The following is a 224,749-nucleotide window of genomic DNA, read 5'->3' as shown; positions in this document are numbered from 1 at the left end:
GATAGGGTTGCCGAAGGAGCAGCGCCAGAGGAGCGCTCATCCGGCGGCTACGCCAAGGAGCTTGCCCGGCTGCAGGAAGAGATCGCGCACCTGCAGGCCTGGGTGAAAAAGACCGGCGCGCGCATCGTCATTGTCTTCGAGGGGCGCGATGCCGCCGGCAAGGGTGGCGTGATCAGGCGGCTGACCGAACGCGTCAGCCCCCGCGTCTTCAGGGTCACGGCCCTGCCCGCGCCCACCGAGCGGGAAAAGTCCCAGATCTACATGCAGCGTTACATCCAGCATTTGCCGGCCGCCGGCGAGGTCGTGATCTTCGATCGCTCCTGGTACAACCGCCCGGGCGTCGAGCGCGTCATGGGTTTCTGCTCGGAAGACAGCGCCCGACGTTTCCTCGAACTCGCACCGCGCTTTGAAGCGGCAATGGTCGAAAGCGGCATCGTCCTGCTCAAGTACTTCCTCGATGTCAGCGAGAAGGAACAGGAGCGCCGGTTCCGCCAGCGCATCGCCGACCCGTTGCGCCAATGGAAGCTCAGCCCGATGGACGTCGAGTCCTATCAGCGCTGGTGGGACTATACCCGGGCCTATAACGAGATGATCCGCATGACGGACACGGAGTATGCCCCCTGGTGGATCGTCCCGTCAGACGACAAGAAGCGGGCGCGCATCAATTGCATCTCGCACATTCTCGCCTCGATCCCGTACGAACACGTGAAGTTCACCGAACCGGACCTCGGCAAGCGCCAGAAGCGGCCGAACGACTTCGCGGACGACGATCACGTTCGCAGGACGGTACCCGACGTCTTCTAGGACTGGTAAGCCCGCGCCTTGCGGCGCGGGGCTTCCGAGCGTTGAAGGTTCTCTGGCAGCAGTACTGAAGCGCGGGCGCCGGCGAGACCGCCGGCACGGAGAACAGTCGCGTTCAGGCCTTGTCTGGAGCCCAGTTCAGGAAGAACCCGACATCGCCGGGCACGCCGCCCGGAAAGTTGATGATCATCGCCTTCAGCTTGTAGCCCTGCGGCTTGCCATGGGTCTGGTAGCGATCGAAAAATTCCTTCGCCTTGCCCTGCAGGGTTTGCGGCCAGTCGCGGTCGCCACTGTTGATTGCACGACCGCTGTCGCTGCAAAGCTCGGAGGGGAAGCTGTAAACCATCGCCTCGAACTTGCCGGCCTTGACGGCGTTTGCCACAAGCCGGCGAACGATGGCGATCTCCTCCTCCGTCACCTGTTTTTCCAGAAAATCTGCGGCAAAATCGGCGTGTTTCTGTTCCTCGATCGCCTTTAATCGCCGCTCCTTGTCCATTTCCTCCATTTCCCGCTGAAGGATCTGCATTCGGAGATCCTGCGCACTCGGAGGTGCGCCCGCATTCTTATTCTCAGCCATCACGTCGATCCACTTCAAGCAATGGGACTACTGTGGCACGGACTACACACCTGCCGTGCACCGAACACCAAAGACGTCCCGCAAGTACATCCAAGGGAACCCGATCGGCATACCAATTCGGGGACGAAGCATTTTCGTATTCGAGCCGTTTCTCGTCCGAGGGCTCTCTATTTGCTGGTCTTCTCACTTCCAAGCGGAACAGCCTTGCGGGCTAAATCCCCCGCAAGGCTATCCTAAAATACTACAACCGCAAGAGGACGGTGACAATTCAGCAAGGGGGATGAAATCGGCTCAGAACTCCGAGGCAAACACCCTTCATCCGACGCATGCCCGCCCTACCGAATACGACCCCTGTCACAGGGCGGACCGGTCCAAGTCACTCGCCGCCGCCTGCTTCAAGCCGGGCGCTGCCCGACTGCCAAGTATTCGCAGGAGCCTCGGGTCATTATCGCGAAGACGCTCCACGATCCATCGCTTCGTCCACTCGTAGGCTTCGACATAGAGTTCGGAATGCTGGCTCCAGTCCATGAATCCGATCGCGCTCGAAATCGCCGGGGAGACGAGAATATCCTGCTCATCGAGCATGACTTCCTCGGGCCTGTGCGCCAGCACGCTCGCCGTTATCACCTGAATCATGCTCGGGACCTTCGGCAGGGTGGCACGACCGAAGGGTGTGAGCATACGCACCGCCAGTTCGGATGCTCCCGGTATGCTGTCATAGTCGATATGATGTTTTCTTGGTCCGTTAGAGCCCAAGCTCGCGACGACATTAGGACCGGTCTTGAGTTCTTTCATCTGCTCCAGCGGCAGATTGTTCATGATGGCGCCATCGACCAGCATGTCGCCTTCGGCCGTGAAGAATGGTGGCAGGACACCAGGGATCGAGCCTGACGCCCTGACGGCCTGCCAGAGCTTTCCCCGGCGGTGGACATGCGCCCGCCGACTGCTGAGATTGGCCGACAGAGCGAAGAACGGAAGCCAGAGGTCTTCGATGAGAACGTCGCCATATTCCGCCTGTAGCGTGCGGTCGAGCACCTTGTGATCGAGCAGCGCATATTGTGGCAAGGTGAGACGACGAAACGCGCGGCTCTTGACGAAGATGAGATGCGTTCCCCGGTCGATTGCGTCAGCGTCCAGTCCTCTGGCGAAGCCTGCCATCATCGCAGCGCCAGAGCTGGTGCCGCCGAGATAGTCGAAGGAGGCCCCCGCCTCGACGAAGGCTTTGTAAACGCCGATATGCGCGCAGCCGAGCGAGCCTCCGCCGGCTGCGACAAAGCCCCTCGCCTCACCTGAGATGAAGCGGACCAGGCGCTCGACGTCCAACCCGTCTTCCAGCGAAACGTGGTGATGCTGGCGGACCCCGGGTCGCGCGTCGAGCCAGGCGGCGGTTCCGGAAACCGTTGCAGTGCGCTTCGGGTGAACGAGTACAAGCCGAAGGTTCGACGGCGCATGGATGGCAAGCGCCAGCGCCTCACAGGCGCTGAGGTCGGCCGGGTCGGATGCATCGGCGAACAGCAGCACATTATCGGCCTGACGGATACAGACGCGCGTCCACTCGCTTGGCTCGTCATCGGCGACATAGACGATGATATCGGCCTTGCCTTCGAGATGGTTCAGCCAGTCGAGCACGGGCTGATCGTCGATCGGCAGGCCGGCGAACCGGTCTTCGAGTTCTCGCCGGGTCAGGAACACGGCCCGCTTGCCAGCAGAAAACGCGGCCCGGAGCTGCGCGGTGAAATCGGGTAAAATGCGACTGCGGCCCGCAGGCACGATCGCCAGCGTCCGGAGTTTGCAGGGTTGCTTGGTCTGCGTGGGCGCCGGCGGCTGCATCGCGAACCGGCGCGCGAGAAACGTCGTCACCGACTGGCGCAGGCTGGGCAACGCCTTGGCGGCCCTCTCGAACTGGTCGTCACGTATTTCGAGTACGATTGAATCACGCGCCGCAACGACGGTGGCAATGCGCGGTAACGCGGCGAAAAAGCCGATTTCGCCGACAAGCTCGCCCTGGCCGATCTCCGCAACAGTCTCGCCAACGCCCTCCCGGTGCACCGTGAAGCGTCCCGATAGAACGACGAAGAAGCGGTCCGACCGGTCTCCCTCACGAACGAGAACCTCGCCGCGTCGCAAAATCCGGCGATCGGAGTTGGCGGCCAGAGCCTCCAGCGCGGCCAAGGACGTCTGGTCGAACAAGAGCGTCGCCGATAGCAATTTGGCGGCAAGGGAACCGGTGGAGTCCATCTAACCTTCCTCGGTGCAGCGTCGGTCAACCTTAGCGGTTCCCACGGGAATTGCCGAACAGATTTGGTGTGGGCCACCCTCTGTAGCGGGCGACGTTGTCGGACGCCTGGCGAGCAGCGCTCACTCTTCCAGAAGGGCGTGACAGTCGCACCACTTCGCCAAGTCGCCTCGTCCCGCTCACGTTCTGCGACTGAGGCGAAGAGGGCCAAGCCCACGGGCTGCCCTCGCCAAGGCTCCAGCGGGCCGGAACCGGACGAAGTTTGGCCGGAGGAGCCAGCTTACCCAAGCAACAACAATCCCAATGAAAATCAATTCACTAGAACCGCTGCATCATGCGAATTGATAACCTCGCCCAAGCCAGTTCCGTTCGATCCGGCTAGCGGGCACTCAAGCCTAGCGCTTGGCGTGGATGTCTTTCGCCTCGTCCCGAGGCTCCACGTCTGGCTGTTCGTGCCGCATGGCCTGCGCCTCGATAGAGCCGATGACAAAAAGGACGGAAAAGGCGGATGCCGCCGCAAGGCCGGCCACGACCCATTGGCCGAAGCCCACCGCAAGGCCGATGGCCCCTGCAAGCCAGAGACTGGCGCCGGTCGTTATTCCCTGAACCTCGCCCCTGGAAAGTACGATGGTGCCGGCGGCGAGAAAGGCAACGCCCGCGGTCACCGCTTCCACCACGCGCAGCGGTTCGAGGCGGACACGATCGTCGAAGAAGCCACCGAGCCGGACGCTCTCAAGCGAAATGATGCCGAAAGTGCAGGCAGCAAGGCAGACGAGCATATGGGTCTTGAGGCCCGCCGGTCGCGCCTTTGCCTCACGCTCGAAGCCGATGACGGCACCCAGGAACAGTGCGCCGAGGACGCGCACAAATATGATGGGATAAGGAATCTGTGACGGCGGGAACAATTCGGCGGCGATTTGATCCATGCGGAACCAACGCGAAGTCTTCGCATTGGTTCCGCATGATGGCGCCGTGCCTCACCCAGTGCGCGGTCGCCGGGAGCGGCCTGTCCCCACCCCGCTCCGAAGCGAAGTCGAAACGCTTAGTTTCCGAGTGCCGCCAGGGCGGCATCCAGGCGCTCCTGCGCTTTCTTCGGGTTCTTGGCGGCCTTCACGGCATCAAGATTGACTGGGGCGTCTCCGACCTGGACGACGCCGACCATGCCCATGCCGTAGTGCGGCGTGCACTTGACGCCGTAGACGCCGGGAGCGGTGAAGGTCACCTTGTAGTTTTCATTGACCTTGCTCTTGAAGGCCCCGGCGCCGTCCGGGATCATGCCCTTGATGGTTTCGACATTGTGCCCCTTGTCGGTGGGGATGAAGGTAACCGTGTCGCCGGGCGCAACCTTCAGCGACGCCGGCTCGAACACCATCGCGCCGTCCTTGCCCTTGTTCAGCATGTGCACTTCAAAGTCTGCGGCGGCTGCAGGTGCTGCGACAAGCATTGCCGCGATGGCGAAACCCAATCCGCTCTTGATTGCATTCAACATCGTCTTCTCCATTTGAGCGAGCAGCCCGTGCTCGGGTTGTTCGAACAGAGAAATAGGCCCCCGATGCCGCCTCTACTTTGATGCGCGTCAAATTCGGAGCGCTTTTCTAATGTTGACAGTACATAGGACTCCTATACCTATAATCGCCATGAGCAACGAACCTGGCAGCACACCCTCTTTGGTCGACCGAATTGGTGACGGGCTATCGCGCGTGGCGACGGCCATGCGCAGCGAGGCCTGGACGGCGGCCGAGGCCATCGGCCTCAATCCGACGCAATTGCAGATCCTCACCTTTCTCGTCGCCCGCGGCCGGAGCGGCATGCGCGTAAAGCAGATTGCTGCCTATCTCGGCGTCAGCCAACCCACGACGACGGACTCGGTCAATGCGCTCCTGCGCAAGGGCCTTGTCGAGAAGCAAGCCGATCCCAGCGATGCGCGCGCGCTTTCGGTCGCGGCAACGCCGCAGGGCGAAACCGCGGTTTGTCAGGCCGGTCAACTGGCATCAGCGACCGAGGATGCCATTGCGGCGCTCTCCAAGCTCGAGCAGCAGGACCTGCTGATGCACCTCGTCAAGATCATCCGCCGCCTGCAAACGGCTGGAGCCATCCCTGAGCAGCGCATGTGCGTCAACTGTCGTTACTTCCGGCCAAATGTTTACGACGATGCGAAGGCCCCGCACCATTGCGCCTTCGTCGATGCCGCCTTCGGGCCGGCGGAATTGCGCGTTGACTGCGGTGAATTTGGAGGCGCCGACGCCGCTGAGCGGGACGCTGCTTGGCGCGTCTTCAACCACGGTGCAGCCTGAAATGAAAATGAAAGGACACACCAGCGCCGGCAACTAGCCCGGGGCAAGACCGAAAGCGCTCCATGCTTTCACGAAGAGCTTCAACATCGGATCCCGCAAGCACCGTTCTCCGTACCGCGGACGGACACCGATGATGTTGGCGCCGGTCCGACGACTGCCATCGGCGGACCGGCAATTTTCTCCCTCCACGCAAATAGAAAGAGAAAACCATGAACAGAATTAATCTCGTTGACCCCAATTCGGCAACCGGCGCCAGCGGTGAACTGCTTGGCGAGATCCGCTCGGCCTTCGGGATCGCCCCCAACATGTTCCGGGCGGTCGCCAATTCCCCGGCCGCACTTGCCAGCATGTGGGGCTCTTTCGGCGCGCTCGGGAACGGCCGCCTCGGTGCCAAGCTCGGCGAACAGATCGCCGTTGCCGTCGCCGACCGCAATGAGTGCCATTATTGCCTGGCCGCCCATACGGCACTTGGCCGCAAGGCCGGAGCGACCGCCGAGGAAATGGCAAGCGCGCAACGGGGCAAGTCGTCCGACCCGAAGACCGCCGCCGCGTTGATCTTCGCCCGGAAGCTTGTCGAGGCACGTGGCCAGGTCACTGACGCGGATGTGCGGTCGCTGCGCGATGCCGGTTACGACGATCAGGACATCGTCGAGATCATTGCCCATGTCGCGCTCAACCTCTTCACCAACTACATCAACGTCGCGCTCGCCGTACCGGTGGATTTCCCTGTCGTGAAGCTCGTTCGCGAAGCGGCCTGACAAGGCGGCCGGACGGCAGAACCCGTCCGGCCTTCTCCGGAGAAGACAATGAACAGCAGCTATCGGATCGCGGCGCCGGAACTCGCCGTCTCAACCTGGTTCAATTCCACGACGCCCCTTAGCCTCGAACGGCTTCGCGGACGGGTCGTTTTCCTCCATGCCTTTCAGATGCTCTGCCCGGCCTGCGTCTCGCACGGCCTGCCCCAGACCCAGCGCGTGCAGACCGTCTTCCGCGAGACCGACCTCCAGGTCATTGGCCTGCATTCGGTGTTCGAGCATCACGCGGTCATGACGCCCGACGCGCTCAAGGCCTTCATTCACGAATACCGTCTGACCTTCCCGATCGCCGTCGATCAACCATCCGATGACGGGCCGATACCGAAGACGATGGCACTCTACGGGATGCGCGGCACGCCAACCGCAATCATCATCGGCCGCGACGGTCACGTTGAATATCACCGCTTCGGCATCGAAGACGACATGGTCATCGGCGCCCGCCTTGCCGCGCTGCTCGCGGCGCCGATCCCCGACGTCGCCGCCGAAAGTCCGGAAACGAACGGGTGCACGAACGACGGCTGCATGATCCCCAATACTTATGATAAACGCCGCTAGAGGAGACGGCTGATGACGTCAAAGAAGGCCGTCGCTATACGGCACGTGCATTTCGAGGACCTTGGCACCTTTGCGGACCCGCTGCGCGCGGCGGGGTTTGCCATCGAGTATCGAGACGTTGGCAATGCCGACTATCTTTCGTTCGATCCGACCGAGCCGGATCTTCTCGTCGTGCTCGGCGGCCCGATCGGCGTCTACGAGGATACGGCTTATCCCTTCGTCGCAGACGAGATCGCAATGCTGCAAGCACGTCTTGCCGCCGATCGACCGACGCTTGGCATTTGCCTGGGCGCGCAACTGATCGCCCGGGCGCTTGGCGCTCGCGTCTATTCATCCGGTATCAAGGAGATCGGCTTTTCGCCGCTCAGCCTTTCTGCCGCCGGCCTTGCTTCACCTCTCCGCCATCTCGCCGACGTTTCCGTGTTGCACTGGCATGGAGATACGTTTGACCTGCCGCGCGGTGCCGAGCTGCTCGCCTCGACTCCGGCTATCGCACGGCAGGCTTTCATGCAGGGACGGACGGTGCTCGGCTTGCAGTTTCATCCAGAGGTGGAAACGGGTGCTCGCTTCGAACGCTGGCTGGTCGGCCATGCCTGCGAACTGGCGGCTGCTGGGTTGAGCGTGGCGGATCTTCGTGCCGATGCCCTGCGCTTCGGCCCCAGCCTGAAGCGCGCCGCAGCAGCGATGATTAGCGACTGGGTGGAGCATATCGATGATTGATCGGCAGCCGACCGCACTCGACGCCTTGCTCTTAGGCAGCCTCTCGCCGATCGACGATCGGGGGACCCTCAGCGGCATAGTCAAATATCCAATCGGTGGCGCCGTGCTGCTCGGCGCTACCGGTTTTTCCGGCGATCACCAGGGGGATCTCAAAAGGCATGGCGGCGTCGACAAGGCCGTGCATCACTACCCTCGGGACCATTATCGAGCCTGGATGGACGAGATCGGCTCCATGCCGTTGCTGCAACAGCCGGGCGCCTTTGGCGAAAATCTTTCGACCCTGGGCCTGATGGAGCGCGACGTCGCGGTTGGCGACCGATTCCGCCTGGGCGGCGCTCTTCTGGAGGTAAGCCAGGGAAGACAGCCCTGCTGGAAGCTAAATCGCCGTTTCGATTTGCCCGATATGGCCCGGCGTCTTCAGCAATCCGGCCGCACCGGCTGGTATTATCGCGTCATCGAGGGCGGACCGGTTTCGGCCCGAATGGAGCATCGCCCGGCTCTGGCATTTTCTCTACGTCGATACCCTCAATAGGGAGGCTCTTGAAGAGATCACAAACCTAGCCATTCTCCCATCGAGCTGGCGGGATTACGCGGCCAGGCGCCTCCAGACGCACACGGTCGAGGACTGGTCGCGACGTCTCGATGGCGAAACCGCGCCGACGAGCGGCTAAAGTGCCTCGCGATCTCTCGCAATCGCGCCTTGCGCCCTATCGCAGAACCGCACACGGATACGTTCCATCCGCACCACGGGCGGGCGGTGACGGCTGTTGCTAGATTGTTGTGACGGACGCGACGCGCTGGCCGTTTCGCGCTGGTTCCAACATATCGGCAATCTCTTCGGCGACGAAGATTGCATGGTCGTTGACCTGCGGCAGGCCCATCAGTTCGCCGAAGGTGCCACGCGCCAGCGGCCCGGCAACGATCAGCGATCGCTCCGCGGTGCCGTTCGCACCAACTGCGCGGCTTGCCTCGTCGCAGGCAAGACCCAGACCCACGTCATCCAAACGCAACCATCCCTGTGAAGCGAGGTCTGCCAGCCAACTCTGGCTCGAGAGGATGCCGGTATGGGCCGGACCGGTGGTCACCACACAGGCATCGAACAGTAGGCGCTCCCGGCGGCCGGCATGTCGGTGACGGATATCGACCGCGATGACATGGCCGCGTCTCTCGACCTGCTCGATGGCAGCTCCAAGAATTCGCACCCGCCCTTGCTCCAGCCCATCAAGGATCGCTCCATCGATCTGCGGTGCCACGCGGAAGCGGTGGACGTCCCAGAACGGACGCAGATGGCGCACGAGGCGGCGGCGCTCCACCACTGGCAGGGCCCTCCAGACCTGACCGCCCTGGCTGCGGAGCGCATCGAAAACCCCATGCCAGCTGGTACCGATTTCTGCTGCCTGGCGCAGGGCGCGCCGAACGCGCTGCAGCAATTCGAGTGCGGTTCGCGCCGGGTTGTTGGAGAAATCGCCGAACGGTTCCTGGGGCTCACCCGGATGACCGCGTGACCGCAAGCCTCGGCGCGACAATGCGACGACCGGGCCGCGATGATCGGCGAGCCCCAGCGAAGCAATCACGTCGGCTGCCGTCAGCCCGTTTCCGATGACGAGGACGTGGTCATCGGCACGGATGCAGTCCAGGGCACCAGCAACGGTGGAATCGGGCACGTAGCGCGGGTGGCCGTAAAGCGCCTGATCCACGCGGCGTGGGGCGCAGGGCGCCGGATGCGTCGTGGCGATAACGACGATATCGGCCAGCAGGTCCGTGCCGGCGGAGCTGCCCAGTCGCCAACGATTCCCGCTGCGCTCGATATGCTCGACACGTTCGCGCCGATGCTCGACCTTTCCACTTTTCAGGAACGGCGCGACGAACTCGCAGACATAGCGGCCGAACACCGCTCGGCGCGGATAGAGATTGCCGTCAACCGCCAGAGCATCGGGATCGCCGAGCGGTTCGCCTTTTACCGCCATCCAGTTGAGGAAATCGTCGGGATCGTCTGGAACCAGGCTCATGCGCGCCGCCGGTACGTTGATGCGGTGCGCGGGATTGTCCGTATCGTAGGCGAGGCCTGCGCCAAGGCGCCCCCTCGGCTCGAAGACGACAATGGCCGCGCCGTCACTTGCCGCGTTCCGCGCGAGGTTTGCGGCAACCGCCGCCCCGGTGAAGCCGCCGCCGACGATTGCGATGACGGTTCGGCGCGTCGGTCCCGTCACGATTGGGAAACCTTCAGTTTCGGACGATGATCGCCGGCAATCGTTTCGCCGAACGGCCCGGTGTTGATCGACGCCTCGCGGGTCGGAACGGCATGGGCAAGCGGCAGGTTCGGCAGCACCAGTTCCCCGAAACGATAGGCCTCTTCCAGGTGCGGATAGCCGGACAGGATGAAACTATCGATGCCGGCCTGCCGGTATTCCTCGATACGAGCCCTCACGTCGTCGGGGTCGCCGACCAGTGCCGTGCCCGCACCGCCGCGCACCAAGCCAACCCCGGCCCAGAGGTTTGGAGCGACTTCAAGCTTGTCACGTCGGCCGCCATGCAGGCGGCTCATGCGGCTCTGACCAACCGAATCCATACGCTCGAACACCTTCTGTGCCGCGGCAATCGTGTCGTCATCGACATATTGTATCAGTTCGTCAGCGGCCTGCCATGCCTCCTTGGCCGTTTCTCGCACGATCACGTGCAGGCGGATGCCGAAGGTTACCTCCCTGCCCTCGGCATTGGCGAGCGCACGAACGTCTGCAATCTTTCGGGCAACGTCTTCGACGGGCTCTCCCCAGGTCAGGTACTTGTCGATCGTGCGCGCCGCCACTTCCTGGCCCTTGCCCGAGGAACCGCCGAAATAAAGCGGCGGATGCGGCTTCTGCACAGATTGAAACAGCAGCTTGCCACCTTCGATATCGAAGTGTTTTCCCTTGAAATCGACCTCTTCACCACGTAACACGGCTTTGTAGATCTTGAGGAATTCCTCGGTCACCTCGTAACGCTCGCCGTGCGAGAGGTGAATGCCATCGCCCTTGTTTTCAATCGGGTCGCCGCCGGTGACCACGTTGATCAGCAACCGCCCATTCGAAAGTCGGTCGAGCGTGGCCGTCATGCGCGCCGCCAGCGTCGGCGACAAGAGGCCAGGCCTCACGGCGATCAGGAAGCGCAGTTTTTCCGTAAGCGGCGCCAGCGCCGAGGCGACCACCCAGCTGTCTTCGCAACTGCGGCCCGTCGGAATGAGAACGCCGTAATAGCCGAGCGCGTCGGCCGCCTGGGCCACCTGCTTCAGGTAATTGATATCGACATTGCGGCCGCCACGCGTGGTGCCGAGATAACGGCTGTCGCCGTGGGTCGGCAGAAACCAGAGAACATTGATCTTTTCGGGAATTTTCACAGGCGCAGTGTCCATCGGCGAATGCCTCCTCGCAAGCTGGTCTTCGGCAGCCATGAACGTCTTGCCGACCGCAAAAACATAAACTCTATAAATTTTATTGACAATCAAAAATCAGACGACCATCTTTAGTAAGAGGAAAAATTTTTCCCGTATCGGCGGTTCGCGCCCGGGAATTAGGCAAAAATTTCGAGGGACAGGCCATGACGATCGCGCTCGCCGCATCTCCTGCATTCGACGCAAGTGTTCCAACCAGCAATGGCTACGAGCCGATCACGGCGCCGGCTCTCAAGGCGGCCATGCGCAATCTGTCAGGCGGCGTCTCGGTGATTACCGCAGGCATCGGCGACGAACGGACCGGGGCCACTGTCACTTCGGCGACGGCCCTGTCGGTGGATCCGCCGACCATGATCGTCAATATCAATCGGACCTCTTCGACTTGGCCCGTCATCCAGCGCTATCGGCATTTCTGCGTCAACATCCTCTCGCGAGAGCAGCAGAGAGTGGCCGAACGTTTCTCCGGCCTGGATGGCGCCAAGGGCCCGGCCCGCTACGAGGGAGCCGACTGGGTTCGGCTAGCAAGCGGCGCGTCAGCATTGAGCGGGGCATTGGCCGCGATCGACTGCGAAGTTGAGGAAATCATCGAGCGCCATAGCCACGCCATTATCCTCGGGCGGGTCGTGGCCATCGCCACAGGTTCCGGCGAGCCGATCCTCTATCACAACGGCCGCTACGGCGGTCTGGACCTCTAGCCTCGCGCAAAGCCCGGCAGGCGCACGAAGCTGCGCCGAAACGCCTCAATTTTGGAATGGGCCCGCTGCGGGTCAGTGAAATGCGGAATAAATTATCTATATAAAATCTATCTTTTTAATAATCATTGTAGTGAGGCTCCACAGCGGGGCCAGGACCCAACCGTTGAGGAGCACACAATGACGATCCGCAGACGTACCCTTCTTGCCGCAGGCGCGGCCTTGCTTCTGGCCAGCCAGGCCCCCTTCCCCGCTCTCGCCGCCGAAACGACGCTGACCATCGGTTACCAACCGATCGTCGAGCCGTCGCGTGTTCCGCAGGCAGACGGAACCTATGAGAAAGTAACGGGCGCCAAGATCACCTGGCAAAAGTTCGACGGCGGCGCCGACGTGATCGCCGCGCTCGCCTCCGGGTCGATCGATATCGGCTATGTCGGCTCATCGCCGCTCGCCGCTGCCGCCAGCCGGCAACTGCCCCTCGAAACGATTTTCGTCGTCGGACTGATCAGCGAAGCCGAGGCTCTCGCCGTCAAGGGCATCGACAAGCCGGAGCAGCTTGCCGGCAAGAAGATCGCGACCCCCTTCGTTTCGACAGCACACTACAGCCTGCTCACGGCCCTGAAGCACTGGAATATCGATCCGAAGGCGGTCGAAATCCTCAACCTCCGGCCTCCGGAAATTGCGGCTGCCTGGCAGCGCGGCGATATCGACGGCGCTTATGTCTGGGACCCGGTGCTCTCCGAAATCAAGAAGACCGCGACGGTGCTCGCGACCTCTAGTGATGTGGCGAAATGGGGCGGTCCTACCTTCGATGCCTGGATCGTCAGCAAGAAGTTTGCCGAAGCGCATCCGGATGTCGTGACAGGCTTCGTCAAGGTGACAGGGGACGCCTATGCGGATTATCGCGCAAAACCCGAGAGCTGGAACGCCGCTTCGCCTGAGGTGGAAAAGATCGCCCGCCTGACCGGCGCAAAGCCCGAGGACGTTCCGAACCTGCTCAAGGGCTATTACTTCCCTTCGCTTGAAGAACAGGCCGGCGCCGATCTTCTCGGCGGTGCTACGGCCAAGGCAATCGCCGAGACCTCGGCTTTCCTACTTGATCAGGGCAAGATCCCTGCGGTCCTTCCGGATTACACGCCCTACGTCTCCGCCCGCTGGGCGCAGGAGGCGGCGAAGCTCTCGTTCTGAGGCCAGAGCCGTTCCCCTGCTCGCCCGGCACAGACAACCGGGCGAGCATCCCGACGTGCCAGCCGAAATGGGAACACAGGATGTCCGTTCTTTCCCTCGAAAATGTCACGCTGCGATATGCAGCCTCCGACAGCAGAACCGCCCCGGTTCTCGCTTCCATTAACCTGAAGATCGCCCGCGACGAATTCGTCGTCGTCATCGGCCGCTCCGGTTCGGGCAAGACCAGTCTTCTCAATCTGGCGGCTGGCTTCGTGGCGGCAAGCAGCGGTCATGTCTGCATCGACGGCCGACCGGTTACGGGTCCGGGTGCAGATCGGGCCGTGGTTTTCCAGGACGATGCGCTCTATCCGTGGCTGACCGCTCTCGACAATGTCGCCTTTCCACTTCACCTGCGCGGCATTTCCAGGTCCGAGCGCCAGGAAAAGGCGAGGAACCTCCTTGATCGGGTCGGTCTGCCTGACGCGGCGGGCCGACACGTCTGGGAGCTTTCCGGCGGCATGCGCCAGCGTGTCGGCATCGCCAGAGCACTCGCCTCCGATCCGAAGTTTCTGCTGATGGACGAACCGCTTGGCGCGCTCGACGCACTCACGCGCAGCCGGATGCAGGGGTTTCTTCTCGATGTTTGGCAGAAGAGCCGCGTCGGCGCGCTCCTGATCACCCACAGCATCGAGGAAGCGCTTCTGCTCGCGACCCGGGTCATCGTGCTCGCCCCCAATCCGGGACGCATCGCCAGCGAGATCGCAACCACATTCGGCCATGACTTTCTTGCCGGCGTACCGCTCTCCGAGATCCGTAGTTCTCCGGCGTTCCGGCGCCTGCATGACGAATTGACTGGCCTCATCCATGCCGAAGACGAAGGGATCGCCGCATGAGCCTCTCGATCGAAAGTGCACCGTCGACGACGCGTCAGGCGCAGGGCATTGTCGAGCAACCGGAACGACGCACGACACGATCACAGGTACCACTCGCCTGGATATCCTTGACGACGATCGCTGCGTTGCTCGCTCTTTGGAGCCTTGCCTCAAGCTATGGTCTCGTTTCGCCGCTGTTCCTGCCCTCGCCGCTCGCCGTCTATCAGGCTCTGCAAGGCCTTGCCGTTACAGGCTTCGTCGACGCGACGCTCGCCCAGCATGCGGGCGCCAGTCTTCTGCGGATTTTCAGCGCGCTTGCAGTGGCAATCCTCCTCGGCGTGCCGGCCGGCATTGCCATCGGCACCAGTCGGCTCGGCAAAGGCATCCTCGATCCGATCGTGGAGTTCCTGCGCCCCTTGCCGCCGCTTGCCTATCTGCCCTTGGTGATCATCTGGCTGGGGATCGGCGAGGCCTCCAAGATCGCGGTCATCGCGCTCGCAATGTTGCCGCCGATCATTCTGTCGACGGCGACCGGCGTCAAATCCACCTCGCCGGATCACATCAACGCCGCCCGCGCCTTTGGCGCGTCGCGTCTGCAGGTTCTACGCCACGTCATCCTGCCAAGCGCCCTTCCTTCGGTCCTGACCGGGACCAGGATTGCGCTCGGTGCGGGCTGGTCGACGCTGGTGGCCGCCGAACTGGTCGCGGCAACACGCGGCCTCGGCTTCATGATCCAGTCCGCAGCTCAATTTCTGGTGACCGATGTGGTGATCGCGGGCATCGTCGTCATCGCCGCCGTCGCCTTCGTCTTCGAGATGACGGCGCGGCAGCTTGAGCGGTGGCTGGTACCGTGGGCGACGCGACGATGACATCTTGGAAGATCGGGCGTCACCGTCACCCGGTCTTCAGGGTCACGCGATGCCGCGTGGCGATCAACCGCGCCGCGGCATAGGTCTGAGTCACGATCTCGGGCACCAGGTCGATGTCCGGCAGACTGCCGACGCCGAGCGGTCCGATCGCGTAGAGATTGCGCGTCGGCTGTCCGCCGGCGAGAACTTCGCCGGCCGGACTGACGGCGATCCCAAGACTGAGCTCGTCCGGCTCTGCCAGCCCGCCGGCAAAGAGGCTCTGCATCAGCGGCGCCCGAAGGTCCGGTGCCGAACAGCGACAGTCGATCACCTGATCGGCCGCAAGCAGCGTTTCCTCGCTTTCGCCCGCCCAGCGCACCATCAATCCATCTGGGCGGCGCTTGCCCGCCCAGCCCTTCCGAATGGTGGTTTGCCCGCCGGCGAGTTCCTGCCGGAGTCGCAGGTGCAAAGGCGCCGGCAGGCGGTTGCGATGGCTGTCATAGATCGAGCGCAGGTGCCGGTTGAACCGGCGCTTTTCCTCTTCAGGCAATGATTGCCAGAGCGAACGTGCGCGCCGGCGCAGCCCGTTCATGGCCGCCTGCCAGCCAAGGCCGGTGGCCTCCGCCTCCGCGCAGGCCTGCCGCACGAAGCGGACGATCTCGCCGAGCCGGGTCGGCATCGGTCCAACCGGAAAAGTCGGCGCCGCCGCGAGGCGCGTATGCGGCTGCGGCAGAAAGCCGTGTCGGGAGAGAATGGTGATCTCGCCGGCAAAACCGTTGTCGCGCAATTGCAACAGCCGGTCGACCACCCGGACACCACTGCCGAGGAGGACTGTATGGCGCGGAACGACCAGACGGCGGGCGCGCACCAGCGGTCTCTCCTCTTCGGCAATCTCCATCTCGCCTTCGCGCAGGCCAAAGCCGGTGGCCAGCACAACGGCATCGCACTCCACTGTCGCTTCCTCCTGCATGACCAGGAAGCGGCCATTGGCTTGCTTGCGCAGGCCCAACACCGCCTGGCAAGAGAGCTGTATCGATATATCGGGCCGGCGCGTTAGGGCTTCGGAAAAGCGTTGGTAGACGTAGTCGCTGAAGATGCTCTTCGGCACAAAGATCTGCTGAAACCCGGGAATGGCGGCGGAAACTGCCGCGCGGAACTCCGCATTCGCCAGGAGCCAATCGTTGAAGTCCTCCGGCTGGCCAGCGGCGACCGAGAGGTCGCGCACCCGGCTGTTGAGGATCTCGCCACTTTGGGCGGCGGCCAGCACTTGCCCGCCACTGATCGTCGGTTGCGGGTCGAAAAGGTGGACGTGAAACGCGGTCCGCACCGACTTCATCAGCGCAATGGCCATCATCACGCCGGAAAATCCGCGACCAATGATGGCGATATGCGGCTTGGCTCTGGCAGCGGCTCCCTCGGGAGCGACCTTCGCAAACAATCCATGGACAGTCATGTGCACTCTCCCATGGCCGGTTCTGTCCGGCAAAGTCTGAAATGCATGGCTGTTTCGGTCCGGAACCCGCACACCGACCGAATTGTCACAAAATGCCGACCCAGGTGTCGATATATGCGATAGTCGCAGGGTCGGGAAAACATAGCGCCCACCGCGGCAGCGGTCGAGCCCGTATCCGTTGTTCTGGCTGGCCTGGCACTCCGGCGCATGGTCATCCCTAGACGGCATACTCTATAAAGTTAGTGCGCTATTAGAGCGCGAAACGATCCCAACATCAAGTGCTGCGTAGAAGAGTATGTCGGTCCAGTTCCATAGGGCTTCAGGCCGGGCTGCTCGGCATGGGTGACCGTTCCATGACTTCAAGCTCCATGGGTTGCGCCCGCGATGGCTCCCGCCGTGCGATGCCGTTCAGAACGCGCAACAGATCATAGCCATGCGACCAGCGGCCGAAGCCACTGGCGATATTGATATGGCCGGCATAGCCGAGATCGACGAGACGGCTGCCCCATCGCGTCGAAACGTGCCGCAGGCGATCGAAAGGCATATAGGGATCGTTGAGGCTGCCGACGACGAGGCTGGAAAAAGGCAATGGCAGATCGGGCATTGGGCCGAAATCGATGGCACCGGGATGCATGCGATCGGTTGGGCCGAGGTCGCAGGGCGCGACGAGCAGCGCGCTGCGCACATGCCCTGACAGGGGGCGCCGCGCCAGATCGGCAACAAGAATCGAGCCGAGACTGTGGGCCACCAGGTCGACGATCCCGTGCCGGAGGATTTCGCGTTCGAGAGCATCGCGCCAATCATCAAGCCTTGGCCGGTTCCAATCGTTCTGTTCGACCAGAACCGCATCCGGATGATCCCTCAGCCAATGGCGTTGCCAGTGCCCCTCGTCGGACCCGAACAATCCCGGAATGATGAGCGTTTTTGCCATGACATCAATCTCTTGCGAAGGCGATCCAGGACCTGCAACGTTCCGTTGCAAACAGATCCGGTTCTGGATCGACTATGCGCAAGCAACAGACGGCGGAGAAGCAAGGAACGCCTAATATCTATAATTTCTATAGTATTTATTTTCTGATCTGAAGACCACGCCCCCCGCGATCAACAATCGGACATGGAACAATATCCGCAGTAGAGTGTTTCCTTCGACGCGGCTCAAAAGCGAAATCAGTTTCCTTGTGACCCGTCCCAGCGTCAAAAATTTGCGTTGTTGGAGCCCGTGAAATTGTTAGTTTGGCGCCGAAAGACACCGGCGCTCTGACAAGCCGGCCAACCGGCGATTTGATGATCGGTTTGGATAGGGGATGGTGCAACCCTTTGCGGTTGCAGGGCTGAAAAGGTGACCGAAAGTTGACGGAGCGACGCAATGGGAGCCGCTGGCGGTTTCGCCAGCCGAGTGTCTTGCCCGGGTTTGGGCTGTCGCTCGGGATCACGCTGAGCTGGCTGGTGCTGATCGTGTTGATCCCGCTGTCGGGGCTGGTGGTGCGGGCAAGCGGGCTCGGCTGGTCCGAGTTCGTGGCGCTGACGCTCGATCCGCGCACGCTCAATGCCTTGAAGATCTCCTTCGGCACGGCGTTTCTCGCCGCGGTGATCAACCTCGTCTTCGGCGTCATCCTCGCCTGGGTGCTGGTGCGCTATCGTTTCCCCGGCAAGCGGGTGATCGACGCCATGGTCGACCTGCCGTTCGCGCTGCCGACCGCGGTCGCCGGCATTGCCCTGACGGCGCTCTATGCGCCCAATGGCTGGATCGGCCAGTTCCTCGAGCCGCTCGGCCTCAAGGTCGCCTTCACCCCCGCCGGCATCGTCGTCGCCCTGATCTTCGTCGGCCTGCCCTTTGTTGTCCGCACCGTGCAGCCGATCATGGAGGAGATCGACAAGGAGGTCGAGGAGGCCGCCGCCACCCTGGGCGCCAGCCGCTTCCAGACGATCAGCCGGGTGCTGCTGCCGGGGCTGATGCCGGCCGGCCTCACCGGCTTTGCGCTTGCCTTTGCCCGCGGTGTCGGCGAATACGGCTCGGTGATCTTCATCGCCGGCAACCTGCCCTATGTCTCCGAGATCGCACCGCTGCTGATCGTCATCCGGCTCGAGGAGTTCAACTACGCCGCCGCCACCGCGATCGCCGCGGTGATGCTGGCGATCTCGTTTGCGATGCTGCTCTTCATCAACTCGATCCAGGCCTGGAGCCGGCGGAGATATGTCTATGTCGCATGATCTGACCGCCAGCTCGGCTCCCAGTCCCCTGCCCGCTTCCGGCCCGAAGCCGGCCTTGCCCAAGCTTGCCGCCGCCACCTCGGAAAGCCGCTTTGCCCGGCTGACGCTGACGATCACCGCCCTTGCCTTCGTCGCGCTGTTTTTGCTGTTGCCGCTTGCCGCCGTCTTCACCGAGGCGCTGCGCAAGGGGCCGACCGAGTTCGTCGCGGCGCTTGGCGACACCGAGACGTTCTCGGCGATCCGCCTGACGCTGACCGTCGCCGCCATCGCCGTGCCGCTCAACCTCGTCTTCGGCGTCGCCGCCGCCTGGGCGATCGCCAAGTTCGAGTTCAAGGGCAAGGCCTTCCTGACGACGCTGATCGACCTGCCGTTCTCGGTCTCGCCGGTGATCTCCGGCCTCGTCTTCGTGCTGTTGTTCGGCTCGCACAGCCTGATCGGCCCGTGGCTGCAGAACCACGGCATCCAGATCCTCTTTGCCGTGCCCGGCCTGGTGCTCGCCACCGTCTTCGTCACCTTCCCCTTCGTCGCCCGCGAGCTGATCCCGCTGATGCAGGAACAGGGCAGCAGCGACGAGGAAGCGGCCCTGTCTCTCGGCGCCTCCGGCTGGCAGACCTTCTGGCACGTGACGCTGCCGAACATCAAATGGGGGCTGCTCTACGGCGTGCTCTTATGCAACGCCCGCGCCATGGGCGAGTTCGGCGCCGTCTCGGTCGTCTCCGGCCACATCCGCGGCGAGACCAACACCATGCCGTTGCAGGTGGAAATCCTCTATAATGAATATAACTTCGTCGCCGCCTTCGCGGTGGCGGCGTTGCTGGCGCTGCTGGCGCTGATCACCCTGATTTTGAAGACGGCGCTGGAGATCCGCTACAGCGCCGAGATCGCCGCCAGCCGCAGGCACTGACCGGGAAAGCCCGCATTCGAAAGGTATCGCCATGGACGTGCGCGTTCACAACATCCGCAAGGAATTCGGCCGCTTCCCGGCGCTCGACGACGTCTCGCTCGACATCCGCTCCGGCGAGCTGATCGCGCTCTTAGGTCCCTCCGGCTCCGGCAAGACGACGCTGTTGCGCCTCGTCGCCGGGCTCGAAAGCCCGACCGGCGGCACGGTCTTCTTCGGCGACGAGGATGCCTCGCAAAAGACGGTGCAGGAGCGCAACATCGGCTTCGTCTTCCAGCACTATGCCCTGTTCCGCCACATGACGGTGCTCGACAACGTCGCCTTCGGCCTCAAGGTGCGGCCCGCCAACCGCCGGCCGCCGGCGGCCGAGATCCGCCAGCGGGCGCTCGATCTCCTCGACCTGGTGCAGCTTTCCGGCCTCGACAAGCGCTATCCGGCGCAACTCTCCGGCGGCCAGCGCCAGCGCGTGGCACTCGCCCGCGCCATGGCGGTCGAACCGAACGTGCTGCTGCTCGACGAGCCCTTCGGCGCGCTCGACGCGCAGGTCCGGAAGGAACTGCGCAAGTGGCTCAGGGAGATCCACGACCGCACCGGCCACACGACGATCTTCGTCACCCACGACCAGGAGGAGGCGCTGGAGCTGGCCGACCGCGTCGTCGTCATGAGCAAGGGCGCGATCGAGCAGGTCGGCACCCCGGACGAGATCTACGACCATCCGGTCTCGCCCTTCGTCTATGGCTTCATCGGCCAGTCGAACTGCCTCGCGGTGACGCTCGCCAACGGCGAGATCTGGTTCGAGGACCGGCCGATCGGCCTTAGGGCTCCGGCCGAGCCGGACGGCCCGGCCAATCTCTTCTTCCGCCCGCACGACATCGAGCTGATCGACGGCTGCGGCGGCTGTCTCGCCGGCCTCGTCACCGCCAGCCGCCGGGTCGCCGGCACCCGCCACCTCGAACTCGACCTTGGCCGCAACCACCCACCTGTCGAGATCGAGCTCTCCCCCGAACGCGCCGCCGCCGGCGACCACAGCCGCGTCGCCTTCCGCCCGACAAAGTGGAAACTCTTCAGGGACGGCAGGCAACAGCCTGTAGCCGCGGAGGCGAAAAGCGAGAGTAGCCCTGTCGATATGCAGGAGCCAACATTGGTTGCCCAGGCTTCCTGAGCTCAAGGGGTCTCCAACGGCCAGATCTCGACCACGCCATGTGCAACGGCACAGGGCGTGAGCGATACCATTTCGACCGCTTCGGCCAGGTCAGCGGCCTCAATCACTGCAAAGCCGGCCACAGGAAGCGACGACGACATGAACGGACCGTCTCGCTTCTCGATGTGCGCAGCATTGGCGTTGCGCACCTGGACAGGCGCTCCGGCGATCCCCATCAATGCCCCTTTTGCGCGAAGGTCCGCATCATGCGCGTGCGCCGCGTCGCGAACCGCTGCCGCCGTGCGGTCGTAGCCCGCACGGTCTCCATATCCAATTGTCACGAATTTCGGCATCAACCTCATCCTCCTGATGACGGCACTCTACTTCCGACGGGCTAATTGACAGTCTGGCCGATGGGGCCTTCCGTAAGGCAACGCGGATGCACAGGGAAAGTTGCGCCGAAACCAACGCCCGTGCCACGACAGGGAGGATGCAATGCCGACCATCATCGCCCACCACAAGATCACGAAAAGTGCGGAACATTGGCTGAAATCGCCGAAGCGTAAAGAGTTCTTCGGCCCGCTGGGGGTGACGAGCATTCGAACCTTCGTCGATCCCCAGGACCAGACCCAAGTGGCAATTCTCATGGACGTCCCTGATCTGGACGCCCTGTCGAAAGCCATGCAAAGCCAAGCCGCTGCCGATGCCATGGCCTTTGATGGCGTAGTGCCGGAGTCAATCGTGATCCTGGTCGAGGCATAGGGCACAGTCGGCAACCGCGACAACTCGAAGGCCGAATTCGTGTGGGCTTTGCGGGCTCGAACAAGGCCCGCGCCACAGCAAAGTCGCTGATTGGTACGGACGCCAGGCCCTACCGAACGCGGCAACCCATCGTCACTGGCTTAATTCCATGAAGAGGTATAGATTGTCCGGCCGGTCGTCGACCCCAGATCTGACGGCCGCGAATGACTGCATGGGAGATCGGGCGGCGAGTACCGGTCTCAACCAAGAAGGCCGCGGGTCGGAGCCAGTTCACCGACACTCCGCGCGAAACTGAGAGCGTCAACTGGAGAATGGGCCGGAATCGCGGCCGCCAGGGAGGTTTCAATGCAGTGGGCAGTCAATGATCTCAATGGCCAATGGAATGCAACCGAGCTTGAAATGCTCCAGCGGACATTCGACCGGGTCTGCCTGTGGCAGAACATCCCGCCGAACAGTCTGCGTGCCGGGCGCCTGGTTCGGTACCTGACAGATCAGCTTCGCGGCGGCATTAGTGACGAGGGTACCTTATTTGAAAACGCCATGTTGCTGGAACGCTCGCGTTCGGAGGCAACGTCCTTTCCGCGGCGCGGTTCTCCCATGCGGGTGCTCAACTAGTTCTACGTTGATAAATAGCTCCGTGTAGCCGGCAAGGTTCATCCCAGGCGAGTGCGAAGCGGTCCGTGCCTGGCCACCAAGCCGGTGCGTGGCATGCTGTCCCCTCAATCAAAGCCGCCTCGGCTCTCCGCAGGTGTTTTCGTCCGGCCATCTCAACATCCCGGTGCAAGTCGGGAACAAATCAAGCGCGCGGGCGATTTCGCGGTCATGAAGATCGTGACCCTGTCCACTGCGCTATTGTTGCTCTTGCCCGCCGGTTTGGCCAAAGCCCAGACACTTCAGCCGGATTCGATCAACAGCGCGTCGATCACGCCCAGTTTGTTGGAGCGAATGGCCGCCATCTCGGACAGCCCAGACCCGGCTATCGTTCGGCTTCAAGTTCTTCTCGACCGCGCGGGGGCATCGCCCGGGGTAATCGATGGCTACGGCGGCGAGAACGTTGCCAAAGCGGTCGCCGCCTTCCAGACCATGCAGGATCTGCCCGCAGAGGGCAGATTGGACCCTGATCTCCTTGAACGGCTTTCAAAGCAGGCGCCGGTTGTACAGCCCTATGTCGTCTCCGGGGACGACACCAAAGGGCTGGTCGCCAAGATACCCAACGACTATTCCGAACAGGCGAGAATGGATCATCTCGGATACACAAGCGTCGGGGAGAGGCTGGCCGAGCGCTTCCACATGGATATCGATCTTCTCAAGGCGCTCAATGCGACTTCGACGTTTTCCGTCGGCGAGACCGTTTCCGTTGTGATCCCTGGGGCGCCAAGGCAGGGGATGGTCAAGCGCATCGAAGCGCACCGACGCACCGGCCAACTCATGGCCTTCGGCGCCGACGGAACGCTGATCGCCGCCTACCCAGCAACGATCGGCAGCCCGGAGACGCCGTCTCCTTCCGGGATCCATAAAGTGAAAGGAGTGGCGCGAATGCCGCCCTATATCTACAACCCCAACATCAACTTCCAGCAGAGCGATAATAGAGAGGTGTTGACCTTGCCTGGCGGTCCGAACAGCCCGGTCGGTAGCGTCTGGATAGACCTCTCGAAGCCCACCTACGGAATCCACGGTACGCCGGAACCATCGCTGATCGACAAGGCCGGATCACACGGGTGCGTTCGTTTGACCAATTGGGATGCGGAAGAGCTGGCAGCGATGGTTAAACCTGGCGTGATCGTCGAGTTCGTCGACTAATCCTCTTTGACACCAAGAAACGCGAGAATTTGACACCAAGAAACGCGAGAAGAGCGACTGAAGTCAATAACGCGACGCCGACCGCGCGAACGATCTCTTCGGTCGCGGCAGACCGTCACACCTCGGTGTCGAGTGTTCAGCGGATGCGCGTTTGAGCGCGCACGATATTCATCTGAAGCTCGTGGCTGGTCGCGTATCTACCGAGAACCTTGATCAGGCGGCGCTCCTCGGTCTTGTGGATACCGGTGCGCCTGCAATAGTCCGCTACGTCCCAGATATGTTTGGCCTGGGAGTTGTCGACTGTTCGAACATCCGTGTGTTTCATTCTGCGCCTCCCCTTGCCTGCGCATAACGCTGGGAGGCTGGTTTGGTTCCGTCAGGGCCGCTGAAACCCAAAAGCACCGGCGACATTGTCCCTGCGTGGGAACGTAGTTTTCGCCTGCGGGTTTGGGGCGCGAAATGCCACTGAAACCAGGAGACAGATGCGATGCTCAATAGACTTCTGATTGCGGCCATCATGGCCATCTCTTTCACCGGCGGCGCCATGGCCCAGACCGATCTGACGTGCGACAAGGCCGGCATGACAAAACTGGAAACGGACGTGAACTCCATCACTGACGCAACCAAGAAGAAGGCGGCGACCAAGGAACTGGCCGAGGCTAAGGAAGCGATGGCGGCGAAAGATACGGCGAAATGCAAGACGCACATGGAGAATGCCATGAAGGGCAAGGATGCCATGTGATTGCGCGATATTGCCGGCCAGGGGGCCTTGCTGCTTTCCGGGTAGCGTGCACCCAGGCCGGCGGCCCTTTTCTTCTTGTGGCATCCACCATGCCCATTCCCTGGCCCGCCGAGAGGCCAGCGTCGCCGAAATTTGGGGCGTTAATCGAGGGGGCGCCTCAGAGATTTCGACTAATCGATCTTCTGTAAGATGCGGCGGGCACGCTCGATAATCGGTGCATCCACCATCCCTTCGCCGACCAGAAAGGCGCCTCTGCCTTCAGCCGCGGCACCTGCCGCAGCGTCGAGCACGGAGCGTGCCCAGGCGATTTTTTCTTCGCTGGGCGAGAACGCGGCATTCATGATCGGCACTACCGAGGGATGAATGCAGGTCGCGCCATCGAAGCCATGGCGGCTTGCTTCTCGGGCAGCGGCCTCAAGGGCGTCGCGTTGCTGATAGTCTGCAACGGACGTCAGAGTGCCGAACGACAGCTTGCCCTCCGCCTTGGCCGCGAGATGCACGAGCAACTTGGGCAGACGCAACACCTCGGGAACCGGTTCGGCCCCAATACTGGTGGCGATATCTTCCCCGCCGGCTACAAGACCCAGCACACGCTGGCAGGCCGCAATCGGCCTTGCGTCCAGCACGGCGCCGGCGTCTTCCAACAGCGCGACGAAACAGAGCGGTTCACGCCCGAGTTCTCTCTCCGTCGTAGCCAGGCGTTCGGCAAGGCTGCGCAACTGCTCCGGCGACTTTGCCTTTGCGATGAAGAGGCCGAAGGCCCCGGCACGGCAAGCAGCCTCGGCATCCGCCTGCTGCATTTCCGGCTCGGCATTGACGCGCACGAAGACCTTTGCGCCGCTTCGTCCTGCCGTGGGGACTGACCGCACAAGTCCGGCGCGTGCCGCCAGCTTTTCAGCGAAGGCAACGGAATCCTCGAGATCCAGGATGATCGCATCAGCGCCTCGCTCATGCGCCTTGGCGATAAAGCGCTCGGACGAGGCGGGGACATAGAGAAGCGACCGCAACCTCATGGCGCCGAGCCCTCCAAAATGAGATTGATGGCGTCTATATCCATCCCGGCCTCGGTCAGGACTTCGGCCGTGTGCTCTCCAAGCATCGGCGCGGGTCTGCGCCAGACACCCGGCGTTTTGGAAAGCCGCGGCACGATGTTGTGCATCGGCAGGCTGCCGAACTCCGCGTCCTCCACGTCGACGATGATTTCGCGTTCGGCGAAATGCGGGTCGGCGATGGCATCGGCGATGTTATAGATCGGTCCGACCGTCGCGCCGGCGTCGCGCATGATCTTCAGCGCTTCGTCGTGGTCGTGCCGGGCGAACCAGCCGCCAACTGCTTCGTCGACCAGGTCACGATTCTTGACGCGCTCTGAATTGGTGGCAAAGCGCGGATCCTCGTTCATGTCGGCGCGACCGATAATCTCGAAAATTCGCCTTGCGACCTGCGGCGTGGAACCGGACAGCGCTACGTATTTGCCGTCGCGACATCTGTAGACGTTGCGCGGCGCCGCCGTGTTCGAAGCGCTGCCCACACGTTCCTTGATCTTGCCGGTCGTCTGGTAGATCGCGGCTTCCGGTCCAAGCACGGAAAACATCGGCTCGAGCAGCGACAGGTCGATCACCTGTCCTTTCGCGTAACCGCGATCGCGCGCAAGCAGCGCCGTCACGGTGGCCGAACTGCCGTAGACACCGGCGATCATATCGGCGAGCGCCAGCGGCGGCAGCACCGGTTCGCGGTCCGGAAAGCCGGTTCGGTAGGCAAAGCCGCTCATGCCTTCGACGATCGTGCCGAAACCGGGAAATTGCGCGTAGGGGCCGGTCTGGCCGAAACCGGAGATGCGCACGATGATCAGGTTGGGGTTACGCGCGTGCAGCGCTTCCGGCGAAAGCCCCATACGCTCCAGCGTGCCCGGCCGAAAATTCTCGATGAAGACGTCGGCCGTATCGATCAACGCCCAGAGCGCCTGCATCGCCGCCTGCTGGCGCAGATTGAGCACCACGGAGCGTTTGTTGCGGCTATAGGTCTTCCAGTAGAGCGAATGGCCGTCATCCTTCCAGTCTCGAAGCGGATCGCCGGCCGGCGGCTCGATCTTGATGACGTCTGCACCAGCATCGGCAAGCTGCAGCGATAGCATGTTGCCAGCGACGAGACGTGAAAGATCCAGGATCCGGGTGCCGGCAAGCGGCCCCTTGGCAGCGGGATCAAACTGGTGCTTGGCAAATCCGCTCATCGCATGCGCTCCCCGGTTTCCTTGTCAAAGAGCAGCACCTTGTCGGCATCGATCGTGAGCGTGACATCCTGGCCCGCCGAAAGCGGCTTGCCGCCGTGGACGACCACCGAGATATCCTGGCCGCCCATATCGACGACGATTTCCTGATCCTCTCCGGTCGGCTCCACCAGGCTGATGCGGCCCGGCACGCCCGTCGTTCCGAGCGTGATGTGTTGCGGGCGGATACCGCAGACGATACGCGTTCCGGGTTGCACCTTCTCTCCGAGAGGCAGCGAAACGCCACCGCGGGTCAAAGCCATCTCGCCGTCTGCGATCGCCTCAATGAGGTTGATCTCCGGTGAACCGATGAAGCCGGCAACGAAGAGATTGGCGGGATCGTTGTAGAGTTCGAGCGGCGCGCCCGCCTGCTCGATCTTCCCGCCGTTCATCACCACGATCTTGTCGGCCATGGTCATGGCCTCTGTCTGGTCATGGGTGACGTAGACCATCGTCCGGCGCAGCCGCTGGTGCAGCTTCTTGATCTCGCTGCGCATCTTCACGCGCAGCTTGGCGTCGAGGTTCGAGAGCGGCTCGTCGAAGAGGAAGGCGCGCGGGTCGCGCACGATGGCGCGACCCATGGCGACACGCTGGCGCTGGCCGCCGGAGAGCTCGCGCGGCAGGCGGTCCAGCAGCTTTTCGAGGCCGAGGATTTCGGCCGCCTCGGTGACGCGCTTCTGGATCTCCGCCTTCGGCGCGCCGGCAAGCTTCAGCGCGAAGCTCATGTTCTCCGCGACCTTCATGTGCGGATAGAGCGCGTAGGACTGGAAGACCATGGCAATGTCGCGCTCCTTCGCCGGCATGTCGTTGACGACCTTGCCGCCGATGGTGATTTCGCCCGCTGAAATATCCTCCAGCCCGGCGATCATGCGCAACAATGTGGACTTGCCGCAGCCGGAAGGGCCGACGAGCACGACGAATTCGCCGTCACCCATTTCCAGTGAGACGTTGTTGAGCACGGCGACGCTGCCATAGCTCTTGCCGACGCTTCTGAGCTCTATCTCGGACATGTTTCCTCCCGTCCTTTCTGCCTCGCGGCGTTAGCGATCGGCAACCTCTAGCCGGCCGACCGACATGCGTCCGGCAGACGCCATGCGCAGGCCAGCCATGCCGTAGCCAAGCGTCGTATCGTGCGCCTGGAGCACCCGCTCGCCGTCGACAGAAAGCGTCAGCTTGCCGCCTTCGACCGTGAGATCGACCGCGTAGTTTCGGCCGTGTTCGATCCGGAAGGGCTTGCGGGCAAGGATCGTGGTGCCGTGGTTTTCCAGAAGGATTACGGCTTCGCCATTCTCAAAGCCCGCCGCATAAAAGCGGCTGGTCCCCTGAGCGCGCGCCACCACCAGATGCGAAGCACCGGAGAGCGGCTGAAGGTTTGCGGTGACGCTGACGTCGCGCAGATACGCGTTACCAGTCCAGGCATCCGCGTCCGTGGCCGTATGGGCATGGATGCGGCCCTGCTGCAGGCTCCAGTGGCCGCGGTTCCAGGTAAACCGGGTAATCCCGCCCCATTCATGGGCTTCCTTTGCCGGGTCGATCACGGCGCGGCCCTTACCCGAAACGGAGAAGTCCGCAAGGAACAGTCGGCCGAGGAACTTCAGGCGACCGAAATATTCGACCAGAATGCCGATCTCGTCGACCGCCTCGCCATGGCCATCGGGGATGGCGAACTCGTAGTCCTGCCAGCCGCTCGCCGAGGGTACGTGCCAGGCGCTCGTTTCTTGAATCGTACCTGTCATGGCGCGACGAACGTACGATGCCACGCGCAGATTGCCGTCGCCGTTCCACGGGTCGAGCCAGAGTTTGAACTTCACCGTCTGGCCGTCATCGGCAAGCGGCGTGAACATCGGGCGGTAGCGCTCATCGTCGAAGTCGGAGCGGCGGTAGAAGGGCTTCCAGAAGATGCGGCCGCCCTGCCCGCGCTCCAGCCGATCGAGGAGAATTTCCAACGATCCCTTGGCACTCTCGGTGTGACGCTCCACCGATGCCTTGACGGCGATCTGGTTGAACGGTTCGGTGCGGAAGCCGTGGGTCGCGCCGGGAGCGTCGAAATCGAAGCGTACGCCCCGGCGCTCGAAGTCCTCGACCCAGAGCGCCGGTGCTTCCCGTCCCTGCAGCCGGAGCGCCAGCACGGTCAGCTCGCGGGCGAAGGAGGGAATGTCGACGACGTTGATCGTTCCGGTAACGCCTGAAGCGACGACGAAATCATTGATCGGCTTGCGGTATTTATCCCAGCCCGGCTGCACCTGCTGCAAAGTGCCGACGATCGCACCGGCATTGCCAGCATTGCAGTCCGTGTCCCAGCCAGCCATCGTTGCGATTTCGACCGTACGTGGCAGGTCGCCCTGGCCATAGATCAGCGCCATGACGAGCACGCCGGCATTTGGAATGATGTGGCAGACGCCCGGATAGCGATCGTAACCCCATTCCGCGGTCAGCATGTCGCGGCAGGCGCGCCAGTCGTTCCGGTTGCTATCGTGGAAGCGAAGGACCGCACGCGAAACCTTGGCGTAGAGGGAGTCGGCCGGGATGGTTGCCAGGCCCGTCTCGATGACCTCCTCGATGTTCTTGGCGACAAAGGCATGCGCGATCGCTGCTGCGCAGAAACGCGCACCGTTCAATCCCTCTCCGTCATGCGCCACGCTCGCAGCGCGCGCCGACGCTTCAGCCGCTGTCTTCGGATCGGCCGGGTGCACCCAGCCCCAGCTGTCGATGAAGATCTGGCCGCCGATCTGTTCGGCAACGGTGGTGCCGTTCTGTGTGATCGAGCCGGACTGCGGCGCCGGGATGCCGGCGCGAAGGTTTTGATAGGCGGTATGCTCGGTCGAATTGCCGAAACCGCCCCACCAATACATGCCGTGTTCCTCGGCCGCGTAGTTCAGCCAGGTCTTGCCCACCTCCTCGGCGGTCGCACCGAGGCCATAATCGCGCAGCGCCCGGATGAAATAGATCGGACCGTTGGTGTCGTCATCCGCCGCGAAATTCTTGAAATCGCGCAGATATTCCGTCACCTCGCCATAGGTGTCCCGGATGCGTTCGTAGCTCCAGATCGTCGGTTCGACGGGTGCGCCAAGACGGACGCCGATCGCCTTGCCGGCGAAACCGGAATAGATACGCTCGAAGATTTCTGTGGTGCTGAGCATCGGATACTTTCAAAGTCTAGAGACTAGAAACCTGGGTGAGTTCGGGGGCGGCAAAGAGCCCCGCGCGCGCCTGCGCCCGCGCCGTTTCTCGCTTGCGATCGGCGGCCTGGATGACGGTCACCGTTTCGGTGAAAGCATCGGCAGATCGGAAGAGATCGAGCTTGTTGACGCGGTCGAGCTGGGAAGCCATCGCCCGGTCAATGATGCTTTCGCCATACATGGCACCGAGGATCGCGCCGGCCATGACGCCGATCGAATCCGTGTCGCGGCCGGAATTGATGCCGTCAACGACCGTCTTGTAGAAGTCCCCGTCATTGACGACGGCGAAGCCGAGCGCCAGCGGCAACTCCTCGATCGCGTGGAGGCGCGACGGCTGGTAGGCATCCGTGGCAAGGCCCGCCTTCTGCGGCGTGTGCTGGACGTTGTCGCCCATCGGCGAATAGCGGGCGATGATACGGTGAAATTCGGTGACGACCGTTTGGTGGTCTTTGCCCCTCAACGAGCGCGCGGCGCCCACGATATCGGCGATCGCATCGCGCGTACCGTCCTTGGCAACGGCAAGCGCTTCGTCGATGACGGTGTCGAGCGTAGTTCCCGGCACGAAGGCGGCGGCCACGGCTGCGGCAAGCACGCCGGCAGCCTCGAGGCCGAAGCTCTGCTGGTGGCCGGAGGCAAAGGCGATCGCCTCGTCATAGGCTGCCTTCGGATCGCAGGCATTGGCGACGCCGATCGGCGCAATGTACATGGCTGCGCCGCAATTCACCATGTTGCCGACGCCGCCCTGGCGCGGGTCGCAGCCGGAAAGCTGGTGGCGCTGGAAGATCCACTTTTCCGGATAAAACAGGCGCTCGAGCAGCATCGTTTCGCGCTGCAATTCCGGCACCCAACGCGGCGTCCAGGCGATCTCACGCACCATGCCGGAGGCCATGTCCCAGGCATCGAGGTGACGCTTCACGTCGTTGTAGATCGACATGACGCAGAGTGTCATCAGCGTATCGTCGGTGACGATGCCGCCACCGCGCACGCGGCCGTTGCGGGCTGCTTCGCTCTGCTTCATGCGGTGCCACTCGGTATCGAGTGACGTCACCCGGCCATAGCGCTCGCGAATTTCCGCGGCGGAGAGTTTTTCAACCGGCGCCCCGATGGCGTCGCCGTAGGCGACGCCAAAGAGAAGCGCCCGAACCCGTCCCTTGAAGGAGAGCCCAGCAGCATCATTTGTCATTGAGAACCGTCCTTGCATATTCGGTCATTTTCTCGCCGCCGGCAGCGTTCCATTCGGAAACGAATTGGTCCCACTGGTCCATCTTGGCTTCGCCGGAGACGAACTTGTACACCCAGGCCCGGTAGACGTTTTCCGTAGCATCGATGTCGGTGGCGTATTCGGCAGGCCAGACGAAGGCGTTGTCCGGCTTGAAGTCGGCTGAGATCGTCTTCAGCGATTGCTGCGCGGCCTCGCTCAGCCATTGCACCGGCGGCTGCCAGTTTGCGGCAACGAGGAAGCGGGCATACCAGGTCGCAAGCTTGTCGGTCGGCTTGATGGTCTCGCCGTCCTTGGTGTACTGCTCGCCCTCGAAGCCGAGCCGTTCGATGGCCTGGCCCTCGGGGCTGGCGATGAAATCGAGCAACTTGACCACCTCTTCCTTGTGTTCCGAAGTCGTCGAGATCGCGAGGCCGCGTGCCTCCTTGGAGACGTCGAGGGCCATCAGGCCCTGGCCGGCCGGCCCCTTCGGCGGTGAAAGCAAGCTCAGTGTCACGTCGGGATGGGCCTGGCGCATCTTGCCGCCGTAGATGTCGATGACCTCTGCGGACGAGCCGAAGATCACGCCGGCTCGGCCGGAATAGAACTTGTCTTCCTTCACGTCCCACTTGGTGGTGATGAACTCCGGATCATAGAGCCCTTGCTCCCGAAGCGAGGCATAGAAGGCAATCTTCGCCTTTTCCGCTGCCGAAACGCGCGCATGGATCCATTCGCCGGCCTCGTTCTTCATCCAGGTGCCAGTCACGCCGAAGGCCTGATTGAAGATTGCGTCGAGCTCTTGGGTATTGTCGGCGGTGGTGACGCCGTAGCTGTCGGCCTTGCCGTTGCCGTCGAGGTCGCCATCCTTGATCGCCTTGAAGAGAGAGACGTAGTCGTCGGTCGTCTTGGGCGCTGCAACGCCCGATTTCTCGAGCCAGTCCGTGCGGATGACCGGCTGCGGCATACGTGGCGGGTAGACATAAAGCAGATAGGGATAGTTCTTCAGCCGCTCAACATTGTGCGGGAAGAGCGCTTCCTTGAGATAGGTCGTCTTCGGCAGCCAGTTGTTCCAATCCTCCAACACGCCCTGTTCGGCCATCTTGGCGTCGCCGCCCTGGAAATAGATGAGATCCGGGATGTCGCCGGACAGAAGCATGGCGCTGAGCTTGTCGGCATAGCCCGAAGACGGCAGGTCGATGATCTGAATGTGGATGTCGGTTCCCTTGGCCTTGAGCGCCTCCTCGTAGGCCTTCATCAACTTCACATCGTCAGGATTGCTGGTCACCAGGTCTTTCGAGACGACACGGATCGTCACCGGGTCGGCGAAAGCGGGCATCACCACGCTCGCCATCAGCGCCACGGCGGTCGTTGCGCCAAGGATCAGTTTTCCAAGCATGTTTGTTCCTCCCAATATGCTTTGGCTTTCATGTTTCGGTTCTGCATCGTCAGCCCTTCAGCGCACCGCTCATGGTGCCCTTGGTGAAGAACTTCAGGATCAGTGGATAGATCGCGAGGATCGGCGCGATGGTGAGCAGGATCATGCCGGCCTTCAGCGCGCGAATATTGATCTGGCTCGCGCCCGTGTAGTTGTTGCTTTCGACCACCCCGACCATGGCGAGCTTGTCACCCTCGACCACGAACTGGCGCAGCACCACCTGCAGCGGCCATTTCGACTGGTCGTTGAGGTAGATCATCGCCCGGAAAAACTCGTTCCAGTGGAAGACGAAATAGAAAAGCGCGATGGTGGCGAGCGCCGACTTGGCGAGCGGCAGCGCCACGTACCAGAAAATCTGGAAAGGATTGGCCCCATCGAGTTCGGAGGCTTCGATCAGTTCCTTCGGCACTTCCTCGAAGAAGCGCACCAGGATGATCAGGTACCAGGCGTTGACGACCTTGAAGAGGATCAGCGACCAGTAGCTGTCGAGCAGGCCGAGACGCTTGTTGATGAAGTAGTCCGGGATGATGCCGGGTTCGAAGACGATCGTGACCAGTACGAAGACGAAGATGATGCGTCGCCCGGGCAGACCGGGACGGGAAAGTGCCCAGGCCATCAGCGCCGTGAGAACCACGCCAAGAGCGGTGCTGACGAGCGTGATGAAGATCGAGTTGAAGAGACCACGCTGAACCGCGGAATTGTTGACCAGCAGGTTCCAGACCTCGGTCGAAAACCCGTTGGGGACGACCGTCAGGCCGCTCATGCCCGCGACCTTGCCCGGATCGGAGAACGATATGGCGAGCAGGTTGAGGAGCGGCTGGACCGTCAGCACGACGAGGAACAGCAGCGTCGAGACGATGAGCGCGTATTCGAGCCGCTCGAGCGGCGTTCTGCGGACGTTGTGGGCGGCCATCACCATACCCCCTTGCCAGTGAGACGTTTGGAGAGAACGTGCGCGGCGACGATCATCAGCATGCCGAGCACAGCCTTGAAGAGACCGGCGGCCGTTGCCAGCGAATATTCGCCGGTCTGCAGGCCGATGCGGTAGACATAGGTGTCGATGATGTCGATCTTGCTGCGCACGACGTCGTTGGAGAAGTTGATCACCTGATTGAGGTCGGCATTCAGGAACATGCCAGCGTTCAGGATGAAGAGCGTCGCGATCGTCGGCACGATGCCGGGGATGGTGACGTAGCGGATCTTCTGCCAGCGGTTCGCGCCATCGATCTCGGCCGCGTCATAGAGTTCCTGGTCGATGGCGATGATAGCGGCGAGATAAAGCAGGCTGTCCCAGCCGGCGGAGCGCCAGATCTCCGAGAAAACCAGCACCCAGCGGATCGAGCCGTTGTCGGTCATGAAGGACACCGGCTGCATGCCGAAGAAGCCGAGCACGTCGTTGACCGCGCCGTCGCTCGGCGAGAGTACCGCGATGAAGACGCCGGCGATCACCACCCAGGAAAGGAAGTGGGGCAGATAGATCGCCGACTGAATGAATTTGCGGAAAGCCCCTCCCCGGATTTCGTTGAGCAGAAGCGCGACGATGATCGGGACCGGAAAGAAGAAGACGATCTTCATCGTCGAGATGATCAGCGTGTTGGCCAGCACCTGCCAGAAGATCGGCGACGAGAACAGCGTCTGGAAATGCTTGAGACCGACCCAGATGTTCGGCGGAATGATGCGCAGCTGCTCGAAGGCGATCTTGGCTTCCCAGATCGGAAAATAGTGAAAGATCACGAAGAAGATCAGGCCCGGCGCCATCATCAGGTAGTAGGGCCACCATTGCCGCACGCTTTTCGAGAAGCTCTGGCGCCGAATGTTGGGAACGTTCCCATTTTCTGACATAGTTGCGTTCACCGCAAGCTCGTTGCTGACCGCCATTCCTTACCTCCCTGCCGCCATGCGCACGGTTGTCGCCGCCGAAACATCGGCAAGCGAGCCGCGTTCCACCAGCCGGCACGGCAGATATATCCGTTCGCGCTGGCGGCGGCCGGCGATCTGGTCGAGCAGACATTCGACCGCGCGAATGCCGATCTGCCGGCCAGGCTTTTCGATGGTCGTGAGCCCCGGCCATGAGAAGGCCCCTGCCGGGATGCCGTCGAAGCCCAGGATCGAGATGTCCTCGGGGCACCGCAACCCCGCTTCACGAACGGCCATCATGGCCCCAAGCGCCATGAGGTCGTTCGCCACGAACACGGCGCGACTGCCTCTCCATTGCCTCGTAAGCAACCGAGCCATCGCACTGCGACCGCCCTCGACCGTGTAATCGGACTCTTCGACGAGCAGTACCTCGGGGTCAACATCCCGGGCGATGCAATGCTCGTGGACCGCACGCAGGAACCGCGCGCGAGCGAGGCGCGACCGCGGCCCGAGCATCAGCGCCGGCGCCGGGTGTCCGCGTTCGACCAGAATGTCCATGCCGAGCCGAACCGCCTGCGCAATGTCGGAACCGACGCTCAACGTATCGGGGAAGCGCTCGGCGCTGGAACCGATGAAAACGAAGGGCATGCCAAAACGATCAAGGTCGTCGAAATTGTCGGCAACGGGATTTATGATCGCGCCGTCGACGCGGGCCCGGCGAAGCGCACGCAGGTGGGTCGCCTCCTTGTGCGCATCCCAATCGGACGAGAAGATCAGAAGCGAGATGTCATCCTTCGCAGCACGATCCTGTGCGCCGCGCGCAACCTCGGCCCAGAATGGGTTGGTGATGTCAGGAATGACGATGCCGAGCAGGCCGCTTCGGCCGGAGCGCATGCCGACGGCAAGCTGATTGGGCTCGTAGCCCGTGGCGGCGACCGCCTTCAACACGCGATCGCGTGCTTCCTCGGATATATTTGCGGAGCCGCCGAGAACACGCGCGACGGTGCTCTTCGAAACGCCTGCGCGTTTGGCAACGTCGATAATGGTCGCCCTTCGACCCGTCGTGTTGTTCATAAGGCTTCCTCCCAAAGTTCCGGCGATGCCTCGCCTGAACTTCATGGGAACGTTACCACGAGAAAAAACACTTTGGCAATATGCAGGAGAAAATATCCTGATCTTTGCTGCCAGCCCCCGGTGACGCAGCGGGTTTTCCATCCAGAAATCTACGGGTGGTAAGCGCACATTACCGCCGAACGCCTCGCTCGGCGGCAAATTGTTGTTGGCTGCAACCTACGCGGCCAGGTGTTCGAACAGTCGGGCGACAGCCTCGGCGCCGGGGTCGACGTGACCCTCAAGCTGCTTCGCATTGATGTAGGCCGCGCGTCCGGCTTTGGCGCGTGTCAGGGTGGAGGTGAAGTTCGCACCCGTTCGTGCGGCAGCCGCCGCCGCAACGACGCTGTCCTCGAGTGCATCGAGCGCCGGAGACAGCGCATCGATCATCGTTCGGTCGCCGATCTTCGCGCCGCCGATCTCCTGCATGCGTGCAAGCCCGGCTCGAAGCGCCTCGCGCATCGGTAGGCCGCTCGATGCCCCGTCGCCGGCGGCTGCAAAGAAAATGGCAAGCAGCACGCCGGAGGAACCGCCCATGGTCTGGCTCAATTCCTGGCCGATCGCCCGCAAAAGCTGGGTGTGATCTGAAAGTGGCAGCCGATCGATGGCATTGATCAGCGCCCGGGCAGCACCTGCCAGTGTCGAGCCCGTGTCGCCATCGCCCGACTTTGCATCGAGAGCATTGAGATCCTGCTCGGCAGCGATCAAAACCTTGCAGCAATCGATCAAGAAGGCCCGAGTCGCAGTGTGATCAGATGCCATCGGCGTGATCGGCGTCAGGCCATCCGGCAAGGCGCTGACGGCGATCGGCCGAACCTCCGAGACGCCCGGCCAGGCAGCGATCGCCACCGGTGCCTTTAGCAGTTCCAGTTCCGCCCGGTCGGCAGCAAAGACCGACACCGAGAAGCCTTGCATGTCGAGCGACGTCATCAGCGGTGCCGGGCCGATCGCGTGAGTGATCTTTTTGCCAAGCGGCAGATTGATGAGGTCGTGGGCAAGCACCGACATTTCGAGCACCGAGGTACCGCCCAGATTGTTGATCAGCGCGACGTGGGGACCTTCACCCATGACAGACGCCAGCCGTTCCGCCATGGTCGCCACCGATGAGCGGGCGCCTGCAAAGTCGATCTGCTCGACACCGGCTTCGCCATGAATGCCGAGACCGAGCTCCGCCTTGCCCTCCGGTATCCGCTCTTCCTTTGGCGAACCCGGGACCCTGCAGGTGTCCAGCGACATGCCGATGGTGCGCGTGCCGGCAATAGCCTTCTTGGCGGCGGTGGTTACCGTGTCGAGATCCGCGCCGCGTTCGGCGAGCGCGCCGGCGATCTTGTGCACGAACAGGGTACCGGCAACGCCGCGCGCCTGCGGCAGATCGGGCAGCGCTATGTCGTCGCCGACGATCACCATGCTCACCTTCAGCCCGAAGGCGCGGGCACGCTCGGCGGCAAGGCCGAAATTGAGGCGGTCACCGGTATAGTTCTTGACCACGAGCAGGCATCCGGCCGGACCGGTCACGGCAAGAATGCCGGCGAGCACGGCGTCTACGCTTGGTGAGGCGAAGACATCGCCGCAGACCGCGGCCGTCAGCATGCCGCGGCCGACGAAACCGACATGGGCCGGTTCATGACCGGAACCGCCGCCTGAGACGATCGCGACCTTCGATTTATCCCAGTCGCTGCGCAACACGACCCGGATATGCGGATAGCCGTCGAGACGGGTAAGCGCGCCGCCGGACAGGGCCAGAACGCCGTCGATCGCTTCGGTCACGACATCTTCCCGCTTGTTGATGAATTGCGCCATTTCGAGCTCCTTAAGCCAAACGCATGCCCGCCGCATCGAAGTAGAGCGGCTTCGAAGGTTGAATCTTGATTGTTTCACCGCCCCGGAGCGGCGTATGGGCGTCCGTGACGGTAATGAGGTCGTGTTTCCTGAAGGTCAGATGCAGACGCGTCTGGTCGCCGAGGTGCTCGACGCGCTTGACCAGCGCGTCCTCCCCCTCACCCTGTTGGATGTGCTCCGGCCTGAGGCCAATGCTTGCAGCGCCCAAGGGAGCGCCGGCAAAAATATCGGCCGGAAGCACATTGATCCGCGGCTGTCCCAGGCGCGTCGCCGCGTAGACGCTGACCGGCTGCTCATACACCTCGCGCGGCGAGCCGAACTGAACGAGCTTGCCTTCGTTCAGCACGCCGACATGGGTGGCCATCGTCATCGCCTCGATCTGGTCGTGGGTAACGTAGAGCAGGGTTGCGCCGGACCTTGCCTGAATGCGCTTGAGTTCGATACGAAGATCGGCCCTCAGCTTCGCGTCGAGCGAGCTCAACGGCTCGTCCATGAGGAAAATCTGCGGGTCTCTGACAAGGGCGCGGCCGATGGAAACGCGCTGCATTTCTCCACCTGACAGCGCCGTCGCCTTGTTGTCGAGCTTGTGCGCGATCTGGAGAACCTCGGCAACCTCCCTCACTTTCCGGTCGATCTCCTCTCTCGGTGTCTTCAACAAAGGAGATTTCAGCGGAAACTCAAGATTCTGACGAACGGTGAGATGCGGATAGAGCGAGTATTGCTGGAAGACCATGGCAACGTTGCGTTCGGCAGGCGCCAACCCTCTCGTCGGTCGTCCATCGATAAAGACCTCGCCGCGATCGGGCGTGTCGAGGCCGGAAACCATTCTGAGCGTCGTCGTCTTTCCCGCGCCAGTCGGCCCGAGCAGCACAACGAAAGAACCATCCGGAACCGTCAATGAGACATTGTCGAGAGCGACCGTGCCGGCAAATGTCTTCGACACGTTTTCCAAGACGACCTCAGCCATGTCCCAGCACTCCTTCATTGCCCTCGGATAACAGCACCTTGCCGGTTTCCGCGTCGAAAATCGAAAGCGTCCTAGCGTCGAATTCGAGGCCGACCTGCTCGCCCTCGTGAACCCGGTGGCCCGACGGGATGCGCGCCTTCAGTTCGCCGTGGCCGGTTACGAGCGTCACGATCTGGGTGGTCCCGAGATATTCCACGGCGCTTACGCGGCCCCGGTAGGCGCCGTCACTCACGAACGTCACGTGTTCCGGCCGGACGCCGAGCGTCAGCCTACCGGCGCGACCTTCCCGCGACATCGGCACCTTGACCATTACGCCGCCGAGATCGATCAAGCCGCCGCCGACGCCGATCATGCCCTCGAGCTCCAGAAAGTTCATTGGCGGTGAACCGATAAACTGAGCCACGAACTTCGTCGCGGGCCAGTCGTAGATCTGCTGCGGCTTGCCGAACTGTTCGACGACCCCATGATTCATCACGACGATCTTGTCGCCCATCTGCATCGCTTCGAGCTGGTCATGGGTCACATAGACGGTGGTTGCGCCCATCCGGTCGTGCAGCGCCCGCAATTCCTCGGCCATGTGCTCACGAAACTCGGCATCGAGTGCCCCGAGCGGTTCGTCCATGAAGAACGCCTTGGGGCGGCGCACGATCGCACGGCCGAGCGCGACACGCTGGCGGTCTCCGCCCGAAAGGCCGCCGACGGGCTTGTCGAGAATGTTCTCGATCTTGAGAATACGGGCGACTTCCGCGACACGCGACTTCACCTCCTCGCCGCGCAGGCCCTGGCTGAGCAGCGGATAGGAGATGTTCTTGCGCACGTTCATATGCGGATAGAGCGCAAACATCTGGAAGACGAAGGCGATGTCGCGCTTGCTCGCCGGTTTCATACCGACTTCTTCGCCGTCGATGAAGATCTCGCCACTCGTCGGCAGTTCGAGGCCGGCCATCATGCGCAATGTCGTCGTCTTGCCGCAGCCGGACGGGCCGAGCAGCATGAAGAACTCGCCATCCTCGATAGTGAAGCTCGAAGAGCGCACCGCAGTAAAGGCGCCGAACTCCTTGCGCACGTTCTGGATTCTGATCTGCGCCATCGGCCTACTCCGGAAAATGGCTGACGATGATGAACATCACCGTGCCCAGCAAGGTTATGACGAAGGACCAGGAATAGAGCACGAGAACGAAGGGCTGCATCAGCATGAAGACGCCCGCCGCGATCAGCGCCGATGCCAGCATTTCCCAGGCACCGCGGCGCAAATGCAGCAATCCGTTGAAAAATCTTGTCATTTGCGTACGGCTCCGAAGGTGATGCCGCGCAGCAGGTGTTTGCGCAGGAGAATGGTGAAGACCATGACCGGCACGAGGAACAAGGTCGCGCCGGCAGCAACCGCCGGCCAGTCCTGGCCGCTGACGCCGATGATGGTTGGAATGAAAGGTGGCGCCGTCTGGGCGTTGCCCGAGGTCAGAAGCACGGCGAAGGCGTATTCGTTCCAGGCAAAGATCAGGCAGAAGATCGCGGTGGAGGCGATGCCCGTCGCCGCCTGCGGCAGCACCACCTTATAGAATGCCTGGAACCGGGTGTAGCCATCGATGAGAGCCGCTTCTTCATACTCGACCGGAATTTCGTCGATGAAGCCCTTGAGCAGCCAGACCGACAGCGACAGGTTGACGGCGGTGTAAAGCAGGATCATGCCCGCATGGGTGTCGTTCAAGCCCAACGAGCGGAACATCAGAAAGATCGGGATGGCGACGGCGATCGGCGGCATCATGCGCGTCGAAAGAATGAAGAACAGCAGATCGTCCTTCAGCGGAACCTTGAAGCGCGAAAAGGCGTAGGCAGCAGCCGTGCCGAGCACGATGCAGAGCACCGTCGAGCCGAAGCCGATGATCACAGAATTGGTGAAGCGCTCGGCAAAACGCGACGGGCCGGAGATGACGAGGCCATCCTTGCGAACCAACTTGTCATACCAAGTCCGCGGCCCGCCGACCGCCTGCAACTGCTCCTCGGTAAGCCGGGTACGCGTCGTGAAGACGTTGACATAGCCTTCCACCGTCGGCTCGAAGAAGGTCTTGGGCGGATAGGCGATCGCATCGGACGGCGACTTGAAGCTCGTCGCGATGATCCAGACAAGCGGAAGGATCGTGATCAGCGCGTAGCCAACGACCAGAATCCCGGCGAACCATTTTTGCCGTTGCGACGGCTCGGTTACGGAATAGCTGCTCATCGTTGTTTAACCTTGTTCAGGGCTTTGACGTAGATCGACGCAAGGCCGAAGACGGTGACGAAGAGAATGACGGCATAGGCAGAGGCGTAGCCCGTGCGCCACTTCTCAAAAGCCTCGCGCTTCAGGTTGATCGAGGTGAGTTCGGTGATCGATCCCGGTCCGCCGCCGGTCAACTGCACAACCAGATCGAACATCTTGAAATTCTCGATGCCGCGAAAGAGCACGGCGAGCATCAGGAAGGGCAGCACCAGCGGGATGGTGATCGTCCAGAACTGCCGCCATTTGCTGGCGCGATCGCATTCGGCCGCCTCGTAGATGCTGCTTGGAATGGAGCGCAGCCCGGCAAGGCAGATCAGCATCACGAAGGGCGTCCACATCCAGGTGTCGACAATGATAATTGCCCAGGGTGCCAGCGACACATCGCCGATCATCGAGAAACTCGACGGATCAGCCCCCGTCAAGAAACCGACTGCGTAGTTGAAGAGACCGATCTGCGGCTGGTAGAGGAAAGTCCAAAAATTGCCGACTACCGCCGGGCTCAGCATCATCGGCAGCACGATGATCGTCGTCCACAAATCGTTGCCGCGGAACTTCTTGTTGATCAGGTAGGCGAGGGAAAAGCCGATCAGCACTTGAAGGACGATCGTCCAGATCAGGAAATGCGCCGTCGCTTGCATCGTCAACCAAATGTCCTTGTCGGACAGAATGCTCAGGTAGTTCTTGAGCCCGATAAACTGGACCTCGGCATTGGGCCGGTTGACGCGAAAGTTCGTAAAGCTCAGCCGGACCGTCCAGATCAGCGGAAAGATATTGACCGCAAGCAGCAGGACGATCGACGGGGCGACGAACAACCAGGCAAGCGCGCGATCCGACAATCCTCGAACCCGTTTGGCAATGGCATGCGGCGTCGCTCCCGCGACCCGGTCCACTGTTGATTTCAGCATGGTAGTCCCTCATTTGATTAGGCGGCGACGGAGCCGGGGAAAACCCCGGCTCCGTGTCGCGCCCTGGCGCGCCGGGAGGCGCCCCGCCACGGCCTTGATGGCGATCAGTATTTGCCTTCGTCGTCGAAGATCTGCGTCCAGTCCTTGACGAGACCATCGAGCGCATCCTGGCCAGAGCCCTGGCCGGCGACCACATAGTCGTGGAAGCGCTTCTGTGCGGCCTGGAGCAGCGAAGCATAGGAGGGCTCGGCCCAGAAGTCCTTCACGATTGCCATGGAATCAAGGAAGGTCTGGGCATAGGGCTGGCTGGTCGCAAAGCCAGGATCTTCGACCACTTTGCGCAGCGCCGAATAACCGCCCATCTGCCACCATTTCTGCTGGATATCGGGCTGGGCGAACCACTTGATATAGGCGAGCGCATCGTCCTGCTTCTCAGACGTCGCGACGACCGAGATCCCCTGGCCGCCAAGCTGTGCGAACGCGACGCCGTCAGGTCCGGCCGGATTGGGGAAATAGCCCGACTTTTCGCCGCCCACATTGGCGTCAGCATTGATACCGGGCCAGGTGAAGGCGAAGTTCATGTGCAGCGCGACCTGACCCGATTTGTAAGCGTCGATGTCCTCGGACATGTAGGCGTCGGAATGGCCGGGCGGTGTGCAGCAGTCGTAAAGCGCCTTGTAGAATTCCAGCCCCTTCACCGCCTTGGCGGAGTTCACGTATCCTTCGAGCTCGTACGGCTTGTCCGGGTTTTGATATTCGAAGCCGAAGCTGTAGAGCACATCCATCGCACCCATGGTGATGCCTTCGGATCCGCGCTCGGTGTAGATCGCGGCACCGTAGACGGTCTTTCCATCGATCTCCCGCTTCTGGAAGAATTCGGCGATATCCTTCAATTCGGCAAAGGTCTTCGGCACGGCGAGGTCACGACCGTACTTGCTCTTGAATTCGGCCTGCAGTTCCGGGCGGGCGAACCAGTCCTTGCGGTAGCTCCAGCCGACGACGTCGCCGAATGCCGGCAGAGCCCAGTAGTTCGGCGAGTTCTTCGGCCACTCGGCATAACCGACGACGGTCGCCGGGATGAAATCGCTCATCTTGATTCCTTCCTTGTCGAAGAAATCATTGAGCTTGACGTACTGGCCGTTTTCAGCGGCGCCGCCGATCCATTGGCTGTCGCCGATCATGAGGTCGCACAGTTTCCCGCCGGAGTTCAGCTCGTTCAGCATGCGGTCGGCGAAGTTCGGCCATGGCACGAACTCATACTTCATCTTGATGCCGCTCTTGGCTTCGAAATCCTTGCTGAGTTCGACAAGAGCGTTTGCCGGATCCCAGGCCGCCCAGCAAAGCGTCAGCTCGGCTGCGCTTGCGTGACCGGTATTTGCGACGCTGGCCGTGAGCAGGGCACCAAATGCGGCCAATGATTTGAAATGACGAAGTTCCATAGCGGGGCCTCCTCCCCTCTCCTTCCGACCTCCATCGGAAGCTGAAAACGCCTGCGGCGAATTGTGGACGCAAGGCGACGCTCCCACGTGGAGCCGGCTCCTTCGCATCACTTCGTGACCTCACGCACTCCTCTGGGTGGCCACAGATATAATCATATTGAGGTGCGCACCTCAACGCAAGCAAATTTTGAGGTGCGCACATCAATTCTTGCTTTTTGATTGCTTTTGTTGGAGGAATCGCCCTGAAGGATCGAAAGCAAAGAGAAGCGACAAAATGCGGCCTACCGCGAAAGACCTGGCAGAAGCCGCCGGTGTAAGCCTGGCCACCGTCGACCGCGTCCTGAACGACCGGCCGAACGTCAGCAAGAAGGCTTTCCGCAAGGTCTACGACGCGATCGAGCGTATCGGTTTCGTCCGGAACCCGGCGGCGGTCGCGCTTGCGCGCAACAAGACTTACCGGTTTCGCTTCGTCCTTCCGGTCTCGGGCGACCAGTATCTGAGCGAATTGATCGGGCGCGTCACCGAGGCACGCGACGCGCTGCGCGCTGATTCCACCGAGGTGGAAGCCGTGCAGATCCCGATGACAGATCCGCACCACGTCGCCAAATATCTGAGCCTCATCGATCATGAGGCTGTCGATGGTGTCGCGGTGATGGCGCCGGAATCGCCACAGGTACGCGATGCGCTGGTGCGACTGGTGGAGCGCGACGTAAAGGTCGTGCAGTTCCTGTCGGGCCAGGAACGCCTGGAAAGCGCAGACTATGTCGGTATCGACAACTTTGCGGCGGGCGCCACCGCCGGCAAAATCGCAGGCCGCTTCATCGGCAACCGGGCCGGCAAAATCATGGTCGTGGCGGAAACCATGATGGCACTCGACAGCATCGAGCGCCGTCTCGGCTTCGACAGCATCATCAACGCGCAGTTTCCACAACTCCAATGTCTGCCGTCGCTCGAGACCTATGCTGACGAGAACCGCGCCGAACTGATCATTCACCGGACGCTGCAACACAACCCGGACACCCTCGCCGTCTACGTGCTGAGTTCCGAGGCGCGGGCGCCGTTGACGGCGGTCTGGAATGCGCAGGGCTCGCGTCAGCTCACGGTTATCGCCCACGAGCGGACGCCCTTCAGCGAGCGGGCGCTGATGGAGGAACGCATCGATGCCCTGATCGCCCAGGACCCAGGCCATGCAGTTCGAAGCGCACTGCGCATCATGCGCGCCCGCGCCGACCATCGCGAACCCCTGGCCTCGCAGGAGAGGATCCGCATCGAGATCCTACTCAAGGAGAACCTTCAGTTGCATGCCTCTTAGAGAGACGTTGGCAGCCACAAAACCGGACCGCGCCAAAATGGCGATTTCGGCTCCTGCCCGCGAACTCTGATGGCAGTGTTTTTGGGCGACCGGTGCCACTCGGCCCCGCTCGGCCGGAACGCTCTGCAAGCCAGCCATTTCATTTGGTGTTGAGGTCGTTGCACTCTGTACGAGCCAGACGCTCCTTCCAAAGTGCTATTGTCGGATCGGCGCTAACAATTGTGCCAGGCCGGCGCGAAGATCCGTGCGGCATCGAAAATCGAGCGCCGCTTGAAGGGCTCGCGTGCATCCCTGGGAATGTCTGACTTCGCCGAGCAGGCCATCAACGTGGTGGATGCCGCAATTGGATTTGGTCTCTTCGATCATTAGTCGTGCGAGATCATTGATCGACGTCTCGACACCGCTACAAACATTCAAGACACGTGCCCCGTCGCGACGAGTTTCCACCGACCGGATAAGCGCTTCAACCACATCGTCGACGTAGACAAAATCCCGAGTCTGCATGCCATCGCCATAGATCATGATATTCTCATTGTTACTCAATCTTTGCGCGAAGTTGGCAATCACCCCCGAATAGGGGGAATGTGAATCCTGGCCCGGTCCGAAGACGTTGAAAAAACGAAGACCTGTCGTCGAGATGCCGTAGACTTCGTAGGCGGCTCGAGCGTGCAATTCGCAGGATAGCTTGTCCGCACCATAGGGTGACACAGGAGCGCACCTACCCTCTTCCGAAAGCGGCAGGTTCTGGCTGGCTCCATAAACGGCAGCCGAAGAGGCATAGACAACTGTCCGCTTGGCACCGGAATCGGCAATTGCCTCAACGAGGTTCAGGAACCCGGTTATGTTGACTGCATGAGAAGACGTCAGTTGCCGATTGCACTTCTCCACCGAAGAGACGGCAGCCAAGTGGATGCAAGCATCGACCCCGGAAAGCGCCTCTTCAACCACCTCTCGGTCCAAAATCGAACCTTTAATGAAGGTGGCTGCCCCTGGAACATTGTCGCGCCTTCCTGAGCTCAGATCATCCAGCACCACAACGTCTCGGCCAGTGTCCAACAATCGTCGCGCGAGATGATGGCCGATAAATCCGGCCCCCCCAGTCACCAGGATTTTTTTCAAACCGCTTCTACTCATGAAATTTTGCCCTGGCACGTTATCGATCTGAAGAACGGGTTCGACCACGTCTACAACAAGCTTTCCACCAAAGCGACAAGGGTCAATATCCTCAAGGCCGAAAGAGAGAAGGCCTTGTCGTCAGGAGGTTAGCCGAACAGCAAAACGCCCCTTTGGCTGGCGCGGTTTCGCTCCCAGGCGGCATGCCATAGAAACTATCGGATTCAGGAAGCGCCCGCTGCATCCTGGAAGGTCCGGGCGGCGTGGGTGAATGAACAGCCAGTTGCCGCGTCCCTGGTCTTGATGGGCAAGTATGTGAACGACGCCCGGGGGGTGCAACCGACCGGGCCCATTTGTTGGACATCTAGCAACCGATTGAACGCGCCCATCCGGCAGCGCGCCGCGCCGCCTCCGTCAGCACGGGCTTTGGCGCCTTGTACCACTCGTCCTCGGGAAGGCCGCGCTTATCACGAACAAAACTAATCGCGGCCTCCAGGGTTGGGAACTCTTCCGGCAGTGTGAGATGGAGAAACAACGACACGACGGCAACGGAGCGTGAGCGTCCACCGCGGCAATTGACGAGGACCGCGCCGCGCTCGCGTCGCGGATAGGAAGGTTTCTCGGGCAGGACCTGTTCAAGAGCAGCCCGCAAGATGTAGTGGGCCGCGAGCATCTGCGTCTCCGGATTTCCATCCCCATCGATCAGACCCACCTTGTAGTAGCGGATCTCGCCTGGACCATGAACGCTGCTTCGATGATCCGAGACGAACTGCGACGCCCTAACGAAATTGAAATCGAGGTTGACGGCACAATTGACAACGGTGGTGATGCCATTGCTGCGCAGGAGATCGAGATCGCTGGCCCCTTCCTTGCCCGCGATGAAGATATCGACATCATAGGCCGGGTGCTTGGCATAGATGAGGCTGAGCTTCGGCAGCTCGCTGCTGGCCTTGGCGGTGGCGATCGTATCGCCTGAGTTGCTCCGCATGCTTACCTCGTCGCGATCAGGACACCAAAGCTTTTGCCGTGCGGCCGTCAGAAATCGCGGCAGCGATGCGGTTCAAGGTCGGATAGTCGGCGCCGGCGCCGTAGGCCACATAGCCAGGGCATAGAAAATCGGCAGAACCGAGCGGCACTTTACCGAGGGTCAGCGGCTCGTAACGGCCGCCGGCATTCTTCAGGATTAACGTTGCGGCAGCCACATCCCAGGCATTGACGCCGAACCCGGCTGCCGCATCGACGAACCCGGCCGCCACATGCGCAATGCTCAGAGCGGCACTGCCCGGCCTGCGCAACGTCGAGAAGGTTTCGACCAGATCGCCAAAGCGGCGAAGGGCGACATCCCGCCCATCGAGGCGAAAGTCCCGCGACACGGGATATCCTGTGATCAAGGTTGCACGGTTTTCGTCGCCGACTGCCTTGGAGGTGATGCATTCTCCGTTCAAATAGGAGCGCTCGAGATCGGCAGCGAAAAGCAGGTCCGCGACCGGGTCGTAGACGGCCCCTGCCACGACGGCGCCCTCTGCGACCGCGGCGATGGACAGGCACCAGAAGGCGAGCCCCCGAGCGAAGTTCGCCGTTCCGTCGATCGGGTCGACATACCATTGGATTTCGCCCTCGCCGAACTGACCGCCTTCTTCGCCGAGCATGGCTGAGTTCGGTTCGTTCGCGAAGACGTACTCGCGGATCAGCGCCTCGGCATTTCGGTCGTGGATCGTTACGACATCGTGCAGGTCGCGCTTGTAGTCGATCGCCATTTCCGAACGAAAGGCCTCAAGCAACGATGGTCCCACGGCGCGCGCGGCACCCTCGGCGATCTTCATCAGGCGACGTGAGCGGGCAAGCCTGCCCGCATCAACAGGCGGGCTGTGGCTTACCGCCGGATGGGGGTTGTTCATACTCTCTTTCCGTTCATGCAAGCGGGTCGGCGCGACCTGTCCTCGCGAGGTCGTGCCGGCCGACGTTTCTATTTGCTGTAGTTCACGCGCCAGAAGTCCTGCCACTCCTCGCGCCGGTCGAAATCTTCAAGACCCGTTGCTGCATCGTAGGGGAACAGGCGGTCCGCCACTTCCATGATCCCCGACGGCTCGTCCGCTGGCATCTTGATGTCGATGTTGGTCGGCAGCTTGCCATCCTTCATCTGAGGCGCGATCCCCTCTTCCGTCAGCACGTAGTGGATGAAGAGCTTCGCAGCGTTCGGGCTTGCCGTCTTGGACGCGACGAGACCGAGCTTGGTGTAGGTCCAGCCCACCCATGGCTGGAGTTCCGTGCATAGGCCGAGCTTGTAGCCCTTGCCCGCGTTGTCGCGGAATTTCGCCGAGCTCAGAAGTCCGAAGAAGGGCTCCTTCTGGCCGGCGGCGCCAACCGCTTCGGCCACCGGATCGTCGCCATCGGTGACGAGCGGTCCGTTCTGGGCCAGAGCCTTGATCCAGGCCGCCGCGGCGCTCTTTTCGCCAGTCTCCAGATCTTTGCCGAAGTGGGCTTTATAAGCCTCCGCGACCTCGGCATCGGCGTGTTTCTCCAACTGGTTGAACCAGTCGGTATAGGTACTCTTGGTCAGAGGATCGACGAGCGCGATCTTGCCCTTCCATTTCGCTTCGGTCAGCTCCCAGATGTTGCTGACCGGGCACTTGTCATGGGCCTCGGTGTTATATGCCCAGACATTGGCATTCGTCGAAATCGCAAGGGGATTCTGGAAGGCTGCCGGTATCTTTGCCTTCATATCGCCGGGCAGATAGCTCTCGACAAAGTCCTGCGGCAAAAGCTGCGCTAGAGCGGCTGGCGCGTCCGTGATGAGAGCGACATCGCCTTGGACATTGCTGGCCTGCGCCTCGCGAATGATCATCTCCAGTTGGCTGTTGGCCGAGACTTTGACTCCCGTTGCCTTCACTCCATACTTGGCGGTGAAGGCCTCCGCCATCTCGACGATCTTGCCGGTGCTATCGTAGACGTTGATTGGCTTTTCTTTTCTTGCGGCCTCGATCAGTTCGTCGAGGTTAAACGCCTCATCTGCCTTCGCCTCGGCCGCGATTACCGTTGTCAGTGCGGCAAACACCGACCCTAGGGCCAGAAACTTGCTGTTACCTTCTTTCATGGCTTCCCTCCCAAGAAGACCGGTCAAATACAAGACTACTTCTGGTAGTTGATGCGCCAGAGATCCTGCCAGGTTTCACGTGCATCCCAGTCGTCGAGACTGGTCGACATGTCATAGGGCATGACCTGATCGAGAACGGTGCCGATGCCTGAAGGCTCGTCCGCACGCAGCGAGACGTCCTTGTTCGTCGATATTTTCCCATCCTCCGCCTGTGGTGCTATGCCTTCGGCCGTCATCACGTAGTGGATGAAGAGTTTGGAGGCGTTCGGACTATTGGTGCCCTTGGTGATCAGTCCGACACCCGGATACATCCAGCCGAGCCACGGCTTCAGGTCCTTGCAAAGGCCGAGTTTCATGCCCTTGTCGGCATTATCTCGGAACTTAGCCGAGCTCATCAGCCCCATGAACGGCTGCGATTGCCCCGGCGCGCCGACCGCATCGGCGGCGGCGGCATCGGCATCGGTCAACAACGGAGCATTGGCGGCAAGCGCCTTCACCCAGGCCGCGGTTGCGCTGCCGTCGTCGGTCTGGAGCTCCTTGCCATAGAGCTCCTTGTAGGCGGCGGCCACCCTGTCGTCACCGTGCTTGGCCATCTGGTTGAACCAGTCGACATAGGACGCCTTGCCGAGCGGGTCCTGCATTGCGACCTTGCCTTTCCATTTCGGCTCGGTCAGTTGCCAGATGTTGCTGACCGGGCACGTGTCGAAGAGTTCTGTGTTGTAGGCCCATACATTGGCGCTTGTGACCACCGTCAGCGGGTCCTGGTATTCCTCCGGAATTTTGGATGCGAGGTCCGGCGGCAGCCAGCTCTCGGCAAAGCCTTGAGGAATGAGCTGGGCCATCGCGGCCGGTGCGTCGCTGATGATCGAGACGTCGCCCTGAATATTGTTGGCACGGGCTTCGCGAATGATCATCTCGAGCTGGGCGGTCGCCTTGACCTTGGAACCCTCGGCGGCGACGCCATACTTCTCGGCAAAGGCCTTGGCCATTTCCACGATCTTGCCGGTGCTGTCGTAGACCGTAATCGGCGCTTCTTTTCGCGCGGCCTCGATGAGAGCGTTCAGGTCGAATGGTTCCTCGGCCAGCGCCGGCCCGCTGATCGCCACGATCGTCGTTGCCAGCAAGGCGCGCCTGGTTGCGCGTCGCGTCCTGTCAGTCTTCCGAACTTGCATCGTCTGTTCCTCCCTCAGATTATGTTTCGGTGTGCCGTTTGGTGCCCGGCGCCTTAGTTCAGCGTGTTCTTGCGCAGCAACGCGTCGGCCTCGGCGATGCGCTGGCCATTCTTGTCGAAGACATGCAGGGCCTCGGGCGGCGCGAAATATGAAACCTTCGACCCGGTCTCGACACGTGGCAGGGCATTCGTCGTCAGGAAGAGCGTGTCGCTGTCGTTCCTGAGCTCCAGGATCCAGCTGCCGCCGGTCGGAAGAACGCCCGTCACTGCCATTTCGCCGGTGAAACTGCCCGTCGGAACGTCTTCACGCTTGGTCGTGTAGCTGATCGATTCTGGCCGGATACCGACCGAGCCTAAGCCGCGCAGTGACGGATAGCGCTCGCCGAGATAGGCTTCTGCCGCACGGGACGTCGCCGATATGGATGGCCCTAAGGTCAGGATATTGATCGGAGGGCTGCCGACGAATTCAGCAACGAAGCGGTTTGCGGGACGGTCGTAGATATCGTTGGGCGTGCCCATTTGCTGCAGCGTGCCCTCATTCATGACCGCAATCGTCGTCGCTAGCGTCATGGCTTCCCACTGGTCGTGGGTCACGAATACGATCGTCGTCTTGAATTCCTTGTGGATGCGCTTGAGCTCAGCCCGCATTTCGAGGCGCAGCCGTGCGTCGAGGTTCGAGAGCGGCTCGTCGAGCAGGAGTACGCCCGGATTGACCGCCAGCATGCGCGCGAGCGCCACGCGCTGCTGCTGACCGCCGGAAAGCTGTGAAGGGTAGCGGTCGCGATACTTGGCGATGTCGAGCGCCTGCATGACCTCCTCGACCCGCTGCTCGCGTTCTTCCTTCGGCAGCTTACGCAACCGAAGGCCGAAGTCGGTGTTGCGCTCGATCGTCAGATGTGGCCAAAGCGCGTAACTTTGGAAAACGAGCCCCATCTCCCGCTTTTCGGGTGGAATGAACACGCCCGCCCGCACCGAGTCGACCAACCGCTCGCCGATACGGATCTCGCCGTCAGAGAGGTTTTCCAGGCCGGCGATCATGCGCAGCGTCGTGGTCTTGCCGCAGCCGGACGGCCCTAGAAGGCACATGAATTCACCATCGCGGATCTCGAGGTCGAGGTTCGAAACGGCATTGGCGGAATTGACGCCATAGTTCTTCTGGGCGCCGCTGAGATTGATGGTTGGCATCAGCTTCCGAGTCCTTCTGCGAGATTGGTCCTGGTCAGCTTCTGAGCTGCCAGCGTTCCGAGATAGGCGATGGCGGCGATGATCAGCACAACCGCATTTGCCGCCTGAGTGTAGTGGTAGTCGACGAGCCGCAGCGAATAGGTCGTCAGCACATCGGTGCTCGGCACGGCGAGGATGACAAACAGGCTGAGGCCCTTGATGCCCGAAATGAACGGCAGCAGGACGCCAGTGACGAGCGAGCCTTTCTGGATCGGGATCACGATCAACATCATGCGGCGGAACCAGCCGGCGCCGGCAACCTGAGCCGCCTCTTCCGGATCTTTTCCGAGCTGGGTCATGGCGGAGATGCCGGCGCGCGAGGCATAGGGCATCTGGTCGGCAATCAGCGCCAGGATAAGGATGGTGACCGTGCCATAGAGGGCGGGCACTGGACCGCGCGCGACCGCGAAGAGCGACAGATACGCCGCGGCAAAAGCGATGCCTGGCACGAGATAGGGCAGGAAAGTCACCTGGCGCAGGTAGACAGAGAGCGCCTTAACGGGGGTACGTATGACGACATAGCCGACAAGCAGCCCGAGGATACCCGACGTCAGGGATGCAAGGCCGACGATCATCAGTGTGTTCTTCGCGGCGGCCCAGAGATCGGGGCTCAACAACACGCCGGTCTGCAGCGCCACGGTGTGGAGATCACGCCCGACCCAATAGTCCAGAGTGAAGTTGTCGAGCGTGAACTGTGCCGGCAGCTTCATGATGGTGGACAGGAACAGGGTGAGCAGCGGCAACCCGACGCTCAGCAGAAAGATCAGTGCCGCGAAGCACGTGGCCAGCAGACGATACTTGCCAAGCCGGCTTTGGCGATTCATTGAGCCCTTCGAGCCAACGGTGACGAAGCGGCGCGCTTCGCGGACAAGACGCGCATCGATCATCAGGGTGATGATGCCGATCAGCATGATTGAGGCTGCAACAACGCCGGCAACGCCCGTCTGGCGCGACGCGATGCTGCGGAAGAGTGAGGTAGAGAGCACCTCGAACTTGACGGGTAGACCGAGCACATAGGGCACGCCAAATTCGCCGAGACATTTGGCGAAGATCAGCACCATCGAGGACAGCAGCGCTGGGCGCATCAGCGGTAGGATGATCTGCAGCGCCACCTGATAACGCTTTGCCCCGAGGATGCGTGCGGAGTCTTCGAGTTGGGAATCGAAGCGACGAAGGGCCGAGCCGAACAACAGGATGACAAAAGGCGTATAGTGCAATGCCAGGATGACGACGATCGGGAAACGGCCATAGGCGACCCAGTCGGGCGGCGTCAGCCCCATAGCCTCGAACCAGCCCGGCTGCCCGCCGACGGTCCTGTTCTTGAAGAGCGTCGTCCAGGCGAGCGCGAAAGTCCAGGCCGGCAACATGTAGGGAACGATGAGCGCAGTCGCGAACCACCGGCGGCCGAACATATCGGTTCGACTGATCAACCACGCAAGCACCGTACCGATCAGGAGCGACAAGCTGATCGCCCCGATTGCAACCGAAAGCGTGTTAAAAAGCGGACGCCAGAAGAGATCAACAGACACAGGCGAAAGGAACGCCCGATCGAGATAGTAGAGCGTCAGATCACCGAAATCCTTGCCGAGCCGCCGCTCGTGACCGAACTGAACCCGGACAGAATCCAGCACGATCGAGATGATCGGCACGACGATCAGATAGGTGAACAGGAGAGCCGTCAGGACACCGATCAATGTCGTCGGCTCTCGAGAAGCGACCTTCGCACGATACCGCCAGCGCTGCCAGGCCGTCGGTGCCGTCGCGTGATCTGGCACTGTCGACGCCTGGACTGTCTCACTCAATAAGGCCATGCTCTTCCCCTTGGAACTCGACATGCGCAGCCTGTTGCGGCGATCGACGCCGGCGGCGCTCCAGTAGTATTGATGGGAAAGCAGGGTTCGCGCCTAATTCCGCGCAGCCGCACGCAAAGTCTCGCATGGTCACGAGACACCACAGTGCTTGGCTCCAATCCTCCCCACTCGCGGACAGGCACGAACACCCTGCAAAAAACGACGACACCGACTCCTCAGGGGCGCTGTCATTACCGCGAACACAGACGGAACAAACATTCCAATAACTTTCCGACTGTGGAATGCATGATCCAATGCTACATCCGTCTTGTCAATAAAAAAATGCACACGTGCGCAATGATGTATCCGATTGTTTTCTTTGACTTTTTATTGATGTAAACCCATTACTTTTCGAACACGCGCTCAATCGACGTTCTAACAAGCTTTCCGGCCCCCCGATCGGCGACGAGCTCGAGGGCAAGAGTACCGTGGACAAGGCTTGTCGAGCGGAAACCGCGGACCATCGGTCCTTGAGCGCTTGGTCGCACTTTTTCGTTGGAATGGGGGAGCTTTTATGCCCCTGATGGAAACTGTCTGATTCTGTAGGGGAGCGGCATGGCAAGAGGGTTCGTGACGGCCGAAGAGGTCGCAAAACGTGCGGGCGTTTCGCGCTCGGCCGTCTCGCGAACATTTACGCCTGGAGCCAGCGTCTCCCAGGCAGTGCGGCGCAAGGTGCTGAAGGCCGCGCGCGAGCTCGGCTATCGGGTCAACCGACTGGCGCAGGGTCTGAACAACGATCGCTCCAACCTGATCGGTGTCGTAGGCGCCAACCTCAGCTCGCCTTTCCACGCCAAACAGCTCGACCTCCTGAGCATCGGCCTGCTGCGTCGGGGGTTGCAGTGCCTGCTGCTCAATGCGGCCGATGCCCGCAAGGATATCGCGCCGCTGATCGAGCTGCTGTTCGAGTTCCGCGCGCAGGCCATCGTCGTTCTCTCCGGCGAACCACCGGAATCAATCGTCGATCAGTGCGTTGCCAACGGGGTCCGCCTGATCCTCATCAACCAGAAAATCGACCGCACCGATACGAATATGGTTCTGAGCGACGATTCCCGCGGCGCCGATCTCGCCGCGCTGCGGCTGATCGAGGCTCGTTGCAAGAAGGTTGCTGTGATTTCCAGCGGCAGCCATACTCCTGCGCAGCTTCGCCGCACCACGGCGTTCAAACAGAAGATGGCAACGGCGGGCGTCGAAGTTGTCGCCTGGTCGGGCGGCACCACGAGCTACGAAAGCGGCTATCAGGCGGGTTGCGAGGTGCTCGTCGATGAAGCGATCGACGGTGCTTTCTGCGTCACCGACCTTTTGGCGCTCGGCTTTCTCGATGCCGCGCGCACCGAGATGCACCGCCGCATACCAGCCGATCTCTCCGTCGTCGGCTTCGACGACATTCCCCAGGCAGGCTGGAAGAGCTACGAGCTTACCACGGTGGCCCAATCCTTCACCGCCCTGACCGATCACGTCCTGGAGGCACTCGAAGCCGACGAGATGGAAACCCGGCTTCAGGTGGTTCCCGTCACGATGGTCGAGCGCAAGACGGCAAGGCGCTAAGCCTGCGACTTCAAGAAGCCGCTGGCCTGATGCGGCTCTCGATCAATAGTCCGCTTTGATCCAGGATAGGATGCGCGACCGAGGCGATATGCGCATTGATGCGCTTCAAATCACGCAACATATCGAGATGAAGCGAGCTGGTTTCGATGCTTTCGGCACGCCCGTCGCGTAGCCGCTGCAGATGCCGTTCAGCCGATTGCCGCTCCAATCTGCGGACATCCTCTTTCGCCTCGACGAGGCGCCGCGCCATGGCATCATCGCGCGTGGCAAACACCGCCTGCGCCATACGCAAGTTGTCGATTGTGATCGCGAACAGTCGCGACAGTTCTTTGTGGCCGTCACCGGAAAAGGTCAGGCCTCGGGTGATCTTTTTCGCGAGCTCAGCAAGCAGACCCTTTTCGATAATGTCACCGATGTGTTCGAGGTTGATGGCATAGTCGACGATATCCGTGGCGCGACGGCGGTATTGTTCATCGATGTCGGTCTGCCCGACACGCGAGACGTAGACCTTGATTTCGTGCTGCACGCGATCGACCCGCCCCTCGAGCGCGCTGATCGTTGAAAGCCTGGAAAGATCGGTCTGCTGCAAGACGTCGTTTGCCTGCACGAGCATGCGCTCGATCATATCGCCGACGCTGAGAACTTCCCGGCTTGCACCGGCGAGTGCCGCGACCGGCGTCTGCAGATCGCCCTGCTCCAGAAACGATGGGCCATCCTCGGCTTTCGTCGGATCCGGCAGAAGCCGTGCGGTCAGGCGGGAAAGTGGACCGGCGAAGGGAGCAGCCAGAACCGCCAATGCGAGATTGAAACCAAGATGCGCGTCGACCGGCAGCTTGTCGTGTGACACGGGTAACAGTTCGGGCAATTGCGCGGAATAACCGGCGAGCGGCAGCGTCAAGGCACAGCCGGCCGCGCGCACGATCAGGTTGCCAAGCGCGACACGCCTGGCGCTTGGCGCCGCCTTGAGCGTCGCAAGAACCGGCGGCACGGCGCCACCGAGATTTGCGCCAAGTACCAGGACTATGAGCAGCCCCGTCGAAAGATGGCCCGATGCAGCAAGCGAGAGGATTAACACCACGATCGCAAGGCTGGACGAAGCAAGCACGGCGAGGACCGCGGAAATGACCAACGCAACGGGCCAGGCAGTGTCGAGCAGCGCAAGAAAGGCCGAAAGTGCAGCCGACGCGCGAAGCGGCTCCGTCGCAGCGCCGATCAGATGTAGCGACAGCAGCATCAACCCGACACCGACAAGGGCGGCGCCTGCTCCCTTACGGGCGCTCGAGCCTCCGCGCCCGATGGCAACGCCGGAAAGCAACAGAAGCGGAGAGAGCCATGCGAGTCCCAATGCGACGATCCAGGCAGTCATTGCCGTTCCGACATTGGCACCGAGCAATACCACTTGCGCCATGCGTGGCAGGATGAGGTCGCGCTCGACGAAGGACGCGGCCATAAGGGCGGTAGCAGTCGAGCTCTGCAACGCAACGGTCGCGACCAGGCCCGCGAAGAAGGAGCGAAAACGGTCGCGCGTTCCGGCTGCGAGGCCGGCCTTCAGGCGAGCGCCGAAGGCGCGCTCCATGCCGTCACGTACCAGGCCGAGACCGAACAGTAGCAGAGCTACGGCGCCGAAGAGATTGATGCTGACGATCGCCGACCCCATTCCGCCCCTCCCCCTACTGCCTGCCGCGCATCAATTCCGCTCGGAAGAGTCGCTGAAATGCTGCGTAACTCTCGAATCCAAGATCGCCGACGAGGCGCATCACTGTCGTCGTGGAGACGCCGCTGCGTTCTGCCACTTCCCGCGCACTTGCAAAGGCAACGTCATAGGGGTGGGCAAGCACGAACTTCGCCACCTCCAGGCGTCCCCCCTTCAGCCGCCGCACGCCGAGACGGCAGGACTCCCGCAATTCGTTGAAAGTTGCAGGCGGGACGGGCGAGGCTGCCGTGACGGACAGATAGTGTGTCATGTTTAGGCGGCCTCCTCTTTGGAGGATGCACTCTCGATATGGACGCAAAGTCCGCCGGCCTCCGCGCGATCGAGGAAAGCGTCAAACGCGCCAAAGAAAATCGAAAGGAACCCGTCCGCCGAGCCGTCCCAGCCACTTTCCGGAGGGCGCCCAAATCGCGCGGCGAGCGCTCGATAAAGCCTGACGCGTAGCGCAGGGATTTTGTCGAGTGCAAGCACGGCGGCCTGGCGCAGGCAGTACCAATCGGCGATCAACTCCAGCATATCCAGGCGCACCAACCGAGCCGCATCCTCGGGCGGGCATGCGGCAATTACGCCCTCTATCGTGCCGGGGCCGCCGAGGCGAGCGCACACATCTTCGACGGAGAGCCCAGAGATCTCGTCGACGACCTTCGGTGGCCATTCCTTGGGAAAGTAGCGATGCTGGACGAGCGCGCGCTTGTGGGCCTTCAGGAACCAGCCATATTCAAAAGCATCGAACGCACGATCCGGCGGTTCGTCCAGATGCGCCATTTCGCGCCCATAGGCACGCAAGATGCGCGGATCGACGGCACTTGAAGACAATTCAACGGTCTCGACCAGGAAATGCGAGGCGGATGGTTCAACGATTTTGAAGGCTGGCGGAAAGGCCACCAGCGATGGCACGGCGATATTGGTGAGCGCACTGCCGCGCCGCTCCCAGCGCGTAACGCCCTCGACATGCAGATGGCCGCTGAAATGCACCGTCAACCCGGCGTCGACGAGCGCTTGCGCAACCGCCTCACGCGGCGTTCTGCGGGCAACATTGGTCTCACCAAAAAGCACGCCTTCAGCTCCCGTCGCACCGTCGAAGGGGTCGAGCACCGGATAGTGCGAGAAGGCGAGAAGCGTTTTCCCGAGCCGACGGGCGCGCGCCGACACATCGGCGATCCAATCGATGATGAACGGCTTCAGCCTCAGAAGCGCGTTCCAGCCGGCCCCGGTGCTGTCGATGAACGCTTCCTCTTCACCATCCTCAAACACCCCGTCGCGTGGCTCGAACACGTTTGCGTCGATCATCATCAGCCACAGGCCCGGCTCTGGCTCGACCAGATAAGAGGCGTCCATCAGCGCATAACTGTTTCGGCCGTCGGGGGACGAGACTTCGTAGAGCCGGTCTTCGACCTTGTCCGAAGCGCCGAACGGCGTCTCCCAATGGATGTCGTCAGGCTTCCGGAAGTATCCGAACACAGCCATGGGTGCCAAGCCTGCTGGATATCCCTCGCAATACATCAATGGCGTGGCGTAAGTGCCAGGGCCAAACTTTTCTTCGTCGCTCGTGACAAGGACCCTGGCGTCCTTTGCGTCGAGGAACTGTTTCGTGTGATGGCGCCCCTTCGGGCCGAAGATGTCGTGGTTGCCGGGAAGCGCGTAGAAGCGTGTATCATGCTCGCGTTCGTGCCGCGCCAGAACGGCGCGCAGGTGCTCGGTGGTTTGCCTCTGGCCGTCATCCGTGTAGTCGCCGAGAAGGACGACGTGGCGGATTCCTCGCCGGGCCACCTCCGCCAGAGCACAGTCCAGCGCCTTGGCACTCTCGTTGAACACGCGGGTCGACTCGCGCGTATCCGCCCAGCTTCTGACGGCAAGCCTCTTTCCATCGATCTCGATAGCGGGAAATCCGAAGTTGGCTTCGAGATCATGAAAATGGGCATCGGCGATCACGGCAATCCGCGGCAAATCAGCCATTGATATTCGCCTCCGCACGGGACGCTTCCACGAGATCAATCCAGTGGGAGGCACGTCTTGCCGCTTCGTACAACATGGGCTTCGGCGTTTCGAACCATTCGTCCGGCCTCAATTCGCGGCGCTCCCGGATATGAGCGATCGCGGCGTCGAGTGTCGGAAACAGATGCGGCTGTTGCTTGTGCAGGAAAAGCGCCACCAGTGACACGGAGCGGCTGCGCCCTCCGCGGCAATTCACCAGAATGTTGCCGCCATCGACAAAGGGATAGGTTGGGCGCTTGGGCATCGTTTGACGCAGGGCGCCATCGAGAATGTAGTAGGCACCGAGCATCATCGTGTCCGGGCTGCCATCGCCATCGATCATGCCGAGCTTGTAGTAGCGTATGTCGGCGTAGCCACTCGCGCAGAGGTCGTCGTTGACTGCGACTTCCTCTTCGCGCACGAGATTGATATCGAGGTTGACCGCGCAGTTGACGACGATGGTGATCCCGCGGCGCTTCAGCAGATCCATGTCGCGCGCGCCATCGCTGCCGCCAATATAGAGATCGACCTTGTGCGGACCGATCCCACTGGCGATCAGGCTGATCGCGGGTCGCGCGTAAACCGGTGCATCCATTGGTATTTCCTTCTGAGGATGGCGAACGTGCCGTTAGCGTGGCGATGCCGCCATTTGTTGGTTCAGGCGGGCTGAAGTGCAGCGGTCAATTCGCGGGCGCGGATCGGGATGCCCGAAGCCTCGCTCACACCATCGGCGATGGCCGGTGTCGAGGCAAGCACTGGTCCTCCGTCCCGAAGACTGCCTATCTCCATGAAGGGACACACGACACCACCTGCCTCGGCTACGAGTAAGAGTCCGGCTAGGCAATCCCAGGAGTTCATATGCAATTCCACGTAGGCGTCCGAGCGCCCATCAGCAACATAGGCAAGAGCCAGTGCTCCCGACGCGCCGCGTCGGACATTGGCACCCTTCGCCAGCATCAGCCGCATGGTCTCGAGAAAGGTCTCGTCCGGCACCCGGCGTGACCATCCCATTTCGACCGAGGCGGCATCAAAGGTGGTTGTCGACGAGATGCTGATGGGCTTCCCATTCAACGTCGCCCCCGCCCCCCGTCGACAAAAATAGAGTTCGTCCTGCGCCGGATTGTAAATGGCGCCGATCTCCGCCCTTCCCCCCTCCACATAGGTGATCGAGATGCAGAAATGCGGGATTCCGCGCGCAAAATTCGCGGTGCCATCCACCGGGTCGACGACCCACACGCGGTCGGCGATCGAGCCGCCACCTTCCTCCCCCAGAAATGCATCTTCAGGAAAGTGCGCAGCGATTGTCTGACGGATGTGCGCCTCGGACGCAGCATCCGTCTCCGTCAGAAAATCCTGAGGCCCCTTCATCGAGAATCCACGCCCGGAACTCTCCTTGAAGCCGCTGAGCACCAGGGCGCCGGCGGAACGAATGACGTCCCGACATAACGACGCTCGTCCTGCGAGGTCATTTGAATAGCGTGAATTGTGATCGTCCATCCGCAAAACTCCAGTGCACACGCGTGCACAATTGCACGCGTGTGCACGTTGCGCAAGCGAAATCTGCGCCTGCACTCGTCCGCTTTACTGCCGCATAGAACGCTTGGTCCCGGTCCTTGTTGCGAGCACGTTACGGATCGCAAAGCTCGAATGTATCCGTGAGACTCCAGGAAGAGCCGAAAGGATTTCCTTGTGAATACGTTCGAATTCACCGGCATTGGCGACTTCGACGCGCAAAAGATAGTCCGATCCGCCGGTCATCAGGAAGCACTCCTTTATTTCGGGGTGCCTACGGATCGCGGCTTCGAAGCGGTCGAGATAGTCCTCGGTCTGACGATCGAGCGTGATGTTGATGATCACGGCAATGGTGGCTTCGACGTTGGATGTATCTACCAGCGCGGTGTAGCCCCGGATGACGCCGGCCTGCTCCATCAGCTTTATGCGCCTGAGACAGGCCGATGGCGACAGGCCAACTTCGGCCGCTAGGCTCGCATTGCTCCGCCGGGCATCGAGTCGAAGCAGCCGAAGGATATTGCGGTCTATCGCGTCAAGTGCGGCCATAGCAGATCATTCCAATTTGCCTTTGTTTCTTTCACTGATCATGATTTCACGCAACGATCAATCACTGTTTCCTCGGAAATTTCACGATCGTTTCACTAGTCTCCCGCCAACGTGGGGAGGCCGGGATGGACGGGGCGATACAGGCAAAAATTCAGGGTAGGACAACCGCCACGGGCGGCGCGTCGGGCTACCTGACAGTCAATCTTGCGGCCCTTGCTCGCAACTATGAACGGCTGGCGGCCGAGGTAGCGCCTGCGCGGGCGGCAGCGGTCGTCAAGGCGGACGCCTACGGTCTCGGCGCCGACCGGGTCGCCGCCAGGCTCTACGAGCATGGTTGCCGCCACTTCTTCGTCGCGCAGTTCGTCGAAGCCTTGCGTCTGCGGCCAACGCTTGCCGCCGATGCCAAGGTCTATGTGTTGAATGGACTCCAGCCCGGCAATGAGACTGCCTGTGCTGAGCACGGCATCGTGCCGGTCATTAATTCGATGGAGCAACTGCAGCGCTGGAGCGAGACTGCGAAAGCGCTCGGCCGCAAGCTGCCGGCGGTACTGCAATTCGATACCGGCATGTCGCGTCTCGGTGTTCCACCGGCAGAGCGGGCAGCCGTTGCCAGCGTGCTGAAGGCGGGCGCTAATATCGATGTCCAGTTCATCATGAGTCACCTCGCCTCCGCCGACGAGCCGGAGAGCGATCAGAATGGAAGCCAGCTTGCCGAGATGAACCGCATCACGGCTGAATTCCCCGAATATGACCTCTGCTTCGCCAATTCGGGTGGCATCTTCCTCGGCAAGCCCTACCACGGGGTACTCGCCCGCCCCGGCATCGCTCTTTACGGCGGCGCACCGACCGCCGACAGACCAAACCCGATGGAAGCAGTCGTGCGCCTCGATGTTGCGGTGGTTCAGACGCGCACCGTGCCTGCCGGCGCACGCGTTGGTTACAGCGGCACCCATACTGCCGTGGCAGAAACCCGCCTGGCCACCATTGCTGCCGGCTATGCCGATGGCTTGCCACGAAGCCTGAGCGACCGGGGCGCGGTCTATTGCGACGGCATTCGCCTGCCGATCGTTGGCCGCGTGTCAATGGATAGCACCACCATCGACATCTCCGCCTTGCCCGAAGATCGCCTGCACCTCGGCAGCCTCGTGGAAGTACTCGGCCCCAGTCAGACGCTTGAAGACATCGCCCGCAACGCCGGTACCATCGCCTATGAAATCCTGACCGGCCTCGGTCAACGCTACGAGCGGCAATACCGCTGACCCCTTCTCTTCTCCCATGAGGACATCATGAAAGTTATCGTTCTCGGCTCCGGCATCATCGGCGTGACGTCGGCCTACCAGCTTGCCAAGGCAGGCCATGAGGTGATGGTCATCGATCGTCAGCCGGGCCCCGCTTTGGAGACGAGCTTCGCCAACGCCGGCGAAGTCTCTTTCGGTTATTGCTCGCCCTGGGCCGCGCCCGGCATTCCGGTGAAGGCCATGAAGTGGCTGTTCATGGAGCATGCGCCTCTGATCCTGCGCCCGAAGGTCGATGCCGCGATGTTGTGCTGGATGGTGAAGATGCTCTCCAACTGCACCTCCAAGCGCTATGCGATTAACAAGAGCCGCATGTTGCGCCTGGCGGATTACAGCCGCATCTCGCTCGCTACACTGCGCGCTGAAACCGGTATCGCCTATGACGAGCGCATGCAGGGAACGCTACAATTGTTCCGCACGCAGCAGCAGCTCGATGCTTCCGGCAAGGACGTCAAGGCGCTCGCCGCCGATGGCATTCCCTACGAAGTTCTCGACCGCGACGGCTGCATCCGCGTCGAGCCGGCGTTGAAGCATGTGCGTGACAAAATCGTCGGCGGCCTGCTCACGCCGAAGGACGAGACCGGTGACTGCTTCAAGTTCACAAATGCGCTCGCGAAAAAGGCGGAAGAGCTCGGCGTGCGCTTCAACTATGGCAGCATCATCCGCGGCCTCGACGTCGAGGGCGGCCGCGTACGCGGCGTCGTCACAGCGCACGGCACGCTGCACGCCGATGCCGTCGTGGTGGCGCTTGGCAGCTTCTCGCCGCTCCTCGTCAGACCGCACGGTATCCGTCTGCCGGTCTATCCGGTCAAGGGCTATTCGCTGACGATCCCGATCACCGACGTCTCGCGCGCACCGGAATCGACGGTAATGGACGAGACCTTCAAGATCGCCATTACCCGGCTCGGAGATCGCATCCGCGTCGGCGGCATGGCTGAAATCTCCGGCTACACCAATGATCTCGGTGAGCCCCGCCGCCTCACGCTCCAACATTCCGTCACCGACCTCTTCCCGGGCGGCGACGTGTCAAAGGCCAGCTTCTGGTCTGGCCTTCGCCCAATGACGCCGGACGGTACGCCCGTCATCGGAGCGACGAAGGTCGCGGGTCTCTATCTCAACACCGGTCACGGTACGCTCGGCTGGACGATGAGCTCCGGTTCGGCCCGGGTAATCGCCGATCTCGTCAGTGGCCGCAAGCCCGAGATCGACGCAACCGATCTCGCAATCGCCCGCTACGCTTAAGTCACTCCGTTCAACCACTTTCGAGGAACCAGATCATGATCCAGGAAATCCACACGAACGACGCGCCGGGCGCCGTCGGCCCCTTCTCGCAGGCGATCAAGGTCGGCGACCTGCTGTTCGTTTCCGGCCAGCTCCCGATCGATCCGGCGACCGGAGAATTCAACTCCGACGACGCGATCGCGCAGGCCGAACAATGTCTCAAGAACCTTGCAGCAATTGCGGCCGCCGCCGGCACGAGCCTCGCCAATACCGTCAAGACGACGGTCCTCCTGACCGACCTCAGCCGTTTCGCCGAAATCAACAAGGTCTACGCCGGCTTCTTCTCCAAGCCCTTCCCCGCACGGGCCTGCTACGAAGTCAGCGCGCTTCCTAAGGGTGCAAAGGTCGAGATCGAGGCCGTCATCGCGCTTTAGGCAATTTCGGCAAGAGAGGCAGTCAAACAAAGGGGCGGTCAACACCGCCCGACCTCTCCAAACGTCGCGCGACGCGATACCGCGCCCTCAGCGATCATCATCATCCGTCGCGCAGTAGATCGAGCCATTCGCGCATGACGGTGCCGAGCCGCTGCGGCGCCTCCATGGGGACCATGTGCCCTGTGTTCTCGATAATTTCGAAACTTGAACCGATGATACCCTGGTGAAGCTCGAGCGCCTCGGTTCGTGACCTCAATCGGTCCACCTCTCCCGCAATGACGAGACTTGGACACCGGATCGTCTTCAGATCATCCCGTTCGTCTCGTCGATAGATCAGCGATTGTCTGCGAAAGACGTCGCCGCCCAATCGCTGCCCTGCGGCTAGGATGCGCGCGACGATGTCTGCCCGTTCTGCATTGGCTGGATGCAGTGAAGACGCCACGGCCGCCCTGCTCAGCCCCCTGGAGACGGCACCGCCTGCCTGTCCAGCGATTGCGGCCTTCCGTTGAAGCTCAACGTTGCTATCGCCGCGTGCGGAGGTGGCGATGAGGACGAGGGCGGTTACCCGGCCGCCAGCCTGCCGGACGATTTCACGAGCGACGTATCCTCCCATAGAAAAGCCCACCAGCACGAACTCCGGCGGTGCTTCCGAGAGGGCCCGGCGGGCCATCGCCGCTATCGAGCTGTCCTGCGAAAGATCGGCATATGTCGCCGGGCCATATTCGGCCAACGCGGGGACCACGTCGCGCCAGAGATCGGCATCGAGCATGAAGCCCGGAACCAGAAGCATTGCCATGTTTCACCGCCTCAACGTGGACGTCGAGTGAGGGTATCGGAAGAAGGAGGGCTAGTCGTCAAGGGGAAGGCTCGCTTCGGGTCAAAGGCCGAGATGGGCGACACCTCGAATGGGACCAGACCGTCGATCCCAACTGCTCGGTCCGATCGTGCGGTATACCGCATATCGCGTTGTGGCCGGATCCTCCCTCATCCAATTTCCTGCTGCATGCCATAACAGTCGACTGGGCTCATTGCCTGGCACAAAACGCCCGACCACGTTTCCGGTATTGTCTTGATGGAAAACCAACTATCTCTTCTCGTGAGAGGCCAGTCTGCCGCTGCCTTGACCGCAACAAGCTCATCCTCCCCGGAAGGATCGCCGCGCAGTCTGCGTTCGCCCAAAGCGCCTCTGAACCAGGACTAGCTGGCAGTCCCCGGCGCGCCGCCCTTAGGCTCATCCATACCTATGCTTATCCCTCTCGCGAAGACAACCGGTGAAGAGTCTGGGGGTTCCATTGCCTGGGATAGCGGTTCGGGCGCACCCAAAACGACGTGCGGTATCAGCGTACGGGATTGGAACCGCGATGCAATCCCGAACCAGATCATTAGTGTTGCCGCATAGGAGACATAAGCATCAACGGCATAGTGCCAGCCCAGGTGTATCGAGCCCAAAAATATCAGAACAAAATGGATCTTGAGTAGCCATTGTAAGGTGGGGTGAAAGCTTCTTGAGGCCAGGACCATCAAGAGCGCCGTGGCGTTGTGAAGGCTAGGCATGGCAGAAATGCCCATCTCGGTGCCTGAACCTGCGTGCCCCTTCCAAAGCAGGTCTTGGACGCCAAGAGCAAAGATCGGCGCGCTCTGGTCAGCAGCCTTGAGATAGGACATCAGACCGGCATACGGGTTGTCCCCAAGCCCGAGGTTGCCGAAAAAACACGGACCGGCTGATGCGAACGCGGTCGCCAAGACGCTACCGAGAAGGATCCACAGCAAAGCAAAAGCGATGAGAAACTGAGCACGTTGGGGCCGCTCGCTGAATGCAAAGGTCATCCAAAAGGTCCACATCACCATGAACCAAATACTGTAATTCATGCTGAGCAGGAATGTCACCGGCCAATAGCCCAAGACCGGCTGAAGCCACTGCCATGGGAGCCAACCAAAGTGAAGTGTTCGATCAAGATCGCTCAGCGTCCGGTCCCAGGAGAACGCAGGCAGGCGAGTTTTCCACGGCCAGAATACGCTTACAAGGATCACTTGTGCGAGGGCAACAGGAAGATAGGACGTAGCCGTTGCGAATGATACGCCGCGGATGTCGCGGATGATCGCGGTAATCGGCCGATCCACGCGATTGACCAGAACATGGTAGCCGCCCCTAACGCCTGCAGCGAATAGGGCAGTTATCGCGGCTAGGCCCATCAAGGAAGCGAAGAAATACCCGATCCAGGTGCTAACCGTCATTTCAAGGACAACAATTGCTAGAAGTAAGTAAGCAATCGACAACAATACAACCGCAGCATCTCGGCGCGCACCTGCAATCAACGCGCTGACAAATGCCTGAGGACTAAACATAGTCAGATCTCCCTGACTGCTTCAGCCGGCTCAAGCCGTCGGGACAGGGACCAGTCAGTCAGATACGCAGACGCTTTCCAAAACAGGAGCGCTATGGCGCCCCCAATGATTCCGTCGGTCGCATAGTGCCAGCCGAGCTGGATGGAACCGATGTAGATCGTGACAGCATAGGCCAAACCAATCTTGCGACACACGCCACCTCGCTGCCAGGTCACGCACGCGATGATCACGGCAACCGCGACATGGAGGCTGGGCATTGCTGAAATACCGGAGATCGCCCCACCACCGCCCGTGTAGGACTCCCAAAGAATATCTTGCGCGATCAGCGCCCACACCATCCCGGTGTCGGCGTCGACGTTCCTGAGCAGTGCCATCAAGGGCGCGTATGTATCGTCACCGTAAAGAAGTTCCACAAAGCAAGGCCCGGACGACGATAACAGGAGTGCCAAGATGTTGCCGCCTACGAACCAGGTCAGCAGGGTCGTCAAGATGTACCGCAACCGCAGCTCATGATTACCGATCCACGGAACCACGATCATCGATAAGGTAAAAATTACCATCCAAAGATTGTAGACGAAATTCAAGGCAATAAGTGCATATGCATTCCCGAACACCGTGCTGGTCAGGACATATGGATCCACGCCACCGAACAACGCCCGATCCAGCCAGATCAGGCCCTCGTCCCACGAGAATGGAACGATCGCCGGAATCGTCGACTTGACGGTGCTGAACACAACGATCATCGCGAAAAAGATTGCGGTCGAATGCGTTGCGTGCGCCAGTCTATCGTTCCCGAGCAGAACTTTTTCCATGTGCGCTTTCAGCGCCGCCGTTGGGTGCTCTTCCCTTCTTGCGATCATTTTGAGCACCGTCCACAGCATGTAGAGCGATGCGATGCTTGTAATCGCCGAAAAGGACCAGTCCGCATAGAGCGATGCTGTTTGATAGTGCGGCTCAACACCAAGATACCAAACTAGGCTCGCCATAGCCGCAACGTGCGCCAACAAGATCGTATAGGCCAGCCGATAGTCAGCGGCAGTCCTGCGGAACGAGGAAAGAAGCATCGCCATCGAGCCTAACCGTTACGGATTTCCCCTCCCCGCCATTCAATCGCAGTTTCTAATATTTAGTCAACCGCCGATTGCTGTGGTCAAGGCTCAGAACCTTCCACCGACGCCCTCACGTAGACCGGTTGCCGCGCGTATATTCCGAGTGCTGATAAGACGATACGACTGGGATATGCAACCTTCGCCCCCAAGGCGCCGCAGGGCGCTCTCCCTGTCGAGACGATCTTGCGAACCTCAATCGCGCTCGAGACTCGACTGATCCATCCGCATTTGCCGCAGCATGTTCCGACCGGCAATCAGCATCTCAAACAGGAATGCCACAAGCGAGCCAATGAGCGAGAGGATCGCACCCCCAAAGAACCAGAACAGATTTTCTTCGCGGAATCCAAATTCGAGCGCACCTGCAAGCAGGTTCAGGATCGCACAGCCGGTGCAGATCGCGGCCAAGGTTCCCAAGACGACTGCGATCTCAAGAGCAAGCGTTCGCCGGCGCAGATAGTCTAGTTGTATGCGCCGTGCTTCACCCTCCCCGTCTTTCTCCCCCACCTCGTTTACCCGATCCGAGACCCGGCCGAGGCGGGTCGCATAGACGCTGACAAATCCAGCCGTGCCGGCAAGAAGAAAAACAGGCGCCAGAGACGTCTGGATGATCGAGGCAAAATCGTTGATGACTGATGGTGAATCCATGCGTGCTCTTAATAACTTTCGCGCAAGTATCCCGACTTGACGTCGGGCAACAGCTAATCAACCCACAGCAGCTGTAAAAATAGACAATTTTCCGGCCGGCAGATCAGATGACACTCCGCGATCCCTTGCGAAGTACCGCCTGCTTGCTTGCGCCGCACCGGATCAATGCGCCAGCGAGATTCTCAATGCTGAATGGGAAATCCGCGAACTCTCTTTAAAGGGGGACCATCCTCAACAGGCTCGCCATTTCATTTGGCGCAATGACGAGCGGAGCGGATGCTCTTGATGATCGCCACGTGAGCGCTGAGGCATGCCAGCAGTGTCAGGACGAATAGGGCGAGCGCAGCCGATGAACCGTCGACGAGTGACCAACCCACCGGCGGAAGTTGCGAAAACGAAATACTGGCGAGGCCCGCGCTGTTTTGTGAAATCTGGAGCACAGCGAGCCCGGAAGCTAAGAGCGCCACGTGCGCATGAATGAAGCGCAAGCGCAAGTATCGTTTCGGCCGAACCGCCAGATAACCGCCAGCCGCAGCGGCGACAATCAGCAGCACGGTCGCGCCCCAGAAGACCATATCGGAAGCGGTCACGAGCGTGAGTATGAGCATGCGCGTCATCGGCAGCATAGTTGTGTACACGGCCCACGCGAATGGGCTGGACGGACTACTGCGCAGCAGCATGACGCTGAAAAGGGAGATGGCCGCCGCCATGAAGGCTCCGCAGGGCCCAAGGCGAATGACGGTCAAAACTAAAACGCGCATGGTCTATTCCTTCAGCCCCCGGCCCCATCTAAGTCGTATCAGACGACAATATAAGATGATGCTTAATCGAGGCTTACGCCATTCGCCGATTGAGTCGGAACATCTTGCTGCTGACGGTGCCCTTCCTCGCCGGTGTCTCTCAGTTCCACCGCTCGAATATCCAGGCGGCAAGCGGATTTTCAGGGGGCGATGCCGCCAGTCGGCCAGCATGTGTCTCTTTATTGCGACTCCCAATTTCAATTCTATCTTTATTAGGTATTTTTTTGGAAGATTTCCGGTGAGCTCATTTCTAGGCGAAGCTAGGATGCCCGCAATTGGGGGAATGTAATGGAAATGTCTCGGAGTCAAATAGGCCGCGCTACGCTGCTCGCAGGAGTGCTGTTGCTGGCCGGGTGCCAATCGGATGCACTCGACGATGTCGCCGCCTACGGCGATAGCGCGAAAACTCTCAACGATGATTCGGCGGTTGCCTTCTACAAGGACGACGAGCTGGTGACCACGGGCAAGCTCCAGTTCCAGGAGAAGAACTACGGAAAGTCCTACGCGATCTACAAGCGGGCAGTTGAGGTCTTTCCGCGAGACCCTGCGGCATGGCTGGGCTTTGCGGCCTCGTCCGACATGATTGGTCGATTTGATACGTCGGATCGTGCCTATATGCAGTTGTCGAAGATGATCGGTGGCACAGCCGTCTACTACAACAATATTGGCTATTCCCACCTGCTGCGCGGTGATCTGCCCGGAGCCCGCGCCTACTTCCTGAAAGCATACGAGATCGATCCCTCGAATGAGACGACGGCGAGGAATATCGAGTTGATGAAGAACAGCGTCAAATACGCGCAGCGGTAGCTGGCTTTCGCCGTTCGCTCAGGTCCGTCGGCGCCAGGGCGTGAGCGCACTTACGTCAGTTTCTACTGAGAACGAACGCGCCGGCAATACTTCTGCGAGTGAAGGACGCTGAGCTATTGAGACAAATGCTGCTTCTTCGACGGCTCACCGAAGAAGCTACAGGTGAGACCCACGTCGAGGCTGCTCAATCTAGCGCACCTTTCTTAGAACGAGCTTGCCATCCGCCGAGACAGTTCGCTCGTAGCGCGGCAAGTTCGCGATGGAGCCGCCCTGGGGATCGGCGGCGGCCAGGACATCGTCAACAGCGGATTGCGGAGCGGAAACCGAATAGGATGACGGTGACAGGCGCTGAGTCACTTCTTTCCCGGGTGCGCTGATGATCATGCTGCCGCTGGATGCGAACATGCTCGGGGTTACGCGGCCATCGAGGTCGGCGACGTCCTTCTGCAACTCCTCAACGGATTTGCGAACGGCTGCCATATCATCGGCCTTGGCCCCGCTGGCGATGTTCACGGCCTGTTTGCTGATCTGCTGCTTCAGGCCTTCGATCGAGCGTTTGAGAGCAGAAAGGGTTTCTCGGCTTTCGCGCACGTCCGCGGCATTCTTTGCCGTGTAAAGCAAGATGCCGGTGTTGAGCGGCAGCAACATGAGCCCCAGCGCGATGATCGGCATGCTTCTCGAACGGCTTGGCTCCTTCGCGCCATGCTCCCTGCGCCGCAACTCGACGTCAGGCTCGATTTCGACACCGACATTCGAAATATGCGTCATCGATTTCCTCCGTCAGCAAACTGGGCCGCGGCCCTGACTTTACCTATCCCCTAGACCCCGCGCGATCCCGCTGGACCGCAGTCACTTTAGATGCTTTGCGCATTTTCGCCGATGGCCGGCCTGCACGAGTATTTCAGATATTCCGTAACAAGGCGGTGCCCCCTGCCGGTAACGGCTCAGTCTCCCGCCTCAATCCAATGTGAACACCCCTCCCCAAGCCCGCTCAAGCATCTCCAGCGACGCGACCTTCGGCAGTTCGTTAAACTCGCAATAAGAGGAGATAAAATCCAGCAGGTATTTAGGATGGTAACAGGACGCCAGCGTATCCCCTCGGTACTTCCGTTCATAGAAAACGTGCAAATCATCACGCGCCAAGTCTATCGCGACCGAGCGGGCATAGGACTCGAAGATGCGAACATATTCATCCCGCGATGGGTTATTCACATATATCTTATATTTGAGGCGTCGCAGGCCGGCTTCGTCGGAAAGCTCCCGGGGTGGAATGTTGGTCGAAAAGACGACGAGCTCGTCGAAGGGCACCTTGAACTTCTTGCCGGTATGCAATGTTAGAAAGTCGTAGCCACGCTCGAGCGGCACGATCCAGCGATTGATGAGCGCTTGCGGCCGGTCCTGCTGGCGCCCGAAATCATCGATGATGAAGACCCCACCCGAGGCCTTCAGGTGCACCGGCGCCTCGTAGACGTTGGATCCCGGGTTGTGGGTCAGGTCAAGCAACTCGAGCGTGAGCTCGCCACCGGTCTTGATGACCGGCCGCCGGCATTCCACCCACCGCTGATCGGCCTTCGGATGCGGTCTAGCCGTGGGCTCCCGCACGGCCTGATGCGTCGCCTCGTCATAGAAACTGATGACGTAGCCACCGACCTCGATAGCGTAGGGCACCCAGATCGTCTGGATGAAAAGTTCGGAGGTCCGCTCGGCAATGCTCGTCTTACCGTTGCCGGGCGGACCGTAGAAAAGGATGGAACGGCCCGAATTGACCGCCGGTCCCAGCTTCTCGACCAATGCCGGCGACAACACCAGCCCGTCCAGGCTCCGGACAAGCCGCTCGGAAGTGACGCGTTCGTGATGGATCGACTGTACGCCGATCTGGCGACAGAAAGCGTCGAGTGACACGGGAGCCGGACCGATATACTCGGACTGTCGCTGGGCCGCCTGCGCATATTCCAAGCCCTTTGCCGAAAGAGCATAGCGGATGTCGGACTTAACGTCGTCCCCCGCCAATCCCCGCGCTTCAAGACAGGACAGCTTCACCAATTCCTTGATGAGAAGATTGGTCAGCACCTTCGAAAGCTTCATCCGGTCGGAAAGATGCGAAGCCGTAATTGTGTCCTGCTCGGTTGCGCATTTCGCGGCAAGCCGCAGCAGGAAGGACAATTCCAGTCCGGACTCTTCGACGCTCAACGGCACCACCGGCATTCGTGGGTCGAGCGCGAGTGCAAAGTCTTCACGGTCCTGGCTGGGCGAATATTGCATGGAGCCTCACTCCTACCTACCCACCGGCGCGGAGCCCGGAGAGAAGATTGATGACGCGAATGACGATGGGGACGAGCACGATGATGAGACTGACGGGAAAGAGGAAGGCGCCGAGCGGCAACAGCATCTTGATCGGTAGCGCATTGGCCTTCTCCTCGGCCCGCACGATCCGTAGATCACGCATTTCCTTGCTGTAGACACGCAACGTCTGGGTAACGCTCGTTCCAAGCTCTTCCGATTGGCGGAAGAGCACGGCGAGCGCGCGGGCTTCGTCAATCCGCAAACGCGTCGCGAGATTCGCCAGAGCTTCGCGCAAGCGTCGGCCGCCGCGGACCTCCAGCATCATGATTGAAAGGTGCAGACCAAAATCCTGCCGCTTCTGGACGAACTCCCGGGCGACGCGGTTCGCTGCCGCCTCCAGGCTCATGCCTGCGTCCAGGCACACGATCAGCATGTCCATGAAGTCGGGGAACAGCCGCCGGTATTCCCGCTCCTTGGCGTCACCGCGCCGGTCGATGTAGATGTTCACCAGCACGAAGGTGGCGCCGGTCGCGATCATCGCGACCAGCAGAATTGCCGGCCTGGACATCTGTGGGAAGAAGCGGTCCATGGACCAGGCCGCAGCGACCATGACCCCGCCGCAAACAACCGCGCGCACGACCTGAAACACGGTGACGGCGTTTGCGCCGAAATATCCGGCCCGGATCAGCCGGTTCTGGGTGGAGTTGGCATTCTGATCCCGCCGCGTGATTTCGAAATAGCGGCGGATCAGTCGGTTCTCCGCCTCGCCGAGATCGACAAGCGTACCGTCGCCGAGTTGAAGATCGTCGGCGCTTGGTTTTGCGGTCGTCTCCGACAACCGGACGCCAACCTCGCGTCTGCGAAACATCAGTTCCGACGTAACGGCTGAAAAAATCAGAACCGCGAAAAAGACGACGATGTAGATTCCGTACTCGCCCATGGCGACCTCAGTATTCGAAGTTGATCATCTTGTAGAGAATGATATTGCCGACTGCCATGATGGAGATGAGCACGATGACAATGGTCGTGCCATGACCGCTCGACCAGACCGTGTCAAAGTAAGTTGGCGCAAGCGCCTTGATCATTGCATAGAGAAGAAACGGATAGACCGACATGAAAATCGCGGTGATACGCCCTTCCGACGAAATCGCTTTGACCTTGGCTTTCAGCATCGTGCGATCACGCAGGGTCTTCGAGAGATTGTGAAGGATTTCGACGAGATTCCCACCCGTGCCCGCCTGCACGCTCAAGGCAATTGCCAGCAGGTTCAGGTCTTCCGCCCCGACTCGGTGACTGAGGTTGACGAGGGCATCGTCCAAGGTGGTGCCATAAGTCAACTCATCCGAGAGCAGACCAAATTCCGTTCCGACCGGATCAGGCATTTCGCGCGCTACAAGGGAAATAGCGGCCGGCAGCGGATGACCTGCAGATAGACTGCGATTGGCAACGTCGAGTGCCTCCGGAAGCTTGAGGGTAAACTTGCGAATCCGATTGGCCCGAATGCGCCAGACGGCGATGATGGGGACGAGCAGGCAGGTTAGCACGAAGACGGGAATCCGGACCAGGATACTCGGAATGAGGAATTGAGCGGCCAACCAGACCAGTACCACGCCGACGATTCCGTAGAGCGCAAAACGCTGCGCGTCGAACTTGATACCGGACTGAGCATAGAATTGCCGGGCGCGCTGAACCAGCGGCATGGATCGCCAATCTTCGTCGGCGCTGCGCTCCTTCAGCATCGCCCGATAAGTCTTGAGGTGATCCTCGCTCGCATCGAGCAGGCTTAGCCGATGATTGACGGCGCGTTGCCGCTCGGACTTCCGGAAGTAGCTGCGCATCAGCGCCTCGACGGAAACCAGCGCGGCGATGAAAACCGCAGCGTAGAGGAGCAGCAAGGTCATGGTTCAATCGCCCCCGTTTGCAATGGTTTTCCCGGATCGAAGATCGCCGCGGGGATCACGATCCCGAGCTCCGCGAATTCCTCGACGAAGCGGGGTCGAAGGCCGGTCGCCCGAAATTCGCCGTGGATGCGGCCGTTATCGTCGGTAGCCGTTCGCCTGAACCGCATGATTTCCTGCATCTGCACGACTTCGCCCTCCATGCCGGTGATCTCGGAAATCGACACCACCTTGCGGCTGCCATCGCTCAGGCGCTGGACCTGAACAATGATGGTGATCGCCGAGGCGATCTGCGAGCGGATGCTGAGCTGCGACATGGGCATGCCCGCCATACCGACCATCTGCTCGAGGCGGCCGACGGCGTCGCGCGGCGTGTTGGCGTGAATGGTCGTCATCGAGCCTTCGTGGCCGGTGTTCATCGCCTGCAGCATGTCGAAGGCCTCTTCGCCGCGCACTTCGCCGACGATGATGCGATCGGGCCGCATGCGCAGGGCATTCTTGAGGAGTTCGCGCTGGCGCACTTCGTTGCGGCCATCGAGCGTCGGCGGCCTCGTTTCCAGCCGTCCGACATGCGGCTGCTGCAGCTGCAATTCGGCCGCGTCTTCGATGGTGATCAGGCGCTCCTTGGCCGAGATCTGCGACGACAGGGCGTTGAGCAGAGTCGTCTTACCCGAGCCGGTGCCGCCGGAGACGACCATCGACACCCGGCCCTTGACAGCGGCGCTCAGCAGAATCCGCATGGCGTTCGCCATGGCGCCATTCTCGACCAGGCGCTCCAGCGTCAGCGGCTTGCGCGTGAACTTGCGGATCGAGACGAGCGGCCCGTCGACCGAGATTGGTCTGATGGCGACGTTGACACGTGATCCATCCTTCAACCGCGCATCGACCAGCGGCGTCGATTCATCGACACGTCGTCCGACCGCGGAGACGATCTTGTTGATCACCCGCAGCAGGTGATCTTCGTCCTTGAAACGCACTGCCGTGCTTTCGAGCTTGCCACGCCTTTCGACATAAACGCTGTTGTAACCGTTGATCAGGATATCGGCGATCGAGTCATCGGCAAGCAAGGGCTCAATCGGCCCGAGCCCGAGCATCTCATCGGTGATATCGCGGATCAGGTCGTTGATTTCCTTGGCATTAAGCGGGAAATTGTTGCGCCGGATGTAGTCCTTGACGAGCGGCCTGATCTCGGTGGCGATTTCCTCGTCGTCCATCGTGTCGAGAATGCCGAGGTTGATGCGATCGAGAAGATGGCGGTGCAGATTGACGCGCTCCGCAACCATGTCGAGCCCCAGAGACTCCTCCAGCCTGGCGCTTGCAGCGGCGCCGGCAGCCTCGGGATCGGGCACGACGGCAGCTTCGGCAACCGGCATCTGAGAGGGTTCAGCGGCTTCCTTCAGCTCCTCATCCCGCTGCTTGTAGAAACGTCCAATGAACCCAGTTGCCATTGCTTCCTACCTTCTTCGACTATTTGACGATCACCGTTGCTCCGACCGTCACCCGCTCGTAGAGATCGATGATGTCGGCATTGCTCATGCGGAAACAGCCTGAGGACGCGAACTGCCCGACCGTGGACTGCTCGTTCGTTCCGTGAATGCGATAAAGCGTGTCGGAGCTCCCCCGGTAGAGATAGATGCCGCGGGCGCCCAATGGGTTGAACGGACCAGGAGGCACAAGCGCAGGCAGTTCCGGTGCGCGCGCCTTCATCTCGGCCGGCGGCCGCCAATCGGGCCATTCGGCTTTTCGCCCCACTTTCACCACGCCGCTCCAACGGAAACCATCGCGGCCGACGCCGATCCGATAGCGGATCGCGCGGTTGCCTGAAATGACCAGATCGAGCGTCCGCTCCTGACTGCCGACCACGATCGTGCCAGTCGGATATTTGTTGTCGATCGTTACTATCGTGCTCGTTTTCGGCCCGAGACTGCGCGGCACCGTCCCGCCCGCCAATGCTCCGGTCACAGCCCCCGTGAGCGCCAGCGCACTCAAGAGCAACACGGCCCGCGTCGACCGGTCGCGACCGAAGCCGGCGCTGTTTGGGTCCACCGATCGACTGCTGCCGTGGAGGAGTTCCCTCATCTGACGAGAGCTCCGAGCTTGCCGACGGCACCGCAAAAGGGCGAGCGCGAATTGACCTCGTTGGGAAGAACGCCGCGGTTCACCGCCTCGCTCAGCGTGTCCCAGTCATAGGGGATGATCTGCGCATGCGTATCCTTGAACACCTTGTCCACTTGCTCGCGACGCACCCCGAGGCTGAAGAGCTTGGTATGATACTTGTTGATGACCACCTGGATCGAGTCGGCACTGCCGCGCTGCCGCACGAGATCGACGAACAGATCCTTGGCCTGATGGAGTGCCGGGATCGTCATTTCGGTGATGATGGAAACACTGTTGACCGAGGCCAGCACATCCCCCTTCCAGGGCGTTTCGTAGTAGGGCACATCGATCACCAGGTGATCGCTCTCGAAGGCGGCAACATCCAGCATGCGCAGCACCAACTCGGTTCCTTTCGCCTCCAACAACACCGATGGTTGCTTGAACGACAGCAGTGTGAAACCACCGGCATGTCGCTTGCGCACGAGATCGATAAATTCGAGATCGACACGCGCCGGATTGGCGATGACGGTCTTCAGATCGTAGTCGTTGAGAAGGTTGAGGTAGTATCCGAGCGATCCGGACGAGAAATCCAGATCGAACAGACCGACACGCGGCGTGACGCCTTTCGTCGGCTGCGCCAACAGATGGGCAAGCGACGAGGAGATGACACTCGCCCCGGCACCGCCGACGGCAGCAACGACGGCATGAACCCGGCTCTCGTTGCCGCCGACGCCTGGCGCATGAGTCGAGATCATCTCGATCAGTGCACGGCGCTCGAGCGGCTTCTTCAGCCAGTCGTCACCGTTCAGCCGAAACAGCGGCCGCATCAATTCATCCGACAGAAGCTCGGAAACGATCACCATCGGAATATTGCGATGACTGGCACGAAACGCGAAAATCTCCGGGCGGCAGAGCATGTCGCCAGAATCGACGTCGAGCACGATCAGATTGAACTGTGTCGGATCGACTCGTCCCGCCTCGCCAAGCGCGCTCAGCGCCATGTGGCGCGCTTCGTAACGCGACAACGACCCGAACGTATCGAGCATGAGGCTCGCCGCCGCCGCATCGTCGGAAAGGACGAGAATCTTGGTAGTCGTTGCAAAATTCATATGTGCGGTCATCTCGCACCCCCACGCAATATTGAAGGGCTCAGCAGCTTGAACATGTCTCGAGATCTTCCGTCGTCAGCGTGACCGGATGGGCGGGAACTTCGATCTGATCCAATCCAAGCAGATGGCCAAGAAGTGGCAGGTCGAATGTGACGCCGCGCACCTCCAGCCGCATGGTCAGCACCGGTCCGTTCGGCCGTCCCCAGTAACCGAGCCCCGAACGCTGATAGGTCACCACCAGGTTTTGCGGCTGGATGCGCCAGTTGATGTCACAGATTCCCGGATTCGGATCCCCCGCCACCCCACAGACGCCGTCGTTTCCCATGACAATCCGGGTCAATGTGTCGCTGCAATTGGCAAGGTTTGGGCCGCAAGTGGATGATATCGTCGCATCGTTCGGGGTCGCGTCACCGTTGTTCAGCGGATTGGCGGCGTCGGTTGGGAAAACATCGGCAAAGTCACTGGTCAGAGGATCGGAGACTGCGGCAAGGCGGGCTCCAAATTGCAGGGCCTTCACCGTCTGGTTCCATTGCGACATGGCGTAACCGAACTCGACAAAGGCCGAAATCGCCAGAAGTACGAGCGGCAGCGTTATCAGACCTTCGGTGAGTGTCACACCGTGCTCATCCTGCCAGAATGAAACGGGCAATCGTCGCTTTACCATCCCATATACCTCTCTTCGTGAGAGGACCTGATGGTGATTTGATCGATACCGAGCCAGGAAAAGACGGGCGAACTCTGATAGACATGCGAGGTCTGCACCGTGATCGTGCCATCAGCATTAACGGGAACGATCGTGATGTCGGCAGGATCAGGGCCCCATCCGCGGACGCGCAAGGCAGCGTTCGCGGCGGGGCTCTGCGTCCCGTAGAACGCGATCATCTTTGCGGTTACCGCATTGCATGTCGGGTCATAGGTCCCAGAATCGGGCCGGCACCTCGATAGATAGCGGCCCGCATCTCTCAGGCCGGCGTCAATCTGCATTCGTTCCCAGAAAATGTTGCCGAATTCGAGAACACCGGCGGCGAATAGCGTGATGAAAGGCACGGCAACCAGCGCTTCGGTCAGCACGGCGCCGTCATCTCTCGACCAGAAGCCGCGAGCGGAAATGAATTTTCGGAGCGCGATCATCATCGAACCAGCTCCGCTTCTTCGCGCAGGAATTCGTCGAGAGTCCCGCGCCCGCCCTTGCCGGTGATGTCGATCATCTCCAGAGAAAGATACCGTTCGGTGCCGTCCTTGATCGCCGGCTTGGTCAGGAACATACGTGCGAAGGCAACCGCCTGGGTGGCCTTGTGGCCATTTAGATGGCCGACCGACGCCTCATAGCCGCAATTGACGATTGCGGAAAAGATCTCGCGGCGATCGCCATATTCGTCCGAATTATAGTCCGACAGTGCCGGCCCCGAATAACACTGGCCACCCGATTGCGGCGTACCTTTTTCTCCGTTCGCCGAGGCATGGCTGATCAGCGACGGGTTGCTGAGTTCGTAGCGATAGACGTCGTAGGCAGAGGGCTGGCTCGGCGCCGAGGCGCCATTACCAGGATAGCTCGAGTGGTTGCTGAGGATCGCGGTGACGGAAGGCGCCGTGCCACCCTGCGCGACATTCCAATAGGTGGCGTAGTTCCAATTGTTGCCACTGCTGATCTTGCCCCCGCCCATCGAGGTCATCGTCGCGCCGTAACCAAGCGGCACGGCCTTGGTGACATCTCCAACCGCGCTTCCGACCATAACCGGGTTATAGTCGCCGCAGATCTTGCTCGCACCACCCGTCTGATTCTGTGCTGAACGCACATTGTCGGACGGGCGGTAGCGACCGTCGTTGCTTACACTCTTGAAAGATCCGGAATACAAACCGAAGCGGGTATTCACGCCGGCTTCCACCGGTCCCGCCTTTGCGCCGGTTTCGGTATCGAGGCTGTCCCTCGTGTAGCAAGTGCCCGGATTGCCGGTCGCAAGAGCGTCCGCCAGCACGGATGCGCCATTTCCAAGCGGGGTGCGAAGGAAGCCGAAATTGCCAGGCCCCGGACTGGCCGAAGACGTGCTGTGGAGCTCGATCTGGGCACCATAGAGGTCACCGGCCGCAAATTTGTCGTGCAACGCCTCCGCCGCCTGCTCGCTTGCGGCCGCACTGGTGTTGCCGGCAGGCTCGTAAGGGTTGCAGATGAAGATCGGTGTCACGTCACAGGCGCTGACCCGGTAGGCTGCGACCGCGTCAGCAGATACATTAATGGTATCGCGATTGAGACCAACAGGCACCGGGAAGATGGTCTGCATCGCCTGGTCCTTGGCCCTTACCCAGGCATAGCCGGCCTCGTTCGGATCCGTTGTGACCATCGCCTCGGTAATCGGATCGTCGTCGTCTCCCGCGAAAGTGCCGTCACCAGGAATGCCTTTCAGAAATTTGACCGTCACCGTACTGGCTGCATCGTTCCCCGCATCGTAGGAGACGGTGATGTACGAGCCCATCGACATCCCGGTGCCGCCGTCACCGAAGGCTGCGGTGTTGGCAAGCTTTTCGATCGCTGCCTCGGCACGAGTGATCGCGTCGTCCCGGCCGTCGAGTTCACGCGCTCCTGTCAGCGCCATGGCATCGACGGCGTTCTGGAGGTCGGTATGCAGATTGGCGCTGCGGCCGACATCAATGACGAAAAGAGAGACGCCGAGCAGCAGTGGCATGGCAATGAGCGTCAACGCGATGACGTAGCCTCGACGATCGCTCCAGAAGCGTTTGATAGCCCTGTTCAACATTGGCATGCCCCTTTGATCGCGGCGGCTTACCGTCGTGACGCGTTGTTTCTATTGCATTCCTTTCAGGGGCCCTCGCCGCCTACCTGCTGCCAAGATCACTTTCACTTTCCAGCGCTGCTATTGCCGTTCATCCCCATGGGCGGCGTCGCGGTCGGCAGGATCACTGCGGCCGGCATCGCTGCACTTGCACTCGGGCCGGCTCCGTTATAGCCCCGCATGACCTTGTTGATCGTCTTGCCGTCCGTGGCGATATGCGTGTTCTGCGCCACCCGCGGGAAGGGATCCTGCGTATGGATCCCTTTATTGGCCTCAACGGCATTGCCGAGCCCGAATGTGATACTGTCACGGTGGTTCAAATAGTCGGCACAGCCGGAAATGAGGCTCGTTGCGGCAAGAGCCAAGAGGACGTGCTTACTTCTTCGCAACTGCAAGTGCGCCTCCCGTGTCGAGGTCGAGCCTGTGGCCATAGGGCCCGGTGATGCCTTCGCCATTGCGGAAACGACGGAGCATGTCCTTGTCCACTTCCATGACGCCGAGTGCAAAAAGCTCGACATCATTGGATGAACGCGTCTGGTCCAGCGGACTATAGAGCGCCTCGCCGGGTGCCGCTGGCCGCACGATGTGCGGGGTCACGACAATGACAAGATCGGATTCGCGCTTCAGAAAGCTGGTTGAACGGAAGAGTGCACCGATCACCGGAAGCTGGCCCAGACCCGGGAGCTGCTGGATATCCTTGGAGTTGATCGATTGCAGCAACCCGGCCATGGCGAAGCTCTGGCCATCGCGCAATGCCACGGTCGTCTTGGCCGCACGCGAAATGAACCCCGGATTGCCGTTCACGTTGATAGATGTATCGATTTCAGAGACTTCCGGCTCAACCCTCAAGCTGATCAGCCCGCCATCGAGGACGACAGGGGTAAAAGTCAATCGCACACCGAAGGGGCGGTAGTCGGTTTGCGTCGCAAGCGTCGCGCCATTGGCCACGGTCGTCTGGATCGGCACTTCGCCGCCTGCGTGAAAACTCGCGGTCTCGCCGCTCATGGCAATCAGGTTCGGCTGAGCGAGGCGACGCACCAGACCCTTTTGTTCGAGAGCATTGATGACCACGTCAATCTGGCCGCCGGAGATCTCGAGGACCTTGGCAATCAGCTGGCCGAAGGGTTGCATGCCAGTTGCCGCGCCCGCCGCATCTTCGAGGGTTCGAACCAGCGCGCCATCCTTCACCGCGATGCCCTGGCTGGTCGTCGCCTTGCCGATGCCATTCTTGCCCTGCCCTGACCAACCAATACCGAGGTCACGCCCGGTTTGACGGGAGGCCTCTATCACCCGAACTTCCAGCATAACCTGCTGAGAGTCGTTGACGCGCAACTGGTTGAGGACGGGCTGATCCGAATAGGACTGGGCGATTTCAAGCACTCGCTGCAACTCGGTGGCGTCGCGAACCATGCCCGTCAGGCGGATACGATCATTCGAGTTGATCACCCGAACCTGTGACCCCGGCGAGGCGGAGCGGATCGCCGATGCAACCTCGCTGAAATCACTGGCGACGCGGATGTCGATGACGCCAAGAAGCTTCTTGTCGTCACCATAGACAGAGATGTTGGTTGCCCCGGTCTTCTTGCCGCGGATAAAAAGCGACTTGTCGGAAAGTGGCACCACATCGATGAGGTCCGCGCTACCAATCACGAGGTCTCCGAAAGGCTTGCCCGTCGCAATCGTGATCGTGTCGTTCGGTGGCAGCACGACCTGCTGAACCGACCCGCCGAGATTGATGAACTTCTCCTGCGCGTCCGCCGGCCCGACTAGGCCAGGTTCCCAAAGAGCGCAGGCCGAAAAAATCGCGGCCGTCGCCAGGAGGGCTCTGCATCTCGCAGCATGTCTTATGCTTCCCCTCATACCTGCCAAAGCTCCCTCTCCTCGAAGCTGGCCCTGCCCCGAAAGGAGCAGGCTAAATCCCATGTTACTGGATCTGCCCCACCCGGTATTCATCCCGTTTGGTCGCACTCCAGACACCGACGGTCGCCCACTTCGGCTCCGCCGGCAAGACCGGCGCGACGTCCCGCTCGACGATTTGCACCTGTTTTTCGCGTACAGGTGCATTCATCTTGCTTTCGACGGAATTGATCCGGCCACCGAGGTCCTCGCCAACCTTGCGAACCATGCGTTCGATCGACTCGAGTCGCCCATCGTCAGTACCTTGTACGAGTTCGGTAGCAACGGGGCCACCCCCAAGATCCGCCACCGTAACCGGCCGGGTCTCTTCAACAGAGGCAGAAGCGATATTGCGAAGTGCGAGCGAGAGCGTCCCGATATTGGCGCCAAGTGTCAAGCGCTGCGCCTCGTCGGTCGTTACTTCGAAAGTGACGGTCTTCACGACCGAGGGTTCGTCCTTGCGTTCGTCGGCTGTCTGGTCGACGGCGAGCACCTTCACCCCCTGCAAAAGGACGTCCACAGAGGTCTGCTCGTTGCCGCTTTTCGGGTTGCGGATAACGCGGGTCAGAAGTACGTCGACCCGGTCCGAGGGACGCACGAAGCCTGCGACGCCGAGCACATCGTTGACGCGGATGGAAACTGCCTTCATCCCTTGATCGAGAGCGGCCGAGAGAGTGGCGCGTTCACCTGCACCAGTGATCTTCGAAGCCAACACAGGCTCGCCGGGATCGATCGCCTCCATGGCATAACGCGCTTCTTCCTTGTCTCCAAGAACCGCCTGGATCGCATCAAAGGAGCCTTCTGGTCTCTCATCTGACGGCCAGGGAATGGTCTTCAAGTTCTCTGCCCGGACCCGGTCGCCGAAACGCATGGACTTCGCCGCGACAACGAGCGTTTTTTCAGTTTGTTTGACGCCACCGCTCGCCGCAAGACGGGCGCGCTCACCGGCAAGATAAGTGCGGGTGGCAAAGACCGCAGCGAAAGCAAGGAAGAGGGCAACTACAAGGCTGATGATCGTCGAGGAGCGCATCGCCAATGCTCGCAAAGTTGAAAAATACAACTATCCTGAAATTTTAATTTAGGGGGAGAGGAGTTAACAAACCCCCCTCCTCCTGGAGAAATTATGTCAAGTAGCCGGAGGAGGCTCCAACTTAGTGGTCCACCAAGATCCCCAGGCTTCCCAAGCATTACTAAGGTTTGAGCCGGCTGTAGTTACTGCGGCAATCACTCCGCCGACCAGCAGCGCGAGCAGAATAAGGTATTCAGTCAGCGCGACGCCGTCTTCTTCCCGCGAGAAAGCGCGGACTTTTGTCAAAAATGCTTTCATCGAGAATTACCTCCAACGCAATATTACTCCTGCGTGACCGCTTACTTCCCCGGCCCTCGCATGTCATCGAGACCGCCTCTCCGACTAAGATAATTAATAATCCCTTAATTATTATATCGTCAACTTCTAATACGATGCAGTATGGAGCATTCCTGCCTTATGGTTAAAATCAGAACCCTTTGTTTTTTAGGGGTGAATACAGGCGTAACCCATCGAAGTGTAAAATCGCGTAATATTTCTTGAGACCTTCCATCGTTAGGATTGTTGCGAAGTCTTTGGAAGAACTGGACAATCAAGCATCTATCGTGCGAGCCGGGCAAAACATGATGAAAACGATCAATATAATAACTTTGGTAGCAGCCCTACTCCTTCTCTATGCCGCTTGGAGCGACTTCCAGCGCTGGCGCATTCCGAACGGGGCTGTCCTCGCGCTCGTCGCCGTCTATGCGCTCGGCGCCACGGCCAGGCTCGCGACAGCGCAGGACATCGGCGCCGCGCTCTTCTCGCTCGACGGCATAGGTGGTGATGTCGGCGCGGGTCTGCTGCTCTTCGCACTCGGTGTCGTTCTTTGGGCTTTCCGGCTGTTTGGCGCCGGCGACGCCAAGCTTTTCCTGCCGATCGGCCTCTTCGTCGGCTGGCACGGCATGCTCCCCTTCGCTCTTTTCCTGCTGCTTGGCGGCATCGTGACCATGCTGGCCCTCAGGTTGCCCATGCCATTGGCATTCACGCACTATGCCGTCATCATGCGCCTCGAAGAGATCCGCGCGAGCCGCAAGATCCCCTACGGCGTCGTCATGGTCTTCGCCACGCTCATCACGATGGCCCTCAGCCATCGCCAGGCTTAGACACGCATACCCGTCATCGTCATTCGGGGATAATTCGATCTGGTATCATCGCAACGCAAGATCACATCTGCGTCGGCAAACCGCGCAGGAACAAAAGGCACCGCACCAGTTGGGATGCAGCGTCCTGGGCGAAGACAAGGACATTTTCGTCCTTTTCGCGCGTCACGAGATCGAGATAACAGTCGAGCACGATGCCGCAAAGGACGGCAGGACGTTCGAACGCTGCCGGAGAAAAGCCATCGAAATTGGGTTTGCAGACCACACCAAGGCCGTAGCCTCTCGCGAGACGCTCTCTCGCGTCGTTAGCGAAGCGGGTTAGTTCCGTCAAATCCGCAATATCTCCCAGGCCCAGCAACTGTTCATGAAGACGCCATTCGAGATCTTCAAGCGTCAACTCGGCGCCAGGCGAAGCAGCCCGGCGCGCGCGATGAAAGGCCAGCCGCCGTTCGCGCCGCAAGGTTGCGATGTGCCCCAATTCCTCCCGGGCCATCCTTTCGGCTGCCTGCCGGATCTCCGGCGAGGGAGCTCTCCCGGCAACGTAGCTCCAGAATTCGAAAGCGCGCTCTTCGTTTCTGACTGCGATCGAAAAGGCGCGATAGGCGCTTAAGGCCTCGGCCGGGATCAAATCGGCGCCTTCAGGGTCGAAGAGATCAGGCAGCGACGAAACCTCGGCCGCTGTGCCGCCAGCTTCAATTCCGCTTGCCCTGTACCAATTTGCGACCTCGGACAAATGCGATCTTTCCTCGGCAATCAGCCGTTCGAAGACCGTGACCAGCTCGGGCCGCCCCTCGGCGCTCATCCTGTCTCGCAGCGCCTCATACCCCTTGATCGCCTCCTGCTCCATGCACGCGGCGGTTTGCATCAGGCCCTGCATGGTGTCCAGAACGGGCGGCTCTTCGGTCAGTTTGGGCATGAAGTCTCTCCGAAAATAACGCCCGCATTCTACGGAAACAAAAAAACCGTTGGTTGATCTGGCTCAACGATCCCGCCGCCTGCGTCGCTAATTTCTGCTCGAATTTCCTGTGCCGAAGATCGCGGCGCAGGATTGGTTTGAGAACGGCCGCTGCGCCAGATGGAATGCGAATGCTGAAGAACGTCCCCATCCGAAAACACGGTCTGGCCGTCTTTCTTTCGTTTTTCATTGCGGTCCTTGCCGTTGCGGGCCAGGCGTTCGCCGCCGGCGGCCTTTCCGAATACCTCGCCAAGGTTCAGCCGGCGGAGCTTTTTGCCGGCGCGGACCGTTTCGGTGACCCCATTGGCGAACCCGCAATCGCGCCTGTCTACAAGGGGGCCGACATTGCCGGCTACGCCTATCTCAACTCCGATTTCACCAACTCGACCGGCTATTCCGGCAAGCCAATCCATATCGTCGTCGGGATCGACGAGAGCGGCGTGGTCCGCGGGCTGAAGCTGGTGGATCACAAGGAGCCGATCGTTCTGATCGGCATCCCGGAAGCCCGCGTCGTCGAAGCCCTGAATTCGATCATTGGCCGTGATCTCTCGCGCGTCGCCTCGGGTGCCGAGCGGCCGCCTCAAGTCGACATCGTCAGCGGCGCGACCGTTACCGTTCTGGTGATGGGCGACAGCGTGGTGCGCTCCGCCGTCAAGCTGGTGCGGAGCGGTAGGCTCGGCGACAACGCCGCGGCAACAGTCGCCAGCGCTACGCCGGTTCGAAAGGTCGATCCCTCGCAGCAGGAGGTCCGCGACTGGCAAACCCTTCTCGGCGACGGTTCAATCCGCAGCCTTCGGCTCGACGTCGGTGAGGTATCGGAGGCTTTCCTTCGGGCCAATCACAAGGATGCGGCCGAGAAACCCGAAACAGCCAGCCCCAAGGACCGCTTCATCGACCTCTATCTTGCGCCTGTCAGCGTGCCCTCCATCGGCAAGAGCCTGCTTGGCGAAGAGGGTTATGCACGCCTTGCCAAGCGGCTGAAGCCTAGCCAGTCCGCCATTCTGGTGGCCGGTGACGGCGCCTATTCGTTCAAGGGGTCAGGCTATGTGCGCGGTGGCATCTTCGACCGCATCGAACTGTTGCAGGATGGGCAAGGTGTGCGCTTTCGCGACCGCGACCACACGCGGCTGACACAGATTGCCGCCGAAGGCGCGCCTCGCCTGCGCGAAATCGCCCTCTACATCATTCCCGACAGCTTCACCTTCGACGTCACGGAGCCGTGGGAACTGCAGCTTCTGGTCCAGCGCAGCACTGGCGTGCGCGACAAGGCCACCCTGCCCTACGATCTCGGATACACGCTTCCCGAGCGCTACTTGATCGTCGAGGCGGCGCCTGCCCAGGCGGCCCAGCCCGCCGCCACGGCCCCCGCGCAAGCCGCGACGGAAGTTGGCCAGGTTGATGACGAACAGGTGCCGTTGTGGGTCGGCATCTGGGAAATGAGCCGCGTCGCCGTCGTCATCACCTTTGCCGGACTGTTGGTACTGACCGCCATCTTCTTCTTCCAGAACTGGCTGGTAAGCAGGCCGAAACTCTTCGGCTGGATACGACGCGGCTATCTGCTCTTCGCCCTGGTTTGGCTCGGCTGGTATGCCAATGCGCAGCTTTCCGTGGTCAATGTCCTGACCTTCGTCAATTCGCTGATCACCGGCTTTCACTGGGAGTTTTTCCTCTCCGCGCCGTTGATTTTCATTCTCTGGGCGGCGGTGGCGGCAGCGCTGCTGTTCTGGGGACGCGGCCCGTTTTGCGGCTGGCTCTGCCCGTTTGGCGCCCTGCAGGAGCTTACCAACGGTATCGCCAAATGGCTGAAGGTGCCGCAGATCAAGCTGCCCTGGGGACTGCACGAGCGGCTCTGGCCGGTGAAATACATCATCTTCCTCGGTTTGTTCGGCCTGTCGCTCTATTCGGTGGCGCTGGCAGAGACCTTTGCCGAGATCGAGCCCTTCAAGACGGCGATCATCCTGAAGTTCGCGCGCGAATGGCCGTTCGTCCTCTTTGCCTTGACGCTGTTGGCTGCGGGTCTCTTCATCGAGCGTTTCTACTGCCGCTATCTCTGCCCGCTCGGCGCAGCACTCGCCATTCCTGGACGCATCCGCATGTTCGAATGGCTGAAGCGCTGGCCTGAATGCGGCTCGCCCTGCCAGCGCTGCGCCAAGGAATGTCCTGTGCAGTCGATCCACCCGGAAGGGCAGATCAACGTCAACGAGTGCATCTACTGCATGCACTGCCAGGAACTCTACCAGGACGACCAACGCTGCCCGCACATGATCCAAGTGCGGCTGAAGCGGGAGAAATTCATGGCGCTTTCCACCCCTGCATCGAGGGGACAGGCGCCGGCGAAAACCGTGGTTACCCACAAGGGCAAGCCGATCGGCGGCAAGGAAGAGGCCACAGGCGAGCCCGCCTGAAGCCATCATCAAAGGAGCAAAGACATGTCAGATCCCAACAACCCAACCGCCCTCAGCAGGCGCCAGCTTCTCGGCTCCACTGCCGCGGCGGCTGTCGCGGGTGCTGCGGCCGTCGGTGGCGCGGTTACGATTTCCACCGTTACGGCAGCACCGGCACTGGCAGCTGGTGGCCAGTCCATCGAAGTGAAGCCTGGTGAACTCGACGAATACTACGTGTTCTTCTCCGGCGGCCACAGCGGCGAGGTCCGCATCCTCGGCCTGCCGTCGATGCGCGAGTTGATGCGAATTCCGGTCTTCAACCGCGACAGCGCAACTGGCTGGGGCCAGACGAACGAGAGCCGCAAGATCCTGACGGAAGGGCTGCTGCCGGAGACCAAGGAGTATCTGAAGGACAAGGGCGGCATCTACCTCAACGGCGACCTGCACCACCCCCACCCGTCCTTCACGGAAGGCACCTATGACGGGCGCTATCTCTTCGCAAACGACAAGGCCAACACGCGTGTCTGCCGCATCCGCCTCGACGTCATGAAGTGCGACAAGATCATCCAGTTGCCGAACCAGCATACGGTTCACGGTCTGCGCGTACAGAAGTACCCGCGGACCGGCTACGTCTTCGCAAATGGCGAAGATCGCGTACCGATCCCGAACGACGGTTCGGTTCTCGACGACCACAAGCAGTATCACGCGATCTTTTCGGCGATCGACGGCGACACGATGAAGGTCGCATGGCAGGTCATGGTCGACGGTAATCTCGACAACGTCGACGCCGACTACCAGGGCAAATATGCCTTTGCCACCTGCTACAACTCCGAAGAAGGCGTGAACCTCGCCGAGATGATGGCGAAGGACCAGGACTGGATCGTCGTTTTCAACCTCAAGCGCATTGAGGAAGCGGTCGCGAAAGGCGATTTCAAGGAAATGGGCGGCGTTCCGGTTCTGGACGGCCGCAAGGGTTCCCCCTACACCCGCTATATTCCGGTTTCCAACGGCCCGCACGGCATGAATACGGCGCCGGACGGCATTCATATCGTCGCCAACGGCAAGCTGTCGCCGACCGTCACCGTCATGGACGTGCGCCTGTTCGACGACCTGTTCGACGACAAGATCAAGCCGCGCGATACGGTCGTTGCGGAACCGGAACTCGGGCTCGGACCGCTGCACACTGCCTACGACGGCCGGGGCAATTGCTACACGACGCTCTTCATCGACAGCCAGATCTGCAAGTGGAACCTTGAGGATGCAAGGCGCGCCTACAAGGGGGAAAAGGTCAATCCGATCCGCCAGAAGCTCGATGTGCAGTATCAGCCCGGACACAACCACACGTCGATGGGGCAAACGAAGGAAGCCGACGGCAAGTGGCTGATTTCTCTAAACAAGTTCTCGAAGGACCGTTACCTGAACGTCGGCCCGCTGAAGCCGGAGAACGATCAGCTCATCGATATCTCGGGCGATGAAATGGTGCTGGTTCACGACAACCCGACCTTCGCCGAGCCACATGACGCGACGATCGTTCACAACTCGAAGATCAACCCGGTCAGCATCTGGAGCCGCGACGACAGCTTCTTTGCCGATGCGGTCGCCCAGGCAAAGGCCGACAATATCGACCTGCTCGTCGATTCCGAGGTGATCCGCGACGGCAACAAGGTTCGCGTCTACATGACGTCGGCCGCGCCCGCCTTCGGGCTCGAGAGCTTCACGGTGAAGCAGGGCGACGAGGTAACCGTCTACGTCACCAACATCGACGAGGTGGAAGACCTCACGCACGGCTTCTCGATCATCAACTACGGCATCAACATGGAAGTTGCGCCGCAGGCGACGGCTTCCGTGACCTTCACCGCCGATAAGCCCGGCGTGTGGTGGTACTATTGCTCCTGGTTCTGCCACGCCATGCACATGGAGATGAAAGGCCGGATGTTCGTGGAGCCGAAGAAGGCATGATGCGTCTCCACGAGGCGGTAATGCTCGGGATGGTGGCGGCGGTCGCCGCCATCCCGGCAACGGCAGGGGCGGAAACGATCCGCCTCTCGCCTGCTACCGCGCCAGCCCTCCAGCAAGCGATCGATGCTGCCGAGCCCGGCGATGAACTGGTGCTGGAGAACGGAGAGTTTTACGGCCCGATCACGATCGGCACTCCTGTGATGCTGCGCGGCGAACCCGGCGCTGCAATCAAAGGCGACGGCAAGGGCAGCGTCGTCACCATCACCGCCGAAGACGTGGTCTTCAGCGGCATTACCGTCTCGGGATCGGGCAGTTCTCTCGAAGACATGAATTCGGGCGTCTTCGTTGCACAAACTGCCAAGCGGGCCATCGTCGAGAAGAGCCGGATCGAGGGCAATCTCTACGGTATCTATCTGCACGGCGCCGAGAACTCGATTGCCCGCGACAACGTCATCATCGGCACCGGGGAAGGCCGGTTGAGCGAAACCGGCAACGGCATCACGCTGTGGAATGCGCCGGGTGCGAGGGTGACCGGGAACGATATCAGCTTCGGGCGCGATGGCATCGCGACCAACGCCAGCAAGCGCAACGTCTTCAGTGGCAACCGCTTCAGCAACCTGCGTTTTGCCATCCATTACATGTACACCAACGATAGCGAGATCAGCGATAACATCTCCACCGGCAACTCGGTCGGCTATGCCATCATGTTCTCCAGCCGGCTGAAAATCACCGGCAACGTCTCCGATGGCGACCGCGACCACGGACTGCTTCTGAACTATGCCAATGGGTCAACCATCACCGGCAATATCGTCAAAGGACGCCTGCAGCCGGTCTCGCGCTGGGACGAGCGTGGCGTCCGGTCTCAGGAGCACGGAATTCCGGCGGCCGATGGCGATGCCGTCGAAGACAGGACGGGTATGCGCCCAGGCCCGGACAAGTGCGTCTTCATCTACAACGCCAACAAGAATCGCCTGCGTGACAACCTGTTCGAGGGCTGCGCGATCGGCATCCATTTCACCGCCGGTTCTGAAAGCAACAAACTGAGCGGCAACGCCTTCGTCGGCAACCGCAACCAGGTGAAGTATGTCGGCGCCCGCTATCTCGACTGGTCCGAGGATGGGCGCGGCAATTACTGGAGCGACAACCCGGCCTTCGACCTCGACGGCGACGGCATCTCCGACAATGCCTACCGCCCCAACGATCTGATCGACCGGGTGCTCTGGACGGCACCACAGGCGCGCGTGCTGACGAGTAGCCCGGCCGTTCAGGTCGTGCGCTGGGCCCAGGCTCGTTTTCCCGCACTTCTGCCCGGCGGCGTCACCGACAGCCATCCGTTGATGGCGATGCCGGCACGAAAGGAACAATGACCATGACCTCGACCGTTAGCGTCAAAGGGGTTTCGAAAAGATACGGCGGCAAGGTGGATGCCCTGCGTGCGCTTTCCTTCACTCTCGACGAAGGCGAGACGGTCGCGCTCGTCGGCCACAATGGCGCCGGCAAGACGACCTTGATCAAGTTGCTGCTCGGGCTGATCCGCCCGACATCCGGCGAGGTGCGCGTCCTCGGCGAAGATCCGGCAAAGGGCGATTTCGCTGTCCGCCGGGCGCTTGGCTATCTGCCTGAGAGCGTGTCCTTCCATATGGCGCTGACGGGGCGCGAAACGCTCTCCTTCTACGCACGCCTGAAGCGGGTGGACGTGAGATCCGCGGACGAACTCTTCGAGCGCGTCGGGCTTGCCGTCAGTGCCGCCGACCGCCCCATCCGCACTTATTCCAAAGGCATGCGGCAAAGACTTGGGCTGGCGCAGGCGCTGTTGGGCGCACCAAAAGTGCTGTTTCTCGATGAGCCGACGAGCGGTCTCGATCCGGCGCTAAGGCGCAATTTCTATACCCTCATCGATGAACTGCGCTCTGGCGGAACGACGATCCTCCTGTCCTCGCATGCGCTTGGGGAACTTGAGGACCGCGCCGGGCGGGTGATCATCGTCAACCGCGGCTCGCAGATCGCTGATGGAACCATCGACGACCTCAGGCGGATCGCCAGCCTGCCGTCCCGAATCCGGATACGACCGGTCTCCGGCGAAAAGCCCGGCCTTCTCAAAGAGGCCAGTGTCCGATGGACGGAAACGGGCGACGGGAGCCTGGAGGCCGAAGTGGCCCACTCTGAAAGACTTCCTTTGTTGCACCGCCTCAGCGATGCGGCCTCCGGGATAGACACCCTGACGATGATAGAGCCGACACTCGACGACCTCTACGCGCATTTCCTGACCAGCCAGGAGGCAGCCTAATGCGCAACATCCTGATTATCGCGGCCAAGGAAGTTCGCGAGGGCATGCGCAATCGCTGGGTGCTTGCGACGACATTGGTCCTCGCCACCCTTGCGCTGACCCTGACCTTCCTTGGAAGTGCGCCCACCGGCAATGTCGGCGCGAGTCGCCTCGACGTGGTGATCGTCAGCCTTTCGAGCCTGACGATCTTTCTGGTGCCGCTGATCGCCCTTCTGATTTCGCACGATGCCATCGTCGGCGAAGTCGAACGCGGCACCATGCTGCTTTTGCTCGGCTATCCCATTGGACGCGGCCAGATCGTGCTCGGCAAATTCCTCGGCCATATCGCCATACTGTGCTTCGCAACCATTTGCGGCTATGGCGCGGCCGCCATTGCGCTCGCCTTGATGGGCGGGGCGACGGACACACAAAGCTGGCTTGCTTTCATTTCCATGACCGGGTCGTCCGTCCTGCTTGGCGCGGTCTTCGTCGCAATCGGATATTTCGTGAGTGCGAGTGCGGGCGAGCGAAGCACTGCTGGCGGCATTGCCATCGGCCTCTGGCTTTTCTTCGTGCTGATCTACGACATGGCACTGCTGGGTGGCCTTGTGGCAGCGCAGGGCCGTTCACTGCCGGACGGGCTACTCGATCTCCTGCTGCTCGCCAATCCGACCGATGCCTATCGGCTTCTCAATCTCGGCAGCGGCGGCGCTGCCGCGCTCTCCGGCATGGGCGGTGTCGCCAAGAACTCGATCCTCACCGGCGAGGTCCTGCTCGCAGCACTTTGCGTCTGGACAGCCGCGCCGCTCGCTCTTGCCACTCTGCTTTTCTCCAGGAGGGACATTTGAAACCCGTCCGCTTCGCCCTCATCGTCGCAGCATCGCTGGTGCTTGCCGCCTGCGAAAATAAGGAGCAGGCCGAGATGCCTGCGCCCTACACCCTCACCCAGGACGCCATGGGCCGCTATTGTGGCATGAACGTCCTGGAACACGCCGGCCCCAAAGGCCAGATCATCCTTGAGAAGATCCCGGAAGCGATATGGTTCTCGTCGGCGCGCGACACCGTCGCCTTCACAATGTTGCCAGACGAGCCCAAGGAAATCGCCGCCATCTATGTATCCGACATGGGCAAGGCGCCGAGCTGGGAAGAACCCGGCGCCGATAATTGGATCGACGCGCGCAAGGCGGTTTTTGTCATCGACAGCCGGCTTCGGGGCGGCATGGGCGCCGAAGAAGCGGTTCCCTTCTCCTCGCAGGAAGCTGCAAAGGCCTTCATTGTCGAGAATGGCGGGCGCATCGTGAGTTTCGCCGATCTTCCCGAAAGCTACATCCTGGGCGCAAGTGAAGAGAGCGACGACAATGCCGCAGCATCGGGAGGACACGACCATGGATAAGCCCATCGGCCGCCGGCGTTTCATCACGATCATGGCTGCTTTCGCCGGCTTGCCACTGCTGCGAGGAAAGGGGTGGGCGGCGCTGCCGGCAGAACCTGTCGTCTGGCACGGCCAGGCTCTGGGCGCGCCGGCCACGCTGGTTCTCAATCATGAAGATCGAGCGCAAGCCCAGGCGCTGATCACCCGAGTGGTGGCAGAGGTTCGGCGCCTGGAGGATATCTTCAGCCTTTACCGCGAGGACTCGGCTCTTTGCCAACTGAATCGCCTCGGCGCATTTGCAACCCCGCCGACGGAGCTTGTGGAACTCCTTGAAATATCCGGGCGTTTTCACGGTCTCACCGGTGGTCGATTCGAGCCCGCGATACAGCCACTTTGGGCGCTTTACGCCCGGCACTTCGCGAGGCCGGATGCCGATCCTGCCGGACCATCATATGGCGAGGTGCGCGAGGCGCTGGCCCTGGCCGATTTTGCGCAAGTGCGCATCGACCGCAATCGCATCGCTTTCTCCCGGCGGGGCATGGCGCTGACACTCAACGGCATCGCTCAGGGCTACGTCACCGATCGCGTCGTCGGTCTGTTGCGTGAGGCCGGCGTTACCAGCAGCCTCGTCGACATGGGCGAGAACCGCGCCATCGGTTCAAGGGCCGATGGGCAACCCTGGCGCATCGGCCTTGCCGACTTTGAGGATGCGAATGATGTCGACGCGACCCTGGACGTCATCGACCGCGCAGTCGCGACATCCTCCGGGCAAGGGTTCCAGTTCGACGCCAAAGGCCGTTTCAGCCACATTCTGGACCCACGAAGCGGCGCCACCGCTAAGCGCTATGCCCGGGTCTCGGTCGTTGCGGCGGAGGCTTCGACCGCGGATGCCCTTTCGACGGCGTTTTCGCTGATGGCGCCTGATGAGATCGATGCACTGGCAAAGCAGCAGACCGCGGTCGATGTGCATCTCAAAAGCCGTTGACGCCGCCTCGCCGACGGACGGGGGAGCTGACCGGACGAAAGTCTCACGCCCGGGCCTAACGGATATAGGGAGCCTGGCGCTTTGATCGCGAACGACGGCCACGTAAACGGCCGATTGTCGATCTACGGCCTTTGGGCTCTCTGCCTTCGCTCCTTGCGATTGATCGCCCATACATGCCATTTAGGTCCCATGCAAATCGGCCGGGAAGGGCCGAGTTGCAGCGTAAGCAGCACCGCGGGACTACGGCCGGGCAGGCTGGTACATGTAAGGAGGACTCATGTTTGACCACGTCAAATTCGGCGTCAGGGACTTTGCAGTGAGCAAGGCCTTCTACCTTAGGGCACTTGAGCCGCTCGGTGTAGCTGTCATAGCCGAGGGCGAACCTTCTTACGGTGTCGAGCTCAGTGCAAAGGGCAAGGCTTCGTTGTGCCTGCACCAAACCGAGGAGAAGCCGGCCCATCTTCACATCGCTTTCGCGGCCGACAGCCGCCAGCAAGTCGACGCGTTTTATCGCGCGGCTCTGGAAGCGGGTGGCAAAGATAACGGCGCACCTGGACTGCGCCCGCGCTACCACGCGAACTACTACGCGGCTTTCGTGCTTTGTCCGGACGGGCACAACATCGAAGCGGTTTGCCACGCACCTGAGGCCTGACGGAACCGGTCAAACGTCTCCGCAGGCGCCTAGCCCTCCGTCGACGCGGAGGGCGATCTCATCGCACTACTGAACCGCGGCGGTTCCATACACGAGGTTCGGAAGCCACAGCGAGAGCTGTGGAAACATGCTGAGCATGACCAGAAGGACCATCATCATCGCGAGATAGGGCATCACCTCGCGCGCATAAGCCATCATCGGCACCTTCAGCACCATGGATGAGATGTACATCAGGCCGCCGACCGGGGGCGTGATGCCGGCGATCGTGAGATTGGTGATGAAAACCACCCCGAAATGTACACGATCGATGCCGACGCCGTCGATGATCGGGATCAGCATCGGGGTCAGGATAATGAGCGCAGCCGACCCTTCGATCGCCGTTCCGATGATGATCAGGAGAACGTTGATGAGGAGCAGCATTAAGAGTGGATTGTCGGTTGCACCGCCCAGCCAACCGGACATCGCTTGCGGCACCTGTTCCCAGGCGAGATAGAAACCGAAAGCCGCCGCAGCACAGATCATGATCATGACGACGGAGGAATCGCGCACCGACTCTGCGAGCACCTCCGGGATCTGGCGGAGCGTGAATTCGCGGTAGCCGAAGACGGCGACGAATAGCACATAGACCACCACCACGGCGCCGGCCTCGGTGGTGGTGAAGATGCCGTAGCGCGTGCCGGCGAAGATCACGACCGGGATAGACAACGCCCAAAGCCCGTCGATCAGCGCCCGGGTACCCTCCGCCCGGGTGGCGCGCTCCTTGCGGAGCGGCTTGTAGCCGCGCTTACGGGCGATGAAATAGGTGGTGACCATCAGCCCGGCCGCAAGCACAAGACCCGGTACGACACCGGCGGCAAAGAGCCGGCCGATCGAGGTTTCCGCGAGAAAGCCATAAACGATGAGACCGATCGAGGGCGGAATAAGACTGGTGATGATGGACGCCGACGAGGTGATGACCGCCGCGAAGGCGCGGCTGTAACCCCTTTCGGCCATCTCGACGCCGAGGGTCTTGGCGAGCATCGCGGCATCGGCGTTGGCAGACGCGGTGAGACCGCCGAGCAAGGTGCCAAGCACGGTGCACATCTGCGCCAGCGCGCCGGTCATATGGCCGACCATCACGTCTGCAAGGGCCAGCAGACGGCGGGTTATCCCCGATGCATTCATGATGCAGCCGGCAAGCACGAAGAGGGGCAACGCCAACAGGGAAACGGACTGACTACCCTCCGCCATTTCCTGGGCGAAGTTGGCGAGTGGGATCATGTCCATATTGATGACGAAGAAGGCGAGTGCTCCAATCGCCATGGCCCAGGTGATGGGCGTCGACAACAGGAAGAGGACGACGACCAGCAGCGAGGGGCCGGCCAGATGGAAGAAGGTCATATCAGCGATTCCACATTGCGATGCAGGCGGGCGGTCCACGGTCTTTCGACGATAAGGTGCTGGACCAGCATGCCGGCCGTAGCGAGCGCCAGCGGCCCGTAGGAAAGACTGCGTGATAGATCGAGCGCGATCGTGTGCACGTGGCGCGACGTCCAGGCCTGCCAGGAGAAGAGGATCGTCATGGCGATGAAGAACAGGGCCAGCAGAAGGTAGTTGAACCAGGCGACCGCCTTCTGCCAGCCCGAGGGGAACGCTGCGACGAGAACGTCGATGGCCGCATGAGTGCCGAGGCGGACACCGGCGACTGCGCCGAAGAAGACGAGATAGGCAAAGGCCATGATCGCCAGTTCGTAGGTCCAGGCCGCCGGCTGCGGAAAGATGTAGCGGCTGATCACTCCCCAAAGAATCGAAAGGACGATGACGAGCAGTGCCGCAACGCCAATCGCCTCATCGGCACGGCGCAGGCTGAGCAGAGGAATTGCTTCCTCCTGTGGTCGTGAGGTTTCCATGGTTGTCTCGATATCCTAGAGGGCGGAATGGGAATGGCGGCGACGCCGAGCCGACGGCATGAATGCGGCCGCGCGCCACGCCCGCTCGAGCGCTTACTCGGCCATTGCCTTCTGCACCTGATCGTACATCCCAGGTGTGATATTCGGCACCTTCTCGTAAGCCGCACGCGAGGCTTCGATGAAGGCCGGGATATCGATGTCGGTGACGATCTCGACGCCGGAAGCTGCGAGCTGCTTGGCGTAGGCATCGTCCGTTTCGAGCGTCATCTCAGTCAGTTCCTTGGCGATCGTCCGGCCTTCCTCGATCAGGATCTTCTGCAGGTCTTCCGGCAGGCCGTTGAAGAACTGGCTGGAAGCGACCCAGGCCGTGAACATGATCTGGTGCCCGGTCTTCGAAATCACCTTTCGGGTTTCGTTCAGCTTCGCGCCGGCGATCGAGCCGAACGGACCTTCGGCGGCGTCGACGACACCCGTCTGCAGGGCGTTGTAAACGTCGCCCCACGGCAACTCCGTCGGCCGGGCGCCATAGTTGGCGAAGGTGGCCATCATGATCGGCGACGACGGCACGCGAATGGTGACACCGGCAAGGTCGGCCGGTGAGCGAACCGGCTTGTTGGCGATGATATGGCGATAGCCGAAAAGGCCATTCGGCATGATGATCTTGATGCCCTGCGCCTCGAGCTTGCCGGAAAGCTCCTTGTAGAGATCCGACGCAAAGAGACGATCGGTCGCTGCCAGATCCGGATAGACATAGGGGCCGGCCAGAATGGACAGATCCGGCACGAACTGGCCGAGTTGGCCATAGTCCGTAGCGCTGAGCAGGCTCGCGCCGCTCATGACCATTTCGTTGACCTTCTTCTGTGCCCCGAGCTGATCGCCGGTCATCACCGTGATGGCGATGCGGCCGCCTGAACGTTGGCCGACGCGCTCGGCATAGGTCTTCATCGCTTTGACGATCGGTTCGTTGGGGTTCACCTGCGAGGTCGAGAACCGCAGGCTGTATTCCTGAGCGTTGGCGATACCGCAATAGGAAAGAGCGGCCATGGCGGCCGCGACGATCAAGGTCTTCATCAGTTCCTCCTCTTTCCGGACTCCCCTCCGGAATGCACAACGGATGAATGATCTATTCATGAATGAACTTAAGCGTCAAGAGCACAATGCCGCCCGTTGGAAGAGGCAGGTATGAAAACAAAAAGCCGAAGCGATCTGTTACCGCTCCGGCTTTAACAATCTGAATGATGTATTCTTATATAAACTTCTTCATCACCCGCGGTTCATCACCCGCGGAATGTGTAGTCCGCGATCGACTGAGGCTTCATCTCGATCGAGAAGCCGGGCATTTGCGGCGGCATATAGGCCGCGTTTTCAATCACGCACGGGTCGACGAAGTGTTCGTGGAGATGGTCGACATACTCGATGACGCGCCCCTCTTTCGTGCCGGAGACGGCAACGTAGTCGATCATCGACAGATGCTGGACGTATTCGCAGAGCCCTACTCCGCCGGCATGCGGCCAGACGGGCAGACCGTATTTGGCCGCGACCAGCAGCACCGCCAAAACCTCGTTCAACCCACCCATGCGGCAACTATCGATCTGGACGATATCGATCGCACCCTCGGCGATGAATTGCTTGAACATGATGCGGTTCTGGCACATCTCGCCGGTCGCGACCTTCACCGGCCCGATCGCCTCGCGGATCTTGCGGTGACCGGCGACATCGTCGGGGCTTGTCGGCTCCTCGATGAAGAACGGCTTTGCGAAGGCAAGCTCTTTCACCCAATCGATCGCCTCACCGACCTCCCATACCTGATTGGCATCGATCATCAGATAACGGTCCGGACCGATCACTTCGCGTGCGATGGTGAGCCGCCGGATGTCGTCGGCAAGATCGCGGCCGACCTTCATCTTGATATGGTTGAAACCCTGATCGATCGCTTCCTGGGCAAGCCGCCTGAGCTTGTCGTCGTCATAACCGAGCCAGCCGGCCGAGGTCGTGTAGCAGGCATAGCCTTCGCTCTCGAGCGTCGCAATGCGGGCCGCCTTTCCTGGCTCGGCCTTCTTGAGGATGTTGATCGCCTCGTCGCGGGTCAGCACATCGGTCATGTAGCGATAGTCGATGATATCGGCGATCTCTTCCGGCGACATGTCGGATACCAGGCGCCAGACGGGTTTGCCGATCTCCTTGGCAAGCAGGTCCCATACGGCATTGACCACGGCGCCGGTCGCGAGATGGATCGCCCCCTTTTCGGGACCGATCCAGCGCAGCTGGCTGTCGCTCGTGAGGTGCCGCCAGAAGCGGCCCGGATTAGCGAGGATGTCCGCCGTGTCCTGACCGACGATCAGGTGCTGCATGGCCCTGATTGCCATGCAGCAGATGTCGTTGCCCCGGCCGATCGTAAAGGTGAGACCATGGCCCGCTACGCCCTCCTTGTCGGTGTCGAGGATGACATAGGCCGCGGAATAGTCCGGGTCCGGGTTCATGGCATCGGATCCGTCGAGGCCCTGCGAGGTTGGAAAGCGCAGGTCGAAGACGCGCAGATTGGTGATGCGGGTCATGGTCACTCCAGTCGGTAGAACTTAATCGTCCGCGCGTACGGACTGCTTCTGGCTGCCGAGGCCCTCGATGCCGAGTTCGACGACATCGCCGGCCTTGAGATAACGCGGCGGCTTCATGCCCATGCCGACGCCGGGCGGCGTGCCGGTCGAGATGATGTCACCAGGCTGCAGCGACATGAACTGCGACAGGTAGGAGACCAGATGGGCAACGCCATAGACCATGGTCTTGGAGGAACCGTTCTGCATGGTCTCGCCATTGACCTTCAGCCACATCGGCAGGTTCTGCGGATCCGGCACCTCGTCCTTGGTTACCAGCCAGGGGCCGGTCGGGCCGAAGGTGTCGCAGGACTTGCCCTTGGTCCACTGGCCCTGCCGCTCGATCTGGAAGGCGCGCTCGGAGACATCGTGCACAACGCAGTAGCCGGCGACATAGTCGAGTGCTTCGGCTTCGCTCACGTACTTCGCCTTGCGGCCGATGACGACGCCGAGTTCGACTTCCCAGTCGGTTTTGGTCGAACCGCGCGGGATCAAGAGATCGTCATCGGGGCCGACGATCGCCGAGGTCGCCTTCATGAAGATGATCGGCTCCGGCGGAACCGTGGCGCCGGTTTCAGCCGCGTGATCGGAGTAGTTGAGGCCGATGCAGATGAACTTGCCGGTTCCGGCAACACACGGGCCGAGCCGCTGGTTGCCGACAACGGCAGGCAGACCGGCAAGATCGAGCGACTTCAGTTCCGCCAGTTTGTCGGGATCGAGTGCCGCACCGGAGAGGTCGGCCACATGACCGGAAAGGTCACGCAGCGTGCCGTTCGCATCGAGAATACCCGGCTTTTCGTGACCCGGAACGCCGTAACGCAGAAGCTTCATATCTTAAATCCTTGAACTCGGTGGTCAGATGGTCCAGCCGCCATCGATGGCATAGGCTTGGCCGGTCGTATAGGTAGCGCTCGCAAGATGAACGGCGAGCGCGGCGATCTCTTCCGGAGTGCCGAGGCGGCCCATCGGCTGGCGGGCGATGAAGGCGGCTCGCGCCGTCTCATAATCGCCCTGCGCCCGCATGCGATCCTGCAGCGACGGGCTTTCAACGGTGCCTGGGCAAATGGCGTTGCAGCGAATGCCCTGGGAGACGTAATCGGCGGCGACGGCTTTGGTGAGGCCAATGACGGCTGCCTTGGTGACGCCATAGGCAAACCGGTTCGGCACGCCCTTGATGCTGGAGGCGACCGAAGCCATGTTGATGATGGCGCCATCCTTGCGCTCGAGCATGCCCGGAAGCACCGCGCGAATGGTGCGGATCATCGCCTTGACGTTGAGGTCGAGGGCGAATTCGAGATCGGAATCCTTCATCTCCAGGATCGAACCCGCATGCACGAAGCCGGCGCAGTTGAAGAGGACATCGACGGCGCCAATCTTTGCGATAAGCGCTTCGACCGCTTGCGTGTCGAGGACGTCGAGCCGGTGCGTCGCGACATCGGCTTCCTTGGCAAGTGCCGCAAGCGCTTCCGCGTTGATATCCGTCGCGTGAACCTTCGCGCCGGCCTTTGCAAAGGCCAAGGCCGAAGCACGTCCGATGCCTTGAGCGGCAGCCGTAATCAGGACTACCTTGCCTTTAAGATCCGCTGTCATTTTCGATCCCTCATGCTTTGCGTTCGACGACCAGGATGTGGTCGGCGGCGAGAACGACCTCGCCACGCTGGTTGATAACTTCTAACCGTTCCACGACGCGTCCCGATTTCGGCCGTTTCGGATCCTCCTCCTTGGCGGATATCGTCACACGGGTGCGGATCGTATCGCCGATATGGACCGGACGCACGAAACGCAGACGATCATAGCCGTAGGAAAAGGCAACTGGATTGATCAGCGATGCGGTGAGCCCCACGCCGATCGAAAAGATCATGGTGCCATGGGCAATACGCTGGCCGCCCGGCAGTGTCTTGGCGAACTCCGCATCCATGTGGTGCGGAAAGAAATCGCCGGTGTGGCCGGCATGAACGACGAAGTCGGTCTCGGTGATGGTGCGGCCGGTCGTCAGGCGCTCATGTCCCAACTTGTAGTCTTCGAAATGGATGATCTGTTCAGACATTTCAGCGTCCCGGAAGAGGCGCGATCGCCATTGCCGGCGCCGCACTCGATTGATAGGCGGCCTCGACCAAGGCCATCGTCTGCCAGGCGTCCTCCACCGAGCCGATCAGTTCGTCGTCCTCGCCTGCAGCAAAGCGCTGCAGATTGGCCATGCGGTTGACGAAGGCATCGGGGAACCATGCACCTTCGAGCCCTACGGCGACCCAGTCGGCGGAACCTGCCGGCCGGATCCAGAGCTCATCCGGCTCGCCGCGGGGATAGTCGAGATTGACGCCGAGCTTGACGTAGGCGGCACCGGACGTGCCGGAAATACGGAATTCGCAGGCCTGGAACTTGCGGCCGAAATCATGGTCGTGGTTGACCGAAAGCGCGCAGCGGACGCGAGTGCCATAGTCGAGGATCGCAGCCGTGCGCGTCTGAGCGACTCCATGGTTCGGATGGCCGATCGTCTTGGCATGCACGCCCAAGGGATTGCCGAGCAGGCCACGCACCAGATCCAGATAGTGGATCGAGTGCATGGCGATCTCTATGCGTGGCAGGCCTTTCAGGAACGGCCACAGGCCCCAGGGAGTGGCAAGCGCCAGCCAGGCGTCGAAATCGACGACCTCTCCGAGGTGCCCCTTGGCGATGGCATCCTGTAAAGCCAGCATCATCGGCGCGAAGCGAAGCTGGAAGTTGACGGCAGCCTTGAGCTTGCGCGCGCGGCAGATCTCGAGAATGGTGGTCGCCGCTTCGAGGTCAGAGCCCAAGGGTTTCTGGATCAGCGCCGCGGCGCCGATCGGCAGCTTGGCAAGGATGGCGGCATGCGCGGAAGGCGGCGTCGCCAGATCGAAGATTGTATCGGTGGTCGCGAACGCTTCGTTCTCACTTGAGTAGGCGCGAATGCCCCACGTTTCCGCAAGCTGCAATGCCTTGGCATGGTCCGGATCATAGATCCCGGCAACGGGGAACCCGGCCTTGCGATAGGCCGGCAGATGCGCATCACCGACGATGCTGCCAGCGCCGAAGATCGCGATCGGTCGTGGCTTGCTCGGCTTCGGCCACCACTGCCTGAGCGTGCCAGGATCGAAACGCTCAGCCATGATGGAAAACCTCTTCCATCATCGCCCACCACTCGTCCTCTTTTCTGGTTTCAAGCGGCTTCTGGCACGGCATGCAGACCGACCACCATTCCTGGTTCTTCGGATTCGCCGCCATCTTGGCCATGTCCGTTTCGAAATCGGTGCCGACATATTCCCAATAGCCGAACAGCAGGTTTTCCGGCTCCTTGAGGAAGATCGAGTAGTTGGTGACGTTGCATTCGGAAATCAGGCTAAGGATCTCCGGCCAGACAGCGGCATGCAAGGCCTTGTACTCGGCAACCTTCGACGCTTCGAGACCGATCACCATTCCCATTCGCTGCATGATGACCTCCACATTATTGGTATTGCGCAATTCCGAACGCAAAACCGCTCCACACTTTTGCTGGAATTGCTCTAGCCACGAAACTCGCGGGTGAATTCGCTGATCGAGCGAGAGCGCACCGCGTCCCAATCCCAGGCGATGCCGATACCGGGCTCTGCCGGCGCGACGGCGCGACCGTCGCGAATCTCCATGCCCTTGGTCGTCAGATCATCGAGTTGCGGAATGTATTCGACATATTTGCCGTTGGGCACGGCGCAGACGAGGCTGACATGCAGTTCCATCAGGAAGTGCGGGCAGACCGGAATGTCGAAGGCTTCCGCCGCATGTGCGACCTTGAGCCAAGGCGTAATGCCGCCAATGCGGGCGACATCGACCTGCACGATCGAGCAGGCGCCCTTCTGCATGTATTCGCGGAAATGACGGATCGAATACATGGATTCACCGACGGCGATCGGGGTCGGTGTCGAGCGTGTCAGCCGGATGTGGCCGTCGAGATCGTCGGCCGGCAGCGGTTCCTCGATCCAGGCGAGATCGAGCTCCTTCAGCCGTGACGCGCGGCGGACCGCTTCGTCGACGGTAAAGCCCTGATTGCAGTCGGTCATGATCTCGAAGCCGTCGCCGAGCGCCTTGCGCATCGCCGACAGACGATCATAATCCTCCGACCCGTGCGGCTTGCCGATCTTCACCTTCGAACCGGAAAAGCCTTTGGCCTTGGCGACAAGCGCATCCTCGACCAGCGCTTCCTTCTCGATATGCAGCCAGCCGCCCTCGGTCGTGTAAAGCGGGCAGCTCTCCTTGGCGCCACCGGCAAGCTTCCAGAGCGGCAGCTTCTGCTTTTTGGCACGCAGGTCCCAAAGGGCCGTGTCAACTGCGGCCAGCGCCAGCGCTGTTATCGCGCCGATGGTCGTCGCATGGGTGGCAAATTCCATCTTGTGCCAGATCGCCTCGATGCAATCGGCATCCTCGCCAATCAGGATCGGCACGAGATGATCGGAGAGCAGCCGCATCACCGAGGAGCCGCCCGTGCCGATCGTATAGCTGTAGCCGGTGCCGGTTGCGCCATCGGAATCGGTGATAATGACGATCGGCGTTTCCTGGCTGACGAAGCTCTGGATCGCATCAGTCCGCTTCACCTTCGGCGGCAAATCGACCATGCGAAGTTCAATTTTCTCGATTCTTGCCATGTCAGCCTTCCAGAGCCTTGCCGGTCTCGATGTCGAAGAGATGCGCGCGCGACAGATCGAAGCTCATGCGCACCTTCTCGCCCGAAGCGAGCGGACGCGGATTGAGCATGCGCGAGACCCAGTCGCGGCCATTGAATTGAATGAAGACGAGCGTCTCGTTGCCGAGCGGTTCGGTGATCGACACCGGCAGTTCGACCTCGTGTACGGCCGCCGGATCGCCGGCATGCAGGCCGTGACCGCTCGGATAGATATCGTCGGGCCTGAGGCCAAACGTCACCTTCCGGCCCGGACGCAGCGCGTTTGCAAATCGCGGCGGGATCGGCAGGCGGACGCCGCTCACAAAGACCAGCGCACCGTTGTCGACGATCGCCTCGTCCATGTTCATCGGCGGCGAACCGATGAAGCCGGCGACGAACTTGGTGGCCGGGCGCTGGAACACCTCTTCCGGTGTGCCGACCTGCTCGATATGGCCGTCGCGCATGATGACGATGCGGTCGGACAGCGTCATCGCCTCGACCTGGTCATGGGTGACGTAGATCATTGTCGCCTGCATGCGTGCGTGCAGCTTCTTGATCTCGGTACGCACCTGGGTGCGCAGCTTTGCGTCAAGGTTCGACAACGGTTCGTCGAACAGGAAGACGTCCGGCTGGCGCACGATCGCGCGGCCCATGGCGACGCGCTGACGCTGCCCGCCGGAAAGTTGCGAAGGGCGACGTTCCAGCAGATGGCCGAGATCGAGAATGGCGGCCGCCTCGTCGACACGTGCCTTGATTTCGTCCGGCGCACGCCCGGCGATCTTCAGCGAGAAACCCATGTTCTCGGCAACCGTCATATGCGGATAAAGTGCGTAGGACTGGAAAACCATGGAGATATTGCGCGCCCGCGGCGGCAGTTCGTTGACCTTGCGGCCGCCGATCTCAATCGCACCGTCGCTGACGTCCTCGAGACCTGCGATCATGCGCAGCGTCGTCGACTTGCCGCAGCCGGACGGGCCGACGAGCGCGATGAACTCGCGATCCTTCACTTCAAGGTCGATGCCGTGGACGACCTCGAGCGCGCCGTAGCGCTTGACGAGTTTCCTGAGGGTGACAGGAGCCATGAACGATTATCCTTTCACCGCGCCGAAGGTCAGGCCCGAGACGAGGTGCTTCTGAATGATGAAGGTAAGGGTCAACGCCGGAATGATCATGACGACGGCAAGCGCACACATGCCGCGCCAGTCGATGGTGAATTCGGCGGTATAGTCGAGAAGCCCGACCGGCAGGGTCTTGGAATTGACCGAACGGGTGATCTGCGAGGCAAGTGCATACTCGTTCCAGGACGTCAGGAAGGCGAAGATGCCGGCGGAAGCGATGCCAGGCCCGGCGAGCGGGAACTCCACCTGCCAGAACGCCTGCCAGGGTGTGCAGCCGTCGATCTGGGCAGCTTCGGCGAGATCCTTCGGCACCTGGCGGAAGAAGCCGTCGATCAGCCAGATGGTGAAGGGCACGTTGAGCGCGACATAGGTCAGGATCAGCGAGAAGTGGGTGTCTATGATGCCGGTGCGGGCATAGAGCATGAAAAGCGGCAGAGACAGGGCGATGCCGGGCACGGCCCGCGTCAGCATGAAGCCGAGAAAGATCGCCGACTTGGCCTTGAAGCGGTAGCGGGCAAACGCGTAGCCGCCGGCCATGCCGATCGCGAGCGCGATCGCCGTCGACGTTACCGAGATGATCAGCGAGTTGCGGAAATAATCCCATACGGGAACGCCGCCCTGCCCGGCGCCCGAGAACATGGCGCGATAGGCTTCGAGCGAAATGTTTTCCGGGATCCAGACCGGCGGTTTTGCCATGATCTCGACGGTCGGGCGCAGCGACGAAAGTACGATCCAGAGGCCGGGCAAGCAGATGACGAGCATCGCCAGGAACAGGCCGATCAGGTGGCCGGCCTTCAAGAGGCGGCGGCGCAGACGATGCGAGGCGTTGATATCCATTACCACTCGGCTCCGATCTGTTGGCGCGCTGCGGCAAGCTTGCGGAAGAAATAGACCGTGAAGACGATCGACAGCAGGATCGCGACATAGGCCATGGCGTTGGCAAGCCCCATGCGGGCATCGGCATAGGCCGTGCGGCCGACGAGCGTCCAAAGCAGCTCGGTACGCTTGGCCGGGCCGCCATCGGTCATGATCTTGACGATGTCATAGGCCCGCGCCACGTCCAGCGACCGGATCGTCATGGCGATGAAGGCGAAGGGCATGAGATAGGGCCAGGTGACATAGCGGAAGGTCTGCCAGGGCGTGCAGCCGTCGACATGGGCCGCCTCGACCGGATCCTTCGGCATGGCAAGCAGGCCGGCGAGGATCAGGATCGCGAAGACGGCGGTCGACGACCAGACCTCGGCGATGATGATCGAAATGAGCGCGAGATTGCCGTCGATCAGCCAGGGGATCGCCTGGTCAGTCAGACCCAGTGACTGCAACGCATTGTTGACGAAACCGATATTGTCGTTGAACAGGAACTTGAACTGGAAGCCCACCAGCACCGGCGAAAACATCATCGGAAACATCATCGCAGTGCGCAGCAGGCGCTGACCATGGGTCGCCCTGTTGACGAGCAGCGCCAGCCCGAGACCGAGCAGCATTTCGGCGTTGAGCGCCACAGTCAGCAATAGCACGGTGCGGCCGAAAGCAACCCAGAACTCGGCGTTACCCAGCACGGTTGCGTAGTTACGCAGGCCGACAAAGACCCACAGCGTCTCCGGCTTGGTCAAGCGGAAGGGCGTGAAGCTCGAATAGAAGGAAAAGATGAGCGGCAAAACGATCACCGCCGCGAGCACGACGAAGGCCGGAAGCAGAAGCAGGGCCGGTGCTGACAATTTCTTGAGCTTCATCGGGCAGTCCTGAGGATTGCATGAAATGGCTGAGGCGGCGCCGCAGAGCCCGAAGGCACCGGCGCCGCCTCCTTGGTCACGGTCAGAGCTTGCCCGCGTCTTCCAGAATGCCGGTCGCCTTTTCGGCGGCGGCGTCGAGCGCTTCCTTCGACGTCTTGTCGCCGAGGATGGCGGCCTGCAGTTCCGGATAGACGGCGTTCGAAATTTCGATCCACTCGGCCGTTTTCGGAACCGGGAATGCATGCTTGGCGGCTTCCTGGAAAGCCTGCAGCACTTCAGTCTTATAGGCGTCGCCTGCGGCAGCCTTGATATTGTATTCCCAGACCGCGGTGCGGGTCGGCAACGGCCCGGCCACCGATTCCAGCTTCTGGCTGTCCTCGTTGGTCAGCCACCAGACGAGCGAGGCGGCCGCCTCCTTGTTGGCGCAAGCCTCGGTGACCGAGAAGCCGTGATGGCCCGACCAGCCAGTGCGCTTGCCGGAGGAGCCGGCCGGCTGCACCTTCACGCCGACATTGCCGGCGACCTTGGAGGACTTCGGGTCGTTGAAGAAGCTTGCCCAGCCAGGCCAGTCGAGATTGAGGGCGATCGAGCCCGACGCGAAGCCCTGGCCAAGGTCATCCCAGAGATAGTTGGTGGTGCCCGGCGGAACCGCCTTGTCCTTGTAGAGCTTGACGAACCAGTCGAGCGCCCGCACGCCGGCTTCGGAATTGAAGGCCGGGCGGCCCTCCTTGTCGAGATATTCGCCACCTTCGGCGACCAGCATTTCGTAGAAGCGGCCGTTGATCGCCTCTTCCTTGCCGGCAAACTGCGTGCCGTAGAAATTCGGCGGGGCTGAGAAGAACTCGGCCTGGTCGCTGACCTGGGCCCACGTGTCCGGCGGCGCGAGGTCGTAGCCGTATTTCGCCTTGAAGGCAGCCTTCTTCGCTTCGTCCTGGTAGAGGCTCTTCTGGTAGTAGAGCGCCGATACGTCGAACTGAGCGCGCGGCAACATCACCAATTTGCCGTCCAGCGTCGAAGCATCGATCAGGGCCGGCACGAACTTGGCAATCTCTTCGGGCGGCAGCAGCGCGAGCAGGTCGGTATAGATGTCAGGATATTGCGGAGCGAAAGAAGAGTGGTTGGAGCCCACGCACCAGCTGACGCCGCCGGTCGCGATGTCCGACTTGATTTCCTTGTCGAGCTCGAAGTGGTTCTTCTTCGACAGGATGTTGACCTTGGCGCCGGTCGCCTTCTCCCACTCGCCGATACGCTCGTAGAGCTTCTCGTATTGTTGTCCGCCGATCAGCTTGGCGTCGATCGTGACGCCCTCAAACTTGCCGGGCAGGTCCGCGGCCATGGCCGTCCCCAGTCCTGCGGCAAGCATGATGACACCGGCGGACACGCCGGATAGCAGCCTTCTCATCTCCACTCCTCCCAGGTTCACGCCCTCATCCCGGCGCGATGTTCTCATTTGTGAGAAACTAATTCATATACAAACAACAAATTTATCCAGCGTCAAGGGCGAACTTTCCTTTGTCGACGCCATTCTCTGCGTATATGGATATGAATATTCACCAAGGAGGGATCTCATGGACACCGAAGAGTCTGACCGCTATCGCGCGCCCGCCCTCGACAAGGGGCTCGACATTCTCGAGCTGCTTGCCAGCGTTGACGGCGGCCTGACGCAGGCCGAGATTTCCAAGCGCCTGAACCGCAGCCCCAACGAGTTTTACCGGATGCTCGACCGGTTGGTGCGACGCGGCTACGTCACCCGCATCGACGGCGACCGCTATTCCTTGACCTTGAAACTGTTCGGGCTTTCGCAACTGCATGCACCGGTGCGCAGGCTCGCGTCCTATGCAACGCCGCTGATGCGCGACCTGGCGCAGCGCTCCAAGCAGGCAAACCACCTCGCCGTCTTCGACCGCGGCTCGGCCGTGGTCATCGCGCAGCAGGAAGCGCCTGATTATTGGGGCATCTCGATCCGGGTCGGCTCGCACATCAGTCTTTTCGACACCGGCTCCGGCCATATCCTGCTCGCCTTCCGCTCGGCCGAAGAGCGCGAGATGATGATCGCCGAACACGCCAAGAGCAAAGACGAGACCGTGCGCGGACCGGAGTTCTACGCACGCCTCGACCAGATTCGCGAGCGCGGCTATGAAATGATGGCAAGTGCGCAGACGGCGGGCGTCTATAACCTGTCGGCGCCGATCCTCGGCCCCGATGGCCGCGGCATCGCCGCACTGACAGTACCCTATATCGCTCTGGTCAATGCGCCTTCGGCTCCCGACATTACCGAAACGATAGCCTTGCTGCTGAAGACCGCCGAACAATTGTCGACTCTCGCAGGTTCAGACGTGGTTCCGGCAGCCGATTGACGGCCACGGCCGACGGCACTAATTCTTATTTGAATAGCCAATTCTTATGTAAGAGTTCTATCCGGAGGGAGAAGCGCCTTGATCATCGACACCCATCTTCACCTCATCGACAGGTCGAAGCTCACCTATCCCTGGCTCTGCGGTGTGCCGGCGCTCGACCACGACTTTCTTTACGCGACCTATGAGCGTGAGGCGCGGCGGCTCGGCATTAAGGCCTGCTTGCACATGGAGGTCGATGTCGCCCCTTCGGAGATCGAGAAGGAAACCACAGAAATCGAACGGCTCGCGCGAGAGCCGGAAAGTCTGCTCAAGGGCGCCATTGCCGCCTGCCGGCCCGAAGACGATGCGTTCGAGGCTTATCTCGAGCGGCAGGAGGCAAACGATTTCGTCAAGGGCTTTCGCCGCGTGCTGCATGTCATGCCGGATGACCTGTCCGAAGCGTCGCGCTTTCGCGATAACATCCGCAGGCTCGGCGGGCGCCGCTTCACCTTCGACCTCTGCGTCTTGCCGCACCAGATCCCGAAGGCGATTGCACTTGTCGATCTGGCGCCCGACGTTCAATTCATCCTCGACCATTGCGGCGTTCCCGACATTCGCGCCGGCGCCGAGCATCCCTGGCGCGATCATATGAGCGAGATTGCGCGACGACCGAATGTCACGGCGAAGATCTCGGGCGTCGTTGCCTATGCCGATGAGGCTTGGCAGGTCGAGACGCTGCGCCCCTATGTCGAACATACGATCCGCGTCTTCGACTGGGATCGGGTGGTCTGGGGAAGTGACTGGCCGGTCTGCACGCTCGGCGGCAACCTTTCAACCTGGGTCGGCGCGACCCACGCCCTGCTCGAAGGCTGCAGCGCGGACGAGAAACGCAAGCTGCTCGCCGGCAATGCCTGCCGGATCTGGAGGCTCGTTGAGAGCAATTCCAAGAAAGTGTGAACGGTTTCCGTCCGGAATTGCGCGGACGAAATTGACCGCGGCAGATCATGGCAAGCTGCATCCAGGGCTACATCATGGCGACCGACCTCGGTCGCATCACGCACAATGTGCACGCCTATGATTGTTCACAAGCTGCGGTTAGAAGCTGAGCGCGCTCTTGAGATCATGTAACCCTACCATTAGCACCATTGGGTCCGATGGCGAAGGCAGGAAGCCGACCGCTTCATAGAAGGCCCTCGCGTCCTCGGAAATTGCATGCACCAGCACGCCGCGGATACCCAGGATCTCTGCGGCATTGAGCAGGCGCAAACCCGAGTCGCGCACTAACGCTCTGCTGATACCGCGTCCCTGATAGGCCGCATCGATGGCGAGGCGGCCAAACACGACAACCGGAATGGATCGGGCATGTTGCGTCGAAAACGACCAGGTGCCTCCGGCTGCTTCACCGCGCCGGAGGCGAGTGCATAATAGGCGGTGACGCGGTTTCCTTCACACACGGCGAATGTTCGCGATGCGCCGCCAATCTGATTGATACGGGCGCGGCGACGCAGCCAGTCGTCTAGTTCAGGCACTCCGGAATTAAAGGCTGTCAGTTCGTGCTGATCGGCCAGTGGTGTCGGTGCGTTAAGAGTCACGTCTCATCCCACGGCGCTTTGGTCGACATGGTGCGTTTCAGACGCTCATTTGTTTGCGCGGGCGCATCGAGCCGGGCAAGATACTCGGCATAGAGTTCGGGGCTGACTGTGAATACGGAACGATCTAGCAGTACTTCCTCGGCGCGGCGCTCGGAAGCCTCAAGCATGAAATCCATGCGCGTCTTACCAAGCAGCTCGGCGGCTCGGTCGATCATGTTGCGTGTCGCAGGCTTGATCCGCATATTTAGCGGCACGCTTGCGTCCGCACTTTTACGCGTGCGCGAGGTGGCCATGGAAAACTCCTTTCTGCACTCATTAGATAGCGTAGCGACGCCATCTTTACAAAGCCCGTAAAGATGATGTCGTCACATATTGGTCTTGGGCTATTTCAGCCGCATGAGGTTCAATGCACGCCTTGATTGGGAATAGAATCCTAGATTCGCGATTTGCCGGAACCCCAGAAGCCGTGATGTCTATCGGCGCCGTCGATGCGGTCGAAGCCGTGGGCGCCGAAGCAAGTACCCAGGGCGAAGCTTCGCCGTTGTCGACGAAAGCGGCTCGGGAAAGACGACGCTCACCTGCTCGACCCTGCATCTGGAAACCCCGATCTCCGGCAGCATCGGCGCCCAGGGCCAGGACCTCGGAAAACCATCCGACGCCGAACTGCGGCGCCAGTATCGATAGTGACGGTTTTCACCCCAAAATCACCTCGTTTGGTGCCAACCACAACCAACAGAAGCCAACGCTGAGAAGACGGGACGGTTTGCGACCCTGCCGCCTGAGAACGCTTCTCAATCATACGCAAGTCCAGGCCCGACCAAGGTCGGCTGGCTCTGCGACTTCGTCGCGTGACGGCGTAAACGTGGTCGAAACACCGACCCGTCCATCGAACCCCGACCGAGACAAGGGCTCAGGTGGCGCCCAATACCCGAGCCAGCTCGGTGAGCCGTTCCTTGCAGATCGCCTCGATGAGGCGGTGAAGATGTTCGGTCCGTTCGATAAGCCAAGCCAGCGCTTCTTCGGTGACCTCGAAGTGCTTCGAATAGCGTGCCTTCACATAAGCTTCGTTGAGAATGTTATACCAGGCGGTAAAGCGGTGCTGATCGCGCGGCCAGGCTTCAACCAGCCGCTGATCACGATCTTCGCCGAGGCCACGAAGAAACTTAATATTGTGCGACGGCGGGCTGTAGTTGGTAAGGGTCAGGAGAAGCGCGGAATAGGCAGACTCTACTGACTGGTGGAGTTCAAACGCCGCCAAGTTTAGTTCCCCTTCTGAAAGATAGAATCGGGCACCTTTGGCAAACGACGTTGAATATCTGAAAACCCTCTCGAAATGCTCCTTGGCCACCTTGAGCGCATCGGCCGGCGAGAGCCGTTTCGGCTCCGCCAGCGGCCGGTCGTCGAGTTCGTAGAGCAAGATGCCCTCGCGCAGAATATCGACGAAGAAATATTGTCCGTCCGCAAGGAAGTTGTTCACCTCCCGGGCGCCATGGACGATCAGCCCAACCGGCGTTGAGACGCCCTTGTTCCACATCAGACGGTCGGTCGCCTTGTCCCAGTATTGCGGTTCTGCGAGCTTCTTCGAATTGACGATGACGAGGATGTCGTAATCTGAGCGATAGCCCTTCATCGTATGCGGTTCGTCAACAAAGGTGCCGCGGGCGTAGGAGCCGAAGAGGATGATCTTCAGGATCCGCCCGCGCTTCTTGAAGTCGGCCGAGCCACCCTCGAGCGCATCGGCAAACTCCTCGTGGATGATCTCCACGACGCGGGCAAGCTCGCGCTGCTTCTTCTCGGGAAGATGGTCGAGGCTCGTTTTCATATGCAACCGATAGGATAAAGACGACTCGTCGTCTACTACAGGAATTATGAGTAAGGCGCGCCTGCGATCGGTGGCGCAGATTTCGGTTGCCACATCCAGCCGGTATGTCTCGCCCTTCATTCCCCTGGATCGAAGCCGCTACCGCCAAGCGCGGGCAGCGTTCTCCGGCTGGTCAAACGGGAGCAAAGCTCGCTTCAAAAAGTCGGTTGAGGTCCTCCACGATCTTTCGTGCAGGATCCTTGCGCAGGAGACCGTCATTGATGCGATCCGAGGCCACCTGCTGAAAGGCCATGTAGCCATCGTGACGCGGGCGCACCCAGGCCGCCTCCAACGTCTTGCGCGTGGCGCGATAAAAATCCGAGGTGGCGGCATTGACGACGTCGTCGTCCCAGGCCGCCGCGTGGCCGGGCTGCCCTCCGCCTGCGGCATAGGCGCCGCGCTGAACCTCGCCGCCGGCGACGAAATAGGCGAAGTCGATCGCGGCCTCTTGCGATTGCGAGAAGGCCGAGACCGCGATCCCCGTTCCGCCCAGGGCAGAACCGGAAGGGCCGTTGTTTCCAGCCACGGGTATGTCCCCGAACTTCACGAGGGACGGCCGGAAACCCGGCATCGCATAACTGACATAGCCGTAGATCAGCGGCGTGGAGACGACCTTCGAAGCAGGATCGCTCATGGCCTCCAGCACGGCAATCGGATCCATCGAGAAGCAGGCGGGATCGATCAGATCCGTCAATTCGCGCAGACGCTCGAAGGCGTCGATGCCTGCATCAGCATCGATCAGCTTGCCCATACCGTCGCTGCGGCAGGCGTGTCCGAGATTGGCTGAAAGCGTATAAAAACTCATCAAGGAGTGTGGCGGGCGCATCGGCAGCGCAACCTTGCCCAGTCGTGCCATGACCAACATCTCGGACCAGCTGTCGGCGCGTTCCGTCCGGTCCGGCCGCCAGGCCTGCACCTGGGTCGCCGCGTCGATCGGAAAAGCCCATTGCCTGCCCTGCCATGTGTAGCTCGGGTAGGAGCGTCCGACGCTCGCGCCCGCAAGCACCCTTCGCTCCGCTTCGCGGCCCTCCACATCGAGCGGCGCCAGGCACTTCTCCTTGGTGATCTGGCCGACATGGGGATGGTCGATGACGATGAGGTCATAGGCCCGGGCCAACTCATCGACCGGACAGGTCTCGAAATCCTGCAGTGAGCGCTTCTCCCAGTGGACCGCAACGCCGGTTCGCTCCTGCCATAGCCGCGAGCAGGCGATCATCGGATCGTAGCCGCGCGGGTGGCTCCAGGTCATACCCTTCAACGTGATACTCACAGGCCGAACTCCTCTCGGATCGACGCGCTGTGCTCGCCGATGCGTGGTGCAGCGCGATCTACCTGGGCACGTTTGCCGTTGACCCTGAGCGGCGAGCGCGTCGTCAGGATCGAGACGTCGTCCTCACGCACAACCGTCTGCAGCATGTCGAGGACACGGAAGCCCTCGCTTTCGAGCAATTCGTTCCAGTTGAGGACGCGCGCGCACCAGATGTCGGCGGGTTCGAGGACTGCGAGCCAGCGGTCGATGGTGTTTTCGGCGATCCGTTTGGCGATCAGCGCCTTGATCCTGTCTCTTTCGGAGAACCAGGACGCCGGATCGTCGCGATAGACTTCAAGTTCGGGCATTTCCAGGAGATCGGCCAGCTTCGGGATCGGCGTCATGGCGATGGCGAGATAGCCGTCTTTGGCTGGATAGACGCCGTAGGGTGCCGATAGATAGGCATGGGCGCTGCGGAATCCGGACCGAGTCGGCAACCGGCGGCCGTCATTCAAGTGCGTCGTCAGCACTTCGAACTGGAAGTCGACGAGTGCCTCGAGCAGGCTGGTTTCGATCAGGCTGCCTTTGCCGCTGATGCCGCGGCGAACGAGTGCAGCAAGGATGCCTTGAGCCGCCGCGGCGCCGGCAAGCATGTCGCCGATCGCCAGGCCGAAGGGAACCGGCCCTTGCCCCTCATCACCGTTCAGCCACATGACGCCCGAACGGGATTGCGCCAGCAGGTCCTGGCCCGGCCGCTTTACCCAGGGCCCCTCCTCGCCGTAACCGCTGATCGAGGCATAGACGATCTTCGGATTGATGGCCTTGACCGCCTCGTAGTCGAGCCCAAGGCGTTGAATGACGCCGGGGCGGAAATTCTGGATCAGGACATCGGCCTTGGCGAGCAGCGTCTTCAAGGCGGCAAGGTCGGCGTCGTCCTTGAGGTCGATCGCCAGACTTTCCTTGGCGCGATTAATGGCATGGAAGATCGTGGAGTCGCCGCCGATCTCGGTATCGCTCAGATAGAGTCGGCGCGACAGGTCCCCACCGTCAGGACGTTCGATCTTGATCACGCGCGCGCCGAGATCCATGAGGCGCAAGGAGCAATAGGGGCCTGAGAGAAACTGGCTCATGTCGACCACGACAAGGCCGGCGAGCGGCAGTTCGTTTGTTCCCGTCATCGGCATCCTATTTCTCGGTCTTGCCGACGAAGTCGGCGGGGTTCTTGTACTTCACCGTCTGCAGGTGCTCGCAATAGAGCACCAGTTCGCCCTCGCCCTTGAACACCTGGTAGCTGGCCCGAATGAGTCCGAGTTCCTTGTAGCGGGGCGTTTTGTCCATGTTGGTCCGGATGGTGTAGATCGTGTCGCCGATGAAGACCGGCTTGATGAAGCGCAGCTTGTCGTAGCCGTAGGAAAAGGCGTTGACGCAGTTCGTGGCAACGAGCCCGAGACCGGCGGAAAACACGAAGGCACCGGCGACCAGACGACGGCCGAACACGCCGTCGCGCTCGGCAAACATCTGGTCCTGGACATAAGGGTGAATGTCGACCACCAGCGTGTTGAACAGATGGCTGTCCCCCTCGCCGATTGTCCGGCGCAGGGACCGGATGCGCTGACCGACCGGCCAATCCTCATAAAACCAGTTCTCGGCATTCCACACCGGCAGGGCGGCATGGTCCTGCGGCATGTCCGTGGGATGTGTCGAGGCGACCCCGACGGTAGGCGTGAATTCATGCATGAGAAGACCCTTGCGCAGCAAAAGCTAAGTCAGTCCTTGATTTTCCGCTGCCGGCGCCAGGAGCGCTCTGCAGTCGAATTCAATCTCTTCTTATATAAATACTCTACTCACATATGGATTGATATTGCAAGCGACTCGGATCTTCGGCGGATGGAAGATGCCATTCAGATCGGCTTGGACAGCAACGTCATGGGTGGGTGGAAAGTATTGGCAGGCGGCTTTTGAGAAGCGGCCCATCGTTTGGTTCAAGCGCCCGCGAAAGGACTGTGCTAATCAAGTGGCCACCGATTCTGAGTTTTTAGTGTGATGAGTCCCAAGACCCGCGGCTATGTGTTTGCCTTCCTCGCCATCTGCATCTTCGCGGGCCAGGACGCGATAACCAAGTATCTGGGTGATCGTTATCCTGCGCTCTTCATAACGATGATCCGATTCTGGGCGTTCGCGCTTTTCGTGTTTGCTTTCGCCGCGTCGTCTCCGGGGGGCATTCAGAAATCCATCCAAACGCGGCATCCATGGCTGCAGGTTATTCGCGGCCTTCTGCTGGTCGCGGAGATCGTCGTCATCGTTTTTTCCTATGTTCACGCCGGGCTCGCCATGAGCCAGTCGATCTTTCAGGCGACGCCACTGATCATTACCATCCTGTCGATACCTCTTCTGGGGGAGGTGGTCGGGTGGCGGCGCGGGACTGCGGTGCTGGTTGGTCTCGTCGGCGTTCTGGTGATCATCAATCCGGTGGACGTTCACTTCGACGTCTCGCTTCTCCTGCCGCTTGTCGCCTCCGTGCTGTTCGCGCTTTACAGCATCGCCACGCGCGCAGTCAGTCGGGAAGATTCCGCGGTGACGAGCCTTTTTTATGCGGGCGTCGTCGGAGCACTGGCGATTTCGCTGATCGGTCCGTTCTACTGGACCGAAGTCGTCCCCTCCGATTGGTTCGCGTTGGCAGCACTTTGCATCTGCGGCACTCTCAGCCACTACTTCCTCATCCGAGCCTACGGGCTGCTGCCTGCTGCGGAAGTTCAGCCGGTCACCTATTTTCAGTTGGTCCTCAACGTGATGTTTGCCGTCCTGCTGTTTGGCGAAACGATCACGCACAACATGATCGTCGGCGCTCTCATCGTCGTGGGCGCGGGCCTTTTCACGATCTGGCGCGAACACCAGTTGGCGAAGCGGTCTTAGGCTGATCCTGCTCCCGAAAACTCGCGCTCTTTAGTGTCCAAGTTGGGCGCAGGGTCCAGAATTCACAGTTACACCAACGCTCTAAACGCCACACAACGGAACAATTTGCACCGTCCCGTGTTGTCGGAGCAGCCCGAGCCGATGGCAAAGGCTTCTCTGCGGATGGAGTTTGCGATGAAATGGCTTCTCCCAGTCCTGTGTATCGCGGCAGGTCCTGCCTATGCGCAGAGCCCCGACCTCGAGTCGACGTGTATGACGGTCGCCAAGAACTTCTTCATGATCGACGCCCTCAATGTCGGGGTGGTCCAGTCCTTTCCCGAGATTGAGCCGCCCGGCGCTCGCTTTAAGTATTCCGAAAGGGCCGACACGAAGAGGGCAGATATGACGGACACCTTCGACTGCGAATTCGACAAGGCGAACGCGCCGAAGAAGATACTGCGCTTCTGCGTTTCACGCATTTGCTATGCTGCTAATGAGGACGATCCCGAGCGCAAAAGACGATTTCAGGAGATGCAGATACTTCTGCAAAGAGCAAAAACGGCAAACTGATTTCCGTGCCTTAGGTTGGCAGGCCTACCCGGCTTCGCGTTCAAACCCGACAGGCAGCCCATTTTCTGCAGCGACCAAGAGCAGCTCGCGAAGCTTTGGATGAAAGACTTCCTGGACCGCAGTTTCAAAGGGCGCCCACAGCAGTCTCCGGCTTTGCCTCTCCGGGAAGTCCAACAAAGTTTCCTCAACTTCGAGTAGATGCACGTTGAGGTGATAGTTGAGGTCGGTGCTGTCCTTGGTGTAAACGAACGAGCCGACAGTACCAATCGACACTCGGCCTCGAACGCCCGCCTCTTCCATCGCTTCGCGCGCCGCAGCGGCGCGCGACGTCTCTCCCGCCTCTATCCGGCCTTTTGGAATTCCCCAGCGGCCATTGCGGCGGCTTGCGACAAGCAACACCTCAGGAAAGCTGTCTGCAGAATTTCGAAAACAGATCGCGCCTGCCTGCTGGACGCAGGTCATTGAACGAGCAGCACTTTGTGACAGCGCTTCGTATACCGGCGGGAATTGCTCGGACATGTTTCTCGGTTCCGACGGATTGTAACCAGAAGTTTGCCTGCGTTTATGACAGATATGTGACGGTCCGTCTCGCAATGAGCGATTGAAAATGCCCCTGCGGCGAGTTCATGTGGGCGAATTTCCTGCGATCGCGTGTCGACGCGAAGCTGATCGCCTGCGGCGGACTGCCCGGAATTTTCGTTGTAGTATTCCGCTAGTACCTGCTGGCTCACCTGCCCTGCTAAGCTCTTCCCGTTGGTTTTGGGAGGAACACATGACTGCTTCGAAAATCCTGATGATCACCGGTGACTTCACCGAGGACTATGAAACGATGGTCCCGTTTCAGACGCTGCTGGCCTGCGGGTACACCGTCCATGCCGCCTGCCCCGGCAAGAGGGCCGGAGATACGGTCGCGACCGCGATCCATGATTTCGAAGGCGACCAGACCTATTCGGAAAAGCGCGGTCACAACTTCACGCTCAACGCCACCTTCTCCAGCATTCGCTCGGAGGACTACGATGCGCTTGTCATCCCCGGCGGCCGCGCGCCGGAGTATCTGCGCCTCAACCCCGATGTCATCAAGGCTGTCCAGCATTTCTTCGAGGCCGGAAAGCCGGTGGCAGCCATCTGTCACGGCGCCCAGCTTCTCGCCGCAGCCGGGGTGCTGAAGGGGCGCACATGCTCGGCCTATCCCGCCTGCCGTCCGGAAGTCGAACTCGCCGGCGGCGTCTACGCCGATATCGCAATCGATGATGCGGTCTCCGACGGTAACCTCGTCACCGCACCTGCATGGCCGGCGCACCCGTCGTGGCTGCGGCAGTTCATGGCTGTGCTCAACGCTTCGGCCCTGCTACAAACAGACGCCGCCTGAGGAAGCGGCGGGGGAGGGTCGCGATGTGCGAATTGTTCATCAAGGCGGACGCAAGGCTCTGGGAGAGCACCACGCGCTCGCTACGCATCGATGGCATGGTGACAAGCGTACGGCTGGAGAATTTCTTCTGGTCCAAGCTCGAGGAGATCGCACACCGCGATCGCATGAACGTCACACAGTTGATAACGAAGCTGCACCATGAGTCCATTGACGCCGGTCACGATCTAGGGAACTTCACCTCGTTCCTGAGGGTCTGCTGCGCGCGCTACCTCGACCTTCAACTGACCGGAGACATTCCGGCGGATGTCAGCCAACCGATCGCCGGGCTGAACGCTCCGGCGATCCTCGTTCGCGAGCGGGAAAAATACCACTGAGCCCGCGGCCCGCGACCAATGAAGGCTGGCAAACACCACCGCACATTCGGCTGGCTCGCGATTAGAAGCAACTGACGGCATTGCGGTTGGTCAGCGTTCCCGTTGCGAACGCCAGGCTTGCTGCCGCTACGAGTGTATCGCTGTATGCGGTGGCCTTTGCGACCTTTGCCTGCAGCAGCGCGGTCTGGGCGATACTGACATCGGTGATCGTGCCAAGGCCTTGCTTGTAGTAATCGACGGCGGCGTCGTAGGCGGTCTGCGCAGCTATGGTCAGTTCGCTTGCCGCCGTGTGGCCCGCTAAGCTCGTGCGCAACAGATCGTAGGAGACAACAACCTCCCGCGCAGCGGTGTTCTGCAACTGCGCCAGTTCCTGCTCCGCAGCGCCGACCGCAACCGCGCGTCGCGCAGCCCCCGTCGTATATCGGAATGCTCAACCCGATCATCAGGTTGGCGTTCGGCTGGTTCACCCGGATTGTCGAACGCTGATCGAAACGCGAATCGTCGACGCTGAGCGAGCCGATATTGCGGTTCACATTACCGACAAGCGCCACCTTCGGCTCCGCCGACCTACACGCCACTGGGCCCGACAATGCACCGAGGCCTAATCGGCTGCATCAGCCGCCTTCCCCGATCCCGGCCACATTTCCGTTTCGGCAACTTCTGGAAGTTTCAGTACCCAAACCGAGCAATCTTCGACAATAATTTTCATTATTGGATGAAATAATCTTGACGTAATTCCGTTTCGGAAACTTAATTGCCTCAACAAGGCCGAAATGGAACCGGTAATGACCCAACGCTACCTCGTCGATGATCTGGACCGCGAGATTATCCGCTACCTCTCCGAGGACGGGCGCCTTTCGGCCGCCGAGATCGCCGGCCGGGTCGGCAGCGTCTCGGAGCGCACGATCCGCAACCGCATCGCCGGACTGCTCCAGGCCAAGATGATCGTCATCGGCGCCATTCCGGATCCGGTAGCGCTTGGGCGCGATGTGCAGGTCGAGCTTCTGATCGAGGTCGAGCCCGGCAAACAGGAGGACGTCGCCATCCTGCTCGCCGAGTATGACGAGATCGGCTACCTCGCCGCCACGAGCGGCACGGCGAATCTGAGCGCGTCGCTCTTCGTCGTCGACCATGCAGCACTGCTCGAATTCATCGATCAGGAGTTGGGCAAACTGCCCGGCGTCAAGCGCGTTACGAGCTCGGTCGTCCTGCGCCTTTACAAGGTATTCGGCACGAGGACGACCGCGATCAGCCGCGGCACGGATCTCGGCGCCAAGAAGAAAGGATAGGCCATGCTTCGCATTGGAGTGGATGTCGGCGGAACCAATACGGACGCGGCGCTGCTGCGCGGCGCCGAGGTTCTGGCCACGGTGAAATCCTCGACCACCGCGGACGTGACATCGGGCGTCAGTGCGGCGATCCGCACGGTGTTGGCCGAGGCCGGTATTGCTGCCGGCGCGGTCGATGCGGTGATGATCGGCACCACACACTTCCTCAACGCCATCGTGGAAGGCCGGCATCTTGAAAAAGTCGGTGTTCTCCGACTTTGCGGCGCCGCCACGCGCTCGCTGCCTCCGATGATCGACTGGCCGGACACGCTTCGCCCGATCGTCGACGGCGGTGCAGCCTTGGTCGGCGGCGGCGTCAATTACGATGGTTCGGAGATTGCGCCGCTCGACGATGAGGCGATCCGCGCGGCATGCCGCGACTGGCGCGCACGCGGCATTTCGGCCATCGCGATCTGCTCGGTTTTCGCCTTGGTCGACCCGAAAATGGAAAACGACGCGGCAGAAATCGTTGCCGAGGAAATGCCGGGGGCGGCAATCAGCCTGTCGCATCGCGTCGGTCGCACGGGCCTCCTGCCCCGTGAAAGTGCCACAATCCTCAATGCGAGCCTGCATACGCTCGGACGCGAGACGGTCGGCGCTTTCCGCAAGGCCTTCACCGCACTCGGCCTCACCTGCCCGCTCTTCCTCACGCAGAACGACGGCACCCTGATGGCGGCTGAGTTCGCCGAACGCTATCCGGTCTTCACGATCGCCTCGGGGCCGACCAATTCCATGCGCGGCGCGGCCTTTCTGACCGGGCTTTCCGACGCGGCGGTGATCGATATCGGCGGCACCACCACGGATATCGGCATGCTGGTGGCCGGTTTCCCGCGCACCCGCAGCGAAGGCGCGATGATCGGTGGCGTGCCGACCAATTTTCGCGTGCCGGACGTCTATTCCTTCGGCCTTGGCGGCGGCAGCATCGTGCGCCCGGGCCTGTCCCCGACGATTGGCCCGGATTCGGTCGGTTTCCGCCTGCCGCAGAAGGCGCTCTGCTTCGGCGGCGACACGCTGACGGCGACCGACATCGCCGTTGCTGCCGGCCTCGTCGACCTCGGCGACCGCAGCCGTCTCGGCCACATCACGCCGGAAATCGCGCAGCAGATGCTGGCACAGATGAAGGCCAGCATCGAGACGGTGCTGGACCGCATGAAGCCCAGCGCCGATCCGATCCCTGCCATTCTGGTCGGCGGCGGTTCCGTTCTCGTCGACGGGCTGCTGGAGGGCACATCCGTTTCGCTGAAGCCCGATCATTTCGGTTCGGCCAACGCCATCGGCGCGGCCATCGCGCAGGTCTCCGGCGAGGTCGACAGTGTGGTTTCGCTGGAGGGCACCACGCGGGAAATTGCGCTCGAATCCATTGTCGCGGAGGCACGCGCGCGCGCCGTCGAGGCCGGTGCAGATGCCGAGACGACCACCATTGCCGAAATCGAAGAAACGCCGCTGGCTTACCTGCCCGGCAATGCCGTTCGCGTTGCCGCGAAAGTGATTGGGGAGTTGCGGGCATGAAATACTGGACGCTCAGCGAAGCCGATATCGACCGCATCGCCATCGGCTGCGGCATTCTGGGAACCGGCGGCGGCGGCAGCACCTATCACGGTTTGCTGCGGGCCAAGGCGCTCTTACGCGAAGGCAAGCGCATTCGCATGGTGCGCCCGGCCGACGTGGCGCCGGATGCCCAGATCCTGGGCATCGGCGGTATCGGCGCCCCGACCGTGGGTATCGAGAAGATCCCGGAAGGCGGTGAGGGCGTCCGGCTTCTGAACGCGCTCGAACGGCATCTGGGCCGCAAGGTCGATGCGCTGCTCGGCGACGAAGTCGGCGGCGGCAACGGCATTGCGCCGATGCTGACGGCGGCGATGGTGGATCTGCCTGTCGTCGATGCTGACGGCATGGGCCGGGCCTTCCCGGAGGTGCAGATGACGACCTTCTTCATCCACGGCCAGGCCGTGCAGCCGGCGGCGCTTGCCGATGCGGACGGCAACGTGCTCGTTGTCACCGACGCGACGACGCCGAAGATGTTGGAGAAACTGCTGCGTGCCAGCACTATCGCGATGGGATGCACGGCGCTGATGACGACAGCGCCGATGTCCGGCGAATTCGTCCGCCGTTTCGGCGTGCCCCACACGACCAGCCAGGCCTGGAGCCTCGGCGATGCGGTGATGAACGCGCGGACGGCGAAGGAGGATCCCGTTGAGGCCATCCTCAAGCAGTCCGGTGGCGTACGACTGATGCGCGGCAAGGTGACCGATATCAGCCGCCGCGTCACGGCGGGTTTCACCCGCGGCAAGCTCACCGTCGCAGGACTGGATGCGGATGCTGCCCGCACGCTTACCGTCGACATCCAGAATGAATATCTGATCGCGCGCGAAGGCGAAAAGATCATAACCATGGTGCCGGACCTGATCTGCATCGTGGATTCGGAAACCGGTCGGGCGATCGGCACGGAAGAACTGCGCTACGGCCTGCGCATCGATGTCCTCTCCATACCTGCCCCGGTTCTCTTGCGCAGCGAGATCGCGCTCGCCTCGGTCGGCCCGCGCGCCTTTGGTTACGATTTCGACTTCGTACCGATGGGCATATCCGCGGATGCGCCTGCCGTACCCCATTACAAAGAAGACGCCTAACCGTCCGCCCCTCCAGAACTCGATTGGGAGCTCGACATGAACCGCCGCAATTTCTTGAAAACCGCCGCCCTCACCGCTCTGGCTACAGCCGCCGCGTCGCGCTGGAATTTTGCCATGGCAGAAGGCACGGGCAGCATCTTCACGCTCGCCTATCCGACGAGCTTTCCGGACCTCGACCCGGCCACCTCGTTTTCCAACGACGGTGCGGTCCTCGCCAATGTCTACGAGGGGCTGACCCGCTATATCCCGGCAACCGACACCGCCGAAGCCAGGATCGAGCCATTGCTCGCCACCTCCTGGGACGTGAGTGCAGATGGCAAAACCTGGACCTTCACGCTACGCGACGGCGTCAAGTTCCATGACGGCAGCCCGCTGACCTCACAGGCGGTGAAGGGTTCGATCGAGCGGACCAAGAAGATCGGCGGCGGCGCGTCCTTCATCTGGGGCCCGGTTACCTCCATCGAAACGCCTGAACCGCTGAAGGTAGTCTTCGTGCTCTCCGAACCGCAGCCACTCGACCTCATCGCGTCGGCCGGCTTCGCCGCGTGGATCTATGCCCCTTCCTCACACGACAAGGAAGCTTCCTGGTTCAACGCCGGCAACGATGCAGGGACCGGAGCGTTCAAGATGTCGCGCTATGAGCCCGGCCAGCGCGCCGTTCTCGATCGGGTCGAAGGCTACTGGGGCAAAGTGCCGGATGGCGCCTTCCAGACCATATCATTCGAGATCGTCGAGGACGCAACGCTCGCCCAGAACATGATCGAGAGCGGCCAGGCAGACTGGACCTACAGTCTTCCCTACGAAAACCTCGAGGCGTTGAAGTCCAATCCCGATCTGAACGTGGTCGTCAATCCTTCCTTCGAAACGCTGTTCGGCCTCTACAACGTCAAGCGCGCGCCGCTCGACAAGGTGAAGGTGCGCCAGGCCCTGTCGCTCGCCTTTCCCTATGACGACGTGATCGCCGCGGGAACGAGCGGCTTCGGCACCCGCGCCAAGGGCGTCGTCCCGGCCGGCATCTGGGGTCACGATACCAATGCGCCGATCCCGAAGACCGATCTGGAAGCCGCAAAGGCGCTTCTTGCCGAAGAGGGCATCGGGCCGGGCCTGGAACTCGTCATGACCTATTCCACGTCCCAGGCGATCGAGGCGGTTGCAGGCGAACTGTGGAAGGCCAATCTGGAGACGCTCGGTATCACGCTGAAGCTCCAGCCGATGGCATGGGAGGCGCAATGGCAGCTCGGCAAATCGAATCCCGAAACCGCGCAGGACATCTTCGTCATGTTCTGGTGGCCGACCTTCGTCACCCCTTACGACTATCTCTTCAACCTGTTCCACAGCGAAGAGAAGCCGAATTTCAATCTCGGCTACTATTCCAACTCCGAGGTGGACGCCAAGATCGATGAAGCGGCCAAGCTCTCGGGCACTGACCGCGCGCGCGCCGAAGCGCTGTTCATCGAAGCGCAGCGGAAGATCATCGAGGACGCAGCAGCCATCTTCATGCTCGATCAGCCGAACGTCCATATCATCCGTTCGGACATCAAGGGCTACGCCGACAATCCGGCCTACGGGCACATCACCTTTGTCAACGATCTGAGCCGCTAGGGCACGCAGGGGGTTCTGATGGAACTTCTACGCTACATCCTGCGCCGCACGTTCCTCTCCGCCTTCGTGTTGGTGGGCGTGACCTTCCTGGTCTTCGTGGTGGCACAGGTCGTTCCGTCGGACCCCGCGGCGCTCTACGCGGGCCCGCGCCCCACGGCTGAGCAGATCGAGAAGGCGCGTCAGGAGCTCAATCTCGACGCGCCCCTCTCGGCCCGTTTCGCGACTTTCGCCGGCGCCATGGCCTCCGCCGATTTCGGCGTTTCCTATAAATCCAGGCGCCTCATCGCGGAGGATCTCAGGGCCTACCTTCCGGCCACCCTGGAACTCGCCGTCTTTTCGACCGGTCTTGCACTCCTGATCGGCATTCCGCTCGGTGTCATCGCTGCGGCGCGGCAAGGCGGTTGGGCGGACAGGCTCTGCAGTTTCGGTTCCATAGCGGCCGTCGCCATGCCGACCTTTTTCCTGGCCATGATCCTGCAGCTCATCTTTGCGCAATGGCTCGGCATCCTGCCGCTCTCCGGGCGACTTTCGCGAGAGATCGCCATCTCGGCGCCGCTGCCGATGGTGACCGGCCTCAACCTGATCGATGCGCTCATCGCTGGCCGCCTCGACGCTTTCGGCGACGCGTTGGCGCACTTGATCCTGCCGGCACTGACGCTCGCTTCCTATCCGGCCGGCGTCGCCATGCGGCTGACGCGTTCGGCGATGATCGAGATTCTCGAGCGCCGGCATATCGTTGCCGCCCGCGCGCTTGGCCTTTCCGAACCGCGCATCCTGTTCCGTCACGCGCTACCGAATGCCATGGGACCGGCACTGGCGGTGATCGGCCTCTCCTTCGCCTATGCGCTGACCGGCGCGGTGCTCGTCGAGATCATATTCGCCTGGCCGGGTCTCGGTCGTTACGTCTCCGAAGCAATCCTTGCCAAGGACTTTCCGGTGATCGCCGCCGTCACCATGGTCGTGACCATCTGCTATGTCGTCATGAACCTGCTGATCGATATCACCCAGGCCCTGGTCGACCCGCGGGTGGCGCTGTCATGAAAAAGCTCATCCAACGCCTCGGTTGTCCAGGCACCCTCGCGCTTGCTGTCGTCCTGCTCTTCGTGCTCGTCGCGCTGTTCGCGCCGTGGATCGCGCCTTATCCCGTGCAGGGGGCCGGCGGCCCGAATGTCATGGCCAAACTCTCGCCCCCCTCGGCCGACTACTGGCTGGGAACCGACCATCTGGGCCGCGACATCCTGAGCCGCATCGTCTACGGGACCCGGGTCTCATTGACGAACGGCATGCTGATCGTCGCCTTCTCGTTGCTGATCGGCCTGCCGATCGGTCTTGCTGCCGGCTACTTCGGCGGCTGGATCGACGAGGCCCTGATGCGCGGTACCGACGTCTTCCTCGCCTTTCCTGCGCTGTTGCTGGCGGTGCTCATGGCCGCTGCCCTCGGACCGGGCTTTCTAAACAGCGTCATCGCCGTCGCTGTGACCTGGTGGCCCTGGTATGCGCGGCTGGCCCGCGCGGAGGTGCTGGTGCTGCGCAGCCAGCCTTACGTGGAGGCGGCACAGCTCGCCGGCGTCTCGCATTGGCGAATCATCCTCCGCCACATCCTGCCAGCGACCGGCAGGCCGCTCACCGTGCAGGCTGCGCTCGATGTCGGGCCGGCCCTTCTTACTGCCGCAGCCCTCTCCTTCCTTGGTCTGGGCGTGTTGCCGCCGACCGCCGACTGGGGCCAGATGGTCGATGCCGGTCGCAAGTTCTTCCCCGCGCGCTGGTGGTACTCGGCCATGCCAGGTCTCACCATCTTCGTTATCGCGCTCGCCTTCAGCGTGCTTGGCGATGCGCTGCGCGACCGCAAGGGAGGGACTGCCCGTGCCTCTGCTTGATATCCGCAACCTTTCGGTCAGCATCCCGACGCCGGAGGGCGACGTTCACGCCGTGCGTGCAGTCAGCCTTGAAATCGAGCGCGGCGAGATTCATGGGGTCATCGGCGAATCCGGCTGCGGCAAGACAATGACCGGGATGGCGGCGCTCGGCCTTGCTCCGAAGGGGGCGCGCATCGTTGCCGACCGGTTCCATTTCGACGGCGAGGACCTGCGGGCGCAGGCGGCCCGCCTGCGCGGCCGACGGATCGGCATGATCGCCCAGGATCCGGCCGCCGCCCTCAATCCGGTGCTCAGCATCGCCAGCCAGATGGACGATGTGATCCGCACCCATCGCGATCTGCCGCATCGGGCCCGGCGCGCAGAGGCGATTGATCTGCTCGCCGCAACAGGGTTGCCTGATCCAGACAAAGTGCTCCGCAGCTATCCGCATCAGCTTTCGGGCGGCATGCAGCAGCGCGTCGTCATCGCCCAGGCGCTGGCGACCGGCGCCGACTTCCTCATTGCCGACGAGCCGACCACGGCGCTCGACGTCTCGGTCGGCGCCCAGGTTCTGGCGCTTCTGCGCAAGCTGGTGACCGAGCGCGGCCTGACCGTGCTGATGATCACGCACGACATGGACGTCATCGCCGAGGCCTGCGACCGCGCCACCGTGCTCTATGCTGGCCGCTCCGTCGAAACCGGTCCGGTCGACATCGTGTTGCAAAGCCCCGGACACCCCTACACCCGCGCCCTGCTCGCCGCACTTCCCGACGCCGCACCGCATGGGGCGCGGCTTGCCGCCATTGAGGGTTCCATCCCGCCGCCGCGCTCAGCGATCACCGGTTGCGCCTTTGCCACACGCTGTCCCCAGGCGCTCCGGATGTGCGCGGTCACGCCGCCACCGGAGCGCAGCCTTGCCGCGCATCGCTGGCTGTGCCATCTGCCGGAGGACGCTGCATGACCACGCCCCCGATACTCGACGTCGACAACCTCGTTATCCGCTACCGCGCCGGCCTCTTCTCCGCGCGTCCGAAACCCGCGGTCAACGGCGCAAGCTTCCGCCTGGCCAAAGGCGAGACCCTCGGCATCGTCGGTGAAAGTGGCTCCGGCAAGACCAGCCTCCTGCGCGCCATCCTTCGGCTGCTTCCTGTGGAAAGCGGGCGAATTCGCCTCGAAGGGCGGGACTGGTTAGCGCTGAAAGGCGGCGCGCTGCGCCGTGAGCGGCAGAAGATCGGGGTCGTGCTGCAGAACCCATTCCTCTCGCTGAGCCCGCGATTGACGATCGCCGATATCCTTGCCGAGCCGATCCTGGCGCAAGGCGGTCGACAAGGCCCGGCCATGCGGAAGAAGATCGCGGGGCTGCTGTCGGACTGCGGTCTGCCGGCCGATTTCCTTGACCGGCGGGCAAGCGAACTCTCCGGTGGTCAGGCCCAGCGCGTGGCAATCGCCCGCGCGCTGGCGCTCGAGCCGAGTCTCCTCATTCTCGACGAACCGACATCGGCGCTCGACGTCTCGGTCCAGGCACAGATCCTCAATCTCCTCTCGGATCTGAAGGAACGCCACGGACTGTCGATGCTCTTCGTAACCCATAACCTGAAGGTCGTCGCGCATGTTTCCGACACGCTTCTGGTCATGCGGCGCGGCGATGTCATCGAATTCGGAAAAACCAGAGACGTGATCGATGCGCCGGCCGATCCCTATACCCGCGAACTGCTTTCTTTCGGGCGACGCGAGGGGCCTGCCGGGGGCGGATCGATTTATGGCTGATGCCAAGCGTCCGAAAGCGATCGCATTATTTGAGGCCTGCATAGGCAGCGACTGAACGCCGCTGCCCGATCTCGCTGCGCGACCGGCGCCCCCTGCGGTGGACGCGGATGCAATCGGCTGTCACGCCAACAAATGCGCTATTTCGTAACTGTGAGCATCGCATGCATGCCGGCTTCGAAGTGTCCCTTGATGTTGCAGAGAAGCACATAGGAACCTGGCGTGAGCTTGGCCTTCATCTGGCCATCGGCACCCGGTTTCAGATCGGACACTTCGCCAAGGCTTTTCAACTGCTTTTCGTTGACACGGTGCTTGGCCGCGACGACATCGATCTTCTGGTCGGCCGACTTCAGCTTGATCAGCACCATCTCGTGTTCTTCTGTCATTGCGTCGTTGTGAACCATAAAGGTCGTCTCGCCGGCCTTGATGGTCGATTGATCCAGCGTGAGGGTCATCGAACTGCCCGCCTCGCCGCTCTCGACGACCTTGACGGTCGTCGCGGCAAATGCAGGCGACGTCATGCAGATGAAAGCAAGCACTGCGAGATTGTTTCGGGTGAACCGCATTTTTTAGTTTCCCTTTTGCTAACGTTGTCGGCGAAGTGCGCCATGTCGAGGGGCCGATTGGCCTTGCTGCCGGCGGGCTCTTGCTTGTCTCGAGAAAACAATCGCGCGCTCGCCCCCGCCTGTTTACGGGAACCAACACGGGCAAAGCGGTGCGGTCCCGACCGCCGTTCTAGGCGACGCACCCTGTCCATTGGCTGTCCTGTGGCCTGCTTAATGAGGGCGCAAAAGTTCTGAGGAACCGGCGCGACGCGCCGTCGCTTGGTCGGGAGCTACCGTCGGCGGCTTCTTCCCGGACACATCGGACGGGTCGAGCGCGCTTGTGGCCAATCAACATGCCTATCGCCGGCCGCCGCCGCCACGCCCGCCGCCACCACGGCCGCCACCGCCACGGAAGGCTGCTCCACCGCCCCGACCGCCGCCACCATGGTAGCCCCCGCGGCTACCGCCCTGGAAGCCGCCGCCGCGATAGCCGCCGCCACCGTCGAAGCTCTGGAAATTACGCCCGGACTCCTGATAAAGTCGTCCATAGTTCCGGCTCAGTTCATTCTGATTGCCGAACTGTCGTCCGGCCCGGTCGAAGGAAAGATGATCCGGCGCCCGCTGACGAACCTGCTGATTGCGGCGTGGTGCCTGCCGCGTCTCGACCCGGTTCTGAATACGTTGCGTGGCTTCGGGCCTATTGGACGCCGCACGCTGACCGGCATTCCTGAGGTTCTCTCCTTCCGGGCGCTGAACCGGCTGCCAGCCATCCGGTGTGTGCTTCTGCCACTGCCCGTCCTGGCGGCGATAGACGTTGCCGTCGCGGCCAGCATAGACGTCGCCGCCCTTGCTGCCGACGATAAAGCCTTTGTTGCCTTCCGTATTGCGCCAGCGCAGCCCGCCGGCATTCCCTGTCGTCCCGCCGCTGATGCGTGCGAATTCTCCACCGTGCTTGACGGCAACGCTGCCCCAGGAACCGTAGACATTCTGCCCGCCCCGCGCGACCATCGCGTTGCCGGTGCGTGGATTGTAGGCGGAGATAAAGCCTCTTTCGCCGCCAGGTCCTGCCACCGCACCGCCGCGGAATCGGGTTCCCGTGACGGGATTATAAGCTGCGCCAAATACCAGGCCCCTCTCCGGACCATAGGCGTAGCCATAGCGGCCGAAGGTGCCGTAGGCTGGATTATATGAGGCGCCAAAGCCGTAGCTGATCGGCGGCGGATAATAGGGCCAATCGTCGTCGTAGTAGTCCCAATACGGCGGATAGTACCATCCCGAACCCCAGACGACGGTGTCCCAGGCGAGATAGGTATAGAGATAGCCGAGGGTGTAGCCGTACCAGACAGCGTCGGGCTCCGTATCGTAAACGCGGACATAGGTCGCGTTATAAACCGGAGACGACGATGGGATCGTGTAGATCTCATCGGCTACGGCACGCGCAACGGCGAAGGGGCCGGTCGGCGTATCGCCCACGAACCAGATTCCATCCTTGAGGACGAAGTACCTGTCCGCGACCTTGATGACCTCCTCGTTCGCGTTGACGGCATAAAACAGGGATGTGCCCTCGATCGGCTCGAACTTTGGCTCGCCATTGTAGTGCACCTCCACCTTCAACGACCCATCGGTCGAAACCCGCGCAAGCTTCGGAATGCTCGCCCTCAGGCGCGCCATCGCGCTTTCGGACGTACCGGGTATCGAAGCACGCACGGCTGAGTAGGACGCGTTGTCGGGGATATTCAGGAAATCTTCCGGTAGATCGGGAGTGGCAAAGCTCCAGGGTCCGTCGAGCGAGGCAGATGAAAACCACCGTCCGGAGAGAAGCGTGTACCAGTTCTTGCTGGCCCGATGGAAAAAGACCGAACTGGTCGTATTGGAAACCCAATCAAGCCCCGTGCCCGTCACCGGTTCGAGAACCGGCTTTCCCTTAAATATCAAAAGCTCCGCCGGCTTCTCCGAATAGAAAACCTTCGGCATCTCGTTCTCGTTGAAACGAGCTGGTGGAAGTGAGGCCTTTACCCCTTTCCAGTTCTCGATGTCAGGCAGTTTGGAAAACAGATCCGGAACCGATTCTGCCTCATTCCAACCGCTCTCCAATGTCTTCGAGGTGAGCCAGTTCTTGTCGCTTCGGAGATAGTAGTCGCCCGACTGCTCCACTTTAAACAGGTCCCAGTTCGTATTGACCACGAACGACAGACCCTCGACGCCCTTGACCGGAGCCGACACGACCTTGCCGTCCGTCTGCAACAGGATCGCTGGCGTTTCACTGACGAAGATCGGTGGCGGATCGGCCTTGATATCTTGAACGTCTGCAAGCCGCTCGAAATCCGCAAGGCTTGCTGCCAGACGTTGCTGCGACACGACGATCGGATCGGTAGGAATGAGCTTTCCGATGTCGAGGGCCAGATCGGCAAGCTGCTGGCGATCCAGTGCAGAGAAATCGAGCCGCGTGGCCCGAATATCTGTCAGCGTGACGTTTTCAGAGGCATCGTCAGCCACCGTCTTGGCTGAAAGCCCAATGATCCCGTAGACCGGTTTCGCATCGGCGGACGATTTGAGTTCGGTGGCGACGAGAGCCTCGAGCTCCTTGAAATCCTTCCAGGACGTTATCTGCGGTTGGAAGAGAGTGATCGTCGCGCCCTTGTCGGTGTTGAACACCCTTGGCCAGGCCGGCGCGGTGGAGTCGGACTGGTTGAGATATTTACCCGCAACGAACCCATTTGCGCCGGAATAGCTCACGGCGCACCAGGAAGCTTCCGCATCACACTCTTTGATATCGACTTCTTCGCCCTGAGGGATAACGCGCATTGCGTCAAATCCGGTGCCCGGGCCCACCCTGAAATTCACATTTGCCGTCAGGACGGCTGGATCCGCAAAGGCAGAGGTCGAGACGAACGACGCGATCGTCAGATACGCAAGAATTCTACGCATGATCACATTCCCTCAGTGTCTAAGGTGTTCGAAGTCCCTGTGCGCTGGAAGAGCCCCCGGAAACGGATCGCTGCGACGAGCGCATCTCGCAGCCAGGTAAAGTCGTTTAATTTCAGGATCATTGCACATTCGATGACGAGTGCAACTGGCAACGCTGCCAACGTCTAATTAAACCGAACGTTGAACGATATCTACGCGTTTGCCTGAATGGCAGCCCTGTCGAAGTTGCTGCTGCGTGCCTTTCGCGAAAAGCGCCTATCGGCGTGCCGCGATTACCGCCGTTTTCCTCGTTCGGGCTGCGGGATAACGGCTTCCTCATTCCGTTGTGCCGCACGTCAGGCGGCTGGGCCTGAGGGCGGAGCGGAGAGCAGCTCCTGTTGTCTCGCGACCCCGACCAACCACTTGTGAAACTTTTGCCCGAACGGCTTTTCGAGAGCGGCCCGGTCCCAGGCGAGGTAGTAGCTTTCGGGGAGTTTCATGCGAAGGTCAAAGGGGACCACCAAGGTTCCGGATGCGATCTCATCCTTGACCATGGAAACCTGCGCGAGAACAAACCCCCTGCCGTTCACGGCAGCGTCGATGGCACTGCTCGACAGGGTGAAGGAAAGGCCCGAGAACGTCTTGCTGCCGTCGGCGTGCACCAGGGCGGCCCAGTCCCTCCACTGCGGAGACGCTTTATAGTCCGCCTCCCACTCCACATTGAGGAGCGGAAACTTGAGGACGTCGTGCGGCGTCTCGAGGATGTGTCCGGCAATCAGTGCGGGCGAGCACGCCGGCACCACCCAGTCGGTGAACAGAGTTGCGACATGTTCGTGCACGTGGGAGCGCCGCCCATAGGTGATGCGGAAATCCACCTGCTCGATACCGATGCGGGGCTCCTGCTCCTGGCCGAGGATACGCACGCTCGATTCCGGACAGAGCGATTGCCAGTCGAAGATCTTGCGATTGACCCACTTGTTTGCGACCGACGTCAGGGCGCTTAGAACGATGCTGGTCTCGTTCCTGGCACGGGTGAGCACGTTGGCGGCGTGGGAAAGCTGTTCGAAGCCTTTTGCGACTTCCCGATAGTAGAGCCGCCCCCAGGAAGACAGTTCAACCCGTCGCCCGCGTCGCTCCAGCAGCGTCAGGCCAAGACTCTGCTCCAGGTTTCGGACCAGCTGGCTGACGGCGCCCGGCGAAACGCCGAGATCTTCAGCGGCGGCGCTAACCGAGCCGCATCGTCCGATCGCCTCGAAGGCCTGCAAGCCGCGCAAGGACGGGTTCGGCATCGCAAAGCACTCCTTCAGCAAGTCGTTCCAATTTAGATTTTCTAAAAAAGAACGCAGGCGCTGGCAACTTGTTGGCACAGAAAAAACGTCGAACATTCACTTAACAAAACGCAAGGAGAGCGAAATGTTTCTCAAAAATGCCTGGTATGTCGCCGCCTGGGATCACGAGGTCGACCGCGCGCTGAAACCCGTCACGATGCTCGGCGAAAACATCGTGCTTTACCGCAAGCGGGACGGCCAGGCCGCCGCCCTCGAGGATGCCTGCCCCCACCGGAAACTGCCGCTTTCCATGGGGCGCATCAAGGGTGACGACGTGGAATGCGGTTATCACGGGCTCACCTTCGACTGTTCGGGAACCTGCACGCGCGTGCCGGGCGCCGAGCGCATTCCGCATGTCGCCAAGGTACGTTCCTACCCAGTCCATGAGCGCTACGGCCTGCTCTGGATCTGGATGGGCGATGCCGAGAAGGCGGATCCGAAGGACATCTTCGAAGTCGAGCATTTCGGCGACCCCGCCTGGGGCATCAATCGCGGCGAGTCGATGACGCTGAACTGCAACTACCTCTACATGACGGACAACTTGCTCGACCCGTCCCATGTCGCCTGGGTCCACCAGTCGTCCTTCGCAAGCTCAGCCTGCGAGGAAACGCCGCTTGAGACGACCGTGAAGGACGACGGCGTTACCGTCTGGCGCTGGATGATCGACTCGGAACCGGCCCCGTTCTATGCGCCCTTCCTGCAGTTCGAGGGTAACACCGACCGCAAGCAGCACTATGAGGTGCGTTATCCGAGCAACGCGATCATCAAGGCGATCTTTGCGCCGGCCCATACTGGTGGTGAAGGCCGCACGCTTCCTGAGAACACCTTCCTCATGGACAGCTACAACTTCATGACCCCGGTCGATGAAAACCGGACCAAATACTACTGGTTCCAGATGCGCAACTTCGCGCCTGATGACGCAAAAGTCTCCGAGAGCTTTGCTAAATCCGTGCGCGGCGCCTTCGAGGAAGACCGCGTGGTGCTGGAGGCCGTCCATCAGGGAATGGCCAACATGCAGACGCCGAATCTCGACCTGAAGATCGACGTCGGTCCGATGCGCTTCCGACGCAAGCTCGCCCAGCTGATTGCCGCCGAAACGCAAGCCGGCCCGGCGAGCGCAGCGGCTGAATAGGAAATCTTCCGGATGCTCGATGTCGCGGCTGCACGCTTCCGCCCCTTCGAAGTCGTTTCGAAGGTGCGCGAAAGCACCACCATCACGTCTTTCCGTCTCGCCCCACTCGAACGCCAGCACTGGCAGTCGTTCGAGCCGGGACAGTTCCTGACGCTGCGTGTTCCCGACCGCAAAGGCGGACATGTCCTGCGCAACTATACGGTCTCCTCCTCCCCGCGCGAGGAGGGAACCTATCGGATCACCGTGAAGCGTGAGGCAGCACCCGCGCAGGATCTGCCCGAGGGATTGAGCTCCTGCTGGCTCCATGACGAGATCGAGCCCGGCGCCGTCATCGAGATCGAGCCGCCGCGCGGCGCATTCAAACTCGACAGGGCGAGCTCCCGCCCCGTCGTCCTTCTTTCCGGCGGCGTCGGCTTGACCCCGACAGTCTCGATGCTGGATGTGCTGGCACGCGAAAGCGACCGTCCCGTCTGGTTCATTCACGCCTGCGACAGCGCGGCGGTCCATGCCCTGCGGGCGGAGATCGAGGAATTGGCCGCCCTGCGGCCCGGCATTACCCTGCATGTCTGCTACCGCTTCGCCGAAAGCGGTGACCTCGAGACGGCCCGGTGTCACTCCGCGGGTTTCCTGACGCGCACCACGCTTCAGGACCTTCTCCCGCTCGACGACTACGACATCTACATGTGCGGGCCACCGCCCTTCATGCGGGCCCTTTACGGCATTCTGACCAGCCTTGGGGTGCGGAAGGAACGCATCGCCTATGAATTCTTCGGGCCGGCGAGCCTCCTCTCGGAGACGGAGCAAACCACGGCGCGGCCCCCGATGACGCGCACGACAGAGGCAACCACCGGGGAGGATGGCCTGCACATCGTCCTTCAGAAATCGGGGCACGAGCTGGCCTGGGATGGCAGCAGCGAATCCCTCCTCGCTTTCCTCGAGGCAAAGGGCATCGAACCGGAATTCTCCTGTCGGGCGGGGGTCTGCGGGAGTTGCGAACAGGGCCTCGTCTCCGGCGAAGTGGACTATTTCGAGGACCCGCTCGACGAGGTGACGCCGGGCCGGGTGCTCCTGTGCTGCGCCAGACCGAAGTCCTCGATCGTGCTCGATCTCTGACCGCTAAAGGAAGATCCGTGACGAAAACGCTCCAACCCGAAATCCCGCTCAATCCACACGTGGCCGGCCTGCCGCCGTACAATGCCGGCATGAACATCGCCGCGGCGCGACGGCAAAGCGGTCGGCAAGACATTGCAGCGCTCGCCAGCAACGAGAATCCGCACGGCTGTTCGCCGCGTGTCGCAGCGGCACTCGCGAACCTCGATCCCTCACGCTATTGCGATCCTGCCTGCACGACGCTCCGCGCGGCGCTCAGCCAGAAGCTCGGCGTTGCCGGTGATCGCATCGTCGTCGGTAACGGCTCTGAGGAGATGATCGCCGCAGTCTGTCGCGCGGTCCTTAGCCCGGGCGCCCTGGTGGCGACCGTCTGTCCCGGCTTCGGGCTGCACGAGATCGAAGCGCTGGCCAATGGCGCCAAAGTCGAGAAGGTCGGCATGCGGGCGGACCTGGACTTCGACATACCGGCAATCGTCGCCATGCTCGAGCGGGCGCCGGCGATCTTCTTCCTTTCCTCCCCCTCCAATCCGGTCGGCCCGGCACTTGACCGAGAGAGCCTGGCGTACGTTCTCGCAGCCGTCACGCCCCAAACGCTCCTCGTGCTGGACGAGGCCTATTTCGAGTTCATCGACAACGACATGCCCGACGGCCTTGCGACGCTTTCCTGCACGGATCTTTCCTGGGTGGTTCTGCGAACCTTTTCTAAAGCCTACGGCCTTGCGGGCCTGCGCGTCGGATACGCGGTGACGTCCGATGTGCGGCTTGCACGCGCAGTGACAGCGGCCAAGACGCCGTTCAACGTCAACGCTGCCGCGCAGGTCGCCGCCGTCGCCGCACTCGAGGACGAGGCATGGATGTTGTCTTCGGTTGCAGCGTTGATACTGGAGCGAACGCGGGTCGTCGAAGCGGCCGCCGCCATGGGACTTCCGTCAGCGAGATCACAGACCAACTTCCTGTTCATCGACGTCGGCGGGGACAGCCTGGCAGCCATGCAGCACTTTCTGTCGAGCGGCATCATCGTCAAGCCGTGGAAAGAGAAGGGTTACGACACCTTCATCCGCGTAACGATCGGCACCCCTGCGCAGAACGACCGCTTCCTCGATGCGCTGCGCGCTTTCGCCAGGGGCTGAAGCCTGCCGCCCTCTCAACCTTATACATAACAAAGGGGCGCCAAGCCCCGCGGGAACAAACAATGAGCGGAAACGCAAGTCTCTACCAGATAAACCGGGAGCCCAGCCGCATGTCCCCATCAACGCCTGCCGGCCTTTTCGCCGGCGATTTCTCGGCCCTGCGCACCCGGTTTCTCTCCGCCGCGCGGACCGCCGGGGCGAGCCTGGTCGAATACCTGCATCCGCTGCACGGCCCGAGCGGCGAGCGTCTCGCGACCGATGTCGCCTATCTTGGACGCGATGATGCCAAGAAGCTGCTGGTGCTGATCTCCGGCACGCATGGCATCGAGGGCCCCTTCGGCTCGGCCTGCCAGACCGCCTGGCTTTCACAGAACTCGCCCTGGCAGCTCCCCGACGACACCGCCATCCTGGCGATCCACCTCATCAACCCCTGGGGCACGGCCTGGACGCGCCGCGTGAACGAAGACAACGTCGATCTCAACCGCAACTTCATCGACTGGCCGAAGGGTCCACCGAAAAACGAGCGCTATGCCGCCCTGCACGATGCCCTCGTTTGCCCGGCCCGGGAGGGGCCGGCGCGTGATGCTGCAACGGAAGCCTATGAAGCCTGGAAGCAGAGGCTCGGCGGCTATGCAGGCATCGCCCCGATCGTGGAAGCCGGCCAGTACGACTTCCCGGATGGCCTGTTCTACGGCGGTGACGGTCCCGTCTGGTCCAACCGCACGCTTATCGAGATCCTGTCGACATTCGCGCAGCGTGCGACCGAGGTCGTCGTTTTCGACCTGCACACGGGTGCCGGCCCCTATGGTTATCCCGCACTTCTTTCCGTTGCCGAGCATGACCATGCGGGTCTCGAATGGGGACGGCGCATCTTCGGTCCTGCCCTCTCGATCGTCCTTACCGGCGAGAATGCAACGACGGATACCGGTATTGCCGCGACGGCGACGGGTTACGTCTCAGCCGCGGTGCGAACTGCACTGCCTGAGGCGCGAGTCCTGCCACTGGTCGTCGAATGCGGGACCCTGGACGGCGCCACCGTCTCCGATGCGGTTCAGGCGGACAACTGGCTTCATTTGTTCGGCAAGATCGACACACCGCTTGGCAACAGGATCAAGGAGACACTGCGCGCAGCCTTCATTCCCGAAGATCCGCACTGGCAGCGCACCTGTCTCGCGGCTTCGCTCAGCCACTTCGACCGCGCCTTTGTGGACCTCAAGGCAGTCGGGGGCGCAGGAGCCGAAAAACCCGTTCCTGCCGCGTCGGCTGTGACCGTCGTCCCCCACCTCGAAGCTGGAGCCCCGAAGCTCCACCAAAAGCCGGCCATCGAGGTGCACGACATTCACAAGCGCTTTGGGCCCCTCTCCGTGCTCAACGGCGTTAACATCTTAGCGCAACCGGGCGAGGTCGTGTCGATGATCGGTTCCTCCGGTTCGGGAAAGAGCACGTTCCTGCGCTGCATCAATCTGCTCGAACAGCCGAACGACGGGCGCATTATCATCGACGGCGAAGAAATCCGCATGAAGAAGACGGCGGATGGCGGCGCTGCGCCGGCCGACATGAAGCAAGTCGAGCGCATCCGCTCGCGGGTCGGCATGGTGTTCCAGAACTTCAACCTCTGGCCGCACATGACGGTCCTCGAAAACATCATCGAAGCGCCGCTGCATGTCTTGAAGGAAAATCGCCAGGCAGCAATCGACCACGCGCACGCCCTCCTGAAGAAGGTCGGTCTCAGCGACAAGCACGCCCAGTACCCCGGCCAGTTGTCCGGCGGCCAGCAACAGCGCGCCGCTATCGCCCGCACGCTCGCCATGCGCCCGAAGCTCATCCTGCTGGACGAACCGACCTCGGCGCTCGATCCGGAACTGGTCGGCGAGGTGCTGCGCGTGATCCGGCAACTGGCCGAAGAAGGAAATACGATGATCCTCGTGACGCATGAAATGCAGTTCGCACGCGAGGTCTCGCACAAGATCCTCTTCCTCCACCAGGGAAAGGTTGAGGAAGAGGGTGCCCCGGCGGAGGTCTTTACCAACCCGCGCTCCGAACGCATGCGCCAGTTCCTGGCCCGTACGCTCTGACGCTCCGCCGGCATCACCCGTCCGGGGACCTCTCCGGACGAGAGCCAACAAGAATGCTCAGCAAGGGGAACCAAAACATGAAGCTGAAAAATCTACTGCTCGCCACGTATTTGGCCGCCGGCCTCACCGCGGCGCACGCCGCCGAGGGCGAATTGTCGATCGGCACGGAGGGCGAATATCCGCCATGGAGCATGGCCGACTCCGCCGGCAACGTCACGGGCTTCGATGCCGATGTCGGAAACCTGCTCTGTGCCAAGCTGGAAATGAAGTGCCATTTCGTCGTGCAGGCCTTCGACGGTCTCATTCCGGCGCTGAAGGCCAAGCGTTTTGACATCATCATTTCCGGCATGTCGATTACCGCCGAACGCAAGAAGCAGATCAATTTCTCGGTCGGCTACGCGGAACTCGCCAACATGTTCGTGGTGAAGAAGGATTCCGATCTTGCTGGCGTCAAGGACATCGAGACGCTGCTGACATCGCTCGACGGTCGCACGGTCGGCGTCCAGGCTGGCACGACCCATGCGCATTTCATGGAAAAGCGGGCCTCATCCGCGGTCTTGAAGACCTATGACACGCTCGATCAGATGCAGATCGACCTCGCCAGCGGCCGCGTCGAGGCTGCATTTGCGGATGCATCCGCCCTGCAGGACTTCCTGGCACGTCCCGACGGCAAGGACTTCCAGTTCGTTGACGTCAAGGTATTGAGCACCTTCGACCCGACGCTCGGCGAGGGCATCGGCGTCGGCATCGCGCAGGAGAACACCGAACTCAAGGCCCGTATCGACAAGGCGCTCTGTGAGCTGGTCGCCGATGGCTCGATCGGCAAAGCAAGCCAGACCTGGTTCAAGACGGACATTTCCCGTCCCTGCCAGTAGCGGCAACGGCATCCCCGGAGAAAGAGAGACTACAGGTCGCGCCTTTCTCCGGGTGTTATCCGACAGGAATGCGAAGATAGGCGGATCTCGATGGAACTTGGATTTTGGCAGGTATGGGAAGGCGGCTGGGTGTCGGCGATCCTGCGCGGAGCAGCGATTACCGTCGCGCTCGGCCTGGCGAGCATGACCCTTGGCGTCGTCATCGGCGTTGCCTGTGGCCTGATAAAATGGGCACGGCTTTTTCCGCTGACGCTCGCCGTGGACTTCTACACGTCTATCGTGCGCGGCGTGCCGGAACTTCTGATCATCTATCTCCTCTTTTTCTCCTCCGTCGAGTTCGTGGCCAAGGTCGCCGCCGCCTTTGGTTATGAGGGGCTGGCTGGCAACGGTTACGCCTTCACCATCGCTGTCGTCGCGATCGCCGCGATATCGGGGGCCTATTCAACGGAGGTCGTGCGCGGTGCTCTGGCTGCCATTCCCGGCGGCCATATCGAGGCCGCACGCGCGCTCGGGATTCCGGGCAGGCGCATCTTTCGCCGCATTATCGCCCCTCAGATGCTGCGAATTGCCGTCCCGGGCATGAACAATGTCTGGCAGACCACGATCAAGGACACAGCACTTGTCTCGGTGGTCGGCTTGCAGGAATTGATGCGTGCCGCCTTCGTCGGGGCAGGCTCCACCCGGCATCCCTTCATCTTCTATTTCATCGCAGCTCTCGTCTACCTCGCGATCACGCTCGCCAGCCAGGGTGGGTTCGACTGGATCGAACGCCTGTTGCGCCCCCGTACGAGGAAATAGGTCATGGATTTCGAACTCGTTTTCCTCGCGGTTCCGACCCTTGCCAAGGGACTGTGGCTAACCGCCGTCCTGACGATCGCCTCGATCGCCATCGGCTTTAGCCTCGGCCTGGCGCTTGCAGTCATGCGCCTGTCGAAGAACGCGGCTCTCAGCGGCTTTGCCAAGGGCTACAGCACCGTCTTCCGCGGCACACCGCTGCTGGTACAGCTCTTCCTCTTCTACTACGGTCTCGGCCAGCTTTCCTTCGTGCGGGACAACCCCGTGCTCTGGTGGATTATCGGTGACGGCGCCCACTGCGCGGTCCTGGCGCTCGCTCTCAACACCGCGGCCTATACGTCGGAGATCTTGCGTGGCGGCCTCATGTCCATTCCGGGAGGGCTCGTCGAAGCAGCACAGGCCTGCGGCATGTCGCGGCTTTTGCGCTTTCGCCGGATCACGTTTCCCCTCGCTATCCGGCAAGCGCTGCCAGCCTACGGCAACGAACTTGTGCTCGTCGTCAAGGGAACGAGCCTGGCTTCGACAATCACCGTCCTGGAGATTACCGGCCATGCAAAGCGGCTGATGAGCCAGACCTATGCAATCCTCGAAATATTCGCAATCGCCGGCATGCTCTACCTGCTCATCAATCTGGTGCTGATCACGCTCGTACGGCTCCTGGAAGCCCGTCTTACACGCTACCTGCCCAGATGAGCTTGCCGCCTGAAACCGTTGGAAAACTCTAGAAGAAAGAGAAATCAAATGGATGTACGCGCCGCCGTTGCCGTTCAGGCCGGCAAGCCGCTTGAGGTCATGACGGTTCAGCTCGACGGCCCGCGGGCCGGCGAGGTGCTGATCGAGGTCAAGGCCACCGGCCTCTGCCACACCGACGACTTCACCCTGTCGGGCGCCGATCCAGAGGGCCTGTTCCCGGCGATCCTCGGCCATGAAGGCGCCGGCATCGTCGTCGACGTCGGCCCGGGCGTCACCTCGGTGAAGACGGGCGATCACGTCATCCCGCTCTACACGCCCGAATGCCGTAAATGCTATTCCTGCCTGAGCCGGAAGACCAACCTCTGCACGGCGATCCGCGCGACGCAAGGGCAGGGCCTGATGCCGGACGGCACCTCGCGCTTCTCGATCGGCAAGGACAAGATCCACCACTATATGGGCTGCTCGACCTTCGCCAACTACACGGTGCTGCCGGAGATCGCCGTTGCCAAGGTCAACCCGGACGCCCCCTTCGACAAGATCTGCTACATCGGCTGCGGCGTCACCACCGGCATTGGTGCGGTCATCAACACGGCCAAGGTGGAGATCGGCGCGACCGCGATCGTCTTCGGTCTCGGCGGCATCGGCCTCAACGTCATCCAGGGCCTCAGGCTTGCCGGCGCCGACATGATCATCGGCGTCGATCTCAACAACGACAAGAAGGCCTGGGGCGAACGCTTCGGCATGACCCACTTCGTCAACCCCAAGGAGGTCGGCGACGGCATCGTGCCCTATCTCGTCAACATGACGAAACGCAATGGCGACCTGATCGGTGGCGCCGACTACACCTTCGACTGCACCGGCAACACCAAGGTGATGCGCCAGGCGCTGGAATCGGCCCACCGCGGCTGGGGCAAGTCGGTGGTGATCGGCGTCGCCGGCGCCGGCCAGGAGATTGCCACCCGGCCGTTCCAGCTCGTTACCGGCCGCAGCTGGATGGGCACCGCCTTCGGCGGCGCCCGCGGCCGCACCGACGTGCCGAAGATTGTCGACTGGTACATGGAAGGCAAGATCGAGATCGACCCGATGATCACCCACGTGATGCCGCTCGAAGACATCAACAGGGGCTTCGAGCTGATGCATTCCGGCGAAAGCATCCGCTCGGTCGTGCTCTACTGAGCCGAGGGTTCAACCCCGCCTGCAGACGGAAGATGCCTGTCTCGCACCGCCGCGCCAGCGGCTGGCGGTGCCGGTGAACAGCCGGCCTTCAGCGCCGGCCCAAAGGAGGAGAAGCCCATGCCCAGCCTAGCCATTCATCCATGCCTCGACAGCGGGTTCAAGACGACGGACGCTGCCTTTGCCGGCGGCACGCTCGTCTGCAATTGCGCGCGCAATGCTGTGAAGGTCAGGGTCCAAAGCGACATCGCCCACAACCACGCGTGCGGCTGCACGAAATGTTGGAAACCCGACGAGGCAGTGTTTTCCGTCGTCGCCGTGGCGCCGACGGACAAGATTGCGGTAGTCGAAAACGGCGACAAGCTCGCGGTCGTCGACCCGACGGCGCTGATCCAGCGCCATGCCTGCCAGGACTGCGGCGTGCATATGTATGGCCCGGTCGAACGCGATCACCCGTTCAAGGGGCTGTCCTTCGTACATCCCGAACGCTTCCAGGAACCGGGCTGGGCAAAGCCGGGCTTTGCCGCCTTCGTCTCCTCGATCATCGAGAGCGGCTATGACCCGGCCGCAATGGAGGCCGTGCGTACCCGGCTGCGCGAACTGGGCATGGAGCCCTATGACTGCCTCAACCCCGGCCTGATGGACGTTATCGCCACGTGGACGGCGAAGAAAAGCGGCGCGCTCAAGACGGCCTGAGCGGTCTGCCGCAAGCATCTCAACATTTTCCGACATCCACCAGCAGGTCGCATCGCATGGATTGCCTAAAGCCCGAGTTCAAAGCCGAAATTCGCAAAATTGTCGGTGACGGAAACTTCAAGGACGGAGAGGCCATCTCCACGATCGACCACGGAGTCTCGCCCGACAATCTGGGGGCTCGCGCAGTCGTGTTCCCCGGAGCGACCGACGAGGTCGCCGCAGTCGTCAAATGTTGCCGCGCCAACGGGGTTCCGCTCGTCACCCACGGAGGGCGAACCGGTCTCGTCGGCGGCGCGGTATCCAGGCCGGGCGAACTGGTGCTTTCAACCGCGCGGCTCAACCGAATTCTACAGATTTCACCGATCGAGCGCGTTGCCGTCGTGGAGGCGGGCGCGACGCTGCAGGCGCTGCAAGCGGCGGCTGCCGAACATCGACTGGAAACGGGGATCGATTTGCCGTCGCGCGGGTCGGCAACGATCGGAGGCATGGCATCAACGAATGCCGGCGGCATCGCAGCTTTTCGCTTCGGGGTCATGCGGCATCGCATTCTCGGTCTGGAGGCGGTGCTTGCCGACGGTTCCATCTATTCGGACATGACACGGGTCGTGAAAAACGCCACGGGCTACGATCTGAAGCATCTCTTTGTCGGGGCGGAAGGTACGCTCGGCATCGTCACGCGCATCGCGGTCAAACTCGAACCGCAACCCGCGGCCACGGCCACGGTTCTGTTCGGATTACCGTCGGTGAATGCGGCGCTTGCGGTTGTCCGTCGAGGTCTCGACGCCGAGTACGGTCAACTGCGTGCGGCGGAGGCGATCTGGAATAGCTATTTCCGCCTGACCTCCGGCCATCACGCCTGGTCGGCCATGGACTACAGCCCCGACCATGCGCTCAACCTGCTGGTCTCGCTGGGCGGACCAGAAGAGGGAGCGTTGCAATCGGAACTGGAGCGTATCTACGAAGACGTCATCGCCGATCATCCCGACGTCTCGGCGGTGATCGCCTCCTCGGGCGCGCAGGAGGCGGATCTTTGGCGGCTGCGTGAAGACACGGACCTGATCTATCGAAAACATGCGAATGCGCCATCCTATGACGTTTCGGTCCCGCTTTCGGAAATCGGAGCCTATCTCGACCGCTGCCTTGCGGATCTTAGGGAACTGGATGCCACGCTTGACCCTTACGTGTTCGGCCACCTCGCCGACGGAAATCTCCACATCGTTCTCAACGCAGCCGGCAGCGATGTTTCGACCGAAAAGGCGAAAGCCGTCGAGACGATCCTGTACAGAGATATCGTTACGATCGGTGGGGCGTTCTCGGCTGAGCACGGGATCGGCATCAAGCGCGTGGGGCAACTGTTGGATACCTCGAGCCCGGTGAAATTGGCCCTCATGCATCGCGTGAAGGACACGCTCGACGCTGACGCGGTCCTCAATCCCGGCAAGGTTCTGCGCCTGGGTTCTCTCTAGGAGGCACCCGGTTCTTGGATTTGCTTGCCGAGATGCTCCGGCCACCGCCCCAAGCGCCAACCCTAACATGCCGATGCCCGGCAATGAACACATCATAGCTGTCGCAGTCACATGCCTGTCACCGAAGCCAGCAATATCTCGGCTCCAATTTGACAAGGATCGAGGACTTGATGCTGGGCGGGTATCACCGGGCGCGTGTCATTGGCGGCGCTGGTCGCGTTCTAGCGGGACCGCCATGCTGCCTCGTTCTTCTGTTCGTAGTCGCTGAACGCCTTTTTGAGACCACCCAGAACCTCGGCCGCCGTTTCGAACATAGCCCTCAACTGCGGCTCGTCGACCTTCAGGATATCTTCGCGCAGATGATCCATGGTGTCCTGCAGGCGCATTTGCATTCTTTGCGTATGTTGACGAAGCTCACGATCGCTTTCACTGGCCATCGGAGGCTCTCCTTTGGTTTCGCTTCAATCAACCGCCATCATTTGGCGGAATGAATCCCCAACCCATTGCCTCTACCGTCGGTTCCGGTATCGAGCCCGAGAAGTGATGCCACGAAGACACGGCCAATTGGTTCGCGACACCGGAATTGGTCAACGAGATGACCCAGGAGTTGTTGGTGAAGTCATCGGCGAAGACAATGCAGGAAGAGGTAGCCGGGGGCCATCGAGGCACGCCAGCCGAAGTCTTCGCGGCATTCTTGAAACTCGGTCTGACATCGTTCGGCGGGCCGATCGCTCATCTTGGTTACTTCCGAGACGAACTGGTCGTGCGCCGGAAGTGGATCGATGAGGCCGGCTATGCCGATCTCGTCGCGCTTTGTCAGTTTCTGCCCGGTCCCGCCTCAAGTCAGGTCGGTTTTGCTCTGGGACTCCTGCGCGGTGGGCCGCTCGGCGCACTCGCCGCCTGGGCCGCGTTCACGCTGCCGTCTGCCCTCCTGCTGGTCGTATTCGCAATAGCGGCGACGGCCTTCGACGGTCCAATCGGAACGGGCCTGTTGCACGGGCTGAAGATCGTTGCCGTAGCGGTCGTCGCACAGGCTGTATGGGGTATGGCGAAGAACCTCACTCCGGATCGCGAGCGTGCCAGCATCGCTCTTGCTGCCGTATCGATCATCGTGTTTGCGGCGGGGGCCATCGGGCAAATCGCAGCGATCACATTCGGCGCCCTCGCCGGGGTCCTGCTGTGCCGCAACGGACCGGTCGCGGGATCGACGCATCTGACGTTCCGCGTCACGCGCCCCGCCGGCATCCTCTGTCTCGTGGCTTTCCTCGTTCTGCTTGGCGTCCTGCCGATCATCGCAACCGCTTCCCAGAGTTGGTCGCTGTTCGACGCCTTCTATCGATCAGGTTCTCTCGTCTTTGGCGGCGGACATGTGGTCTTGCCGTTGCTTCAGGCCGAAGTGGTCGCTCCCGGTTGGGTTTCGAATGATGCCTTCCTCGCAGGCTATGGCGCGGCGCAGGCAGTACCGGGTCCCCTCTTCACCTTTGCCGCCTATCTCGGCGCGGTCAGGGGACCGGCACCGAATGGCGTTCTCGGTGCGGGCATCTGCCTCGTAGCGATTTTCCTGCCCGGCTTCCTGCTGCTCGTCGGCGCTCTGCCCTTCTGGGATAGTTTTCGCAAACGGCCCCTTGCCCAGGCTGCGATGCGCGGCGCGAACGCGGCCGTGGTCGGCATTTTGGGAGCGGCACTTTACAGCCCGGTCTGGACCAGCGCCGTCTTGAAACCCTACGACTTCGCGCTCGCCCTGACGGCATTCATCCTGCTCGTCGTATGGAAAGCGCCGCCATGGATTGTGGTCGTAGTCACCGCAATGGGCGGAGCGTCGCTCCAGCTTCTCTGAGTTCGTCGGAAGCGCTTGTGAGCCTGCTGTTCTGGCGTGGGAGAACCGTGTCAGTCTCATCTCCTAGAAGAAGGAGAAAATTGTCTGCGACTGTGCCCTTGACCTTGCCACCGTTGGAAGCCCCACATTCACACAGGTCAGATCAAATGGAGTTTCCAAATGCACCATCTCAACATCCCCGACATGACCTGTGGGCACTGCGCCGGAGCGGTCGAAAAGGCGGTGAAGTCGGTCGATCCCAGCGCCAAGGTCGCTGTGGATATCGATGCGAAGACCGCATCGATCAACTCTCAGATCCCCTCCAATGCCTTCGTTGCCGCGATCGCAGAAGCCGGCTACCAGGCCTCCTTCAAGAAATCCTGCTGCAGCCACGTCGGGTGATCCTGGTTTTGCGACGCCCACCTGCTGCCGTCGACTAGTTGTCTTTCGTGCGGAACTTGGCGTGGCAGGACGTGCAAACCTGCAGCATCAAATGGAAAGCGTGCTCGGCGGGTATGGACATCGGGTCGGGCATCGCCGCGTTTCTCTTGGCGAGTGGCCCGCCCATCGTCGCATCGATGCCATGCATCCGCATGTCGGGCGCAAGAACATCCGGATTGCGGTCTGCTGCAACGGAAAGTGCCTCGGCGTATGCGCCAAGGTCGGTCGCCAGCTTGTCGAATGTCGGTCGCTCTGCTTCGATACGGGCGCTGGCCTTGGAGCCCACGGCGACGACCGGACCCCCGAACAGTTCCGACAGGCGTTTCCCCGAATACGCCCTGATGGTTTCGGCGGCCGATTTGAACGCCTTTGCGTCGTAAGGGGATGTACCTTTGAACACGGCGTCGATGCTCTTGGCGGCAGCCGCCACCGCCTTCATATTCCGCTGCCTCTCACGAACGACGTCATCGCCAGGCTGTGCGGTCGCAGCCGAGACCGACATAACTGCAACCACCGCAAGAATGAGGCCGGACGATTTAACCGCATTCGAACACATTCGGGTGCCATCCTTTCATCGAGCGCCGTGCCATTGTTGCCTTTTGATCAAGGTCAAGGCGAATCCGGCGAGCATCGCGCATTGTGGGTGAATAGAGCACCAGGTGTCGGACGAAAACATGATCGCCGCCAGCCAGACCGTCCAGAAACATGCAAGGGGATTGGTGGCCGCCTTGGTCGCCATCCTGTTTCTGGTCGCGCCGATTGCCGAGGCAGCCCCCATCGCAGGCGAGCCACACGTTGCCGGCAGCGAAGATGTCATTTCCTCACAGGGGAAAGCCGATCTCCATGGCAAGACCGAAACAGGCGATCAGAAAGCCTGCTGCAAACGCGTCTGCGGCCTGTGCTACACGCTTTTCCCGGCCCCAATCTTCGGCGAAGTCACCCTGAAGTCGGGCGATCGCCGGGACCTCTCCCCCCAACCGCCCATCGACGGCATCATCTCCCGGCCGGCCATCGGCCCTCCTCGATCCATCGGATGAGCCAGGCCAGCGCCGTTGGCGCTGGTCCTCCGCGGTCGCGCCCGCTTGGCGCGGTCCTCGCCGGCATTGCCCGGCATGGAACAAGAGGTCAATGAAAATGAAACGCCGTGAATTCCTGGGCGGACTGATGTCGGTCGCCGCTTCTGCTGCCGCCCTACATCCAAGCAGAAGCTGGGCTGAGGCCCGCAAAGCAACATCGTCGAGCGCGGGTACGCGCTCGCTTGCGATCACAAAACGCGTCATCGAGGTGAATGGCAGAGCTGCCGACGTCTTCGGGCTTCTCCAAGCGGATGGCGCCGCCGGGCTGACGCTCGACGCCGACAGCCCCTTCGACGTCGCACTTTCAAACCAAGGCGGTGAAGCAACACTCATCCATTGGCATGGGCTGGCGCCCCCATGGGACATGGACGGTGTACCGGACAATCCCGCAGCACTGCTGAAGGCAAAGGAGACCCGGCATTACGCGTTTCCGGTGGGCGCGGGCGGCACGCACTGGATGCATGCGCACACGCTCCAGGAGCAGAACCTGCTTGCCGCTCCGCTGATCGTGCGAACCACCGACGACAGGCAGCGCGACGAGCAGGAAGTCGTTATCCTGTTGCACGACTTCTCCTTCACGCCTGCCGAGGAACTGCTCGCCAAGCTCAAGGGATCTTCTACCGGTCATGGGATGGACCACAGCGCGATGATGCAGGGCATGGCATCCAACATGCAGGGAGGCCACATGTCCGGGATGGCCATGTCGAGCATGGCCCCCATGGATCTGAACGACATCGAGTATGACGCCTATCTCGCGAACGACCGTACGCTCGATGATCCGGAAGTCATCGCCGTCGAAAACGGTGGGCGTGTCCGTCTGCGCATCATCAATGGCGCAACAGCCACCGCCTTCACGGTCGACACCGGCATCCTGACCGGACAGTTGATCGCGGTTGACGGACAGTCGGTGCAGCCGGTTTCCGGGACCCTTTTCCCGATTTCCATGGGCCAGCGGCTCGATATCCGGCTTGGGCTTCCGAAGTCAGCAGATGCCCACCCCATCCTCGCGCTGCGGGAAGGCAATACCCATCGCACAGGCATCATCCTGGCGCCATCAGGGGCAAAGATCGCCAAGATTGCATCGCGTGGGAAGGAGCCCGGACCGGTGATCGGGCTCGATCTCGAAGAGCGATTGGCGGCCGTCACGCCCCTTTCCGCTCGTCCTGCAGACCGTCGGTTCGCGTTGACTCTGACGGGCAGCATGGGCGGCTACGACTGGCGGATCGAGGGCGGCGATGACCTTGGCATCCGCGAAGGCGAAAGGCTTGAGATCGTCATGCGCAACATGTCGATGATGTCCCACCCGATGCATCTTCACGGTCATCACTTCCAGGTCGTCGGCATAGGTGGAAAGTCGCTCGGCGGTGCCGTACGGGACACCATTCTTGTGCCGCCGATGGGCAGCGTGAACGTCATCTTCGACGCCAACAATCCGGGTCGCTGGCCGCTCCACTGCCATCACCTCTATCACATGGCATCGGGAATGATGTCCTTCGTCGCCTACACGTAACGAGGATGAGACGGCCCGGCCGGCGCGAAGGTGCCGGGCCGTATCCTTGTTATCGGCGAGTACCCGTTGCGGAGACGATCCAATGGACGACCATAAGCATCACCACCGACATGAAGGTCACGACCATCACCATGCTGAAAAGAGTGCGGCGCCGGCCAAAGCCGCAGAGAAGCAAAGCTCGGGCCAAGAGGGGGTGATCTACACATGCCCCATGCATCCGCAGATACGGCAAAACGGCCCTGGCAACTGCCCGATCTGCGGCATGGCTCTCGAACCCGAAGTCGTCACCGCCGACGCGGGGCCCAGTCCGGAGCTTGTCGACATGCGCCGGCGGTTCTGGATTGGCTTGGTCCTGGCGCTGCCTGTGCTGGCGCTCGAAATGGGCGGTCACCTCACCAACCTGCACATGCTGCTTGGCGCCCAGACGTCGAACTGGCTCCAGTTCATCCTGGCGACCCCGGTCGTCCTTTGGGCGGGTGCTCCCTTCTTCGAACGGGCCTGGCAATCGATCGTCACCCGGCACCTCAACATGTTCACGCTGATCGCGATGGGCACGGGCGTCGCCTGGCTCTACAGCGTGGTCGCAACCGTTGCTCCCGGTCTGTTTCCGGCAACGTTCCAATCCGCCGAGGGGGCAGTTGCGATCTATTTCGAGGCGGCCGCCGTCATCACCGTGCTGGTGCTGCTCGGCCAAGTGCTCGAACTGCAGGCGCGCGAGCAGACCGGCGGCGCAATCCGGGCGCTTCTCGACCTGGCGCCGAAAACCGCCCGCATCATCCGCAGCAATGGAACCGACGAGGATGTGGAGCTCGAGGCGGTCGCCGTCGGCGATAAACTACGCGTCCGTCCGGGCGAAAAGGTCCCGGTTGACGGCACGCTCATCGAGGGGCGCAGCTCGATCGATGAATCGATGATCACAGGGGAGTCGATGCCTGTTACCAAGGAGGTCGGGGCCAAACTGATCGGTGGTACGATGAACCGCACGGGCGGCTTCGTCATGGAGGCCGGCAAGGTCGGCCGGGACACCATGCTGTCTCGGATCGTCCACATGGTCGCCGAGGCGCAACGCTCTCGCGCCCCGATCCAGCGGCTCGCCGACGAGGTCTCCGGCTGGTTCGTGCCGGTCGTCATCCTGATTGCCGTTATCGCCTTCGCGACGTGGATGCTGGTCGGTCCGGAGCCGCGCTTCGCCCACGGACTGGTCGCCGCAGTCGCGGTGCTGATCATCGCCTGCCCTTGCGCTCTCGGCCTTGCCACCCCGATGTCGATCATGGTCGGCGTCGGCAAGGGTGCCGGCGCCGGTGTGTTGATCAAGAACGCCGAAGCGCTCGAGCGCTTCGAGAAGGTGGATACGCTGGTGGTCGACAAGACCGGAACCCTGACCGAGGGCAAGCCGAAGGTCACGGAAATTGTCGCCGTGAGCGGGGTATCGGAGGACGAATTGCTGCGGCTGGCCGCTACGCTGGAGCGCGCGAGCGAGCATCCTCTGGCAAGCGCCATCGTCGACATCGCCAGCGAGCACAATGTGAAACTCGGATCTGCCGAAGACTTCGACAGTCCGGTCGGCAAGGGCGTGACGGGCGTCATCGATGGCCGCAGGCTGATCATCGGCAGTCACCGGATCATGTCCGAGGAAAAGGTCGATATCTCCGCCCTGTCGCAGAAAGCAGAAGACCTGCGCAGCGAAGGAGTGACCGTCATCTTCGCCGCCATTGACGGTCGCCTGGGCGGGTTGTTCGCAATTTCCGATCCGATCAAGTCGACGACACCGGCAGCGGTCGAAGCGCTGATCAAGGATGGCGTGCGTGTGGTGATGCTCACGGGGGACAACAAGACCACCGCCAGTGCGGTCGCCCGCAAGCTCGGCATCAAGGAGGTCGAGGCGGAAGTGCTCCCGGAACACAAGAGCGAGATCGTCGCCCGCCTACGCAAGGAAGGCAGGATCGTCGCCATGGCCGGTGATGGCGTCAACGACGCCCCTGCCCTTGCCGCCGCCGACGTCGGCATCGCCATGGGAACCGGGACCGATGTGGCGATCGAAAGTGCCGGCGTGACGCTGCTCAAAGGCGATCTGCAAGGCATCGTCCGGGCGCGGCGGCTCAGTCACGCGACGATGGCGAACATCCGGCAGAACCTCTTCTTCGCCTTCATCTATAACGCGGCCGGCGTACCCGTTGCGGCGGGCGTGCTCTATCCCGCCTTCGGGCTTCTCTTGTCGCCGATCATCGCAGCCGCCGCCATGGCGCTTTCGTCCGTCAGCGTGATCGGCAACGCCCTGAGATTGAGGAGCGCCCGGATCTGAGACCGTAGCTCGTCGCTGGCCGCCCCGGTTGGCGGACCGGCTGCAGAACAGCATGTGGACGGGAGAGCGTCCACATGCCCACTCCCGCAGGCAAAGAACCCGGCGCACGCGTTGCACGGGCCGACCCGCCTCCTTGTGCAGGCTGCTCGGCCAAGATTTCGGCAGGCAACGAGCTCCCTTATTTCGAACATCGAGATTGCCAAGAAGGCCGGCGCACGTATAGTTTCCATCTCCCCGGCGGCTTCATCGTCGCCTCCCTCGCCGATGGAAACATCAATCTCAACGCCTGCCACCCACCGCCCCATCCCTCTTCGTGCCGACCGGTCGCGCCCGATGTCTGCGATGCTTGACGTACTCTTCTTCTGCTCGCACGGAAATGCGAGGCAGACGCTTCATGAAACCGATGCTAGGATAGTGGACATGGAAACGACCCTTTCTCCAATGCTGACCGTTTGCGGTATCGAGGAACTGCCGGGTCAGAGCAGCCGAAACGTGACCCATGTTCTGTCGATCGTCGACCCGGAACTCCCGGACCTGGAAGCTTTCGACGCTTACGGTGAGCATCGCCGCACGATCTTGCGCTTCCACGATATCATTGAGGCGGCGCCGAACCGGGTGATGCCTCGCCCGGACCATGTGGAAGCCATCCTTCGCTTTGGTACAGATTTCCTGATGCGTGAAGATCGGGAAGCCGCCAGCCATGTGCTGGTTCATTGCCACATGGGCGTATCGCGCTCGACGGCAGCCATGCTGACGCTGATGGCGCAGGCAAATCCGGAGGAGTCCGGTGAAAAGCTCTTTGCCCGCCTCGCCGCAATCCGCCCGCAGGCCTGGCCGAACTCCCAGATGATCGTCTTTGCCGATGAACTGCTCGGACGCGCGGGCGAGCTCACCACTGCACTCGGCCGCCATTACGGCCGCCAGATCAAGAGCCGGCCGGAGTTCAGCGAGTGGATGACATCCCTCGGCCGCCAGGCCGAACTGCAGATGGCCATCCACGACTGACGGCTGGAGGCGCACCCCTCCTCCGACTTCACCGGGAAGGGGCTGCAGACCTAAGCTCAGCTAACGCGGACTCGCTTCCGTCGACGGGTCCACTGACGGACGGCACCTGCAAGGACCAGTAGTCGCGCTCCCGTCCTCATGTCTCGACCGCAAGGACGCTGACGCAATCGCCGGCCTTGACGAGCCCGGGGAAGTGACGGGCCGCGAGGATGCCATCCATCTTCGCCTCGACGTCCAGTGGTCGAACGCCCGTGCGGCCGATGGGATAGATGCGGGCGACAACCTCCCCTTTCTTCACCCGATCGCCAAGATCGAAGAGTGGTTCGATGAGACCAGCGTCCTCGGCGAAGGAAAAGCAGTTTCCATCCGGCATGTCGAGCCAGGTCGTCCTTGCCTTTTCGACAGCACCCTTGAGGATACCGGCCACCTTCAACACATTCGAAACGCCTGTCTTGGCGATGCGAGCGCTTTTGGCCGTGACCGTCCCCCCGCCGCCGAGCTCCGTGGTGACGAAGATCTTGCCCATCTCCTCCGCTGCCGTGTCGTACATGCCGACAGCGTCGATCTCCAGCATCTTCATCGACCATGGGGCGCCGAAGGCGCTGACGAGATCGAAGGCTTTTGCCTCTTGCGCCTTGTCGGGCAGGATATGGGCGGCACAGAAGGGCAGGAAATCGAGCGTCTTGCCGCCCGAATGGAAGTCGAGCACGATATCGGCGAGCGGCAGCAGGGTGCGCTGGAAATAGTCGGCGATCTTTTGGGTGACAGTGCCGTCCGGCGCACCCGGAAAGCTGCGGTTCATATTGCCCTTGTCGATCGGCGAGGTGCGCGTGCCGGCGAGAAGGGCCGGATAGTTCATCGCCGGCACGATGATGACCCGGCCTGTCACGTCCTCGGCCTTCAACGTGCGGGCGAGATCGAAGAGCGCGATCGGCCCCTCATATTCGTCGCCATGGTTGCCGCCGGTGAGAAGGGCCGTCGGGCCCTCCCCATTCTTGACGACCGTAACCGGGATCATCACTGAGCCCCAGGCGGAATCGTCGCGGCTGTACGGCAGGCGCAGAAAACCGTGCTGCACGCCTTCGGCCGAAAAATCGACCGTGGAGCTGATCGGCGAAGGACGAAGTGTGAGGTCCCGCATGGCTCAATCCTTCACGAGAAGCTTGCGCGGCACATTGGCGAGGCACTCGACGCCGGTCTCGGTGATCAAGATACTTTCCGTCGTCTCGAAGCCCATGTCCTCGAGCCAGAGCCCCGTCATGAAGTGGAAGGTCATGCCCGGCTTCAGTTCGCTTCGATCGCCTGGACGCAGGCTCATCGTGCGCTCGCCCCAGTCCGGCGGATAGGAAACGCCGATACCGTAGCCCGTTCGGTTGTCCTTCACGATGCCGTATTTCTTGAGCACGGCGAAGAAGGCGTTGGCGATATCCTCGCAGGTATTGCCGGGCCGCGCCTTTTCGAGGCCCGCTTCCATGCCTTCGAGCGTTGCCTTCTCGGCATCGAGGAAAGCCTGTGTCGGCTTGCCGAGGAAGACGGTGCGCGAGAGCGGCACGTGGTAGCGGTGGTAGCAGCCGGCGATCTCGAAGAACGTGCCCTCGCCGGATTTCATCGGTCGATCGTCCCAGGTCAGGTGCGGCGCGGAAGCCTCTACGCCCGAGGGCAAGAGCGGCACGATCGCCGGATAGTCACCGCCGATGCCGTCCACGCCACGTGTCCCGGCATCGTAGATTTCCGCCACGAGGTCGCACTTGCGCATGCCGACCTCGATCTTGTCGAAGATGCGCTCATGCATTTTCTCAACAATCTTCGCGGCATTGCGCATGTAGCGGATTTCCGCCTCGCTCTTGACCGCGCGCTGCCAGTTGACGAGTGCGGTCGCATCGGCAAAGCGGGCATTCGGCAGGTGTCTCGTGAGCGCGGCGAAGGCGGCGGCGGAAAACCAGTAATTGTCCATCTCCACGCCGATCGTCAGCTTGTCGAGGCCACGCTCGGCGAGTTTGGCCGAGAGATAGTCCATCGGATGGCGCTCGGTGGACTGCACGTAATGGTCCGGATAGCCGATGATGTTCTCGTGCTTCAGATAGGCGGTGAATTTGGCGCCGTTGGCATCTTGCCCGCGGCCGTACCAGATCGGTTCGCCCGTCGGCGGCACGACGACGCATTGGTGCACGTAAAAGGACCAGCCGTCATAGCCGGTCAGCCAGTTCATGTTCGACGGATCGCTGACGATCAGCACGTCGATACCCTTGGCTTCCATGGCATTGCGTGTTTTTTGAAGACGCGCTTCATACTCCGGAAGTGAGAACTTCAGGTTCGTTTGTTTCATCGGTTTTTCCTCTATACCCGGCGAAAAGCCGGTCTCAACTCTCGAAGATCGTGCCGGCGCCCGCCGTTGCCGCGCGGGCGGCAGCAAGCGTGGCGATGGCCGTATCCTGAATGCCCGTGCCGGTAAGATCCGCCACGGTGATCTCATCGGGGCCGCTGCGGCCCGGCTTGCGCCCGGCGATGATCTCGCCGAGTTCGGGGAAGATCGCGCTCTCCTTCACGAGGCCCGCCTCTATGGCATGATGCAGTTCGCCGAGCCTGCGCGTCTGCTTGAGGCTGTCGGCGACATAAAGACCGGCGCCGGTAATCACGGCGGGCTCGATCTCGTTCTTGTGCTCGGCATCCGAACCCATGGCCGTGACATGCTGACCAGGCTGGAGCCATTCGGCCTTGAGCACCGGTGTTTCCGAAGGGGTCGTGGTGACGATGATGTCGGCGCCATCGACCGCTGCCCTGCCATCGACTACGGTTCGAACGGGAAAACAGAGGCTCCTCGTCAGCTCCGTTGCCGCGGCTTCGGCCTTTGCTGCGTCCCTCGCCCAGATGCGCGCCTCTCGGATCGGCCGCACCAAGCGTAAAGCTTCGAGCTGCAGCATGGCCTGCATTCCGGCGCCGAAGATGGCGGCAACCGCGGCATCCGGACGCGCGAGATGCCGCGCCGCGACCGCGCCGGCCGCCGCAGTGCGCACGTCCGTCAGATAGCCATTGTCGAGCAGCACGGCCTGTACCAGGCCGGTCTTCGCTGAAAGCAGCACCATCAGGCCGTTGGTGCTCGGCAGGCCGATCTTCGGATTGTCGAAAAAGCCGGGGCTGATCTTGATGGCAAAACCGTCGAGGCCCGGCACATAGGCGGTCTTCACATCCACCTCGCCGCGCGCTTCGGGCATGTCGAGCCTGAGGATCGGCGGCATGGCGACCGCCTTGGTGGCGAGCGCGTGGAACGCGTCCTCCACACAGGCAATGGCTTCAAGATCGAGCGGGACGATGCGCCGGAGCTCCGCCTCGGTGAGAATTTTCATCGTCGTCATGCCGCTGTCTCCTGCAACGCATCGGCATTCCCATTGATGACCCGCCGGTGCAGGTCCATGTCCACGTTGCGACCGGAGAGGATCACTGCCACCGGCCCGTCCAGTCGGCCGAGCCGGTCGGAAAGCAGCGCCGCGATGCCGACGGCTCCGGCCCCCTCGATCACCTCACGCTCCTCGGCATAGGCATGCCGCATGCCGGCCGCGATCTCGTCTTCCGAAAGCAGGATCACCCCGTCCAGCAGAGCGCGGCACATCTTAAAGGTCACGGTGTTGTCGAGACCGATGCCGCCACCCAGCGAATCGGCAAGGCTTGCCACTTCCTCGACCTGCACCGGCCGCCCGGCATCGAGGCTGGCCTTCATCGCCGCGCCGCGCTCCATGGTGAGACCGATGACGCGGGTTTTCGGCGAACGCCCTTTCACCGCCGCAGCGACACCGGCCGCAAGCCCACCGCCGGAGAGCGGCACAAGAACGGTTGCCACGTCCGGCATTGCCTCAGCGATCTCCAGGCCGAGCGTGCCCTGCCCCGCCACGACGGCTCGATCGTCGAAGGGTGGCACCATGACGAAGCCGTCTTCGGCCACCAGCCGGTCGACCTCGACCTGCGCCTCGTCCTGCGAATTGCCGACGATGCGGACATGCGCGCCAAGCCGGCGGATTTCCAAAACCTTGTTGTCAGGCACGAGCCGCGACATGCAGATCGTCGCGACCGCGCCTTCCGCCTTGGCGGCATGGGCAAGCGCCCGGCCGTGATTGCCCGTCGAGGCGGCTACGACGCCCCTCGCCCGCTCTTCCGGTATCAGCGAAAGCACGGCGTTCGTCGCGCCGCGCAGCTTGAAGCTACCGGTCGTCTGGTGGTGTTCGAGCTTGAGGCCGACAGGCACGCCACAGCGTTCGGAAAGCGACGGGGAAGGCACGAAGGGCGTATGCAGAACCCGGCCCTTGATGCGCCGGGCCGCCGGTTCGATATCCGCCAATGTTACGGGAAGGTTCGACATGGGTCACCGGTCCGAATAGGCAAGCGTCATCAGGCGGCCGCGTTCCGGTCGTGCCGTCTCGTCGCCGCAAAGGCGCAGGCAGGCCCAGGCAGTGGCAAGGTTGCTGGTGACGACCGGCTTGCCGATCGCAGCCTCGATTTCGGCCGCTACGCCCGCCGCCCGAACCGCCGTGCAGGAGATGAAGAGTGCGTCGCCATCAGGCGCAGTCGCGTCCTTCGCAAAGGCAACGATCTCCTCCGCGGAAATGCGTGCCATCTCCCGATCATCGGTGAGGCCAAGGCAGGTAAAGCGGGCGATGTCGAAGCCGAGCGCCAGGAAATAATCGGCCATCGGCTTGCTGGTTTCGATCGTGTAGGGCGTCAGCACCGAAATCCGCTTCGCGCCGAAGGCCCTAAGGCCCGAGGCAGCCGCCGCCGTGGGCGTGACGACGGCGGCGGTGGGCTTGGCGGCTCGCACGGCCGCCGTTACTTCCGCGTCGCCTATGACGACGGAGGCGGAGGTGCAGGAATACATGACGACGTCGAGAGGTTCGTCCGGCAGGATCAACGCGGCCGCCGATGTCAGCGAGGGCCGCATGGCGCGGAGGTTTGCCGGCGTCACCGGGTTGGCGTAGGGGATGCGGGTCGCGTAGACGCCGATCCGCTCGTTCGCCACCATCCGCTGGAAGTCCACTTCCGTCGTGTGGTCAGTCGCAAGGACGATCAGGCCGACGCGTTTGTCGAGCGGCCGATCGTCCAAATTCGGCGCACGCGCGGCGAGCTTAAGATCGAGCGTCTGCATCAGTGTTCCTCCACCCGGGCGTAACGTTCCTCCAGCCAGCGCAGGAAGACGACGGAGATCAGGCTCATGATCAGGAAAAACACACCAACCAGCGTCATCGGTTCGATATAGCGATAGCTGCTGTTGGCGACGCTTTTCGCCTGGTTCATCAGTTCGAGCACAGTGATGGCCGAGAGCAGCGGCGTCTCCTTGAACATGGCGATGAGATAGTTGGCAAGTGCCGGGATCATTGGCGGGATCGCCTGCGGCAGGATGACGTGGATCCAGGTCTGGCGTCCCGTGAGGTTCGTCGCCTTCGCTGCTTCCCATTGACCGCGCGGCACATTCTCGATGCCGGCGCGGTAGACCTCCGCCGCATAAGTGCCGTAGTGCAGCCCGAGCCCGATGATGCCGGCGAGCAATGCCGGCAGCCGAATGCCGATGTCCGGCAGCACATAGAAGATGAAATAGAGCTGCACGAGTAGCGGCGTGCCACGAATGAACTCCACGACGAAAGCCGTGGCGCGCGCGATCGGCTTTGGTGCAGTCATGCGCAGGATGGCAACGACGAGGCCGATGACGGCGGCAAGCGCCGCACCGAACACGGTGGCCAGAATGGTGATCTTCAGGCCCTCGATGAGGGTCGGCATGATTTCCCAGACAAAGTTCCAGTCCCATTCCATTGTCAGATCCTCACGCCATCGAGGCCGCGTGTAACCCGGCGTTCCAGCCAGCGCATGCCGTGGGAGATCGCGAGCGCCATCAGGAAGTAGAGCACGAGGATCGTTGCGAAAGGAACGAGCGTGCTGCCGGTCTGGGCACGCACCACCTGCGCCTGGAAGGTCATGTCGGTCAGCGAAATTAGCGAGACGACGGCCGTGCCCTTCAAAAGTTCGATCGCATTGTTGCAGAAGGTCGGAAGCATAAGCGGCAGGGCCTGCGGAAGAATGACGTAACGCATCGACTGATAACGCGAGAGATTGAGGGCAATGCAGGCTTCGCGCTGCTCACGGCCGATCGCCTTGACGGCGCCGCGCACGACTTCGGCCCCATAGGCCCCGACGTTCAGCCCCAGCGCCAGAACACCCGCTTGTAGCGGCGACAGCGTCACCCCGGCGAAAGGCAGGACGAAATAGACCCAGAAGAGTTGGACGAAGATCGAAGTACCGCGGAAAAATTCGATATAGGTGGTGGCGAGCGCGCGAACCGCCAGGAAGCGGCTGACGCGCCCGAGGCCGGCGACGAACGCCATGACGAGAGCGAGCACGGAGCCGAGCACGGTGAGCTCAAGCGTCACGAGCGCGCCTTGCAGGATCAGTCCTATGTAACCGGACCAGTCGGTCATCGTTCTTCCATATAGCAAGGAGATGGCTGCCTCTCCCCGAATGGGGGAGAGGACGGATTGCTGCGGCGCTTACTTGGCGGCGCAGAGCTTCTCGCGTGTCGTTGACATCGCGGCCGCAGCCGAGAAGCCATAGGGTTCGATGATCTTGGCGAACTCGCCCGACTTCTTGAGCTTGGCGAGTTCCACGTCAAAGGCGTCGCGCAGCGCTTCGTCACCCTTCTTGAAGGCCGCGCCGTCGCAATAGACCGGCGCGCCTTCGACCGGCGCCACGACTTCGACACCGGGATCGTTCGCCTTGGCGACGAGATCGTTGATCGAAAGCACGGGCAGCGAATAGACGTCGATACGGCCGTCCTGCAGCATCTTCAGCCCGCTCTGGCCATCCGGCACGACAATGACGCGTTCGCGCGGCACGCCAGCTTCAAGCGCGAGCTTCTCTTCCGTACCGCCACCGGGCGCCCCGATCTTGGCATCCGGATTGTCGGCGATATCCTTGTAGCTCTTGAGCTTGAGCGGGTTGCCCTTTTTCAGCGCGAAGGCCTCGGCGTCACAGAGGATCGGCTCGGAATAGGCGACGGCCGCGCAACGTTCGGGCTTCATGAAGAGGCCAGCGGTGATGACATCGTGCCGGCCGGCCTGAAGACCCGGGATCATCGCGCCATATTCCGAGATCGAGGCCACGATGTCGTTGACGCCGAGGTGCTTGAAGACCTCACGCGCCACGTCAGGTGCAGCACCTGAAACCTTGCCGTCGGCCGCAACCGCGGTGAAGGGCGGTTCGTTCGCGATCGCGACACGGGCGAACCCCTGTTCCCGCAGTTCCTCAAGCTTGCTGTCGTCGGCCCAAGCGGGCGCCGCGGCGACGATCGCCGTCAGGACGCCCGTGCCGGCGGCCATGGTCAAAAAGGTCCTCATGCTCATTGTTCCGAACTCCTCTAGCTGTCCCTGTTGTTGTTTGGAGCATTGTTTCCGGGTGGCGAAGCCACTCAGACGCGGTGCCCTGCCGCGATGATCTTGCGCAGGAAGGTCTGCGTGCGCTCCTGCTTGGGATTGCGGAAAATCTCGTCGGGCTTGCCTTCCTCGACGATTTTGCCGCGATCGAAGAAGAGGATGCGGTCGGCGAAATCATGGGCGAAGCCCATCTCATGCGTGACGAGCAGCATGGTCATGTCGGTCTCGATGGCGAGCTTGCGCATGACGTTCAGCACTTCCTCGACCAGTTCCGGGTCGAGTGCGGAGGTCACCTCGTCGAACAGCATGATCTTTGGCGAGAGAGCGAGCGCACGCGCAATGGCAACGCGCTGCTTCTGTCCGCCGGAGAGTTGCGCGGGCATGCTCTTCGCCTTGTCGGCCATGCCCACCATGTCGAGAAGTTCCATCGCCCGTTTCTCGGCCGCCGCCTTTGCCACGCCCTTCGTCAACATCGGAGCCAATGTGACATTGTCGAGCACGCTTTTGTGCGGGAAGAGATTGAAGTGCTGGAAGACCATGCCAATCTTCTCGCGCATCTTGTGAAGATGGCGATCGTCGGCGGGCGCGAGACTGCCATTCTTCGGCATGTGATAGAGTTGGTCGCCATCGACCTCGATATGCCCGCCGCTGATCGCCTCCAGCGTCATGAGAATGCGCAGGATCGTCGTCTTGCCGGAGCCGGAAGGGCCGATAAGCGCCAGCTTTTCGCCCGGCAGCACCTCCATCGACAGACCGTCGAGTACGGTCAAGGGACCGTAGCGCTTGGTGATGTTGTCGATGCGGATGATCGGCGCAGCCATGCATGTCTCTCCCTGTTGAGACAAGTGATGCAGCAACGATGCGCGGCAATCAAAATCATGTCAATCCGAATAATAATATCAGTACAATTATTGTTGTACTGCCCAATTGACAGGCATCTTCCTCAGATCGCGAGCAGCAGTGCCTCCGGGTTTCCGCTGGCCAAAGAGGCGAGAATGCCGAGACCAGTGCGCAGTTCCTGCTCGGTCGTCGAGCCGAGCGAAATGCGCACCGCCGGATGCCAGCCCTGGTCCGCCGTGCGGAAAGAAGAACCAGGCGCAATCGCAACGCCGCGAAGACGTGCCTGAGAAACGAAACCTTCTTCCGTGTGCCCTTCCGGCAGCGGCAACCAGACATGCAGGCTCTGCGGGTGGGAACAGTGAGGCAGGCCCGCAAGGGCCTCCTCCGCAATGGCATGGCGAACGGCGAGCGCCCGGCGCTGCCAGTTGACGAGCTCCATCGCCGTGCCGTCGCTGACCCACAGCGTCGCGATCTCCGCGATCGAGGGCGTCGCCATCCAGTTGGAGACAAGGTGTCGGTTGGCGACGGCCGCGACGTAGCGATCCGGCGCAGCAAGATAACCGATGCGCAGGCCCGGCACCGTGATCTTGGTGAAGCTCGTGACGTAGAGAGTGCGCTCCGGCGCATAAGCCGCGATCGGCGGTGCCCGCCCCTCCACCAGCGGTCCCAGAATGTCGTTCTCGATGATCGCGATATCGTGGCGCCGCGCGACCTCTGCGAGCGCCTGCCGGCGTTCGGCGCTCATCAGCGCCGCGGTCGGATTGATCACCGAAGGTTGGAGAAATACGGCGCGGATGACACCCTTGCGGCAGGCCTCATCAAGCGCCTCAGGAATCATCCCTTCGCGGTCGATCGGCAAGCCTTCGAGGTGGAGGCCAAGATAGCTGGACAGCGGCACGAGCGTGTGATGGCTGATCGCCTCCGTCGCAACGGTGGAACCGGGCGGCGCGACGCTCATCAGCGCGACCGTCATGCCCGAGGTGGCGCCGTTCGTGAGGCTGATGTTCAGCGGCGAAACATCGAGCCCGCAGCGCGCCAGCCAGTCGGCTGCGACCTTGCGATGGCGCGGGAAGACCATGTTCGGCCGGAAGGAGAGCGCCGAACTTGAGGGTAGGTTTTCCGCCAGCCACGCGAAGGCCCCCCGCATGCGCTCCAGGTGGAGCTGCTCGCAGACGGGCTTGAGGATCGAGAGGTCGACCAACTCGCCGAGGCGCTCGGGCAAATAGGGCGGCTCGGGTTCCTTCGGCCTTGTCTGAACGAAGGAGCCGCGGCCGATCTCGCCGGTAATGAGCCCGCGCCTAATAAGCTCGTCATAGGCGCGACTGACGGTTTGCACGGAAAGCTTCAGGTCGTCGGCAAGCTTTCGATGCGGCGGAAGGCGCGTCCCGTTCGGCAAATGGCCTTCCTGGATGGCGCGGGCGATCTGCTCGGCAAGGGAGAGATAGGCCGGCCGGCGCAATTGGGATATGTCAGGTCGCCAATTTGTCATGATTTCAACAGTGCGCAAAATCAGTTCAATTGACAACGCCAAAATGCGTTCCCATTGTCTTTTTCTCCACTTTGACGTGATCTTCGCCCGGAGGGCGCCTGAATGAAACTCGACGCCATTGACCTGCGCATCCTTGAAGCGATTCAGCAGAACGGGCGAATTACCAAGCTGGCACTGGCGGAAAAGGCGGGCCTTTCACCAACGCCTTGCTGGCTGCGCCTGCGAAAGCTGGAAAAGGCGGGCATCGTGACGGGCTATCATGCCCGCGTCGCCGTGCGGCGCGTCGCGCCGGTCGCCAGCGTGATGATGGAGGTGACGCTCGCCAATCATCGGCAGGCGGATTTCGAACGATTCGAGCGAGCAGTCACAGCAACGCCTGAGATCGTCGCTTGCTGGTCGGTCGGCGGCGGCGTCGATTACATCCTGAAGATCATGGCGCCCGACATCGACGCCTATCAGCGCCTCGTCGACAGCCTGCTCGACCGCGAACTCGGCATCGACCGATATTTCACCTACATCGTCACCAAGACGGTGAAGGAGGAGACCGTACTGCCGCTCGAGACGCTGCTTCCTGCCTCCGAATAGAGAGATTGTCTACGACCGCCCCTGTCTTTGGCTCAAGTCTCTACCGACCACCCCGGCTATAGACAATCTGTCGCCGTCCCTCTGGCAGACTTCCTTTGCACAACAAAAGGAGGCCGCCATGACCGCCGTATTTGCCCGCACCACCTTTCACGACGCCCTCAGCCGCCTTGCCGACCCGCACCTCTTGCGGGAGCTTTCCTATGTCGGAGGCCGCTGGATCGCCGGTCGTGAAGGCGCGAGCTTCAAGGTGACCGATCCTGCCTCGTCGGCAACACTCGCCTGGGTCGCGGCCCTCGATGCCGAGCAGACCGGAGAGGCCATCTCGGCCGCCGCCGAAGCGCTTGGCACCTGGCGCGGCATGCTGCCGCAACAGCGCGCCCAGATCCTGCGCAGATGGCATGACCTGATGCTGGAAGCCCGCGAGGACCTCGCGCTCTTGATGACGCTGGAACAGGGCAAGCCGCTTGCCGAATCCCGCGGCGAGATCGACTACGCGGCGTCCTTCATCGAGTGGTATGCCGAAGAAGGAAAGCGGCTTAACGCCGAAGGCGTCACCAGCCACCTTTCCGGAGCCGAGATGATCGTCCGCCGCGAGGCCCTCGGCGTGGTCGGCATCGTGACGCCGTGGAATTTTCCCTCCGCCATGATCACCCGGAAAGCGGCGGCCGCACTTGCTGCCGGCTGTACCGTCGTTGCCCATCCCTCCAGCGAAACGCCGCTTTCCGCGCTCGCCCTTGCCGAACTCGGCGAACGAGCCGGCATTCCAGCCGGTGTCTTCAGCGTGGTGACGGGAGACGCTGCCACGATCGTCAGCCGCATGAATGCCGATCCGCGCATTCGCGCCATGAGCTTCACCGGGTCGACGGAAATCGGCAAGCTGATTGCGAGCCAGTGTGCCTCGACCATGAAGCGGCTGGTCATGGAGCTCGGCGGGCACGCGCCGTTGATCGTCTTTGCCGATGCCGACATCGGAAAGGCTGCCGACATAGCAATCGCCGCAAAATTCGCGACGTCCGGTCAGGACTGCCTCGCGGCGAACCGGATCTATGTCGAGCGTTCCGCGCTCGCGGACTTCACGGCGGCCTTCAGGGCGCGCATCGAAGCGCTGAAGGTTGCTTCTGGCCTTGAGCCGGGTGTCGAGATCGGCCCGCTGATGCATGAGCGCGCCATAGCGAAGGTGGAAGAACAGGTCGCCGATGCGCTGAAGCGCGGCGCAAAACTCCTGACCGGCGGCAAGCGCCACCGGACAGGCACGCTCTTCTACGAGCCGACGCTTTTGACTGATGTACCCGACGATGCGCTGATCATGCGTGAAGAGACTTTTGGCCCGGTTGCCGCCATCACCGCGTTCGATAGCGAGGACGACGTCATCGCCCGCGCCAACGACACCGACTACGGGCTCGTCGCCTACGTCGTGACCGAGAACGGCGCACGCCAGTTTCGGCTTGGCCGTGCGCTCGAATACGGAATGGTCGCGATCAATCGCGTGAAGATCACCGGCGGGCCGATCCCCTTCGGCGGCTGGAAACAGTCGGGTCTCGGGCGTGAAGGCTCGCGCCACGGCATCGAGGCTTTCACCGAACTCAAATACATCTGCATCGATACGGCTGCCTGAGCCCGGGCGCCACATCCATACGCGAAAGGAACGACCATGCTCGACAGAAGCAACGAACTCACAGCCTGGGACCGCGATCACTTCTTCCACCCATCCACGCATATGGGCATGCACGCCCGCGGCGAGACGCCGACCCGTGTCATCGGCGGCGGTGAAGGGGTCTATATCACCGACACGAACGGCAGGACGAGCCTCGACGCCTTTGCCGGCCTCTATTGCGTCAACGTCGGCTACGGCCGCGAAAAGATCGCCGATGCGATTGCCGCGCAGGCCAAGAATCTTGCCTATTATCACGCCTATGTCGGCCACGGCACGGAAGCCTCGATCACGCTTGCCAAGATGATCATCGACCGTGCGCCGCAAGGCATGAGCCGCGTCTATTTCGGTCTCTCCGGCTCGGATGCCAACGAGACCAACATCAAGCTGATCTGGTACTACAACAACATTCTCGGCCGTCCGGAAAAGAAGAAGATCATCTCCCGCTGGCGCGGCTATCATGGCTCCGGCGTCATGACCGGCTCGCTGACCGGCCTTCATCTCTTCCATAACGCCTTCGACCTGCCGCGTGCGCCGATCCTTCACACCGAAGCGCCCTATTTCTTCCGCCGCCCGGACCGGTCGATGGATGAAGAGCAGTTCTCGCAGGATTGCGCCGACAAACTCGAAGAGATGATCCTGGCCGAAGGCCCGGAGACGATCGCCACCTTCATCGGAGAGCCGATCCTTGGCACTGGCGGCATCGTGCCGCCACCGAAGGGCTACTGGCAGAAGATCCAGGCCGTGCTCGAAAAATACGACATCCTGCTCGTCGCCGACGAGGTCGTCACCGGCTTCGGCCGGCTCGGCACGATGTTCGGCTCCGACCACTACGGCATGCGGCCGGACCTCATCACCATTGCGAAGGGCCTCACTTCTGCGTACGCGCCGCTTTCGGGTACGATCGTCTCGGACAAGGTATGGCAGGTGCTGGTGCAGGGTTCGGACGAGTTGGGCGCGATCGGCCACGGCTGGACCTATTCCGCCCATCCGATCTGCGCGGCCGCGGGCGTTGCCAATCTCGAACTGATCGATGAGTTGGGGCTCGTTGAGAATGCTGGCAGCACGGGCGCTTATTTCCGTTCCGAACTGACGAAAGCCCTTGGCGGCCACAAGCATGTGGGCGAAGTGCGCGGCGACGGATTGATGGCCGCGATCGAGTTCGTCGAGGACAAGGACGACCGGATCTTTTTCGACCCGGCAAAGAAGGTCGGTCCGCAGGTCGCTACAGCCCTTCTCGAACGCGGCGTCATCGGCCGCGCCATGCCGCAAGGAGATATCCTGGGATTCGCACCACCACTCTGCCTCACAAGGGACGAGGCCGACATCGTTGTGAAGGCGGCCGCAGATGCGATCACGTCCGTGCTCGGCTCGAAGTAAAGCCCGGCGAGCAGGAAAACGTGACAAATGAGGGCGAGGCTCAAATGGCGCGATCGTGCGTTACCAATCCTCGCCTGCCCGGCCGTGCAAGCGGCCGGGCCTTAGCTCGAATCTGGTCGAGACACTCCCGGATTATCCTCCCCCGAGTTCCCTCTCCGTCTGCTGTATCGCGACATCCATCGGCGAGACGATTGCTATCTGGACGTCTGCAGGTCCCGCCCGTCCCGGCGCGCTGCGCGATCTTCCCAAAACACCAGAACGAGGCCACTCCCCCGCTCGCGCTCGGCTGCCCTGACCTGTGAGCTCGGCAGCAGAAAACTGTCCGTCTTTGCGCTGGTTCAAACAACCCGGCCCCCACTTGCTCTTAGGCTCGACGCCGAGAATGCCGGATCGAGCTTGCCCAGAGGCGGAAGTGCCGCCACGCAACCTTGGGCATGGAGCAAATGCAATACGAACAGCGGACCCTGCGATGACATTGGCCCAATCCAAAGAGGAGATCAGCGGCGCGATCGAGCGCATGCATAGTGCGGTGCTGAGCAGCGCAATCGACTGCGAATGCCGAGACCGCGTGGGCAAGGCGCTGCGCGACATCGAAAGGCTCGAGCGAGAGCGGATCGAGCGGAACCTGCTTACCGCGGCCGGCGGGCAGCGCCAAAGGATCGAAGCACTTCTGGAACTGCTTCGTGATTTCGACCCGAACGAAACAGACGCCATCGACGACGGCACCTTGGCCGAGGTGGGCCTGCTCTTCGCCGATATCGCTGCAGCCGCAGAGTTGGGGCCTATCTGCTACGACAGTCGCGCCAGCTGCCGGAGAAATGAGCGTGCTTCTTGAAACGCTGCAAGACGACAGCGCAACCGGCGGCTCTGATCGGCGCTGATGCATCCATCCAGCCCTCCGGCGATTGCGCCGCATATGTGGCGCGCAAAAATCGAATGGCGCGGCGCGCAAGGTCAGTTGGCAGGAAGATTCTCATTACCTGCGTTCTATCCCCCCAGCAACGTCGATGGGCCGACCAGTGGGTGGGGAGTTTCGTGTCGATATGACCCGTGCTATTTTCCAGCCAGGGTGGCGGGGGCGGACGAGTGCAATCGTCTTCAGAGCAATATTTCGAGAAGCTGGATCACGTCCGAGCGTTGGCCGCCTTCATGGTGTTCACTTGGCACTTCATCCATGCTGCCGGCGTTCCAGTAGGCTACGTCCCGACCTTGCCGCTGCTCTCATTACTTGAGGAAGGCCATACCGGCGTTTCGCTCTTCATGACCCTGAGTGGCTACCTGTTCGCCAAGCTGCTGGACGGGAAACGGATCATCTATAAAAACTTCCTGCGGAACCGGGCCGTCCGCCTCCTGCCCTTGTTGGCGGGAGTCCTGTTACTGAAGGCCACGAACTGGGTTGCCAATGGAACACCGGTTCAAGAGGCCGCGGCATGGATCGCGATGGGAAGCATACTTCCAAGGTGGCCGAACGGCGCTTGGAGCATCGCGGTAGAATGGCACTTCTACCTCGTCCTCCCTGCGCTTCTCTTCGCCATCGGCCTACGACGGGCATCGGCGCTGATCCTGATCTCAGCGGCCATCATCTTGCGACTTAGCCTGTTCATCGCCGGCTGCGAGGTCCAGCCGCTTGGCTACTGGACAATCATCGGCCACTTCGATCAGTTCGTCGCCGGGATATATGTCTGGCACCTCTATCGAGGTGAACGCGTGCAGCCGCTGGTATTCATTCCGGTCGCCTTGGCGTTTGTCACTTTCTACCACTGGTTCAACATCAGCGGCGGATTTTACGGGACGCAAGCATCGCCGGTATGGATCTATCTTCCCGCTGCGGAGGCCGCTTTCTACTCTGTGATGATTGCCGCCTACGATGGATCGAAATTCACGATGCCCAAAGGGCTGTCGGCCCGGATCTCCTTCGTGGGCACGGTCTCCTATTCGATCTACCTGCTTCACTTTTGGTACTATGGCCCCGTTGCAAAAACGGTGATGCATTACCTGGGGCCTATGTCATTTGGACTTTCGCTCGTGGTTTCCCTGCTGGCTTTTGTGCTCTTCTTGCCTATCGCAGCGCTGAGCTACCGATGCATCGAACAGCCGTTCTTGAAGCTCCGCACCACATACGCACGGCGAGGCTCTTCTGCGCCATCAACTCATCACGCCGACGTTTCCGCGCCGATCGTGTAGAAGCTTCCGGACGCGATCAGGTTCGAGTATTCCGCCGCGACCCAGGCGCCGAAAAGTGTGCCGGCATCACCCACCAATTTGCCGCCCCACTCTCAAGAGTCCGGGTTGAAGCATGCCGACCAGCCGACGGCAAAAAGCTGCTCCGGGTTCGTCTTTCATGCGGTTCTTCCTTTCGACCAGATGTTCCTTCCGGACCCCGATTGCCCCCTTTTTTGACTGTTGAGACGCAGATAGCGCCCGCAGGTGTAGGGGATGCATCGGCACACGAAGAAGCGCGGGACCGGGGAACCGGAATCCGCGCCTCCAAGCCTGCGGGAGAAAGGTTAGAAACGGTCGACGTCGACGATCGCCTCGGCAAAGGCGAACGGCGCCTCCTGCGGCAGGTTGTGGCCGATGCCGCCGGTGATCAGCCGATGCTCGTACTTGCCTGAGAACCGCTTGGCATAGGCCGCAGGATCCGGATGCGGAGCGCCGTTGGCATCACCCTCCAGCGTGATGGTGGGGACGGTAATGGTCGGGAATTCGGCGAGCTGCTTTTCGAGGTCGTCATACTTTGCTTCGCCCTCGGCGAGACTGAGGCGCCAGCGGTAATTGTGGATCGAGATGTCGACATGGTCGGGGTTCTCGAGCGCCTCGGCGCTCTTGTCGAAGGTGGCATCGTCGAAATTCCACTTGGGCGAGGCAAGCTTCCAGATCAGCCTGGCGAACTCCTTGTGGTTCTGCTTGTAGCCGGCATAGCCCCGCTCGGTGGCGAAGTAGAACTGGTACCACCAGGCAAGCTCGGCCTGCGGCGGCAGCGGCGTCCTGTTCGCCTCCTGGCTGCCGATGAGATAGCCACTGACCGAAACCATGGCCTTGCAACGCTCGGGCCAGAGGGCGGCGATGATGTTGGCGGTCCTCGCGCCCCAGTCGCAACCGCCGATGACTGCCTTCTCGATCTTGAGGGCGTCCATCAGAGCGACCATATCGGCGGCAATCGCCGCTTGTTGGCCGTTGCGAGGTGCGTCGGCGGAGAGAAACCGGGTCGTTCCGTAGCCGCGCAGATAGGGCACGATCACGCGATAACCGGCATTTGCCAGCAACGGCGCAACGTCCACATAGGTGTGGATGTCATAGGGCCAGCCGTGCAGCAGGATCACGACCGGAGCGTCGCTGGCGCCAATTTCGGCATAACCGACGTTCAAGACACCCGCATCGATCTGCTTGATTGCAGCAAAGGACTTGTTCGTTCCGGGGGTGATGGCCGGCAGGCGCGCAGCCTCGCTGTTTCCCGATTGCGCTTTGGCGGCGCTTGCCGAAACGAACTGCGTCGCCGCCAGCGAGAGCGCGATTGCGCCGATGAAACGGCGGCGTGGGTGGTTGATTTCGTCCGACATGACTGCCTCCGGTGAACTGAATTGCCATCAGATATGGAGTGCCGGTGTATCGCGGTCGTGTGCTCAGCAGCTCACATTGAAAGCGCATGTAGAAAAGGCAGATCTCGGATACACTCTCATACAATCGTCCTGGAGCCGCTCTCTGCCGTCTAAGATCAGACGATGCCTTCGCGCGCATTGCGCCGGATCGTCTGCGGTGGCTGTCCGAGCGTACGCAGAAAAGCCCGACGCATGCGGTCGCTGTCGGCGAATCCGGTTTCCTCGGCGATCACGTCCATCGAGTGGCGCCCCTGCTCCATCAGCAGGCGCGCCGCTTCCACGCGCAAATGCTCGACCGCTTTCGCCGGCGACTGTCCGGTTTCGGAACGGAAGGCCCGGCTGAACTGGCGCGCACTCAATCCTGCAGCATCCGCCAGTTCCTCGACGGACAAGACGTTGCGCAGGTTGGCCTTGGCATAGTTGACCGATTTCTGAATGCGATCCGACTTCGGGTCCAGTTCGAGCAAGGCGGAAAACTGCGACTGACCTCCGGCGCGTCGGTGATAGACGACCAGCTTGCGGGCGACCTGGCGCGCGACGTCCTCGCCATGATCCTTCTCGATCATCGCCAGCGCCAGATCGATGCTGGCCGTCATGCCGGCAGAGGTCCACACACTGCCATCGACGATGAAGATCCGATCTTCCTCGACCTGCACCTCGGGGAAACGCTCCCGCAACTGACGTGCGAATACCCAATGGGTCGTGGCGCGACGGCCGTCGAGCAATCCGGACTCCGCCAGGATGAAGGCACCGGTGCAAGGCGCGGCCACCCGCCGCGAGGCCTTCAGCGCGTGGCGTGCGAAGGCGACCAGTCCGGAAGATACCGGTTCGATTTCGGTGCCCGCGCCAAACATGACCGTGTCATAGATCGTCTCGTCGAAGGCTTTCGTCAGGACGCCGAAGCCGGCGGACGACTTGATCTCGCCGCCGAACTCCGACAGCAATTCGATCTCGTAGGCCTGTTCGCCGAGCGCCAGATTGGCGATTTCGAAGGCGGTGACCGCCGCGAACCCCATGAGCTGGAACCTTGGAAAGACGACGTAGCCGATCCGGTGCATGTCAAACACCCTGTCTGGAATGGTCGTTTATACCATATTTGCGCCATAGGGGAAACGCGACGGTCGAGGCTGCTGCCTATTCGGGAAGCGGCTTTCCGGCCTGCTCCGCGACCATGTATTCGGCATACCAATCCGGCCAATTGTGATCGTGCTCACCGCCATTGCGTTTCTCATGCTCGCCGTGCGCGGCGGCGGCGCGACGCAGTGCTGCGGCAAGATCAGCAACCGAAGCGAAGCCCGTAACGTCGCCATCGACACGTCCGGGCAAACGCTCGGTCACTTCCTGAAGCAGCCAGCCGTTACCGTCGGGGTCGCTGAAGGTCGCGTAGGAGCGGTAGCTGCGGCGCGCCGGATCGCGACCGACGATCGGCGGCTTTCCGGGGCCTTCGCGGTGGAACACCTCGCTTACCTCGGCGCCGCGTTCAACGAGTTCGGCACGCGCGGCTTCAATATCCGAGACGACGAGATAGAGACCGCCGGCCGAGCCGGGAGTGGCCGAGGTCAGTCCCGTGCCGAAGTGGATCGACGCCGGCGAGCCCGGCGGCGTGAACTGGACGACGCGAAACGCATCGCCGACGGGAAAGTCGGCATCGAGTCGCCAACCAAGACGACCGTAGAAGGTCTTGGCGCGATCGACGTCCGAGACCGGAATGACGGCGACCTCGAACTTCAGGTCAACCGAAGGCGCTTTGTTGTTGCTATCTGCACGTGTCATAACACTTCTCCTGTTGTTGCGACGGCGGGCGCGCTTGCCGCACGCCCCTTTCCGTCAGCTCGGTTGACGCAAGGACTTGAAGGAAGCTCTCAGTTCATCGACAAGCGCCTCCGGTTGTTCCCAGGCTGCAAAGTGTCCCCCCTTGGCGAGGCGATTATAATGGATAAGCTTGGGGAACGCCTTCTCCGCCCAGGACTTCGGTGCCTGATAAAGCTCGTCCGGGAAGGCGCTGACGGCCACCGGGATCTGCACGCCCTTCGGCTGGAAGAAAGCGAGCTTGTTCTCCCAATAGAGACGCGCCGACGATACGGCGGTCTTGGTCAGCCAATAGAGCGCGATATTGTCGAGCACGTCATCGCGCGTCAGACCCTCTGACTGGCCATCGAAGACGCGGGCGATCAGTTCGTAGCTGCGGGCGTCATGGTCGAGCATCCAGCTCGCAAGGCCGATCGGGGAGTCTTCGATGCCATAGAGCGTCTGCGGACGCTTGCTCATCTCCTGGGCATAGGACAACCCGTTCCTGTAGAAGAAATCGAGCTGATCATAGGCATGGCGCTCGTCGGCCGAAAGATCGGATGGTGCCGGGCCGCCGGCATCGAGGCTCTTCTGGATATCGGCCGGAACGGTCGCCGGCATGTTGGTGTGAATTCCGAGCAAGCCGGCCGGCCGCTGCAGAGCCATCTGCTCCGTGACCGCGTCCCCCCAGTCGCCGCCCTGCGCGACATAATGAGTATAGCCGAGACGCTGCATCAGCACCGCCCAGGCCCGGGCGATCCGGACGGGATCCCAGCCGCGTTCATTCGGCTTGCCGGAGAAGCCGTAGCCCGGCAGCGAGGGAATGACGATGTCGAAGGCATCAGCCTCGCTGCCGCCATGGGCCGTCGGATTGGTCAGGGGATCGATGATCTTCAACTGCTCGATGATCGAGCCGGGCCAGCCGTGGGTGATGATGAGAGGCATCGCATTCTTGTGCTTCGACCGCACGTGAATGAAATGAATATCGACCCCGTCGATATTGGTGACGAACTGCGGCAGGTCGTTGAGCTTCTTCTCCAGCTTCCGCCAATCGTACTTGGTCGCCCAATAGTCGGCGAGCTTCTGGATGGTGGCGAGTTGCACGCCCTGGGTGCCGTCGTTCACCAATTCACGATCCGGCCACCTGGTGGCCGCGATGCGCTGCTTGAGGTCGAAAAGCGCGGCGTCGCTCGCATGGAACTGGAACGGCCGAACGGATTCGTCGGCCGCTTGCTTTGCGGCTACCACGATTGGAGCACCGCCCGCCGAAGAAGCCCCTGCGGCATGGGCAGCGAGCGGAGGAAGCAGGATTGCGATCGCTCCCGACAGCGCGAAGGCGGCCAAGCGATTGCCCTTGGCGATTGGCAAATAGCGTCTGGACATCATCATTCTCCTGGTTCGAGTGTTGAGGCGATGCCGACGGCATCGCCGTGCAATTCCGGGATGGGAGGAGCCGGAAGGAGATCGGGGCTATCCCCCGACGTTGTAGCGAGCGGCGGGTGCGCTCCTGGAAAGGTTCGGCATGAGTTTCTGCCGGGCCGCCTCATAGGCCGCCCAATCACCGGCATCCGGCAGCGCCGGAATGGTGATCACTTCGCCCTGATCGAGGCCGGCAAGCGCTGCATCGACCATGTCCTCGGCCTGCATGACGATCTCGCTCGGCACATGGTCGAGCGGCGTACCGGCGATGCCCCAGAAATCCGTCGCGGTCGCACCGGGCAGCACGGCCTGGATGCGGATGTTGTTGCCAGCCAGTTCTTTCTGCAGCGACAGAGTGAACGCCAATACGAAGGCCTTCGTACCACCGTAGACGCCGTTCAGGAGTTCGGGCGCAACACCGACGATCGAAGCGATATTGACGATCGTGCCGGTACCGCGTGCGACAAATCCGGGCGCGGCCGCATAGGTCAGCCGCGTCAGGGCGCTGACATTCAGCGTGATCATGTCCTCCATCTTGTCGATATCCGACGCCAGCAACGGCGCGGTCGCGCCGACGCCGGCATTGTTGATGAGTGCCGTGATGCTCGCATCGCTCTGAAGCAGAGCTTCGATCCGCTTCAGACCTTCCTTCTTGCCGAGGTCTGCAGGCACGACCTCGATGGCGCGCCCGGTTTCGTCGGCAAGACGATTGGCCAGGTCATTCAGGCGCTCACGGTTACGGGCAACGAGGATGAGGTCGAAACCCCGGCGCGCCAGCCGATCGGCATAGATCGCGCCGATGCCGGAGGACGCGCCGGTGATCAATGCAGTTCCTTTGGAATTCGTGTTCATTTCAAGCTCCTTTGCCTTGGGTTTGGAGCCTCGATGGTAAGGCCGAATAGCGATGTCTCAAATGTCATAATTCCGGCATTTTAAGCCACTGCGCTCTGCAGTGAGGCTACCTTCATCCGCGAACACGCTGGCCCTAGAGGCCAGCATCGACTTCCTCGTGCAGAAACTCGTCCGGAAAGGCGGCGTCCTGCGACGGCGAGGCACCGCCGCTCACCACCTCGGACATCGAACTGGCAAAGATCGCCGCCAGGGCCCCGGGCTCTCTCGGATCACTGTCCCAGGCACAGGGCGTTGCTGCGAGCGCGGCAATGGCAAAAGCTGCGATGAAGGTGCGCATGGTCTGCTCCTGTTTTGATATGGGCTCACCGGTCCAAACCGATCTGGCCGCCAGTTTCGGGCTCGCACGTATTGCTGTTGTGTTCGGAGCGCCGCAAAATTGTATCGGCATGTACGGAGAGCCGCCGGAAATGCGGACCGCCGTCAGGCCATGTCCAGAGATCATCCAAAGGTGAAAACGAAGGCTTCGGCGCCAGGCTCGAGGAAGCGGATCTCAAAGGTCCGTTCGCGCGCTTCGCCGGATTGGCGGACGAGCTGGTAAAGGCGGGTCTCCGTGACGGCGCCCTTGCCCGCCGCATCGATATCCGAGCCATGGTCTCTTCCGGGCGGCGCCCCGTCGACCGTCACCTGAAACGGTACGGGCTTGCCGCCGGCGCGCGGGCCGAGCACCAGGTGCAGGTCGCGGGCATGGAACCGGTAGGTGATGCCGCCGCCAGCTTCGTTGAGGCTTGCCTGTTCGGCGCCGACCGTCCAGTTGCCGGTAAGGCCCCATTCATTGAGGCGCGGTTCGGCGACGGTGTAGTGCTTTGCTGTGTCAGCCGAGACACCTTCCGGCGAGCTGAAGTTCGCGGCCCGTGCATAGCCGATATAGGTCTCGCCGGAGCCAAGCCGGGCCAGGTCCGGCGACGCTTCAGCGCCCTTCGCATTCGGCGTGACGAACTCGTTTTCGGCCTTTTGCTTGCCTGCTGCTTCCGCGAGCAGATCCTGGATCACCCGCTCGGAGCCTTCATAGTCGCCCTCGCCGAAATGGGTGTAGCGGATCTGCCCTTCGGCATCGATGAAGTAGTGGGCCGGCCAGTAGCTGTTTGAGAAGGCGCGCCAGATGGCAAAGTTGTTGTCGATTGCCACGGGATAGGTGATTTTGAAGTCACGAACCGCCTTTTCGACGTTGTCGATCTGCTTTTCAAAGGCGAACTCTGGGGCGTGCACGCCGATGACGACGAGGCCCTGGTCGCGATACTTCTCCGCCCAGGCCCGCACATAGGGGATGGTGCGAATGCAGTTGATGCAGGAATAGGTCCAGAAGTCGATGAGAACAACCTTGCCGCGAAGCTCGGCTGGCGTCAGCGGCTTCGAATTCAGCCATTGAACGGCGCCATCGAGCGACGGGAACGTGCCTTCTACAGGAAGGTCGCTGCGAAAGGCCGCTTGGCGCCTATCCTTCGCAGCAAGAGAAAAGCGGGTGCCCGCGACGTCCACAGGGGCGGCATTGCCACTCAACTTATCGAGAATTGCCTGTTCGAAGCCGGCGGTGCCCGCATAGGAAAGGCGTGCCAGTAGTCCGGTATCGAGGCCAAGAGCGATCGCCGCCACGCCGGCAAGGACCGCAACGCCCAAAACCTGGCGGATGCGGTCCCCAACCCCAAGGAAGCGCTTCATCACCGCAAACACGCTGGCGCCGGCAAGGACCGCGAGCGCCAGTGATGTGGCCGCGCCGCCCGCGTAAGCCGTGAGCAGCAAGGTCGTATGAACATTTGCCCCGTTCAACGCCGCACCGGTCAGCACCAATCCAAGCACGGGACCGGCACAGGGCGCCCAGAGCAATCCGGTCGCAACGCCGAGGAGAATGGCGCCGCCGACGCTCCCCTTCTCCCCGGTTGCCGCTTTCCTGGACAGGCGATTGCCGAGCGCGACGAGCGGGCCCGTCGCGAAAGCGGCGGCACGCGTCGACAGAAGCGTCACGCCAAAGACCGCGAGCAACGCGATCGCGGCGTAGCGGCCAAACGCGTTCGCCTGTACCGCCCAGTTACCCCCGAGTGCGGCAAGCGAAGCGACGCCCGCAAAGGTCACGATCTTGGCGAGCAGCATCGGAAGAATGCTCGTGGAAAAAGGCTGCCCTGCCCGCGCAAACACAAATGGCAGAACCGGGAGGATACAAGGGCTGACGATGGTCAGCACGCCTGCGAGATAGGCTACAACGAACAGGATCATCATCGTTCTCCGCACTGGATCGATGCGGGCATCGATCGCCTTGACATGCGCGGCAGAGAACCATCGCGACGTATCGCGGATGTTTTCGATCGGGGCGGATTTGTATCGTAGTGCAGCAGGGCACCTTGATCGTCACATGATCCTTGGCATTCGGCTCGGCAGCCCTGCCTTCCCGCTTTCCGCAGAATGTCCGCACCATAGCCGGAGGGACGTAACGCCGCGCATAGCGTGCCGCGGCCGGGCCTTCTCGCTATCGTGGTGCGGCACTCTCGCTGCCTGCAGACAGGGCAGCCTCAATTGCGCAGTTCGATCCATACCGGCGCATGATCACTCGCGCCTTCCAGACCGCGGATTTCCCGGTCGATGCCCGCGCCGATGAGTTTGCGGGAGAGCTTGCGGCTGAGGAGCATGTGGTCGAGCCGAAGCCCGGCATCGCGCTGCCAACGGTTCCGGCGATAATCCCAGAACGTAAAAAGCTCCTGCTTCGGATAAATCTTGCGCAGCGCATCAAGCCAGCCCTGATCAAGAAGCTCGCGAAATGCTGCGCGGGTTTGCGGCTGGACTAGGGCGTTGTCATCATAGGAGGTGGTCGGGTAGATATCGCGCGGTTCTGGCACGATGTTGTAGTCGCCAGCAAGCACGACCGGCAGGTTGAGGGCATAAAGCTCGGCGGCATGTTTGGCCAGGCGCTCATGCCAGGCGAGCTTGTAGGCGTATTTCGGGCCGGGCTGTGGGTTACCGTTGGGCGCATAGAGGCAGGCAACCAGGGTGCCGCTGACGGCGGCCTCGATGTAGCGCGCCTGGCTGTCCGATGGATCGCCGTCGAGCCCGACGCGGGTCAAGACCGGCTCGCTGTCGCGGGCGAGGATCGCCACACCGTTCCAGGCCGATTGTCCCTGCCAGACCGCGCCATAACCGGCCGCCTCGATGGCCGATCGCGGAAACTGGCGGTCGGTCGCTTTCAATTCCTGCAGGCAGACGATATCGGGCTTGGCCTCGCCCAGCCAGGCGATCAGGTTTTCGAGCCTCTTGTTGATGCCGTTGATGTTGAAGGTGGCGATCTTCATCCCGGCGTCAAGATCATTGCGTCAGCCGCGCGGCCCAGGCTGCAACCGCGTCGGCCACGGTCCTCAGGTGATCTGCCGTCGAAAAGCCGGAAATGCTCTTGCGCGGCTTGAGATCATGGTCGCCGTCCTCGAGCCACAGGACTTCGATCGCATCGGAAAGCGTATAGCCTGGAACCTCCTCGCGCGTGCCGAACTCGTCGCGGGTTCCCTGGCAGATCAGGGTCGGCGTCCTAAGGCCGGCCAGGTGCTTCGTGCGCAACTGCTCGGGCTTTGCCGGCGGATGGAAGGGATAGCCGAGGCAGAGAAGCCCGATGATCTTGCCGGTCGCATGAAGATCGTCGGCGATCATGCTGGCAACCCGCCCACCCATCGATTTGCCGCCGATGACGAGCGGACCTTTCGCGCCGAGCGCGTTGACGGCGGCCACATATTCCGGGTTGAGGGTTTCAGCGCGCGGCGGCGGCTTGCGTCCCTCCGACGTTCGTCTTGCCGCCATATAGCCGAACTCGAACCGCGCGACGCGAAAGCCCGCGGCGGCGAGCGCCTTGGCGGTCGCGTCCATCGACGCGGAATCCATCGGCGCGCCGGCACCGTGGGCGAGCAGAATTGTGACGGGCGCATCCTCAGGTCCATCGAACAGGAACTTTTCGCCCATCTCAGCCTGCCGTTCTTGGACGCAGATGCAGATCGACATACTGCACGCCGCGTTCGGCCGTTCGCGCCCACTCGCTATCGCTGTCGAGTTCGAGATAGCGGCTCCACCAGCGTCTGGCCTCCGCAAGGTCGCCGGCATCAAATTCGAGTTTTGCCAGATTGAAAACGGCGTCGGCATAGTTACCGTCGAGTTCGATCGCCTTCCTGAGGTGCCTGCGGGCGGCGTCGATCCGTCCCCGCTCGCTCATCAGCCCGGCCAAATTGAACCAGGCCTCGACAAAGGATGGATCGAGCTTGATTGCCCGGGCATAGTCATGCGCCGCATCCAAGTCCCGCCCCGCGGCCTTGAGGCAGTTGGCGCGGTTGAAAGCCGCGACTGAATCCGTTCGGTCCATCGCGAGGTAGCGCTGGTAAAAGGCGGCGGCTTGCTCATAATCGCCATTCGCCTCCGCCTCCTCAGCGAGATCGAAGAGGTCCTCCAGGGCGGCATCGTCGGGCGTGTCGAGATCGAAGAGCAGCTGTCCATTCAGCTCACTCAGCCCCGCGGCGCTGCGAGCATATATCGTATTGGTACCATCGTGATGCAGGGAAAGCGCCGTCAGCGAGGCGACCTGTCCGGAGCGATGCACGGACCGGGCGATTGCACCCCAACTCGCCCCGCTCGTGATCAGTTCTGCATATTTCCTGGCGAGGATCAGGTCGCGGAACGAATAGGGTTCGCTGTCATGCTCGAAGGCATCGAACAGGGACAAGAGATCGAAAACCCGTGGGGAGAGCTTGGCCTGATCGACCAGCGACTGGCGCGTCAGCGCCGATGCCACCGGCACCGACAGCAGCCCCAAGAGACGGAGAAAGCCATTCTCGCTGACGAGCCACCGCCCGGCTGCGCACTCCGCCTCGAAGCGGGCTTCGATTTCAGCTTCGGTCCACTTCGTCAGCAGGCTGCGGCCGAACACGAGATATGTCGTCTGCCGTGTGACGCCACGCCGCAAATGCCCGAATTGTCGCTCGACCTCCCGCGCCACGAGCCGTCGTGGGAAGGCCGAGAGAGCACCGACGATACCGAATGTCTGGCCAGCAACCGCCATCAGGCTTTCTTCTTCGCGGTCGACTTGGCGGTCGTACGCTTGGCCGGGGCTGCCGCCTTGGCGGTTTCCTTGGCCGCCGGTTCGGCCTTGGTCTTGCTCTTTGCCGGCGGCTTCGACTGCGAAAGGCTCGCCTTCAGGGCGTCCATGAGATTGATGACGTTGCCGCGTTCAGGTGCTGCGGCAATGATCGGCTTGTGGCCTTTGAGCTTCTCGCGGATCATCTTCATCAGCGCGATCTCGTAACGATCCTCGTAGTTCTTCGGATCGAAGACCGTCATCTTCTGCTGGATTAGCGCTTCGGCAAGCTGCAGCATTTCCGGGTCGGGATGACCGACAGGAATGTTGCCGAAATACTCAGCCGTTCCGCGCACTTCGCTCGGATTCCTCAGCGTGCACACGAACATCCCCGTCTCGCGTGCGCCGATGGTCACCACCCGCTCGCGGCTCGAAAGAACCAGCCGCGCGATCGCCAGCTTGCCGGTCCTCTTCAGCGCCTCGCGCAGGACCACGAAGGTTTCCTCCGCCATCGCGCCATCGGGTGCCAGATAATAGGGCGCGTCCTGGTAGATCACGTCAACGGAGCCTTCATCGACGAAGGCCTCGATGTTCATCGTGTGATTGGATTCGATCCTGACGCTTTCGAGATCGCTGTCCTCGATGATGATGTATTTCTTGTCTTCGTATTCGTAACCCTTGACCAGGTCCGAACGCTCGACGAGGCCGAGTTCGGGATCGACCGGCTTCATGTTGATCCGGTTGTGGGTGTCCTTGTGAAGCTGATTGAAGCTGATCCGTTCGCTCGAACTGGTCGCCGGATAGAGCCTGACGGGACAACTGACGAGACTGAGTTTGAGATAACCCTTCCAACTTGCCCTGGGCGCCATGATTGTCTCCTACGCGGCCAAACGCATTACATCCTCGTTTCGGACAGAAGCGGCAAATCCTTGGCAAAGTCGTCGATATCCGCCCAGGGATCGCCGAAAGTATCCAGAAGTCCAGGCAGCGAAGAATAGTTCAAATCCTCCGGAGCGTCGATAGTCTCCAGATCCGCCCAGTTGAGCGGCGTCGAGGCGGGCAGATTTGTACGTGCGCGCAGCGAATAGGGTGCAGCCGCCGTATGGCTGCGGGCATTGCGATGGAAATCGATGAAGATGCGCTTGATGCGGTTCTCCTTGCCCATCGTGGTGGTGAAGGTCTGCGGTGCGGTCGCCGCCAGTCGTGTCGCGATCGCGCTCGTCGCCTGATGCGTCTTCTTCCAGTCAAGCTTCGGCGTCACCGGCACGACGACGTGGATGCCGCTGCCGCCGGAAGTCTTGACGAAGGGGACGAGGCCGAGCGCTTCCAGTTCGCCGCGGATGTGGATGGCCGCCTCGACCACGTCGCGCCAGGCGATGCCCTGGCCGGGATCGAGGTCGAAGACGATGCGGTCGGGCTTTTCCAGCCGCTCGCGCTTTGTGCCCCAGCTATGGAGCTCGATCACGCCGAACTGTGCCAGCGCCAAATACCCTTTCGTGCCTTCGATCGAGAGAAAGGACTTGGTTTCACCTTCGGAATTGGTCGACTTGAAGCTGACGATCGAGGGGGGCATTCCGGTGAAGGGATGACGCTGGAAGAAGCAATCCGCGCGTTTTCCTGTCGGGCAACGGAAGAGCGACACCGGGCGCCCGAGAATGTGCGGCAGCATGAAGTCGCCGACGAGCGCGTAGTAGAGGGCAATGTCGAGCTTGGTCGGTCCGGATTTGCCGAATACCCGCCGGTCGGCATTGGTGACCTGGATGCTTGCGAGATCGGCATCGGTAATCAGCCGCTTGCGCGGCGACCGCGCCGGCGCCGAAAGCTCGACATCGCGAAGCCCCTTGAACACTGCATGGCGCAGGAGATTGTCGGAGGTGCGATTGGAGTAATGGATGCGGGCGCTCAGCACCGGCCGAACCCAGGTGATTTCCCTTGGCCCGCCTTCAAGCGCGGCCGCGTCACCGTGTAACGCCTCCAACCGAGTGAGCAACTGCCCGGCGGTTTGCGCATCGAAGCCGGTTCCGACCTTGCCGCGATATTGCAGTTCGCCATCTTGCCACTCGCCGAGAGCCAGGGAAGCAAGACCTTCGGCCGCCTCAGAGGTCGTGTAGCCGGCGATTACGAAGTCACCGATCTGAAGCGCCTTCGTCTTGGTCCACGTCTGCGTGCGGCCGCTTCGATAGGGCGCCGAGGCGCGCTTCGAAACGATCCCCTCCAGCCCCAATTCCGAAGCCTGGTCGTAAAGCTCGTGCCCATCGCCCTCGACATGATCGCTGAACTGGATGGCCGAGCGGCTGGATACCTGCCCCTGAAGCAGTTGTGCCAACAGCTCTTTCCGCTTTTCCAGCGGGACTTCGGTCAGGTTCCACCCATCGAGGTAGAGAATGTCGAAGGCATAGAAGACCAGCTTGCTGTCGGCACCGGTCGAAAGCGCGTCCTGCAAAAGCGCGAAGCGGCTGATGCCGTTGTCGTCGAGAACGACGATCTCTCCGTCGATGATCGTCTCCCGGCAGGGCAGCTTCCGAAAGGCGTCTGGCAGGTCGCCGTAGCGTTTCGTCCAGTCCAGTCCGCTGCGGGTGATCATCCGGACGTGGCCATCCGAGATATCCGCCATCGTCCGATAACCATCGAACTTGATCTCGTGGAGCCAGACCTGCTTATCCGTCGGACCGCCCGGCGGCTTCGGAGTCTGGCTGGCAAGCTGCGGCTCGATCCGCTGCGGCTTTGGACCTTTCACCGCGTCCGGCAGCGCGCCGGGCCTGAGAATGATCCGTTTTGCCAGCTTCTTCGGCGGCTCGACCAGTTCCTCGATCCGCCGTCCGCTCTTTACGCTTTCGGGGCGCGACGTCAGGATGTCGACCTCAGGATCGGCGGCAAGGTCATGCTCCTTGAAGAGCAGCCAGTTGCGCTGTTCCCCCTCACCCGGCTTCGGCTTCAGCCGTGTCAGCATCCAGCCACCATTGAGTTTTTCGCCGGCCAGACGAAACTTGAAGGCCCCGGTCCTCAGGCTCTTCTCGATATCGTCCATCGGCGCCCAGACGCCGGTATCCCAGACGATCATCGGCCCGCCGCCATACTCTCCTTCCGGAATGACACCTTCAAAGTCGATATAGTCGAGCGGGTGGTCTTCGGTCTCGACCGCCAGCCGCTTGTCGGCGGGGTTGAGAGACGGTCCCTTCGGAACCGCCCAGCTTTTCAGGACGTCGCCGACCTGAAGCCTGAGATCATAATGATCGGCCGTGGCGTGGTGCTTGTGCACGACAAAACGATTGCCCTCCCCGCCGGTTTCTCCGGCGGGCTCGGGTGTCCTGGAAAAGTCCCGCTTCGCGCGGTAGGCCGTGAGCTTCGACGTCGCCATGTCGCAAAGCTAGGGCGTGTTCGCAAAGGTCGCAATATCCGCCGAAGGCACGGGGAATTCTGCCGCCATGCTCGTACCGACTTCGGAAAGCGATTGCTTTCCTATGTGGCCTCGACTAAGAATCACCAAGGAATTTGGAAAGTCACGATGGTCGAAAAGCAGAAATCGCCACGCTCCCGTGGCCGCCCCCAGGTCCGTTCCGACGACGAGACCCGCAAGGTGATTATCCTGGCCGCCGAAAGGCAATTCTGCGACCTCGGCTATGAGACCGCTAATATCAACGTCATCGCCCAGAATTCCGGCGTCTCCACCAAGACGCTTTACCGCCTCTTTCCCACCAAGGCCGATCTCTTCGAGTGTGTCATCTCCTTCAGGATCGCAGAATTCGTGCTCGAAGCGGACGAAGAGTATCTGGACGCCGTTAACGTCAAGACCGGTCTCGTGCGGCTGCTTGCCGCCTATGGGCACCTCGTTCTCGCGGCCAATACGATCGCCATCACACGTCTGGTGCTCGCGGAGGCGGAGCGCTTTCCGGAGATCGCCGCCACCTTCTGGGAGCGGGCGATCGAGCGGACAAACGCAACACTGGAGCGCTGGCTGAGGGCGCAAGCGGCTCTCGGTCGCCTCGCAATCGACGATCCCCGTATGGCGGCGGGCATGTTGCGCGGAATGATGGCGATGGAGCCGCAACGCGCCGTCATGATGGGCCGGATCGGCGGTATCGACGAGGCGACGATCATGGCCCGCGCGGAACGTTGCGCAGAGATCTTTCTGACGGGCACCCTACCGAGATAGCCAGCCAATCTTTCGCATTGTCATCCAAACGTCATCAAGCTGTAACCTGAGACCGTATAACTCTCCCGCGCGGGAGCGTTCCCGCCGGGCGCATGAGGCGTCGCGACCAACCCTTCGGCATGGCCTCTCTCCCCTTGATGCCCGGTGATTGTTATGCGTTTGTCCGCGAAGCTACCCCTCGCAGCGGCGGCCCTGGCTGCCTTCTCCGTCGCTGCTACCAGTCTTGCCAGCCTGACGGTCAGCGGCGACCTGTCGTCGCGCGCGGCGATCGAGAAGCTGGAGGCGCTCGCCGATGCCCGCCGCAACGAGCTTCGCCATTACCTCACCACGATAGAAAACGACCTGCGCACCCTCCAGGCACAAAAATCGGTCGCCAAGGCGCTCAGCGATCTCAATGGTGCTGCCGCCAAGCTCGGCGACAAGGCAAAAAGCGAATTGCAGCGCCGTTATCTGGCGGAAAACCCAAATCCTGAAGACAAGCGCGCGCTTTACAGCACCGCCGGCGTCGACGACTACGATGCGCTCCATGCGCGCTATCACCCATTTTTCCGCCGCTTCGCGGAGGCTCATGGCTATCGCGACGTGCTGCTCGCCAATCTTAGCGGTGACGTCGTCTACTCCCTCAACAAGAAGGGCGACTTTGCCGTCAACCTGAAGGACCAATCCTGGAAGGACACGGGGCTTGGCCGGATTTTCCGCGAGACCGCCGAAGATACAGACAAGAGCAAGCTGGCCTTCGCGTCCTACGAGGCCTATTCGCCGCTCGCCGGCAGCGCCGCGGCGTTCATCGCCATCCCGCTGGAATCGATCGACGGCAAGATCGGCACCTTGATCCTGGAGATGCCGGATGCACGCATTGGCGAGATCGTCGGCAACCGCACGGGCCTTGGCGAGACGGGCGAAACGGTCCTCATCGACGCCAACGGATTTTACCTCGCCGACAGCGCCGACACACCGGACAACGATACCCTCAAGGCCCGGATCGTGGCCGATCGCTTGGCGGAAGATGGCATCATCAGCGGCAAGCTCGCCGATTTCCGCGGTGAGGAAGCGCAGATGGCTACCACCAGCCTCGATGCTTTCGGCACCCGCTGGACCATGGCTGCCGTCATGACGTCACGGGAGGCATTTGCGGCCGTCACCGCCTTGCGCAACTGGACGCTCGCGACCGCTCTCGCCGTCCTCGCAGCGGCACTAGCGATTTCCATCTGGTATTCACGCCGGCTGACGCGCCCGATCACGGGTCTCGTCCGTGACATGAGCCAGCTCGCTGACGGCGATACGACGATCGGCGGCGTCGGCCGGGACCGCAAAGACGAGATTGGCGACATGGCCCGGTCCGTCCTCGTCTTCCGCGATGCGCTTCTCGATCGCGCCCGCCTTGAAACCGAGGCGGCGGAAACGCGGGCCATGATCGAAGAGGAACGGCAAGTGCGCGAGACGACCCAGTCCGAAGTGTCGCGCCAGATCAACGAGGCGGTGGAGATGCTGGCGTCCGGCCTGGAGCGGCTGTCTCAAGGCGACCTGACCGCACGCATCGACCACCCCTTCGGCGCCGGTTTCGATCGCCTGCGCTCGGACTTCAACCTGTCGCTGGAAAGCCTTGCCGTCACACTCGGCGACGTGAAGGCGAGAAGCGCTGACATCGACGGCGAAACCAGCGAGATGCGCGACGCCATCGGCCAGCTTGCCAAGCGCACCGAACATCAGGCGGCGACATTGGAGGAAGCAACTGCAGCGCTGAGCGCAATCACCGCGACCATCGGGCGCACCGCCGAACACGCTTCATCGGCCACGACGATCGCCGCTGCCGCCAAGGCCAGTTCCGACCGCTCGGGTCAGGTGGTCATGAATGCCGTCAGCGCCATGGCCCAGATCGAGAAGGGATCGGCCGCCATTTCGCAGATCATCGGCACGATCAACGACATCGCGTTCCAGACCAACCTCTTGGCTTTGAATGCGGGGGTCGAGGCGGCCCGTGCCGGCGAAGCGGGCAAGGGCTTTGCCGTCGTCGCGCATGAAGTGCGGGAACTGGCACAGAAATCCGCTCTCGCTGCCCGGGAAATCAAGGCGATCATCACCACCTCGGCCGAGGAAGTGACGAAGGGCGTCTCGTTGGTCCGGGCGGCAGGCGATGCGCTCGACGAAATCTCCGGCGAGATCCATGCGATCAACGAGCAGACGCAGCAGATTGCCGGCGATGCGCGCGACCAGGCGAACGATCTGCAGCACGTCAACCAGACCATGCTGTCGCTCGACGCCGTGACGCAGCAGAACAATGCGATGGTCGAAGACAGCACCGCCATGACCCTTCGGCTCTCAAGCCAGGCATCCGGCCTTTTCGACCTCGTCGAACGCTTCCGCACGACATCCAGCCTACGCGACCAGACAGAGACGGATGCGCGCCCCCGCCTGATCGCTTAACGCTGGGATGACCTGACCGCGCACCGTCCGCGTATCCGCGCCGAAGGGCGGCATCAAGTTGCTTTGGCAAGCGCCACCGCATCGGCACCGGCCGGAAAATGGAGCTGGCCGGAAAGATCGTTCGCCGCTTGCCAAATAGCCTCTGCCACATCGGTTTCGGTGGTGACCAAGGGCGGGGCCGCGAACTGCGCGAAGATGGGTGCGGCAAAATCGGCGTAGGCAGCCGGGATCAGATCCTCAACGCGAATCGCGGTGTTGTGGGCGAAACGCGTGGTCGGCGCGTAGCCAGGTTCGACCAGTTTGACCCTCACGTTGAAGGCTTCCAATTCGTGGGCCAGCGAGCCGGTGAAGCCGGTGATCGCCGTCTTGCTGGCGGTATAGGCTGCGGCGAGCGGCATGGCGGCAAGCGTCACCGTGGACGTAACGTTGACGATGACACCCGCCTTGCGGGTACGAAACTGCGGTATCACCGCCTGCGTCATCGCCATCACCCCGAAGGTGTTGGTGTCGAAGACCTTGCGGATACGGGAGATCGGCGTCGCTTCGAAGGCACCCACTACGCCGATACCGGCGTTGTTGACGAGGGCGTCGATGGGGCCGCTGTCCTCGATCGCGGCTGAGATGCTTTCGGGGTCGGTGACATCGAGAGATAAGACCCGGAGCCGCTCGGATTTCGGCAGAATGTCTCGGCGCGGCGTACGCATCGTGGCGATGACGTTCCAGCCCTCGGCATGGAAGCGCCGCGCCGTCTCCAGCCCGTAACCGGAGGAGCAGCCGGTAATCAATACGGTCTTCATCGCTATACCTCAGTTGTTTCGATGGACAACGGATAGCGTCCACGACCAGGACGATCTACGGCTTGAAGTCCTAATTTCATTTGTTATCGTCCTGAGATGATCGATCCGCTCTCACAGCTCATTCAGCTTCTCCGCCCACGCACGGTGTTCACCAAGGGCATCAGCGGCGCTGGCCGCTGGGCCGTACGCTATGCCGAATTCGGAGAGCCTAGCTTCTGCACCGTCGTCGAGGGGGCTTGCCGGCTGGCCGTCGATGGCGAGACACCCGTCACGCTGGAGGCCGGCGACTTCGTGCTGTTGCCGACGACCCCGGGCTTCACCCTTTCGGGATTCGACCCGGTTCAACCGACCTTCATCGATCCCAAGGCAGCGCCGGCGCCGACGGACGAAATTCGCCACGGCAGGCAGCATGGCGAAGCCGACGTGCGCCTGCTCGGCGGCTATTTCGTCCTCGACTCGCCCGATGCCGGACTGCTTGTTTCACTGTTGCCGGCATTGATACATCTGCGCGGGATCGATCGGCTTTCGACGCTTGTGCGCCTGGTTGGCGAAGAGGCGCGTGACGAACGGCCAGGACGAGACCTGGTTCTGGCGCGGTTCGTGGAAGTGTTGCTCGTCGAGGCCCTTCGGTCCATTCAGGGCGAAAGCGCAACACCCGGCCTGTTGCGTGGCCTTGGAGACGCGCGGCTGGCGGTGGCCATTCGCAAGATCCACACCGATCCCGCGCATGCGTGGACCGTAGCGAAACTCGCAAACGAGGCGGCGCTCTCTCGCTCGGTGTTCTTCGAGCGCTTCACCCGCGCCGTCGGCGTGCCGCCAATGGAGTATCTGCTCGTATGGCGCATGGCGATCGCCAAGGACCTGCTGCGGCAACGCAATCTTGATCTCGCCTCGGTCGCCGAACGCGTCGGCTACGGTTCGGCCAGTACCTTCAGTACCGCCTTCAGCCGCCATGTCGGCCAGCCGCCCGGCCGCTACGCGCGCATGGCAAGTGCCTGAGCGCCTTGGCGTTGAGATGAACACACGAGGATGCTCCCGCACCTTCTGTTCCAGAGCAGCCCCTTCCGTAAGAAATCCTTCAAATGCCGGAGCCGGCCACATTTACACCCCCCTCGGTCGTTTATAGAGAGGCTCACCACCAACAGCGAAGCACAAACCATGCTCCGACGCCTCTATGACTGGACGATGTCGCTCGCGACACGAGAAACCGCTATTGTCTGGCTTGGCATCATCGCCTTTGTCGAAAGCTCGATATTTCCGGTTCCCGCGGATCTGCTTCTCATCCCAATGGCGCTGGCGCGCCCGGAGCGGGCATGGCGCTACGCGCTGGTTGCAACCATCGCTTCGGTGCTTGGGGGTATTGCCGGCTGGTATCTCGGCCATTATGCCTTCGATACGCTGGCAAGGCCGCTCTTGGAGTTCTACGGCAAGCTCGATACGTTCGAGCATCTGAAGGCGTCGGTCGACGCCGAAATGCTGGCCTTGCTGCTCGTGACATCAGGCTTGGCACATCTGCCGCCGATCAAGGTCGTGACCATCCTGTCGGGCGCTGCCAACATTAATCTCGGCTTTTTCATCGTGTCGGCAATCATCGCGCGCGGCGCGCGCTTCTTCCTGCTTGCCTGGCTTCTGCGCCGCTTTGGCGAAGACATCCGTGATTTCATCGAGAGACGGCTTGGCGCGTTGGCGGGAGGGGCGGCAGCCGTCCTGATCTGCCTCTTCGCCGCCCACCGCCTTTTCTACTGATATTTTCCCTGCCCGGCCCTTCAGGGGCTAACCAAGTTCTGTTGTACTCTACGCCTTTGCAGAAGCAGCAGTGGGCAGGGACAGCGGCGCGAGCGTCCGCATCCCGCGGCCCCTCGGGTCGTTTTCGGGCGCCTTGCGGCAGGCGTAGTCCTGCGCCTCCTGAAGCTTCGCGAGCGCGCCGTCATAATCGATCAGGGTCGGCCGCCCGCCGCTGACGACGCAGGTGCCGTCGACATAGACCCGTTCGATCGCCCGCTCAGCCGCACAATGCAGGAGGTTGCGCAAGGGATCATAGATCGGCTGCATCGCGTGGTGGCGAAGATCGACCACGAGGAAATCCGCCTTTGAGCCGACGGCGATCCGCCCGATATCATCACGGCCGAGCGCCCTGGCGCCTGCGATAGTCGCGGCTTCCAGGATGTCACCGGTCGCGACGTCGAAGACGGACTTGCCGGCGAGCCGTGCGCAGATCTTCGCCTGACGCATTTCTTCGAGCATGTTGAAGGGATAGCTGTCCGTTCCGAGCGCGATGTTGACGCCGGCCCGGCGGTAGCGGCCGACGGATTCCAGCGCCATGCCGCTGCGCGAGAAGGTGACCGGGCAATGGGCAACGGTCGTCTTGCGGTCGGCCAACAGCCGCAGGTCGACCTCAGTGCGTTGCCGGGTCCAAGAATGGCTGTCGACGAAGATGCAATGGCCGAGGATCAGATCTTTACCGAGCAGGTCGAGACTTTCGAGATATTGCACGGCGGTCAACCCGTGGCGACGCAGCAGTTCCTCATGTTCGGCCATGGTCTGGGCGGCGTGAATGGTGACCGGAATGCCGCGCTTGCGCGCAGCCGTCACGGCATCCTGCAGCAGTTCCGGCGAGCAGGTCTCGATCTGCGATGGCGCCACGACGCCGCCAAGGCGACCGGATGGGTGCGCAGCCGCTGCGTCGACGACCTCCAGCGCCCGCGCAAAGGCTTCCCGACCGCGCACCTTGTCCCAGCGGAAATCGAGGCGGTGGCTGTCTTCGACATGCCATTGCGCCTCGCGGAAGCCGGGCGCGACGAAGGCACGTGCACCGCTTCGGGCGAGCGTCGGCAGCCAGCTTTCATGCGGGCCCGCAATGTCGAGCAGCGTGGTGACGCCGCTGCGCATCAGATCGCCGACCATGACCGTCAGCGACGCCTCGATCGCGTCGTCGTCGATCTCCAGAAGGTTGGAGTATTCGTAGAGCGCGTTGCCCCAAAGGGCGGCCGTACCCATGTCCTCGAAAATACCCTTGGAGATCGGCTCTTCGCCGGAATGGCAATGGACGTTGACGAAGCCCGGCATGATCATCCGGTCGCGGCCGGAACTTTCGCTGTCGAATGGCCCGTCGTAGTGGCCACCAACATGGACGAAGCCCTTGTCGTCATAGGCGATGTCGGTGTCGTGCAGATAGACGTGGCCGTTCCGCTCGCGATCGAAGGCGACGAGCGTGTGCACATTGCGGATGACGTGGATCTCTTTAGTCATGCGTGGTCCTGAAATATTGCTCTAGGAAACGGCTGTAAGCTCCCATGAGAGCACTGAAAACGAAATAAACGACGGCAGCGAAGACATAACCTTCCAGCACCGCGATACCCTGCCATTCCGGATCGCGCATGGCGGTACGCACAGTATCCAGGAAGTCGAGCAGGCCGACGATGGTCACGAGCGTCGTATCCTGGAAGAACCCGATGAAGAGGCTGACGAGCGGCGGGATGACCTTCTTCAACGCTTGCGGCAACACGATCTTCCGCATGATCTGCCAGTAGTGCAGGCCAAGCGAATGGCCGGCCTCCAACTGCCCCTTGGGTACCGCCTGCAAGCCGCCACGGACGATCTCGGCGATATAGGCGGCGGCAAAGAGAATGATCGCCACCTGTGCGCGGACGAGCTTATCGACGGTGATGCCGTCTGGCATGAACAGAGGCAGCATGACCGTTGCCATGAACAGGATGCTGATCAGCGGCACGCCGCGCACGATCTCGATGAAGCTGACCCCCAGGATGCGGATTGCCGGAAGACTGGAGGCGCGGGCGAGCGCAAGCGCGATGCCGAGCGGCAGCGCGAAGGCAAGGCCGATGAAGGAAAGCATGAAGGAGAGCGGCAGACCGCCCCATTGCGCCGTCGGGACGACGGCCAGACCGAAGAACCCGCCTGCCATCAGCAGATAGAGCGTCGGCAGGATGATTGCGATCCAGGCAATGAACAGCGTCCGTCCCCAGACCTTCGGCACCATCGAGACGAGGCAGGCGCCGAGAAACAAGAGCATCGCCGCCAGCGGCCGCCATTGCTCCTCGAACGGATAGAATCCGAAGAAGATGTAGCGCATCTTCGCTGAGAGGAACGGCCAGCAGGCGCCACTCGTCGCCTTGCATTCGGCCGGCGTGCCGGAAAAGGTTGCGTCGATGAACAGCCAACCGATTGCGAGCTTGGCAAGCGCGAAGATCGTGCCGAGGCAAAGGATGGTGATCAGCGCATTGCCTGGCGTTCCGAAATAGGCGCCGAGCCAGCGACCTTTCGGCGCCGGTGGCACTTCACGATGGGACGTAAGCGCAGAGCCGCTGATGAGGGTATCGATCTGTGTCATGGCTCAGCGCTCCCTCAGCGCGACCTTGGCGTTGTACCAGTTCATCACCAGCGAGATAAGGATCGACAGTCCGAGATAGACGCCCATGAAAATGGCAATGGATTCAATCGCCTGTCCGGTCTGGTTCATAATCGTGTTCGAGACCATCACGAGGTCCGGATAGCCGATGGCGATCGCCAGCGAACTGTTCTTGAAGACGGTCAGATAGGTGTTGGTGAGCGGCGGGATGATGATCCTGAGCGCCTGTGGCAGGATCACCAGTTTCAGGGTGCGCGCGCGAGAGAGGCCAAGTGCCGTCGCAGCCTCCCATTGCCCCTTGCTGACCGCCTGGATGCCGGCCCGCACGATCTCCGCAACGTTGGCCGACACACTGAGCGTCAAGCCCAGGAGAAGCGCCACGAACTCCGGACGCAGGTGATAACCACCGCTCAAACGAAACCGGCCGAGCACTGGCACGTCCCAGGCGACCGAAATGTTGGCGAACAGCAGCGCCGCAGCGATCGGCAGGAAGAACGCCAGCGTGGCGATCGCGGCCACCGGCATGTCCTTTCCGGTGACGACGCGCCTGCGGCCGAGGATCCGCGCGACGAAACTGGCCGCGACGGCCGCGACGACAAGAGCCGTGATCAATGCCGCAAATCCGCTTTCCCAGTGCAGCGCGGGCATGACCAGGCCACTGTTCGACAGGAATACTCCCGGGAGCATCTGGATCGCCTGCTTGACCGGCGGAAACGTGGAGATGATCAGCGAATACCAGAGCAGCAGATAGAGCAGCAGCGGCACGTTGCGGAGCGCTTCCACATAGGCAAGCATCAGCCGCGACAGCACGGGGTTGTGCGACAACCGCCCAATGCCGACGAGCAGGCCAAGGATCGTGCCAAGCAATGCAGCGAACAGCGAGACTTTGACCGTGTTGGCAATGCCGACGAGGATTGCACGACCGATCGTATCCGTCGGCTCGTAGGTGATCGCGGTCTCCGTGATGACGAAGCCGGCCTGGCGCGCCAGGAAGCCGAAGCCGGTCGCGATATCCTGCTTGGCAAGATTGGCGCTCGCGGTGCTGAACATCACCCAGGCGATGAGCAACACGATGCCGACGGCGATCGCTTGATAGAGATAGGCGCGAATGCGCGCATCATAAAACAGGGGCATCGGGCACCCGTCCCTTAGGCAGGACCTACAGCGCCGCGGATCTCATCTAGGCGCAGAGGTCGCTTTGGCACTTTGAACGTCCGCAGTTCTTCCACAGATCGGAGACGATCCAAGGAAACATGCAGCAGGAAGGTGGGTCCGCGCCGAGACGCGGACCCGTCAAACCTCAACGGAACGGCGGTGCGTAGAGCAGGCCACCCTCGCTCCAGCGGGTGTTCGGGCCGCGCGTCAGGCCGAGTGCGGTCTTGGTGCCGAGGTTGCGCTCGAACACTTCGCCGTAGTTTCCGACGCCCTTGATGATGTTGTAGCCCCACTTGTTGTCGAGGTTCAGCATCTTGCCAAGCTCCTCGTTGACGCCGAGCATGCGCTGGATCTCCGGATCCTCGCTCTTGGTCATCTCGTCGACGTTGGCCTGGGTGATGCCGCGCTCCTCGGCTGCCATCAGCATCCAGGCCGACCAGGACACGATGTCACGCCAGTTGGAATCGTTCTGGCGAACGGCGGGCGCCAGCGGCTCCTTGGAGATGGTTTCCGGCAGAACGACGTAATCGTCCGGGTTGTTGGCGACGGCGCGGATCGAAGCGAGGTCCGAGCGGTCGGACGAGATCGCTTCGCAACGGCCGGAGAAGAAGGCGTTGCGGTTTTCGTCCGGATTTTCGAAGACGACCAGTTCGAACTTGCCGCCGATCGAGCGGAAGAAGTCGCTGAGGTTTTGAGCGGTCGTGGTACCCGGCAGCGTGCAGATCGCCGCATCCGTCAGTTCCTTGGCGCTGTTGACGCCAAGCGACTTCGCGACCATCAGCCCCTGGCCGTCGTAGAAGACGGTCGGCCCGAAGTCGAGGCCAAGCGAGACTTCGCGCGAGAAGGTAAGGGTCGTCTGGCGCGACAGCATGTCGATTTCGCCGGACTGCAGCGCCTGGAAGCGCGTGTTGATGTTCGTCAGGACGAAATCGACCTTTTCCGGGTCACCGAAAACGGCGGCGGCGACAGCCCGACAGACGTCGACGTCGAAGCCTTGCATGTGCCCCTTCGCATCCGCGGTGGCAAAGCCCGGCGTGCTCATCGAGACGCCGCAGATCAGCTTGCCGCGCGCCTTGACCGTTTCGAGCGTCGTCGCCGCGTTCGCAGACGTCGCGGCCACAAGCCCGATGGCGATGCCCGCAACGGTCGCGCAAAGCTGTAGGATCCTGTTTTTCATGAATTCCCTCCCTTGGTTTTTCCTTGTCCTGACCGGCCCTGGTCGTGCGGTCCTCATCGCACGCCTCCTCCCTGACCGATCGACTCCGGCCCGCAATTGCCTACGCCATCAGTTGCATACGATAGTAGAATACAAACATCAACATGATTGTATACAATATTGACGACAAAGTATTCGGGCGCTTGGGCGCCATCGAACTGCGCCGAACTCGATACCGACAAGACTGAGCCGGATATCTCCGCCATTTTGCAACGCTATCCCCGCAAGGGCTGACGCCCGCCGTCAGTGGTGCGGGTAGTCGAAGATACGACGTTCTCAAGTCGATCTGCGGCACCAACTGTCGCGCGGCAAGAATCCAGGCGCGATATCCGTCTCCAATATCTGTGACAATACCGGTGCGCCGGGCGGGTCTTACAAGGGAGGGAGTGAGCCATGCCAAGAGAACTGGAATTCATGAGCCAACAGGTGGCTGCGGGGCGGTTGTCGCGACGGGAGTTTCTCGGGCGCGCCGCAGCGCTCGGCGTGACCGTCGCGTCGGCGAACCTGCTGCTCGGCCAGGCAGCCCGAGCGGCCGGGCCCGTCAAAGGGGGAACACTGAAAGCAGGCCTCGTCGGCGGCGAATCGACGAACAGCCTCGATCCCGCGACGTGGGCGAGCCAGGTCCCTTACACGCTCGGGCGCTGCTGGGGAGAGCAGCTTCTCGAAGTGTCTCCGACCGGCGAGATCGAGCATCGCCTCGCTGAAGCCTACGAGGCGACACCCGACGCCAAGACCTGGCGTTTCAAGATCCGCAAGGACGTCACGTTTCACAACGGCAAGGACCTGACGCCAGCCGACGTGGTGGCCACGCTCGAACGCCATGGCGATGCCGATTCCAAGTCGGCGGCCCTGCCCTTCGTCCAGGAATTCGAGACCATCAAGGCCGATGGCGACAGCGTCGTCATCACGCTACGCCAGCCGAACGCCGACCTGCCCTATGTTGTCAGCGACTATCACCTGATGATCCAGCCGAACGGCGGCAAGGACGACCCGACGGCCGGCATCGGCACCGGCCCCTACAAGGTCGTTTCCAACGAACCTGGCGTCAAACACGTTGCCGAACGCCACGAAGGCTATTGGGGCGCCGCCGAGCGCGGCCATGCAGACCAGATCGAAATCGCCGTGATCAACGATTCGACCGCGCGCACCGCCGCGCTGCAGAGCGGCCAAATCCACATGATCAACCGCATCGAGCCAAAGGTCGTTGCCCTGATCAAGCGCCTGCCCGGCGTCGTCATCCGCAACGTGCCCGGCAAGGGCCACTACGTTTTCATCGCCCACTGCAACACCGCGCCCTTCGACAACAACGACCTGCGCCTGGCGCTGAAATATGCGGTCGACCGCGAGGAGATGGTTGCGAAAGTGCTCGCCGGCTACGGCACCGTCGGCAACGACACCCCCATGATCAAGGGCTATCCGCTCTTTGACAATGACATCGAGCAGCGGGTCTTCGATCCGGACAAGGCGAAGTTCCACTACAAGAAGTCCGGTCATAGCGGATCGGTGTTGCTCAGGACCTCGGACGTTGCCTTCCCCGGCGCCGTCGACGCCGCGCAGCTCTTCCAGATGAGCGCCGCCAAATGCGGGATCACCGTCGACCTGAAGCGCGAGCCCGGCGACGGCTACTGGTCGGACGTCTGGAACAAGCAGCCCTTCAGCATGTCCTACTGGACCGGGCGGCCGACGCAGGACCAGGTCTATTCGATCGCCTACCTATCGAAGGCAGAATGGAACGATACGCGCTTCTTCCGCGAGGACTTCGACAAGCTGATCTTCACGGCGCGCGGCGAACTCGATACGGCCAAACGTAAGGCGCTCTATCGCCAGGCGGCCATGATTCTGCGTGACGAAGGCGGCGTCATCGTGCCGATGTTCAACAACTACATCGACGCGACGAGCGACAAGGTCGGCGGTTGGGTGGACGATCCGAACGGCGAACTGATGGGCGGCCACGCGCTAACGAAATGCTGGCTCAACGCTTAGATCACAATGGTTTTGGGACGAATCGGCCCAAAACCGTACACGTGATCGATTCTTATAAGTGAGAGCGGGATGCGGTCGGAAAACCGCAAAACACTTTCCTCATCCCGCTCTTGGCAAATGGGAAAGGAGCCGAAGGTCGGCGACGACCTTCGGCTCTTTTGCAAGCATTCAGAGCGTCCGGCGAAGTGACAGCATGCCGTCGCTTGCAAGCTCCACCTCGATGTCATGGTAACGGGCAAGTGTCATGTGCGGGGTGTCGGCAGCGGCCTCATGGGCTCCGGTGATGACGACGACGTCCGCGCCGGCCGCAAGGCCCGCCAGGATACCAGCAGGCGCGTCCTCGAACACCAGGCAATCCTCCGGCCGCACCCCCAGACGTTCGGCAGCCATGCGATAGCCCTGCGGATCGGGTTTGCCGGTCGAGACATCTTCGCCGGTTATCATCAGTTGCGGCGTCGGGATGCCGGCAGCCGCAAGACGGCGCACCGCCAGGTCGAGCGGCGCCGAGGTCACGATCGCCCATTTCTCCGGCGGCAGGGAATTCAGGAAGGCGACGGCGCCAGGGATCTCGACGATTCCCTCGACATCGGCGATCTCGGCAAGCGCCAAATCGTAGGCTTCCTTTTCCGCATCGATATCGGGCAGTTGCAGGCTACGGATCGTATCGACGGCGCGAACGCCGTGCACGGTCTTCATCATTTCGACCGGGTCGAGACCGTTGCGCACGGCCCAGGCGCCCCAGACGCGCTCGACCACGGCCATGGAGTTTAGCAATGTGCCATCCATATCGAACAATAGGGCGGCAAAATTCTTCGTGAGAACGGATGTAGGCGCGGCGTCCAAGGCAATCCCCTGAGATGGTGAAACGGGCGGCAGCAACATCGCCCCGTGGAAAAGGCACACCTACTACCGGACGATCAGGCGCACAATGCCATTTGCGCCTGCACTGCCAGTGGCCTCGCTCAGCTCGCGGCCTGGACTCGTGTCGTCATGAGGAAATCGATCGGGCCACCGGGCTGATCGTCATCGAAAACGGCACAGGACAGGACGCCGCTGAAGACGGCGCCGGAGTCGACATTGGTCCGGTTGCCGATCGTACGCGGGTTGACCGTACTGGGTGTGTGTCCATGACAGAGATGCTTCCCCCAATATTCGCCGGAATAGTCCTCTGGTCGCCTGATCCAGAGAAAGATCTCGTCGCCTTGCTGCTCCAGCGGCAGCGTCTCATCGACACCCGCATGCACGAAAATGCGGTGTCGTTCGACAAGGATCGTTGGGAGTTCCTTCATCCACTTCAGATGCCGACCGGGAATGACGCCGTTGTAGGAGACCAGCGTCTCCTGGCCACCATTGAAGAGCCACCAATCAACGTCGTACTCGCCGCTGCTGGCGCCCCACAGCATATCTTCGTGGTTGCCCTTGAGTGTCAGCCAGGTCCAACCGGGCTTGGACGGGCCGGCCATGACCAATTCGACGACACCGCGACTGTCAGGCCCCCGGTCGATCAAGTCGCCGAGAAAGATGACCCTGCCCGCCGGCGCATAGGCTTCAATCTCGTGCAGGAGCACACGCAACTGTTCAAGGCAACCATGAATGTCGCCGATCGCGAAGGTGAGTTGCCGGGCGGCCATGCGTCTACTCTCCACACACACTCCATACCCTCGGACCGGGCTGATCCAGGGGAAAATATCAATAAATCAAAACACTATAACAAGTCTTTCGTCGAAACGTATGCGCGCGATATCGATCGAAACAACCGACTCGCGTCAAAGTGCCCGACAATTTTGCCGATAGTCCGCCGAGGTGGCCGAAACTGGGCGGAGGTACGCTTTCGAACGAAATCGCCAAAGCCGTGGCTGCCGCCAAGATGCGGACAGCTCGCGTCGCCGCTGAGCCCTCAGCGGCGGGAATGGCCTTTTGCGATCGTCGAGGTGGCGATCGATACCGGATCGCTCGCCGGAAATGTATCTTCGAGCCCCTCGTCGAGCTGTTCTTCCATCGCATCCCGATCGTGCGCCTGACGGGCATTCAGCAGCGGACCTCGTAGCGACCCCGTCGGGGCGCCGGCGGCCTGCAACGCTTCATCTGCGTCGAGCGCCGTCTTGAGCATTTCCTTTGCCTTTGCAACGGCGTTGAGCCGGTTCAACGAGCCGGCGCTATCCTGCGGGCACATCACGGTCACCACTTCCCCGCCATCGCCGACGAACTCGACGCTAAATCCGGCCCGACCGGCCCGTTCCGGGGAAACCTGTATACCGACGACGCGCATCTAATCCTCCTGCAAGCGGATTGGCGCCTCGGTCCACCGGACTGACATGGCAAAAGGCTCGCCGACCGTCCGTGCGGAGTCGAGGACATGTATGCAAGGAAGCGTCGAAAGGCGCTTTTGTTCCGAGAACCCGAAAAAAAGCGATACGCGACCGCGTTTGTGGTCAGATCAGAGTGCGCCCGGCGAGGCGACGGGGCGTGTTGTATCGGCCGGCAGGTCCTTGGCTGTATCGGCAGACTGGAAGGCCGGGTTGCCGGCGGGCGGCTTCCTCGTGCAGTCTGCGAAAGCATCAAGGTCGCGTTTGTAGACCTTGGTCTCGACGTTCATCATGCCGAGCACGGTGTGGAAGAGATTATCGTGCGACTTCGGCTGCGCCGTGTCCTTGGCCAGACAGGCGGTATCGACACCCATGGACGCCTGATAAGGTTTCGAGAACCAGGCGACGAATGGCACCTGCGTCTGCTCGCGCGGGGCGATCGCATAGGGCGCACCATGCAGATAGATACCGTCTTCGCCGAGCGACTCGCCGTGATCGGACATGTAGATCATCGCCCCGGCGACGCGGTCCTGGTGCTTCTCCAGAAGGCGGGCAACACTCGCCAGCACGTAGTCGGTGTACAGGATCGTGTTGTCGTAGGCGTTGGTGATCTCGGCGACCGAGCACTTCATCAGTTCGGGCGTGCGGCAATCCGGGGTGAACCGACGGAACCTCTCGGGGTAGCGCAGATAGTAGGACGGCCCGTGGCTACCGAGCTGGTGCAGCACGATCACGCTGTTCGAGGTCGTCGCCTGTAGCTTCTTGTCGAGTTCGCCGAGGAAGATCTCGTCCAGGCATTCCCCGTTCTTGCACAGGGGACTGTTCTTCTGGTTGGTCATGCTGGCGAAGCTGATGAGGTCGGCGATACCCTTGCTGCCCGTGTTGTTGTCCCACCACGTGGTCGAGACGCCGGCACGCGTCAGCACGTTCATCAGATTTTCCGTCGACCGCGCTTTCCATTCGCTATATTCGTTGCGCGGATAGACCGAGAACATGCAGGGCAGCGAAATCGCTGTCGCCGTGCCGCAGCTCGTCGTGTCGGTGTAGTTGACGACACCAAGCGCCTTCAGTTCTGGATTGGTCTCGCGTGCGTAGCCGTTCAAAGAGAAGTTCATTGCCCGTGCGGTTTCGCCGGCAACGACCACAACAACCACGGGCTTGCCGACGGCTGCGATCCGCGAACCCTGATGCGCATCGGTACCGAGCGGCTGTACGACGATGTTGCGCTCCTTGTAGGTCGAAGCGGCATATCGCACGGCCGCCGACACCGGCCCGGTCGGATTGAACCGCTTCATCAGGTCCTTATGTTCTCGGACCACATAGGCGACATTCGCGAAATTCGCATAGACCAGCCCACCGCTGACGAGGAGGCAGGGGATGATCACCGCGAGATTGACCGCAGCATTGGCGAGAAAGCGGCGGCGACGGACCTTGACCAAGGCGACGACAAGCGAAGGAAGCACGCCGTAGAGCAGCAAATGCATCGCCAGGCTCCCGGTCAGCAGGTGACCGGCTTCCGCCTGCGTGGTCACGGCCGCATTGCCGATCATGTCCTTGTCGATGATCACGCCGAAGGTATCTATGAAATAGGAGGCCGACGCCGACACCATGATCAAGAAGATCAGCACCGGCTTCATCACATATTTGACGGAGGCAGTCGTCAGCCCTGCAAAGGTCAGCAGGCAGAGTGCCGCGCTGAAGGAGAGCAGCGCTACAGCGGAATCGTTGAAATAGGCGACCGCATGGGTCCAGAAGGATTTGTTGGTGACAAGAAGCAGATAGGCGCTGACGAGCGCGCTGAGAGCGATGCCACCGATCTCTGGCCGGCGAATTCTCGAAAGTATCAAAGCGGGTCTCCAGCGGCGACTGCGCGGACATCAGAGATGGTCGACACGAACGCCGGCATTTCATCGAAGTGGAGACCGCAATACGGCCACCTGTTCAGTTGCAGCCTCCCCCTCATCGGTCGAGATACGACGGACAAGCTGTCCAAACCCCGTCAAGATTGCTCATTGCCAGCTTCATGCACGCGGCGGTGGGTATTGCGACCAGGAGTTGGCAGCCCAGGCGAAAGCCCATATGGTCGACAGCGGCCCCTGTAATATCGAGATGATTCAATGCGCCTGCTCCTGGTTGAAGACAGTCCGCGACTGGTAGAACTGGTCGGCGAAACCATGCGGGACGCTGGCTGGAGACTTGATGCCGTTTCAACCGTTGCGGACGCTGAGATGGCAATCGCCGGACGAGAGCACGATCTCGTACTGCTCGATCTCGGCCTGCCCGACGGCGACGGCTTGTCCCTGCTTCGTCGACTCCGACACGATTATCCGGGACTGCCCGTTCTGATCATCACCGCCAAGGGATCCGTCGACGAGCGCATCGCCGGGCTCGATGCCGGAGCTGACGACTATCTGGTAAAACCATTTCATCATCGGGAGCTTCTCTCCCGTTGCCGCGCGATGCTGAGGCGCAACCCGCAGGCGGTCCAGCCGGTGCTGGAGGCAGGCGCCTTGCGCTATGACCCGGCGACCGCCGACCTCACCTGTGACGGCATCGTCGTGCCGTTGCCACCGCGCGAACGGTCGCTGATGGAAATCCTGATGCGGGAGGTCGGCCGCGTAGTGCCGAAGCGAAAACTCGAAACGGCGCTTTCTGAATACGGTCAGGAAGTCACGCCAAATGCGCTCGAGCTCGCCGTATCCCGCGTCCGAAAGCGCCTGCAACCGCTTGACACCGGCGTACAGATAGAGACCGTGCGCGGCATCGGCTATTTGCTCAGGCGCGCCTCATGAAAACCCGCAACCCGTCGCTGATCGGCATCGTCGCCCGCCGCATCATCGCCTTCTCGCTGGTGGCGATGGCGCTTCAGATCGGCGTCGTTTTTGCCGACTACTGGTACGACGACGACAAGCTGAGCGTCCTCATGCTCCAGCAGGAAACCGAAAATGTGGCCGCCTACGTCCAGGTCCGCGATGGTGTCGTGAGCTACGAGCCCAATCACGAGGTGCGCGAGCGTTATCAAGACCGTCATGACGACGGTAGCTCGATCTTCCTTCGCATCCGTACCGCCTCTGGCGAGATCGTCTATTCGAACTGCACGAGCGAATGCGCCCGACATTTCCTACCGGTCAGCATGGATGCACCGCAATTCTGGAAGCGCCGGATCGCGCCCGGCAAGCCCTTCAGTGTCGCCGGCGGCCAGACTTTCGAACGGGGCGGCACCACCCTGCTCATCGAACTCGCGATCCTCAACGATCCCAACGGCTTCATGTACAGCGCACTGCTGCACGAGATGTTCGATTCGATGATCGTGCCGATGACGCTGATGTTCTGTCTCGTCATCGGCGCGACGATCTGGTCGGTCCGCAGCGCACTGAAGCCCGTCGCGATGGCCGCCAAGACGGCCGATGCGCTGGACCCGCGCGACAGCAGCGCACGCCTGCCACTGACACGAATGCCGCAGGAAATCGCCCGCCTGGTCACCGCCGTCAACCGCATGCTCACACGGGTGGCCGATCTCATCCAGTCGCAGAAGCTGTTCTCATCCTCGATCGCCCACGAAATCCGGACGCCGGTGTCGATCGCCAAGATGGAGCTGAGCCGCATCAACGATCCGAGGGCTCGCAACGCCGAAAGGGACCTTGACGCGCTGACCCATATTCTCGAGCAGCTCACCTCTCTGGCGCGGGCCGATGCAGTCGATCCCTCCGCCTACCAGCGCACCAGCCTGTCGCAGATCGGAGCCGCCGTTGCGGAGGCCATCGCACCGTTCGTCTTCGACCACGACAAATCGCTCGAGTTCGTCGACGAAGGCACTCCACCGGTCACCGCGATCCCGGCACTCGTCGAGAATATGCTGCGAAACCTGATCGAGAACGCGGTGAAACACAATCCGCCGGGCACCCGTATCGTTCTCGCCTGCGGTCCCGGCCCGGTGGTCTCCGTCGAAGACGACGGAAAAGGGCTCGTCGATCTGCCCGAGCACCACGAAGACCTCGGCTACGTGAAGAGTTCCGGCCAGCTCGGGCTCGGCCTCAAGATTGTCCGGCGCATCAGTGAGTTGCATCAGGCGACGATTTCGATCGATACGACGCCAGAGCGCGGAACCAAGATTTCGATAGACTTTTCCGCCGCGGCCTGAGTCCCGCCAATTGACCGCTCTGAGAGTATAGGCTCCTCCCCTCCTGACTCTGCACCCTTCAGGCGCCATGCGCCCATTTGCGCCAATGCCGATGGCAGGCTCTCTGCGTTGCCACCTCGATCCCGCGGGAGGCAACCGACCGTCCGCTTATCGTCCGTGCTGCGAGCTCCCAACTCCTACCGCGTACAATATTTAAAATTCATTCGATTGACTTAATCGATGGAATGAGGTAATTTCAGGATATGATGAAAAACAAATCCACCACACAAACACCGAAGCAGGATCGCGGCGACGTCACGCGTGAGAAGCTTCTGACGAGCTCCATCGATGTCTTCGGACGCTACGGCTTCGACGGCGCCAGCACGCGCATGCTTGCGGAAACCGCCGGCGTGAACCTGCAGGCGATCCCCTATTATTTCGGCGGCAAGGAAGGCCTCTACATCGCTGCCGCAGAACACCTTGCGTCGATCATCGTCGGACATGTCGGTGAACTCAGTAACGTGATCCTCGAGCGCCTTGCCCGCCTCGACGGCGAAGGCAAGGCAATGTCGGCTGAGGAAGCCCGGGACCTGTTGACCCAGATGGCACAACACATGGTCGCCATCTTCGTCAGCCGGCAGTCGGAAAGCTGGGCGCGCTTCATCATTCGGGAACAAATGGAACCGACCGAGGCGTTCGAACGGGTCTACACCAATGTCATGGGTCCCATGATCGGCATGGCCGGCAGGCTGGTTGCAACAATCCTCGCCGAACCGCCGCAATCCGAACATGTCCGGCTGAAGACCCTGTCCTTCGTCGGCAGCATCCTCGTTTTCCGCATGGCCCACGCGGCCATGCTCCGCCAGATGAAGTGGCAGGCTGTCGGCCCCGGCGAGCTCGATATTCTGCGTCGCCACGTAGAAGAACTCGTCGCGGCACTCGGCGGCCAGCAGGAGCGCCAGCCATGAACAAGCCAGCAATCGCTCTCCTATTGTTCGCCGGCGCCGCCGCCGGCGCGTGGTGGTTCGATGTGCCGCGGCAGCTCGGCTGGGCCGCCACGGAACGAAGCTCGGTGCTTTACGGCAATGTCGACATCCGCCAGGTCTCGCTTGGTTTCCGAGTCAATGGCCGTATTGCGAGCCTTGGCGTCGACGAAGGCGATGCGGTGAAACCCGGCGACGTTCTCGCCACCCTCGATGCCATTCCGTTCGAGCAAGCAGTGGCGGCGGCGGAAGCCGAACTGGGCGCGCTCAAGGCCAATCTCGCAAAACTGAAGGCCGGCGCACGACCTACCGAAATCGCCCAGGCGCGCGCCGTCCATGAGGAACGGCTGGCCGACCTGAAGAATACCGATCTTGCCTTTGAGCGCGCCCGGCAGTTGCGGCCGAACGGCACCATCTCCCAGGCGAACCTCGACGAGGCGAGCGCCAACAGGGCCGCGGCCGCAGCGCGTGCCACGTCCGCCCGCGAGGCCCTGGCCCTGCTCGAAGAAGGAAGCCGGATCGAAGACATCGAGGCAGCTCAGGCACAGGTCCTGGCGGCAGAAGCCAAGCTCGAGAGTGCCCGAACATCGCTCGCCGACACGCGCCTTCTTGCGCCGAGCACCGGTACAATCCTCTCGCGGGTCCGCGAAGTCGGCGCGATCGTCGCGCCGTCCGACATGGTCTATGTCGTCTCGCTGAACGAGCCCGTCTGGGTCCGGGCCTATGTCGCCGAGCCCGACCTCGGCCGCGTGCATCCCGGCATGCCCGTCGAGGTCACCTCGGACGGCGCCCCGGATCGCCCTTACAAGGCGACGGTCGGCTTCATCTCGCCGGTGGCCGAATTCACGCCGAAGTCGGTGGAGACACCGGAGCTCAGGACCGACCTCGTCTATCGCCTGCGTATCGTCGTCGACAAGCCTGGCCCGGATCTGAGGCAGGGCATGCCGGTCACCGTGCGCCTGCCGGAACGGGCTGGAGGCGTTAGATGAGCACCAACGCCCCCTTCGTCGCGATCGCGGATGTGGTCAAGCGCTTCGGCGATGCTCCACCGGCGCTCGACCATATCAATGGCGAAATCCTCGGCGGGCGGATCACCGGGCTCGTTGGTCCTGACGGTGCGGGAAAGACCACGCTGATCCGGCTGATGACCGGGCTGATGCTGCCGGACGAGGGAAAGGTCGAGGTGCTCGGTTTCGACACGGTCACACATGCGGCCGACATCCAGGCGGCCATCGGCTACATGCCGCAACGTTTCGGCCTTTATGAGGATCTTTCCGTTCAGGAGAACCTGAACCTTTACGCCGATCTGCGCGGCCTGCCGCTCACCGAGCGCACCGCGACTTTCGACGAACTGCTCGAATTCACTGATCTCAAGCGCTTTACCGCACGGCTTGCCGGCAAGCTTTCCGGCGGCATGAAGCAGAAGCTCGGCCTTGCCTGTGCGCTCCTGCGCAAGCCCCGCCTGCTCCTCCTGGACGAGCCGGGCGTCGGCGTCGACCCGATCTCCCGCCGAGACCTCTGGAAGATGGTCGAAAACCTGACGGCCGAAGGCATCGGCGTCGTCTGGTCCACCGCCTATCTCGAAGAGGCCGAGGCCTGCGACAGCGTGCTCCTGCTCAACATGGGCGAGCTGCTGTTTTCCGGTAGCCCCTTAGAACTGACCGATCGCGTCGCCGACCGCGTCTTCAAGGTCTCCGGGATCACACATGGACGCCGACAGAAGCTTGCGCGCTATCTCGACGAGGACGATGTCGTCGACGGCGTTATTCAGGGTGAAGCAATCCGCCTCGTCACGAAGCCGGACGCCAAACCGCCAACACCGGACGAGGGTTTGTCAGCGCCCGGCGTGACCGTCACTGCGCCCCGCTTCGAGGATGCTTTCATCGATATGCTCGGCGGTGGCCCTGGCGGCCGCTCGCGGTTGGCGGAAACCCAGACACCCTTTGCAATGGAGAACAGCAAACCCGTCATCGAGGCACGCGGCCTGACGAAGCGCTTCGGCGACTTCACGGCGGCCGACGACATTACCTTCGATATTCCGCGCGGCCAGATCTTCGGGCTGCTCGGTCCGAACGGTGCCGGCAAGTCGACGACATTCAAGATGCTCTGCGGGCTGCTGAAACCGTCGGCTGGCGAAGGCCGCGTTGCCGGCTTCGACCTGCGCCGCGACGCGGCCGAGGCACGCAACCGGCTCGGTTACATGGCGCAGAAGTTCTCGCTCTACGGCGACCTCAGCGTCGCGCAAAATCTCAGCTTCTTTGCCGGCGTCTACGGGCTATCCGGCGCCCGCAAGCGCGAGCGCATCCAACTGATGATCGATATCTTTGCCTTCGACCGCCTGCTTGACATGTCGGCCAAGGATCTGCCGCTGGGCCTCAAGCAGCGGCTGGCGCTGGCCTGCGCCGTGCTGCACGAGCCGGAAGCGCTGTTTCTCGATGAACCGACGTCCGGCGTCGATCCGATCACCCGGCGCGAATTCTGGACCCACATCAACGGCCTGGTCGAGAAGGGCGTGACGGTGCTCGTCACCACCCACTTCATGGACGAGGCCGAATATTGCGATCGCATTTCGCTGATCTACCGCGGCCGGTCGATCGCACTCGGCTCACCCGACGAATTGAAGGCGCAGGTCGCCAATGACAAGCTGCCGGACCCGACGATGGAGGATGCCTTCATCGCCCTGGTCCAGGGTTCGGAGGAAAAGGAGGCCGCATGAGCGCGCAATCCTCCACCATCGAAAGCCGCACTGCCCGGGCCCGTCGCTTTGCCGCGCTGGTGCGCAAAGAAAGCTATCAGATCATCCGCGACCCGAGCAGCATCCTGATCGCCTTCGTGTTGCCCATGATCCTCCTGTTTCTCTTCGGCTACGGCGTCTCGCTCGATACGACGCAGACCCGTGTCGGCCTCGTCATCGAGGAGGAGGCACCGCTGACGCGCGATCTCGCCGCGGGTTTTCAGGCTTCCCGCTATTTCAAGGTGACAGTCGGCCGCGACCGGCGCGAATTCGAAGAGGATCTTGTCCTCGGCCGCGTACGCGGCATCGTCGTGATCCCTGCCGGCTTCACGGCGGATCATGCCGCCGGGCGCCACCCGGCGTTGCAGGTGCTCGTCGACGGCTCCGACCCCAACACCGCCAACTTCGTCCAGAACTACGCCCAGGCGACCCTTGCCAACTGGGAGCGCCAGCGTCTGAACGACGGCGCCGGTCGCCCGCCGGCGATTTCGGCCGAGCAGCGCTTCTGGTTCAATCCGGAGCTGACCAGCCGGAATTTCCTTGTGCCCGGGTCGATCGCGATCGTGATGACACTCGTCGGCACGCTGCTCACCTCGCTCGTCGTTGCCCGTGAATGGGAGCGCGGCACGATGGAGGCAATGATGGCGACGCCCGTATCGGCCGCCGAGCTGCTGGCCGGCAAGCTGCTGCCCTATTTTATCCTTGGGCTCACGTCGATGACGCTGTGCGTGCTGCTCGCCGTCTTCCTCTTCGGCGTTCCCTTCCGCGGGTCGATCGTGGCGCTCTATGCGCTCTCGGCAACCTTCCTTATGCCGGCGCTCGGCCAGGGCCTGCTGATCTCGGCGGCGACGAAGAACCAGTTTCTCGCCTCACAGCTCGCGCTGATCTCAGCCTTCCTGCCGGCCTTCCTGCTCTCCGGCTTTCTCTTCGAAATCAATTCGATGCCGACGGCTATTCAATGGATCACCTTCATCGTGCCGGCCCGCTATCTGATCCCGAGCCTGCAGACCGTGTTCCTTGCCGGCGACATCTGGCCGATGTTTACGCGCGCCATCGCCGTCATGCTCTTAATCGGCTGCGTCTTCTTCGCGCTCGCCGCCCGCAGCACCCGCAAGAGGATTGGCTAAGATGTGGTGGACAAGGCTCAAGGCGCTGATCGTCAAGGAGTTGCTGGCGGTGTTGCGCGACCCCAAGGGGCGCACCGTGCTGATCGTCCCGCCGATCCTCCAGCTTCTGGTGTTTTCCTATGCCGCGACGCTGGAGGTGACGAATGTCGACGTCATGGTGCTGAACCGCGACAACGGCCACTGGAGCCAGGATCTCGTCCGCGAGATCGACGGCGCGCCGACTTTCCGCAGCATCCGCTTCACCAACAGTCCGGACGAGGTGCGTGTGGCGATAGACACCCAAAAGGTCATTGCCGCAATCGAAATCGGCCCCACCTTCTCGCGCGACATCGAGGCGAGCCGGCCGGCGGAGGTACAGGTCATTCTCGACGGGCGTCGCTCCAACGCATCGCAGATTGTTTCCGGCTATCTCGGGCGCATCGTCGGAACGCTTGGAGCCGAGACGCCGGCCGGCAAGCGCATGGCATCCGGCGCCATGACGGTCGTTGCGCGCAACTGGTTCAATCCGAACCTTACCTATCAATGGTTCATGGTGCCAAACCTCGTCGCCAGCATCGCGCTCCTGATCGGCCTGATCGTGACCGCGCTGTCGATCGCGCGCGAACGCGAGCTTGGTACGTTCGATCAGCTCATGGTCTCGCCGCTTCGAACCCACGAAATCCTGATCGGCAAGCTGATCCCGCCGATGATGATCGGCCTGTTCCACATAACGATCTACATCCTGGCGGCCGTCTTCATTTTCGGCGTACCGCTGCGCGGCTCGCTGTTCCTGCTCTACGGCAGCGCGATCTTCTACCTCGCCTCCGTCGTGGGCCTCGGCCTGTTCATCTCGGCGCTGTCGATGACACAGCAGCAGGCGATCCTCGGCGCCTTCCTCTTCATGGTGCCGGCAATGCTGCTTTCCGGCTTCGCGACGCCGATCGAAAACATGCCCACCTGGCTGCAGCCGATCACCTATATCAACCCGCTGCGCTACTTCCTGGTCATCGTGAAGGGCGTATTCCTGAAGGACATACCGGCGGTCGAGGTGGCGCGACAGACGATCCCGCTGTTGCTGATCGCCATCGTCACTCTCTCGGCCGCCTCGTGGCTGTTTCGCCGCCGGTTGGAATAGCTACTGCATGTTTCCTTTAATCGTACCCGATTAAAGGACAAAAACATGCAGCAATTTAAATTGCGACAGCGACCTTTGCGCGTCTGATAAGACGCGCGGCGCTGTAGGGTAATTCCAGCAAAGACGCGGTTTTGCGGCCGGGATTGCCTGAAGCGGCTCTTTCGGCCGCAAACGCACTACCCCTTCAGAAACTGTGCGATCGCGGTGATTTCGTTCTGGCGGATGTCGTGTCCGCCCGAGTGCCATTCGGTTTCGGTCGCCGCACCCTGCCCCTGGAAGTAGTCGGCCAGGGCTTGCGTCAACGGGGCCGGGCAAATGGGATCACGCTCCCCGGCCGTGATTAGCACTCGGCGCCCCTTGAGGCCCGCATTGTCCTTTGGACGGAACGGGATCAGAGGATGCATGAGCACCGCTTTGTCGAAGACACCCTCTTCGATCAGCACGTTGGCAAGAATGTTCGCGCCATTGGAATAGCCAAGGCCAATCACCTCCGAAGCCTGATGCTCCGCGGCAAGCGCCTTGACGAAAGCCGCCATCTTCTCGGTGGCACGTGCGAGGTCCGCCATGTCGTAGACGCCCTCGCCCGTGCGCTTGAAGAAGCGCGCAGCCCCATGTTCCGACACATCGCCCCGCGGCGAGACGATCGTCGCATCGGGCAAGAGCTCGGACGCGAAGGTGAAGAACTGGTTTTCGTCGCCACCGGTTCCGTGGAAAACGAAGAAGATCGGCTGACCGGGCTTGCCGGCCTTCAGTTTGTGGACATAGCCAAAGTCGACCATTTTTGTCTCCTGGCGCTATTCCGGCGAACTCCTGACGAGCTCGCTATCGGAAGTGCTTTGTTTCAAAGAGTTAGATCCACTGTTTCGACGAAACTGTGAATGATCTGCTGAGCATTCCAATGTTGCGAAGGACCTGCTGGCAGGGCGAGCTCTCGGTGCTGGCTGTGCTAGTCGTCGATCTTCTGCAGATGGCTCTCCAGGATCGGCCGCAGGTGCTTGTGCTGTTGCGGCAGCTTCAACGCCTCGCCGAGATGCGCAAGGTCCTCGTCGCGATCAAAGCCGGGCTCGTTGGTGGCAATCTCGAACAGCACGCCGCCCGGCGTACGGAAGTAGATCGCCCAGAAATAATCGCGATCGATGACCGGGGTCACCTGGTAGCCGGTGTCCATCAGGGCTTTGCGCACTTCGAGCTGCTTCTCGCGGTTCTCGACGGCAAACGCGATATGGTGCACCGAACCGGCGCCCTGGGAAGCGCGACCGATATTCGGCATCGTCTCGAGGTCGATGACGCGGGCGTCGTTGCCGCCGGGTACGATCAGGCGCGTGACACCGTCCTTGCGGTCGAGTTCTTCGTAGCCCATGAACTTCAGGAGCTCGGCCGTTGCGCCCTCGTCGCGAAGACGCAGTGCTGCGGAATGGAACCCGCGGATCGCATGATCAGCCGAGATACCGCCTTCCGTCCATGGCGTGCGCTGGTCGTCCTTGACCTCGACGAGGGCGAAGCCGTCGCCATCGGGACCGGCAAAGTTCAGGCGCTTCTCGCCGAAGGTCTCTTCATCCTTGAGACCGGTGACGCCCAATGTGGTCAGGCGATCTTTCCAGAAGCCGAGGGAGCCCTGCGGCACCGAGAAAACAGTCGTCCCGACTTCGCCGGTGCCGGCGCGGCCGCGCGGCATTTGCGGGAACGGAAAGTAGGTCATGACCGTGCCGGGCGTGCCGGCCTCGTCGCCATAATAGAGATGGTAGACATCGGGGGAATCGAAGTTGACTGTCTTCTTCACGCGGCGCAGGCCGAGCGACTTGGTGAAGAACAGATTGTTTTCGCGCGCATCGTCGGCCATCGAGGTGACGTGATGCAGACCCTTGATCTGATTGAGCATTGCCGTGTTCCTTTCTCTCCGGCGCCACCGGGCGCTCCGTTGCATCATAGATGCGCTCTTCCAGCCCGCAGCGAAAGCCGGCCACGGCCAAACGCATTGTCAACAATTGGTTGACGACGCGGATTGCTCGTCAACAAACGTGGACCCGGCAGCGCTGCGCTTGTGGCGCGTTGCGCCGATGCTTAAGATCACCGCGCGGCAAATGGTCGTAAGCACGCGAGGAGGCGCGCGGACATTCTGTGAAATATCGCTTGGTCTCTGGATTGTTGCTGTTGCCGTTGCTTGCAGCGATATTGGCCTGGAAAGGCTATGCGGTCGCGACCGAAAGCTATCTGCGTGAGGCGACCGCTCAGGCGACCACCGCTCTTAGGCTCGCCGTCACCGCACTTGACGGCCATCTCAATCGCTATCAGGCATTGCCTGCCCTGATCGCCGATCACGAGGATGTCCAGGAACTCGTTACCCGCCCGCGCGACCGGCGACTACGGGAGGCGGTAAACGCCTACCTCAAAGACATCAACGGCCTGCTTCACTCCTCTGATATCTATGTGATCACGCCGGATGGCGATACGATCGCGGCCAGCAATTATGACGGGCCAACGAGCTTCGTCGGCCAGAATTTCAGCTACCGCCCCTATTTCCAGGAAGCGCTTCGCGGACAGCAGTCGCGCTTCTATGCGCTTGGCACCACGTCGCTAAAGCGCGGCTACTATTTCGGCTCACCAATCCAGATCGGCGACGAAATCCGCGGTGTGATCGTCTTCAAGGTCGATGTCGAAAGCATCGAGGCCTCCTGGCAAGGCGGCGAATACAGGATCTTCGTTTCCGATCCCGAAGGCATCATCTTCATGTCCGGCGACCCGGACTGGCTCTATTCCTCCATCCTGCCGCTGACATCGGAGCGGCTCGCGCGCACCGAGGCCTCGAGGCGGTACGCCGACGCCACCTTGCGACCGCTTCCCATTGCGGAGAGCAACTCGCCCGGCCACCGCTTCATGACCGTCTCCTCCGACGGTTCAAGCCGCGAATACCTCGTGCTTTCGCAATATATGCCCGATGCCGATTGGACCGTGAACGTCCTAGTGGATACGGCCTCGGCCTACACGCAAGCGCTGACGACAGTCGCCGCCGCGCTTCTGTTGATCTGCCTTGCCGGCCTCGGCATGGCCACTGTCCTGCAACGGCGTGCCCGCCTCAATGAACGCATCTCGATGCAGGCGGAAGCGCAAGCGGAACTTGAACACCGTGTCGACGAACGGACCGCCGACCTTGCGCGCGTCAATGCCCAGATCGAGGAGGAGATCGCCGAGCGCCGACTGACGGAACAGCAGTTGCGCCGGACACAGGCCGATCTGATCCAGGCCGGCAAGCTGGCGGGCCTCGGGCAAATGTCCGCGGCGCTCTCGCATGAATTCAACCAGCCGCTTGCCGCCGCCAAGACCTATGCCGACAGTGCCGCACTGCTGATCGAACGGGGTCGCTCCGACGAGGCGAGCGATAATATCCGGCGAATTTCCGGGCTTGTCGATCGCATGGCGGCAATCAGCAAGCACTTGCGCAACTTCGCCCGCAAGCCGAACGAGAAGCTTGGGCCGGTCCCGGTCGAGGAGGTGGTACGCGATACCATGGAGATCGTTTCGGTTCGGCTGAAGGCTGCAGCGGCGAGCATCGACATCGACCTCGGCGACGCACCGCTCGTCGTGCGCGCCGGCTCCGTGCGCCTGCAGCAGGTGCTTGTCAACATCATCTCCAATGCCGCCGATGCGGTCGAGGGGCTTGATGACCGGACCATTCGCCTTCGTGCCCGGCGGGAAGACGGCAAGGTGGTTCTGACCATCAGTGACCGGGGGCCGGGCATCCCCCCGGCGATTGCCGAGCGCATCTTCGATCCGTTCTTTTCGACCAAGGGCGTCGGCAAGGGGCTGGGCCTCGGCCTCTCGATTTCCTATAATATTATCAAGGATTTCGGCGGCAGCCTTGTCGCCACCAATCTTGCGGAGGGTGGCGCCGAGTTCCGCATCGAACTCGCCGTCGAAAACAACGATGCCCGGGAGGCTGCCGAATGATCGAGAGCCGGATCCTGCTCGTCGATGACGAAGAGGATATGCGCCATTCGAGTGCGCAAGCGCTGGAGCTCGCCGGTTTTCGCGTCGAGACCTTTGCGGCAGCCGAACGCGCCCTGGAATTCATCAGTTTCAGTTTTGCCGGTGTCGTCATCAGCGATATCCGCATGCCCGGCATGGATGGCATGACCCTGCTGCAGCGCGTCCGCGAGATCGATGCCGAGGTGCCGGTCATTCTCGTCACCGGTCATGGCGACGTGCAGCTTGCGGTACGCGCGATGCGTGAAGGCGCCTATGATTTCGTCGAGAAACCTTTCGCAGCCCAGATGCTTGCCGGCACGATCCGCCGGGCGCTCGATTGGCGGACCCTGGTCCTGGAAAACCGGCGGCTGAAGGCAGTGGCCGGCAAGCGCGACGACATCGAGCAGCGGCTTCCCGGCCGAAGTCAGGTCATGGTCGATCTGCGCTATCGTATCCGCGCGATCGGCGCCGCCGACGCCGACACGCTGATCATCGGTGACACCGGCGTCGGCAAGGAGGTGCTCGCCCGCACGCTGCATGATCTCAGCGCCCGCGCCAACAGCCCGTTCATCGCCATCAACTGCGCGGCGCTGCCGGAAAACCTGATCGAAAGCGAACTCTTCGGCCACGAGCCTGGTGCCTTCCCCGGCGCCATCCGACCACGCTACGGCAAGTTCGAGCATGGTCGCGGCGGCACGATCCTGCTCGACGAAATCGGCTCGATGCCCTTCGATCTGCAGGCGAAATTTCTGCGTGTGCTGCAGGAACGCGTCATCACCCGGCTCGGATCGAACGAAGTCGTGCCTTTGGACGTGCGCTTCATCGCCACCAGCAAGGTCGATCTCGAAAAGGAAGTGGCGGCCGGGCGCTTCCGCGCGGACCTCCTCTATCGCCTCAACGTCGCAACACTCCGCGTCCCCTCGCTTGCGCAAAGACGCGCCGACATCCCGCTGCTCTTCCTGCAACTGGTCAGGGAATCCGCGGCCCGTTACGGACGGGACGAGGTGGAGGTCTCACAAGCCATGCTGGCGGAAATGGCAGAACGCGACTGGCCGGGCAATGTGCGCGAACTGCGCAATGCCGCCGAGCGTCTGGTCCTCGGACTCGATGCGGCGCCGCACGATGCCGCGAAGGAAGATAGCGGGCGACTTGCCGACAAGGTCGCCGCCTATGAAAAAAGCCTGATCGCCAGCGCCATTGCCGCCCATGGCGGTGCCCTGAAGCCGGTCTATGAATTGCTCGGCATCTCGCGCAAGACGCTCTACGAAAAGATGCAGAAGTTCGGGCTCGACAAGAAGCTCGTCGCCGCCGACTTCTCGACGGAAGGTGAACTCTGACCGAAGCCGGCGCGTAAACCGGAAAGGCCCAAAACAAAAACAGGGACGCGATCGCTCGCGTCCCTGTCGATTAGCATGCCAGGCAAAGCCTTAGACGTTGAAGGCAGCACCGATCAGCGTCTTGGTATAGGGCTGCTTCGGCGCCTCGAAGATTGCGTCCGTTTCGCCTTCCTCGACGATCTTGCCGTTCTTCATGACGATCACATAGTCCGACATCGCCTTCACCACCGAAAGATCGTGGCTGATGAAGATGTAGGAGAGCCCGTGCGTGCGCTGCAGGTCACGCAAAAGTTCGATCACTTGGCCCTGCACCGAGCGGTCGAGCGCCGATGTCGGCTCGTCGAGAATGACGACCTTCGGCTTGAGGATCATTGCGCGGGCAATGGCGATGCGTTGCCGCTGGCCGCCCGAGAACTCGTGCGGATAGCGGTTGCGCGACGCCGGGTCGAGCCCCACTTCCTTCAGCGCCTCAGACGCCCGGCGGTCGCGCTCGGCACGGCTGAGCTCGGGCTCATGCACATAGAGACCTTCGGTGATGATCTCGCCGACGGTGCGACGCGGCGAAAGCGAGCCGTAGGGATCCTGGAAGACGAGCTGCAGCGTGCGGCGTAGCGGTCGCATCTGCCCGCGGTCAAAACCGGAAATATCCGTGGTTCCGAAGCGGTAGTGACCGCTGCTCGGCAGAAGCCGGAGAAGCGCGCGTCCGAGCGTCGATTTTCCCGAGCCGGACTCGCCGACGACGCCGATCGTCTGCCCTTCCTTCAGGCGCAGATTGACGCTGTCGACGGCACGAAAGACCGATTTGCCGCCCTTAAAGAGACCACCGCCGATCTGGTAGTCGACGCAGACGTCACGACCTTCCAGAATGATCGGCGCACTGTCGGCCGGCGATGCCTTGCGACCGCTGGGTTCAGCGGCAAGCAGCATCTTCGTATAGTCGGCCTGCGGCCGTTCGAAGATGTCAGCCGTCGCGCCTCGCTCCACCACTTCGCCGCGGCGCATCACCGCGACGCTATCGGCGAAGTGCTTGACGATGCCGAGGTCGTGGGTGATCAGCACGATCGCCATGCCGAAGCGCTGCTGCAGCGACTTCAGCAGATCGAGGATCTGTGCCTGGATCGTCACGTCGAGCGCCGTCGTTGGCTCATCCGCAATCAAGAGATCCGGCTCGTTGGCAAGCGCCATGGCGATCATCACGCGCTGACGCTGGCCGCCCGACAGTTCATGCGGATAGCTGTCGATGCGGCGTCGCGGTTCAGGGATGCCGACGAGCTCGAGCAGTTCGAGCACGCGGGCCCGCGCCTGTTTGAACGTGCCGCCACGGTGGTGCACGATCGGCTCGGCGATCTGGCGACCGATCGGATAGAGCGGATCGAGCGAGGTCATCGGCTCCTGGAAGATCATGGTGATCTTCGCGCCGCGCACCTGGTTGAGCGCCTTCGGCGGCAGGCCGACAAGCTCCTGGCCACGGTAGCGCGCCGAGCCTGTGACCTCACCGTTCTTGGCGAGCAGACCCATGATGCCCATCATGGTCTGGCTTTTGCCGGAGCCGGATTCACCAACGACCGCAAGCGTTTCGCCGGTACGGACATCGAGATCGATGCCCTTGACCGCTTCCACGGTACCGTCAGGCGTCGAGAAGTTTACCTTGAGGCCGCGCACGGCCAGGATGGTTTCCTTGGTATCTGCCATGTCAGCGATCCTTCGGGTCGAGCGCATCGCGCAGGCCGTCGCCAACGAAGTTTAGCGAGAACAGCGTCAGGACGAAGAAGATGGCCGGAAAGATCAACAGCCACGGCGCCGACTGGATGTTGTTTGCACCTTCCGAGATCAGAGCCCCCCAGCTCGTCAGCGGCGCCTGAACGCCAAGGCCGAGGAAGGAGAGGAAGCTCTCGAGCAGGATCACCTTCGGCACGACGACGGTGACGAAGACGATGACCGGGCCGATCGTGTTGGGGATGATGTGCCGACGGATGATCTGCCAGTCTGTGAGGCCGAGCGCCTGCGCGGCGCCGACGAATTCGCGACGCTTGAGCGCCAGCGTCTGACCGCGCACGATGCGGGCCATGTCGAGCCATTCCACCGCGCCGATCACCAGGAAGATCAGGATGAACGAGCGGCCGAAGAACACCACGAGCACGACGACGAGGAAGACGAAAGGCAGAGAGTAGAGGATCTCCACGAGGCGCATCATGACGTTGTCGACGCGGCCGCCGATATAGCCCGATGTCGCGCCATAGACGACGCCGATGCCGAGCGATACCAGGCTTGCGAGCAGGCCGACGGCGATCGAGATCTGTCCGCCGAGCATGACGCGGACCAAAAGGTCGCGGCCGTTGGAATCGGTGCCGAACGGGAAGTATTCACGGTCGACCTGACCGGTCACCTTCAGCGTCCGGCCATCGTCTTCGGTCGCGACCACTTGCGTGTCGCGGAACTCGTTGGCGCGGTCGAAGTAACGCGTTGCCCGGGCGTCGATCGGCTGTTCGGAGGTGATGGTCGCGGTGAAGGTTTCACCCTCGACGTTGAACTCCTTGAGCGTGACGCGAGCGCGGGTCGCAACGCCTTCCATCACGTCCTGAAGCGTGGATGTATCGGGGCGCGGCTCGAGGCTCGGGCTGATCGACACATAGGACGGGAACACCTGGTCATAGGTGTGCGGGACGAACAGCGGTCCGAGGAACGAGAACAGTGCGATCAATGCCAGCATGAAGCAGCCGGCCATGGCGGCGCGGTTGCGCCTAAAGCGCATGGCCGCAAGCTGGAAGAGGCTTCGCCCCTTCGTTTCCGGTGTCGCCACCGGGGTCTGGACGATATCAGTCATGGCGAACCCTCGGATCGAGCAGGCCGTAGAGAATGTCGACCAGGAGATTGAAGACGATGACAAAGATGGCGACGAGGATGACCGTGCCCATCACCAGCGTGTAGTCGCGGTTGATGGCGCCGAGCACGAAATAGCGGCCGACACCTGGAATGGTGAAGATCGTCTCGACGACAGCCGAACCGGTCAGAAGCGCTGCTGCGCAAGGCGCGAGATAGGAGACGACCGGCAGCATCGCACCGCGCATGGCGTGGGTTACGACAACGGTGCGTGACGGCAGGCCATAGGCCTTGGCGGTTCGAATATGGTCGGTATGCAGCGCCTCGATCATCGAGCCGCGCGTCAGGCGCGCGAACACTGCGAGCTGCGGCAACGCCAGTGCGATCATCGGCAGGATCAGGAAGCGCAAGGAACCGTCGCCCCAGCCGCCGGCCGGCAGCCATGCGAGCACAATCGCGAAGACGAGCGTCAGCACTGGGCCAACGACGAAGTTCGGCACGGTGACGCCGATCGTCGAGAACGACATGATCGTGAAATCGAGGACACTGTTCTGCCGAAGCGCGGCGATCGTGCCAGCCGTTACGCCGCCGATCAGCGCGACAAGAAGCGCGTAAAAGCCGAGCTCCATCGAATAGGGCAGACCTTTGCCGATCAGTTCAGCTACATTGTTGTCTTTATAGACATAGCTCGGGCCGAAGTCGCCGGTCACGGCATTGCTGAGATAGTGTGTGTATTGGCGCCAAAGCGGCTGGTCGAGCTGATACGTCTTCATCAGGTTCGCCATCGTCTGTGGCGGAAGAGGACGCTCGAGGTTGAAGGGGCCACCAGGGGCGAACCGCATCAGGAAGAAGGATATGGTGACGACGATAAACAAGGTCGGCACCGCACTCGCCAATCGGCGAAGGATGAAGGAAATCATGGACGTACTCCGGAGGCGACGCGCGGCCTGTCACCGCGCGTCGTTCCTGTTCGTTATTCGGCGATGCTCAGGAACTTGCTCAGGTGCTCGTTCGGCGCATTGTCCGCCCAGCCCTTGACGCGGCTCGCGACCAGCCACAGGTCGGCCTGGGTCAGAAGCGGAGCGATCGGCTGTTCCTTCATCAGCAGCGCTTCGGCTTCATGCATCAGCTTCGAGCGAGCAGCCGGATCCTGCTCGTCGTAGGACTTCTTCATCAGGCCGTCGAACTCAGCGTTTTCGAAGTGGCCGTAGTTGAAGGTCTTGTTGGAGCCGACGCTGAGTGCCAGGAAGTTCTCTGCGTCCGCATAGTCCGCCTGCCAGCCGGCGCGGGCGACGTTGAACTTGCCGCCTTCCTGCAGGTAGGCGTAGTGCGAGGACACATCGAGGTTCACCAGCGACACCTTGGCGCCGAAGGTGTTCTTCCACATGTCGGCGACAGCGGTCGCAACACGCTCGTGGTTCGGGTTGGTGTTGTAGCGCAGCTCGATTTCGAGCGGCTTGCCACCTTCGCCGTAGCCTGCTTCCTTCATCAGGGCGATCGCCTTGTCTTCGCGGTCGAGCTGCGACATCGAAGCGAACTCGGCCTTCGACGGCTCACCGTAGCTTTCGATGCCCGGGGGAACCATCGAATAGGCAGGGAGCTGCGAACCGGCATAGATTTCCTTGGCAAGGAAGTCGCGGTCGACGGCCATCGACAGTGCCTGACGGACGCGCACGTCATTGTAAGGCGCCTGGCGGGTGTCGAAGGCATAGTAGTAGGTCGCAAGCGACGGCGAAACGTGGACCTGATCGTCATAGGACTTGCGCAGACGCTCGATCTGGTCGGCCGAGAAGTTGTAGACGAGGTCCATTTCCTTGGCCTCGAAGCGGCGAACCGAGGCGGCCTGGTCGTCGATCGGGTAGAAGATGACCTTGTCGAGCTTGACGTTGGCCGCATCCCAGTAGTTGGCGTTCTTGACGACGGTCAGGCTGTCGTTCGGAACATGGGCGGTCAGCGTGAACGCGCCGTTGGAAACCATCACACCCGGCTTGACGAAGTCGTTGCCGTTCTTTTCGACGCTCGCCTTGCTGACCGGAAGTGCGGTCTGGTGCGCCAAGAGCTCCAGGAAGAACGGGGTCGGGCGCTCGAGGGTGATTTCGACCGTCTTTTCATCGACCGCCTTCACGCCGAGCTGATCGGTCGGCAATTCGCCCTTATTGACCTTTTCAGCGTTCTTGATCGGGAAGAGAATGTTGGCGTAGCCGGCTGCAGTCTTCGGATCTTCGACGCGACGGAAGGAGAACACGAAGTCTTCTGCCGTCACCGGCGAGCCGTCCGACCACTTCGCATCAGCGCGCAGCTTGAATGTATAGACCGTACCGTCGTCCGAGAGCTCCCACGTTTCGGCTACACCGGGAATGATCTTGCCGGCGGCGTCATATACCGTCAGGCCTTCGTAGAGGTCCTTGAGGATGAACGCCTCGATGTTGATCGACGTATGGGCCTGATCCAGGGTCTGCGGCTCACCCGCATTGCCGCGATGCAGGACAGCTTCGGCCAGCGCCGGGCTTGCTCCGATGAGCAGCGAGCCGATCAGCGCGGCAGCGCTAAGGTTGAGTTTCAGTGAAGCCATTTTGTTTCTCTCCTTCCCCTTGTTTTGGGTTTGTGATCGCAGGAGAGAAGTGCAAATCGTCCTTAAACGCAAGGCGGATTCTGCGGCTGTCTGCATCTTTATCTATAGGACAGAATTCCTTCTATCCCATAGGTTGTATTTCGTTTGCGATTCTTTTCGTCGTCTTTGCGACGGACATATGACGGAAGCAGGGCAATTTCAGGAAATCTCCTGCAACGTTTTAGGTCGAAAAATTTTCTCGGTAAAACAACGCCGGAGCCATCATCGAATCAAGCCTCATGCAAAGTTTGTGAATTTTGCCGGCAGTTTACGTAATGTGCGCAAAGATTGGCGGCGTTCGCCGCAATCTTCTTGCGGCCAGTTCCCTTCCTGTCGACAGATCGTTTCCACCACGCACGCGACCGACTAGTGTGCAGCGCAAAACAGACGCCCACTGGTTGCAATTGCAGCTCTTGCCTCCCTCCCCTCACCGGCACCACCAGAAAGTGAAACCAGTTCACAGGAAGGGTGTTGCTTCCAGTCCACAGTAAAATCGATTGAAGCGACTTTCGACCTCTGGCAACCTGCCTTTTGCCCGGTTGTCAAACCTCTTCGATGAACTATTGTGCGCCGGACTTCGGTGGGCGCGACCAATTCGCGTGCGCTGTCACGCCGCACGGAAATACCGGCCATCGCCTGCCTGCGATGATGTCCATGCGGCGCTTCAAGCCGGATTGTTTTTGTGGCGCACCGGGAAGGCTGCGCCAAGCACCAAGGGAGATAGCGAATGGCATTGATCACATTGCGGCAACTGCTCGACCATGCGGCGGAGAACGACTACGCGCTGCCGGCGTTCAATGTGAACAATCTCGAATACATTCAGGCCGTCATGCGCGCCGCCGATGCCACCGACAGTCCGGTGATCCTTCAGGCAAGCCGAGGCGCCCGTTCCTACGCGGGGGATGCGTTCCTGCGCCACCTGATCCTGGGTGCGGCGGAAGAATATCCGCATATCCCCGTCTGTCTGCACCTCGACCACGGCGACCAGCCGTCGACCTGCATCTCGGCGATCACCAACGGCTTCACCTCGGTCATGATGGACGGCTCGCTGGAAAAGGACGGCAAGACCGTCGCCAGCTATGAATACAACGTCGCAGTGACCGCAGAAGTGGTGAAGATCGCCCACGCTGCCGGCGTTTCGGTCGAAGGCGAACTCGGCTGCCTCGGCAACCTCGAAACCGGCGCGGGCGACAAGGAAGACGGCCACGGCTTCGAAGGCAAGCTGTCGCGCGAAGAGCTTCTGACCGACCCGGACCAGGCTCTCGACTTCGTCACCAAGACCGGCGTCGACGCTCTGGCCGTTGCGATCGGCACCAGCCACGGCGCCTACAAGTTCACCCGCGAGCCCGATGGCGACATCCTGTCGATCGAAACGATCGCCAAGATCAACAGGAAGCTGCCGAACACGCACCTCGTGATGCACGGCTCGTCTTCGGTACCGAAGGATCTGCAGGACCTGTTCAACACCTATGGCGGCAAGATGAAGCCGACCTGGGGCGTTCCGGTCTCGGAAATCCAGAAGGCGATCCCGCTCGGCGTGCGCAAGGTCAACATCGACACCGACCTGCGCCTCGCCATGACCGGCACGATCCGCAAGAACTTCGCCGAGAACCCGGAGAACTTCGATCCGCGCAACTACCTGAAGCCGGCCACCGCACTGATGACAGAGGTCTGCAAGGAGCGCTTCGAAGCCTTCCGCACCGCCGGCAAGGCATCGAAGATCCGCACCCTGCGCCTGCCGGAAATGGCAAAGCGCTACGCGGCCGCCTGATCCCTGAGAACCCGCCCGCTTTCCGCTTAACGCATTGAGACCACGGGAAGCGGGCGGCCCATTCCCACGAAAGACAAATCGGCGCGCGGCCGGTGACCAGACGGCCGCGCGCCGATTGCGTTTCGATTATCGAAAACTGGGAGCGGCCAAGCGACCGGAGACAGCGCCGACAGGGCCCTCAAGCCCGCCGCTCTTCCACAGTTTCGTGCTCATAAAGCTGGTCCATGGTCAGGCTGGCGACGTCGGCGAAAGGTGCCTGGCTTTTCACCTGACCGCCACCGAGGATGACGACCTCGTCGCAAAACGAGATCGTGCTGCGGTGATGGCTGATGACGATCGTCGTGCGGCGTCCCGCTCTCGACTTCAGAGTCTCGACGATGGCTGCTTCCGATAGCCCGTCGACCGCGTTGGTGGCTTCGTCGAGGATCAGGATGTCCGGATCGCGCACCAGGGCCCTGGCGAGTGCCACCCGCTGCCGCTGCCCTGCCGAGAGGCTGGCGCCTCGATAGCCGACGACGGTTTGATAGCCCTGCGGCAAGTTTTCGATGAAGCCATGCGCTTCGGCCATCCTGGCTGCATGCTCCACTTCGGCTACTGTGGTTTCCTCCCGGCCATAGGTGATGTTCTCCAGGATCGTCCCATCAACCAGTTCCAGATCCTGGCTCGCAAGCGCAATCCGGCTTCGCCATTGCACCGGGTCGATCCGCTTCAGGGGCACACCATCGACCAGAATGTTCCCCTCGTCCGGCTCGACGAATCGGCATAGCAGATTGACGATCGTCGTCTTGCCGGCACCGGACCGGCCAATGAGCGCCGTCGAACGGCCGCCGCGAATTTCGAATGCTGCCGACTGCAGCACGACGTCACGGGAATCGGAGTTCGGATAGCGGAAAGTGACGTCATCAAATCTCAGTTGCCGTCGCAATCCGCTGAAGGGTTCCCTTCCCTCCGGCGGCCTTGGCTTGTCGGACGGATCAAGCAGCCAGCGCACCTCCTCCAGCGAACCGCTCCAGCCCTGGATCTGGCTCCAGGACATTTGCAGTGCACGCATATGCGGCTGCAAGCGGTAGAGCAGGACCACGAAGGCGACGATGACGGGGAAGGTAACGCCGACCGACCATGCGCCGACGACGACGGCCAGGAAGAGCGCGGAGTGGAGTGTCTCTGTCAGCGGTGGCAGCAGGCCTTGGCGGGCCTGTAGCGCGAACGCGGCGCGCCGAACGGCATCCGACGCCCCATCGAACGCGACCTTTTCCCGCGCCTCCTGGCCGAATATCCGTATCAGGCGGCCGGCGTGAACCAGATGCAGCATCCGAGCGGCCAGTTCGCCGTTGAAGGCGGTGACATCGCGGCTGGGGGCTTTAAGGGTTGCGGACAGGACATAATGCAGGAGCTGGACCAGAACGAGGCCGAACGCCACGAACAAGGTCATCTGCCAGGACAAAAGCAGAAGGAACGCGAGCAGGATGATGGCGGCTGAGCCATTTACCAACGCGGCAAGCACGGTTTGCACCGCATCGGAAGCCCGCCAGGACTCGTTTGAAATGACATTGAGCAGTCGCCCCGGATTCTCCTTCATCAAGAAGGGATAGCCGACATTGAGGAGCTGAGACGACAGAGCGCCGCGGATCGAATGGCCCGCCTTGCCGTAAATGAAGGTCGCAAGCACCGTATTGGCGAAAGCCAGGACGTTCTTGAGAGAAATCAGCGCAAAGGCGGCAGCCGCGATGACGATCAGCCGCTGACGGTCGTCCATGCCCGATCCAACTTGCTGGAAGAGAGCGGAGATGCCGCTCAACGCCGCCGGGTCCTGATTACCGGCGATGATTCCCAGCATCGGAATGATGAGGCCGATCCCGACGCCCTCCAGCGCCGCACTGCAAAGGCCGAGGATCGTCACGACCGGAAGCAGACGCAACTGGCCACCTAATGCACTGCGCAACAGCTGCAGGCTCGGCAGGAGGATACGGAACATGGTGGCGTCTCCTCAGCCCTGGAGTTGTTCTTCGGCCCGCTGCTCGACTTGTCCCGCCGTCCGTGCGGCGACGAACAGGCCGAGGAACTTCAGAGCGCCAAGCAGGTTCATCAAGGCAATCGGCCAGTGAGAGAGGTGCAACACGGGGTCAAACCGGGGGCCACCGAAGATTTCCGCGCAGGCAGACCGGAGGGTCCAACAGAAATGCCGCAGCAGCCATGGCGCGGTGCGTATGTGTTTCATGCAGAGTGCGCCATTGCCGAAGCTATAATTGCGATGAAGCGTCTCGATGGTCGTGCGGGCACGGCGGCCGTGGTGATGGAAGACGGCCATATCGGGGACATATTCGACCGGAATGCCGAGCCGATAGGCGCGCACCAGATAGTCCGTGTCTTCGGCCGACCGCAGCGGGGCGCCGGCACCGAAACGTTCGTCGAAAGCACCGATCCGCAGCGCGACCTCCCGCTGCATCGTCATGTTGCAGCCCAAGATGAAGCCACCCGGATGAACATCACTGGTCAAACGTTCGCGTGCGCTCGACCGCTTGATCGTGAAGGGCAGGTCGCTGGCGTCTCCGAGCTCGACGCGGCCACCGCGGATGATGGCGCCTTCGCCGCCTGCGTAGTGGCGCTCCAGGTCGCGCAGATAGTTCGCGTCGACTTCGCAATCGTCATCGATGAAGATCAAGATGCCGCCGCGGGCGCGTGCCATGGCCGCGTTGCGCGCAGCAGCGAGCCCAGGCCGTCTCTCAACCACGTGCGTGACAGTCAGCGGTGATGCGGCGATAATCCGAGCAATTCGCTCCGGCGTGTCATCGGTCGATCCGTTGTCAACGACAACCAATTCCCACCGGACGGCAGCATGGACACCACAAACCGCCTCGATCGATCGGATGCAGGTCTCGAGCGCCTCGGCGCGGTTGCGCGTGCAGACGATAAAGCTTGCGAAAGGCGCCTCGCGTGACGTAGGCGCCAACGCGGCAGACGTCTCCGCCACGCCGCTCCGCTCCATCGCATTCCACTTCAGGCCTTCGACAGTCATGCTAGTGCATCCCTTCGGCTGGAAGCACGCTCGCCGCCGGTACGGAACGCATATATCGCGACAAAGCGTCCAGCCGGCTGGTGGCCGCCAGCGACAGGCGGCTGCACCATGGGGCACGAGCCCCCGTGATAAGGCCATATCGTTCCCGACGACGAATGAGCCCCCATTTGTCCGTCTGCGTCAAAAACGCATGGGTGAGTTCCGGCCGCCGTTCGTCGCTGACGAGCTGATAGAGAAAATAGAAGAGATTCAACGCGCCCGCCTCGTAACCCGCACGGGTTTGCGGAGGAAGCGCCGAGACCCTCTCTTCGAGGGAACGAATGCACCCAGCCGCTTGCCGGATCGTTTCGGGCGTCAGCGTAAGCCCGATGTCGTTCAAGACGCCGGGATTGTGACAAAGGCCTTCGCGCTCGAGGTTTTCGGCAACGATGGCCAGATGCGTGCGGCGCATCTGGCGCTTGTGCGTATTCGTCACGCTGTTGCCGTGGATGCGATAAGCGATCAGCGCCTCATCGATCATCTTCGCTGGATAGCGGTCAGTGACACGCCGGAAGAGATCGAAATCCTCCGCATGCACATAATGCGCGTCGTAGCTCAGCATATCCTGCGGGATGACGTGCCTGTTGTAGACGACGGTCGAGTGGATGAAGATCGTGAAGAACTTCGACAATGCCCTGAGGCTTGCCGGCTGATAGATCGGATTGGGCGTGCCGCGGATGATGCGGTCGCCAAGGAGCGTGTCGATGCCCGTGCCGCAAAGTGCGAGCTCCGGCTGCTCAACGAACGACGACACCTGGCGCGACAGCCGCGATGGATAGGAAATGTCGTCGGCATCCATCCGGGCGATGAGATCGCCTTTCGCCAGGGCGAGGCCCTCGTTCAAGGTTGCGATCAGCCCGCGATTTTCGCGGGAGACGATGGTAATGCGACCGTCCGCTTGCTGATAACGCCGCATGATTTCCAGCGAGCGATCACGCGAGCCGTCGTCGATGGCGATGATCTCGAGCCGCTGATAGTCCTGCCTCAGGATGCTCTCGAGCGCCGCGCCGAGATAGGGCTCGGCGTTGTAGACGGGCAACAGGACGGAAACCAACGGAACGGTCATGGGCAACCTCGAACGTTATTGCAGATCTGACGCCTGAAGCGTCTTTCCCCGGGTGCAGGAAGCACCGGCGCCCGGAAGGTAAACAGGGCGCAGCCCCTCGTCGGTTCGCCCGCGAAGCCAATCGTCGGCTTGCACCGTGCTCATCGGGACGGCGCCGAAGCCGCTGTTCGGGCGCACATAGGGGAAATGCCGTTTCAGGGCATTGAGCGGCTTTTCGAATGCGAACCAGGAAAGTGCAGCCACAATCAATGTGGCGGAGCCGGCGACGAGCAAGCGCCCGGGCCCTTGCTCGGAAACGTTGATCGGTATCCACCCCTGCGCCTTGACGACCAGCGCAAGCACGACGGGATGAAACAGATAAACGCCATAGCTAACGCGCCCGAGCGCCGTCAGCGGCTGAAGTTCGAGCAGCCTGCCTGCCCGACCGCTGAAGCCGGTGGAAGCGTGCCCCACCAGCATCGCAAGCGGGATGAGCGGAAGGGCTTCGAGAGCGATCCAGACGAGCCAATCGAGCGCCGGCCCCATCGCCGTCACACGGGCCCAAAGGAGCGCAAGGGACACGATGGAAAGCGGCAGCCAACTGACCGTCATCCACCGCGGCCAAGACATGGTCTTCGAACGGTGGACGGCCAGGAGCGCTCCCGCCGCCAGCGCGTCCATCGAGGCCGGAGGCAACAGGTCGCGCGCGAGTGACGGTTCTCCCGTCAGCGGCCAATAGAAGCGGTAGGCCAGCGAAGCGGTGATCACGCCGACACAGAGCCGCCCAAGCAGATGGCGCGGCGTCAGCAGAACGAGCAACGGCCAGACGATGTAGAATTGCTCTTCAATACTCAGGCTCCAGGTGTGACAGAGCACCCACGGCGTCCAGGCGTCCCTCAGCGCATACCAGAAGTTCGAGAGGTAGAGCGCATGCCAGGCCCAGCCTTCCCTGGCGCCCTCCAGGTTGACCAGCCACAGGACGCCCAGCATGGCGAAATAGGGTGGAAAGATGCGCAAGGCGCGACGCGCGTAAAAGGATTTGAGAGCCGTCGCCCGCTCGAACTGGGCGGCGGAACGGGCGTCGAGCAGTAGCCGCGTGATCAGAAAGCCGCTGAGAACAAAGAACAGCCGCACGCCGATGTGTCCCCAATGGGAATCGTCCGCGGCAAAAAAATGCGCGTACAGAACCATTGAAACGGCAGCGGCTCGCAACCCGTCCAACTGGCGGTCGCGCATATTCAGCATTGAACATCCCCTCGGAGTTCCGACCCTTGCAGGCCTCGTTCCTTGTGGAGCCAACTCTCTGGTCAGCTACGATTTTTTTGCCGCGAGGTTGCCATTTTGCTTCGAAAGAAGCGTGAAAGGTCTGGTCGTCGCACTATGCGTTGAAGGCGGCCCTTAAAAATCTAGGGTCGAATAGGGGCCAAACTTTGACCTCTGGTGAGCAACGTGCCGTCGGGCCACCTGGACGGATGAGTATCGGGATGCCGACGAGTCCGACCGTCGCCGCGCACCAATGTCGCAAACTTTTGTTTTGCTTCAGTCTCGCGGTTTAGAACGTCGGGGGCGTGTTGACCCAAAGCAACACGGTTTCGCCGTCGTGCCGGTTCGACCACGCATGACGCCTTTTGCTTTCAAAGTAGAGCGAGTCCCCGACGCTGAGATCATAGAACTGGTCGCTGTCGAGAATGAACTCAACGCGGCCGGAGAGGACGTAGACGAATTCCTCACCCTCATGCCGATAGGCGCCCTCGCTGGAAGCGCCTGGCTCCAGCACGAAGCGGTGACAGTCCATCTGGTTGCGGCCATCGGCGAGCAGTTGCACGGTGACGCCGGGCGTCGTGCGCGGCCAGGTCCGCCATTCGCCGGCCCGCACCACGGCGCGTGCATCCGCCTCCCCCTCACCCGAAAGGCTGGAAACGGTCGTCCCGAAATATTCGGCGATGTTATGAAGCACCGCCACCGAAACGCCCTGCGAGGTGCGCTCCAGCGTCGAAAGCACCGATGCGGCGATGCCGATCTCGCCGGCCACCTGCTCCAGGGTCTTGCCGGCCGCATGCCTGAGGCTCCTGAGCTTGCGTCCCACCTGGTTGTCGGTGCCGTCGCTGGTCGTCGTTCCGCTATGGTCTTCCGCGGCGCTTTCTGCTTCGAGCGCCTCGCGGATCGCCGCCGGATTGAGGCCGCGTTCCGCGCGAAACCAGGCGATGCGCTTCAACCGGGCAAGATCGCTCTCGGTATATTGCCGATGCCCCGTCGGCGAGCGCTCGGGCACGACAAGCCCTTGCGTCTCCCACAGCCTCAGCGTTGAAGCGGAAACCCCCGCCAGACGTGCCGCTTCGGCAACCTTGTAGCGCACCGCGCCCATTCTCCGTTTCCTTCACTAACCGTCGGCACCTGCACGAATCCGTGCCGTGCCGAAGCGTCGGCAACCTTAGCCGCCGCGATCGAGATCTGACAAGAACGGCGCATCAGCGCCCGTGTTCTCTCGATCACCAAATTTGATTTGCAATCGACCGTGAAAGGTGTACCACTTCCAGAATAAACTTGCAGAAAAAATACAATATATTAACTCCAGATGTGACAGGAACGCGCCATGACCAGCCTTACCGACCGCAAGAACGCCGCCATTTCCCGTGGCGTCGGCATGACCACCCAGATCTATGCCGATCGCGCGGAAAACTCGGAAATCTGGGACAAGGAGGGCAATCGCTACATCGACTTCGCCTCCGGTATTGCCGTCGTCAACACGGGTCATCGTCACCCGAAGGTCATCGAAGCGGTCAAGGCGCAGATCGATCGCTTCACCCATACCTGCCATCAGGTCGTACCTTACGAATCCTACGTGCACCTCGCCGAGCGCCTGAACGCGCTGACGCCCGGCAACTTCGCCAAGAAGACGATCTTCGTGACCACCGGTGCCGAGGCTGTCGAAAACGCCGTAAAGATCGCCCGCGCTTCGACCGGGCGCCAGGCGGTCATCGCCTTTACCGGCGGGTTCCACGGCCGGACCTTCATGGGCATGGCGCTCACCGGCAAGGTCGTTCCCTACAAGGTCGGCTTCGGCGCGATGCCGGGCGACGTCTTCCACGCTCCCTTCCCGAT

At 61.7% G+C, this 224,749-nt stretch carries 210 protein-coding genes and 3 pseudogenes (2 of these 213 running past the window's edge); 85 read left to right on the top strand and 128 right to left on the bottom strand.

Annotation, left to right across the window (positions count from 1 at the left end):
• On the top strand, positions 1 to 804 hold the 3' portion of the coding sequence (ppk2, locus tag AC1Z3V_RS13040; RefSeq protein WP_429820762.1) for a polyphosphate kinase 2. It extends 48 nt beyond the left edge of the window; 804 of the gene's 852 nt are visible here — the last part of the coding sequence; its start codon lies beyond the left edge, outside the window; its stop codon occupies positions 802 to 804.
• A gap of 112 nt (positions 805 to 916) precedes the next feature.
• Here ppk2 and AC1Z3V_RS13035 read toward each other — a convergent pair whose 3' ends face one another.
• The 4 genes from AC1Z3V_RS13035 to AC1Z3V_RS13020 all read right to left on the bottom strand — a co-directional run bounded on the left by AC1Z3V_RS13035 (position 917) and on the right by AC1Z3V_RS13020 (position 5,103).
• Positions 917 to 1,378, bottom strand: coding sequence for a histidine kinase (locus AC1Z3V_RS13035; RefSeq protein WP_429820764.1), 462 nt, complete (start codon positions 1,376 to 1,378; stop codon positions 917 to 919).
• A gap of 354 nt (positions 1,379 to 1,732) precedes the next feature.
• Positions 1,733 to 3,616, bottom strand: coding sequence for a patatin-like phospholipase family protein (locus AC1Z3V_RS13030; RefSeq protein WP_483499415.1), 1,884 nt, complete (start codon positions 3,614 to 3,616; stop codon positions 1,733 to 1,735).
• A 393-nt stretch (positions 3,617 to 4,009) separates the two neighbouring features.
• Positions 4,010 to 4,540 carry an MgtC/SapB family protein gene (locus AC1Z3V_RS13025; RefSeq protein ID WP_483499414.1) on the bottom strand — a complete coding sequence of 177 codons (531 nt, stop codon included), beginning with the start codon at positions 4,538 to 4,540 and terminating at the stop codon, positions 4,010 to 4,012.
• Positions 4,541 to 4,656: 116 nt separating this feature from the next.
• Complete coding sequence (locus AC1Z3V_RS13020; protein ID WP_429820770.1) at positions 4,657 to 5,103, bottom strand: pseudoazurin; 447 nt, start codon at positions 5,101 to 5,103, stop codon at positions 4,657 to 4,659.
• Positions 5,104 to 5,326: 223 nt separating this feature from the next.
• Between AC1Z3V_RS13020 and AC1Z3V_RS13015 the strand changes: the two genes are divergently transcribed.
• The 5 genes and pseudogenes from AC1Z3V_RS13015 to AC1Z3V_RS12995 all read left to right on the top strand — a co-directional run bounded on the left by AC1Z3V_RS13015 (position 5,327) and on the right by AC1Z3V_RS12995 (position 8,669).
• The gene (locus AC1Z3V_RS13015; protein ID WP_429820772.1) at positions 5,327 to 5,908 is read left to right on the top strand and encodes a MarR family winged helix-turn-helix transcriptional regulator; all 582 of its coding nucleotides are present in this window, start codon (positions 5,327 to 5,329) and stop codon (positions 5,906 to 5,908) included.
• A 209-nt stretch (positions 5,909 to 6,117) separates the two neighbouring features.
• On the top strand, positions 6,118 to 6,666 hold the full coding sequence (locus AC1Z3V_RS13010; protein WP_429820773.1) for a carboxymuconolactone decarboxylase family protein: 549 nt from the start codon (positions 6,118 to 6,120) through the stop codon (positions 6,664 to 6,666).
• A gap of 48 nt (positions 6,667 to 6,714) precedes the next feature.
• The gene (locus tag AC1Z3V_RS13005; protein WP_429820775.1) at positions 6,715 to 7,278 is read left to right on the top strand and encodes a redoxin domain-containing protein; all 564 of its coding nucleotides are present in this window, start codon (positions 6,715 to 6,717) and stop codon (positions 7,276 to 7,278) included.
• Positions 7,279 to 7,290: 12 nt separating this feature from the next.
• Positions 7,291 to 7,998 carry a glutamine amidotransferase gene (locus tag AC1Z3V_RS13000; RefSeq protein ID WP_429820777.1) on the top strand — a complete coding sequence of 236 codons (708 nt, stop codon included), beginning with the start codon at positions 7,291 to 7,293 and terminating at the stop codon, positions 7,996 to 7,998.
• Positions 7,991 to 8,669, top strand: a pseudogene (locus AC1Z3V_RS12995) (MOSC domain-containing protein). Before AC1Z3V_RS13000 ends, AC1Z3V_RS12995 begins: the two are co-directional and overlap by 8 nt.
• Before the next feature lie 99 nt (positions 8,670 to 8,768).
• Here AC1Z3V_RS12995 and AC1Z3V_RS12990 read toward each other — a convergent pair.
• Both AC1Z3V_RS12990 and ssuD read right to left on the bottom strand, forming a co-directional pair.
• Complete coding sequence (locus tag AC1Z3V_RS12990) at positions 8,769 to 10,208, bottom strand: FAD/NAD(P)-binding protein (protein WP_429820781.1); 1,440 nt, start codon at positions 10,206 to 10,208, stop codon at positions 8,769 to 8,771.
• Entirely contained in the window at positions 10,205 to 11,386 is a 1,182-nt protein-coding gene (gene ssuD, locus AC1Z3V_RS12985) for an FMNH2-dependent alkanesulfonate monooxygenase (RefSeq protein WP_483499411.1), read from the bottom strand. The genes AC1Z3V_RS12990 and ssuD overlap by 4 nt, the downstream gene beginning before the upstream one ends.
• A gap of 185 nt (positions 11,387 to 11,571) precedes the next feature.
• Here ssuD and AC1Z3V_RS12980 point away from each other — a divergent pair, with 185 nt between their 5' ends.
• The 4 genes from AC1Z3V_RS12980 to AC1Z3V_RS12965 all read left to right on the top strand — a co-directional run bounded on the left by AC1Z3V_RS12980 (position 11,572) and on the right by AC1Z3V_RS12965 (position 15,025).
• Positions 11,572 to 12,120 (top strand): flavin reductase family protein, encoded by a 549-nt coding sequence (locus AC1Z3V_RS12980; RefSeq protein WP_483499409.1) that lies wholly within the window; start codon positions 11,572 to 11,574, stop codon positions 12,118 to 12,120.
• A 177-nt stretch (positions 12,121 to 12,297) separates the two neighbouring features.
• The gene (gene tauA / locus AC1Z3V_RS12975) at positions 12,298 to 13,305 is read left to right on the top strand and encodes a taurine ABC transporter substrate-binding protein (RefSeq protein WP_483499408.1); all 1,008 of its coding nucleotides are present in this window, start codon (positions 12,298 to 12,300) and stop codon (positions 13,303 to 13,305) included.
• An 80-nt stretch (positions 13,306 to 13,385) separates the two neighbouring features.
• The gene (locus tag AC1Z3V_RS12970; protein ID WP_429820789.1) at positions 13,386 to 14,177 is read left to right on the top strand and encodes a taurine ABC transporter ATP-binding protein; all 792 of its coding nucleotides are present in this window, start codon (positions 13,386 to 13,388) and stop codon (positions 14,175 to 14,177) included.
• On the top strand, positions 14,174 to 15,025 hold the full coding sequence (locus AC1Z3V_RS12965; protein ID WP_483499406.1) for an ABC transporter permease subunit: 852 nt from the start codon (positions 14,174 to 14,176) through the stop codon (positions 15,023 to 15,025). The genes AC1Z3V_RS12970 and AC1Z3V_RS12965 overlap by 4 nt, the downstream gene beginning before the upstream one ends.
• A gap of 25 nt (positions 15,026 to 15,050) precedes the next feature.
• On the opposite strand, the gene AC1Z3V_RS12960 is transcribed toward AC1Z3V_RS12965, so the two are convergent.
• Positions 15,051 to 16,457 (bottom strand): FAD/NAD(P)-binding protein, encoded by a 1,407-nt coding sequence (locus AC1Z3V_RS12960; protein WP_429820793.1) that lies wholly within the window; start codon positions 16,455 to 16,457, stop codon positions 15,051 to 15,053.
• Positions 16,458 to 16,776: 319 nt separating this feature from the next.
• Complete coding sequence (locus AC1Z3V_RS12955) at positions 16,777 to 17,388, bottom strand: RBBP9/YdeN family alpha/beta hydrolase (RefSeq protein WP_483499404.1); 612 nt, start codon at positions 17,386 to 17,388, stop codon at positions 16,777 to 16,779.
• A gap of 419 nt (positions 17,389 to 17,807) precedes the next feature.
• Here AC1Z3V_RS12955 and cysT point away from each other — a divergent pair, with 419 nt between their 5' ends.
• Genes cysT through AC1Z3V_RS12940 form a run of 3 tightly spaced genes read left to right on the top strand, consistent with a single transcriptional unit; the run spans position 17,808 to position 20,731 of the window.
• A complete protein-coding gene (gene cysT / locus AC1Z3V_RS12950) occupies positions 17,808 to 18,668 on the top strand; it encodes a sulfate ABC transporter permease subunit CysT (RefSeq protein ID WP_483499402.1) in 861 nt (286 codons plus the stop codon).
• Positions 18,658 to 19,572, top strand: coding sequence for a sulfate ABC transporter permease subunit CysW (gene cysW, locus AC1Z3V_RS12945; RefSeq protein WP_483499400.1), 915 nt, complete (start codon positions 18,658 to 18,660; stop codon positions 19,570 to 19,572). Before cysT ends, cysW begins: the two co-directional genes overlap by 11 nt.
• Positions 19,573 to 19,603: 31 nt before the next feature.
• Complete coding sequence (locus AC1Z3V_RS12940; RefSeq protein WP_483499399.1) at positions 19,604 to 20,731, top strand: sulfate/molybdate ABC transporter ATP-binding protein; 1,128 nt, start codon at positions 19,604 to 19,606, stop codon at positions 20,729 to 20,731.
• Between the two features lie 2 nt (positions 20,732 to 20,733).
• Here the strand turns inward: AC1Z3V_RS12940 and AC1Z3V_RS12935 are convergent, their stop codons facing one another.
• Positions 20,734 to 21,063, bottom strand: coding sequence for a YciI family protein (locus AC1Z3V_RS12935; protein WP_483499397.1), 330 nt, complete (start codon positions 21,061 to 21,063; stop codon positions 20,734 to 20,736).
• 142 nt (positions 21,064 to 21,205) lie between these two features.
• Here AC1Z3V_RS12935 and AC1Z3V_RS12930 point away from each other — a divergent pair, with 142 nt between their 5' ends.
• The 3 genes from AC1Z3V_RS12930 to AC1Z3V_RS12920 all read left to right on the top strand — a co-directional run bounded on the left by AC1Z3V_RS12930 (position 21,206) and on the right by AC1Z3V_RS12920 (position 23,272).
• Positions 21,206 to 21,472 carry a hypothetical protein gene (locus AC1Z3V_RS12930; RefSeq protein ID WP_429811985.1) on the top strand — a complete coding sequence of 89 codons (267 nt, stop codon included), beginning with the start codon at positions 21,206 to 21,208 and terminating at the stop codon, positions 21,470 to 21,472.
• Positions 21,473 to 21,817: 345 nt separating this feature from the next.
• On the top strand, positions 21,818 to 22,087 hold the full coding sequence (locus AC1Z3V_RS12925; RefSeq protein ID WP_429811983.1) for a hypothetical protein: 270 nt from the start codon (positions 21,818 to 21,820) through the stop codon (positions 22,085 to 22,087).
• Positions 22,088 to 22,294: 207 nt separating this feature from the next.
• Positions 22,295 to 23,272, top strand: coding sequence for a L,D-transpeptidase family protein (locus tag AC1Z3V_RS12920; RefSeq protein ID WP_483499395.1), 978 nt, complete (start codon positions 22,295 to 22,297; stop codon positions 23,270 to 23,272).
• A 136-nt stretch (positions 23,273 to 23,408) separates the two neighbouring features.
• Here AC1Z3V_RS12920 and AC1Z3V_RS12915 read toward each other — a convergent pair whose 3' ends face one another.
• The gene (locus AC1Z3V_RS12915; protein ID WP_483499393.1) at positions 23,409 to 23,597 is read right to left on the bottom strand and encodes a hypothetical protein; all 189 of its coding nucleotides are present in this window, start codon (positions 23,595 to 23,597) and stop codon (positions 23,409 to 23,411) included.
• A 162-nt stretch (positions 23,598 to 23,759) separates the two neighbouring features.
• Between AC1Z3V_RS12915 and AC1Z3V_RS12910 the strand changes: the two genes are divergently transcribed.
• Entirely contained in the window at positions 23,760 to 24,014 is a 255-nt protein-coding gene (locus tag AC1Z3V_RS12910; protein ID WP_483499391.1) for a hypothetical protein, read from the top strand.
• A 170-nt stretch (positions 24,015 to 24,184) separates the two neighbouring features.
• Here the strand turns inward: AC1Z3V_RS12910 and AC1Z3V_RS12905 are convergent, their stop codons facing one another.
• From AC1Z3V_RS12905 to AC1Z3V_RS12830, 16 genes are all read right to left on the bottom strand, one after another.
• On the bottom strand, positions 24,185 to 25,027 hold the full coding sequence (locus tag AC1Z3V_RS12905) for an HpcH/HpaI aldolase/citrate lyase family protein (protein WP_483499390.1): 843 nt from the start codon (positions 25,025 to 25,027) through the stop codon (positions 24,185 to 24,187).
• A complete protein-coding gene (locus tag AC1Z3V_RS12900; RefSeq protein WP_483499388.1) occupies positions 25,024 to 26,241 on the bottom strand; it encodes a CaiB/BaiF CoA transferase family protein in 1,218 nt (405 codons plus the stop codon). Before AC1Z3V_RS12900 ends, AC1Z3V_RS12905 begins: the two co-directional genes overlap by 4 nt.
• Entirely contained in the window at positions 26,238 to 27,287 is a 1,050-nt protein-coding gene (locus AC1Z3V_RS12895) for an ABC transporter ATP-binding protein (RefSeq protein WP_483499387.1), read from the bottom strand. The genes AC1Z3V_RS12900 and AC1Z3V_RS12895 overlap by 4 nt, the downstream gene beginning before the upstream one ends.
• A 30-nt stretch (positions 27,288 to 27,317) precedes the next feature.
• Positions 27,318 to 29,417 carry an ADP-ribosylglycohydrolase family protein gene (locus AC1Z3V_RS12890; protein ID WP_483499386.1) on the bottom strand — a complete coding sequence of 700 codons (2,100 nt, stop codon included), beginning with the start codon at positions 29,415 to 29,417 and terminating at the stop codon, positions 27,318 to 27,320.
• 16 nt (positions 29,418 to 29,433) lie between these two features.
• Positions 29,434 to 30,639, bottom strand: a complete 1,206-nt coding sequence (locus tag AC1Z3V_RS12885) for an ADP-ribosylglycohydrolase family protein (protein ID WP_483499385.1) — start codon at positions 30,637 to 30,639, stop codon at positions 29,434 to 29,436.
• Positions 30,629 to 32,050, bottom strand: coding sequence for an extracellular solute-binding protein (locus tag AC1Z3V_RS12880; RefSeq protein ID WP_483499384.1), 1,422 nt, complete (start codon positions 32,048 to 32,050; stop codon positions 30,629 to 30,631). Before AC1Z3V_RS12880 ends, AC1Z3V_RS12885 begins: the two co-directional genes overlap by 11 nt.
• 49 nt (positions 32,051 to 32,099) lie before the next feature.
• Positions 32,100 to 33,002, bottom strand: coding sequence for a carbohydrate ABC transporter permease (locus tag AC1Z3V_RS12875; RefSeq protein WP_483499382.1), 903 nt, complete (start codon positions 33,000 to 33,002; stop codon positions 32,100 to 32,102).
• Complete coding sequence (locus AC1Z3V_RS12870; protein ID WP_483499380.1) at positions 33,002 to 33,967, bottom strand: ABC transporter permease; 966 nt, start codon at positions 33,965 to 33,967, stop codon at positions 33,002 to 33,004. Before AC1Z3V_RS12870 ends, AC1Z3V_RS12875 begins: the two co-directional genes overlap by 1 nt.
• A 3-nt stretch (positions 33,968 to 33,970) precedes the next feature.
• Positions 33,971 to 35,020 (bottom strand): LacI family DNA-binding transcriptional regulator, encoded by a 1,050-nt coding sequence (locus AC1Z3V_RS12865; protein WP_483499379.1) that lies wholly within the window; start codon positions 35,018 to 35,020, stop codon positions 33,971 to 33,973.
• A gap of 216 nt (positions 35,021 to 35,236) precedes the next feature.
• Positions 35,237 to 36,856, bottom strand: coding sequence for a dihydroxyacetone kinase subunit DhaK (locus AC1Z3V_RS12860; protein WP_429811952.1), 1,620 nt, complete (start codon positions 36,854 to 36,856; stop codon positions 35,237 to 35,239).
• Positions 36,857 to 36,866: 10 nt separating this feature from the next.
• Positions 36,867 to 37,862, bottom strand: a complete 996-nt coding sequence (locus tag AC1Z3V_RS12855; protein WP_483499377.1) for an ABC transporter ATP-binding protein — start codon at positions 37,860 to 37,862, stop codon at positions 36,867 to 36,869.
• Positions 37,855 to 38,952: an ABC transporter ATP-binding protein gene (locus AC1Z3V_RS12850; protein ID WP_429811946.1), complete on the bottom strand. Its 1,098-nt coding sequence runs from the start codon at positions 38,950 to 38,952 to the stop codon at positions 37,855 to 37,857. Before AC1Z3V_RS12850 ends, AC1Z3V_RS12855 begins: the two co-directional genes overlap by 8 nt.
• Before the next feature lie 4 nt (positions 38,953 to 38,956).
• Entirely contained in the window at positions 38,957 to 39,145 is a 189-nt protein-coding gene (locus tag AC1Z3V_RS12845; protein ID WP_058321421.1) for a hypothetical protein, read from the bottom strand.
• Positions 39,142 to 40,083 carry a carbohydrate ABC transporter permease gene (locus AC1Z3V_RS12840; protein WP_483499375.1) on the bottom strand — a complete coding sequence of 314 codons (942 nt, stop codon included), beginning with the start codon at positions 40,081 to 40,083 and terminating at the stop codon, positions 39,142 to 39,144. The genes AC1Z3V_RS12845 and AC1Z3V_RS12840 overlap by 4 nt, the downstream gene beginning before the upstream one ends.
• On the bottom strand, positions 40,080 to 41,027 hold the full coding sequence (locus AC1Z3V_RS12835) for a carbohydrate ABC transporter permease (protein WP_429811940.1): 948 nt from the start codon (positions 41,025 to 41,027) through the stop codon (positions 40,080 to 40,082). Before AC1Z3V_RS12835 ends, AC1Z3V_RS12840 begins: the two co-directional genes overlap by 4 nt.
• A 104-nt stretch (positions 41,028 to 41,131) precedes the next feature.
• Positions 41,132 to 42,466: an ABC transporter substrate-binding protein gene (locus tag AC1Z3V_RS12830; RefSeq protein ID WP_429811937.1), complete on the bottom strand. Its 1,335-nt coding sequence runs from the start codon at positions 42,464 to 42,466 to the stop codon at positions 41,132 to 41,134.
• Positions 42,467 to 42,740: 274 nt separating this feature from the next.
• On the opposite strand from AC1Z3V_RS12830, the gene AC1Z3V_RS12825 reads away from it, so the two are divergent.
• A complete protein-coding gene (locus AC1Z3V_RS12825) occupies positions 42,741 to 43,778 on the top strand; it encodes a LacI family DNA-binding transcriptional regulator (RefSeq protein WP_429811934.1) in 1,038 nt (345 codons plus the stop codon).
• A gap of 195 nt (positions 43,779 to 43,973) precedes the next feature.
• On the opposite strand, the gene AC1Z3V_RS12820 is transcribed toward AC1Z3V_RS12825, so the two are convergent.
• From AC1Z3V_RS12820 to AC1Z3V_RS12790, 7 genes are all read right to left on the bottom strand, one after another.
• Positions 43,974 to 44,912: an NAD-dependent epimerase/dehydratase family protein gene (locus AC1Z3V_RS12820; RefSeq protein WP_483499373.1), complete on the bottom strand. Its 939-nt coding sequence runs from the start codon at positions 44,910 to 44,912 to the stop codon at positions 43,974 to 43,976.
• Between the two features lie 343 nt (positions 44,913 to 45,255).
• On the bottom strand, positions 45,256 to 45,879 hold the full coding sequence (locus AC1Z3V_RS12815) for a dual specificity protein phosphatase family protein (protein WP_429811927.1): 624 nt from the start codon (positions 45,877 to 45,879) through the stop codon (positions 45,256 to 45,258).
• Between the two features lie 16 nt (positions 45,880 to 45,895).
• Positions 45,896 to 46,789, bottom strand: coding sequence for an inositol monophosphatase family protein (locus AC1Z3V_RS12810; protein ID WP_483499371.1), 894 nt, complete (start codon positions 46,787 to 46,789; stop codon positions 45,896 to 45,898).
• 68 nt (positions 46,790 to 46,857) lie between these two features.
• Positions 46,858 to 47,985 (bottom strand): ABC transporter substrate-binding protein, encoded by a 1,128-nt coding sequence (locus tag AC1Z3V_RS12805; protein ID WP_429811921.1) that lies wholly within the window; start codon positions 47,983 to 47,985, stop codon positions 46,858 to 46,860.
• Positions 47,986 to 48,020: 35 nt separating this feature from the next.
• Positions 48,021 to 49,157: an ABC transporter substrate-binding protein gene (locus AC1Z3V_RS12800; RefSeq protein ID WP_483499368.1), complete on the bottom strand. Its 1,137-nt coding sequence runs from the start codon at positions 49,155 to 49,157 to the stop codon at positions 48,021 to 48,023.
• A 53-nt stretch (positions 49,158 to 49,210) separates the two neighbouring features.
• Entirely contained in the window at positions 49,211 to 50,341 is a 1,131-nt protein-coding gene (locus tag AC1Z3V_RS12795) for an ABC transporter ATP-binding protein (protein WP_429811915.1), read from the bottom strand.
• The gene (locus AC1Z3V_RS12790; RefSeq protein WP_483499367.1) at positions 50,341 to 52,191 is read right to left on the bottom strand and encodes an ABC transporter permease; all 1,851 of its coding nucleotides are present in this window, start codon (positions 52,189 to 52,191) and stop codon (positions 50,341 to 50,343) included. Before AC1Z3V_RS12790 ends, AC1Z3V_RS12795 begins: the two co-directional genes overlap by 1 nt.
• A 594-nt stretch (positions 52,192 to 52,785) precedes the next feature.
• Here AC1Z3V_RS12790 and AC1Z3V_RS12785 point away from each other — a divergent pair.
• Positions 52,786 to 53,775 carry a LacI family DNA-binding transcriptional regulator gene (locus AC1Z3V_RS12785; RefSeq protein WP_429811910.1) on the top strand — a complete coding sequence of 330 codons (990 nt, stop codon included), beginning with the start codon at positions 52,786 to 52,788 and terminating at the stop codon, positions 53,773 to 53,775.
• Between the two features lie 10 nt (positions 53,776 to 53,785).
• Here the strand turns inward: AC1Z3V_RS12785 and AC1Z3V_RS12780 are convergent, their stop codons facing one another.
• The 6 genes from AC1Z3V_RS12780 to AC1Z3V_RS12755 form a co-directional block, all read right to left on the bottom strand.
• A complete protein-coding gene (locus tag AC1Z3V_RS12780; protein ID WP_483499365.1) occupies positions 53,786 to 55,432 on the bottom strand; it encodes a Na/Pi cotransporter family protein in 1,647 nt (548 codons plus the stop codon).
• Between the two features lie 13 nt (positions 55,433 to 55,445).
• Positions 55,446 to 55,739: a MurR/RpiR family transcriptional regulator gene (locus AC1Z3V_RS12775; RefSeq protein WP_483499363.1), complete on the bottom strand. Its 294-nt coding sequence runs from the start codon at positions 55,737 to 55,739 to the stop codon at positions 55,446 to 55,448.
• A 2-nt stretch (positions 55,740 to 55,741) separates the two neighbouring features.
• Positions 55,742 to 57,442, bottom strand: coding sequence for a metallophosphoesterase family protein (locus tag AC1Z3V_RS12770; RefSeq protein WP_483499361.1), 1,701 nt, complete (start codon positions 57,440 to 57,442; stop codon positions 55,742 to 55,744).
• Positions 57,435 to 58,055: a protein-tyrosine phosphatase family protein gene (locus AC1Z3V_RS12765; protein WP_483499359.1), complete on the bottom strand. Its 621-nt coding sequence runs from the start codon at positions 58,053 to 58,055 to the stop codon at positions 57,435 to 57,437. Before AC1Z3V_RS12765 ends, AC1Z3V_RS12770 begins: the two co-directional genes overlap by 8 nt.
• A 62-nt stretch (positions 58,056 to 58,117) precedes the next feature.
• Positions 58,118 to 58,957, bottom strand: a complete 840-nt coding sequence (locus AC1Z3V_RS12760; RefSeq protein ID WP_483499357.1) for an inositol monophosphatase family protein — start codon at positions 58,955 to 58,957, stop codon at positions 58,118 to 58,120.
• A gap of 84 nt (positions 58,958 to 59,041) precedes the next feature.
• Positions 59,042 to 59,518 carry an Lrp/AsnC family transcriptional regulator gene (locus tag AC1Z3V_RS12755; protein ID WP_065372995.1) on the bottom strand — a complete coding sequence of 159 codons (477 nt, stop codon included), beginning with the start codon at positions 59,516 to 59,518 and terminating at the stop codon, positions 59,042 to 59,044.
• Between the two features lie 125 nt (positions 59,519 to 59,643).
• Between AC1Z3V_RS12755 and alr the strand changes: the two genes are divergently transcribed.
• The 3 genes from alr to AC1Z3V_RS12740 are packed head-to-tail and all read left to right on the top strand — an operon-like array spanning position 59,644 to position 62,468.
• The gene (alr, locus tag AC1Z3V_RS12750) at positions 59,644 to 60,777 is read left to right on the top strand and encodes an alanine racemase (protein WP_483499355.1); all 1,134 of its coding nucleotides are present in this window, start codon (positions 59,644 to 59,646) and stop codon (positions 60,775 to 60,777) included.
• A gap of 27 nt (positions 60,778 to 60,804) precedes the next feature.
• Positions 60,805 to 62,055, top strand: a complete 1,251-nt coding sequence (locus AC1Z3V_RS12745; protein ID WP_483499354.1) for a D-amino acid dehydrogenase — start codon at positions 60,805 to 60,807, stop codon at positions 62,053 to 62,055.
• A gap of 35 nt (positions 62,056 to 62,090) precedes the next feature.
• Positions 62,091 to 62,468, top strand: coding sequence for a RidA family protein (locus AC1Z3V_RS12740; protein ID WP_483499353.1), 378 nt, complete (start codon positions 62,091 to 62,093; stop codon positions 62,466 to 62,468).
• Positions 62,469 to 62,568: 100 nt separating this feature from the next.
• Here AC1Z3V_RS12740 and AC1Z3V_RS12735 read toward each other — a convergent pair whose 3' ends face one another.
• From AC1Z3V_RS12735 to AC1Z3V_RS12715, 5 genes are all read right to left on the bottom strand, one after another.
• Entirely contained in the window at positions 62,569 to 63,258 is a 690-nt protein-coding gene (locus AC1Z3V_RS12735; RefSeq protein WP_483499351.1) for an alpha/beta fold hydrolase, read from the bottom strand.
• A gap of 407 nt (positions 63,259 to 63,665) precedes the next feature.
• Positions 63,666 to 64,814: a phosphatase PAP2 family protein gene (locus AC1Z3V_RS12730; protein ID WP_483499349.1), complete on the bottom strand. Its 1,149-nt coding sequence runs from the start codon at positions 64,812 to 64,814 to the stop codon at positions 63,666 to 63,668.
• Between the two features lie 2 nt (positions 64,815 to 64,816).
• Entirely contained in the window at positions 64,817 to 65,884 is a 1,068-nt protein-coding gene (locus AC1Z3V_RS12725) for a phosphatase PAP2 family protein (RefSeq protein WP_483499347.1), read from the bottom strand.
• 231 nt (positions 65,885 to 66,115) lie between these two features.
• On the bottom strand, positions 66,116 to 66,568 hold the full coding sequence (locus AC1Z3V_RS12720) for a DUF2721 domain-containing protein (RefSeq protein ID WP_483499345.1): 453 nt from the start codon (positions 66,566 to 66,568) through the stop codon (positions 66,116 to 66,118).
• Positions 66,569 to 66,816: 248 nt separating this feature from the next.
• On the bottom strand, positions 66,817 to 67,278 hold the full coding sequence (locus tag AC1Z3V_RS12715) for a hypothetical protein (protein WP_483499343.1): 462 nt from the start codon (positions 67,276 to 67,278) through the stop codon (positions 66,817 to 66,819).
• A gap of 378 nt (positions 67,279 to 67,656) precedes the next feature.
• On the opposite strand from AC1Z3V_RS12715, the gene AC1Z3V_RS12710 reads away from it, so the two are divergent.
• Positions 67,657 to 68,175, top strand: coding sequence for a tetratricopeptide repeat protein (locus AC1Z3V_RS12710; RefSeq protein WP_483499341.1), 519 nt, complete (start codon positions 67,657 to 67,659; stop codon positions 68,173 to 68,175).
• A gap of 189 nt (positions 68,176 to 68,364) precedes the next feature.
• On the opposite strand, the gene AC1Z3V_RS12705 is transcribed toward AC1Z3V_RS12710, so the two are convergent.
• The 14 genes from AC1Z3V_RS12705 to AC1Z3V_RS12640 all read right to left on the bottom strand — a co-directional run bounded on the left by AC1Z3V_RS12705 (position 68,365) and on the right by AC1Z3V_RS12640 (position 81,574).
• A complete protein-coding gene (locus AC1Z3V_RS12705) occupies positions 68,365 to 68,847 on the bottom strand; it encodes a hypothetical protein (protein WP_483499339.1) in 483 nt (160 codons plus the stop codon).
• A gap of 285 nt (positions 68,848 to 69,132) precedes the next feature.
• Positions 69,133 to 70,437: an ATP-binding protein gene (locus AC1Z3V_RS12700; protein ID WP_483499337.1), complete on the bottom strand. Its 1,305-nt coding sequence runs from the start codon at positions 70,435 to 70,437 to the stop codon at positions 69,133 to 69,135.
• Positions 70,438 to 70,453: 16 nt separating this feature from the next.
• Positions 70,454 to 71,398: a type II secretion system F family protein gene (locus AC1Z3V_RS12695; protein ID WP_483499335.1), complete on the bottom strand. Its 945-nt coding sequence runs from the start codon at positions 71,396 to 71,398 to the stop codon at positions 70,454 to 70,456.
• Positions 71,399 to 71,405: 7 nt separating this feature from the next.
• Positions 71,406 to 72,359: a type II secretion system F family protein gene (locus AC1Z3V_RS12690; RefSeq protein ID WP_483499333.1), complete on the bottom strand. Its 954-nt coding sequence runs from the start codon at positions 72,357 to 72,359 to the stop codon at positions 71,406 to 71,408.
• Positions 72,356 to 73,804, bottom strand: a complete 1,449-nt coding sequence (locus tag AC1Z3V_RS12685) for a TadA family conjugal transfer-associated ATPase (RefSeq protein WP_483499331.1) — start codon at positions 73,802 to 73,804, stop codon at positions 72,356 to 72,358. The genes AC1Z3V_RS12690 and AC1Z3V_RS12685 overlap by 4 nt, the downstream gene beginning before the upstream one ends.
• 19 nt (positions 73,805 to 73,823) lie before the next feature.
• On the bottom strand, positions 73,824 to 74,435 hold the full coding sequence (locus AC1Z3V_RS12680) for a L,D-transpeptidase (protein WP_483499329.1): 612 nt from the start codon (positions 74,433 to 74,435) through the stop codon (positions 73,824 to 73,826).
• Complete coding sequence (locus AC1Z3V_RS12675; RefSeq protein WP_483499327.1) at positions 74,432 to 75,574, bottom strand: pilus assembly protein; 1,143 nt, start codon at positions 75,572 to 75,574, stop codon at positions 74,432 to 74,434. Before AC1Z3V_RS12675 ends, AC1Z3V_RS12680 begins: the two co-directional genes overlap by 4 nt.
• A gap of 28 nt (positions 75,575 to 75,602) precedes the next feature.
• Positions 75,603 to 76,226 carry a TadE/TadG family type IV pilus assembly protein gene (locus AC1Z3V_RS12670; protein ID WP_483499326.1) on the bottom strand — a complete coding sequence of 208 codons (624 nt, stop codon included), beginning with the start codon at positions 76,224 to 76,226 and terminating at the stop codon, positions 75,603 to 75,605.
• On the bottom strand, positions 76,220 to 76,693 hold the full coding sequence (locus AC1Z3V_RS12665; protein ID WP_483499664.1) for a TadE/TadG family type IV pilus assembly protein: 474 nt from the start codon (positions 76,691 to 76,693) through the stop codon (positions 76,220 to 76,222). The genes AC1Z3V_RS12670 and AC1Z3V_RS12665 overlap by 7 nt, the downstream gene beginning before the upstream one ends.
• Entirely contained in the window at positions 76,693 to 78,315 is a 1,623-nt protein-coding gene (locus AC1Z3V_RS12660) for a TadE/TadG family type IV pilus assembly protein (RefSeq protein WP_483499325.1), read from the bottom strand. Before AC1Z3V_RS12660 ends, AC1Z3V_RS12665 begins: the two co-directional genes overlap by 1 nt.
• A gap of 101 nt (positions 78,316 to 78,416) precedes the next feature.
• On the bottom strand, positions 78,417 to 78,746 hold the full coding sequence (locus tag AC1Z3V_RS12655) for a pilus assembly protein (protein WP_483499323.1): 330 nt from the start codon (positions 78,744 to 78,746) through the stop codon (positions 78,417 to 78,419).
• Entirely contained in the window at positions 78,727 to 80,211 is a 1,485-nt protein-coding gene (locus AC1Z3V_RS12650; protein ID WP_483499663.1) for a type II and III secretion system protein family protein, read from the bottom strand. The genes AC1Z3V_RS12655 and AC1Z3V_RS12650 overlap by 20 nt, the downstream gene beginning before the upstream one ends.
• 64 nt (positions 80,212 to 80,275) lie before the next feature.
• Positions 80,276 to 81,277, bottom strand: a complete 1,002-nt coding sequence (cpaB, locus tag AC1Z3V_RS12645) for a Flp pilus assembly protein CpaB (RefSeq protein ID WP_483499321.1) — start codon at positions 81,275 to 81,277, stop codon at positions 80,276 to 80,278.
• A 96-nt stretch (positions 81,278 to 81,373) separates the two neighbouring features.
• Entirely contained in the window at positions 81,374 to 81,574 is a 201-nt protein-coding gene (locus tag AC1Z3V_RS12640) for a Flp family type IVb pilin (protein ID WP_483499319.1), read from the bottom strand.
• Between the two features lie 323 nt (positions 81,575 to 81,897).
• On the opposite strand from AC1Z3V_RS12640, the gene AC1Z3V_RS12635 reads away from it, so the two are divergent.
• Positions 81,898 to 82,419: a prepilin peptidase gene (locus AC1Z3V_RS12635; RefSeq protein ID WP_483499318.1), complete on the top strand. Its 522-nt coding sequence runs from the start codon at positions 81,898 to 81,900 to the stop codon at positions 82,417 to 82,419.
• 61 nt (positions 82,420 to 82,480) lie between these two features.
• On the opposite strand, the gene AC1Z3V_RS12630 is transcribed toward AC1Z3V_RS12635, so the two are convergent.
• Positions 82,481 to 83,332: a ferritin-like domain-containing protein gene (locus AC1Z3V_RS12630; protein WP_483499317.1), complete on the bottom strand. Its 852-nt coding sequence runs from the start codon at positions 83,330 to 83,332 to the stop codon at positions 82,481 to 82,483.
• A 170-nt stretch (positions 83,333 to 83,502) separates the two neighbouring features.
• Between AC1Z3V_RS12630 and AC1Z3V_RS12625 the strand changes: the two genes are divergently transcribed.
• The 8 genes from AC1Z3V_RS12625 to AC1Z3V_RS12590 all read left to right on the top strand — a co-directional run bounded on the left by AC1Z3V_RS12625 (position 83,503) and on the right by AC1Z3V_RS12590 (position 92,989).
• Positions 83,503 to 85,776 (top strand): 4Fe-4S binding protein, encoded by a 2,274-nt coding sequence (locus AC1Z3V_RS12625; protein ID WP_483499315.1) that lies wholly within the window; start codon positions 83,503 to 83,505, stop codon positions 85,774 to 85,776.
• A 24-nt stretch (positions 85,777 to 85,800) separates the two neighbouring features.
• Entirely contained in the window at positions 85,801 to 87,714 is a 1,914-nt protein-coding gene (gene nosZ / locus AC1Z3V_RS12620; RefSeq protein WP_334198312.1) for a TAT-dependent nitrous-oxide reductase, read from the top strand.
• Positions 87,711 to 89,081 carry a nitrous oxide reductase family maturation protein NosD gene (locus AC1Z3V_RS12615; protein ID WP_483499313.1) on the top strand — a complete coding sequence of 457 codons (1,371 nt, stop codon included), beginning with the start codon at positions 87,711 to 87,713 and terminating at the stop codon, positions 89,079 to 89,081. Before nosZ ends, AC1Z3V_RS12615 begins: the two co-directional genes overlap by 4 nt.
• Positions 89,078 to 90,001: an ABC transporter ATP-binding protein gene (locus AC1Z3V_RS12610; protein WP_483499312.1), complete on the top strand. Its 924-nt coding sequence runs from the start codon at positions 89,078 to 89,080 to the stop codon at positions 89,999 to 90,001. Before AC1Z3V_RS12615 ends, AC1Z3V_RS12610 begins: the two co-directional genes overlap by 4 nt.
• Positions 90,001 to 90,828 (top strand): ABC transporter permease, encoded by an 828-nt coding sequence (locus tag AC1Z3V_RS12605; protein ID WP_483499311.1) that lies wholly within the window; start codon positions 90,001 to 90,003, stop codon positions 90,826 to 90,828. Before AC1Z3V_RS12610 ends, AC1Z3V_RS12605 begins: the two co-directional genes overlap by 1 nt.
• Entirely contained in the window at positions 90,825 to 91,373 is a 549-nt protein-coding gene (locus AC1Z3V_RS12600) for a nitrous oxide reductase accessory protein NosL (protein ID WP_483499309.1), read from the top strand. Before AC1Z3V_RS12605 ends, AC1Z3V_RS12600 begins: the two co-directional genes overlap by 4 nt.
• Positions 91,366 to 92,337 carry an FAD:protein FMN transferase gene (locus tag AC1Z3V_RS12595; RefSeq protein ID WP_483499307.1) on the top strand — a complete coding sequence of 324 codons (972 nt, stop codon included), beginning with the start codon at positions 91,366 to 91,368 and terminating at the stop codon, positions 92,335 to 92,337. The genes AC1Z3V_RS12600 and AC1Z3V_RS12595 overlap by 8 nt, the downstream gene beginning before the upstream one ends.
• A gap of 277 nt (positions 92,338 to 92,614) precedes the next feature.
• Complete coding sequence (locus AC1Z3V_RS12590; RefSeq protein WP_483499306.1) at positions 92,615 to 92,989, top strand: VOC family protein; 375 nt, start codon at positions 92,615 to 92,617, stop codon at positions 92,987 to 92,989.
• 66 nt (positions 92,990 to 93,055) lie between these two features.
• Here AC1Z3V_RS12590 and AC1Z3V_RS12585 read toward each other — a convergent pair whose 3' ends face one another.
• The 14 genes from AC1Z3V_RS12585 to AC1Z3V_RS12520 all read right to left on the bottom strand — a co-directional run bounded on the left by AC1Z3V_RS12585 (position 93,056) and on the right by AC1Z3V_RS12520 (position 106,373).
• Positions 93,056 to 94,369 carry a TRAP transporter large permease gene (locus tag AC1Z3V_RS12585; RefSeq protein WP_483499304.1) on the bottom strand — a complete coding sequence of 438 codons (1,314 nt, stop codon included), beginning with the start codon at positions 94,367 to 94,369 and terminating at the stop codon, positions 93,056 to 93,058.
• Positions 94,366 to 94,878: a TRAP transporter small permease gene (locus AC1Z3V_RS12580; protein WP_483499303.1), complete on the bottom strand. Its 513-nt coding sequence runs from the start codon at positions 94,876 to 94,878 to the stop codon at positions 94,366 to 94,368. Before AC1Z3V_RS12580 ends, AC1Z3V_RS12585 begins: the two co-directional genes overlap by 4 nt.
• A gap of 93 nt (positions 94,879 to 94,971) precedes the next feature.
• The gene (locus AC1Z3V_RS12575) at positions 94,972 to 95,949 is read right to left on the bottom strand and encodes a C4-dicarboxylate TRAP transporter substrate-binding protein (protein WP_483499302.1); all 978 of its coding nucleotides are present in this window, start codon (positions 95,947 to 95,949) and stop codon (positions 94,972 to 94,974) included.
• 206 nt (positions 95,950 to 96,155) lie between these two features.
• Positions 96,156 to 97,433, bottom strand: coding sequence for an L-fuconate dehydratase (locus tag AC1Z3V_RS12570; protein ID WP_429811806.1), 1,278 nt, complete (start codon positions 97,431 to 97,433; stop codon positions 96,156 to 96,158).
• 21 nt (positions 97,434 to 97,454) lie between these two features.
• Entirely contained in the window at positions 97,455 to 98,300 is an 846-nt protein-coding gene (locus AC1Z3V_RS12565; protein WP_483499300.1) for a fumarylacetoacetate hydrolase family protein, read from the bottom strand.
• A gap of 24 nt (positions 98,301 to 98,324) precedes the next feature.
• On the bottom strand, positions 98,325 to 99,059 hold the full coding sequence (locus tag AC1Z3V_RS12560; RefSeq protein ID WP_483499298.1) for an SDR family oxidoreductase: 735 nt from the start codon (positions 99,057 to 99,059) through the stop codon (positions 98,325 to 98,327).
• A gap of 10 nt (positions 99,060 to 99,069) precedes the next feature.
• A complete protein-coding gene (locus tag AC1Z3V_RS12555) occupies positions 99,070 to 99,516 on the bottom strand; it encodes a MaoC/PaaZ C-terminal domain-containing protein (RefSeq protein ID WP_429811801.1) in 447 nt (148 codons plus the stop codon).
• Position 99,517: 1 nt separating this feature from the next.
• Positions 99,518 to 100,597, bottom strand: a complete 1,080-nt coding sequence (locus AC1Z3V_RS12550; protein WP_483499296.1) for a Gfo/Idh/MocA family protein — start codon at positions 100,595 to 100,597, stop codon at positions 99,518 to 99,520.
• The gene (locus tag AC1Z3V_RS12545) at positions 100,590 to 100,919 is read right to left on the bottom strand and encodes an L-rhamnose mutarotase (protein ID WP_483499295.1); all 330 of its coding nucleotides are present in this window, start codon (positions 100,917 to 100,919) and stop codon (positions 100,590 to 100,592) included. The genes AC1Z3V_RS12550 and AC1Z3V_RS12545 overlap by 8 nt, the downstream gene beginning before the upstream one ends.
• Positions 100,920 to 100,990: 71 nt before the next feature.
• Positions 100,991 to 102,103, bottom strand: coding sequence for a mandelate racemase/muconate lactonizing enzyme family protein (locus tag AC1Z3V_RS12540; RefSeq protein ID WP_429811795.1), 1,113 nt, complete (start codon positions 102,101 to 102,103; stop codon positions 100,991 to 100,993).
• A gap of 1 nt (position 102,104) precedes the next feature.
• Complete coding sequence (locus AC1Z3V_RS12535; protein ID WP_483499294.1) at positions 102,105 to 103,202, bottom strand: ABC transporter ATP-binding protein; 1,098 nt, start codon at positions 103,200 to 103,202, stop codon at positions 102,105 to 102,107.
• A 6-nt stretch (positions 103,203 to 103,208) separates the two neighbouring features.
• A complete protein-coding gene (locus AC1Z3V_RS12530; RefSeq protein WP_483499292.1) occupies positions 103,209 to 104,075 on the bottom strand; it encodes a carbohydrate ABC transporter permease in 867 nt (288 codons plus the stop codon).
• The gene (locus tag AC1Z3V_RS12525; RefSeq protein ID WP_483499290.1) at positions 104,075 to 104,971 is read right to left on the bottom strand and encodes a carbohydrate ABC transporter permease; all 897 of its coding nucleotides are present in this window, start codon (positions 104,969 to 104,971) and stop codon (positions 104,075 to 104,077) included. Before AC1Z3V_RS12525 ends, AC1Z3V_RS12530 begins: the two co-directional genes overlap by 1 nt.
• A gap of 82 nt (positions 104,972 to 105,053) precedes the next feature.
• The gene (locus AC1Z3V_RS12520) at positions 105,054 to 106,373 is read right to left on the bottom strand and encodes an ABC transporter substrate-binding protein (protein WP_483499288.1); all 1,320 of its coding nucleotides are present in this window, start codon (positions 106,371 to 106,373) and stop codon (positions 105,054 to 105,056) included.
• Positions 106,374 to 106,539: 166 nt separating this feature from the next.
• Between AC1Z3V_RS12520 and AC1Z3V_RS12515 the strand changes: the two genes are divergently transcribed.
• A complete protein-coding gene (locus AC1Z3V_RS12515) occupies positions 106,540 to 107,328 on the top strand; it encodes an IclR family transcriptional regulator (RefSeq protein WP_483499286.1) in 789 nt (262 codons plus the stop codon).
• A 78-nt stretch (positions 107,329 to 107,406) separates the two neighbouring features.
• Entirely contained in the window at positions 107,407 to 108,264 is an 858-nt protein-coding gene (locus AC1Z3V_RS12510) for an amidohydrolase family protein (RefSeq protein ID WP_483499284.1), read from the top strand.
• Positions 108,265 to 108,402: 138 nt separating this feature from the next.
• On the opposite strand, the pseudogene AC1Z3V_RS12505 reads toward AC1Z3V_RS12510, so the two are convergent.
• Positions 108,403 to 108,672, bottom strand: a pseudogene (locus AC1Z3V_RS12505) (GNAT family N-acetyltransferase); the annotation flags it as partial.
• 223 nt (positions 108,673 to 108,895) lie between these two features.
• Positions 108,896 to 109,192 (bottom strand): type II toxin-antitoxin system TacA family antitoxin, encoded by a 297-nt coding sequence (locus AC1Z3V_RS12500; RefSeq protein WP_483499283.1) that lies wholly within the window; start codon positions 109,190 to 109,192, stop codon positions 108,896 to 108,898.
• Between the two features lie 151 nt (positions 109,193 to 109,343).
• On the opposite strand from AC1Z3V_RS12500, the gene AC1Z3V_RS12495 reads away from it, so the two are divergent.
• Entirely contained in the window at positions 109,344 to 109,583 is a 240-nt protein-coding gene (locus AC1Z3V_RS12495; RefSeq protein ID WP_483499661.1) for an ATP-binding cassette domain-containing protein, read from the top strand.
• A gap of 226 nt (positions 109,584 to 109,809) precedes the next feature.
• Here AC1Z3V_RS12495 and AC1Z3V_RS12490 read toward each other — a convergent pair whose 3' ends face one another.
• The 4 genes from AC1Z3V_RS12490 to AC1Z3V_RS12475 all read right to left on the bottom strand — a co-directional run bounded on the left by AC1Z3V_RS12490 (position 109,810) and on the right by AC1Z3V_RS12475 (position 113,746).
• Positions 109,810 to 110,721, bottom strand: a complete 912-nt coding sequence (locus tag AC1Z3V_RS12490) for a nucleotidyltransferase and HEPN domain-containing protein (protein WP_483499281.1) — start codon at positions 110,719 to 110,721, stop codon at positions 109,810 to 109,812.
• Between the two features lie 172 nt (positions 110,722 to 110,893).
• Complete coding sequence (locus AC1Z3V_RS12485; protein WP_483499279.1) at positions 110,894 to 112,030, bottom strand: extracellular solute-binding protein; 1,137 nt, start codon at positions 112,028 to 112,030, stop codon at positions 110,894 to 110,896.
• Complete coding sequence (locus AC1Z3V_RS12480; RefSeq protein WP_483499277.1) at positions 112,027 to 113,187, bottom strand: CaiB/BaiF CoA transferase family protein; 1,161 nt, start codon at positions 113,185 to 113,187, stop codon at positions 112,027 to 112,029. Before AC1Z3V_RS12480 ends, AC1Z3V_RS12485 begins: the two co-directional genes overlap by 4 nt.
• 7 nt (positions 113,188 to 113,194) lie before the next feature.
• Positions 113,195 to 113,746 carry a MaoC family dehydratase gene (locus AC1Z3V_RS12475; protein ID WP_483499275.1) on the bottom strand — a complete coding sequence of 184 codons (552 nt, stop codon included), beginning with the start codon at positions 113,744 to 113,746 and terminating at the stop codon, positions 113,195 to 113,197.
• Here AC1Z3V_RS12475 and AC1Z3V_RS12470 point away from each other — a divergent pair.
• The 3 genes from AC1Z3V_RS12470 (at position 113,741) to AC1Z3V_RS12460 (ending at position 115,471) form a co-directional block, all read left to right on the top strand.
• On the top strand, positions 113,741 to 113,971 hold the full coding sequence (locus AC1Z3V_RS12470) for a hypothetical protein (protein ID WP_483499273.1): 231 nt from the start codon (positions 113,741 to 113,743) through the stop codon (positions 113,969 to 113,971). The two genes, AC1Z3V_RS12475 and AC1Z3V_RS12470, sit on opposite strands and share 6 nt — an antisense overlap.
• An 81-nt stretch (positions 113,972 to 114,052) precedes the next feature.
• On the top strand, positions 114,053 to 114,922 hold the full coding sequence (locus AC1Z3V_RS12465; RefSeq protein ID WP_483499271.1) for a DMT family transporter: 870 nt from the start codon (positions 114,053 to 114,055) through the stop codon (positions 114,920 to 114,922).
• 174 nt (positions 114,923 to 115,096) lie between these two features.
• Positions 115,097 to 115,471 (top strand): hypothetical protein, encoded by a 375-nt coding sequence (locus tag AC1Z3V_RS12460; RefSeq protein ID WP_483499270.1) that lies wholly within the window; start codon positions 115,097 to 115,099, stop codon positions 115,469 to 115,471.
• A gap of 24 nt (positions 115,472 to 115,495) precedes the next feature.
• Here AC1Z3V_RS12460 and AC1Z3V_RS12455 read toward each other — a convergent pair whose 3' ends face one another.
• The gene (locus tag AC1Z3V_RS12455; RefSeq protein WP_483499268.1) at positions 115,496 to 115,990 is read right to left on the bottom strand and encodes an NUDIX hydrolase; all 495 of its coding nucleotides are present in this window, start codon (positions 115,988 to 115,990) and stop codon (positions 115,496 to 115,498) included.
• 253 nt (positions 115,991 to 116,243) lie between these two features.
• Between AC1Z3V_RS12455 and AC1Z3V_RS12450 the strand changes: the two genes are divergently transcribed.
• Both AC1Z3V_RS12450 and AC1Z3V_RS12445 read left to right on the top strand, forming a co-directional pair.
• On the top strand, positions 116,244 to 116,840 hold the full coding sequence (locus AC1Z3V_RS12450; protein ID WP_483499266.1) for a DJ-1/PfpI family protein: 597 nt from the start codon (positions 116,244 to 116,246) through the stop codon (positions 116,838 to 116,840).
• A gap of 23 nt (positions 116,841 to 116,863) precedes the next feature.
• Positions 116,864 to 117,214 carry a ribbon-helix-helix domain-containing protein gene (locus tag AC1Z3V_RS12445; protein WP_483499265.1) on the top strand — a complete coding sequence of 117 codons (351 nt, stop codon included), beginning with the start codon at positions 116,864 to 116,866 and terminating at the stop codon, positions 117,212 to 117,214.
• A 61-nt stretch (positions 117,215 to 117,275) separates the two neighbouring features.
• On the opposite strand, the pseudogene AC1Z3V_RS12440 reads toward AC1Z3V_RS12445, so the two are convergent.
• Positions 117,276 to 117,590 (bottom strand): annotated as a pseudogene (locus AC1Z3V_RS12440) (TolC family protein); the annotation flags it as partial.
• A gap of 409 nt (positions 117,591 to 117,999) precedes the next feature.
• Here AC1Z3V_RS12440 and AC1Z3V_RS12435 point away from each other — a divergent pair.
• The 8 genes from AC1Z3V_RS12435 to AC1Z3V_RS12400 are packed head-to-tail and all read left to right on the top strand — an operon-like array spanning position 118,000 to position 126,394.
• Positions 118,000 to 118,503 carry an Lrp/AsnC family transcriptional regulator gene (locus AC1Z3V_RS12435; RefSeq protein ID WP_483499264.1) on the top strand — a complete coding sequence of 168 codons (504 nt, stop codon included), beginning with the start codon at positions 118,000 to 118,002 and terminating at the stop codon, positions 118,501 to 118,503.
• Between the two features lie 3 nt (positions 118,504 to 118,506).
• Positions 118,507 to 120,051, top strand: a complete 1,545-nt coding sequence (locus tag AC1Z3V_RS12430) for a hydantoinase/oxoprolinase N-terminal domain-containing protein (protein ID WP_483499262.1) — start codon at positions 118,507 to 118,509, stop codon at positions 120,049 to 120,051.
• A complete protein-coding gene (locus AC1Z3V_RS12425) occupies positions 120,048 to 121,169 on the top strand; it encodes a DUF917 domain-containing protein (RefSeq protein ID WP_483499260.1) in 1,122 nt (373 codons plus the stop codon). Before AC1Z3V_RS12430 ends, AC1Z3V_RS12425 begins: the two co-directional genes overlap by 4 nt.
• 36 nt (positions 121,170 to 121,205) lie before the next feature.
• Entirely contained in the window at positions 121,206 to 122,771 is a 1,566-nt protein-coding gene (locus AC1Z3V_RS12420) for an ABC transporter substrate-binding protein (protein ID WP_483499258.1), read from the top strand.
• An 18-nt stretch (positions 122,772 to 122,789) separates the two neighbouring features.
• Complete coding sequence (locus AC1Z3V_RS12415) at positions 122,790 to 123,812, top strand: ABC transporter permease (protein WP_483499257.1); 1,023 nt, start codon at positions 122,790 to 122,792, stop codon at positions 123,810 to 123,812.
• Entirely contained in the window at positions 123,809 to 124,648 is an 840-nt protein-coding gene (locus AC1Z3V_RS12410; protein WP_483499255.1) for an ABC transporter permease, read from the top strand. The genes AC1Z3V_RS12415 and AC1Z3V_RS12410 overlap by 4 nt, the downstream gene beginning before the upstream one ends.
• Entirely contained in the window at positions 124,635 to 125,588 is a 954-nt protein-coding gene (locus AC1Z3V_RS12405) for an ABC transporter ATP-binding protein (protein WP_483499253.1), read from the top strand. The genes AC1Z3V_RS12410 and AC1Z3V_RS12405 overlap by 14 nt, the downstream gene beginning before the upstream one ends.
• On the top strand, positions 125,585 to 126,394 hold the full coding sequence (locus tag AC1Z3V_RS12400) for an ABC transporter ATP-binding protein (RefSeq protein ID WP_483499252.1): 810 nt from the start codon (positions 125,585 to 125,587) through the stop codon (positions 126,392 to 126,394). Before AC1Z3V_RS12405 ends, AC1Z3V_RS12400 begins: the two co-directional genes overlap by 4 nt.
• 137 nt (positions 126,395 to 126,531) lie before the next feature.
• Here the strand turns inward: AC1Z3V_RS12400 and AC1Z3V_RS12395 are convergent, their stop codons facing one another.
• The 3 genes from AC1Z3V_RS12395 to AC1Z3V_RS12385 all read right to left on the bottom strand — a co-directional run bounded on the left by AC1Z3V_RS12395 (position 126,532) and on the right by AC1Z3V_RS12385 (position 131,132).
• Positions 126,532 to 126,957 carry a plastocyanin/azurin family copper-binding protein gene (locus AC1Z3V_RS12395; RefSeq protein WP_483499251.1) on the bottom strand — a complete coding sequence of 142 codons (426 nt, stop codon included), beginning with the start codon at positions 126,955 to 126,957 and terminating at the stop codon, positions 126,532 to 126,534.
• 336 nt (positions 126,958 to 127,293) lie between these two features.
• Entirely contained in the window at positions 127,294 to 129,864 is a 2,571-nt protein-coding gene (locus AC1Z3V_RS12390; protein ID WP_483499250.1) for an SH3 domain-containing protein, read from the bottom strand.
• A gap of 335 nt (positions 129,865 to 130,199) precedes the next feature.
• Positions 130,200 to 131,132, bottom strand: coding sequence for a LysR family transcriptional regulator (locus AC1Z3V_RS12385; RefSeq protein WP_483499659.1), 933 nt, complete (start codon positions 131,130 to 131,132; stop codon positions 130,200 to 130,202).
• Between the two features lie 124 nt (positions 131,133 to 131,256).
• Here AC1Z3V_RS12385 and AC1Z3V_RS12380 point away from each other — a divergent pair, with 124 nt between their 5' ends.
• From AC1Z3V_RS12380 to AC1Z3V_RS12335, 10 genes are all read left to right on the top strand, one after another.
• Positions 131,257 to 132,303, top strand: coding sequence for an aromatic ring-hydroxylating dioxygenase subunit alpha (locus AC1Z3V_RS12380; RefSeq protein WP_483499248.1), 1,047 nt, complete (start codon positions 131,257 to 131,259; stop codon positions 132,301 to 132,303).
• Positions 132,304 to 132,315: 12 nt separating this feature from the next.
• Positions 132,316 to 133,416, top strand: a complete 1,101-nt coding sequence (locus AC1Z3V_RS12375; RefSeq protein WP_483499246.1) for an FAD-binding oxidoreductase — start codon at positions 132,316 to 132,318, stop codon at positions 133,414 to 133,416.
• A gap of 17 nt (positions 133,417 to 133,433) precedes the next feature.
• Positions 133,434 to 134,543, top strand: coding sequence for a histidinol-phosphate transaminase (gene hisC, locus AC1Z3V_RS12370; RefSeq protein ID WP_483499245.1), 1,110 nt, complete (start codon positions 133,434 to 133,436; stop codon positions 134,541 to 134,543).
• Between the two features lie 110 nt (positions 134,544 to 134,653).
• Positions 134,654 to 136,618 carry a DUF2817 domain-containing protein gene (locus AC1Z3V_RS12365; RefSeq protein WP_483499243.1) on the top strand — a complete coding sequence of 655 codons (1,965 nt, stop codon included), beginning with the start codon at positions 134,654 to 134,656 and terminating at the stop codon, positions 136,616 to 136,618.
• 77 nt (positions 136,619 to 136,695) lie between these two features.
• A complete protein-coding gene (locus tag AC1Z3V_RS12360; protein ID WP_483499242.1) occupies positions 136,696 to 137,493 on the top strand; it encodes a transporter substrate-binding domain-containing protein in 798 nt (265 codons plus the stop codon).
• Positions 137,494 to 137,583: 90 nt separating this feature from the next.
• A complete protein-coding gene (locus AC1Z3V_RS12355) occupies positions 137,584 to 138,291 on the top strand; it encodes an ABC transporter permease (protein ID WP_483499240.1) in 708 nt (235 codons plus the stop codon).
• A 3-nt stretch (positions 138,292 to 138,294) separates the two neighbouring features.
• Positions 138,295 to 138,981, top strand: coding sequence for an ABC transporter permease (locus AC1Z3V_RS12350; RefSeq protein WP_483499238.1), 687 nt, complete (start codon positions 138,295 to 138,297; stop codon positions 138,979 to 138,981).
• Positions 138,982 to 139,029: 48 nt separating this feature from the next.
• Entirely contained in the window at positions 139,030 to 140,157 is a 1,128-nt protein-coding gene (locus tag AC1Z3V_RS12345; RefSeq protein ID WP_483499237.1) for an S-(hydroxymethyl)glutathione dehydrogenase/class III alcohol dehydrogenase, read from the top strand.
• A 117-nt stretch (positions 140,158 to 140,274) separates the two neighbouring features.
• The gene (gene gfa / locus AC1Z3V_RS12340) at positions 140,275 to 140,850 is read left to right on the top strand and encodes an S-(hydroxymethyl)glutathione synthase (protein WP_483499235.1); all 576 of its coding nucleotides are present in this window, start codon (positions 140,275 to 140,277) and stop codon (positions 140,848 to 140,850) included.
• 56 nt (positions 140,851 to 140,906) lie between these two features.
• Positions 140,907 to 142,316 (top strand): FAD-binding oxidoreductase, encoded by a 1,410-nt coding sequence (locus tag AC1Z3V_RS12335; protein WP_483499234.1) that lies wholly within the window; start codon positions 140,907 to 140,909, stop codon positions 142,314 to 142,316.
• A gap of 221 nt (positions 142,317 to 142,537) precedes the next feature.
• Here the strand turns inward: AC1Z3V_RS12335 and AC1Z3V_RS12330 are convergent, their stop codons facing one another.
• On the bottom strand, positions 142,538 to 142,753 hold the full coding sequence (locus AC1Z3V_RS12330) for a hypothetical protein (RefSeq protein ID WP_483499232.1): 216 nt from the start codon (positions 142,751 to 142,753) through the stop codon (positions 142,538 to 142,540).
• A 197-nt stretch (positions 142,754 to 142,950) separates the two neighbouring features.
• Between AC1Z3V_RS12330 and chrA the strand changes: the two genes are divergently transcribed.
• On the top strand, positions 142,951 to 144,153 hold the full coding sequence (chrA, locus tag AC1Z3V_RS12325; RefSeq protein WP_483499657.1) for a chromate efflux transporter: 1,203 nt from the start codon (positions 142,951 to 142,953) through the stop codon (positions 144,151 to 144,153).
• A 159-nt stretch (positions 144,154 to 144,312) separates the two neighbouring features.
• Positions 144,313 to 144,534: a heavy-metal-associated domain-containing protein gene (locus tag AC1Z3V_RS12320; RefSeq protein ID WP_483499230.1), complete on the top strand. Its 222-nt coding sequence runs from the start codon at positions 144,313 to 144,315 to the stop codon at positions 144,532 to 144,534.
• Between the two features lie 34 nt (positions 144,535 to 144,568).
• Here AC1Z3V_RS12320 and AC1Z3V_RS12315 read toward each other — a convergent pair whose 3' ends face one another.
• Positions 144,569 to 145,075 carry a cytochrome c gene (locus AC1Z3V_RS12315; protein ID WP_483499655.1) on the bottom strand — a complete coding sequence of 169 codons (507 nt, stop codon included), beginning with the start codon at positions 145,073 to 145,075 and terminating at the stop codon, positions 144,569 to 144,571.
• A gap of 172 nt (positions 145,076 to 145,247) precedes the next feature.
• Between AC1Z3V_RS12315 and AC1Z3V_RS12310 the strand changes: the two genes are divergently transcribed.
• From AC1Z3V_RS12310 to AC1Z3V_RS12295, 4 genes are all read left to right on the top strand, one after another.
• On the top strand, positions 145,248 to 145,610 hold the full coding sequence (locus AC1Z3V_RS12310) for a hypothetical protein (RefSeq protein WP_483499228.1): 363 nt from the start codon (positions 145,248 to 145,250) through the stop codon (positions 145,608 to 145,610).
• A 97-nt stretch (positions 145,611 to 145,707) separates the two neighbouring features.
• Complete coding sequence (locus tag AC1Z3V_RS12305; protein ID WP_483499226.1) at positions 145,708 to 147,159, top strand: multicopper oxidase family protein; 1,452 nt, start codon at positions 145,708 to 145,710, stop codon at positions 147,157 to 147,159.
• An 82-nt stretch (positions 147,160 to 147,241) separates the two neighbouring features.
• On the top strand, positions 147,242 to 149,461 hold the full coding sequence (locus tag AC1Z3V_RS12300) for a copper-transporting P-type ATPase (protein ID WP_483499224.1): 2,220 nt from the start codon (positions 147,242 to 147,244) through the stop codon (positions 149,459 to 149,461).
• A 420-nt stretch (positions 149,462 to 149,881) separates the two neighbouring features.
• Complete coding sequence (locus AC1Z3V_RS12295; RefSeq protein ID WP_429811691.1) at positions 149,882 to 150,466, top strand: tyrosine phosphatase family protein; 585 nt, start codon at positions 149,882 to 149,884, stop codon at positions 150,464 to 150,466.
• A gap of 136 nt (positions 150,467 to 150,602) precedes the next feature.
• On the opposite strand, the gene doeB is transcribed toward AC1Z3V_RS12295, so the two are convergent.
• The 10 genes from doeB to ehuR form a co-directional block, all read right to left on the bottom strand.
• Positions 150,603 to 151,607: a N(2)-acetyl-L-2,4-diaminobutanoate deacetylase DoeB gene (doeB, locus tag AC1Z3V_RS12290; RefSeq protein WP_483499222.1), complete on the bottom strand. Its 1,005-nt coding sequence runs from the start codon at positions 151,605 to 151,607 to the stop codon at positions 150,603 to 150,605.
• A gap of 3 nt (positions 151,608 to 151,610) precedes the next feature.
• A complete protein-coding gene (gene doeA / locus AC1Z3V_RS12285; protein ID WP_483499220.1) occupies positions 151,611 to 152,792 on the bottom strand; it encodes an ectoine hydrolase DoeA in 1,182 nt (393 codons plus the stop codon).
• A 34-nt stretch (positions 152,793 to 152,826) separates the two neighbouring features.
• Positions 152,827 to 153,819: an ectoine utilization protein EutC gene (eutC, locus tag AC1Z3V_RS12280; protein WP_483499218.1), complete on the bottom strand. Its 993-nt coding sequence runs from the start codon at positions 153,817 to 153,819 to the stop codon at positions 152,827 to 152,829.
• Complete coding sequence (gene eutB, locus AC1Z3V_RS12275) at positions 153,816 to 154,817, bottom strand: hydroxyectoine utilization dehydratase EutB (RefSeq protein WP_483499216.1); 1,002 nt, start codon at positions 154,815 to 154,817, stop codon at positions 153,816 to 153,818. Before eutB ends, eutC begins: the two co-directional genes overlap by 4 nt.
• Positions 154,818 to 154,820: 3 nt before the next feature.
• Complete coding sequence (gene eutA, locus AC1Z3V_RS12270) at positions 154,821 to 155,597, bottom strand: ectoine utilization protein EutA (protein WP_483499214.1); 777 nt, start codon at positions 155,595 to 155,597, stop codon at positions 154,821 to 154,823.
• Positions 155,597 to 156,259 (bottom strand): ectoine/hydroxyectoine ABC transporter permease subunit EhuD, encoded by a 663-nt coding sequence (gene ehuD / locus AC1Z3V_RS12265; protein WP_483499212.1) that lies wholly within the window; start codon positions 156,257 to 156,259, stop codon positions 155,597 to 155,599. The genes eutA and ehuD overlap by 1 nt, the downstream gene beginning before the upstream one ends.
• A gap of 2 nt (positions 156,260 to 156,261) precedes the next feature.
• The gene (gene ehuC / locus AC1Z3V_RS12260) at positions 156,262 to 156,921 is read right to left on the bottom strand and encodes an ectoine/hydroxyectoine ABC transporter permease subunit EhuC (RefSeq protein WP_483499210.1); all 660 of its coding nucleotides are present in this window, start codon (positions 156,919 to 156,921) and stop codon (positions 156,262 to 156,264) included.
• Between the two features lie 69 nt (positions 156,922 to 156,990).
• The gene (gene ehuB, locus AC1Z3V_RS12255; RefSeq protein ID WP_483499654.1) at positions 156,991 to 157,836 is read right to left on the bottom strand and encodes an ectoine/hydroxyectoine ABC transporter substrate-binding protein EhuB; all 846 of its coding nucleotides are present in this window, start codon (positions 157,834 to 157,836) and stop codon (positions 156,991 to 156,993) included.
• 71 nt (positions 157,837 to 157,907) lie between these two features.
• A complete protein-coding gene (ehuA, locus tag AC1Z3V_RS12250) occupies positions 157,908 to 158,693 on the bottom strand; it encodes an ectoine/hydroxyectoine ABC transporter ATP-binding protein EhuA (protein ID WP_483499208.1) in 786 nt (261 codons plus the stop codon).
• Between the two features lie 122 nt (positions 158,694 to 158,815).
• A complete protein-coding gene (ehuR, locus tag AC1Z3V_RS12245) occupies positions 158,816 to 160,201 on the bottom strand; it encodes a MocR-like ectoine utilization transcription factor EhuR (protein ID WP_483499206.1) in 1,386 nt (461 codons plus the stop codon).
• Positions 160,202 to 160,303: 102 nt separating this feature from the next.
• Between ehuR and AC1Z3V_RS12240 the strand changes: the two genes are divergently transcribed.
• From AC1Z3V_RS12240 to AC1Z3V_RS12220, 5 genes are all read left to right on the top strand, one after another.
• A complete protein-coding gene (locus AC1Z3V_RS12240) occupies positions 160,304 to 160,786 on the top strand; it encodes an Lrp/AsnC family transcriptional regulator (protein WP_483499204.1) in 483 nt (160 codons plus the stop codon).
• A 118-nt stretch (positions 160,787 to 160,904) separates the two neighbouring features.
• On the top strand, positions 160,905 to 162,401 hold the full coding sequence (locus AC1Z3V_RS12235; protein WP_483499203.1) for an NAD-dependent succinate-semialdehyde dehydrogenase: 1,497 nt from the start codon (positions 160,905 to 160,907) through the stop codon (positions 162,399 to 162,401).
• A 36-nt stretch (positions 162,402 to 162,437) separates the two neighbouring features.
• Complete coding sequence (locus tag AC1Z3V_RS12230; protein ID WP_483499201.1) at positions 162,438 to 163,817, top strand: aminotransferase; 1,380 nt, start codon at positions 162,438 to 162,440, stop codon at positions 163,815 to 163,817.
• Between the two features lie 469 nt (positions 163,818 to 164,286).
• Positions 164,287 to 164,652, top strand: coding sequence for a hypothetical protein (locus tag AC1Z3V_RS12225; RefSeq protein ID WP_483499199.1), 366 nt, complete (start codon positions 164,287 to 164,289; stop codon positions 164,650 to 164,652).
• 251 nt (positions 164,653 to 164,903) lie between these two features.
• Positions 164,904 to 166,001 (top strand): acyltransferase family protein, encoded by a 1,098-nt coding sequence (locus AC1Z3V_RS12220; protein WP_483499197.1) that lies wholly within the window; start codon positions 164,904 to 164,906, stop codon positions 165,999 to 166,001.
• A gap of 323 nt (positions 166,002 to 166,324) precedes the next feature.
• On the opposite strand, the gene AC1Z3V_RS12215 is transcribed toward AC1Z3V_RS12220, so the two are convergent.
• The 12 genes from AC1Z3V_RS12215 to ligD all read right to left on the bottom strand — a co-directional run bounded on the left by AC1Z3V_RS12215 (position 166,325) and on the right by ligD (position 179,925).
• Positions 166,325 to 167,377 (bottom strand): alpha/beta fold hydrolase, encoded by a 1,053-nt coding sequence (locus AC1Z3V_RS12215; protein ID WP_483499195.1) that lies wholly within the window; start codon positions 167,375 to 167,377, stop codon positions 166,325 to 166,327.
• A gap of 155 nt (positions 167,378 to 167,532) precedes the next feature.
• A complete protein-coding gene (locus AC1Z3V_RS12210) occupies positions 167,533 to 168,474 on the bottom strand; it encodes a GlxA family transcriptional regulator (RefSeq protein ID WP_483499193.1) in 942 nt (313 codons plus the stop codon).
• 76 nt (positions 168,475 to 168,550) lie between these two features.
• On the bottom strand, positions 168,551 to 169,189 hold the full coding sequence (locus AC1Z3V_RS12205; RefSeq protein WP_483499191.1) for a VOC family protein: 639 nt from the start codon (positions 169,187 to 169,189) through the stop codon (positions 168,551 to 168,553).
• A gap of 54 nt (positions 169,190 to 169,243) precedes the next feature.
• Complete coding sequence (locus tag AC1Z3V_RS12200) at positions 169,244 to 170,587, bottom strand: epoxide hydrolase family protein (RefSeq protein WP_483499189.1); 1,344 nt, start codon at positions 170,585 to 170,587, stop codon at positions 169,244 to 169,246.
• A gap of 87 nt (positions 170,588 to 170,674) precedes the next feature.
• Positions 170,675 to 171,475 carry an SDR family NAD(P)-dependent oxidoreductase gene (locus AC1Z3V_RS12195; protein WP_483499187.1) on the bottom strand — a complete coding sequence of 267 codons (801 nt, stop codon included), beginning with the start codon at positions 171,473 to 171,475 and terminating at the stop codon, positions 170,675 to 170,677.
• 133 nt (positions 171,476 to 171,608) lie between these two features.
• A complete protein-coding gene (locus AC1Z3V_RS12190; protein ID WP_483499185.1) occupies positions 171,609 to 171,812 on the bottom strand; it encodes a hypothetical protein in 204 nt (67 codons plus the stop codon).
• A 161-nt stretch (positions 171,813 to 171,973) separates the two neighbouring features.
• On the bottom strand, positions 171,974 to 173,743 hold the full coding sequence (locus AC1Z3V_RS12185; protein ID WP_483499183.1) for a cytochrome c biogenesis protein DipZ: 1,770 nt from the start codon (positions 173,741 to 173,743) through the stop codon (positions 171,974 to 171,976).
• A gap of 293 nt (positions 173,744 to 174,036) precedes the next feature.
• Positions 174,037 to 174,810, bottom strand: a complete 774-nt coding sequence (xth, locus tag AC1Z3V_RS12180) for an exodeoxyribonuclease III (protein ID WP_483499181.1) — start codon at positions 174,808 to 174,810, stop codon at positions 174,037 to 174,039.
• A 13-nt stretch (positions 174,811 to 174,823) separates the two neighbouring features.
• On the bottom strand, positions 174,824 to 175,465 hold the full coding sequence (locus AC1Z3V_RS12175; RefSeq protein ID WP_483499179.1) for an alpha/beta hydrolase family protein: 642 nt from the start codon (positions 175,463 to 175,465) through the stop codon (positions 174,824 to 174,826).
• Position 175,466: 1 nt separating this feature from the next.
• Positions 175,467 to 176,552 (bottom strand): tetratricopeptide repeat protein, encoded by a 1,086-nt coding sequence (locus AC1Z3V_RS12170; RefSeq protein WP_483499177.1) that lies wholly within the window; start codon positions 176,550 to 176,552, stop codon positions 175,467 to 175,469.
• Positions 176,552 to 177,436, bottom strand: a complete 885-nt coding sequence (gene ku / locus AC1Z3V_RS12165) for a non-homologous end joining protein Ku (RefSeq protein WP_483499175.1) — start codon at positions 177,434 to 177,436, stop codon at positions 176,552 to 176,554. Before ku ends, AC1Z3V_RS12170 begins: the two co-directional genes overlap by 1 nt.
• Positions 177,437 to 177,462: 26 nt before the next feature.
• Positions 177,463 to 179,925: a DNA ligase D gene (gene ligD / locus AC1Z3V_RS12160; RefSeq protein WP_483499173.1), complete on the bottom strand. Its 2,463-nt coding sequence runs from the start codon at positions 179,923 to 179,925 to the stop codon at positions 177,463 to 177,465.
• Between the two features lie 147 nt (positions 179,926 to 180,072).
• Here ligD and AC1Z3V_RS12155 point away from each other — a divergent pair, with 147 nt between their 5' ends.
• Together AC1Z3V_RS12155 and AC1Z3V_RS12150 are read left to right on the top strand one after the other, a co-directional pair.
• Positions 180,073 to 180,720, top strand: a complete 648-nt coding sequence (locus AC1Z3V_RS12155) for a TetR/AcrR family transcriptional regulator (protein ID WP_483499171.1) — start codon at positions 180,073 to 180,075, stop codon at positions 180,718 to 180,720.
• A gap of 153 nt (positions 180,721 to 180,873) precedes the next feature.
• Positions 180,874 to 183,144 carry a methyl-accepting chemotaxis protein gene (locus AC1Z3V_RS12150; protein WP_483499170.1) on the top strand — a complete coding sequence of 757 codons (2,271 nt, stop codon included), beginning with the start codon at positions 180,874 to 180,876 and terminating at the stop codon, positions 183,142 to 183,144.
• A gap of 53 nt (positions 183,145 to 183,197) precedes the next feature.
• On the opposite strand, the gene AC1Z3V_RS12145 is transcribed toward AC1Z3V_RS12150, so the two are convergent.
• Positions 183,198 to 183,941: an SDR family oxidoreductase gene (locus AC1Z3V_RS12145; RefSeq protein WP_483499168.1), complete on the bottom strand. Its 744-nt coding sequence runs from the start codon at positions 183,939 to 183,941 to the stop codon at positions 183,198 to 183,200.
• A 96-nt stretch (positions 183,942 to 184,037) separates the two neighbouring features.
• Between AC1Z3V_RS12145 and AC1Z3V_RS12140 the strand changes: the two genes are divergently transcribed.
• Positions 184,038 to 184,940, top strand: coding sequence for an AraC family transcriptional regulator (locus AC1Z3V_RS12140; protein ID WP_483499166.1), 903 nt, complete (start codon positions 184,038 to 184,040; stop codon positions 184,938 to 184,940).
• Between the two features lie 159 nt (positions 184,941 to 185,099).
• Complete coding sequence (locus AC1Z3V_RS12135; RefSeq protein ID WP_483499164.1) at positions 185,100 to 185,687, top strand: YqaA family protein; 588 nt, start codon at positions 185,100 to 185,102, stop codon at positions 185,685 to 185,687.
• A 48-nt stretch (positions 185,688 to 185,735) separates the two neighbouring features.
• Here AC1Z3V_RS12135 and AC1Z3V_RS12130 read toward each other — a convergent pair whose 3' ends face one another.
• The 4 genes from AC1Z3V_RS12130 to AC1Z3V_RS12115 form a co-directional block, all read right to left on the bottom strand.
• The gene (locus AC1Z3V_RS12130; protein ID WP_483499162.1) at positions 185,736 to 187,190 is read right to left on the bottom strand and encodes an amidohydrolase family protein; all 1,455 of its coding nucleotides are present in this window, start codon (positions 187,188 to 187,190) and stop codon (positions 185,736 to 185,738) included.
• Positions 187,183 to 188,289, bottom strand: coding sequence for an amino acid ABC transporter permease (locus AC1Z3V_RS12125; protein ID WP_483499160.1), 1,107 nt, complete (start codon positions 188,287 to 188,289; stop codon positions 187,183 to 187,185). Before AC1Z3V_RS12125 ends, AC1Z3V_RS12130 begins: the two co-directional genes overlap by 8 nt.
• 3 nt (positions 188,290 to 188,292) lie before the next feature.
• On the bottom strand, positions 188,293 to 189,441 hold the full coding sequence (locus AC1Z3V_RS12120) for an amino acid ABC transporter permease (protein WP_483499158.1): 1,149 nt from the start codon (positions 189,439 to 189,441) through the stop codon (positions 188,293 to 188,295).
• A 166-nt stretch (positions 189,442 to 189,607) separates the two neighbouring features.
• Positions 189,608 to 190,639, bottom strand: a complete 1,032-nt coding sequence (locus tag AC1Z3V_RS12115) for an amino acid ABC transporter substrate-binding protein (protein WP_429811592.1) — start codon at positions 190,637 to 190,639, stop codon at positions 189,608 to 189,610.
• A 432-nt stretch (positions 190,640 to 191,071) separates the two neighbouring features.
• On the opposite strand from AC1Z3V_RS12115, the gene AC1Z3V_RS12110 reads away from it, so the two are divergent.
• Complete coding sequence (locus AC1Z3V_RS12110; protein ID WP_429811589.1) at positions 191,072 to 192,661, top strand: ABC transporter substrate-binding protein; 1,590 nt, start codon at positions 191,072 to 191,074, stop codon at positions 192,659 to 192,661.
• Positions 192,662 to 192,829: 168 nt separating this feature from the next.
• Here AC1Z3V_RS12110 and AC1Z3V_RS12105 read toward each other — a convergent pair whose 3' ends face one another.
• From AC1Z3V_RS12105 to AC1Z3V_RS12090, 4 genes are all read right to left on the bottom strand, one after another.
• Entirely contained in the window at positions 192,830 to 193,543 is a 714-nt protein-coding gene (locus tag AC1Z3V_RS12105) for an HAD family hydrolase (protein WP_483499156.1), read from the bottom strand.
• Between the two features lie 80 nt (positions 193,544 to 193,623).
• Entirely contained in the window at positions 193,624 to 194,292 is a 669-nt protein-coding gene (locus tag AC1Z3V_RS12100) for a metallophosphoesterase family protein (RefSeq protein ID WP_483499154.1), read from the bottom strand.
• Between the two features lie 266 nt (positions 194,293 to 194,558).
• Positions 194,559 to 194,930: a hypothetical protein gene (locus AC1Z3V_RS12095; protein WP_483499152.1), complete on the bottom strand. Its 372-nt coding sequence runs from the start codon at positions 194,928 to 194,930 to the stop codon at positions 194,559 to 194,561.
• Positions 194,931 to 195,098: 168 nt separating this feature from the next.
• A complete protein-coding gene (locus AC1Z3V_RS12090) occupies positions 195,099 to 196,814 on the bottom strand; it encodes a phosphoethanolamine transferase (RefSeq protein WP_483499150.1) in 1,716 nt (571 codons plus the stop codon).
• A 270-nt stretch (positions 196,815 to 197,084) separates the two neighbouring features.
• On the opposite strand from AC1Z3V_RS12090, the gene AC1Z3V_RS12085 reads away from it, so the two are divergent.
• The 7 genes from AC1Z3V_RS12085 to AC1Z3V_RS12055 all read left to right on the top strand — a co-directional run bounded on the left by AC1Z3V_RS12085 (position 197,085) and on the right by AC1Z3V_RS12055 (position 205,045).
• Positions 197,085 to 197,759 (top strand): response regulator transcription factor, encoded by a 675-nt coding sequence (locus AC1Z3V_RS12085; protein ID WP_429811574.1) that lies wholly within the window; start codon positions 197,085 to 197,087, stop codon positions 197,757 to 197,759.
• Positions 197,756 to 199,108, top strand: a complete 1,353-nt coding sequence (locus AC1Z3V_RS12080) for a sensor histidine kinase (protein ID WP_483499148.1) — start codon at positions 197,756 to 197,758, stop codon at positions 199,106 to 199,108. Before AC1Z3V_RS12085 ends, AC1Z3V_RS12080 begins: the two co-directional genes overlap by 4 nt.
• 242 nt (positions 199,109 to 199,350) lie before the next feature.
• Positions 199,351 to 200,055, top strand: coding sequence for a CerR family C-terminal domain-containing protein (locus AC1Z3V_RS12075; protein ID WP_429811569.1), 705 nt, complete (start codon positions 199,351 to 199,353; stop codon positions 200,053 to 200,055).
• Positions 200,052 to 201,059, top strand: coding sequence for a secretion protein HlyD (gene hlyD, locus AC1Z3V_RS12070; RefSeq protein WP_483499146.1), 1,008 nt, complete (start codon positions 200,052 to 200,054; stop codon positions 201,057 to 201,059). Before AC1Z3V_RS12075 ends, hlyD begins: the two co-directional genes overlap by 4 nt.
• Positions 201,056 to 202,786 (top strand): ATP-binding cassette domain-containing protein, encoded by a 1,731-nt coding sequence (locus AC1Z3V_RS12065; RefSeq protein WP_483499144.1) that lies wholly within the window; start codon positions 201,056 to 201,058, stop codon positions 202,784 to 202,786. The genes hlyD and AC1Z3V_RS12065 overlap by 4 nt, the downstream gene beginning before the upstream one ends.
• Positions 202,783 to 203,931, top strand: a complete 1,149-nt coding sequence (locus tag AC1Z3V_RS12060) for an ABC transporter permease (protein WP_483499142.1) — start codon at positions 202,783 to 202,785, stop codon at positions 203,929 to 203,931. Before AC1Z3V_RS12065 ends, AC1Z3V_RS12060 begins: the two co-directional genes overlap by 4 nt.
• 1 nt (position 203,932) lies before the next feature.
• Positions 203,933 to 205,045, top strand: coding sequence for an ABC transporter permease (locus tag AC1Z3V_RS12055; protein ID WP_483499140.1), 1,113 nt, complete (start codon positions 203,933 to 203,935; stop codon positions 205,043 to 205,045).
• 176 nt (positions 205,046 to 205,221) lie between these two features.
• Here the strand turns inward: AC1Z3V_RS12055 and AC1Z3V_RS12050 are convergent, their stop codons facing one another.
• Together AC1Z3V_RS12050 and AC1Z3V_RS12045 are read right to left on the bottom strand one after the other, a co-directional pair.
• The gene (locus AC1Z3V_RS12050; protein ID WP_483499138.1) at positions 205,222 to 205,824 is read right to left on the bottom strand and encodes an alpha/beta hydrolase; all 603 of its coding nucleotides are present in this window, start codon (positions 205,822 to 205,824) and stop codon (positions 205,222 to 205,224) included.
• A 167-nt stretch (positions 205,825 to 205,991) separates the two neighbouring features.
• Complete coding sequence (locus tag AC1Z3V_RS12045; RefSeq protein ID WP_483499136.1) at positions 205,992 to 206,924, bottom strand: VOC family protein; 933 nt, start codon at positions 206,922 to 206,924, stop codon at positions 205,992 to 205,994.
• Between the two features lie 239 nt (positions 206,925 to 207,163).
• Between AC1Z3V_RS12045 and AC1Z3V_RS12040 the strand changes: the two genes are divergently transcribed.
• Entirely contained in the window at positions 207,164 to 208,990 is a 1,827-nt protein-coding gene (locus AC1Z3V_RS12040) for a sensor histidine kinase (protein ID WP_483499134.1), read from the top strand.
• Complete coding sequence (locus AC1Z3V_RS12035; RefSeq protein WP_483499132.1) at positions 208,987 to 210,345, top strand: sigma-54-dependent transcriptional regulator; 1,359 nt, start codon at positions 208,987 to 208,989, stop codon at positions 210,343 to 210,345. The genes AC1Z3V_RS12040 and AC1Z3V_RS12035 overlap by 4 nt, the downstream gene beginning before the upstream one ends.
• A 90-nt stretch (positions 210,346 to 210,435) precedes the next feature.
• Here AC1Z3V_RS12035 and AC1Z3V_RS12030 read toward each other — a convergent pair whose 3' ends face one another.
• Genes AC1Z3V_RS12030 through AC1Z3V_RS12015 form a run of 4 tightly spaced genes read right to left on the bottom strand, consistent with a single transcriptional unit; the run spans position 210,436 to position 215,737 of the window.
• Positions 210,436 to 212,037: an ABC transporter ATP-binding protein gene (locus AC1Z3V_RS12030; RefSeq protein ID WP_483499130.1), complete on the bottom strand. Its 1,602-nt coding sequence runs from the start codon at positions 212,035 to 212,037 to the stop codon at positions 210,436 to 210,438.
• 1 nt (position 212,038) lies between these two features.
• Positions 212,039 to 213,169, bottom strand: a complete 1,131-nt coding sequence (locus AC1Z3V_RS12025) for an ABC transporter permease (RefSeq protein ID WP_334198215.1) — start codon at positions 213,167 to 213,169, stop codon at positions 212,039 to 212,041.
• The gene (gene oppB, locus AC1Z3V_RS12020; protein ID WP_247959647.1) at positions 213,162 to 214,085 is read right to left on the bottom strand and encodes an oligopeptide ABC transporter permease OppB; all 924 of its coding nucleotides are present in this window, start codon (positions 214,083 to 214,085) and stop codon (positions 213,162 to 213,164) included. Before oppB ends, AC1Z3V_RS12025 begins: the two co-directional genes overlap by 8 nt.
• A 53-nt stretch (positions 214,086 to 214,138) precedes the next feature.
• Positions 214,139 to 215,737: a peptide ABC transporter substrate-binding protein gene (locus AC1Z3V_RS12015; protein ID WP_429811536.1), complete on the bottom strand. Its 1,599-nt coding sequence runs from the start codon at positions 215,735 to 215,737 to the stop codon at positions 214,139 to 214,141.
• A 766-nt stretch (positions 215,738 to 216,503) separates the two neighbouring features.
• Here AC1Z3V_RS12015 and fba point away from each other — a divergent pair.
• Positions 216,504 to 217,547 carry a class II fructose-bisphosphate aldolase gene (fba, locus tag AC1Z3V_RS12010; RefSeq protein WP_429811534.1) on the top strand — a complete coding sequence of 348 codons (1,044 nt, stop codon included), beginning with the start codon at positions 216,504 to 216,506 and terminating at the stop codon, positions 217,545 to 217,547.
• Positions 217,548 to 217,725: 178 nt separating this feature from the next.
• Here fba and AC1Z3V_RS12005 read toward each other — a convergent pair whose 3' ends face one another.
• The 5 genes from AC1Z3V_RS12005 to AC1Z3V_RS11985 form a co-directional block, all read right to left on the bottom strand.
• Positions 217,726 to 219,522, bottom strand: a complete 1,797-nt coding sequence (locus AC1Z3V_RS12005; protein WP_483499128.1) for an ABC transporter ATP-binding protein — start codon at positions 219,520 to 219,522, stop codon at positions 217,726 to 217,728.
• A gap of 12 nt (positions 219,523 to 219,534) precedes the next feature.
• Complete coding sequence (locus AC1Z3V_RS12000; RefSeq protein WP_483499652.1) at positions 219,535 to 220,533, bottom strand: glycosyltransferase family 2 protein; 999 nt, start codon at positions 220,531 to 220,533, stop codon at positions 219,535 to 219,537.
• Positions 220,534 to 220,564: 31 nt separating this feature from the next.
• Positions 220,565 to 221,668 carry a glycosyltransferase family 2 protein gene (locus AC1Z3V_RS11995; protein ID WP_483499127.1) on the bottom strand — a complete coding sequence of 368 codons (1,104 nt, stop codon included), beginning with the start codon at positions 221,666 to 221,668 and terminating at the stop codon, positions 220,565 to 220,567.
• 15 nt (positions 221,669 to 221,683) lie between these two features.
• Positions 221,684 to 222,892: an acyltransferase family protein gene (locus AC1Z3V_RS11990; protein ID WP_483499125.1), complete on the bottom strand. Its 1,209-nt coding sequence runs from the start codon at positions 222,890 to 222,892 to the stop codon at positions 221,684 to 221,686.
• 307 nt (positions 222,893 to 223,199) lie between these two features.
• Entirely contained in the window at positions 223,200 to 224,012 is an 813-nt protein-coding gene (locus AC1Z3V_RS11985) for a MerR family transcriptional regulator (RefSeq protein WP_483499123.1), read from the bottom strand.
• A gap of 228 nt (positions 224,013 to 224,240) precedes the next feature.
• Here AC1Z3V_RS11985 and AC1Z3V_RS11980 point away from each other — a divergent pair, with 228 nt between their 5' ends.
• Positions 224,241 to 224,749, top strand: the start of a protein-coding gene (locus AC1Z3V_RS11980) for a 4-aminobutyrate--2-oxoglutarate transaminase (RefSeq protein WP_483499121.1). The gene runs 760 nt beyond the window's last position; only the first 509 of its 1,269 coding nucleotides appear in the window; its start codon is at positions 224,241 to 224,243; the stop codon falls past the right edge of the window.

This window comes from Ensifer sp. 38_S197 (assembly GCF_056924495.1).
This window is presented reverse-complemented; position numbering and strand designations above follow the sequence as displayed.

Coding starts and splice junctions, on each gene's coding strand:
- AC1Z3V_RS13035 (WP_429820764.1), bottom strand. CDS start 1,378: ATGGCTGAGAATAAGAATGCGGGCGCACCTCCGAGTGCGCAGGATCTC.
- AC1Z3V_RS13030 (WP_483499415.1), bottom strand. CDS start 3,616: ATGGACTCCACCGGTTCCCTTGCCGCCAAATTGCTATCGGCGACGCTC.
- AC1Z3V_RS13025 (WP_483499414.1), bottom strand. CDS start 4,540: ATGGATCAAATCGCCGCCGAATTGTTCCCGCCGTCACAGATTCCTTAT.
- AC1Z3V_RS13020 (WP_429820770.1), bottom strand. CDS start 5,103: ATGTTGAATGCAATCAAGAGCGGATTGGGTTTCGCCATCGCGGCAATG.
- AC1Z3V_RS13015 (WP_429820772.1), top strand. CDS start 5,327: ATGCGCAGCGAGGCCTGGACGGCGGCCGAGGCCATCGGCCTCAATCCG.
- AC1Z3V_RS13010 (WP_429820773.1), top strand. CDS start 6,118: ATGAACAGAATTAATCTCGTTGACCCCAATTCGGCAACCGGCGCCAGC.
- AC1Z3V_RS13005 (WP_429820775.1), top strand. CDS start 6,715: ATGAACAGCAGCTATCGGATCGCGGCGCCGGAACTCGCCGTCTCAACC.
- AC1Z3V_RS13000 (WP_429820777.1), top strand. CDS start 7,291: ATGACGTCAAAGAAGGCCGTCGCTATACGGCACGTGCATTTCGAGGAC.
- ssuD (WP_483499411.1), bottom strand. CDS start 11,386: ATGGACACTGCGCCTGTGAAAATTCCCGAAAAGATCAATGTTCTCTGG.
- AC1Z3V_RS12980 (WP_483499409.1), top strand. CDS start 11,572: ATGACGATCGCGCTCGCCGCATCTCCTGCATTCGACGCAAGTGTTCCA.
- tauA (WP_483499408.1), top strand. CDS start 12,298: ATGACGATCCGCAGACGTACCCTTCTTGCCGCAGGCGCGGCCTTGCTT.
- AC1Z3V_RS12970 (WP_429820789.1), top strand. CDS start 13,386: ATGTCCGTTCTTTCCCTCGAAAATGTCACGCTGCGATATGCAGCCTCC.
- AC1Z3V_RS12965 (WP_483499406.1), top strand. CDS start 14,174: ATGAGCCTCTCGATCGAAAGTGCACCGTCGACGACGCGTCAGGCGCAG.
- AC1Z3V_RS12960 (WP_429820793.1), bottom strand. CDS start 16,457: ATGACTGTCCATGGATTGTTTGCGAAGGTCGCTCCCGAGGGAGCCGCT.
- AC1Z3V_RS12955 (WP_483499404.1), bottom strand. CDS start 17,388: ATGGCAAAAACGCTCATCATTCCGGGATTGTTCGGGTCCGACGAGGGG.
- cysW (WP_483499400.1), top strand. CDS start 18,658: ATGTCGCATGATCTGACCGCCAGCTCGGCTCCCAGTCCCCTGCCCGCT.
- AC1Z3V_RS12940 (WP_483499399.1), top strand. CDS start 19,604: ATGGACGTGCGCGTTCACAACATCCGCAAGGAATTCGGCCGCTTCCCG.
- AC1Z3V_RS12935 (WP_483499397.1), bottom strand. CDS start 21,063: ATGCCGAAATTCGTGACAATTGGATATGGAGACCGTGCGGGCTACGAC.
- AC1Z3V_RS12930 (WP_429811985.1), top strand. CDS start 21,206: ATGCCGACCATCATCGCCCACCACAAGATCACGAAAAGTGCGGAACAT.
- AC1Z3V_RS12925 (WP_429811983.1), top strand. CDS start 21,818: ATGCAGTGGGCAGTCAATGATCTCAATGGCCAATGGAATGCAACCGAG.
- AC1Z3V_RS12920 (WP_483499395.1), top strand. CDS start 22,295: ATGAAGATCGTGACCCTGTCCACTGCGCTATTGTTGCTCTTGCCCGCC.
- AC1Z3V_RS12915 (WP_483499393.1), bottom strand. CDS start 23,597: ATGAAACACACGGATGTTCGAACAGTCGACAACTCCCAGGCCAAACAT.
- AC1Z3V_RS12910 (WP_483499391.1), top strand. CDS start 23,760: ATGCTCAATAGACTTCTGATTGCGGCCATCATGGCCATCTCTTTCACC.
- AC1Z3V_RS12905 (WP_483499390.1), bottom strand. CDS start 25,027: ATGAGGTTGCGGTCGCTTCTCTATGTCCCCGCCTCGTCCGAGCGCTTT.
- AC1Z3V_RS12900 (WP_483499388.1), bottom strand. CDS start 26,241: ATGAGCGGATTTGCCAAGCACCAGTTTGATCCCGCTGCCAAGGGGCCG.
- AC1Z3V_RS12895 (WP_483499387.1), bottom strand. CDS start 27,287: ATGTCCGAGATAGAGCTCAGAAGCGTCGGCAAGAGCTATGGCAGCGTC.
- AC1Z3V_RS12890 (WP_483499386.1), bottom strand. CDS start 29,417: ATGCTCAGCACCACAGAAATCTTCGAGCGTATCTATTCCGGTTTCGCC.
- AC1Z3V_RS12885 (WP_483499385.1), bottom strand. CDS start 30,639: ATGACAAATGATGCTGCTGGGCTCTCCTTCAAGGGACGGGTTCGGGCG.
- AC1Z3V_RS12880 (WP_483499384.1), bottom strand. CDS start 32,050: ATGCTTGGAAAACTGATCCTTGGCGCAACGACCGCCGTGGCGCTGATG.
- AC1Z3V_RS12875 (WP_483499382.1), bottom strand. CDS start 33,002: ATGGCCGCCCACAACGTCCGCAGAACGCCGCTCGAGCGGCTCGAATAC.
- AC1Z3V_RS12870 (WP_483499380.1), bottom strand. CDS start 33,967: ATGGCGGTCAGCAACGAGCTTGCGGTGAACGCAACTATGTCAGAAAAT.
- AC1Z3V_RS12865 (WP_483499379.1), bottom strand. CDS start 35,020: ATGAACAACACGACGGGTCGAAGGGCGACCATTATCGACGTTGCCAAA.
- AC1Z3V_RS12860 (WP_429811952.1), bottom strand. CDS start 36,856: ATGGCGCAATTCATCAACAAGCGGGAAGATGTCGTGACCGAAGCGATC.
- AC1Z3V_RS12855 (WP_483499377.1), bottom strand. CDS start 37,862: ATGGCTGAGGTCGTCTTGGAAAACGTGTCGAAGACATTTGCCGGCACG.
- AC1Z3V_RS12850 (WP_429811946.1), bottom strand. CDS start 38,952: ATGGCGCAGATCAGAATCCAGAACGTGCGCAAGGAGTTCGGCGCCTTT.
- AC1Z3V_RS12845 (WP_058321421.1), bottom strand. CDS start 39,145: ATGACAAGATTTTTCAACGGATTGCTGCATTTGCGCCGCGGTGCCTGG.
- AC1Z3V_RS12840 (WP_483499375.1), bottom strand. CDS start 40,083: ATGAGCAGCTATTCCGTAACCGAGCCGTCGCAACGGCAAAAATGGTTC.
- AC1Z3V_RS12835 (WP_429811940.1), bottom strand. CDS start 41,027: ATGCTGAAATCAACAGTGGACCGGGTCGCGGGAGCGACGCCGCATGCC.
- AC1Z3V_RS12830 (WP_429811937.1), bottom strand. CDS start 42,466: ATGGAACTTCGTCATTTCAAATCATTGGCCGCATTTGGTGCCCTGCTC.
- AC1Z3V_RS12825 (WP_429811934.1), top strand. CDS start 42,741: ATGCGGCCTACCGCGAAAGACCTGGCAGAAGCCGCCGGTGTAAGCCTG.
- AC1Z3V_RS12820 (WP_483499373.1), bottom strand. CDS start 44,912: ATGAGTAGAAGCGGTTTGAAAAAAATCCTGGTGACTGGGGGGGCCGGA.
- AC1Z3V_RS12815 (WP_429811927.1), bottom strand. CDS start 45,879: ATGCGGAGCAACTCAGGCGATACGATCGCCACCGCCAAGGCCAGCAGC.
- AC1Z3V_RS12810 (WP_483499371.1), bottom strand. CDS start 46,789: ATGAACAACCCCCATCCGGCGGTAAGCCACAGCCCGCCTGTTGATGCG.
- AC1Z3V_RS12805 (WP_429811921.1), bottom strand. CDS start 47,985: ATGAAAGAAGGTAACAGCAAGTTTCTGGCCCTAGGGTCGGTGTTTGCC.
- AC1Z3V_RS12800 (WP_483499368.1), bottom strand. CDS start 49,157: ATGCAAGTTCGGAAGACTGACAGGACGCGACGCGCAACCAGGCGCGCC.
- AC1Z3V_RS12795 (WP_429811915.1), bottom strand. CDS start 50,341: ATGCCAACCATCAATCTCAGCGGCGCCCAGAAGAACTATGGCGTCAAT.
- AC1Z3V_RS12790 (WP_483499367.1), bottom strand. CDS start 52,191: ATGGCCTTATTGAGTGAGACAGTCCAGGCGTCGACAGTGCCAGATCAC.
- AC1Z3V_RS12785 (WP_429811910.1), top strand. CDS start 52,786: ATGGCAAGAGGGTTCGTGACGGCCGAAGAGGTCGCAAAACGTGCGGGC.
- AC1Z3V_RS12780 (WP_483499365.1), bottom strand. CDS start 55,432: ATGGGGTCGGCGATCGTCAGCATCAATCTCTTCGGCGCCGTAGCTCTG.
- AC1Z3V_RS12775 (WP_483499363.1), bottom strand. CDS start 55,739: ATGACACACTATCTGTCCGTCACGGCAGCCTCGCCCGTCCCGCCTGCA.
- AC1Z3V_RS12770 (WP_483499361.1), bottom strand. CDS start 57,442: ATGGCTGATTTGCCGCGGATTGCCGTGATCGCCGATGCCCATTTTCAT.
- AC1Z3V_RS12765 (WP_483499359.1), bottom strand. CDS start 58,055: ATGGATGCACCGGTTTACGCGCGACCCGCGATCAGCCTGATCGCCAGT.
- AC1Z3V_RS12760 (WP_483499357.1), bottom strand. CDS start 58,957: ATGGACGATCACAATTCACGCTATTCAAATGACCTCGCAGGACGAGCG.
- AC1Z3V_RS12755 (WP_065372995.1), bottom strand. CDS start 59,518: ATGGCCGCACTTGACGCGATAGACCGCAATATCCTTCGGCTGCTTCGA.
- alr (WP_483499355.1), top strand. CDS start 59,644: ATGGACGGGGCGATACAGGCAAAAATTCAGGGTAGGACAACCGCCACG.
- AC1Z3V_RS12745 (WP_483499354.1), top strand. CDS start 60,805: ATGAAAGTTATCGTTCTCGGCTCCGGCATCATCGGCGTGACGTCGGCC.
- AC1Z3V_RS12740 (WP_483499353.1), top strand. CDS start 62,091: ATGATCCAGGAAATCCACACGAACGACGCGCCGGGCGCCGTCGGCCCC.
- AC1Z3V_RS12735 (WP_483499351.1), bottom strand. CDS start 63,258: ATGCTTCTGGTTCCGGGCTTCATGCTCGATGCCGATCTCTGGCGCGAC.
- AC1Z3V_RS12730 (WP_483499349.1), bottom strand. CDS start 64,814: ATGTTTAGTCCTCAGGCATTTGTCAGCGCGTTGATTGCAGGTGCGCGC.
- AC1Z3V_RS12725 (WP_483499347.1), bottom strand. CDS start 65,884: ATGGCGATGCTTCTTTCCTCGTTCCGCAGGACTGCCGCTGACTATCGG.
- AC1Z3V_RS12720 (WP_483499345.1), bottom strand. CDS start 66,568: ATGGATTCACCATCAGTCATCAACGATTTTGCCTCGATCATCCAGACG.
- AC1Z3V_RS12715 (WP_483499343.1), bottom strand. CDS start 67,278: ATGGCGGCGGCCATCTCCCTTTTCAGCGTCATGCTGCTGCGCAGTAGT.
- AC1Z3V_RS12710 (WP_483499341.1), top strand. CDS start 67,657: ATGGAAATGTCTCGGAGTCAAATAGGCCGCGCTACGCTGCTCGCAGGA.
- AC1Z3V_RS12705 (WP_483499339.1), bottom strand. CDS start 68,847: ATGCCGATCATCGCGCTGGGGCTCATGTTGCTGCCGCTCAACACCGGC.
- AC1Z3V_RS12700 (WP_483499337.1), bottom strand. CDS start 70,437: ATGCAATATTCGCCCAGCCAGGACCGTGAAGACTTTGCACTCGCGCTC.
- AC1Z3V_RS12695 (WP_483499335.1), bottom strand. CDS start 71,398: ATGGGCGAGTACGGAATCTACATCGTCGTCTTTTTCGCGGTTCTGATT.
- AC1Z3V_RS12690 (WP_483499333.1), bottom strand. CDS start 72,359: ATGACCTTGCTGCTCCTCTACGCTGCGGTTTTCATCGCCGCGCTGGTT.
- AC1Z3V_RS12685 (WP_483499331.1), bottom strand. CDS start 73,804: ATGGCAACTGGGTTCATTGGACGTTTCTACAAGCAGCGGGATGAGGAG.
- AC1Z3V_RS12680 (WP_483499329.1), bottom strand. CDS start 74,435: ATGAGGGAACTCCTCCACGGCAGCAGTCGATCGGTGGACCCAAACAGC.
- AC1Z3V_RS12675 (WP_483499327.1), bottom strand. CDS start 75,574: ATGACCGCACATATGAATTTTGCAACGACTACCAAGATTCTCGTCCTT.
- AC1Z3V_RS12670 (WP_483499326.1), bottom strand. CDS start 76,226: ATGGTAAAGCGACGATTGCCCGTTTCATTCTGGCAGGATGAGCACGGT.
- AC1Z3V_RS12665 (WP_483499664.1), bottom strand. CDS start 76,693: ATGATCGCGCTCCGAAAATTCATTTCCGCTCGCGGCTTCTGGTCGAGA.
- AC1Z3V_RS12660 (WP_483499325.1), bottom strand. CDS start 78,315: ATGTTGAACAGGGCTATCAAACGCTTCTGGAGCGATCGTCGAGGCTAC.
- AC1Z3V_RS12650 (WP_483499663.1), bottom strand. CDS start 80,211: ATGAGGGGAAGCATAAGACATGCTGCGAGATGCAGAGCCCTCCTGGCG.
- cpaB (WP_483499321.1), bottom strand. CDS start 81,277: ATGCGCTCCTCGACGATCATCAGCCTTGTAGTTGCCCTCTTCCTTGCT.
- AC1Z3V_RS12640 (WP_483499319.1), bottom strand. CDS start 81,574: ATGAAAGCATTTTTGACAAAAGTCCGCGCTTTCTCGCGGGAAGAAGAC.
- AC1Z3V_RS12635 (WP_483499318.1), top strand. CDS start 81,898: ATGATGAAAACGATCAATATAATAACTTTGGTAGCAGCCCTACTCCTT.
- AC1Z3V_RS12630 (WP_483499317.1), bottom strand. CDS start 83,332: ATGCCCAAACTGACCGAAGAGCCGCCCGTTCTGGACACCATGCAGGGC.
- AC1Z3V_RS12625 (WP_483499315.1), top strand. CDS start 83,503: ATGCTGAAGAACGTCCCCATCCGAAAACACGGTCTGGCCGTCTTTCTT.
- nosZ (WP_334198312.1), top strand. CDS start 85,801: ATGTCAGATCCCAACAACCCAACCGCCCTCAGCAGGCGCCAGCTTCTC.
- AC1Z3V_RS12615 (WP_483499313.1), top strand. CDS start 87,711: ATGATGCGTCTCCACGAGGCGGTAATGCTCGGGATGGTGGCGGCGGTC.
- AC1Z3V_RS12610 (WP_483499312.1), top strand. CDS start 89,078: ATGACCATGACCTCGACCGTTAGCGTCAAAGGGGTTTCGAAAAGATAC.
- AC1Z3V_RS12605 (WP_483499311.1), top strand. CDS start 90,001: ATGCGCAACATCCTGATTATCGCGGCCAAGGAAGTTCGCGAGGGCATG.
- AC1Z3V_RS12595 (WP_483499307.1), top strand. CDS start 91,366: ATGGATAAGCCCATCGGCCGCCGGCGTTTCATCACGATCATGGCTGCT.
- AC1Z3V_RS12590 (WP_483499306.1), top strand. CDS start 92,615: ATGTTTGACCACGTCAAATTCGGCGTCAGGGACTTTGCAGTGAGCAAG.
- AC1Z3V_RS12585 (WP_483499304.1), bottom strand. CDS start 94,369: ATGACCTTCTTCCATCTGGCCGGCCCCTCGCTGCTGGTCGTCGTCCTC.
- AC1Z3V_RS12580 (WP_483499303.1), bottom strand. CDS start 94,878: ATGGAAACCTCACGACCACAGGAGGAAGCAATTCCTCTGCTCAGCCTG.
- AC1Z3V_RS12575 (WP_483499302.1), bottom strand. CDS start 95,949: ATGAAGACCTTGATCGTCGCGGCCGCCATGGCCGCTCTTTCCTATTGC.
- AC1Z3V_RS12570 (WP_429811806.1), bottom strand. CDS start 97,433: ATGACCCGCATCACCAATCTGCGCGTCTTCGACCTGCGCTTTCCAACC.
- AC1Z3V_RS12565 (WP_483499300.1), bottom strand. CDS start 98,300: ATGAAGCTTCTGCGTTACGGCGTTCCGGGTCACGAAAAGCCGGGTATT.
- AC1Z3V_RS12560 (WP_483499298.1), bottom strand. CDS start 99,059: ATGACAGCGGATCTTAAAGGCAAGGTAGTCCTGATTACGGCTGCCGCT.
- AC1Z3V_RS12555 (WP_429811801.1), bottom strand. CDS start 99,516: ATGTCTGAACAGATCATCCATTTCGAAGACTACAAGTTGGGACATGAG.
- AC1Z3V_RS12550 (WP_483499296.1), bottom strand. CDS start 100,597: ATGGCTGAGCGTTTCGATCCTGGCACGCTCAGGCAGTGGTGGCCGAAG.
- AC1Z3V_RS12545 (WP_483499295.1), bottom strand. CDS start 100,919: ATGCAGCGAATGGGAATGGTGATCGGTCTCGAAGCGTCGAAGGTTGCC.
- AC1Z3V_RS12540 (WP_429811795.1), bottom strand. CDS start 102,103: ATGGCAAGAATCGAGAAAATTGAACTTCGCATGGTCGATTTGCCGCCG.
- AC1Z3V_RS12535 (WP_483499294.1), bottom strand. CDS start 103,202: ATGGCTCCTGTCACCCTCAGGAAACTCGTCAAGCGCTACGGCGCGCTC.
- AC1Z3V_RS12530 (WP_483499292.1), bottom strand. CDS start 104,075: ATGGATATCAACGCCTCGCATCGTCTGCGCCGCCGCCTCTTGAAGGCC.
- AC1Z3V_RS12525 (WP_483499290.1), bottom strand. CDS start 104,971: ATGAAGCTCAAGAAATTGTCAGCACCGGCCCTGCTTCTGCTTCCGGCC.
- AC1Z3V_RS12520 (WP_483499288.1), bottom strand. CDS start 106,373: ATGAGAAGGCTGCTATCCGGCGTGTCCGCCGGTGTCATCATGCTTGCC.
- AC1Z3V_RS12515 (WP_483499286.1), top strand. CDS start 106,540: ATGGACACCGAAGAGTCTGACCGCTATCGCGCGCCCGCCCTCGACAAG.
- AC1Z3V_RS12500 (WP_483499283.1), bottom strand. CDS start 109,192: ATGGCCACCTCGCGCACGCGTAAAAGTGCGGACGCAAGCGTGCCGCTA.
- AC1Z3V_RS12490 (WP_483499281.1), bottom strand. CDS start 110,721: ATGAAAACGAGCCTCGACCATCTTCCCGAGAAGAAGCAGCGCGAGCTT.
- AC1Z3V_RS12480 (WP_483499277.1), bottom strand. CDS start 113,187: ATGACGGGAACAAACGAACTGCCGCTCGCCGGCCTTGTCGTGGTCGAC.
- AC1Z3V_RS12470 (WP_483499273.1), top strand. CDS start 113,741: ATGCATGAGAAGACCCTTGCGCAGCAAAAGCTAAGTCAGTCCTTGATT.
- AC1Z3V_RS12475 (WP_483499275.1), bottom strand. CDS start 113,746: ATGCATGAATTCACGCCTACCGTCGGGGTCGCCTCGACACATCCCACG.
- AC1Z3V_RS12465 (WP_483499271.1), top strand. CDS start 114,053: ATGAGTCCCAAGACCCGCGGCTATGTGTTTGCCTTCCTCGCCATCTGC.
- AC1Z3V_RS12460 (WP_483499270.1), top strand. CDS start 115,097: ATGAAATGGCTTCTCCCAGTCCTGTGTATCGCGGCAGGTCCTGCCTAT.
- AC1Z3V_RS12455 (WP_483499268.1), bottom strand. CDS start 115,990: ATGTCCGAGCAATTCCCGCCGGTATACGAAGCGCTGTCACAAAGTGCT.
- AC1Z3V_RS12450 (WP_483499266.1), top strand. CDS start 116,244: ATGACTGCTTCGAAAATCCTGATGATCACCGGTGACTTCACCGAGGAC.
- AC1Z3V_RS12445 (WP_483499265.1), top strand. CDS start 116,864: ATGTGCGAATTGTTCATCAAGGCGGACGCAAGGCTCTGGGAGAGCACC.
- AC1Z3V_RS12435 (WP_483499264.1), top strand. CDS start 118,000: ATGACCCAACGCTACCTCGTCGATGATCTGGACCGCGAGATTATCCGC.
- AC1Z3V_RS12430 (WP_483499262.1), top strand. CDS start 118,507: ATGCTTCGCATTGGAGTGGATGTCGGCGGAACCAATACGGACGCGGCG.
- AC1Z3V_RS12425 (WP_483499260.1), top strand. CDS start 120,048: ATGAAATACTGGACGCTCAGCGAAGCCGATATCGACCGCATCGCCATC.
- AC1Z3V_RS12420 (WP_483499258.1), top strand. CDS start 121,206: ATGAACCGCCGCAATTTCTTGAAAACCGCCGCCCTCACCGCTCTGGCT.
- AC1Z3V_RS12415 (WP_483499257.1), top strand. CDS start 122,790: ATGGAACTTCTACGCTACATCCTGCGCCGCACGTTCCTCTCCGCCTTC.
- AC1Z3V_RS12410 (WP_483499255.1), top strand. CDS start 123,809: ATGAAAAAGCTCATCCAACGCCTCGGTTGTCCAGGCACCCTCGCGCTT.
- AC1Z3V_RS12400 (WP_483499252.1), top strand. CDS start 125,585: ATGACCACGCCCCCGATACTCGACGTCGACAACCTCGTTATCCGCTAC.
- AC1Z3V_RS12395 (WP_483499251.1), bottom strand. CDS start 126,957: ATGCGGTTCACCCGAAACAATCTCGCAGTGCTTGCTTTCATCTGCATG.
- AC1Z3V_RS12390 (WP_483499250.1), bottom strand. CDS start 129,864: ATGCGTAGAATTCTTGCGTATCTGACGATCGCGTCGTTCGTCTCGACC.
- AC1Z3V_RS12385 (WP_483499659.1), bottom strand. CDS start 131,132: ATGCCGAACCCGTCCTTGCGCGGCTTGCAGGCCTTCGAGGCGATCGGA.
- AC1Z3V_RS12380 (WP_483499248.1), top strand. CDS start 131,257: ATGTTTCTCAAAAATGCCTGGTATGTCGCCGCCTGGGATCACGAGGTC.
- AC1Z3V_RS12375 (WP_483499246.1), top strand. CDS start 132,316: ATGCTCGATGTCGCGGCTGCACGCTTCCGCCCCTTCGAAGTCGTTTCG.
- AC1Z3V_RS12365 (WP_483499243.1), top strand. CDS start 134,654: ATGTCCCCATCAACGCCTGCCGGCCTTTTCGCCGGCGATTTCTCGGCC.
- AC1Z3V_RS12360 (WP_483499242.1), top strand. CDS start 136,696: ATGAAGCTGAAAAATCTACTGCTCGCCACGTATTTGGCCGCCGGCCTC.
- AC1Z3V_RS12355 (WP_483499240.1), top strand. CDS start 137,584: ATGGAACTTGGATTTTGGCAGGTATGGGAAGGCGGCTGGGTGTCGGCG.
- AC1Z3V_RS12350 (WP_483499238.1), top strand. CDS start 138,295: ATGGATTTCGAACTCGTTTTCCTCGCGGTTCCGACCCTTGCCAAGGGA.
- AC1Z3V_RS12345 (WP_483499237.1), top strand. CDS start 139,030: ATGGATGTACGCGCCGCCGTTGCCGTTCAGGCCGGCAAGCCGCTTGAG.
- gfa (WP_483499235.1), top strand. CDS start 140,275: ATGCCCAGCCTAGCCATTCATCCATGCCTCGACAGCGGGTTCAAGACG.
- AC1Z3V_RS12335 (WP_483499234.1), top strand. CDS start 140,907: ATGGATTGCCTAAAGCCCGAGTTCAAAGCCGAAATTCGCAAAATTGTC.
- AC1Z3V_RS12330 (WP_483499232.1), bottom strand. CDS start 142,753: ATGGCCAGTGAAAGCGATCGTGAGCTTCGTCAACATACGCAAAGAATG.
- chrA (WP_483499657.1), top strand. CDS start 142,951: ATGCAGGAAGAGGTAGCCGGGGGCCATCGAGGCACGCCAGCCGAAGTC.
- AC1Z3V_RS12320 (WP_483499230.1), top strand. CDS start 144,313: ATGCACCATCTCAACATCCCCGACATGACCTGTGGGCACTGCGCCGGA.
- AC1Z3V_RS12315 (WP_483499655.1), bottom strand. CDS start 145,075: ATGTCGGTCTCGGCTGCGACCGCACAGCCTGGCGATGACGTCGTTCGT.
- AC1Z3V_RS12310 (WP_483499228.1), top strand. CDS start 145,248: ATGATCGCCGCCAGCCAGACCGTCCAGAAACATGCAAGGGGATTGGTG.
- AC1Z3V_RS12305 (WP_483499226.1), top strand. CDS start 145,708: ATGAAACGCCGTGAATTCCTGGGCGGACTGATGTCGGTCGCCGCTTCT.
- AC1Z3V_RS12300 (WP_483499224.1), top strand. CDS start 147,242: ATGGACGACCATAAGCATCACCACCGACATGAAGGTCACGACCATCAC.
- AC1Z3V_RS12295 (WP_429811691.1), top strand. CDS start 149,882: ATGGAAACGACCCTTTCTCCAATGCTGACCGTTTGCGGTATCGAGGAA.
- doeB (WP_483499222.1), bottom strand. CDS start 151,607: ATGCGGGACCTCACACTTCGTCCTTCGCCGATCAGCTCCACGGTCGAT.
- doeA (WP_483499220.1), bottom strand. CDS start 152,792: ATGAAACAAACGAACCTGAAGTTCTCACTTCCGGAGTATGAAGCGCGT.
- eutC (WP_483499218.1), bottom strand. CDS start 153,819: ATGACGACGATGAAAATTCTCACCGAGGCGGAGCTCCGGCGCATCGTC.
- eutB (WP_483499216.1), bottom strand. CDS start 154,817: ATGTCGAACCTTCCCGTAACATTGGCGGATATCGAACCGGCGGCCCGG.
- eutA (WP_483499214.1), bottom strand. CDS start 155,597: ATGCAGACGCTCGATCTTAAGCTCGCCGCGCGTGCGCCGAATTTGGAC.
- ehuD (WP_483499212.1), bottom strand. CDS start 156,259: ATGGAATGGGACTGGAACTTTGTCTGGGAAATCATGCCGACCCTCATC.
- ehuC (WP_483499210.1), bottom strand. CDS start 156,921: ATGACCGACTGGTCCGGTTACATAGGACTGATCCTGCAAGGCGCGCTC.
- ehuB (WP_483499654.1), bottom strand. CDS start 157,836: ATGAGGACCTTTTTGACCATGGCCGCCGGCACGGGCGTCCTGACGGCG.
- ehuA (WP_483499208.1), bottom strand. CDS start 158,693: ATGGCTGCGCCGATCATCCGCATCGACAACATCACCAAGCGCTACGGT.
- ehuR (WP_483499206.1), bottom strand. CDS start 160,201: ATGACAAATTGGCGACCTGACATATCCCAATTGCGCCGGCCGGCCTAT.
- AC1Z3V_RS12240 (WP_483499204.1), top strand. CDS start 160,304: ATGAAACTCGACGCCATTGACCTGCGCATCCTTGAAGCGATTCAGCAG.
- AC1Z3V_RS12235 (WP_483499203.1), top strand. CDS start 160,905: ATGACCGCCGTATTTGCCCGCACCACCTTTCACGACGCCCTCAGCCGC.
- AC1Z3V_RS12230 (WP_483499201.1), top strand. CDS start 162,438: ATGCTCGACAGAAGCAACGAACTCACAGCCTGGGACCGCGATCACTTC.
- AC1Z3V_RS12225 (WP_483499199.1), top strand. CDS start 164,287: ATGACATTGGCCCAATCCAAAGAGGAGATCAGCGGCGCGATCGAGCGC.
- AC1Z3V_RS12215 (WP_483499195.1), bottom strand. CDS start 167,377: ATGTCGGACGAAATCAACCACCCACGCCGCCGTTTCATCGGCGCAATC.
- AC1Z3V_RS12210 (WP_483499193.1), bottom strand. CDS start 168,474: ATGCACCGGATCGGCTACGTCGTCTTTCCAAGGTTCCAGCTCATGGGG.
- AC1Z3V_RS12205 (WP_483499191.1), bottom strand. CDS start 169,189: ATGACACGTGCAGATAGCAACAACAAAGCGCCTTCGGTTGACCTGAAG.
- AC1Z3V_RS12200 (WP_483499189.1), bottom strand. CDS start 170,587: ATGTCCAGACGCTATTTGCCAATCGCCAAGGGCAATCGCTTGGCCGCC.
- AC1Z3V_RS12195 (WP_483499187.1), bottom strand. CDS start 171,475: ATGAACACGAATTCCAAAGGAACTGCATTGATCACCGGCGCGTCCTCC.
- AC1Z3V_RS12190 (WP_483499185.1), bottom strand. CDS start 171,812: ATGCGCACCTTCATCGCAGCTTTTGCCATTGCCGCGCTCGCAGCAACG.
- AC1Z3V_RS12185 (WP_483499183.1), bottom strand. CDS start 173,743: ATGATCCTGTTCGTTGTAGCCTATCTCGCAGGCGTGCTGACCATCGTC.
- xth (WP_483499181.1), bottom strand. CDS start 174,810: ATGAAGATCGCCACCTTCAACATCAACGGCATCAACAAGAGGCTCGAA.
- AC1Z3V_RS12175 (WP_483499179.1), bottom strand. CDS start 175,465: ATGGGCGAAAAGTTCCTGTTCGATGGACCTGAGGATGCGCCCGTCACA.
- AC1Z3V_RS12170 (WP_483499177.1), bottom strand. CDS start 176,552: ATGGCGGTTGCTGGCCAGACATTCGGTATCGTCGGTGCTCTCTCGGCC.
- ku (WP_483499175.1), bottom strand. CDS start 177,436: ATGGCGCCCAGGGCAAGTTGGAAGGGTTATCTCAAACTCAGTCTCGTC.
- ligD (WP_483499173.1), bottom strand. CDS start 179,925: ATGGCGACGTCGAAGCTCACGGCCTACCGCGCGAAGCGGGACTTTTCC.
- AC1Z3V_RS12155 (WP_483499171.1), top strand. CDS start 180,073: ATGGTCGAAAAGCAGAAATCGCCACGCTCCCGTGGCCGCCCCCAGGTC.
- AC1Z3V_RS12150 (WP_483499170.1), top strand. CDS start 180,874: ATGCGTTTGTCCGCGAAGCTACCCCTCGCAGCGGCGGCCCTGGCTGCC.
- AC1Z3V_RS12145 (WP_483499168.1), bottom strand. CDS start 183,941: ATGAAGACCGTATTGATTACCGGCTGCTCCTCCGGTTACGGGCTGGAG.
- AC1Z3V_RS12140 (WP_483499166.1), top strand. CDS start 184,038: ATGATCGATCCGCTCTCACAGCTCATTCAGCTTCTCCGCCCACGCACG.
- AC1Z3V_RS12135 (WP_483499164.1), top strand. CDS start 185,100: ATGCTCCGACGCCTCTATGACTGGACGATGTCGCTCGCGACACGAGAA.
- AC1Z3V_RS12130 (WP_483499162.1), bottom strand. CDS start 187,190: ATGACTAAAGAGATCCACGTCATCCGCAATGTGCACACGCTCGTCGCC.
- AC1Z3V_RS12125 (WP_483499160.1), bottom strand. CDS start 188,289: ATGACACAGATCGATACCCTCATCAGCGGCTCTGCGCTTACGTCCCAT.
- AC1Z3V_RS12120 (WP_483499158.1), bottom strand. CDS start 189,441: ATGCCCCTGTTTTATGATGCGCGCATTCGCGCCTATCTCTATCAAGCG.
- AC1Z3V_RS12115 (WP_429811592.1), bottom strand. CDS start 190,639: ATGAAAAACAGGATCCTACAGCTTTGCGCGACCGTTGCGGGCATCGCC.
- AC1Z3V_RS12110 (WP_429811589.1), top strand. CDS start 191,072: ATGCCAAGAGAACTGGAATTCATGAGCCAACAGGTGGCTGCGGGGCGG.
- AC1Z3V_RS12105 (WP_483499156.1), bottom strand. CDS start 193,543: ATGTTGCTGCCGCCCGTTTCACCATCTCAGGGGATTGCCTTGGACGCC.
- AC1Z3V_RS12100 (WP_483499154.1), bottom strand. CDS start 194,292: ATGGCCGCCCGGCAACTCACCTTCGCGATCGGCGACATTCATGGTTGC.
- AC1Z3V_RS12095 (WP_483499152.1), bottom strand. CDS start 194,930: ATGCGCGTCGTCGGTATACAGGTTTCCCCGGAACGGGCCGGTCGGGCC.
- AC1Z3V_RS12085 (WP_429811574.1), top strand. CDS start 197,085: ATGCGCCTGCTCCTGGTTGAAGACAGTCCGCGACTGGTAGAACTGGTC.
- AC1Z3V_RS12080 (WP_483499148.1), top strand. CDS start 197,756: ATGAAAACCCGCAACCCGTCGCTGATCGGCATCGTCGCCCGCCGCATC.
- AC1Z3V_RS12075 (WP_429811569.1), top strand. CDS start 199,351: ATGATGAAAAACAAATCCACCACACAAACACCGAAGCAGGATCGCGGC.
- hlyD (WP_483499146.1), top strand. CDS start 200,052: ATGAACAAGCCAGCAATCGCTCTCCTATTGTTCGCCGGCGCCGCCGCC.
- AC1Z3V_RS12065 (WP_483499144.1), top strand. CDS start 201,056: ATGAGCACCAACGCCCCCTTCGTCGCGATCGCGGATGTGGTCAAGCGC.
- AC1Z3V_RS12060 (WP_483499142.1), top strand. CDS start 202,783: ATGAGCGCGCAATCCTCCACCATCGAAAGCCGCACTGCCCGGGCCCGT.
- AC1Z3V_RS12055 (WP_483499140.1), top strand. CDS start 203,933: ATGTGGTGGACAAGGCTCAAGGCGCTGATCGTCAAGGAGTTGCTGGCG.
- AC1Z3V_RS12050 (WP_483499138.1), bottom strand. CDS start 205,824: ATGGTCGACTTTGGCTATGTCCACAAACTGAAGGCCGGCAAGCCCGGT.
- AC1Z3V_RS12045 (WP_483499136.1), bottom strand. CDS start 206,924: ATGCTCAATCAGATCAAGGGTCTGCATCACGTCACCTCGATGGCCGAC.
- AC1Z3V_RS12035 (WP_483499132.1), top strand. CDS start 208,987: ATGATCGAGAGCCGGATCCTGCTCGTCGATGACGAAGAGGATATGCGC.
- AC1Z3V_RS12030 (WP_483499130.1), bottom strand. CDS start 212,037: ATGGCAGATACCAAGGAAACCATCCTGGCCGTGCGCGGCCTCAAGGTA.
- AC1Z3V_RS12025 (WP_334198215.1), bottom strand. CDS start 213,169: ATGACTGATATCGTCCAGACCCCGGTGGCGACACCGGAAACGAAGGGG.
- oppB (WP_247959647.1), bottom strand. CDS start 214,085: ATGATTTCCTTCATCCTTCGCCGATTGGCGAGTGCGGTGCCGACCTTG.
- AC1Z3V_RS12015 (WP_429811536.1), bottom strand. CDS start 215,737: ATGGCTTCACTGAAACTCAACCTTAGCGCTGCCGCGCTGATCGGCTCG.
- fba (WP_429811534.1), top strand. CDS start 216,504: ATGGCATTGATCACATTGCGGCAACTGCTCGACCATGCGGCGGAGAAC.
- AC1Z3V_RS12005 (WP_483499128.1), bottom strand. CDS start 219,522: ATGTTCCGTATCCTCCTGCCGAGCCTGCAGCTGTTGCGCAGTGCATTA.
- AC1Z3V_RS12000 (WP_483499652.1), bottom strand. CDS start 220,533: ATGGAGCGGAGCGGCGTGGCGGAGACGTCTGCCGCGTTGGCGCCTACG.
- AC1Z3V_RS11995 (WP_483499127.1), bottom strand. CDS start 221,668: ATGACCGTTCCGTTGGTTTCCGTCCTGTTGCCCGTCTACAACGCCGAG.
- AC1Z3V_RS11990 (WP_483499125.1), bottom strand. CDS start 222,892: ATGCTGAATATGCGCGACCGCCAGTTGGACGGGTTGCGAGCCGCTGCC.
- AC1Z3V_RS11985 (WP_483499123.1), bottom strand. CDS start 224,012: ATGGGCGCGGTGCGCTACAAGGTTGCCGAAGCGGCACGTCTGGCGGGG.